General features: G+C 62.3%; 208 protein-coding genes, 1 tRNA gene, 6 pseudogenes and 1 riboswitch (2 of these 216 only partly in view). Of the genes and pseudogenes, 90 read left to right on the top strand and 125 right to left on the bottom strand.

Annotation, left to right across the window (positions count from 1 at the left end):
* Both ACNFIC_RS21220 and ACNFIC_RS21215 read left to right on the top strand, forming a co-directional pair.
* A protein-coding gene (locus ACNFIC_RS21220) for a hypothetical protein (protein WP_416781880.1) crosses the window boundary here: on the top strand, positions 1–160 show its 3' portion. The gene continues 206 nt to the left of window position 1, outside the view; the window shows 160 of its 366 coding nt (coding positions 207–366); its start codon lies beyond the left edge, outside the window; its stop codon occupies positions 158–160.
* A gap of 104 nt (positions 161–264) precedes the next feature.
* Positions 265–1233, top strand: a complete 969-nt coding sequence (locus ACNFIC_RS21215) for a hypothetical protein (protein ID WP_416781879.1) — start codon at positions 265–267, stop codon at positions 1231–1233.
* Between the two features lie 3 nt (positions 1234–1236).
* Here the strand turns inward: ACNFIC_RS21215 and ACNFIC_RS21210 are convergent, their stop codons facing one another.
* Positions 1237–1425 carry a hypothetical protein gene (locus ACNFIC_RS21210; protein WP_416781878.1) on the bottom strand — a complete coding sequence of 63 codons (189 nt, stop codon included), beginning with the start codon at positions 1423–1425 and terminating at the stop codon, positions 1237–1239.
* Positions 1426–1662: 237 nt separating this feature from the next.
* Here ACNFIC_RS21210 and ACNFIC_RS21205 point away from each other — a divergent pair, with 237 nt between their 5' ends.
* The 3 genes from ACNFIC_RS21205 to ACNFIC_RS21195 are packed head-to-tail and all read left to right on the top strand — an operon-like array spanning position 1663 to position 4202.
* Positions 1663–2880 (top strand): hypothetical protein, encoded by a 1218-nt coding sequence (locus ACNFIC_RS21205; protein WP_416781877.1) that lies wholly within the window; start codon positions 1663–1665, stop codon positions 2878–2880.
* A 21-nt stretch (positions 2881–2901) separates the two neighbouring features.
* Positions 2902–3411: a hypothetical protein gene (locus ACNFIC_RS21200; protein WP_416781876.1), complete on the top strand. Its 510-nt coding sequence runs from the start codon at positions 2902–2904 to the stop codon at positions 3409–3411.
* 17 nt (positions 3412–3428) lie between these two features.
* Positions 3429–4202, top strand: a complete 774-nt coding sequence (locus ACNFIC_RS21195) for a hypothetical protein (RefSeq protein ID WP_416781874.1) — start codon at positions 3429–3431, stop codon at positions 4200–4202.
* 36 nt (positions 4203–4238) lie between these two features.
* On the opposite strand, the gene ACNFIC_RS21190 is transcribed toward ACNFIC_RS21195, so the two are convergent.
* A complete protein-coding gene (locus ACNFIC_RS21190; RefSeq protein WP_416781873.1) occupies positions 4239–5510 on the bottom strand; it encodes a relaxase/mobilization nuclease domain-containing protein in 1272 nt (423 codons plus the stop codon).
* Entirely contained in the window at positions 5507–5869 is a 363-nt protein-coding gene (locus tag ACNFIC_RS21185; RefSeq protein ID WP_416781872.1) for a hypothetical protein, read from the bottom strand. Before ACNFIC_RS21185 ends, ACNFIC_RS21190 begins: the two co-directional genes overlap by 4 nt.
* 919 nt (positions 5870–6788) lie before the next feature.
* On the opposite strand from ACNFIC_RS21185, the gene ACNFIC_RS21180 reads away from it, so the two are divergent.
* The 3 genes from ACNFIC_RS21180 (at position 6789) to ACNFIC_RS21170 (ending at position 9444) form a co-directional block, all read left to right on the top strand.
* Positions 6789–7397 carry a hypothetical protein gene (locus ACNFIC_RS21180; protein ID WP_416781871.1) on the top strand — a complete coding sequence of 203 codons (609 nt, stop codon included), beginning with the start codon at positions 6789–6791 and terminating at the stop codon, positions 7395–7397.
* A 206-nt stretch (positions 7398–7603) separates the two neighbouring features.
* Positions 7604–7945 carry a hypothetical protein gene (locus ACNFIC_RS21175; RefSeq protein ID WP_416781870.1) on the top strand — a complete coding sequence of 114 codons (342 nt, stop codon included), beginning with the start codon at positions 7604–7606 and terminating at the stop codon, positions 7943–7945.
* Positions 7942–9444: a hypothetical protein gene (locus ACNFIC_RS21170; RefSeq protein ID WP_416781869.1), complete on the top strand. Its 1503-nt coding sequence runs from the start codon at positions 7942–7944 to the stop codon at positions 9442–9444. Before ACNFIC_RS21175 ends, ACNFIC_RS21170 begins: the two co-directional genes overlap by 4 nt.
* 66 nt (positions 9445–9510) lie before the next feature.
* On the opposite strand, the gene ACNFIC_RS21165 is transcribed toward ACNFIC_RS21170, so the two are convergent.
* From ACNFIC_RS21165 to ACNFIC_RS21155, 3 genes are all read right to left on the bottom strand, one after another.
* On the bottom strand, positions 9511–9693 hold the full coding sequence (locus tag ACNFIC_RS21165) for a helix-turn-helix transcriptional regulator (protein ID WP_108079161.1): 183 nt from the start codon (positions 9691–9693) through the stop codon (positions 9511–9513).
* Positions 9694–9845: 152 nt separating this feature from the next.
* On the bottom strand, positions 9846–11294 hold the full coding sequence (locus ACNFIC_RS21160; RefSeq protein ID WP_416781868.1) for a tyrosine-type recombinase/integrase: 1449 nt from the start codon (positions 11292–11294) through the stop codon (positions 9846–9848).
* Positions 11295–11627: 333 nt separating this feature from the next.
* Positions 11628–12092 (bottom strand): hypothetical protein, encoded by a 465-nt coding sequence (locus tag ACNFIC_RS21155; protein ID WP_416781867.1) that lies wholly within the window; start codon positions 12090–12092, stop codon positions 11628–11630.
* 76 nt (positions 12093–12168) lie between these two features.
* On the opposite strand from ACNFIC_RS21155, the gene ACNFIC_RS21150 reads away from it, so the two are divergent.
* The 3 genes and pseudogenes from ACNFIC_RS21150 to tnpC all read left to right on the top strand — a co-directional run.
* Complete coding sequence (locus ACNFIC_RS21150; RefSeq protein ID WP_416781866.1) at positions 12169–12666, top strand: hypothetical protein; 498 nt, start codon at positions 12169–12171, stop codon at positions 12664–12666.
* A 213-nt stretch (positions 12667–12879) separates the two neighbouring features.
* Positions 12880–13083, top strand: coding sequence for an IS66 family insertion sequence element accessory protein TnpB (gene tnpB, locus ACNFIC_RS21145; protein WP_416781864.1), 204 nt, complete (start codon positions 12880–12882; stop codon positions 13081–13083).
* Positions 13084–13100: 17 nt separating this feature from the next.
* Positions 13101–14162, top strand: a pseudogene (tnpC, locus tag ACNFIC_RS21140) (IS66 family transposase); the annotation flags it as partial.
* Positions 14163–14221: 59 nt separating this feature from the next.
* On the opposite strand, the gene ACNFIC_RS21135 reads toward tnpC, so the two are convergent.
* The 4 genes and pseudogenes from ACNFIC_RS21135 to ACNFIC_RS21120 all read right to left on the bottom strand — a co-directional run bounded on the left by ACNFIC_RS21135 (position 14222) and on the right by ACNFIC_RS21120 (position 15963).
* Positions 14222–14500: a hypothetical protein gene (locus ACNFIC_RS21135; RefSeq protein ID WP_416781862.1), complete on the bottom strand. Its 279-nt coding sequence runs from the start codon at positions 14498–14500 to the stop codon at positions 14222–14224.
* Between the two features lie 27 nt (positions 14501–14527).
* Positions 14528–14785 (bottom strand): annotated as a pseudogene (locus ACNFIC_RS21130) (polymorphic toxin type 50 domain-containing protein); the annotation flags it as partial.
* 43 nt (positions 14786–14828) lie between these two features.
* Positions 14829–15275 (bottom strand): hypothetical protein, encoded by a 447-nt coding sequence (locus ACNFIC_RS21125; protein WP_416781861.1) that lies wholly within the window; start codon positions 15273–15275, stop codon positions 14829–14831.
* Positions 15276–15285: 10 nt separating this feature from the next.
* Complete coding sequence (locus ACNFIC_RS21120; protein ID WP_416781860.1) at positions 15286–15963, bottom strand: hypothetical protein; 678 nt, start codon at positions 15961–15963, stop codon at positions 15286–15288.
* 334 nt (positions 15964–16297) lie between these two features.
* Here ACNFIC_RS21120 and ACNFIC_RS21115 point away from each other — a divergent pair, with 334 nt between their 5' ends.
* Positions 16298–17371 carry an IS630 family transposase gene (locus ACNFIC_RS21115; protein ID WP_416781859.1) on the top strand — a complete coding sequence of 358 codons (1074 nt, stop codon included), beginning with the start codon at positions 16298–16300 and terminating at the stop codon, positions 17369–17371.
* A gap of 401 nt (positions 17372–17772) precedes the next feature.
* Here ACNFIC_RS21115 and ACNFIC_RS21110 read toward each other — a convergent pair whose 3' ends face one another.
* The 3 genes from ACNFIC_RS21110 to ACNFIC_RS21100 are packed head-to-tail and all read right to left on the bottom strand — an operon-like array spanning position 17773 to position 23548.
* Positions 17773–18819: a hypothetical protein gene (locus tag ACNFIC_RS21110; protein ID WP_416781857.1), complete on the bottom strand. Its 1047-nt coding sequence runs from the start codon at positions 18817–18819 to the stop codon at positions 17773–17775.
* 22 nt (positions 18820–18841) lie between these two features.
* The gene (locus ACNFIC_RS21105; RefSeq protein WP_138221018.1) at positions 18842–20005 is read right to left on the bottom strand and encodes a hypothetical protein; all 1164 of its coding nucleotides are present in this window, start codon (positions 20003–20005) and stop codon (positions 18842–18844) included.
* An 18-nt stretch (positions 20006–20023) separates the two neighbouring features.
* Complete coding sequence (locus tag ACNFIC_RS21100) at positions 20024–23548, bottom strand: hypothetical protein (protein WP_416781855.1); 3525 nt, start codon at positions 23546–23548, stop codon at positions 20024–20026.
* Positions 23549–24442: 894 nt separating this feature from the next.
* Between ACNFIC_RS21100 and ACNFIC_RS21095 the strand changes: the two genes are divergently transcribed.
* Positions 24443–24922 (top strand): hypothetical protein, encoded by a 480-nt coding sequence (locus ACNFIC_RS21095; RefSeq protein WP_138221020.1) that lies wholly within the window; start codon positions 24443–24445, stop codon positions 24920–24922.
* Positions 24923–24928: 6 nt separating this feature from the next.
* Here ACNFIC_RS21095 and ACNFIC_RS21090 read toward each other — a convergent pair whose 3' ends face one another.
* Positions 24929–25882, bottom strand: coding sequence for an SCO family protein (locus ACNFIC_RS21090; RefSeq protein WP_416781854.1), 954 nt, complete (start codon positions 25880–25882; stop codon positions 24929–24931).
* A gap of 73 nt (positions 25883–25955) precedes the next feature.
* Complete coding sequence (locus tag ACNFIC_RS21085; RefSeq protein ID WP_416781852.1) at positions 25956–29348, bottom strand: Ig-like domain-containing protein; 3393 nt, start codon at positions 29346–29348, stop codon at positions 25956–25958.
* Positions 29349–29682: 334 nt separating this feature from the next.
* Here ACNFIC_RS21085 and ACNFIC_RS21080 point away from each other — a divergent pair, with 334 nt between their 5' ends.
* Together ACNFIC_RS21080 and ACNFIC_RS21075 are read left to right on the top strand one after the other, a co-directional pair.
* A complete protein-coding gene (locus ACNFIC_RS21080; RefSeq protein WP_416781851.1) occupies positions 29683–30411 on the top strand; it encodes a hypothetical protein in 729 nt (242 codons plus the stop codon).
* A 74-nt stretch (positions 30412–30485) separates the two neighbouring features.
* On the top strand, positions 30486–31406 hold the full coding sequence (locus tag ACNFIC_RS21075) for an alpha/beta hydrolase (protein WP_416781850.1): 921 nt from the start codon (positions 30486–30488) through the stop codon (positions 31404–31406).
* Between the two features lie 6 nt (positions 31407–31412).
* Here ACNFIC_RS21075 and ACNFIC_RS21070 read toward each other — a convergent pair whose 3' ends face one another.
* Positions 31413–31736, bottom strand: a complete 324-nt coding sequence (locus ACNFIC_RS21070; RefSeq protein ID WP_138221025.1) for a DUF2790 domain-containing protein — start codon at positions 31734–31736, stop codon at positions 31413–31415.
* Positions 31737–32073: 337 nt separating this feature from the next.
* Here ACNFIC_RS21070 and ACNFIC_RS21065 point away from each other — a divergent pair, with 337 nt between their 5' ends.
* Complete coding sequence (locus ACNFIC_RS21065; protein ID WP_138221026.1) at positions 32074–33411, top strand: OprD family porin; 1338 nt, start codon at positions 32074–32076, stop codon at positions 33409–33411.
* 133 nt (positions 33412–33544) lie between these two features.
* On the opposite strand, the gene ACNFIC_RS21060 is transcribed toward ACNFIC_RS21065, so the two are convergent.
* Positions 33545–34360, bottom strand: a complete 816-nt coding sequence (locus ACNFIC_RS21060) for a protein phosphatase 2C domain-containing protein (RefSeq protein ID WP_138221027.1) — start codon at positions 34358–34360, stop codon at positions 33545–33547.
* 171 nt (positions 34361–34531) lie between these two features.
* On the opposite strand from ACNFIC_RS21060, the gene ACNFIC_RS21055 reads away from it, so the two are divergent.
* Positions 34532–35011, top strand: coding sequence for a VOC family protein (locus ACNFIC_RS21055; RefSeq protein WP_138221028.1), 480 nt, complete (start codon positions 34532–34534; stop codon positions 35009–35011).
* On the opposite strand, the gene yddG is transcribed toward ACNFIC_RS21055, so the two are convergent.
* From yddG to ACNFIC_RS21015, 8 genes are all read right to left on the bottom strand, one after another.
* Positions 35001–35894, bottom strand: a complete 894-nt coding sequence (gene yddG, locus ACNFIC_RS21050) for an aromatic amino acid DMT transporter YddG (RefSeq protein WP_416781847.1) — start codon at positions 35892–35894, stop codon at positions 35001–35003. The two genes, ACNFIC_RS21055 and yddG, sit on opposite strands and share 11 nt — an antisense overlap.
* Positions 35895–35997: 103 nt before the next feature.
* Complete coding sequence (locus tag ACNFIC_RS21045; protein WP_416781846.1) at positions 35998–36855, bottom strand: TIGR03915 family putative DNA repair protein; 858 nt, start codon at positions 36853–36855, stop codon at positions 35998–36000.
* A complete protein-coding gene (locus ACNFIC_RS21040) occupies positions 36846–38066 on the bottom strand; it encodes a putative DNA modification/repair radical SAM protein (protein ID WP_138221031.1) in 1221 nt (406 codons plus the stop codon). The genes ACNFIC_RS21045 and ACNFIC_RS21040 overlap by 10 nt, the downstream gene beginning before the upstream one ends.
* A gap of 158 nt (positions 38067–38224) precedes the next feature.
* Positions 38225–39418 (bottom strand): MFS transporter, encoded by a 1194-nt coding sequence (locus ACNFIC_RS21035; RefSeq protein ID WP_416781844.1) that lies wholly within the window; start codon positions 39416–39418, stop codon positions 38225–38227.
* Between the two features lie 127 nt (positions 39419–39545).
* Entirely contained in the window at positions 39546–40034 is a 489-nt protein-coding gene (gene lspA, locus ACNFIC_RS21030; protein ID WP_416781843.1) for a signal peptidase II, read from the bottom strand.
* 158 nt (positions 40035–40192) lie between these two features.
* Complete coding sequence (locus ACNFIC_RS21025) at positions 40193–41437, bottom strand: saccharopine dehydrogenase family protein (protein ID WP_416781842.1); 1245 nt, start codon at positions 41435–41437, stop codon at positions 40193–40195.
* A 35-nt stretch (positions 41438–41472) separates the two neighbouring features.
* Complete coding sequence (nspC, locus tag ACNFIC_RS21020) at positions 41473–42570, bottom strand: carboxynorspermidine decarboxylase (protein ID WP_138221035.1); 1098 nt, start codon at positions 42568–42570, stop codon at positions 41473–41475.
* Between the two features lie 188 nt (positions 42571–42758).
* The gene (locus ACNFIC_RS21015; RefSeq protein WP_138221036.1) at positions 42759–43352 is read right to left on the bottom strand and encodes a helix-turn-helix domain-containing protein; all 594 of its coding nucleotides are present in this window, start codon (positions 43350–43352) and stop codon (positions 42759–42761) included.
* 289 nt (positions 43353–43641) lie between these two features.
* On the opposite strand from ACNFIC_RS21015, the gene glnT reads away from it, so the two are divergent.
* The 7 genes from glnT (at position 43642) to ACNFIC_RS20980 (ending at position 51609) form a co-directional block, all read left to right on the top strand.
* Positions 43642–44976, top strand: a complete 1335-nt coding sequence (gene glnT, locus ACNFIC_RS21010) for a type III glutamate--ammonia ligase (RefSeq protein WP_416781841.1) — start codon at positions 43642–43644, stop codon at positions 44974–44976.
* A 127-nt stretch (positions 44977–45103) separates the two neighbouring features.
* On the top strand, positions 45104–46009 hold the full coding sequence (locus tag ACNFIC_RS21005; protein ID WP_138221038.1) for a class II glutamine amidotransferase: 906 nt from the start codon (positions 45104–45106) through the stop codon (positions 46007–46009).
* 28 nt (positions 46010–46037) lie between these two features.
* Positions 46038–46712, top strand: a complete 675-nt coding sequence (locus ACNFIC_RS21000; RefSeq protein WP_138221039.1) for a protein glxC — start codon at positions 46038–46040, stop codon at positions 46710–46712.
* Positions 46713–46727: 15 nt separating this feature from the next.
* Positions 46728–48053, top strand: coding sequence for an FMN-binding glutamate synthase family protein (locus ACNFIC_RS20995; protein WP_138221040.1), 1326 nt, complete (start codon positions 46728–46730; stop codon positions 48051–48053).
* A gap of 404 nt (positions 48054–48457) precedes the next feature.
* The gene (locus ACNFIC_RS20990; RefSeq protein ID WP_416781839.1) at positions 48458–49759 is read left to right on the top strand and encodes an ammonium transporter; all 1302 of its coding nucleotides are present in this window, start codon (positions 48458–48460) and stop codon (positions 49757–49759) included.
* Positions 49760–49907: 148 nt separating this feature from the next.
* On the top strand, positions 49908–50813 hold the full coding sequence (locus ACNFIC_RS20985) for a LysR substrate-binding domain-containing protein (RefSeq protein ID WP_416781923.1): 906 nt from the start codon (positions 49908–49910) through the stop codon (positions 50811–50813).
* A 91-nt stretch (positions 50814–50904) separates the two neighbouring features.
* Positions 50905–51609, top strand: a complete 705-nt coding sequence (locus ACNFIC_RS20980; RefSeq protein WP_138221042.1) for an SDR family oxidoreductase — start codon at positions 50905–50907, stop codon at positions 51607–51609.
* Positions 51610–51637: 28 nt separating this feature from the next.
* Here the strand turns inward: ACNFIC_RS20980 and nhaB are convergent, their stop codons facing one another.
* Positions 51638–53140, bottom strand: a complete 1503-nt coding sequence (gene nhaB / locus ACNFIC_RS20975; RefSeq protein ID WP_416781838.1) for a sodium/proton antiporter NhaB — start codon at positions 53138–53140, stop codon at positions 51638–51640.
* 151 nt (positions 53141–53291) lie between these two features.
* On the opposite strand from nhaB, the gene ACNFIC_RS20970 reads away from it, so the two are divergent.
* Both ACNFIC_RS20970 and nudC read left to right on the top strand, forming a co-directional pair.
* Complete coding sequence (locus ACNFIC_RS20970) at positions 53292–54104, top strand: crotonase/enoyl-CoA hydratase family protein (protein ID WP_138221044.1); 813 nt, start codon at positions 53292–53294, stop codon at positions 54102–54104.
* 33 nt (positions 54105–54137) lie between these two features.
* The gene (gene nudC / locus ACNFIC_RS20965) at positions 54138–54968 is read left to right on the top strand and encodes an NAD(+) diphosphatase (RefSeq protein WP_138221045.1); all 831 of its coding nucleotides are present in this window, start codon (positions 54138–54140) and stop codon (positions 54966–54968) included.
* Here the strand turns inward: nudC and ACNFIC_RS20960 are convergent.
* The 12 genes from ACNFIC_RS20960 to ACNFIC_RS20905 form a co-directional block, all read right to left on the bottom strand.
* Positions 54936–55715 (bottom strand): TSUP family transporter, encoded by a 780-nt coding sequence (locus ACNFIC_RS20960; RefSeq protein ID WP_138221046.1) that lies wholly within the window; start codon positions 55713–55715, stop codon positions 54936–54938. The genes nudC and ACNFIC_RS20960 overlap by 33 nt on opposite strands.
* A 131-nt stretch (positions 55716–55846) precedes the next feature.
* Positions 55847–57196, bottom strand: a complete 1350-nt coding sequence (locus tag ACNFIC_RS20955) for a glutamine synthetase family protein (protein ID WP_416781836.1) — start codon at positions 57194–57196, stop codon at positions 55847–55849.
* A gap of 10 nt (positions 57197–57206) precedes the next feature.
* Positions 57207–57767: a helix-turn-helix domain-containing protein gene (locus ACNFIC_RS20950; RefSeq protein WP_138221048.1), complete on the bottom strand. Its 561-nt coding sequence runs from the start codon at positions 57765–57767 to the stop codon at positions 57207–57209.
* The gene (locus ACNFIC_RS20945) at positions 57760–57888 is read right to left on the bottom strand and encodes a hypothetical protein (RefSeq protein ID WP_416781834.1); all 129 of its coding nucleotides are present in this window, start codon (positions 57886–57888) and stop codon (positions 57760–57762) included. The genes ACNFIC_RS20950 and ACNFIC_RS20945 overlap by 8 nt, the downstream gene beginning before the upstream one ends.
* Before the next feature lie 119 nt (positions 57889–58007).
* Positions 58008–59951, bottom strand: a complete 1944-nt coding sequence (locus ACNFIC_RS20940; protein WP_138221049.1) for a DNA topoisomerase III — start codon at positions 59949–59951, stop codon at positions 58008–58010.
* Between the two features lie 202 nt (positions 59952–60153).
* The gene (locus ACNFIC_RS20935; protein WP_138221050.1) at positions 60154–60591 is read right to left on the bottom strand and encodes a GNAT family N-acetyltransferase; all 438 of its coding nucleotides are present in this window, start codon (positions 60589–60591) and stop codon (positions 60154–60156) included.
* Positions 60581–61750 carry a cupin domain-containing protein gene (locus ACNFIC_RS20930; RefSeq protein ID WP_138221051.1) on the bottom strand — a complete coding sequence of 390 codons (1170 nt, stop codon included), beginning with the start codon at positions 61748–61750 and terminating at the stop codon, positions 60581–60583. The genes ACNFIC_RS20935 and ACNFIC_RS20930 overlap by 11 nt, the downstream gene beginning before the upstream one ends.
* 81 nt (positions 61751–61831) lie before the next feature.
* Complete coding sequence (gene purB, locus ACNFIC_RS20925) at positions 61832–63202, bottom strand: adenylosuccinate lyase (protein ID WP_416781832.1); 1371 nt, start codon at positions 63200–63202, stop codon at positions 61832–61834.
* Between the two features lie 203 nt (positions 63203–63405).
* Positions 63406–64032, bottom strand: coding sequence for a high frequency lysogenization protein HflD (hflD, locus tag ACNFIC_RS20920; protein WP_138221053.1), 627 nt, complete (start codon positions 64030–64032; stop codon positions 63406–63408).
* Positions 64029–65153, bottom strand: coding sequence for a tRNA 2-thiouridine(34) synthase MnmA (gene mnmA / locus ACNFIC_RS20915; protein ID WP_416781831.1), 1125 nt, complete (start codon positions 65151–65153; stop codon positions 64029–64031). Before mnmA ends, hflD begins: the two co-directional genes overlap by 4 nt.
* A gap of 58 nt (positions 65154–65211) precedes the next feature.
* Positions 65212–65652, bottom strand: coding sequence for an NUDIX hydrolase (locus ACNFIC_RS20910; RefSeq protein ID WP_416781830.1), 441 nt, complete (start codon positions 65650–65652; stop codon positions 65212–65214).
* 120 nt (positions 65653–65772) lie between these two features.
* The gene (locus ACNFIC_RS20905; protein ID WP_138221056.1) at positions 65773–67998 is read right to left on the bottom strand and encodes an NADP-dependent isocitrate dehydrogenase; all 2226 of its coding nucleotides are present in this window, start codon (positions 67996–67998) and stop codon (positions 65773–65775) included.
* Between the two features lie 540 nt (positions 67999–68538).
* On the opposite strand from ACNFIC_RS20905, the gene icd reads away from it, so the two are divergent.
* The gene (gene icd / locus ACNFIC_RS20900; RefSeq protein WP_138221057.1) at positions 68539–69795 is read left to right on the top strand and encodes an NADP-dependent isocitrate dehydrogenase; all 1257 of its coding nucleotides are present in this window, start codon (positions 68539–68541) and stop codon (positions 69793–69795) included.
* 66 nt (positions 69796–69861) lie between these two features.
* Here icd and cspD read toward each other — a convergent pair whose 3' ends face one another.
* Positions 69862–70122, bottom strand: coding sequence for a cold shock domain-containing protein CspD (gene cspD / locus ACNFIC_RS20895; protein WP_138221058.1), 261 nt, complete (start codon positions 70120–70122; stop codon positions 69862–69864).
* A gap of 230 nt (positions 70123–70352) precedes the next feature.
* Here cspD and clpS point away from each other — a divergent pair, with 230 nt between their 5' ends.
* Together clpS and clpA are read left to right on the top strand one after the other, a co-directional pair.
* Positions 70353–70727 carry an ATP-dependent Clp protease adapter ClpS gene (gene clpS / locus ACNFIC_RS20890; RefSeq protein ID WP_138221059.1) on the top strand — a complete coding sequence of 125 codons (375 nt, stop codon included), beginning with the start codon at positions 70353–70355 and terminating at the stop codon, positions 70725–70727.
* Between the two features lie 30 nt (positions 70728–70757).
* Positions 70758–73028, top strand: a complete 2271-nt coding sequence (clpA, locus tag ACNFIC_RS20885; RefSeq protein ID WP_138221060.1) for an ATP-dependent Clp protease ATP-binding subunit ClpA — start codon at positions 70758–70760, stop codon at positions 73026–73028.
* A gap of 110 nt (positions 73029–73138) precedes the next feature.
* On the opposite strand, the gene infA is transcribed toward clpA, so the two are convergent.
* The 3 genes from infA to aat form a co-directional block, all read right to left on the bottom strand.
* A complete protein-coding gene (infA, locus tag ACNFIC_RS20880) occupies positions 73139–73357 on the bottom strand; it encodes a translation initiation factor IF-1 (protein ID WP_002553999.1) in 219 nt (72 codons plus the stop codon).
* Positions 73358–73460: 103 nt separating this feature from the next.
* A complete protein-coding gene (locus ACNFIC_RS20875) occupies positions 73461–74168 on the bottom strand; it encodes an arginyltransferase (RefSeq protein WP_138221061.1) in 708 nt (235 codons plus the stop codon).
* A 61-nt stretch (positions 74169–74229) separates the two neighbouring features.
* Entirely contained in the window at positions 74230–74910 is a 681-nt protein-coding gene (gene aat, locus ACNFIC_RS20870; RefSeq protein WP_138221062.1) for a leucyl/phenylalanyl-tRNA--protein transferase, read from the bottom strand.
* A 352-nt stretch (positions 74911–75262) separates the two neighbouring features.
* Here aat and ACNFIC_RS20865 point away from each other — a divergent pair, with 352 nt between their 5' ends.
* The 6 genes from ACNFIC_RS20865 to cysG all read left to right on the top strand — a co-directional run bounded on the left by ACNFIC_RS20865 (position 75263) and on the right by cysG (position 82799).
* Entirely contained in the window at positions 75263–77698 is a 2436-nt protein-coding gene (locus ACNFIC_RS20865; protein WP_138221063.1) for a DNA translocase FtsK, read from the top strand.
* A 61-nt stretch (positions 77699–77759) separates the two neighbouring features.
* Positions 77760–78383 (top strand): outer membrane lipoprotein chaperone LolA, encoded by a 624-nt coding sequence (gene lolA, locus ACNFIC_RS20860; protein WP_138221064.1) that lies wholly within the window; start codon positions 77760–77762, stop codon positions 78381–78383.
* Between the two features lie 12 nt (positions 78384–78395).
* Positions 78396–79721 carry a replication-associated recombination protein A gene (locus ACNFIC_RS20855; RefSeq protein WP_138221065.1) on the top strand — a complete coding sequence of 442 codons (1326 nt, stop codon included), beginning with the start codon at positions 78396–78398 and terminating at the stop codon, positions 79719–79721.
* Positions 79718–80092 carry a fluoride efflux transporter CrcB gene (gene crcB / locus ACNFIC_RS20850; RefSeq protein WP_138221066.1) on the top strand — a complete coding sequence of 125 codons (375 nt, stop codon included), beginning with the start codon at positions 79718–79720 and terminating at the stop codon, positions 80090–80092. Before ACNFIC_RS20855 ends, crcB begins: the two co-directional genes overlap by 4 nt.
* Before the next feature lie 30 nt (positions 80093–80122).
* Positions 80123–81403: a serine--tRNA ligase gene (gene serS, locus ACNFIC_RS20845; RefSeq protein WP_416781827.1), complete on the top strand. Its 1281-nt coding sequence runs from the start codon at positions 80123–80125 to the stop codon at positions 81401–81403.
* Between the two features lies 1 nt (position 81404).
* Complete coding sequence (gene cysG, locus ACNFIC_RS20840; protein ID WP_138221068.1) at positions 81405–82799, top strand: siroheme synthase CysG; 1395 nt, start codon at positions 81405–81407, stop codon at positions 82797–82799.
* Positions 82800–82868: 69 nt separating this feature from the next.
* On the opposite strand, the gene ACNFIC_RS20835 is transcribed toward cysG, so the two are convergent.
* The 8 genes from ACNFIC_RS20835 to ACNFIC_RS20800 all read right to left on the bottom strand — a co-directional run bounded on the left by ACNFIC_RS20835 (position 82869) and on the right by ACNFIC_RS20800 (position 88665).
* Positions 82869–83831: a glutathione S-transferase family protein gene (locus ACNFIC_RS20835; RefSeq protein ID WP_416781826.1), complete on the bottom strand. Its 963-nt coding sequence runs from the start codon at positions 83829–83831 to the stop codon at positions 82869–82871.
* 89 nt (positions 83832–83920) lie between these two features.
* A complete protein-coding gene (locus tag ACNFIC_RS20830; protein WP_416781824.1) occupies positions 83921–84937 on the bottom strand; it encodes a glycosyl transferase family protein in 1017 nt (338 codons plus the stop codon).
* Positions 84934–85269 carry a TusE/DsrC/DsvC family sulfur relay protein gene (locus tag ACNFIC_RS20825; protein ID WP_138221071.1) on the bottom strand — a complete coding sequence of 112 codons (336 nt, stop codon included), beginning with the start codon at positions 85267–85269 and terminating at the stop codon, positions 84934–84936. The genes ACNFIC_RS20830 and ACNFIC_RS20825 overlap by 4 nt, the downstream gene beginning before the upstream one ends.
* On the bottom strand, positions 85266–85562 hold the full coding sequence (tusB, locus tag ACNFIC_RS20820; RefSeq protein ID WP_416781822.1) for a sulfurtransferase complex subunit TusB: 297 nt from the start codon (positions 85560–85562) through the stop codon (positions 85266–85268). Before tusB ends, ACNFIC_RS20825 begins: the two co-directional genes overlap by 4 nt.
* The gene (tusC, locus tag ACNFIC_RS20815) at positions 85562–85921 is read right to left on the bottom strand and encodes a sulfurtransferase complex subunit TusC (RefSeq protein WP_416781821.1); all 360 of its coding nucleotides are present in this window, start codon (positions 85919–85921) and stop codon (positions 85562–85564) included. The genes tusB and tusC overlap by 1 nt, the downstream gene beginning before the upstream one ends.
* 1 nt (position 85922) lies before the next feature.
* Positions 85923–86315: a sulfurtransferase complex subunit TusD gene (gene tusD / locus ACNFIC_RS20810; RefSeq protein ID WP_138221074.1), complete on the bottom strand. Its 393-nt coding sequence runs from the start codon at positions 86313–86315 to the stop codon at positions 85923–85925.
* Positions 86316–86403: 88 nt separating this feature from the next.
* On the bottom strand, positions 86404–87783 hold the full coding sequence (locus ACNFIC_RS20805; protein ID WP_416781819.1) for a nucleobase:cation symporter-2 family protein: 1380 nt from the start codon (positions 87781–87783) through the stop codon (positions 86404–86406).
* Between the two features lie 210 nt (positions 87784–87993).
* Positions 87994–88665, bottom strand: a complete 672-nt coding sequence (locus ACNFIC_RS20800; protein ID WP_416781817.1) for a Bax inhibitor-1/YccA family protein — start codon at positions 88663–88665, stop codon at positions 87994–87996.
* Between the two features lie 148 nt (positions 88666–88813).
* Here ACNFIC_RS20800 and ACNFIC_RS20795 point away from each other — a divergent pair.
* Positions 88814–88901, top strand: a tRNA-Ser gene (locus ACNFIC_RS20795).
* Between the two features lie 111 nt (positions 88902–89012).
* On the opposite strand, the gene ACNFIC_RS20790 is transcribed toward ACNFIC_RS20795, so the two are convergent.
* Complete coding sequence (locus tag ACNFIC_RS20790) at positions 89013–90074, bottom strand: tyrosine-type recombinase/integrase (protein WP_416781816.1); 1062 nt, start codon at positions 90072–90074, stop codon at positions 89013–89015.
* A 1-nt stretch (position 90075) separates the two neighbouring features.
* Complete coding sequence (locus ACNFIC_RS20785; RefSeq protein ID WP_416781815.1) at positions 90076–90309, bottom strand: DUF4224 domain-containing protein; 234 nt, start codon at positions 90307–90309, stop codon at positions 90076–90078.
* Between the two features lie 115 nt (positions 90310–90424).
* Between ACNFIC_RS20785 and ACNFIC_RS20780 the strand changes: the two genes are divergently transcribed.
* Both ACNFIC_RS20780 and ACNFIC_RS20775 read left to right on the top strand, forming a co-directional pair.
* Entirely contained in the window at positions 90425–90775 is a 351-nt protein-coding gene (locus ACNFIC_RS20780) for a DUF6864 domain-containing function (RefSeq protein WP_416781814.1), read from the top strand.
* A gap of 12 nt (positions 90776–90787) precedes the next feature.
* Positions 90788–91123: a hypothetical protein gene (locus tag ACNFIC_RS20775; RefSeq protein ID WP_416781812.1), complete on the top strand. Its 336-nt coding sequence runs from the start codon at positions 90788–90790 to the stop codon at positions 91121–91123.
* Between the two features lie 145 nt (positions 91124–91268).
* On the opposite strand, the gene ACNFIC_RS20770 is transcribed toward ACNFIC_RS20775, so the two are convergent.
* Positions 91269–91736, bottom strand: coding sequence for a hypothetical protein (locus tag ACNFIC_RS20770; RefSeq protein WP_416781811.1), 468 nt, complete (start codon positions 91734–91736; stop codon positions 91269–91271).
* Positions 91737–91974: 238 nt separating this feature from the next.
* Between ACNFIC_RS20770 and ACNFIC_RS20765 the strand changes: the two are divergent.
* The 3 genes and pseudogenes from ACNFIC_RS20765 to ACNFIC_RS20755 all read left to right on the top strand — a co-directional run.
* Positions 91975–92490, top strand: a pseudogene (locus ACNFIC_RS20765) (alpha/beta hydrolase); the annotation flags it as partial.
* 81 nt (positions 92491–92571) lie between these two features.
* On the top strand, positions 92572–93747 hold the full coding sequence (locus tag ACNFIC_RS20760; RefSeq protein WP_416781809.1) for an MFS transporter: 1176 nt from the start codon (positions 92572–92574) through the stop codon (positions 93745–93747).
* A 110-nt stretch (positions 93748–93857) separates the two neighbouring features.
* The gene (locus tag ACNFIC_RS20755) at positions 93858–94016 is read left to right on the top strand and encodes a hypothetical protein (RefSeq protein WP_416781807.1); all 159 of its coding nucleotides are present in this window, start codon (positions 93858–93860) and stop codon (positions 94014–94016) included.
* A gap of 25 nt (positions 94017–94041) precedes the next feature.
* Here ACNFIC_RS20755 and ACNFIC_RS20750 read toward each other — a convergent pair whose 3' ends face one another.
* The 3 genes and pseudogenes from ACNFIC_RS20750 to ACNFIC_RS20740 all read right to left on the bottom strand — a co-directional run.
* Entirely contained in the window at positions 94042–94518 is a 477-nt protein-coding gene (locus tag ACNFIC_RS20750) for a hypothetical protein (RefSeq protein ID WP_416781806.1), read from the bottom strand.
* The gene (locus ACNFIC_RS20745; protein ID WP_416781804.1) at positions 94515–94784 is read right to left on the bottom strand and encodes a hypothetical protein; all 270 of its coding nucleotides are present in this window, start codon (positions 94782–94784) and stop codon (positions 94515–94517) included. The genes ACNFIC_RS20750 and ACNFIC_RS20745 overlap by 4 nt, the downstream gene beginning before the upstream one ends.
* A 22-nt stretch (positions 94785–94806) precedes the next feature.
* Positions 94807–95054 (bottom strand): annotated as a pseudogene (locus tag ACNFIC_RS20740) (helix-turn-helix transcriptional regulator); the annotation flags it as partial.
* 22 nt (positions 95055–95076) lie between these two features.
* On the opposite strand from ACNFIC_RS20740, the gene ACNFIC_RS20735 reads away from it, so the two are divergent.
* On the top strand, positions 95077–95322 hold the full coding sequence (locus ACNFIC_RS20735) for a hypothetical protein (RefSeq protein WP_416781803.1): 246 nt from the start codon (positions 95077–95079) through the stop codon (positions 95320–95322).
* Positions 95312–95581 (top strand): hypothetical protein, encoded by a 270-nt coding sequence (locus ACNFIC_RS20730; protein WP_416781802.1) that lies wholly within the window; start codon positions 95312–95314, stop codon positions 95579–95581. The genes ACNFIC_RS20735 and ACNFIC_RS20730 overlap by 11 nt, the downstream gene beginning before the upstream one ends.
* A 303-nt stretch (positions 95582–95884) precedes the next feature.
* Here ACNFIC_RS20730 and ACNFIC_RS20725 read toward each other — a convergent pair whose 3' ends face one another.
* Positions 95885–96781 carry a LysR family transcriptional regulator gene (locus ACNFIC_RS20725; RefSeq protein WP_138218139.1) on the bottom strand — a complete coding sequence of 299 codons (897 nt, stop codon included), beginning with the start codon at positions 96779–96781 and terminating at the stop codon, positions 95885–95887.
* A 171-nt stretch (positions 96782–96952) separates the two neighbouring features.
* Here ACNFIC_RS20725 and ACNFIC_RS20720 point away from each other — a divergent pair, with 171 nt between their 5' ends.
* Genes ACNFIC_RS20720 through ttdB form a run of 3 tightly spaced genes read left to right on the top strand, consistent with a single transcriptional unit; the run spans position 96953 to position 99826 of the window.
* The gene (locus ACNFIC_RS20720; protein WP_416781801.1) at positions 96953–98263 is read left to right on the top strand and encodes a dicarboxylate/amino acid:cation symporter; all 1311 of its coding nucleotides are present in this window, start codon (positions 96953–96955) and stop codon (positions 98261–98263) included.
* 46 nt (positions 98264–98309) lie between these two features.
* The gene (gene ttdA / locus ACNFIC_RS20715; RefSeq protein ID WP_416781921.1) at positions 98310–99209 is read left to right on the top strand and encodes a L(+)-tartrate dehydratase subunit alpha; all 900 of its coding nucleotides are present in this window, start codon (positions 98310–98312) and stop codon (positions 99207–99209) included.
* Between the two features lie 8 nt (positions 99210–99217).
* Positions 99218–99826 (top strand): L(+)-tartrate dehydratase subunit beta, encoded by a 609-nt coding sequence (gene ttdB, locus ACNFIC_RS20710; protein ID WP_138218177.1) that lies wholly within the window; start codon positions 99218–99220, stop codon positions 99824–99826.
* 109 nt (positions 99827–99935) lie between these two features.
* Here the strand turns inward: ttdB and ACNFIC_RS20705 are convergent, their stop codons facing one another.
* A complete protein-coding gene (locus tag ACNFIC_RS20705) occupies positions 99936–100799 on the bottom strand; it encodes a LysR family transcriptional regulator (protein WP_138218137.1) in 864 nt (287 codons plus the stop codon).
* A gap of 144 nt (positions 100800–100943) precedes the next feature.
* On the opposite strand from ACNFIC_RS20705, the gene ACNFIC_RS20700 reads away from it, so the two are divergent.
* Positions 100944–102863, top strand: coding sequence for a S8 family serine peptidase (locus ACNFIC_RS20700; protein WP_416781798.1), 1920 nt, complete (start codon positions 100944–100946; stop codon positions 102861–102863).
* A gap of 63 nt (positions 102864–102926) precedes the next feature.
* On the opposite strand, the gene ACNFIC_RS20695 is transcribed toward ACNFIC_RS20700, so the two are convergent.
* A complete protein-coding gene (locus tag ACNFIC_RS20695) occupies positions 102927–103682 on the bottom strand; it encodes a methyl-accepting chemotaxis protein (RefSeq protein WP_416781920.1) in 756 nt (251 codons plus the stop codon).
* Between the two features lie 102 nt (positions 103683–103784).
* Positions 103785–104750: pseudogene (locus tag ACNFIC_RS20690) on the bottom strand (HAMP domain-containing protein); the annotation flags it as partial.
* Positions 104751–105328: 578 nt separating this feature from the next.
* Here ACNFIC_RS20690 and ACNFIC_RS20685 point away from each other — a divergent pair.
* A complete protein-coding gene (locus ACNFIC_RS20685; protein WP_416781797.1) occupies positions 105329–106648 on the top strand; it encodes a Na+/H+ antiporter family protein in 1320 nt (439 codons plus the stop codon).
* An 84-nt stretch (positions 106649–106732) separates the two neighbouring features.
* Entirely contained in the window at positions 106733–107614 is an 882-nt protein-coding gene (locus tag ACNFIC_RS20680; RefSeq protein WP_416781796.1) for a LysR substrate-binding domain-containing protein, read from the top strand.
* Positions 107615–107927: 313 nt separating this feature from the next.
* On the opposite strand, the gene ACNFIC_RS20675 is transcribed toward ACNFIC_RS20680, so the two are convergent.
* Both ACNFIC_RS20675 and ACNFIC_RS20670 read right to left on the bottom strand, forming a co-directional pair.
* Positions 107928–109238: a hypothetical protein gene (locus tag ACNFIC_RS20675; protein WP_416781794.1), complete on the bottom strand. Its 1311-nt coding sequence runs from the start codon at positions 109236–109238 to the stop codon at positions 107928–107930.
* 176 nt (positions 109239–109414) lie between these two features.
* Positions 109415–110902 (bottom strand): aldehyde dehydrogenase family protein, encoded by a 1488-nt coding sequence (locus ACNFIC_RS20670; protein WP_416781793.1) that lies wholly within the window; start codon positions 110900–110902, stop codon positions 109415–109417.
* Positions 110903–111192: 290 nt separating this feature from the next.
* Between ACNFIC_RS20670 and ACNFIC_RS20665 the strand changes: the two genes are divergently transcribed.
* From ACNFIC_RS20665 to feaR, 3 genes are all read left to right on the top strand, one after another.
* The gene (locus tag ACNFIC_RS20665) at positions 111193–112689 is read left to right on the top strand and encodes an APC family permease (protein ID WP_138218130.1); all 1497 of its coding nucleotides are present in this window, start codon (positions 111193–111195) and stop codon (positions 112687–112689) included.
* Complete coding sequence (locus tag ACNFIC_RS20660) at positions 112670–113248, top strand: DUF3156 family protein (RefSeq protein WP_416781792.1); 579 nt, start codon at positions 112670–112672, stop codon at positions 113246–113248. Before ACNFIC_RS20665 ends, ACNFIC_RS20660 begins: the two co-directional genes overlap by 20 nt.
* 114 nt (positions 113249–113362) lie before the next feature.
* Positions 113363–114304: a transcriptional regulator FeaR gene (gene feaR / locus ACNFIC_RS20655; protein ID WP_138218128.1), complete on the top strand. Its 942-nt coding sequence runs from the start codon at positions 113363–113365 to the stop codon at positions 114302–114304.
* A 135-nt stretch (positions 114305–114439) separates the two neighbouring features.
* Here the strand turns inward: feaR and ACNFIC_RS20650 are convergent, their stop codons facing one another.
* Together ACNFIC_RS20650 and ACNFIC_RS20645 are read right to left on the bottom strand one after the other, a co-directional pair.
* Positions 114440–114805, bottom strand: coding sequence for a cupin domain-containing protein (locus tag ACNFIC_RS20650; RefSeq protein WP_138218127.1), 366 nt, complete (start codon positions 114803–114805; stop codon positions 114440–114442).
* A 28-nt stretch (positions 114806–114833) separates the two neighbouring features.
* Entirely contained in the window at positions 114834–116132 is a 1299-nt protein-coding gene (locus ACNFIC_RS20645) for an NAD(P)/FAD-dependent oxidoreductase (RefSeq protein ID WP_138218126.1), read from the bottom strand.
* 324 nt (positions 116133–116456) lie between these two features.
* Here ACNFIC_RS20645 and tyrS point away from each other — a divergent pair, with 324 nt between their 5' ends.
* Both tyrS and hpaR (ACNFIC_RS20635) read left to right on the top strand, forming a co-directional pair.
* Positions 116457–117686, top strand: coding sequence for a tyrosine--tRNA ligase (gene tyrS / locus ACNFIC_RS20640; RefSeq protein ID WP_416781791.1), 1230 nt, complete (start codon positions 116457–116459; stop codon positions 117684–117686).
* An 88-nt stretch (positions 117687–117774) separates the two neighbouring features.
* Positions 117775–118197 (top strand): homoprotocatechuate degradation operon regulator HpaR, encoded by a 423-nt coding sequence (gene hpaR, locus ACNFIC_RS20635; RefSeq protein ID WP_138218124.1) that lies wholly within the window; start codon positions 117775–117777, stop codon positions 118195–118197.
* 6 nt (positions 118198–118203) lie between these two features.
* Here the strand turns inward: hpaR (ACNFIC_RS20635) and ACNFIC_RS20630 are convergent, their stop codons facing one another.
* Positions 118204–118797, bottom strand: a complete 594-nt coding sequence (locus ACNFIC_RS20630; RefSeq protein WP_240791712.1) for a TetR/AcrR family transcriptional regulator — start codon at positions 118795–118797, stop codon at positions 118204–118206.
* Positions 118798–119036: 239 nt separating this feature from the next.
* Here ACNFIC_RS20630 and ACNFIC_RS20625 point away from each other — a divergent pair, with 239 nt between their 5' ends.
* Both ACNFIC_RS20625 and ACNFIC_RS20620 read left to right on the top strand, forming a co-directional pair.
* Positions 119037–120206, top strand: a complete 1170-nt coding sequence (locus tag ACNFIC_RS20625; RefSeq protein ID WP_416781789.1) for a p-hydroxyphenylacetate 3-hydroxylase oxygenase component — start codon at positions 119037–119039, stop codon at positions 120204–120206.
* A 66-nt stretch (positions 120207–120272) separates the two neighbouring features.
* On the top strand, positions 120273–121217 hold the full coding sequence (locus ACNFIC_RS20620; RefSeq protein WP_138218121.1) for a p-hydroxyphenylacetate 3-hydroxylase reductase component: 945 nt from the start codon (positions 120273–120275) through the stop codon (positions 121215–121217).
* Between the two features lie 166 nt (positions 121218–121383).
* Here ACNFIC_RS20620 and hpaI read toward each other — a convergent pair whose 3' ends face one another.
* From hpaI to ACNFIC_RS20580, 8 genes are all read right to left on the bottom strand, one after another.
* Positions 121384–122187, bottom strand: coding sequence for a 4-hydroxy-2-oxoheptanedioate aldolase (hpaI, locus tag ACNFIC_RS20615; protein WP_416781787.1), 804 nt, complete (start codon positions 122185–122187; stop codon positions 121384–121386).
* A gap of 10 nt (positions 122188–122197) precedes the next feature.
* A complete protein-coding gene (hpaH, locus tag ACNFIC_RS20610) occupies positions 122198–123001 on the bottom strand; it encodes a 2-oxo-hept-4-ene-1,7-dioate hydratase (RefSeq protein ID WP_416781786.1) in 804 nt (267 codons plus the stop codon).
* A 17-nt stretch (positions 123002–123018) separates the two neighbouring features.
* Complete coding sequence (locus ACNFIC_RS20605; protein ID WP_416781785.1) at positions 123019–124320, bottom strand: MFS transporter; 1302 nt, start codon at positions 124318–124320, stop codon at positions 123019–123021.
* Positions 124321–124365: 45 nt separating this feature from the next.
* Positions 124366–124776, bottom strand: coding sequence for a 5-carboxymethyl-2-hydroxymuconate Delta-isomerase (locus tag ACNFIC_RS20600; protein ID WP_138218117.1), 411 nt, complete (start codon positions 124774–124776; stop codon positions 124366–124368).
* 56 nt (positions 124777–124832) lie between these two features.
* Entirely contained in the window at positions 124833–125756 is a 924-nt protein-coding gene (hpaD, locus tag ACNFIC_RS20595; RefSeq protein WP_416781784.1) for a 3,4-dihydroxyphenylacetate 2,3-dioxygenase, read from the bottom strand.
* 143 nt (positions 125757–125899) lie between these two features.
* On the bottom strand, positions 125900–127360 hold the full coding sequence (gene hpaE, locus ACNFIC_RS20590) for a 5-carboxymethyl-2-hydroxymuconate semialdehyde dehydrogenase (protein WP_138218176.1): 1461 nt from the start codon (positions 127358–127360) through the stop codon (positions 125900–125902).
* Between the two features lie 5 nt (positions 127361–127365).
* Positions 127366–128133 carry a fumarylacetoacetate hydrolase family protein gene (locus ACNFIC_RS20585; protein ID WP_138218115.1) on the bottom strand — a complete coding sequence of 256 codons (768 nt, stop codon included), beginning with the start codon at positions 128131–128133 and terminating at the stop codon, positions 127366–127368.
* On the bottom strand, positions 128130–128801 hold the full coding sequence (locus ACNFIC_RS20580; protein ID WP_416781783.1) for a fumarylacetoacetate hydrolase family protein: 672 nt from the start codon (positions 128799–128801) through the stop codon (positions 128130–128132). The genes ACNFIC_RS20585 and ACNFIC_RS20580 overlap by 4 nt, the downstream gene beginning before the upstream one ends.
* A gap of 161 nt (positions 128802–128962) precedes the next feature.
* Here ACNFIC_RS20580 and hpaA point away from each other — a divergent pair, with 161 nt between their 5' ends.
* Both hpaA and hpaR (ACNFIC_RS20570) read left to right on the top strand, forming a co-directional pair.
* Entirely contained in the window at positions 128963–129868 is a 906-nt protein-coding gene (gene hpaA, locus ACNFIC_RS20575) for a 4-hydroxyphenylacetate catabolism regulatory protein HpaA (protein WP_138218113.1), read from the top strand.
* 183 nt (positions 129869–130051) lie between these two features.
* Complete coding sequence (gene hpaR, locus ACNFIC_RS20570) at positions 130052–130474, top strand: homoprotocatechuate degradation operon regulator HpaR (RefSeq protein ID WP_138218112.1); 423 nt, start codon at positions 130052–130054, stop codon at positions 130472–130474.
* 28 nt (positions 130475–130502) lie between these two features.
* On the opposite strand, the gene ACNFIC_RS20565 is transcribed toward hpaR (ACNFIC_RS20570), so the two are convergent.
* From ACNFIC_RS20565 to ACNFIC_RS20535, 7 genes and pseudogenes are all read right to left on the bottom strand, one after another.
* On the bottom strand, positions 130503–131228 hold the full coding sequence (locus tag ACNFIC_RS20565; RefSeq protein WP_416781918.1) for a methyl-accepting chemotaxis protein: 726 nt from the start codon (positions 131226–131228) through the stop codon (positions 130503–130505).
* Positions 131229–131360: 132 nt separating this feature from the next.
* Positions 131361–132533, bottom strand: a pseudogene (locus ACNFIC_RS20560) (HAMP domain-containing protein); the annotation flags it as partial.
* A 211-nt stretch (positions 132534–132744) separates the two neighbouring features.
* The gene (locus tag ACNFIC_RS20555) at positions 132745–133710 is read right to left on the bottom strand and encodes an isopenicillin N synthase family dioxygenase (RefSeq protein ID WP_416781780.1); all 966 of its coding nucleotides are present in this window, start codon (positions 133708–133710) and stop codon (positions 132745–132747) included.
* A gap of 73 nt (positions 133711–133783) precedes the next feature.
* Positions 133784–134866 (bottom strand): BMP family ABC transporter substrate-binding protein, encoded by a 1083-nt coding sequence (locus tag ACNFIC_RS20550; protein WP_416781779.1) that lies wholly within the window; start codon positions 134864–134866, stop codon positions 133784–133786.
* Between the two features lie 199 nt (positions 134867–135065).
* Positions 135066–135992, bottom strand: coding sequence for an ABC transporter permease (locus ACNFIC_RS20545; protein ID WP_138218109.1), 927 nt, complete (start codon positions 135990–135992; stop codon positions 135066–135068).
* Between the two features lie 57 nt (positions 135993–136049).
* The gene (locus ACNFIC_RS20540; protein ID WP_138218108.1) at positions 136050–137150 is read right to left on the bottom strand and encodes an ABC transporter permease; all 1101 of its coding nucleotides are present in this window, start codon (positions 137148–137150) and stop codon (positions 136050–136052) included.
* A gap of 12 nt (positions 137151–137162) precedes the next feature.
* Positions 137163–138698, bottom strand: coding sequence for an ABC transporter ATP-binding protein (locus ACNFIC_RS20535; protein WP_416781778.1), 1536 nt, complete (start codon positions 138696–138698; stop codon positions 137163–137165).
* Between the two features lie 299 nt (positions 138699–138997).
* Here ACNFIC_RS20535 and ACNFIC_RS20530 point away from each other — a divergent pair, with 299 nt between their 5' ends.
* From ACNFIC_RS20530 to ACNFIC_RS20515, 4 genes are all read left to right on the top strand, one after another.
* The gene (locus ACNFIC_RS20530) at positions 138998–139471 is read left to right on the top strand and encodes a MarR family winged helix-turn-helix transcriptional regulator (protein ID WP_138218106.1); all 474 of its coding nucleotides are present in this window, start codon (positions 138998–139000) and stop codon (positions 139469–139471) included.
* 31 nt (positions 139472–139502) lie between these two features.
* Positions 139503–140696, top strand: coding sequence for an HlyD family efflux transporter periplasmic adaptor subunit (locus ACNFIC_RS20525; RefSeq protein WP_138218105.1), 1194 nt, complete (start codon positions 139503–139505; stop codon positions 140694–140696).
* Positions 140693–142228, top strand: a complete 1536-nt coding sequence (locus ACNFIC_RS20520; protein ID WP_416781777.1) for a DHA2 family efflux MFS transporter permease subunit — start codon at positions 140693–140695, stop codon at positions 142226–142228. Before ACNFIC_RS20525 ends, ACNFIC_RS20520 begins: the two co-directional genes overlap by 4 nt.
* Before the next feature lie 116 nt (positions 142229–142344).
* The gene (locus ACNFIC_RS20515) at positions 142345–143091 is read left to right on the top strand and encodes an SDR family oxidoreductase (RefSeq protein ID WP_416781776.1); all 747 of its coding nucleotides are present in this window, start codon (positions 142345–142347) and stop codon (positions 143089–143091) included.
* Positions 143092–143150: 59 nt separating this feature from the next.
* Here ACNFIC_RS20515 and ACNFIC_RS20510 read toward each other — a convergent pair whose 3' ends face one another.
* The 7 genes from ACNFIC_RS20510 to ACNFIC_RS20480 form a co-directional block, all read right to left on the bottom strand.
* Positions 143151–145172 carry an ATP-binding protein gene (locus ACNFIC_RS20510; protein ID WP_416781775.1) on the bottom strand — a complete coding sequence of 674 codons (2022 nt, stop codon included), beginning with the start codon at positions 145170–145172 and terminating at the stop codon, positions 143151–143153.
* 64 nt (positions 145173–145236) lie between these two features.
* On the bottom strand, positions 145237–146646 hold the full coding sequence (mapR, locus tag ACNFIC_RS20505) for a GntR family transcriptional regulator MpaR (RefSeq protein ID WP_138218101.1): 1410 nt from the start codon (positions 146644–146646) through the stop codon (positions 145237–145239).
* A 40-nt stretch (positions 146647–146686) separates the two neighbouring features.
* Positions 146687–148093, bottom strand: coding sequence for a cytochrome c oxidase accessory protein CcoG (gene ccoG / locus ACNFIC_RS20500; protein ID WP_138218100.1), 1407 nt, complete (start codon positions 148091–148093; stop codon positions 146687–146689).
* A 772-nt stretch (positions 148094–148865) separates the two neighbouring features.
* On the bottom strand, positions 148866–149765 hold the full coding sequence (locus tag ACNFIC_RS20495) for a hydroxymethylglutaryl-CoA lyase (protein WP_416781774.1): 900 nt from the start codon (positions 149763–149765) through the stop codon (positions 148866–148868).
* 20 nt (positions 149766–149785) lie between these two features.
* On the bottom strand, positions 149786–150187 hold the full coding sequence (locus ACNFIC_RS20490; RefSeq protein ID WP_138218097.1) for a MerR family transcriptional regulator: 402 nt from the start codon (positions 150185–150187) through the stop codon (positions 149786–149788).
* A gap of 70 nt (positions 150188–150257) precedes the next feature.
* Positions 150258–150845 carry a DUF4157 domain-containing protein gene (locus ACNFIC_RS20485; protein WP_138218096.1) on the bottom strand — a complete coding sequence of 196 codons (588 nt, stop codon included), beginning with the start codon at positions 150843–150845 and terminating at the stop codon, positions 150258–150260.
* Positions 150832–151386 carry a TetR/AcrR family transcriptional regulator gene (locus ACNFIC_RS20480; protein WP_416781773.1) on the bottom strand — a complete coding sequence of 185 codons (555 nt, stop codon included), beginning with the start codon at positions 151384–151386 and terminating at the stop codon, positions 150832–150834. Before ACNFIC_RS20480 ends, ACNFIC_RS20485 begins: the two co-directional genes overlap by 14 nt.
* A 78-nt stretch (positions 151387–151464) precedes the next feature.
* On the opposite strand from ACNFIC_RS20480, the gene ACNFIC_RS20475 reads away from it, so the two are divergent.
* Together ACNFIC_RS20475 and ACNFIC_RS20470 are read left to right on the top strand one after the other, a co-directional pair.
* Positions 151465–152196 carry an SDR family oxidoreductase gene (locus ACNFIC_RS20475; protein WP_416781772.1) on the top strand — a complete coding sequence of 244 codons (732 nt, stop codon included), beginning with the start codon at positions 151465–151467 and terminating at the stop codon, positions 152194–152196.
* Positions 152197–152241: 45 nt separating this feature from the next.
* Entirely contained in the window at positions 152242–152835 is a 594-nt protein-coding gene (locus ACNFIC_RS20470) for a 2-hydroxychromene-2-carboxylate isomerase (protein ID WP_138218093.1), read from the top strand.
* Here the strand turns inward: ACNFIC_RS20470 and ACNFIC_RS20465 are convergent.
* The 5 genes from ACNFIC_RS20465 to ACNFIC_RS20445 all read right to left on the bottom strand — a co-directional run bounded on the left by ACNFIC_RS20465 (position 152803) and on the right by ACNFIC_RS20445 (position 156604).
* The gene (locus tag ACNFIC_RS20465) at positions 152803–153114 is read right to left on the bottom strand and encodes a DUF7693 family protein (protein ID WP_138218092.1); all 312 of its coding nucleotides are present in this window, start codon (positions 153112–153114) and stop codon (positions 152803–152805) included. The genes ACNFIC_RS20470 and ACNFIC_RS20465 overlap by 33 nt on opposite strands.
* 6 nt (positions 153115–153120) lie before the next feature.
* Positions 153121–153666, bottom strand: a complete 546-nt coding sequence (locus tag ACNFIC_RS20460) for a cupin domain-containing protein (RefSeq protein ID WP_138218091.1) — start codon at positions 153664–153666, stop codon at positions 153121–153123.
* A 79-nt stretch (positions 153667–153745) separates the two neighbouring features.
* Positions 153746–154951 (bottom strand): MFS transporter, encoded by a 1206-nt coding sequence (locus ACNFIC_RS20455; protein WP_416781770.1) that lies wholly within the window; start codon positions 154949–154951, stop codon positions 153746–153748.
* A gap of 79 nt (positions 154952–155030) precedes the next feature.
* On the bottom strand, positions 155031–155564 hold the full coding sequence (locus ACNFIC_RS20450; protein WP_138218089.1) for a cytochrome b: 534 nt from the start codon (positions 155562–155564) through the stop codon (positions 155031–155033).
* Complete coding sequence (locus ACNFIC_RS20445; protein WP_138218088.1) at positions 155561–156604, bottom strand: catalase family peroxidase; 1044 nt, start codon at positions 156602–156604, stop codon at positions 155561–155563. The genes ACNFIC_RS20450 and ACNFIC_RS20445 overlap by 4 nt, the downstream gene beginning before the upstream one ends.
* A 127-nt stretch (positions 156605–156731) precedes the next feature.
* Here ACNFIC_RS20445 and ACNFIC_RS20440 point away from each other — a divergent pair, with 127 nt between their 5' ends.
* From ACNFIC_RS20440 to ACNFIC_RS20425, 4 genes are all read left to right on the top strand, one after another.
* Positions 156732–157250: a sigma-70 family RNA polymerase sigma factor gene (locus ACNFIC_RS20440; RefSeq protein ID WP_138218087.1), complete on the top strand. Its 519-nt coding sequence runs from the start codon at positions 156732–156734 to the stop codon at positions 157248–157250.
* Positions 157247–157999, top strand: coding sequence for an anti-sigma factor family protein (locus ACNFIC_RS20435; protein WP_416781769.1), 753 nt, complete (start codon positions 157247–157249; stop codon positions 157997–157999). Before ACNFIC_RS20440 ends, ACNFIC_RS20435 begins: the two co-directional genes overlap by 4 nt.
* Positions 158000–158232: 233 nt before the next feature.
* Positions 158233–159234, top strand: coding sequence for a 4-hydroxyproline epimerase (locus ACNFIC_RS20430; protein ID WP_138218085.1), 1002 nt, complete (start codon positions 158233–158235; stop codon positions 159232–159234).
* Positions 159235–159310: 76 nt separating this feature from the next.
* Positions 159311–159937 (top strand): glutathione S-transferase family protein, encoded by a 627-nt coding sequence (locus ACNFIC_RS20425; protein WP_416781767.1) that lies wholly within the window; start codon positions 159311–159313, stop codon positions 159935–159937.
* Positions 159938–159988: 51 nt separating this feature from the next.
* Here ACNFIC_RS20425 and ACNFIC_RS20420 read toward each other — a convergent pair whose 3' ends face one another.
* Positions 159989–160861, bottom strand: coding sequence for a helix-turn-helix domain-containing protein (locus ACNFIC_RS20420; RefSeq protein WP_416781765.1), 873 nt, complete (start codon positions 160859–160861; stop codon positions 159989–159991).
* A gap of 134 nt (positions 160862–160995) precedes the next feature.
* Here ACNFIC_RS20420 and pobA point away from each other — a divergent pair, with 134 nt between their 5' ends.
* Positions 160996–162183, top strand: a complete 1188-nt coding sequence (gene pobA, locus ACNFIC_RS20415; protein ID WP_416781764.1) for a 4-hydroxybenzoate 3-monooxygenase — start codon at positions 160996–160998, stop codon at positions 162181–162183.
* Between the two features lie 40 nt (positions 162184–162223).
* Here the strand turns inward: pobA and ACNFIC_RS20410 are convergent, their stop codons facing one another.
* From ACNFIC_RS20410 to ACNFIC_RS20395, 4 genes are all read right to left on the bottom strand, one after another.
* Positions 162224–163228 carry a FecR family protein gene (locus ACNFIC_RS20410; RefSeq protein WP_416781762.1) on the bottom strand — a complete coding sequence of 335 codons (1005 nt, stop codon included), beginning with the start codon at positions 163226–163228 and terminating at the stop codon, positions 162224–162226.
* Between the two features lie 243 nt (positions 163229–163471).
* Positions 163472–165361: a penicillin-binding protein 2 gene (mrdA, locus tag ACNFIC_RS20405; RefSeq protein WP_416781760.1), complete on the bottom strand. Its 1890-nt coding sequence runs from the start codon at positions 165359–165361 to the stop codon at positions 163472–163474.
* Between the two features lie 240 nt (positions 165362–165601).
* Entirely contained in the window at positions 165602–166549 is a 948-nt protein-coding gene (locus ACNFIC_RS20400; protein ID WP_416781759.1) for an endonuclease, read from the bottom strand.
* A gap of 227 nt (positions 166550–166776) precedes the next feature.
* Positions 166777–167574, bottom strand: a complete 798-nt coding sequence (locus tag ACNFIC_RS20395; protein WP_138218078.1) for an AraC family transcriptional regulator — start codon at positions 167572–167574, stop codon at positions 166777–166779.
* An 81-nt stretch (positions 167575–167655) separates the two neighbouring features.
* Here ACNFIC_RS20395 and ACNFIC_RS20390 point away from each other — a divergent pair, with 81 nt between their 5' ends.
* Positions 167656–168651, top strand: coding sequence for a bile acid:sodium symporter family protein (locus ACNFIC_RS20390; protein WP_138218077.1), 996 nt, complete (start codon positions 167656–167658; stop codon positions 168649–168651).
* A 268-nt stretch (positions 168652–168919) separates the two neighbouring features.
* Complete coding sequence (locus tag ACNFIC_RS20385; protein WP_416781756.1) at positions 168920–171751, top strand: HD domain-containing phosphohydrolase; 2832 nt, start codon at positions 168920–168922, stop codon at positions 171749–171751.
* An 18-nt stretch (positions 171752–171769) separates the two neighbouring features.
* Here the strand turns inward: ACNFIC_RS20385 and ACNFIC_RS20380 are convergent, their stop codons facing one another.
* A complete protein-coding gene (locus ACNFIC_RS20380; protein ID WP_416781754.1) occupies positions 171770–172204 on the bottom strand; it encodes a PACE efflux transporter in 435 nt (144 codons plus the stop codon).
* A gap of 92 nt (positions 172205–172296) precedes the next feature.
* Between ACNFIC_RS20380 and ACNFIC_RS20375 the strand changes: the two genes are divergently transcribed.
* From ACNFIC_RS20375 to ACNFIC_RS20365, 3 genes are all read left to right on the top strand, one after another.
* Positions 172297–173151: a LysR family transcriptional regulator gene (locus ACNFIC_RS20375; RefSeq protein WP_416781752.1), complete on the top strand. Its 855-nt coding sequence runs from the start codon at positions 172297–172299 to the stop codon at positions 173149–173151.
* A gap of 135 nt (positions 173152–173286) precedes the next feature.
* On the top strand, positions 173287–173616 hold the full coding sequence (locus ACNFIC_RS20370; protein WP_138218073.1) for a DHCW motif cupin fold protein: 330 nt from the start codon (positions 173287–173289) through the stop codon (positions 173614–173616).
* Between the two features lie 4 nt (positions 173617–173620).
* Positions 173621–174052, top strand: a complete 432-nt coding sequence (locus ACNFIC_RS20365) for an HIT family protein (RefSeq protein WP_416781751.1) — start codon at positions 173621–173623, stop codon at positions 174050–174052.
* 29 nt (positions 174053–174081) lie between these two features.
* Here ACNFIC_RS20365 and ACNFIC_RS20360 read toward each other — a convergent pair whose 3' ends face one another.
* A complete protein-coding gene (locus ACNFIC_RS20360; RefSeq protein WP_138218071.1) occupies positions 174082–174378 on the bottom strand; it encodes a DUF3144 domain-containing protein in 297 nt (98 codons plus the stop codon).
* A 137-nt stretch (positions 174379–174515) separates the two neighbouring features.
* Between ACNFIC_RS20360 and ACNFIC_RS20355 the strand changes: the two genes are divergently transcribed.
* Entirely contained in the window at positions 174516–175058 is a 543-nt protein-coding gene (locus ACNFIC_RS20355) for a chalcone isomerase family protein (protein WP_138218070.1), read from the top strand.
* A gap of 30 nt (positions 175059–175088) precedes the next feature.
* On the opposite strand, the gene ACNFIC_RS20350 is transcribed toward ACNFIC_RS20355, so the two are convergent.
* From ACNFIC_RS20350 to ACNFIC_RS20340, 3 genes are all read right to left on the bottom strand, one after another.
* Entirely contained in the window at positions 175089–175982 is an 894-nt protein-coding gene (locus ACNFIC_RS20350; RefSeq protein WP_416781750.1) for an SMP-30/gluconolactonase/LRE family protein, read from the bottom strand.
* 23 nt (positions 175983–176005) lie between these two features.
* A complete protein-coding gene (locus ACNFIC_RS20345) occupies positions 176006–176833 on the bottom strand; it encodes an NAD-dependent epimerase/dehydratase family protein (protein ID WP_138218068.1) in 828 nt (275 codons plus the stop codon).
* Between the two features lie 63 nt (positions 176834–176896).
* Positions 176897–177622 (bottom strand): oligogalacturonate-specific porin KdgM family protein, encoded by a 726-nt coding sequence (locus ACNFIC_RS20340; protein WP_138218067.1) that lies wholly within the window; start codon positions 177620–177622, stop codon positions 176897–176899.
* A 350-nt stretch (positions 177623–177972) separates the two neighbouring features.
* Here ACNFIC_RS20340 and ACNFIC_RS20335 point away from each other — a divergent pair, with 350 nt between their 5' ends.
* The 8 genes from ACNFIC_RS20335 (at position 177973) to ACNFIC_RS20300 (ending at position 188009) form a co-directional block, all read left to right on the top strand.
* Positions 177973–179127: a mandelate racemase family protein gene (locus ACNFIC_RS20335; protein WP_138218066.1), complete on the top strand. Its 1155-nt coding sequence runs from the start codon at positions 177973–177975 to the stop codon at positions 179125–179127.
* A 69-nt stretch (positions 179128–179196) separates the two neighbouring features.
* Entirely contained in the window at positions 179197–180807 is a 1611-nt protein-coding gene (locus ACNFIC_RS20330) for an ABC transporter substrate-binding protein (RefSeq protein ID WP_138218065.1), read from the top strand.
* A gap of 21 nt (positions 180808–180828) precedes the next feature.
* Complete coding sequence (locus ACNFIC_RS20325; protein ID WP_416781748.1) at positions 180829–181866, top strand: ABC transporter permease; 1038 nt, start codon at positions 180829–180831, stop codon at positions 181864–181866.
* Positions 181867–181907: 41 nt separating this feature from the next.
* Entirely contained in the window at positions 181908–183518 is a 1611-nt protein-coding gene (locus ACNFIC_RS20320; RefSeq protein ID WP_138218063.1) for an ABC transporter substrate-binding protein, read from the top strand.
* A gap of 62 nt (positions 183519–183580) precedes the next feature.
* Positions 183581–184495 carry an ABC transporter permease gene (locus ACNFIC_RS20315; protein ID WP_138218062.1) on the top strand — a complete coding sequence of 305 codons (915 nt, stop codon included), beginning with the start codon at positions 183581–183583 and terminating at the stop codon, positions 184493–184495.
* 11 nt (positions 184496–184506) lie between these two features.
* Entirely contained in the window at positions 184507–185346 is an 840-nt protein-coding gene (locus tag ACNFIC_RS20310; RefSeq protein WP_138218061.1) for an ABC transporter ATP-binding protein, read from the top strand.
* A gap of 11 nt (positions 185347–185357) precedes the next feature.
* A complete protein-coding gene (locus ACNFIC_RS20305) occupies positions 185358–186134 on the top strand; it encodes an ABC transporter ATP-binding protein (RefSeq protein ID WP_138218060.1) in 777 nt (258 codons plus the stop codon).
* 93 nt (positions 186135–186227) lie between these two features.
* On the top strand, positions 186228–188009 hold the full coding sequence (locus tag ACNFIC_RS20300) for a glycosyl hydrolase family 28 protein (protein ID WP_138218059.1): 1782 nt from the start codon (positions 186228–186230) through the stop codon (positions 188007–188009).
* A 2-nt stretch (positions 188010–188011) separates the two neighbouring features.
* Here ACNFIC_RS20300 and ACNFIC_RS20295 read toward each other — a convergent pair whose 3' ends face one another.
* Complete coding sequence (locus ACNFIC_RS20295) at positions 188012–188755, bottom strand: FadR/GntR family transcriptional regulator (RefSeq protein ID WP_138218058.1); 744 nt, start codon at positions 188753–188755, stop codon at positions 188012–188014.
* A 96-nt stretch (positions 188756–188851) separates the two neighbouring features.
* Between ACNFIC_RS20295 and ACNFIC_RS20290 the strand changes: the two genes are divergently transcribed.
* Complete coding sequence (locus ACNFIC_RS20290) at positions 188852–189541, top strand: FadR/GntR family transcriptional regulator (RefSeq protein WP_416781745.1); 690 nt, start codon at positions 188852–188854, stop codon at positions 189539–189541.
* Positions 189542–189563: 22 nt separating this feature from the next.
* Here the strand turns inward: ACNFIC_RS20290 and ACNFIC_RS20285 are convergent, their stop codons facing one another.
* Positions 189564–192125 carry an HWE histidine kinase domain-containing protein gene (locus tag ACNFIC_RS20285; RefSeq protein ID WP_416781744.1) on the bottom strand — a complete coding sequence of 854 codons (2562 nt, stop codon included), beginning with the start codon at positions 192123–192125 and terminating at the stop codon, positions 189564–189566.
* A 231-nt stretch (positions 192126–192356) separates the two neighbouring features.
* On the opposite strand from ACNFIC_RS20285, the gene ACNFIC_RS20280 reads away from it, so the two are divergent.
* Positions 192357–193955 carry a histidine kinase famiy protein gene (locus ACNFIC_RS20280; RefSeq protein ID WP_416781742.1) on the top strand — a complete coding sequence of 533 codons (1599 nt, stop codon included), beginning with the start codon at positions 192357–192359 and terminating at the stop codon, positions 193953–193955.
* Positions 193956–193974: 19 nt separating this feature from the next.
* Here ACNFIC_RS20280 and ACNFIC_RS20275 read toward each other — a convergent pair whose 3' ends face one another.
* On the bottom strand, positions 193975–196065 hold the full coding sequence (locus tag ACNFIC_RS20275; protein WP_138218054.1) for a hybrid sensor histidine kinase/response regulator: 2091 nt from the start codon (positions 196063–196065) through the stop codon (positions 193975–193977).
* A 302-nt stretch (positions 196066–196367) separates the two neighbouring features.
* Between ACNFIC_RS20275 and ACNFIC_RS20270 the strand changes: the two genes are divergently transcribed.
* On the top strand, positions 196368–196646 hold the full coding sequence (locus tag ACNFIC_RS20270) for a GmrSD restriction endonuclease domain-containing protein (protein ID WP_416781741.1): 279 nt from the start codon (positions 196368–196370) through the stop codon (positions 196644–196646).
* A gap of 120 nt (positions 196647–196766) precedes the next feature.
* Here the strand turns inward: ACNFIC_RS20270 and ACNFIC_RS20265 are convergent, their stop codons facing one another.
* From ACNFIC_RS20265 to ACNFIC_RS20245, 5 genes are all read right to left on the bottom strand, one after another.
* The gene (locus ACNFIC_RS20265) at positions 196767–197993 is read right to left on the bottom strand and encodes an MFS transporter (RefSeq protein ID WP_138218052.1); all 1227 of its coding nucleotides are present in this window, start codon (positions 197991–197993) and stop codon (positions 196767–196769) included.
* Between the two features lie 193 nt (positions 197994–198186).
* Positions 198187–200040 carry an ABC transporter ATP-binding protein gene (locus tag ACNFIC_RS20260; RefSeq protein WP_416781739.1) on the bottom strand — a complete coding sequence of 618 codons (1854 nt, stop codon included), beginning with the start codon at positions 200038–200040 and terminating at the stop codon, positions 198187–198189.
* A gap of 90 nt (positions 200041–200130) precedes the next feature.
* Entirely contained in the window at positions 200131–201426 is a 1296-nt protein-coding gene (locus ACNFIC_RS20255) for an NAD(P)/FAD-dependent oxidoreductase (protein ID WP_416781738.1), read from the bottom strand.
* Between the two features lie 52 nt (positions 201427–201478).
* On the bottom strand, positions 201479–201901 hold the full coding sequence (locus ACNFIC_RS20250; RefSeq protein ID WP_138218049.1) for a RidA family protein: 423 nt from the start codon (positions 201899–201901) through the stop codon (positions 201479–201481).
* Between the two features lie 32 nt (positions 201902–201933).
* The gene (locus tag ACNFIC_RS20245; protein ID WP_138218048.1) at positions 201934–203073 is read right to left on the bottom strand and encodes a tyramine oxidase subunit B; all 1140 of its coding nucleotides are present in this window, start codon (positions 203071–203073) and stop codon (positions 201934–201936) included.
* Between the two features lie 258 nt (positions 203074–203331).
* Between ACNFIC_RS20245 and ACNFIC_RS20240 the strand changes: the two genes are divergently transcribed.
* Positions 203332–203847: a GNAT family N-acetyltransferase gene (locus ACNFIC_RS20240; RefSeq protein WP_416781737.1), complete on the top strand. Its 516-nt coding sequence runs from the start codon at positions 203332–203334 to the stop codon at positions 203845–203847.
* A 288-nt stretch (positions 203848–204135) separates the two neighbouring features.
* Here the strand turns inward: ACNFIC_RS20240 and ACNFIC_RS20235 are convergent, their stop codons facing one another.
* The 8 genes from ACNFIC_RS20235 to ACNFIC_RS20200 all read right to left on the bottom strand — a co-directional run bounded on the left by ACNFIC_RS20235 (position 204136) and on the right by ACNFIC_RS20200 (position 212192).
* A complete protein-coding gene (locus ACNFIC_RS20235) occupies positions 204136–205473 on the bottom strand; it encodes an OprD family porin (protein ID WP_138218045.1) in 1338 nt (445 codons plus the stop codon).
* Positions 205470–205904, bottom strand: coding sequence for a pseudoazurin (locus tag ACNFIC_RS20230; RefSeq protein ID WP_416781735.1), 435 nt, complete (start codon positions 205902–205904; stop codon positions 205470–205472). The genes ACNFIC_RS20235 and ACNFIC_RS20230 overlap by 4 nt, the downstream gene beginning before the upstream one ends.
* Positions 205905–205921: 17 nt before the next feature.
* Positions 205922–206710, bottom strand: a complete 789-nt coding sequence (locus ACNFIC_RS20225) for an ABC transporter ATP-binding protein (RefSeq protein ID WP_138218043.1) — start codon at positions 206708–206710, stop codon at positions 205922–205924.
* The gene (locus ACNFIC_RS20220; protein ID WP_138218042.1) at positions 206707–207723 is read right to left on the bottom strand and encodes a FecCD family ABC transporter permease; all 1017 of its coding nucleotides are present in this window, start codon (positions 207721–207723) and stop codon (positions 206707–206709) included. Before ACNFIC_RS20220 ends, ACNFIC_RS20225 begins: the two co-directional genes overlap by 4 nt.
* A complete protein-coding gene (locus ACNFIC_RS20215) occupies positions 207720–208733 on the bottom strand; it encodes an ABC transporter substrate-binding protein (protein ID WP_138218041.1) in 1014 nt (337 codons plus the stop codon). The genes ACNFIC_RS20220 and ACNFIC_RS20215 overlap by 4 nt, the downstream gene beginning before the upstream one ends.
* Before the next feature lie 125 nt (positions 208734–208858).
* Positions 208859–209056: riboswitch (cobalamin riboswitch) on the bottom strand.
* 96 nt (positions 209057–209152) lie between these two features.
* On the bottom strand, positions 209153–210319 hold the full coding sequence (locus ACNFIC_RS20210) for a DUF1624 domain-containing protein (protein ID WP_416781734.1): 1167 nt from the start codon (positions 210317–210319) through the stop codon (positions 209153–209155).
* A gap of 269 nt (positions 210320–210588) precedes the next feature.
* A complete protein-coding gene (locus tag ACNFIC_RS20205; RefSeq protein WP_416781733.1) occupies positions 210589–211182 on the bottom strand; it encodes an ATPase in 594 nt (197 codons plus the stop codon).
* Between the two features lie 101 nt (positions 211183–211283).
* The gene (locus ACNFIC_RS20200; RefSeq protein WP_416781732.1) at positions 211284–212192 is read right to left on the bottom strand and encodes a LysR family transcriptional regulator; all 909 of its coding nucleotides are present in this window, start codon (positions 212190–212192) and stop codon (positions 211284–211286) included.
* Positions 212193–212476: 284 nt separating this feature from the next.
* On the opposite strand from ACNFIC_RS20200, the gene katG reads away from it, so the two are divergent.
* Positions 212477–214723, top strand: coding sequence for a catalase/peroxidase HPI (gene katG, locus ACNFIC_RS20195; protein WP_138218037.1), 2247 nt, complete (start codon positions 212477–212479; stop codon positions 214721–214723).
* A 160-nt stretch (positions 214724–214883) separates the two neighbouring features.
* On the opposite strand, the gene ACNFIC_RS20190 is transcribed toward katG, so the two are convergent.
* From ACNFIC_RS20190 to ACNFIC_RS20160, 7 genes are all read right to left on the bottom strand, one after another.
* Positions 214884–219575, bottom strand: a complete 4692-nt coding sequence (locus ACNFIC_RS20190) for an autotransporter domain-containing protein (protein ID WP_416781730.1) — start codon at positions 219573–219575, stop codon at positions 214884–214886.
* A 105-nt stretch (positions 219576–219680) separates the two neighbouring features.
* Positions 219681–220235 carry a GNAT family N-acetyltransferase gene (locus tag ACNFIC_RS20185; protein WP_138218035.1) on the bottom strand — a complete coding sequence of 185 codons (555 nt, stop codon included), beginning with the start codon at positions 220233–220235 and terminating at the stop codon, positions 219681–219683.
* Entirely contained in the window at positions 220232–220756 is a 525-nt protein-coding gene (locus tag ACNFIC_RS20180) for a phage tail protein (RefSeq protein WP_138218034.1), read from the bottom strand. The genes ACNFIC_RS20185 and ACNFIC_RS20180 overlap by 4 nt, the downstream gene beginning before the upstream one ends.
* A 31-nt stretch (positions 220757–220787) precedes the next feature.
* A complete protein-coding gene (locus tag ACNFIC_RS20175; protein ID WP_138218033.1) occupies positions 220788–221351 on the bottom strand; it encodes a phage tail protein in 564 nt (187 codons plus the stop codon).
* Between the two features lie 24 nt (positions 221352–221375).
* Positions 221376–221924: a phage tail protein gene (locus ACNFIC_RS20170; RefSeq protein ID WP_138218032.1), complete on the bottom strand. Its 549-nt coding sequence runs from the start codon at positions 221922–221924 to the stop codon at positions 221376–221378.
* 227 nt (positions 221925–222151) lie between these two features.
* Entirely contained in the window at positions 222152–222415 is a 264-nt protein-coding gene (locus ACNFIC_RS20165; RefSeq protein ID WP_138218031.1) for a hypothetical protein, read from the bottom strand.
* A gap of 3 nt (positions 222416–222418) precedes the next feature.
* Positions 222419–223750, bottom strand: coding sequence for an MFS transporter (locus tag ACNFIC_RS20160; protein ID WP_138218030.1), 1332 nt, complete (start codon positions 223748–223750; stop codon positions 222419–222421).
* A gap of 300 nt (positions 223751–224050) precedes the next feature.
* Here ACNFIC_RS20160 and ACNFIC_RS20155 point away from each other — a divergent pair, with 300 nt between their 5' ends.
* Positions 224051–224761 carry a YebC/PmpR family DNA-binding transcriptional regulator gene (locus ACNFIC_RS20155; RefSeq protein ID WP_138218029.1) on the top strand — a complete coding sequence of 237 codons (711 nt, stop codon included), beginning with the start codon at positions 224051–224053 and terminating at the stop codon, positions 224759–224761.
* Between the two features lie 80 nt (positions 224762–224841).
* Positions 224842–225710 carry the 5' portion of a LysR family transcriptional regulator gene (locus ACNFIC_RS20150; RefSeq protein WP_416781728.1) on the top strand. It continues 76 nt past the right edge of the window, so 869 of the gene's 945 nt are visible here — the first part of the coding sequence; its start codon is at positions 224842–224844; the stop codon falls past the right edge of the window.

Genomic DNA, 225710 nt, shown 5'->3' with positions numbered 1-225710 from the left:
GTCTACGGACCTCATGAAAGCCATAGCAGGTGCTGGTTTATTAGTGAAAAACGGCAACAATCTTTATCTATCAAACGACAAGGCAGACACGTTCTCACTGGTAGCTAGCTCAGTGAATGCGTTCGACTACGACGAGCCCCTTGCCTCCGCTGCGTCTTAAGAAGAAATAGTTTGAAAGCGGGCAGGTAAGTGGTAATTTAGAGGAAATAACTCACACCCTGGTTAGATTCGCCGGAGGCGGAGTAGATGTCTAATCGTATATTCATGTCTATCGATCAACTGGATCTGGCTATTGAACAGCTAAAGGTTGGTTCGCCGTCTTACGCTAGATTTGCACATATCTTGGTAGATAATATCGTTGAGTTGCTCGCGCATCATTTCTGTGAGCATATAATAATGCAAGACTCGCATGGGTTTATTGGTGCTGAACCTTTGTATAGCAGGGATCAAAGGGCAGAGGCGCTTGGTCAGAGGTTTGATAAGAAAGTTAAGTTCTGCAAGCTCGCAAAAGGCATTACACAGGACGAAGCAGATGCCATAATGATCTTGCATCAATATCGCAACGAACTTTACCATTCAGGTGTGATTCATGATGCAATTGCCTGGGATCTAGCATGGTACTATCACTCTATTGCTACAGAGCTGTTTGTAAAGCTCACAACATCCTCGTATTACATTGTTGGTCAAGAGCTGTCCGATGCTGTTAAAAGGCATATCGGTAAAGATATGTGGAATTTTGACTATGCCAAGGTAGTCTCTTCATTAAATAGCGCTAGACCAGTCAAGAAGCATAAGCTTTCGAAAGTATTGGCTGACTCAGCAGTCGCACACGTAGAATCTGTGATTGAGTCGTTGGACTATATCGTTGGAAATAATCCAAATGAGAATACAGTGAGCTACACAATAAGAGATATCCAGCTTTCTGATTACCTATACAATGATCCATTCTCCAAAACAGTATGGGATAGAGTTAAGGGGCAGCAGGATACAAGAAAAGCGAGTGATTTTCTTGAGTCAATATGGACGCCAAAATATACTTCAAACCCACTTCCTGGCTTTCTTAAGCAAGCAGATAGAATTCGAAATAGTGGAAGCGATTTGAATGCTCTGAAAAGTTTCGAAAGTTTTAAGAAGGATTTTTTCTACTTTTCAGATTTGGTTAGGCGTGAGGAGGATATGCTAAATGATTACATTCAAATGCAAGAAGATGCATATAGAGATAGGGGTAGGTGATCTCTATTGTGCAACACCATAGTTAAGCCTATTTATGACCGCCAGTACATCGATTGCAGGTGCGTCAATGGGCTTTATATTTCCAAGTGCCAAGCACGGTTTATTGAGCCACACAATTGCCTCAACATAATCACCGCCAAACAGTTTAATGGCAGCTTCAAGCACTTCCTTGCCTATTTCTTTTTCGCTCACTTGGTTCTCCTTAACGGTGAATGCGAGATAAATATGTAGTGTAATATGACAAGGCAAAAAGGATATTGCAATGACTATCACTATGGAAGATTTCATAGTCGCATTTGGAATGCGACGACATCCCACTCAACGACGACGGTCAGCCAGACCAGGCCAAGGTGGATTGGTCGATCAACGCCGCACTAGGCACCGCCAACGCATACTTGCGCGCTGTGGGCCTATGCGACCACAGCGACCGTGGCCCACGGCATCGCTGCGCGCCTGATGATCCCGCTGTCATCTCCGCTTACGAACTGCAACGTCGAGTGCAATCGAAAGCTTCACAGGGTGCAAGTCGGTGATCCAATCGTGCTGAACTGGGGGCCGCTTGAAGTCAGCCGAATGGTCATGCGTGTCACGTCGGTTGATCTCGGTACGCTCGACAAAGGCACGATCAAGCTCGGCCTCATTCAAGATGTGTTCGGGACTACTGAGACTATTTACACCCCACCTGCGGGTGATGAATGGGAACGGCCAACAAGCGTTGCGCACGCCGTCGAAAATTCTCTTCTTATGGAATGCCCAGCGTTTCTTGAAGATGACGGTCAACCTGGTCATCTCATCTGCGTTGCAGAACGACCTGGTGATGAGCTTGGCTACCGCCTACTCACAAGAATCCCTGGCGAAGAAGAATTTAACTGGGATGGCACCACTGGCTTTTCGGTCTCTGGCGTCATTGTTGCCAAAACAGGGGAGGGGTTTGAGGTCGTGGGGAAAGGCCTTGATCTGCTGGGGAACGCGACTACAGGTCAGATCTTTCGCGGTGAGAACATCGCGTACATCGACAATGCCAATCTGGCGATGACTGAGTGGTTTGGGTATCGCTCGGTTGAGCTGCTGGAGAATGGCAACCTGTTCATCAGCGGCCTGGAGCGCGGGCTGATCGATACCGTTTCTGTTGACCACAACCTTGGTGCTCGCGTGTGGTTCGTTGGTCAGTCACCAGTAACCAGCAGCTATGCCTACCCCGCAGGGCCTGTGCAGGCGAAGCTGCTGACTTATACAAATAACGATGCGATGACTGAAGAATTTAGTGAAACCTTCAGCATCAGCGTGGTTGGTCGGTACAAGCTGCCAGTTGTTCCAGGTCGAGTGATGCTGAACGGGTGGCTTGCTGGTAACGAAGTTGGGAGCAGCTCGTCGTACAGAATCAGCTGGGCACGTCGGAGTAGCGATTATCCTGGCATCGTCATTGAGAACGATCCGCTCGACATCGCGCAAGCGGGTGTCTCGTACAACGTGTTTGTTCGTCAGGGTAGTGTGGTGAAAGTCACGCAATATGGAGTAACCGGCAACCAGCTTGACATAGACGGCACTCTGTTCACTCCAAGTGAGCTTAAGGTGCTCATCGAAGCGGTGGCTGATGCTGGCAATTCGATAGTGACAAAGAGCCGGGCTTGGATTATAACTCTTTGAATCCCAATGAGTTTATTGTCAATGTCATTTACATTGGATAGGGCGTTAGCAGCTGAACCCAAGCTTCTCAGCAATGGCAGGAAGAGCTTCAATCACTTCCGAAAGCTTGCTGGTAACCCAAAGCTCGATGAGTTTTTTGTCGATGCAGAGGCCTTGGAGAGACTGCTCCCGGGGTTGCCGCTGGCAGGTGATTCAGCGCTGGATAAGCTGACGATGCTCGCTGACAACAGCTATCGCACGTATGCTGTTTCATTGATCAAGTGGAATGCGAGTGGCGGGCTTAAGCGAAAGTGTGAGATGTCGATACCGCCGAGGCTGAAGCGAGGTGATCACAACGCTCATGCTCTGATCGAGATCTGGGTAGAAGAACCGCCAGTCGTGCAGGATATGTACGGCAATTCTGTCGTTGAGCCACTTCATCTTGCGCTCACGTACACTGACGAGAAGCTTGAATTCGATGAGCGTGTTTCCAGCGAGCTAGGTAATATGTTAGAGCGGTTGGGATACGAATTCGAAAATAGGTGGAACTAAGCAAAGGAAGGCTGGCAATGAGTTACATAATTGCATTCGTTAAATTTTTAGACGCCACAAAGATTTTTCCAGTTGAGTGCTTTCGTACAGACCTTGCTCCAAATGATCAGGTTATAGTCAGGCTTGGAAGTGGCGAGCTAAGGCATGCGTTAGTCGTGCAGAAAAAGTATTTAAATTGGGACTGCAAAGGTAGGGTTGAATGTAAGGCCTCTGAGGCAAGCGAAAGCAGTATCGGCGAAACTATTCTACCTCGTGGGTGTCCGATTATCTCAGGAATTGCTACGCCTACTGCCTTCGTATCTGCTGTGCGAGACATGGGGTGGATACCTCAAAAGGCTTCACAGCGAATGTATAGAAATGTGCTTGCACGAGCAAATGAGACACGCACAGCTTATATATTTGTTAGGCGCAACGGAATTGATATTAAAGTTGTCGAGGGCGTCGCAGATGAGGTGTTAAGGCCATATGGCTTGTGCAATTCTTCTCTGTCTGAAGGACGTGTTGTGCGCCATAGCTTAGCACATACTACTTTTAATCTGTTCGAAGGCGTATTGCGATTTTGCAAGAGTTTTGACGGGAACGAAACAGATCTGGATAGGTACTTTGTTGCTGTAGGTGATTCTGATAAGCGTACTGAAGAGCTGAAGGCGATCTCTAAAGCAAGAAAATCGCAGCGCAGTGAAATGCAAGATATATATGATGCCTGTTCAGACGGTAGTGGTGGGCCTACCTACCTAGGCGATGGCATGTGGATCACATCTGGTGGTCGTATAGATGATTTAGGGCGATAGTTTAATAATTAAGAAGCCGCCTGATAGGCGGCGGGATTAAGCAGGGGATAGCCCTAAGGTTTTATTGTACTTCAGAGCATGGCAGTCAAGCGTGTAAAGCGGCCCCTCAGACTCTGATGGCGAATATTCTATTTCGATTTCGCAACGAAATATTGAAAGTATAGCTGCGATGAGTCTTAGAGCTGTTTCCGCCAGTTTTATTGCATTTTCATTCATTATCTTTATCTGTACTTCGTTTCTCTTCAGCTTTTCGTTGTTGTTGAAAACGTAGAAGATCTTGTTGCCGTTCGAATAGCTAGGCTCTAGTAAACGCGAAATGGCTGTTTTGCGGAATCTGTCGGTGTGAACGACTATCGCAAATGCATTTCTGGGTTTTACCTTTTGCCCTGCTTGGAGATTGACCGAAAGCCCTAGGTGACCTGCTGGTCTTGGTCCAGATTTTTCTTTTGGTTCTGCATTTCTTGTTCTAACATTTTTCTGTAATTCTTGAAGCATTGATTCGTCATAGTGTATTCTTTCTCGTTTAATTAGGTTTTGCCAAGTGAATCTGGATCGCTTAAGCTCACGGCCAGAGATTGATTTTCCTTCGAATTTGTAGCTTATACCTGTTGGTTTTCCTGATTTGTCAGTTGTCAGCTCAACGCTGATCTCCGCTTTGTTTAATAACTTGATAAAATCGAGTATGTTCCCGCCTTTTTCTTGAGTGCGCTCAAGAGCTGTTGCAACGCGAGCTATCAACTTGTGCTTCCAAGCCACTTGCCCGGTTTTTTGGGAAGCTTCGACTTCCTCTCGGCTGAGGTTCACACCAAAAGTTTCGTGAGGCATAGGAACGACATGAAGACCGTATTCCAGCTCTATCTCGCGGCAGACCTGCATCAGTATTTCGTAGTCATTGCTTTCTGAGAGCAACTTGTAGTCCTGCATGCTGATCCGATTTCCGCAAATGTGCATGTGCTGATGATCCGTGTTTTTATGCAGTTCACCGAAAAATTTGTGGTCTTCTGTGTAGCCGAGGGCGGTCATTGTCTTGAATAAAATCTTGCGCCATTGAGTGACATGAAGTGTCTCACCTGGCGCAAGACTGAGCATGTAATGAGTGTGACACTTGCCACTATCTTTGCCTGTCGCTGCTTTGCGTATGTAGCAAGGGGTGTCTAGCTCTTCGATCAGTTCCTCGGGCGCTGAACTTAAGACGTTACCGCCGACAAACTCGACTTGATCGCATTTATGCTCATGGCCTTTACCGAAGACGTATTCGACACGAGTTTTCGATGAGCCGCTCTCGTTAGCAAATTTTCTGGAGATCATTGCTTTTCTCCATGGCCATTTTCAACGTCAATGAGTGCATTGGCTATCTGCGCCAAGTGCTCGCGTACAAGCTTTATTGACTGCTGATGGAAATCATTAGTTATTGCCAGGTCGAGCCCTTTTATAGAAGAGGACAGGAGTTTGTACACCTCTACTCTTTCTGCATGAAGGACCACTTTCGCAGGAAGCTCGCTGCGTAGGCCGGAGCTGCGAAGGAAGATAGCAGGGCTGTCGAAGCCCTTAGCGTCCATGAGTCCAAGAAGTCTTTCGTACTCATCGGCATTGAATGCTACCAAGACTTTATTAATTCTTTTCTCCGACTGCTGTAGGGCTGGCTTACCCCTTTTGTCATTTTTCATATTCCACCTTTGTTATTGTTCTTATGGTTTCTTCTTTGCTTTTAATCGCGCAACACCCGAAGGGTTGTGAGCAGCCAGCGTCTATATTATTGAGTGTGCCGAAGAATTTCGGCTAAGCGATAATATATATAGACATTGCTGGCTTAGAATAACTTCTGATGATATAAGTATATCATTAATTATTGCTTATTATTAGTTCCGCAATTAGTTCTCGAAAATATTTTCTGCCACATGTCTTGGTGTGTGGCATGTCACATGCCAATAGTAAGTTTGATGTGATATATCACATGTTTTTTGATTATCCATGTGATATGTCACGTGGTTGTTTTGTTTTTCATGTGATGTATCACATGGCTGAGCAATGTGGCGTGTGACATGTCACGTGAGATAATTTAGTGTCGTGTGATATATCACAATGGTGTGCACTTTTGCATGTGACCTATCACATGACAATAATGTAAATCACGTGATAGGTCACATGGTGATAAGCTTAAGCGCGTGACATATCACACGTTATGTTGTGTGACACATCTGATTACTAGCTACGCTGAAAATGGCCAGCGGGGTTTGGTCTGGAGGCTAGAGATCAATAATCAGGTCTGGATTAGTGTCCAGAGCAATTATTTTTACGCCCTCAGGGCGTGTGATGTTTTGACTTCCCCATGTCTCCAGATGCCGACTTTTCCCAGTAATCATCAGGAGTTCAGAAACAAGCTCATTACACTTGTCAGCATGTGTATGGAATTTGTTCCAAAGGCACCAGCTTACACACGCTGGTCAAATTAGCCGAAGTCTGTTAAAAGTATGCTAAAAATACTCTGTCACATAGTTGTGTATGTGATATAAGTGATTTTTAATGTTATAATAAAAATATGCAGAAAATAAGTGTTATCAATAATTAAAAGAAGAAAAGGCGATTATGGACAAAGAAAAAGGCGGGCTCTGGATAAGAGAAGCAGCAACGAGTGTAAGCTTTTATCGCGTCAAGTATGGTGAAAAAAAGCAACGGCTAATCACTGTTTCATACGATCAGGTGATTCAAAAACAGCACGAAGTCAAGGCCTTGTTCTCGACGCCAGAGGCAACAGCCAAGCTCGATAAGTATTTTAGAGAGTTTCCGTTTCTCAAAAGAGAAAAAGCAGTTAAGAAGAAAGAGTATCTTTCTCGCAAGCAAATGATCGATTTCATGACGGCAATGCCAGAATCAATCTCTATACTTATCGAGCAAGACCCAAAATGCTTGAGCGATGAGAATAAGCAGCTCGCATACGAAATCTGGAAAGCCTGGACGCCAATCCGCCAGTTGATCAGCAACGTCAGCGGCTGGAACGTCAAAGAAGGTGATTCGAAAAAAGCACTTGGTTGGGGCAATGCCAAGCAAAGAGATGAGGGGGAGGGGGGATCATGTCCGAACCGAGCGTTTTGGCAACAACAGACGAAGGGCAGCAACAGCGCTGCCAAGTCTGCGAGTTCCCTGCGATTGCCGGGCAGATCCAGGGCGAAGTCGATAGTGCGCAGTACAGCTTGAGGCTATGCCCAAGCTGCTTCAAGTACGCCCTGCTTTGTCTGCGTGATAGCTATCGTCAAAATCGTCTTTTCGACGACGACTTCGAGATTGATGAGCTGTGCCATTTCGGCAGGGAAAAGGAAGAGTAATCTGCTTCTCCCATGGCCGCCATGGCATAGCGCCACTATAATGCCAACCATCTTCTTCTGCGCTGGATGGATAGAGGCATGTCAGGATCAGGCAAGGCGATAGGAGCTGCTCTGGTATTAGTCGGTGCAGCGATAGGCGCTGGCGTTGGGTGGGTATCAAGAGGCTTCAAAGACAAGGATGAGAAGGAAAAGCTCAAGGATGTAGCTGAGCGACGGGCTCATGACCTTGAAGCCGTGCTCAAAACGTTTGAGGTTGAGGCCGCGCGCATGGAGAAAATTGTCACCGCCATTTCGACCGAAAATCCGTCAAATGCGCTTGAGCTGACAGTTCTCCTGAAAAAGTACGGTTTGAACAAGGTCCAGATCGATAAAATCGTGAGCACACGCTTTCCCGAAACGAAGCAAAGTGGTGTCGCATGAACCCCGATATCGCTAAACGCCTCGCCGCCATCGGAGGCAGCGAGCTGGTCAGCTCCTGGGAAGAGATCAAGGCCACTACTCCAGTCAAACGACTACCCAGCAGTGAAATTGACAATCTGTCCCTGGGTTATGCCCTGGCCATTGGCGGCCTCGCAGCAGCCGTTGATGTAGTTCTCGACAAGATGTTTCGCTCAAAAATGCATGAAACCCATCGTGAGCGTAGCCCTGAGGAGCAAGCGGAGCTTGAGAAGTCTGTTGAGGACATCATGAAGGAGCTTGGCATTCCAGCTGGAGGCGATAAGGGTGATCCCGATATGGCCATGGACTGGTATAGAAAGCTCAATGAAGTTCTCAATCTCAAGAGCAAATTCAAGCTCCGGCCTGCCAACCATCGCATGGTCAATCACACTGACGAAAAAACCGTCATCGAGATGCTCATGAATGGTGAGGTCGGTTTCGGTGAGTATCGCGAACAGCTTTACCCCAAGATGAGCTATGAGGCAGCCAAGCGACTGTACGATGCTCACATCACCGCCGACCGGGGCACCAAGCAAAGCTTGCCGCTGGCTTTCATGACCTGGTTCTGGGAGCAAAGCGTAAAGGCTGCGAACCCCGAGAAGGCTGGCGAACCCAACTCCATCTATGCCTTCCTCAGCAAATTCATGCCGAACGTAGATTGGTCCAAATGGATCAACAAGCTGTGCGGTAAAGACGGATTGATCCCAGACGGGGCTACATTCGGCGAAGCGATGCTCAAGCTCTACGAAACCGGCACACTGAACCAGCGGGTGTTTTGGACAAGTGACCTGGGCGCCGCAGTCGGTGGCATCAAACGCCGGGCGGTAATCGCAGCAACTATGGAAATCGGTGTTGAGATCTTCGCGTTTGCCGAAGGCGTGAAGCTAGGCTTCATCAGCATGAGCGACGACATTGAAACTCTCACACGGAAAACCAAGGAGTGGCGTGAACAACCCAAATACCTAGACATGCGGATTGCTGCCCAATGCGCCGCTTGTTCGGGTGGTGTGGCACGCGCTGCGCTCAAGGGCGATGTGCTCAACATTAACTACGTGTCCCTTGCCATGGTAATGAGGCATCTCTGGATCTACCCGAGAGCCCAAAGCCGCCATTACGATAGGTTGGTCGAGCTTTCCGATAGCTACAAATCCGAAGCGTTCCGACAGTTCACTGAGAACACCGGCATCTCCATCCGTCCGCAACTGACTTTGATAGAAGGAGGCATGAAAATGGCAAAATCCCTTGATGATCGTTTGCACAAAGCAGGCTGCCAATCGACTCGCGTTCGTGTTCTCGCGTCTCGCTATCCGGCAAAGCTGGAGCCGCTGGTGGCACTCTATGAGAAACATGCCCCCAAGGCCGAGAAAGATAATGCCTTCCAGGAAAAGTATGACGCCCTGTGCGAAGGCTGGTACTTGAGCAAGATCACGGATGATGATCAGGCCATCGATCAGCTAACGAAAGATCTCAAAGCGCTGTGACCATAAAAAAGGCACCTATCGAGGTGCCTTTTCATAATCCAGTGGCCATACGACCTCCTCGATTCTCTACCGCGCAGCCATCCATGAATTCAGATCGCTGAGCCGCCATGCGACGCTCTTGGCGCCAAGCTGGACGCGCTTAGGAAACCGACCCTCTTGCTCCATTCGCCAGATAGTGCTGCGGCTAAGGCCGATCATGTCTGCTACTGCGCCGAATCTCAAAAAACGCTCTTGTGCTGCTGTACCCATCGCTGTCCTCCCCGTGACATATAATATACCGGAAATTATATGGATCTCTTCTTTGAGGGTCAATAGGGTGCATGATTGTCAACCCCTGTTTTTTGCGTTTCTCCATGAAAAAACAGGGGTGTCAATGTGGTTGTCGGGCTGGAGCCTAATGGTTACGCTGGCTGCGACCGTTCGTCGGATTTTTTGTAGTGCTTTTTCACAAGCTCTAGCATGCCCACCTGTTCATCGGGATCGGCAGCCTCGTCTTTCGCAAAATCTTTAAGGAAGGCCTGACCATTGGAGCCAGTAATCACATCCAGCGCTTCTCCAAGGGCATACCAAGCGCGCTTCATTTCCTTTTGATAGGAATGCCGGTGGTACGCAGCTTTCACTTTGTTGTCTTCAGTGTGGTTTAGGCATCTCTCTGAGACCTCTGGAATGAACTCAAGCTGCTGCATGAGCGTTGCACCAGAGCGGCGGAGATCGTGTGGGGTCCAAGGTTCAGAGCCAGATGCTAAAGAACGAGTTTCAACAGTCCGCCCCACAAGCGGTTTGGCTCCTTCGGGACGCTGGCGGTCGTGAGCATGCTTCGTGAGTGCTTTAAGATCGAGATGACCGGTCTCTCTCAGATTTGGCATCACCCAGGGCGTATGACCATTGATGGTATGAAGCTCTTCAAACAGATTCAGGGCAAAGAGGGAAAGGTTGATCTTGATCGGCTTGCCGTTTTTAGTGTGACTGCCGGGTACGTTCCATTCACGCTTGTCGAAATCGACTTCAGACCAATCGGCCATCGTGAATTCCCCGACTCGGCACAGTGTAGAAAGCATGATCAGGAATGACAATTGCGCAGGCCTGTTGAGACTGCACGTATGAAGCATCTTGTAGAGCCTTCGGATCTCGTACGCATCAAGTGTGCGATTTCTTGACTCTGTGGTGCCGCCAGCTTCTGACTTTTCCACATGCAGAGTAGGGTTAAGCTCGATGACTTCTCGCGCTTCTGCGAACTTGAAAAACTGCTTGAGTTCTGCAAGGACGACATTCGCTGTGCGCTTCATGTCATGCAGCTCAGTTTTCCTAGCCAGCACGGCATCCGTTACCGCCAAAATGTGCTGGCGTCGAACAGCTTTCATTTCGAGATGACCGATGATGGGGAGCACGTCATCTTCGAAGCGGCGGCGGAGATCAGCCCCTTCGTCCTTACGGTTACTAGGCTTTTCAGATAACATCCAGGTCTCAAAATACTTAGCCACAGTGATTCTGGAGGCTTCTTCGCGCACTCTGGCCTTTTCCTGCTCGATTTTTCGCTCCGCTTCAGCTTTGCGCTCGCCAACAGGATCGGCTCCCCTGGTGATGTCGGATTTTGCCTGCTGGGCAGCTTTCCTTGCCTCAGTAACTGTTACCTCCGGGAAGAGGCCAAGGGGCAAGCGATTTTTCACAAGATTCTTGCCGGACCCTACGCTGTACCTCAACGCCCAGGACTTCTTTCCACTAGGGTTGACTCGAAGCTGCAAACCAGGGATCTTCGAGTCTATCAGCTCGTACTGCTTCTCTTCCGGCTTGGCGTTTCTACAGAATGTCGCTGCACGCTCTGTGTGCTCAGGAATCTTCTCTCTAGCCATCACTGTCTCCGTGGATCAGGCAGCAAGTCTAGCCTGCTCATACCCTGTCGCAAAGCGTAGGGTCCACATAGGGTCCATTAGATGTCCTGAAACAGTATGATTATGGTGAAACAAGAAAATTCTAGAGCCCCCGCAAAATATGGCTGTAAGCATTGTGGTGCCTGGGCTTGATGGTCAAAAATGGGCAGCTCTGAACAGGTCTACCACCTGCATGGGGTGCAAGGGGTCGAGTGTTCGAATCACTCCGTCCCGACCAAAAAACTCCAAAGAATCCAGTCACTTAGCGGTGACTGGATTTTTTTATGGGTGACCGTGCGCAAAATGTGCGCAAAACTATCCGGCGATTTCGCCGATATCGAGGTCGGCGTCGACCTCCGACCACACGACATCTTCGTGCCCCTTCTGGTAGTTTCTGGTCATGCCTTCTGTGGTGTGACCGGCGATTTTCTGGCCGTCCTTCCCTGCTCGCTTATAGAGGTGCAGGGATAGGGCGCGTCCCTCATGAAACCCTGGCATCTCTTCCTCTTTGAGGTCGCGATAGCATCCAGCGGCATCCCTCGGATCCTTGAACGCTCGAGTGAGAAACCTCTCATCGACCTTCGTCCAGTGATCTGCCCCCTCTCTTTTTTTCTTTCGTTCGGGCCTACGGTGAATCAGGTACGGCGATAGAATTTCGTCTCGACACCTGATAATCACTTCGCCGAGTTGCTCTGTTACCTTCAGCTTCAGCCACCCTGAGTCAGACGCCTTTCTAGGGATGCAATCCGGTGCCCTAAAAGCCTTTTCGCGTGATGTCAAAGTGATATTGTTCCAAGTACAATTGCAGCCGGCCGATATCCGGCCATGCCAATAACGGCAGCATGGAGCAGTATCGATGACATTTCGGAAAGTGGCTGGGGCGGTTGCGGTTGTCGCGCTCGTTGGTATTCAAGGGTGTGCGAGTATTGTTGGCGAGTCTCGCTACCCAGTAGCTGTATCAAGTGCTCCCCCAGGAGCAAGCTTCGAGATCACTGATAAAAATGGTACCGTGATCCACTCAGGCAACACTCCAAGCACCGTCACATTGAAGTCTGGCAAAGGGTATTTTTCCGGCCAGACCTACAAGCTGCACTTCAAAAAGGATGGATACCCAGATAAGACTATTGAGCTCGATTCCAGTCTGAGCGGTTGGTATTGGGGCAACATCCTGATTGGCGGTTTGATCGGCATGCTGATCGTTGATCCTCTGACCGGGGCGATGTACAAGCTTCCAGAATTCGCATCTGCTGATATGGGAAACCCATTGGCTGATGCTGCGGCTGGGACTCTCAAGGTCGGCGTAATTGACGATCTAACCCCAGCTCAGCGAGAGCGCCTAATTCCAGTCAACTGATATCTGCAGCGGCTCACAGCCACCTGAAGAAAAAGCCCGCACTGCAATGCGTGGGCGATCATGTCCCGGGAAGTGGTGTAACTGAACCAGCCGAAGCCGCCCTGTGGGCGAAAGAGGATGGTCATCGTGGTTCTTGTCTAACGTTGAGTTTGCGGACTTAACGGGAGCCGTATGAGTTGAGAGACTCACGTACGGTTCTGCGAGAGGCTGGAGGTGAAACTTCTCCGGCCTACTCACCAGCGCAACGGCTTCTGTCTTTGGCTCAAGCGCCTGGAATCCGAACGATTTAAAACATCACCTGACGTCACCGACGAAGCGATTGTCCTCACTGTCCAGGAACTGAATTGGTTACTCGACGGTTTCGACCTCTGGCGCAATCGCCCGCATCAGGTTTTGACACCGCGATTCGTCGCCTGATTCGGTATATCCGGGGCATGATTTCCATGCCCGAAAACCTTCCCGATGAACCCGTACTGCTCAAGCAGATGCTTGCGCAGTTATTGAAGGAGCGCACGGTCGATAAGGGCCAGATCGTCGATCTCAAAGAGCAGGTCAAGCTGCTGCGCGACCGCCTGTTCAGTCGCAAATCCGAGCAAACCGTTGAATCCAACACGCCGCAACTCGCGTTGTTCAATGAGCCGGAAAGCCTGTCGATACCTCCGGACGATGACGACGAAGAAGTGGTCGCGCCAACACTGCGTCGCGGCAAGCGCAAACCATTGTCGACTGACCTGCCGCGCATCGAAGTGATCCACGAACTGGCCGAACACGAGCAGACCTGTGCCTGCGGTTGCCGCAAACATTTGATCGGTGAAGAAACCAGCGAGCAGCTGGATATCGTGCCGATGCAGATCCGGGTGATCAAACACATCCGTAAAGTTTACGGTTGCCGTGGTTGTGAAACCGCTCCGGTCACTGCTGACAAACCCGCACAGTTGATCGAGAAGAGCATGGCCAGCCCGAGCGTGCTGGCGATGCTGCTGACGACCAAGTATGTCGATGGCTTACCGCTGCACCGCTTTGAAACGGTGCTGAGCCGACACGGTATCGATATTCCGCGTCAAACCTTGGCGCGCTGGGTGATTCAGTGCGGTGAGCACCTGCAACCACTGCTGAATCTGATGCGCGACCGGTTGCTGGAAAGTCCGGTCATCCATTGCGATGAAACGCGGGTCCAAGTCCTTAAAGAACCGGATCGAGACCCGACCAGCCAATCCTGGATGTGGGTGCAAGCCAGTGGGCCACCGGATCGAAAAGTCGTGCTGTTCGACTACACCTCCAGCCGTGCGCAGGATGTGCCGCTGCGCTTGCTGGAAAACTATCGCGGCTATGTGATGACGGACGATTACGCCGGCTACAACGCGTTGGCGTTACAACCGGGTGTCGAACGATTGGCGTGCATGGCGCATGCGCGTCGCAAGTTTGTCGAAGCTCAGAAGGTGCAGCCCAAGGGCAAATCTGGGCGCGCGAATATGGCACTGGCACTGATCAATAAGTGGAATCCGGGCATTTTGCCAAAATCAGGAAGTCTTCTTCAGAGTTTCTCTAATGACTCTTAAATTTCACGCCGCTTAAATACCCAAACTCCCTGATCAGCTATCGGCTCCGAGGCATCTAGCCGCAAGCACTTCGCTGTAACCGTCCAGTCATCCTCGTAATCAGCAATCACCTCAGTTTCAACACGGGAGGCAGACTCAAAATCATCATCATCGATTTCTCCGTCAAAATAGAATCTAATATTCAAAATCAGTCCCGAAACTGAAAATATAACAGCGCGAAGCTTCCCTGAAACCTCACCTAACAATGCCCTTTGAATATTCAGGCGGGCACTCACGATTACATCATCAAAAGAGCGCATTCTTCACGGCCTCGCTGGCACAATGTGGATATCATCCTTAGAATAGTGAATTATTCCATTCGCTGTAGGTGTTGCCACGCCTGCTTCATCTATATGTGTCCCTATAGACTCGCCAAAATTTATCCTTTCTTTCGAGCCTGGCATGCCAACTGGAATATTATCGATCTGCTGTCCGGTTCCAGCACTTTCGGCAAGCTTGCATGGGTCACTGCTCAAAATACTACGGCCTAGCGTGTAGGAGTTATGATCTGGAAAGTGCTTCTCTTGAGTACCCCATTTAACAGCGGGTACCCCTTTTGCATCATCAACTTACCCAGGAAATATTATCCTCATTTAAATAATATAGCCCCTCAAGCATTCCTGAAATTTCAGGCAGCCCGAGAAGACATTCTGAAACATACGAAAAAGGAAGTCCGCCCCTGAGCTCTTGAGCTCTTGCAGAGTAGTCTGCCCAAGACGGCTCAACCACCCCATTCCAGAATGTAACAAAGGAGCCATCTTCAAGAAGAATGACAGGTTTCAAGCAATCCACTTCCCCGCCACCATCCCAATACAGATAGCCTAAGTAACTAGAACCATCCCTCCCGACAAAACTAGCACGAACGATTATTTGGGCGTCGGTACAAGTTTCCTTATCAAGGAGAGGGCGGATTGTCAGCTCATCTTCAGCAGACTCATCCATAGGAAAGTACCAAACACCAAAACAAGTAAGATCATTAACATCCAATTCATATATTTGTTTATCAGTCATGCTTGCATACCTATTTAATCAGGTGCTTGATTGAGTCAAACAATTCGGGGCGTCCTATATCGTCATAGGCTTTCTGCAATCCCGAGCTTATTTGCTCAGCAGTATACCTAGCCGGCTTGCCACCTACCATTGGAGGCAAATACTTGCTAATAGCTTTATGCATAGCATCAGGATTCATCTTTCCCGTATGAGAGTGCTGGGTAATTAAAGTCGCAGGGTGATCCAGCATGTCATTTTTCGTATGCCCCAGCATCTTCCCCAAATATTGAGGCAAGGTGTGATGCGCCTGGAATCCTTTATTTAATCCCTGAAGATCTCGATAAGTAGGACTAATTACGCCAGGTACAATCTGGCCTGTCGCTTTTGCACCGCTAACCTGCACTGCGTATTGCTTGGCTCCAGCCACAGCAGATGTAACGCGTCCAGCAGCCGCCTCCACACCAAACAGCGTACCAGATGCTAGCACACCAGCATTCTCAGCCGTCACGCCTTTAGACTGGTAGAAACCACTGATTCTTTCTATGGCGTAATCACGGGCCTCATCCAGCACCGGTCCGAGTATGGCTTGGCTAGCCATATCCCTTAGTGCTGCCACTGGCCCCATAAGCGCATAGCTGAGGCCTTGTGCTGCATAGCCGAGCAACTGTGTTGCGTTCGGATTAGCTTCTGCAAAGCGCCCCAACCCCATCAGTCCGTCATGGATAGGGGCACAAGCGTATTGGCTCGGTCGGCGAACGCGTTACTGTTAATCGTGTACGACTGGTCGTTCAGGGTAGAGGTAAGAGGTTGCTCAATCGGAGGAATTCCCACCCACACGCTGTCATCGGCATAGGTCAGGTAGCCACCATTACCCGTAGCTTGCGTGGGATGGAGCAGCGTTTCTCTGAACTCACTGCTGTTGAAGATCCTGCCGACATCTTCAGGAGTTGCTCCGTTCGCGAGCATGTGGCGAATGACGGGGCTGGTTGCTTCGTTATCTGATACGCGGGCAAGCTCTTGGGCGTGCCTGATTGTGCGTCGACATGAGACGACCAGCAACCGTCATTACCCTTTCCGAAACTGAAAAGTTGGAACTGCTACGCCGAATCAAACTTCGCAAAGGCGCTCAGGATGCTCGCCTGCGCGCGGAGATCATTCTCGCCTGTGCAGCAGGCGAATCAGGTAATGACATTGCTCAGCGCTTGGGCAGGAGTAAGGATGTGGTATCGCGGTGGCGCCAGTGTTTCTCTAAGTTGGGGCTATTGGGACTGAACGATGAACCACGCTCTGGCCGACCACGTACCATCGTCGATGAGCAAGTTCAGCAGGTGGTAAACCAAGTCCTGCAAGGCAAGCCCGACGATTCCAGTCACTGGAGTACGCGACGGATGAGTCGTGAGACGGGCCTATCGCCTGCGAGCGTGATGCGTATTTGGCACGCGTTCGGGATCAAGCCGCACTTGGAAAAGACCTTCAAGCTCTCCACTGATCCATTGTTTGTCGACAAGGTGCACGACATCGTTGGGCTCTACTTGAACCCACCTGAACGTGCCCTGGTGCTTTGTTTTGATGAGAAGAGCCAGATTCAAGCGTTGAACCGCACACAGCCCGGCTTACCGCTGTCCCCAGGTAACCCTGCAACCCGCACACATGACTACAAACGGCATAGCACGACCTCGCTATTTGCTGCCCTGGATGTGGCAACCGGCGAAGTAATCGGCAGGCTCAAACGCCAACACCACAGCACGGAGTTTCTCGCTTTTCTGAGAGAGATCGATGTGTCAGTGCCTGCCGATATGCCAATTCATCTGATCATGGACAACTACGCGACTCACAAGACCGACAAGGTCAGAGCGTGGCTTGCGGCGAGACCGCGCTACAACATCCACTTCACACCCACGTCAGCCTCTTGGCTGAATCTGGTTGAGCGGTTTTTCTCAACGCTGAGCGAGAAGTGGATCAAGCGCCAGGCGCACGTCAGCGTTAAAGATCTGGAGGCGTCGATTGAGCACTACCTGGAAACCTACAACCAGAACCCGAAGCCATTTCGGTGGTACAAGAAAGCCGAGGACATCCTTGCCTCAGTCGCTCGCGCGGCGCGAGCGCTGGGCAAATGATTTTCAGCGGTATTTCTGAAACACCACGCTAATGCGCATGACAAAGCCAAGGTAGATGCGGTAATGACTCGGCTTGGAGTGCTGGCTAAAGAGTTTCGAGATCAGAACTGACGTCCATATGGCCATCGAGCGGGTTCGGATGAGAGTCGCATGGGTCTGCTTGTCCTCTCCCTCAGGCTCGTAAGGCGCGAAATTCTTCTGAGAGTCACCTCTCTTCTTTCAGGCCGCAATAGCATCCAGCAACCCCCTCGCATCCTTGAAGGCTCGGTGCTGGCGACATCAGGGCACAGTGGTGTTCTTCCAGGCAGCCATCTTCAGTACAAACCTGTCATTTCGCCAATACATCCTGACCGTGAGCGCGGCGCCCTGGGGCCTCCAGACCCAGGACGCCGCAGCCCGGATCAGGCCTCGAAGGTAAAGGTCATCTGGCTGACGATGGCCATGGCCTTGGGTTTGATGGCGGCCGTGGCAGTGTCACCCATGGCGTCCTGATAGTGATGGTTGACGAGGTTCTCGGCGATCGCCCGGTCCAGTTCGGCGCCTGGATTGATTGGATAACCGAAGGTTACCGACAGGCTCGAACCGGCCGTGATCGGCTGGTTGTCCGGGTTCCAGAACTGCACGGCAAGGTTGGCCGAATACCCCGCAGGCAGCACGAACGTGGCCCCGGTCTGGGTACCATCGGCGCCCAAGGTTAGCGGCCCCAGCAACACCGGCACTTGCAACGGCGTGACCGTATCGCAGAGCAGGCACACACGGGTGCCGGCCAGGCCCTTGGCCGCCAGGGTGATGGTGATCGGTGAAGTGGTAAAGCTCGCCGGTACGGTCAGTTGCTGACGGCGCACCCACTGCTTGCCACTGACCAGCGCCTGGGTGCGGATACCCAGGCTCGGGGTCTGGCCGATCATCTTGGCCAGGTCGAGCCAGTCTCGCACCACTGGCAGTGGGTCGGGCTGGGTATCGGCGTTGACCTGGGCGATCAGGTTGAAGTAGCTGTCGGCTGGCGGGGAGGGCGGCGTCCAGACGAAGGGCGCCTGTCCGACTCCGATATGCCCGGCAGGTGCGTTGACCGGCGTGCTTTCCAGACCCGCTGCGGTGCTCAGCGCGTGACCTCGGAAGGTCGCGGGCAACAGCAACACCTGCGCCGGCGCGTAATACAGGGAAAACCCGTTGCTGTCGGTTTCACTCCCTCCGTTCATGCCGCGCAAGTAGTAGTAGTTAGGCACGGCGGCTTGCGGTTGCACGTTATAGGCCTGCTCCCAACTGCTGACCGTGCTGAACGCATTTTGTGCATCCGGCACCTGTTCGGGGCTCTGGATGATATCCGGGCACAGGCCCAGCGGGCCTTTGAACGGCACGCTGCCGGTGGAGGCGAGGTTGTTGCGCAAGTACAGCGTTTCAGTGGCAGCCTCGCTGCTGCTGAATAGGTTCACGACTGTCTGATTCATGACCATTCACTCCCTGTGAGTATCAGATGATCTGCAAGCCGTCAGCGCCCAGCAGCACCACAGGGCGCGGACGGATATTGGCCACCTCCGTGGCGGCAAAGGCCCGGTGCAAGGCATGGGACAAGGCAAAGTCCACCAGCCCGCGGTCCAGCGCCTCCTGCAACTCCAGCGTCGAGCCGTCGGCGAAATAGGCCGGGGTAATATCAATGGCGGCGCCGGGCTGCGAGTCGGGCCCGTTGTTCTTGTACAGATTGAGGGTAAGCAATGCGCTATAGCCGGGCGCCAAGGTGCAACGCACGCCCACGAAATGGCCCACCGCAGGCATGGCGACATTGTTGATGGCGATCGGATTGCCCTTGGAGTCGGTCTGGCTGCAGCTCATCGACAAGGTCCAGCCGGTTTCCGGGAAGCCCATGTTGGTGATCTGCAGCGAATATTCACGACTGCCTGCGGTCACGTCGTCGGGGATGATCAGTTGCGAACTCATCTGCCGGGTCGGTGAACGACCGGACTGCATCGACACGTTTCGCCAGCCGAACTGCAGGTTATTGGTGACCAACGCCGACATATCCAACTGCGAGAATACATCCGGGAACGGATTGCCGGCGTTGTTCATCCAGGTAATGAAACAGTAGTGGTCACTGCCGCCACTTGGCGGCTGCGGGTTGCTCCAGACAAAAGTATCGGCCGCTACACCGATGCCTGACGACGCCAGGTTGACGATGGATGAGTCGTAGTACGGTGGCGTGCCATCCGGGTGGTCGCGGTCGGTGGGAATGCCGTACTTGGCCCACTCGCTGGGCCACTGGATGGACGCGCACGGCACGCCATACAGCTGCACCTTGGTGGTGGTGCTGACCGGCGCGCCATTGCACCCGCGCACGTAGATGTAGTTGGGTGTGCCTTGGGTGATGGTGCCGGGGGACTGCGAGGCGTAGCTGTTGCTTGTGGCCAGCGCATTGCGAAAATCCTTCACCGGCTGGGTACCGGCGATCCAGATGTCGGGCGAGGCCGACAGTGGCGAACTGGCGGGTATCTTGCCCCCATTGCTCAGGTTTGGACGCAGGTAGATGCCTTTGTCGTAGGTCCCGGCCAGTAAGGCTTCACGCCTCGACGCCTGTGCGACAGGCCCGCGCAGAACCTGGCCGTGGCCGACCACGGGGGGATTTTTGGTGACTGTCAACATTGCCAAACTCCTTTTTGACTACAACGAACGGGTGCCGGTGCCCAAGGCACTGGCGTCGGCGAGCGAAGGTCGAGTTGCAGCAGACACCGAGACCATGTTGAGGACCGTGGCCGAGGTGTAACAGATCGCATCCAGGGCCGCTTGGCCCAGCAACGAGAACCCTTCGGTACTGACCACTACGCGTTTGAGGCGCAATGGCTTACACACTTCTGGCAGGCATGGCACGATGTTCAACGCCACCGCCTCACCGCTTTGCCCAATCGAAGGCCGAATCGCCAACGCCAGGTGGCCCAGGCCATACACGAAGGTGGCCATCACGCCAATGTCGTCGCGGTTTTCCGGCATCTTGTGCGCGGTCAACACGAACACCCCGTCGAGCACTACGCCCAGGCAGGTGTAGAGCCACAGAACGCGGCCGGCACCCTCGGCGGTGGCACATCCAGGTGCGCCGCTGGCGAAGATCCAGGGGCAACTGCACAACTGCGCAGCCGTCTCCAGGATCAACGCGGCATAGGCGACGATCTCTGGTGGCCCGGATTCCGGCGGCAGGGCGTCACCCAGGGCTGTGAGGCTGCCGTAGAAGAAGTAGGCAACCGAACCCAGCGTTCCGGTCACCAGTGCCAGGTCGCGCGGTAGGCAACCGCTCCATGCCTGCTCGGCCTGCACGCTTTGCTTGGCGTGTTGCCGGCTAGCCGGCTTGAGCCCGCTTGCGCTGAGCAGCACATCGGCGGTGAACGCCGCCTTGAAGCGTGACACGCTGGCCTGGTCCGGGAACGGCGCGGCGTTCTGCATTACCTTGAACAGAATCGTGCCGGGTACCGCCAGCACCAGCGCCATCAAGTCCAGCGTGGTCAGGTCCGAGCCGTTGGTGATAAACCGGTACAGATCACTGACGAAGGGAATGTTCCACTTCGCATTCATCAGTTGCTTGAGCCCGGCGATCAGTGTCGCGACGGTTTTCAGCAGCGCATCGATCACCGCCTGCACACCGGACAGCACCGCCTGCAGCACCCCTTCGACCACGCTCATCAAGGCCGCCAGCAGCTTGCGGAAGATCTCGTCCGGCGCTGAGCCCAGGTCTTGCAGATAGGCCAGCGCCTGGGCGAAGGCCTGGGACGACTCGGTGAAGTCGGCCAGTTGCGTCAGCTCGTCCATGAACTGGCGCAACGGCCCGTCGGCAGCGCTCAGCAACGCCGTGGCAGCCATGCTCGAATGCGCCGCCGAGGCATTGTTGACCAGGCCGTTGTAGACGATGTTGTTGGCCACCGCCTTGGAGGTGTCCGGGTCGTCCGGGGTGTTGGATCGTTCGTAGCCGCCCAGGCTATAGTCACCGGCGATAGTGTTGCGCGCTTCGGCGAACCATTGCTGCAACTGGTGCTGCAAGGTGTCGATACCTGCGTCGATGATGCGCTGGATGCCGCCGGTGGCGCCGATCAGGAAGTCGAAACCGCTGTTGATGATATGCGCGATGGCGTCGTGGGTTCGCAGCATGTCGCCCCAGTTGAAGAGAAATGCCAGCCACTCATAGAGTTGCTGGAAGAACACCTTCACCGCCGAGAACACGGCCTCGACCAGGTCGAACGCCTTTTCCACGGTGTCCACCAGGGTTTCGAACAGGTAGGTTACGCCGTCGACGATGAAATGAAATGCCGCCCGTATGCCCGCGCTGACAGTGGTCACCACATAATCGACGACCTCGATGAGGCCTTGCGCGACCCCGGCGATGAAGTCGCCGATGTCGGTCAGCCAACTGAACCAACCGGCGGACAGTGAACTGCTGCTCAACGCCATCAGCAGCCCGGAAGCCGCGTCGGCGGACAGGTCGCTGAACTGCACCTGGCCATTGCGCACACTCAGGTGCCAGTGCTGCTCGGGTACTTGCGTCAGTTCGAGCGAGCGCACGCCAACATCGCCGCCGCGGCGCATTGAAACACCTGCACGAGGTCGGCGCGGGTCGGTATAAGGCGTCGCCGTAGCCCCCTTGAAGTAGGCCGGGCTGGCCAGGCTCATGCTACGGTTGACCGCTTCGGCCACCGCATCGGCGGTCGCCTGTGTGCGGTACTGATCGCGCAGCAACGGCGCACCGCTGGCCAGCTTGGCCTCCAGCAGTTCGTTCCCATGGGTGACGCTGAGCCGGTCCTGCACTTCGGCATCCTGACGGACTTCGATACGCTCGCCAGGCGACATCAGTGAGGGGACCGCCAGCAGGATCGCCGGAGCGGCCAAAGCACTGACCTGCTGCGCGATCGACAGCACCCCGGCACTGTTGGTTAGCAGGCGCACGGGGCGGCGCGGCGTGGCGTAGTAGACGCCGCCATTGATGGCCAGCCGTGACGGCTCCTCTGTCCAGACCTCTACGGGTGTCCCAGCCAGCGGCGTCCCTACCTCGCTGAACAGCGTGACGTCGGTGCTGTAGGAGGCAAAGTCCTCGATACTGCCCTGCGCCTGTACCTGCAGCGCAGCGATGTTCCAGTTGCCGCTGAGGCTTTCACGGGTGAGTTGGGTCACCGTGTTCTGTTGCGCCTGGATGGCAAACACCGCCAGGCCATTGTCCTGCACTGCCGCCTGGAAGGTCTGCACACCGCGATAGACCGGCGTCGGTTGCCCCCAGCCGGTCGCCGACGGGGCATTCTGGCTGGCGTGGTAAAGCGTGTTGTCGACACCGAGTAACAGCATATCCAGTGCTGGCCGCGAGGGCAGCACGGCCACCTGCTTGAACGAGGACGCAGTGGTCAACTGCGCCCAACTGTAAGGCCGGTTGCCACCTCCGACCAGGCTATAGGCATTGCCGTCGTCAAGAATGGCCAGTACCTGGGTGTTACCGAGCTGATCGGTAGCCGCCGCTACATCGAGGCTGCGGAAGTTGGCGGCGATGGCTGGACGGTTTAGCTCATGGGTACTGAGGGTGTACTCAAGAATCACCGTGTCGAAAACCGTGAAGGCCACATTGCTGACGCTGTTGCCGGTCCATACCGCATTGAGTGTCTGCAACTGCAGGGTCGTGCCGTTGAGTGACGTGGGTGCGCGGCTGTCCCAGACGCCCCAACTGAAGTTGTAAAGCGTGCCGATGAGACCCTTTGCCTCGACCAGCACACCGATGTACAGCTTGCCGGCGACACGGGTTGTGGTGATGCGCGCAATGCGCACGGCGTTGGAGGGCAAGGGCACATCGATCATCTTCACCGACGACCAGCGAGTGGGCGAAGCCGGCTGTTCGACGCAGTACAGCAGGTTGGTGCCTTGGGCAGCAAACAGCGCGATGTCGCCGCTCGGCGTCAGGCCGCTGGCGATCACTTCACCGGTGAGGCCGGTGAGGGTCGCGCTGTTGGCCGTGGCGCTCTGCGGATCAGGGTAAATGTTCCACACCTGGGTATCGCTGCCGCTGGTGAACAGTTCCACATCACCGCGCGCATTGCTGATAGCAGACGCCGAGCTGCCGCCATGCACGGCGCTGGCGACGCGGTAGTTCTGCATGAAGCGCGATTCAGGCACGACAGTGACGGATTTTCGGGCGAGCGGATGCGACGACGCTAATCTTTCCATGATTTGCTCCGGGGAGGGTTGATCCATCGATGGACAGATTAGGGGCGTTTCGCGCTGGCGCTACGTTTATTTTGGAATACCCAACCTAGCGATTTGCTATCAGCTGGCAGGTGGCCATGCTCCGTGCCGCGACGGCTGTCGTAAGTGGGCTACAGACCAGGCTGGTGATGAGCATCAGTAGGCCGGTGGCACACCGCATGCGCCGTGGGATTTTCCAGACGCGCGGCTTTGGGCGGGCGATGGCTTGGATCAGCACCAGCGTCACACCGACGGACAACGGCAGGTTGCCCAGTGGGTATCCGGGCTTTACAAGGTTTTGGTATCGGCGATAGCCGGGCATGCCTCTGCGCATCGATCGGCACGGTGTCTAAGCTGGCCTGACTTGAAGGGGATCTCCGATACTCACGTAGTATCTTTCTCAAAGGCCAGCTTTTCCCGTAGCGTCCGTTGTAAAGCCTCTCGTCCAGTTCTAGTCTCCCCCCTGTTCGCTATACCCTCGCACTGCCAAGTGCCCAGCCATCGGGCAAAAGGGCGACACAAGGACCGTGTGGTCAGGCTGGGTGTCAGGTGTTGTTGGGTGTGGCGGGCTCCCATTTTCAAGCGGTCAGGCGTGTTCTGGCCGGTCCGGTATCGTTCTGGCAGTGACTGGCCAAACGCTACCCATATGCAGCCAGGCAAACAGCCTGAGACGTCTTCCTGCGGCATCGGCAGCTCCCCCAAGGCTGGAATCACTCTGCCTCCGCAAGACACCATGGAATCAACAGGTTGCGCTGCTTCTGGCCATCGCTGGCGTGCATCGAGCATGCGGCACGCCTATTGCGTCGAAACCCCGCGCTTGGCGTCACCGGCTTTATCGTGCTCTGATGGCACCATTGACCCCCGAGGAATGCGCGCATGACCGAAGCCCGTCACTTCCCCAAGCAGCCATCTCCCGTTGGCACGGTACTGCTCACTTCCTACGACCATTTCGCCCACGAGAACATCATCGCCCATGCCCAGGCCGATCAGGCGCTGCTGCATGGCGGGCAGATCGCCGCGTCGGTCGATGATGCCCGGCATCACCTGCATACCTTGACCCTGCTGCTCTGCGACGCCCCTGAAGAGCCGTTGCTCAGTGCCAGCGCGGCGCAGAAAGGCTCGGTGCTCGGCTTGGTCGCGTTGGGTTACCTCATCACCCACAGTGGCTTCGCTGATAAGGCGCGAGAGATCGTGATCAAGGGGCAGGGGGTGATGCTGCTCAATATTACCGGTGACGCTGAGGCGCTGATGGCACACCCGCAGTTGTTCGAAACCTGGGATGACTATGCGGTGTACCTCAGGCCGCTGCTGGCCAGCGGTGATTTCACCCATGAGCGGCCCTCCAGCTTTTCGTAAGCCGCCTCAACGCTGCACGCCCGGTGTTTGCAGGCGTTGGGTTTCCTCTTCCAGATAACCGAGCAGCGCCTGCACTTCGGTTTGCCCCAGGCGCATGTTCGGCATTGCCAGTTGGTTGTACTGCTGGTAGAGCAGCGTCGCCAATGGGTCTTGCTCGGCCAGCATCTTGTCGGGTTCTTTCAGCCAACGGATCAGCCAGGCCGGTTCGCGCTGGCGGGTCACGCCCAGCAGGTCCGGGCCGATGCCGTGGGGGGCGCCGGGCGTTGCATCGCCTAGCGTGTGGCAGGACGAGCAGCGGGTGCGGAACAGCTGCTCGCCGATGCTCGGCGGGCGGATCACAGGGGCTTCGCTACTGGCGCTGGCGGCGGGCTGTCTCCAGTTGTGCAGACTGTTGGCCAGGCGGTCGGCGAGGATGTACGGGCTCTCGAATGGCGAGGCCTTCATCCAGCGACCGGTGGCCTGGTTGCCCATGATCAGGCTGAGGTTGTGATCCTTGCTGCGGCCGTTGTCCAAGCCGTCGATGTACAGGCCCAGGCTGCGGCGCAACTGTTCGATGTCGGCAGCTGCGCCGGTAAGCAAGGTCCAGCCGGGGGCGATGGCGAACTTCTGTGCATAGCGTTTGAGGGTGGCCGGGGTGTCGTTGTACGGATCGATGCTGATCGAATAGATGAAGATGTCCTTGCCCACGCGGTCGCCCAGCAACTTTTGCACCTGGCGCAAGCGGGCGGTCTCCACGGGGCACGAGTCGCCACAGCCGGTGAAGATGAAATTGATGGCCACCACCTTGTCCTTGATCAGGTCGTCGAAAAAGCGCACCTGCTGCCCGTCCTGGGTGAGTAGGGTGGGGTTGGGGAAGTAGTCGGCGCCCCACGGGGTTGCGGACTCGGGGGGCGCGCTCGACGGCGGCGGCAGGCTCAGGGCCAGCAGCAGCGGGAGCAGCACGCGCCAGGTGCCAGGCATGGTTTGATCCTCCGAACAGGGTGTAGGGCGCTGAGCAAGCCGTGCAGATTCTTGCTTGCTCAGCGCCGTGACCTTACTTCAGCGTCATCGACACGCTCAGACTTTGCCCCAGTGCCGAGCGCACGCTGGCCGTGGCGGGCAGCACTGGGCTTGCGCCCTCGGTGGTCACCGACAGTTTCCAGCGCGCGCCTGTGCCACTCGGGCTGAGGGTGGCCAGGCCCAGGTCCAGCGGGCCGCTGGTGGTGCTGCTGGTCACCTGGATGCTATTGCCTGCCGCCACCGTGGTAGTACCGGCCAGTTCCCACGTCCAGCGGTTATTGCTGCGCTTGGTCAGCGTGGCGCTACTTACCTGGAGGGTGTCCATCGCCAGGGCGGGCGAGACGGCGACGCTCACGCTGGCTGGCGCGTTCGAGGCCAGGCCGCGCGCGTCGAGCGCCGCGTAGGTGAAACGGGCCGTGAATGCCAGGGCGACACTGGCCGGTGGCGTGTAGGTAAGCTGTGTGCCGTTGCTGCTCACGCTGCCCTGGCCGGCGTCGGGCTGAGTCAGGTTGCTGATGCTCAGCGGCAAGTCGCCATCTGCATCGGTGTCGTTGGCCAGCACGTTCAGCACCAGTGGCTTGCCAGCGGTGGTCGCGCCGCTGTCGTTCACCGCCAGCGGGGGCTTGTTGGCGGTGCTGTCGTCTTGGGCGGCGCTGCGCAAGGTCGGCAACGCCGCCGAGTTGACATACTGCACGCCGTCCCAGCCCGGTAACGGAGTGGGCATCAACTGGAACTGTCCGGGGTGCTCGATATCCCAGCGCAGCAGCATGGAGCTGTCTTCATGCTGGGTGTTGTGGCAGTGCTCCATATAAGTACCGGCGAACTCACGGAAACGAATGGCCATTTCCACATCTTGTGAGGATTCGGCCTCCGGGCCAATGCGGTAAACGTCCTTGCGCGCCCATTTTTCCCATTCTGGCGGTGCCTTGCCGTCGCGGCTGAGTACCACTCCTTCCTCGAAGTGCACGTGTACCGGGTGGCTCCAGCCATTGCCGCCGTTCTTGACTTTCCAGACTTCCAGCGTGCCGTCGCCGCTAAAGCCGCCGTCGGTTGCTTCCTGGGCGAGTTGCGCGGCGGCGGTGAGGCGGCGTGGGTCCATGCTGTAGCCAAAGCCACCGTCGGTCTTGATGGTCCAGGGTTGCTCGTCGGTACCGTCAGAGCGTCCGAAGATGAACTCGCGATGGCGTGCGGCGGCGATCTTAGCCTGATCCGTGGCGCTGTCGCGATTGATCGGCAGTGGGATCATCACCCGACCTGCGGCCTTACCGGGTTTGGCCGGTTCGTACTGCGACGGGTCCATGCTCAGGTCCGTGCCGCTGTAAGGCTGTACCAGCAGTTGCATGAACTTGCCCACCACAGGGTCGCCGCCGTCCCATTCCGGCCCTTTGCTGGTTTGCTTGATCACCGCCTTGTACTTCTCCGACAAGACATCGGCCAGGGCGATGGCGCGGTTCGGACCTTTGCCAGTCTGGTGCTCCATCAGGTTGACCAGGTAGAGCTTGTCCCCGACGCTGATGCCGTTCCTGGCGAAGTTGACGATAAGGTCGTAGCGCTCGGCGATACCTTGCAGGGGCAGGATGCCGTTGTGGTCTTGCAGGTCGCCATCGCCGTTGAGGTCCAGCGTGCCGTCGAACGGCACGGCATGTTCCATGAGGTTGCCGTCGTTGGCGATCATGTGGAACGGTACGCGGTTGTAAGACACGTTCGAGCCGGACGGCCCTTTGAATTCGCCACTGTTGCCTGCCACTTCGCGCACCAGGGCAATCTTGTAGTAGCGCGACACCGAACCATTGAGGATACGCAAACGGTAGCTACGCGCACGCACCTTCAGGCGCGGTTGGTACTGCCAGTTGACCAGCGTCTGATCGCCCAGAAAACCATCGGTGTTGAAGGGGTTGAACCACAGTTGGCCATTGGCGTCCCAGGCCTTGTCGGCGATCACCAGGTTGACGTCGTAGTCGCGGTTGCCCCATGGCATCGCCGTGCCGCTGGGCAAACGCAGGTTCACGCCGTCTTGCAGGGCCTCGTTGCCTCGGTCCAGGGCGCTGTAGTAGTTCATCATCACCGCGTTGCCCTTGTAGACGTTCTGCGCGGTGAAATCGAGCATGTGATCGTGGAACCAGTGGGTACTCATGGTTTCGCGCCAATCGCCACGAATCTTGATGCTACCGTTCTCGCAGGTTTTCAGGCCTGGGTTGGCGTCATTGACGAACAGCGTCTCGCCAGGCGAGCACGGGAACGCGGCGCGCGGATCCTGGGCGCGGGTGTTGAGGGTGTCGTAGCCTGCCAACTGGATCGGCCAGCGGTAGTCGTAGTACTGCCCTGGGAAAAAGTAGGCGTTGGCAAAACCGTCGCTTTCGGCCGGGGAATGACCGTTGTGCTCATGCGTGCTGATGGTGTGCAAGCCAAAGCCATTGTTGGCCGACGGGTCGATGGGCAGGGCATTGTAGTGACGCATCAGTATCGGTTGGCCATAGCGCACCATCAGCAGCTTGGGCGGGAAGGTGCCATCGAAGGTCCACAGCGCCTTGTGGTTTTGCAGCGGCATCTTGGGGTGGAAGCGGGTGTCGATACCTTTGGTGGTGCCCAGGGTGGTGGGGATGTCGGAGGTCTGGTAGTACAGGCCCCCAGGGCCGAACTCGCCCTTGGCGTAGTTGTGCAGTTGCTTGCGGTCACGTAGGCCCTGGTTGATGCGCGCCCCGGCCTGGGCGGTCTTGAACGTCGCCTGCGGGTAGAACTCATTCCAGCGCTGGTGCGACCACCCCTTGCCTGGAGGACGGCCCTCGGCAGGTGAGCCGACCGAGTTGCGATTGAGGAACAGCTCGATCTGCGCCTTCCACGGGTTGCGGTCGAGCACGTTGGCATACTGCGACGGCAACGGGGTCAGCCCCGGCTGTCTGAGGAAAGCTTCCAGGGCGTTGCCGTTGGGGCTGCTGCGCGCCACGTCGTTAGGGTCCTGGGCAGGCGCCGGGCCGAGCACGGGGGGAGGGAAGGCCAGCTCGCCGGGTGGGGTGGCGGGGTCGAGTTTCTCCGGGCCGAACTCTTCGAACAGCAGCAGTTGCTGGGTGAACGGCTCGGCGCCGAACAGCGGGCTGGGCTTGCCGTTGGTGGGGTACTGGCGCGAGGTCTGTTGCAGCGGTGGTAGCACGTTGTCGGTCTCTACCGTGGCGCGGCTGCCGTATACACCGTTGCTCAATTCCAGCGCGCCTTCGTTGGCCTCGGGCAAGCTTTTAAGGGCCTCCAGCGCCGCCGCCTGGCCGATAGCATCAGATGGTGGGTCGCTGAAAGCCGACGGGTCGGTGGGCGCTGGCGGGGTGACATCGTCGAGCGAACTGGCCTGTACGCCGGCCAGCCCTAGACCGAACAACAGCCCGCCGAGCGAAGCCAACCTGAACATGTGCCTGGATGAAACCGCGGGTCTTTTCATTACCGTATGCCCCGTATTGAGCGGCCTGGCCGCTGTGGCCAGCGTGCCGGTGGCGTATGCCTCGTCACACAGCAGGGGAGCAACGGCTGTGCCAAAGGCCAGTGGGCGAAAAGCCGCTTGTTTCAAGATGTTGCAAGAGTCGGTGATTTCCTCGACCCCGCATACTTGGGTCAGCACACCCAATGCTGGGTGGGGAATCGCTCCCCAGGCAAGTGACTGTGAGGTGCACTGAGCCTGTTGTGTCGTGTTGCCGCGACAGTTTCAGGCTTGCCGCGGTCCACCGTTCTTGGCACCCTTGGCCTGCGATTGGGTCGGTCAACAAGGAACCCTCACGGTGAGCTGGGAAAAGGTCGGTAAAGTACTGGTAGGCCTGCTGGTGATGATGGCGTGCGCCGCCGCGCTCCACGCGGTCCTGCGCAAGGACGACACCCTCGTGGCGCGCTTGACGTACTCCCATTTGACCTACCCAGGCCAGTTCAACGAGCGCATCAGTCAGGCCAACGAGTTGCTCAAGTACGAGCGATTGCAGGCGCGCATCAGCGATATCGGTGGCAGCGCGCTGGGCCATGTGCAGCTCGACAAGCTGGTCGAACTGGCCCAGGCGCCTTACCTGCAGTTGTTCGCGCGGCCGTTCGAGGCCGGATTGGTGGATCACCGTACCGGGCTACTGATCGAGCTGACCAACCATCGCCAGGCCCCGGTCACGGCAGTGCAGGTGCGCCTGCCGGCCAAGGGGCTGGTGCAGATCCGCAATGAGTCCGGCGATGACAGATTGATTCAGGCACCGACCGCTACCCTGGAGATTGCGGCCATCGAGCCAGGTGGGACGAGCACAATCTGGGTGTATTTCGATGCTGACTACTCGCAGATCCGCCAAGGCGGCATCACCATTCGTCATGCTGACGGCAGCGCCGATATCGAGGTCTACCGCGAGGTGGTGGGGTTGCCGGCCTGGGCCGCGCGCTACAGCCGGACGCTGATCGGGTTGCTGGTGCTGCTGGGGTTGGCGGTGCTGGTGCTGGGTTATCGCAGCCTGATGCCGCGACCCGCGCCGGTGCGCTAACGCTTGCCAGCGGCGCCAGCAGATGAGACAAGGGCTCCTGCAACGGAACTGCCCTTTCTGCATGGAACCCAACAATGCCCTATACCCTGGCCCCAGGTCTGCAAGCCTACCTTGATTTAAGCGCCACCTTCGATGCTGACGACGACAGCCTGCAAGGCCGTCGCGATGCGTTTCTGGCTCTGTGCCGCGCCTGTACCCCTGCTTTGGCACCGGGCTGGCAGAGCACCGACCTGACCCTCGACCACCTGCGTCTGCGCCGCTATCAACCTGCCGATCCCGCCCCCGAAGGCGGCTGGCCAACGCTGCTTTACGTGCACGGTGGCGGCTGGGATCTGGGTGAACTGGACACCCATGACTGGTTTGTTCACGGCCTGGCCCGTCATGTGCGCATGGCCATTGTCGCAGTCGCCTATCGGCTGGCACCGGAATATCACTACCCCGCGCCGTTGGAAGATGTGCGCACGGTATGGGCGGCGCTGAACCAGGGGCTACTTGGCCCTGACCTGAGCACTGAGCGCCTTGCGGTCGTTGGCGACAGTGCTGGCGGCAACCTGGCTGCCGGCCTGTGCATGGCCCTGCGCCGCGACGCTCAGCGCCAACCCTTGGGCCAGGCGCTGTTGTACCCGGTGCTCAGCTCACGCACCGATCTGCCGTCGATGCACGAGCACCCCAGCGTGCCGATGATGAGCATCGACGGGTTCGAGCAGTGCCTGGCTGGCTATCTTCCTCCCGGCTGCGAGCGCCGTGACCCCTGCGCGATGCCGCTGGAAGCCGACGATTTCAGCGGGCTGGCCCCGGCTTTCATCGCCATGGCCGAGATCGATCCGCTGCGCGACCAGGGGGTGGCCTACCACGCGGCACTCAAGGAGGCGGGCAGCGAGAGCCAACTGCTGGTGGTCGAGGGGCTGGTGCATGGTGGCTTGCGCGCCTTCGGCGTGCCGGTGGTCGAGGACCTCTACGCGCGTCTGGCGGCGTGGCTCACGGCGCGGATCTGAAAGGCGCTACTTGTTGTTGAGGCACTGCGATTGCACCACATAGCGTACGGTGCGCAAGGTGCCTTGGCTGTCCTCGAACGTCATCAGTCGCGGCACTACCGTGCAGGTGCGTGGGTCGGCGGACTGGCGCACCAACTGGGCGACGTCCAGCGGCATGCCGTAGCGGTAGTCGACGATCTGCGGCACGGGTTTGTCGCGCTTGGCGGCATAGGCCGCCACGGCCTGCTGGTGTTCTTCGAGTAGCTGCGTGCTGCGCGCATCGTCAAAACCTGCGGATTGGGCGGAAAAAGACAGCGCCAGCAGCGTGGCGCTCAAGCTCAGACGTAGCATGTGGACCTCCGAATACTCATGGATGACGGAGGCCACCCTAGCCAGGCGCGACCAACAAGGGCATGACGCCGGGGTTACAGATCTGCAAGGCGATCAAGCCATCGCGTGGGCCATACACTGCCCGCACACAGGTTTCCTCAGACACACCAAGGCCCAGGGCGTGCGGGAACGTGCGCACCGATCCGTCTGCATGACGCGATTGTAATCGGGCGATCACCTTGGTGTTATCCGCCAACGGCGAGCATCGACCACGGCCCCAAGCAGGCCAGGTCAGCGACGCCATAGCGGCGCGGCCCTTTACAAGAACAACTGCCGCAACGTATCGAAGGAGCACCGGATGAGACACACGCCAACACTTTCCCTGGCCGCCCTGGTGGCGCTGGCCAGCCCTGTCACGTGGGCCGAGGACGCGCAGCAGGAGGGCTTCATCGAGGGCAGCCGCCTGAACGTGCTCAACCGCAACTTCTACTTCAACCGCGATCACCGCGATGGGCCCGCGCCCAGCTTCAATAGCAACAAGGCTGCCGACAATGGCTACTCCGAAGCCTGGGCCCACGCCATCATCGCGCGCTGGGAGTCTGGCTACACACCGGGCACCGTGGGCGTGGGGGTAGATGCTTTTGCCATGCTTGGGCTCAAGCTCGATACTGGCGGTGGACGCAACGGCGGGCGTAGTTCGTTCGACGTGATGCCGGTCGGCCGCGATGGCCAGGCCCGCGACGAATACAGCAAGGTCGGCGGCGCGGCGAAGGTGCGCCTGTTCGATACCGTGGTGCGTGTGGGCGATGTGTTCCCAGCCACCCCTGTGGTAGCAGCCGGTGACTCGCGCCTGCTGCCGGAAAGCTTTCGCGGTGTGACCGTGGAAAACACCAGCTTGACCGGCTTGACCTTGCAGGCCGGGCGCCTGCATGCGATGAGCCAGCCGGTGTCGAGTAACCTGCGCGACAACTTCGTGACGTTCTACGGCGGCGCGGTCGATTCGCCGTGGGTCGCTTATGGCGGCGGCGACTACGCCGTGAGCGAGCATGTCAGCGTCAGCCTGTTCGGCAGCCGCCTGAAGGATGTGTGGAACCAGTACTACCTCGGCACCAGCGTTACCTGGCCGCTCAGCGACGAGTTGGCACTGATCGGTGGTTTCAACTTCTACAACGCCCGCGACGAAGGCCGCCAGCGCCTGGGCCAGTTCGACAACGACATCTGGAGTGCCAAGCTAGGCGTGCGCTATGGCGCGCACACTGTAGCGTTGACCCACCAACGCAACAATGGCGACGACGACTTCGACTACCTGCGCCAGTCCGACTCGATCTTCCTCGACAACTCCATCCAGTACAGCGACTTCAACTCGCCCAAAGAGCGCTCGTGGATGTTGCGCTACGACCTGAACATGGCTGCCTACGGCGTGCCGGGGTTGTCGTTCATGACCCGCTACGGTCGCGGCAGCGACGCCGACTACAGCCACGCCAACGCTTTCTATATGCGCCGCGACAGCAATGGTGACCCGCTCACCGAGCAAAAGCGCTGGGAGCGGGACATCGAGGTCAAGTACGTGGTGCAGACTGGCGCTGCCAAGGATTTGTCGCTGCGTGTGCGCCAGGCCACGACACGGGCTACCGCATTCGAGTCGGACCTGGATGAAGTTCGGGTGATTGTCGAGTACCCGCTGTCGATCCTCTGATCGCTCTTATTCACCTTGAGAAGCTCTGTGCTCCTTTGGTTACAGGTGGATACTTTGGCGCCTCGATGAGGCGCTTTTTTTGTGTGGGGCGTCAGTCGCCGCTGTTGCAGAAAACCATTACCGCTATCGGATTTCAGCCCACCCGCAACCAGATCGCCGAAGCATCGTCACTCATCTTGAAGCGTGGGTAGCGTAGGCAGGCGGCATCGTCCTGCTCGATGCCGCGCAGGGTGTGCGCCAGGTCGGCCAGGCCGTGGCTGTGCAGGCGCGTGATGAACCCGTCAGGGTCACAGGCCTGGTAGGTGTCGAATAGCGCGGCGAAACCATCGCTCATCAGCAACACGTCATCGCCGCGCGCTGCCGGGACGCGGGTGTAGCAGGTGCCGTCGCGCGACAGCTGTGGATCTACCCCGAGTACCGCGCGTGGGCGCTCACGTGCGGTGCGGCGGTCAGCCAGTACGGCGGCGCTGCGCACGCCATGCGCGCCGGTGCCAGGGCCGAGCGACGCCGCTTCGGCGCGTTCCGCCTCGCGGTCAGGTTCGGGGGTGAGGAACGCGATGCCTTGGGCGCTGCGGTGCAGCACCACGCAGTCTGCCAGGTGCGCGCAGACCAGTTCGTCGTCTTCCAGCGCCACCGCCGCAAACGCGGCGCGTGGCAACTCCCACAGCGCCAATGGCTCGCGCTGGCGGTCGCGTTGGTAGTCGCATGCCAAGCGCTCGAACACGCTTTCGCAAATACCCTGCAAGGGGCCGGCTGCTTCAGCGAAGGCGCGCTGGGCCGCACTGGCCAGCCAGGCCGCACCGCCGCGCGTCCCGAGCAGGCCTGGTTCGCCCAGGTCGGTGGCGCCGTCGATGACCCACGCATGGCGTTCGGCACACCCGATACGGTCGTCATTGGGCACATCGGGTTTGCCGGCCAGGCTTAGGCTCTGGATCAGGTCGAAATGCATGTCGCTCTCCATATCGTGGGGCTGGAGTCCAGCATGAAGCGTTGACCTTGAACGCTGGCGCGGCGTGCGTCAAATCCGCGTCGCGTTCAGGCCGCTGATCGCTGCGCAACACGTTGCCGGGCAGGGCGGCTAGACTCATTTAACCTCTATGAGCGCCGTTGAGCATTGCCCATGACCCCGAAGAACAGCATATGTCTGTGGTATGACCACGATGCCGAAGAGGCGGCCCATTTCTACGCCGGCCTGTTTCCAGACAGTCAGGTGATCGCCGTGCACCACGCTCCCGGCGACTACCCCTCGGGCAAGGCCGGTGACGTGATCACGGTCCAGTTCACCGTGATGGGAATCCCGTGCATCGGCCTGAACGGCGGCAAGGCTTTCATCCATAACGAGGCATTTTCGTTCCAGGTCGCCACTGATGATCAGGCCGAGACCGACCGCTACTGGGACGCCATTGTCGGTAATGGCGGTCAGGAGAGCGTGTGCGGCTGGTGCAAGGACAAGTGGGGCGTGTCTTGGCAGATCAGCCCGCGAGTATTGATCGACGCGGTGGCCAACCCCGACCGCGCCGCCGCCAAGCGTGCCTTCGATGCGATGATGAACATGCGCAAGATCGACATCGCCATCATCGAGCAGGCGCTCAAGGCTTGACTTGGCGGGTCGCTTGCCAGCACAGCAGCGACCCCAGGGTCACCACCAATGCGCCTTGCCAGAACTGCAAGGTCAGGTGCGCCCCTAGCCACAGCGCCGCGAATGCCGATGACAATACCGGGGCGAAGTACGAGGCGGTGGCCAGCAGTGTCAGGTTGCCGCGCAGGATGCCGATGTTCCACAGCGCATAGCCGCCGGCAATCGACAGGCCCGCCCCGAGCAGTTCGAGGCTGGCGCCCAGGCGCGGGGCCGGCAGCACTTCCTGGCTGAAAGCGTACTTGAGCCACAACACCACGGCAGTCAGCACGAAGAACAGCACCACATGGTTTTGCCCGTCGGCGTAGCGTCGGGTGATGTTGCAGTACAGCGCGAACGTCACCGCGCACGCCGCCGCCAAGCTGTAGCCCAGCGGGTTGGAGCGGACATTGGTCAGCAGGCTGTGCAGCGACAGGCCATCGGTACTGACCACCCAGAAAATCCCCAGCAGAGCCAGCGCCGTACCCGGCATGATGTACCAACGCGCTGCCTGGCGGTTCATCACGATTGCCAGCAGCACGGTCAGGCTTGGCCACAGGTAGTTGACCACCACCAGTTGGATCGCCTGGGTGCTGTCCAGTGCATAGCCCAGCGCCAGGGACAGGCAGATCTCGTAGGCCACGAACAGGGCCGAGCCTGTGACCAGATAAAACGGCGTGGCCTTGCGCAGGCGCGGCTTGCCCAACAAGGCCACCAGCAACGCGGCACCGAGGGTATAGATCAATGCGGCGCCACCGATGGCTCCGAAATACTGACTCACGCCCCGGATCAGGCCTGAGGCGGTGCTCCAGAGCAGGATGGCGGCAAGGCCGCAGAGGGTGGCATTACGCCCGTTGATGCTGGCCATGGTGGACTTCGCGTGCAAAAAAGCGCGGAGTCTAGCGCTTTATACAGTTTGTATACAAATTGGTTTTTGGGGCGAGAGGCCGCTTTGGCGATTCGCCTTCATGTCAGCGTTTTTCTAACTGCCCTGGCGTGCCGGCAATGCGCTTGCCGGGTTGTCGTCCGACTTCCAGGGCTTGTCCGTCACGTTGCTTACCCTGGCGCGCCTGGCCCACCAGTTGCGGAATCAACGGGCCCTCTGGCAGGTTTCGCCAGAAACGTCCAGGCAGGTGCTGGCGCAAGGCATCAGGATTGAGTCGCGCGGGGTTGAAGGTGTGTCGGTAGTAGGTCAGCCACAGCTCAGCCCCTGGGTCTTCGGCGTTGCGCGCCCATGCCAGCCAGTCGGCGGGGCACTGGCGGCGATAGTCGATGGCGCGCCCGTCGTAGCGGATGCCGTCATGCGGGGTCGCGATCAACCAGCGTTGGCGCCCCAGACGATCGGCAAAATGCTGGCTGGCGCTTTGCAGGATGTCGTGGGCCGGCTCGTGGTAGGCGATCAGGTCCAGTTGCAGCGATTGCGCCAGCTCCGGTGCCAGAGGCACGAAACGCACGAAGGCATGTAGATGATGCGCTTCGCGGCTCACCTGCTTGAGCCGCCGTTGCAACTCGCTGCCCAGGCGGTCGCCCGCCAGCATGGCCGTGCGATCGCCATGGGCGACACGCCATAGCACCTCGTACAACACATTCCAGCGTTGCTCGCCACGGTAGCGCCCGGCCTGTTCTAGCTGGGCCAGTAATGCCGCCGGTATACGCGCGTGGAAGGGACCGGGGCCTTCAGGCAGTGGCGTGGGTACGGCCAGCAGATCGTCCATCGGTCCCTGGCCCCAGGTCACTTCTGCCGGGTCGATGCCGTGGCCGAGCAGGGTACGCGCCTGGGCGCGCCAGGTGGCGAAGCAGTCTGCGCAGTCGAGTGCGATCATCCCCACAGCCCCATTTGCACCGGTGCCTGAGGCTCGCGCAGACGTGCACGCAGCAGGCCGCTGCGAAGTTCTGCCTGGGCGGGGCGATAATCACTGGTGACGATGAACGGACGGGCCTTTTCCAGCACACAGCGCAGCTGGATCAAGTCATCGTAGCGGATGCGCCGTTCGCGGCGCAGGGCCACCAGGCGTTGCACACTGCGTAGCCCAATACCGGGAATGCGTGCCAGCAACGCAGGCTCGGCGCGGTTCACATCCAGTGGAAACACCTCGCGGTTGGCCAAGGCCCAGGCCAGCTTGGGGTCGATGTCCAGAGCCAGGTTGCCGGCTTTGCCGAGCAGTTCGCCGGCTTTGTAGCCGTAGCCGCGCAACAGGAAATCAGCCTGGTACAGACGGTGTTCGCGCAGCAGCGGCGGTGCAGCCAACGGTACGCTGCCGGGGCTGTCGGGGATCGGGCTGAAGGCTGAGTAGTACACCCGTTTGAGGCCGTAGCCCTGGTACAGCGACTCGGCATTGTGCAGCAGGGTGCTGTCGTCGGTGGCGTCGGCACCGACGATCACCTGGGTGCTCTGGCCAGCGGGGGTGAAGCGCGGTGCCCGTGGCTCGTTTGCCACAGCCTGCTGGCCTTGGTGAATCACGCCCATGGCCTGGCGGATGGTGCTGGCTTGTTTTTCCGGGGCCAGGCGCTTGAGGCTGGCGTCGGTCGGCAGCTCGATATTCACGCTCAGCCGGTCAGCCAAGCGCCCGGCTTCCTCGATCAGCAGCGGGTCGGCATCCGGGATGGTCTTGAGGTGGATGTAGCCTCTGAAACCATGCTCTTCGCGCAGCAGGCGGGCCACGCGGATCAACTGTTCCATGGTGTAGTCAGCCGAGCGGATGATGCCTGAACTCAAGAACAGCCCGCTGATGCAGTTGCGTCGGTAGAAATCGAGGGTCAGACGCACCACTTCCTCGGGGCTAAAGCGTGCCCGGGGCACATTGCTGGAGCGGCGGTTGACGCAATATTGGCAGTCGTACAGGCAGAAGTTGGTCAGCAGAATCTTGAGCAGCGACACGCAGCGCCCGTCCGGGGTGTAGCTGTGGCAGATGCCCATGCCATCGGTAGCGCCTAGCCCATCGCGCCCGCGTGAACTGCGCTTGGGCGCGCCACTGCTGGCACAGGAGGCGTCGTATTTAGCTGCGTCGGCAAGGATGCCGAGCTTGGCGATCAGCTGCATGGGTGTTATCCGGGAATACTGAATATTCATACAGTATTTCGAGAATGCGCCGATGGCAAGCGCCTGTCGTCAGCAATGCTTGAACCAAGAAGGTCGATGTACTGCTGGCGGGCGGCGGCATCATGAGTTCCACCCTGGCGGCGGTTTGTGCTGACGGCTTACCGTGCACAAGCCTGCTGTCGGGCCAGCCAGCGCCAGCCCAGCCTTGCCAGGCTGATCCCCCAGTTGGTCAAGGCCAACAGCAGGATCAGTTGCAGCAGCGCCGGCATGCCGGCCTCGACGATCACGCGCCCGGCCAGCCAGGGAAAACCGAACACCCCCACGAAATACGCCAGGCTGAACAGCACCAGCGCCTGGGCCATGTGCCCGGCGGGCGCCTGGTTGGCGGCCTGGCCGTTGATCACCGAATAGGTCAGGCCATAGCCGACCCCGAGCACTACCGCCGCCAGCAGGTAGCTCGCGCTGCTGTGTACGCTGTGGCCGAGCATCAGCACCGCTATGACCATCAACCCGCTCAGCACGCAGGCGCAGCGATAGGGATCGCGTTTGACGATCAGCCCCGCCACCAGCAAGCGGCAGCCGATAGTCGCGCAGGTGAAACCCAGGAAAAACAACGCATAGTCCAGCTGCCTGAGCGCTGCGTAGCTGGTCTGGAAGCTCGACAGCCCGCCAAAGATCGCGCCTCCGAGGCCGACCATGATGATTGGGAACACGGCCGCTGAGCCCAGCACCCGCCGCACGGCAGGCAGGCTCAGGCGGCTGGCGCTCTGCGTACCTGAGTCTGCCCGGCCCAGCGCCGGGGCTATCGACCAGAACAGCAGCGCACCTAAAAGGCTAGCCACTGCTGCGCTGAAAAATGCCGTCTCCACGGGCAGGCCCAGGGCTTCGAAGCTGCGCCCACTGAGGGGGGCGCTGCCTATGCCGGTCATCATGCTGCCCGACAGCAGGGCGAAGTGGTGCATGCGCCGAGCGGGCGCGATGGTCATCGCCACCACAATCGGCCCGAGGGTGTAGAACGTACCCCAGCCCAAGCCCAGTAACAGGCCGAACAGCAGCAGGGCGTGGCCTTGGGGCGGTGCCCAGGCAAAGCCCAGGCAGGCGACCGCCAGCAGCAGGGCGGCGGCGGCGATGCTGCGCGCTGCACCTATCTTGTCGCTCAGGTGGCCGCAGAAAATCACGGCGGCGAAGGTGCTGAGCATCGCGCTGGAGATCACCAGGCCAGCGTCGGACTCGCTGCCGCCATGCAGCGTGAGCATCTTCGCCAGCAGGAAAGTGGAGCCGTATGACAGCGACAACAAGAAGCTGGCGAGGCAGAACAGGACGAACAGACGGCCAGGGGCAGGGGCGGGCATGGGGGTTCTCTTGTTGTCGATGGGGCCGCACAGCGGCCCTGGTGGCATCAGGGTAGTGCCACCTATACCAGAGCGAGAAACCGGTTACGTATGAAGATCAACGACCTGAGGTTGGTCGCCAGTCAATTTAGCGCTGCTCGGACTTCTTCATACCGGTCCACAGCAGCACCCCGGCACCGGCCATGATGGCAATATCGGCCAGGTTGAACACACCGGTATGCAGGGGCCCGACGTTGAATACCAGGTAATCGACCACATGGCCGTCACGGCTGACCCGGTCGATCAGGTTGGACAACCCGCCCATCGCGATGAAATAGGCCGCGCCGGCCTTGAGCGGAGTCGCTTGCCAATGGCGCAGGGCCCAGACGATGGCCCACACGCACACCACACCCACGGCGACCACGAAGATCAGTTGCTTGAGGCCCGGCGATAGGCTCGCGCCCAGGCTGAGGAACGCACCAGGGTTGAGGCTCAGCGTCATGTCCAGCCACAGCTGCTGGTTGCCGAAGGCGTAGCTGCGGCTTTTCAGGGCCACCAGGGCGATGAGCTTGACCCACTGGTCGAGCAGGATGAAAGCGACACCCAGCATCAGGGTGAGGGTACGGCTGGAGAGCATGCGGCGGTTCCTTGGCGTGGCCGGTATGGCAGCGCGGCGAAGATAGCGCAGGCGGGTTGAGACTTAAAGCTCGGCACCCGGGCCAACGCGCGGGTCTAGAGCGGGCCTGGAAAACACAAGGGGCGCCCTCAGGCGCCCCTTGTGCATACGGCGGTGACTCAGGCTTCAGCGTCCCACGGACGATCGCCTTTTTCATCCTTGACGCGGGTTGGCAGGCCCATCACGTCCAGCGCCTTGAGGAACGGCTCGGCCGGCAGTTCTTCGACGTTGACCATGCGCCCAGCGTCCCATTCTCCACGCGCCACCAGCAGCGCGGCGGCGACGGGCGGCACACCTGCGGTGTAGGAGATGCCCTGGCTGTCGGTCTCGGCGTAGGCCTCTTCGTGGTCAGCCACGTTGTAGATGAACACTTCGCGCGGCTGGCCATCCTTGGTGCCCTTGACCAGGTCGCCGATGCAGGTCTTGCCGGTGTAGCCCGGGGCCAGCGAGGCGGGATCGGGCAGCACGGCCTTGACCACTTTCAGCGGGACCACTTCCAGACCTTCGGCAGTCTTCACCGGCTGCTCGGAAAGCAGGCCGAGGTTCTTCAGTACGGTGAACACATTGATGTAGTGCTCGCCGAAGCTCATCCAGAAACGCACGTTCGGCACGTTCAGGTTTTTCGAGATCGAGTGCACTTCATCGTGACCGGTCAGGTAGAGGTTCTGCGAACCTACCACCGGCAGGTCGTCGGTACGCTTGACCTCGAACATGGTGTTGCTGGTCCACTGGCTGTTCTGCCAGCTCCACACTTGCCCGGTGAACTCACGGAAGTTGATTTCCGGGTCGAAGTTGGTGGCGAAGTACTTGCCGTGGGAGCCGGCATTGACGTCGAGGATGTCGATCGAGTCAATCTGGTCGAAGTACTGTTGCTGCGCGAGTTTCGCGTAGCTGTTCACCACACCCGGGTCGAAACCGACGCCGAGAATGGCGGTAATGTTCTTGTGTTGGCACTCTTCGAGGTGTTTCCACTCGTAGTTGCCGTACCACGGCGGGGTCTCGCAGATCTTGCCCGGCTCTTCGTGGATGGCGGTATCGAGATAAGCGACACCGGTATCGATGCAGGCACGCAGCACCGACATGTTGAGGAAGGCGGACCCGACGTTGATCACGATCTGCGATTCGGTCTCGCGGATCAGTGCCTTGGTCGCCTCGACATCGAGGGCATTGAGCGAGAAGGCCTGGATGTCGGCGGGTACCTTGAGGCTACCCTTGGCCTTGACGCTGTCGATGATGGCCTGGCATTTGGAGATGTTCCGTGACGCAATGGCAATACGACCGAGTTCGTCGTTATGCTGTGCGCACTTGTGGGCCACCACCTTGGCGACACCTCCTGCACCAATGATAAGAACGTTCTTCTTCAATTTACCTGTTGCTCCTTACTTAAAAGACCTGTCCGTCAGGACAGGCTGGAAACGTAGTCTTCGAAACCGAACTCGCGCACCACTTCGACGCTGCCGTCGAGCTGCTTGACCGCGATGGCGGGCATTTTCAGGCCGTTGAACCAGTTCTTCTTGACCATGGTGTAACCGGCGGTGTCGATGAACGACAGGCGATCGCCAATGGCCAACGGTTTGTCGAACTGGTACTCACCGAAGATATCGCCAGCCAGGCACGACTTGCCGCAGACCATGTAGGTGTGCTCGCCAGCGTTGGGGGCCATCTTGGCGTTCAGGCGGTAGATCAGCAGATCGAGCAGGTGCGCTTCGATCGAGCTGTCGACCACGGCCAGGTGTTTGCCGTTGTACAGGGTGTCGAGTACGGTCACTTCCAGCGAGGCGCTGTTAGTGATGGCCGCTTCACCCGGCTCTAGGTACACCTGCACGCCGTACTTCTCGGCAAAGCCCTTGAGGCGTGCGCAGAAGGCATCGACATCGTAGCCTTCGCCGGTGAAGTGGATGCCGCCACCCAGGCTGACCCACTGGACCTTGTGCAGCAGGTGGCCGAAGCGTTCTTCAATGTGCGACAGCATCTTGTCGAACAGGCCGAAGTCGCCGTTCTCGCAGTTGTTGTGGAACATGAAGCCGGAGATCTGCTCGATCACCTGCTCGATCTTTGCAGGGTCCCATTCGCCCAGGCGGCTGAACGGACGCGCAGGGTCGGCCAGCAGGTAGTCGGAACTGCTCACCTGCGGGTTAACGCGCAGGCCGCGCACTTTGCCCTCGGACTGCTCGGCGAAGCGTTGCAGTTGGCCGATGGAGTTGAAGATGATCTTGTCGCAGTTCTCGAGCATCTCTTCGACTTCATCGTCGGCCCAGGCCACGCTGTAGGCATGGGTTTCGCCTGCGAATTTCTGACGGCCAAGCTTGAGTTCGAACAGCGAAGACGAAGTGGTGCCGTCCATGTACTGCTGCATCAGGTCGAACACCGACCAGGTGGCGAAGCACTTGAGGGCGAGCAGGGCCTTGGCCCCGGACTGCTGGCGCACATAGGCAATCTTTTCCATGTTGCCCAGCAGCTTTTGTTTATCGATGAGGTAGTACGGCGTCTTGATCATTTAAAGGCCCCCGGCCAGGCCGGCCAAAAAAAGGACACGCATTGTGCCTTCACTTGCCGCACTGCGAAAGGGCGCGGGGCGCTTTTCGTCTGAGTTGCGGCGTGCTCAGGCCCGGTGGTGGCCGGCGGGGTCATTTGAACAGGGTAATGTGACCGTTCAAGCGGTTAGGGGGAACCTGATGAACGCGTTCACTCATTGCCGTAGTTCATGATCGACAACAGCCGGATCGGCACCTGCACCAGCTTCTCCGGCCCATGCGGCGTCTCGCCGTCGAAGGTCAGGCTGTCGCCGGCCTGCATCGGATACAGCTGGTTGCCGTGGCGATATACCAACTCGCCCTCCAGCAGGTGCAGGAACTCGGTGCCGGGGTGGGCGAAGGTCGGGAATTCCTCGCTGGCGTCATCCATGCTCACCATGTAGGCCTCGAAGTGCTTCTTCGGGCCTCGGGCGTGGTTGAGCAGGTGGTAGGTGTGGCCTTTCTCGGTGCCGCGGCGCACCACCTCCAGGCCTTCACCGGCCTTGACCAACAGGGCGTTGCCGTCGGGCTGGTCGTACTGGCTGAACAGCTTGGCCATCGGCATGCCGAGTACATCGCACAGGCGGCTCAGGGTGTCGAGGCTGGTGGACACCTGGGCGTTCTCGATCTTGCTGAGCATGCCCTGGCTGATGCCGGCAATGCGCGCCACGTCGGCGAGCTTGAGTGACTGCGCCTGACGCTGGCGCTTGATCTGCATGCCCAGGTATTGCTCCAGGCGTAGACGTGGTTCGGTCTCGGTCGACATTCGGTGTCCTGCACGGTTTCAGTTCAAGAATATAGTTTTCGCACTGGGAAAGTGCGCGGGTTTCCTCGTGTGAAAAGGAGTTTCCCACAAATACAGCAGAAAAACTCTTGGACGTTATTGCCATGCAAGCCAGCTCCCACCTAGGCCAGAGCGCCCCTGGGGGGGAGGCCTGCGGTGCGATGCGCAAAGTTGGCAAGCCCATTGCATTCCTGTGATGAAAGTAAGTTTCCTTAATGGAAATTAACACCGGCCCAACCTTGCTGTGCCCTTACCCAGGAGTGATCACCCCATGTTGCCAGCAGAAACCCAGCGCATCATCGACCAGTTCGGCATCAAGTACGTGCTGGCGCAGTTCGTCGATATCCACGGTTCGGCGAAGACCAAGTCGGTGCCGGTCTCGGGCCTGAAGATGGTGGCCGAGGAGGGCGCAGGCTTTGCCGGCTTCGCCATCTGCGGCATGGGCATGCAGCCCCATGGGCCGGATTTCATGGCCCGGGGCGATCTCGGTACGCTGATCCCGGTGCCGTGGCAGCCGGGCTACGGTCGGGTGGTGTGCGTTGGCCATGTGGGCGGCAAGCCCTGGCCCTACGACAGCCGCCACGTGTTGCAGCAGCAGGTGCAGCGCCTGGCCGACAAGGGCTGGACGCTGAACACCGGCCTTGAACCGGAATTCAGCCTGTTCCGCCGCGACGAGGCCGGCAAGCTGCAACTGGTGGACGCCTCGGACAACCTCGACAAGCCCTGCTACGACTACAAGGGCCTGTCGCGTTCGCGGCTGTTCCTCGAACGCCTCACCGAGGCCCTGCAACCGGTCGGTTTCGACATCTATCAGATCGACCACGAGGACGCCAACGGCCAGTTCGAGATCAACTACACCTACAGCGATGCGCTGGAGTCCGCTGACCGCTTCACCTTCTTCCGCATGGCTGCCGGCGAGATCGCCAACGACCTGGGGATGATCTGCTCGTTCATGCCCAAGCCCGATCCCAAGCGTGCTGGCAATGGCATGCACTTCCACTTGTCGCTGGCCAGCAGCACCAACAGGAACCTGTTCCACGACCCGGCCGACAGCAGCGGCATGGGCCTGTCCAAGCTCGCCTATCACTTCGCCGCAGGCCTGCTGGCCCACGGCCCAGCCCTGTGTGCCTTTGCCGCGCCCACGGTCAACTCCTACAAGCGCCTGGTGGTAGGGCGGTCGCTGTCCGGCGCGACCTGGGCGCCGGCGTTCGTCACCTACGGCGCCAACAACCGCTCGGCGATGGTGCGCATCCCTTATGGGCGTCTGGAGTTCCGCCTGCCCGATGCCGGCTGCAACCCCTACCTGGTCACCGCCGCGATCATCGCAGCCGGCCTGGATGGCATCGATCGCCAGTTGGAGCCGGGCGAGATGTGCAACGAGAACCTCTACACCCTGAGCCTCGAAGAAATCGCTGCGCGTGGCATCAAGACCCTGCCGCAGTCGCTCAAGGAAGCCGCCGACGCGCTGGAGGCCGACCCGTTGTTCCGCGAGGTGCTTGGCGCCGAGATCGTCGATGAGTTCATCACGCTCAAGCGCATGGAGTGGGTGGAGTACAGCCGCCACGTCTCGGACTGGGAAATCCAGCGGTACACCGAGTTTTTCTGAGCAGCAAGCTTCAAGCCGCAAGCTGCAAGAGCAGGGCAGTGTGCGGCGAACACCAATATCCCGTTCAACACCGACAACATGCAGCTTGCCGCTTACCGCTTGCTGCCGAACGTAGTGAGGCCCTTATATGTGTGGAATCGTAGGTCTGTACCTGAAGAAACCCGAGCTGGAATCCCAGCTCGGCAAGCTCTTCGAACCCATGCTCCAAGCCATGACCGACCGTGGTCCCGACAGCGCAGGCTTTGCCATCTACGGTGACGAGGTCGCCGCTGACTGGGTCAAACTGACCCTACAGGCCACGCATGCCGATTACCCGTGGGCCGAGCTGATGGGCCAGCTCGAAGGCCGCCTGGCGTGCTCGCTGGACTGGTTCCAGAACGCCAGCGCTGCCGTGCTCAAGCTGCACACCAGCGAGGCCGCTGCCCGCGAGGCACTGGCCGAACTCGCCCCGCAGGTGCGCATCATGAGCGCTGGGCAGAGCATCGAGATCCTCAAGGGCATGGGCCTGCCGTCGGAGATTTCCAGCCGCTTCGGCCTGGCCGGCATGAAAGGCAGCCACATCATCGGGCATACCCGCATGGCCACCGAAAGTGCAGTGACCATGGAAGGCAGCCACCCGTTCTCGACGGGTGCCGACCTGTGCCTGGTGCACAACGGCTCGTTGTCCAACCACTTTCGCCTGCGTCAGGAACTCAAGCGCGAAGGCATCAGCTTCGAGACTGACAACGACACCGAAGTGGCCGCCGGCTACCTCACCTGGCGCCTGCAGCAGGGCGACAGCCTGGCCCAGGCCCTGGACGGTGCGCTTGAAGACCTGGACGGCTTCTTCACCTTCGCCATCGGCACCCGCAATGGCTTTGCCGTGATCCGCGACCCGATTGCCTGCAAGCCGGCCGTGCTGGCCGAAACCGACGACTACGTGGCCATGGCCTCGGAATACCAGGCCTTGGCCAGTCTGCCGGGTATCGACAAGGCCAAGGTCTGGGAACCGGCTCCGGCCACCCTGTACGTCTGGGAGCGCGAAAGCGCCTGAGCTGCCACCGAATCCACTGGAGAATCTTATGAAGACGATCGACCTTTCCAGCACTTCGGTGCGTGTCCTCAACCAGTCCCTGCACGGCGACGTGCAAGACAGCGAGTGGCAGGTGACCCACCCCGACGGCAAGCACAACTTGGCGGTGGGCATCAACGCACCGGTGTCGGTGGATATCGACGGGCATGCTGGCTACTACTGCGCCGGCATGAACCAGCAGGCCAGCATTACCGTGCACGGCAATGTCGGTGTGGGCGTGGCCGAGAACATGATGTCCGGCTCGGTGCGCATCAAGGGCAGTGCTTCCCAGGCCGCTGGCGCCACCGCCCATGGCGGCTTGCTGGTGATCGAGGGTGATGCGGGCGCGCGTTGCGGCATTTCGATGAAGGGCGTGGACATCGTGGTCGGCGGCAGCATTGGCCACATGAGCTGCTTCATGGGGCAGGCCGGGCGCCTGGTGGTGTGCGGCGATGCCGGCGATGCCTTGGGCGACTCGCTGTACGAGGTGCGTATCTACGTCAAGGGCACGGTCAAGTCGCTGGGCTCGGACTGCATCGAAAAAGAGATGCGTGCCGAACACCTGCAAGAGCTGCAAGCGCTGCTGAACACGGCCGGCCTCGCGCACAAGGCGGCTGACTTCAAGCGCTACGGCTCGGCCCGTCAGCTGTACAACTTCAAAGTCGACAACGCCAGCGCGTACTGATCCAGGAGCAACCCCATGAGCGAAAAATTCCCCCCGGTACTGCGTGAGTCGGCCACCTTCGATCGCTTGACCATTCAAGAGATCCAGCGCGCCGCCGAAACCGGCATCTACGACATCCGCGGCGGCGGCACCAAGCGCCGAGTCCCGCATTTCGACGACCTGCTGCTGCTCGGCGCCAGCGTGTCGCGCTACCCGCTGGAAGGCTACCGTGAAAAGTGCGGCACCGACGTGGTGCTGGGCAATCGCTTCGCGAAGAAGCCGATCCACCTGAAGATCCCGGTGACCATCGCCGGCATGAGCTTCGGCGCGCTGTCGGCCAATGCCAAGGAGGCCCTGGGCCGTGGTGCCAGCATCGCCGGCACCAGCACCACCACCGGCGACGGCGGCATGACCCCGGAGGAGCGTGGTCAGTCGCAGCATCTGGTGTACCAGTACCTGCCGTCGCGCTACGGGATGAACCCCGACGACCTGCGCAAGGCCGACGCCATCGAGATCGTCCTCGGCCAGGGCGCCAAGCCTGGCGGTGGCGGCATGTTGCTGGGCATGAAGGTCACCGAGCGTGTCGCCGGTATGCGCACCTTGCCGATTGGTGTCGACCAGCGCAGCGCCTGCCGTCACCCGGACTGGACCGGCCCGGACGACCTGGCAATCAAGATCGCCGAGCTGCGCGAGATCACCGACTGGGAAAAACCGATCTACGTGAAGATCGGCGCCAGCCGCCCGTATTACGACGTCAAACTAGCGGTGAAGGCTGGCGCCGATGTGATCGTGCTCGACGGCATGCAGGGCGGTACTGCGGCGACTCAGGAAGTGTTCATCGAGCACGTCGGCATTCCGATCCTGCCCGCCATCCCGCAGGCCGTGCAGGCCCTGCAGGAGATGGGCATGCACCGCAAGGTGCAACTGATCGTCTCCGGCGGGATTCGCAATGGCGCTGACGTGGCCAAGGCCATGGCCCTGGGCGCGGATGCGGTGGCCATCGGCACTGCGGCGCTGATCGCCCTCGGTGACAACCACCCGCGTCTGGATGCCCAACTCAAGGAGATCGGCTCGGCCGCAGGCTTCTATGATGACTGGCAGAACGGCCGCGACCCGGCCGGCATCACGACTCAGGACCCAGAGCTGGCCAAGCGCCTGAACCCCGAAGAGGCTGGCCGGCGCCTGGCCAACTACCTGCGCGTGCTGGTGCTGGAGGCGCAGACCATGGCGCGCGCCTGCGGCAAGTCGCACCTGCACAACCTTGACCCAGAGGATTTGGTCGCGCTGACCGTCGAGGCGGCGGCCATGGCGCGGGTGCCGCTGGCAGGGACGGCTTGGGTGCCGGGGCAGGCGCAGTACTAGCGCATCGCTGATCGGGCCGCTTTGCGGCCCTTTGCAGCCAGTCCTGTCGGTGCAGTGCTTGATTCACACGAGATCCTGTGGGAGATCACCCAGCCCTTAGGGCTGCGCTGTCGCGCAGAGAACTGATTTCGCAAGCGCGCCACGTACCCTGTGGGGGCTTTAGCCGCGAACACCGGCCAAGCCGGTGCCATACATCGAGTTGCCTGTTTCGCGGTGGTCCGGCACTCCGGTAAACCCGCTCCCACAGGTCCCTGCTAAATCAACAAGTTATGTGTAGTTCTATAGGAACGGGCTTGCCCGTGCCAGGCGCCGCGACCCCCGCTAGGCGCGGCATTGCCGGGCCGCTCGCAAAGCGCTGCAACGCCACCTCAAAGGTTCATCTCGATCACACAGGAGTGCCCCGCATGAAGCTGTTTCTTGCTGTTGTGTCGTGCTTGCTCGCCACCCAGGTCCACGCCGCCGAGGCCACCCTCGACACCGGCAATACCGCCTGGATGATCTGCGCTGCGATGTTCGTGCTGATGATGTGTATTCCGGGCCTGGCACTGTTTTATGGCGGCATGGTGCGGGTCAAGAACTTCCTCTCGGTGTTCACCCAGCTGTTCGCCGTGGCCGGGGTCATCGGTATCCTCTGGGTGCTGTTCGGCTACAGCCTGGTGGTGAGCACTGCGGGCATGTTCGAGGGGCAATTGACCCTCAACAGTTTCGTCGGTGGGCTGGACAAGGCGCTGATGCTCGACATCGGCCACGACAGCCTGGTGGGCAGCATTCCCGAAGGGGTGTTCGCGGTGTTCCAGCTGACGTTTGCCATCATCACGCCCGCGCTGATCGCTGGCGGGTTTGCCGAGCGCATGAAGTTCAGCGCCTCGTTGCTGTTCATGGGCACCTGGTTCGTGCTGGTGTATGCGCCCATCGCGCATATGGTGTGGGGCGGGCCGGGGGCGTTGATGGTCAATTGGGGCGTGCTCGACTTCGCTGGCGGCACCGCCGTGCACATCAACTCAGGTGTCGCGGCCCTGGCGGCGGCGCTGATGCTGGGCAAGCGCAAAGGCTACCCACACGTGGCGATGCCGCCGCATAACCTGGGGTTCACCCTGGTGGGGGCGGGGCTGTTGTGGGTGGGCTGGTTCGGCTTCAACGTCGGCTCGGGCCTTGCCGCCAACCAGGGCGCCGGCGTGGTGATGCTGGCGACCATGATCGCCGCCTGCGCCGGTATCGTCGGCTGGCTGCTCAGCGAAACCGTCATGCTTGGCCGACCCACCGCGCTGGGCGCGGCATCCGGCGCACTCGCCGGGCTGGTGGGCATCACCCCGGCATGTGCGTTCGTCGGACCTTTGGGGGCGCTGGCGATCGGTTTGCTGACTGGGGCCGCGTGCTTTTTCGCCGTGACCCGCCTCAAGCAGGCGCTGGGGTATGACGACAGCCTCGATGTGTTCGGCTTGCATGGGGTTGGCGGTATCGTCGGCGCCTTGCTCACTGGCGTATTTGCAGCGCCTGCGCTGGGTGGCTATGTGGAGGGCGTGAGGCCGCTGGCTCAGTTGCTGGTTCAGCTCAAGGGCGTGGCGTTCACCTTCGTGTATTGCTTCGTGGTGAGCTGGGCGATCCTTGGGGCGATCAAGTTGGTCATCGGCCTGCGCGCCTCGCGCGAGGATGAAGAGCAGGGGTTGGACCTGGCGGAGCACAACGAACGTGCCTATAACCTGTGATTCAGCCACCCACTTCTGGCCCGCGCAAGCCAAGGCTTGCCGGCTTAGTCGATGGCCTGCGAGGCCTGCCGAGCATGCCTGAGGCTTTCTTCTGGGGCCATCAAGGGGTAGCCTCGCCTGATCATTGGCCAAGCGTATTTCCATCGCCATGCCCGAAGGTTTTTCCTCGCTGCCCTCGCTCAATGCCCTGCGCATGTTCGAGGTAGTGGCACGGCACCTGAATTTTCGCCTCGCGGCCGACGAACTGGGCGTTACCCAAGCCGCCGTGGCTCAGCAGATTCGCGGGCTGGAGGCGAGTCTTGAGATCCGTCTGTTCGAGCGCCTGGCCCGTGGTCTGGCGCTGACCGATGCGGGGCGTAGCTATAGTACGAGCGTGCGCGGTGCCCTGGCGATCATCGATGATGCCACCCGCCGGTTGCGCCCGATGCCTGGGCACCTTACCGTCAGCGTCACGCCTACCTTTGCCTCGAAATGGCTGATCCCGCGGCTTGGGGATTTCGCCGACACCAACCCGGACATCGATCTGCGCTTGCTGGCTACCGACCGCTTGTCCCACTTTCATACCGATGCCGTTGACCTGGCGGTGCGCTACGGCGAGCCACCTTTCGGCGCTGGGCTGAATGCCGAACCGTTGATGCAGCAGCGCGTGATTGCGGTGGCCAGCCCAACGCTGCTGGCCGACAAGGGACGGCCCGCTACCTTCGAAGCACTGCAAGGGTTCGTCGCGTTGCACGATGCCCATGACTTCTGGCCGGCGTTTAGCGCGGCCCTGTTTCCGGGACATGCGCAGCCTACTGCCCGCAATCTGCGCTTCAATCAGACTTCGCTGGCCATAGAGGCAGCCGTGGCCGGGCAGGGCATCACCCTGGCGAGCCTGGCGTTCGTAAAGGCCGATCTTGACGCCGGCCGGCTGGTGCAGGTGTTTCCCCTGCAACTGCAATTGGACAAGGCGTTCTACCTGGTGTGGCCACGCAAGGCGCAGCAGACCGCCACGTTGCAGGTGGTCCGGGATTGGCTCAAGCAGCAGGCAGCCGATAGTCAAACTACTGGCTGAGGAAAGCTCGGCTGGCTCCCTCGCCCTTGCTGCGGCTGCTAGTTTCTTCTCTCGGATGGGTACATTCCTACACGGTTTATCGGGAGGCAGCATGTCAGTACAAAAAGTGGCAATCATCACCGCTGGCGGCAGTGGTATGGGCGCAGCGGCAGCGCGACGTCTGGCAGCGGAGGGTTTCAAGGTCGGTATCCTGTCATCTTCGGGCAAAGGCGAAGCGCTGGCCGGCGAGCTCGGCGGTATCGGGGTGACCGGCAGCAACCAGGTGGTGGAGGACTTGCAGCGCCTGGTGGAGGCGGTCATGGCCAGGTGGGGCCGGATCGATGTGCTGGTCAACAGTGCCGGCCACGGGCCGCGTGCGCCGATCCTGGAAATCAGCGACGCAGACTGGCACACGGGCATGGAGGTCTATCTGCTCAACGTGATCCGCCCGGCGCGCCTGGTGACGCCGATCATGCAGCAGCAAAAGGGCGGTGTGATCATCAATATCTCCACCGCCTGGGCCTTCGAGCCCAGCGACCTGTTCCCCACTTCGGCGGTGTTTCGCTCGGGCCTGGCGGCGTTCAGCAAGATCTTCGCTGACACGTATGCTGCCGACAACGTGCGCATCAACAACGTGCTGCCTGGCTGGATCGACAGCCTGCCAGCCACCGAGCAACGCCGCGACAGTGTGCCGCTCAAGCGCTACGGCACTGGCGAGGAGGTCGCCGCGACCATCGCCTTCCTGGCCAGCGAAGGCGCGGCCTACATCACCGGGCAAAACATCAAGGTCGACGGAGGGCTGACCCGCGGTGTCTGACTGCACCGCGAGCGCCGCTGTGGAGGGCTTACAGCCAGTGGGTCACTGCCCACCAGCCCAGGCCACCCATCACCACGGTGTACGGTAGTGCCATCCATACCATGCGCCCGTATGACAAGCGCACCAGCGGGGCAATCGCCGAGGTCAGCAGGAACAGGAACGCTGCCTGCCCATTAGGTGTCGCAACGCTGGGCAGGTTGGTGCCGGTGTTGATGGCCACCGCCAGGGTCTCGAAGTGCTCGCGGCTCATGGCGCCGTCGAGAAACGCCTGCTTGACCTCGGTGATGTAGATGGTCGCGACGAACACGTTGTCGCTGATCGCCGACAACAGGCCGTTGGCCAGGTACAGCATGCCCGGTTGCTGATCGCCCGGCAGCGCCAGCACCCAGGCGATCAGGGGGCTGAACAACTGCTGTTGGTGAATCACCGCGACCACCGCGAAGAACACCACCAACAGCGCGGTGAACGGCATGGCGTCCTGGAAGGCGCGGCCCAGGCGGTGCTCATCGGTGATGCCGGTGAACGCGGTGATCAGCACGATCACCAGCAGGCCGATCAGCCCCACCTCGGCCAGGTGCAGGCCCAGGCAGACGATCAGGATCAGTGCCGCCAGCCCCTGCACCAGCAGGGCCAGGCGCTGCGCGGCGGTACGTGCGGCATCGTCTTCGGCAGCGCACGCGCTCAAGACCTGACGCACGCGTTCAGGCATCAGTGTGCCATAGCCGAACAGGCGCAGCTTTTCCAGCAGCACGCAGGTCACCAGGCCTGCGGCCAGCACTGGCATCGACACGGGCGCGACCTTCGAGAAAAACTCGGCAAAGTGCCAGCCCATCTCGTGGCCGATCAGCAGGTTCTGTGGCTCGCCCACCAGGGTGCACACCCCGCCCAGGGCGGTGCCCACTGCGCCGTGCATCAGCAAGCTGCGCAGGAAGGCTCGGAACTGCTCGAGGTCTTCGCGGTGCAGTGCGCCGAGCTGATGGTCGCTGTCGAGCGCCGAGTCTGCGCGAGGGTCGTTGCCAGAGGCGACCCGGTGGTAGATGGCATAGAAACCCACGGCTGCGCCGATGATCACCGCGGTCACGGTCAGGGCGTCGAGAAATGCCGACAGAAACGCCGACAGCACGCAGAACAGCAGGGCCAGCAGCGCCTTGCTGCGCACCCCCAGCAGGATGCGGGTGAACAGGAACAGCAGCAGCTCCTTCATGAAGTGAATGCCCGCGACCATGAACATCAGCAGCAGGATGACCGGAAAATTGTGTTGCAGCTCCTCGTACAGCGTCTCGGGGGTGGTCATGCGCAGCAGTAGCGCCTCGACCAGCAGCAGCCCGCCGGGCATTAGCGGATAGCACTTGAGTGCCATCCCCAAGGTAAAGATGAACTGCACCACCACTACCCAGCCGGTGGCCACCGGTCCGAGGGTCGCCAGCAGTAGCGGGTTGAGCACCAGGAACAGGGCGATGACGGTCTTGTACCAACCCGGGGATTGGCCCAGGAAACTGTGGGCGAGGGCGCCGGTCAGGGAGCGGGGCATGAAAATGTATCCTTTTGATTCAGCAGTGCCGCACGGTGCCGCAAGCGGCGTCGCGGTGCAACCGGTGCAGTCCCGTTTTTGGCAGACGTACGGCCTTGACGGTGCGCTAACATTCAGCCGAAGAACCCTTCTCGCCACAGGAGTGTCGCCCGTGACCGAATACACCGCATTCAAGGTGGAACTGACCGATAACATTGCTCACGTTCAGATCAACCGCCCGGAAAAGATCAACGCGATGAACGCCGCGTTCTGGAGCGAAATCATCGATATCTTCCGTTGGATCGACGACACCGACGCGGTGCGGGCGGTGGTGATCAGCGGCGCTGGCAAACACTTCTCCTCCGGCATCGACCTGATGATGCTGGCCTCGCTTGCCGGGCAGATGGGCAAGGACGTGGGCCGTAACGCTCGCCTGCTGCGCAGCACCATCTTGCGCCTGCAAGGCTCGTTCAATGCCGTGGACAACTGCCGCAAGCCGGTACTGGCGGCGATTCAAGGCTATTGCATCGGCGGTGCGATCGACCTGGTCTCAGCCTGCGACATGCGTTACTGCGCGCGCGACGCGCAGTTCTCGATCAAGGAAATCGACATGGGCATGGCCGCCGATGTCGGCACCCTGCAACGTTTGCCGCGTATCATCGGCGACGGCATTCTGCGCGAGCTGGCTTACACCGGCCGTACGGTCCAGGCCGAAGAAGCGCTGCGCATCGGTCTGGTCAACCGGGTTTACGATGACTCGGCGGCGCTGCTGGACGGGGTCTTTGCCATTGCCCGCGAAATTGCCGCAAAATCACCGGTCGCCGTGGCCGGCACCAAGCAGATGCTCAGCTACATGCGCGACCATCGCATCGACGATGGCCTGGAGTACATCGCCACTTGGAACGCCGCCATGTTGCAGTCCGAAGACTTGCGGGTGGCCGTGGCCGCCCACATGAGCAAACAGCAACCGACGTTCGCCGACTGACCGCTGCGGCGGGCGTCCTTTAGGGGCAGCACCATGTCAGCACGCTGGACAACCGCAGTACTCGACCCGCAGATCGCCGGAGGGCTTGCCGTGGCCCGTAGCCCGGAGGGGTTTCTGTTCGACGCCAACGGTGCGTTGTTCCCCCGCGATTGGCTCAAGCGCCAGGGCCTGGACGTGCTCTGCGAGCACGGTATCGGCCACTTCGAGGGTGAGGCGGTGTTCCTGCTCGAACTGCGCAGCGCCGCCGAGGTGCCGGGCTGTGCCTGGCAAGGGCTGAGGCGTTTCATGCTCGAAGGCGATTTCGATACCTACAAAGTGCTCGGCTACGCCGCGCAAATCGGCACCTGGGCCCGCGAGCACCGGTTTTGTGGCAGTTGCGGCCAGCCGATGAGCCAGATTCAGTGGGAGCGGGCCATGCACTGCCAGCGCTGCGACCTGCGCAGCTACCCGCGCATTTCGCCGAGCATGATCGTGCTGGTCACCCGTGGCGACGAGGTGCTGCTGGCCCGCTCGCCGCGTTTTGTCACTGGCGTCTACAGCACCCTGGCGGGCTTTGCCGAGCCAGGCGAGTCGGCCGAGGATTGCCTGGTGCGCGAGGTGCGCGAAGAGGTGGCGGTGCAGGTGAAGAACATCCAGTACGTTGGCAGCCAGTGCTGGCCATTCCCGCACTCGATGATGCTGGGCTTCCATGCCGAATACGCTGGCGGTGACATCGTGATGCAGCCGGACGAGATCGAGGACGCGCAATGGTTCAACGTGCACGACCTGCCGCCGCTGCCGGCCGGGCGCTCCATCGCCCGTTACCTGATCGACCTGTATGTGGCGCGGCGCTTAGGCCTGCCCGAACCAGTGCTGCCACGCTAGGCGTACGGTCAGGGCCAGCACCACGGTGATGAACACCGGGCGGATGAACTTGCTGCCGCCGCTGATCGCCGTGCGTGCGCCGAAGAACGCACCGACCATCACCGACAGGCCCATGCACAGGCCAACGATGTAGTCGACCTGCCCGGAAATGATGAACACCGTCAGCGCCGCGATGTTGCTGACGAAGTTCATGCTGCGCGCCACGCCGCTGGCGCGTACCAGGTCGATGGGATAGAGCAGCAGTGTGCTGACGGTCCAGAACGCGCCGGTGCCTGGGCCGGCGACGCCGTCGTAGAAGCCCAGGGTGAAGCCTTGCGGCGCCTGCCATTTCTTCTTGATCGGAGCATCGGCGTCCAGCGGCGCCTTGGGCGTGCCGCCGAACAGCAAGTAGATGCCACAGGCGAAGACAATGACCGGCAGCATCTTGTTCAGCCACTCGGCCGGCATGTAGTGGGCGATCACCGCACCCAGCAGCGCCCCCACCAGCGTGGCGAACAGCGCCGGGCGCCACTGCGCTGGATCGAACAGCTTGCGCCGGTAGTAGGTGAAGCCAGCGGTGGCTGAGCCGAAGGTGGAACTGAGCTTGTTGGTCCCCAGTACCAGATGCGGCGGCATGCCGGCGGTGAGCAGGGCGGGGGTGGTCAACAGCCCGCCACCGCCGGCGATGGCATCGATGAAACCGGCGACGAAGGCGACCAAGGCGAGGATCAGCAGGGTGAGAGGTTCTACGGTGAGTTCGAAAGGCATGGGGTTCAGGCAGGCAGGACGGCAGGGGGCGGCAATGGCCGCGCGCGAAGGCAGACATGGTAATCCTGGCGCGTGCGGGTTGCCAGTGCCGGTGCCTGGCGGGTGGCGCTGAGAAGCGGCCGGCGCTGCGGCTAGAGGAACCAGCGATACTCCCGTGCACTGACTTCATGCAGGAACGCCAGGTGGTCCTGGCGCTTGTTTTCGCAGTACACCATCACGAACTCCTTGCCCAACCCCTGGCTGACTGCCGGATGACCGCGCATGGCCGCCACGGCGCCGGGCATGTCCTTGGGAAAGTCGATGCCGCTGGTGCGGTCCTGGTTGAGCGGCGCGATGGGTTCCTGCGCCGCGTCGAGGCCGTGCTCCATGCCGCACAGAATCGCCGCCAGCACCAGATAGGGGTTGGCGTCGGCGCCGGCCAGGCGGTGCTCGATGCGCAGGTTGCGTGCATCGGACTCGGGGATGCGGATGCACGCATCGCGGTCCTCGAAACCCCAGCTGGCGCGGCTGGCGGCGTTGACCATGGCGCCGTAGCGGCGAAATGCGTTGTGGTTGGGCGCGAAGATCGGCATGCAGTGCGGTAGCAGTGCCAGGCAGCCGGCCACGGCGTGACGCAAGGGGCGCTGTTGGTCGGCGGCCAGCAGGTTGTTGCCGAGCGCATCGAACAGGCTGACGTGCACATGCATGCCGCTGCCGGGGGCGTCCAGGTAAGGTTTGCTCATGAACGAAGCGCGCAGGCCGTGCTTGAGCGCGACACCACGGGTGCTGCGGCAGAACATCGCCGCCCAGTCGGCGGCGCGCAGGCCGTCGTCGCAATGGTTGAAGTTGATCTCGAACTGCCCTGGCCCCAGCTCGGCGGTGATCACGTTGGCATCCACCCCCTGGGCGTTGGCGCTGGTGACCATGTCGTGCAGCACGTCCGAGAAGCGCGACAGGCGCTCGATGTGCATGTTCGGCTGATCATCCGGGTCGTGGCTGAACGGATCGCGGGGGAACTGCGGCAGGCCGTCTTTCAGGGCGCGGTCGAACAGGTAGAACTCCAGTTCGAAGGCTACCACCGGGCGGATGCCGCGTTGTTCCAGGCGTTGCAGTACCCGGGCCAGGACCTCGCGGGGCTCGAACTCAATGGGGGCGGCAGTGCCGTCGGAGCTGATCAGCATCTGCCCCAGCGGCTCGCGCTCCCAGGTCACCGGTTTCAGGGTGCCGGGCACCAGACGCCGTGGGGCGTCCGGGTCGCCGTCGCCGAAGCAGTAGTCGCCAATCGGAAACAACCCGCCCTGGGTGCCCAGCAGCACGCAGTTCTGCGGCAGTTTCAGGGGGCTGCCAGCGGCGACTTTCTCGAGCATGTCGATGGGGTAGCGCTTACCGTAGAAATGCCCGGGGATATCCAGGCTGATCAGGTCGACATAGCGCACAGCGGGATGCTGCAAGCGAAAGGCGCGGACTTCGTCGAGCAAGGTGGCGTTCGTTGTCTGTGTCATTGCAATGCTCTTAGCGGAAGACCCAGAGAACCCGGGTCGCCTGGTCGGTCAGGTTGGCATAGCGGAACTGGCTGTGCGGCGGTAGCTGGAAACTGTCATTGGCGCGCAGGGTGACGGCGCCCTCATGGCCTTCGCGCCACAGGGTCAACTCGCCTTCCAGTACGAAACCACCCTGTTCGGAGCTGTCGTCCAAATGCCCTTCGCCGCTGCTGGCGCCGGGCGCCAGGTGGCTTTCGAGCATGGCGAAGCGGCCATTGAGGGTGGGCGAGACCAGTACGTCGGTCACGCCGGCGGCGTAGTACAGGGTGCGTCGTTCGCCGGGGCGGGTGACCCAGTCGAGGGCGTGGGGCGTAGTCGCCTGATAGAAATAGGTGGTGGGAACGTGCAGCGCTTCGCTGATGGCGGTGAGATCGGCCACGGTGGGGCGCGACAGGCCGCGCTCGACCTGCGACAGAAAACCCAGCGAGCGGTTGACCCGTCCGGCCAGCTCGTCCAGGGTCAGGCCGCGATGCTTGCGCAGATCGCGTACCAGCCGGGCCAGCAGTTGTGCGTCCTTGCTCGGATCAGACATGCTCGCGAATCCTGCACCAGGCCTTGGCCGCCGCCTCCCAGGGTGCGGCTAGCAAGTTGCGGCCGGCCGGTAACGCCTGGACGCCGTAGCTGGCGACGTGTTGGGCATACTGCTTGGACATGTCGAAGCCTCGTGAAATTCGCTCTGCCTATTTTCATGAAAAATTAGCAGAAGAATTTCATTGCGCCAGTCGCGGTCGGTTTGCGGCCTATCACGATTTGATCTGGCGCAGCATTCAGCTCAACTGGCGGCCTTGCGCCTGGGTTGTTTCGGTTTGCCCGTTGGCTTGCCTTTGGCGGCGGCTTTGCGCTTTTTCTTCCATGGCGCGGCGGCCTTGCCCAACACCTGCCCGGTGATGGTCAGGCGCATGCCGGCGCAGCGTTGCACCAGCTTGCCCATCCACGCCGATTGCCGGGTGACGAATTCATCAAGACTCATGTCGCCGCTTTGCACCATGTCCAGTGCCTGCTCCCAGATCGCGGTAGTGCCCGGATCGGCGATGGCCCGAGGCACCGCGTCGATCAGGCCGAAAGCCGCTGGGGTCGCGCTCAGGGCCTTGCCCTGCTTGACCAGGTAACCCCGGTCGAGCAGGCCTTGAATGATGCTGGCGCGGGTGGCTTCGGTGCCGATGCCGGTGGTTTCCTTGAGCTTCTGCTTGAGTCGCGGGTCGTCGACCAGTTTGGCGACGTTTTTCATGGCCTTGATCAGGTCACCTTCGGTAAACGGCTTGGGTGGCTGGGTCCACAGGTCCTTGAGTTGCAATCCGTGCACCGCGCAGTCTTGCCCCTGGCGTAGCTCAGGCAGGACCTGAGGCGCGGGGGCTTCGCGGCCTTTGGCCGGTGTCAGCGCCTCGGGCAGGGCGCGACGCCAGCCGGGCTCGACGATCTGCTTGCCTACCGCGCGCAGGGCATGCCCGGCGCAATCGAAGTCGGCCTGGGTGCGGTCGTACTCGTGGTTGGGCAGAAACTGCGCCAGGTAGCGCGCGCGGATCAGGGTATACACCGCCTTGTACTTAGGCGGCAGGCGTGCTGGGTCGCTGGCGGCGGCGGTGGGGATGATGCCGTGGTGGGCACTGACTTTCTGATCGTTCCAGGCCCGCGAGCGGCGCTCGGGTTGCAGGTAAGGTTGCAACGGCGCAAGGCTGGCGTCGGCTCGCTGCAAGGCGTTGAGAATACCGGGCGCCTCGCCGTGCTGGCTCAAGGGCAGGTAGCCGCTGTCGCTGCGCGGGTAGGTGATGAGCTTGTGAGTCTCGTACAGCGCCTGGGCGATATCGAGGGTTTCCTGGGCGCCCAGGCCGAGCTTCTTCGAACACACCTCTTGTAGCGTGCCAAGGTCGAAAGGCAGTGGCGCAGCCTCGCGTACACGTTCAGTGGCCACCTGGCTCACCTGCGCGCTGCCCGCCCTCTGCATGTCTTGGGCGGCCTGTTGGGCTTGGGCCTGGTTCAGGCAGCGGCCTTGGTCATCGCAGGTGTCTTGTGGTGCGTGCCATTGGGCACAGAACATGTGCCCCGCGCTGTGCAACTGGACCTCGATGGCCCAGAACGGCACCGGCACGAAGTCGGCGATGCTGCGGTCGCGGTCGACCACCAGGCGCAGCGTGGGGGTTTGTACCCGGCCTACCGGCAGCACGCCCTGATAGCCGGATTGGCGGCCCAGCAGGGTGAACAACCGGCTCATGTTCATGCCGATCAGCCAGTCGGCGCGCGAGCGGCCCAGTGCCGAGTGATAAAGGTTGAAGGTTTCCTGCCCGGGTAGCAGGCGGGCAAGGGCCTTGCGGATCGAGGCGTCGTCCAGGGCCGAGAGCCACAGGCGCTGGATCGGGCCGCGGTAGCGACAATGTTCAACCAGTTCGCGGGCGATCATCTCGCCTTCGCGGTCGGCGTCGGTGGCGATCACCAGTTCTCGCGCCTCACCCAGCAGACGCTTGACCGCCTTGTATTGGCTGGCGGTCTTGGGCTTGACGGTCATCTTCCATTTATCGGGGATGATCGGCAGGTCTTCGAGGGTCCAGCGCTTGTAGCGCTCGTCATAGCTATCGGGCGGGGCGGTTTCGAGCAGGTGGCCGATGCACCAGGTAACGCAGAGGTCCGGGCCTTGCCAGCAGCCGTCACCTCGGCGGTTGGCGCCGAGTACCTTGGCGATGTCTTTGGCCTGGGAAGGCTTTTCGCAGAGAAAAAGGCGCATGGCGCGAAGAGGATTCATTCTTTGAGGTGCGCACTAGGATGCGCAACCGAAGACGTGCAGGCAAGCTTTATCTGTATGTATGTACAGGTTTTTTTGTCAGCGTTTCTGACAGGGGCCGCTCGGGCTGGGGAAACACTAGCGTGCTGGGGGGGCAGCTGCCGCTCCCTCGCGTCTCGGGCGGGGGAGCGGCGGATTCAGCCGGTCAGATGACCTCGCGGGAATCGCGCACCATGTCGACATGCGGGATGCCAGCTTCGAGGAACTCCTCGCTGACCACCCGGAAACCCAGGCGCTCGTAGAACGGCGTGGCATGGACTTGGGCGCTGAGCATCTGCTGCTTGAGGTCGCGATGTTGCGCCTCGCTGATGGCCGCGCGCATCAGCGCATCGCCCACGTGCAGGCCGCGCCAGTCCTTGAGGACCGACACCCGGCCAATAGTACCGTCGGGCAGCAGGCGCGCGGTGCCGATGGGATAGTCGCCTTCCATTGCCAGGAAGTGCACGGCGGTGGGGTCTTCGGCGTCGAACTCAAGCTCCGGCGGCACGTGCTGCTCGGCAACGAACACAGCGCTGCGGATACGGTGGATGTCGGCGTTGTCCTTGTGCCAGTCCGCCAGGCGAACGCTGATCTTATTCGTCATTGGCAAACCCCAGGCTTCCTTGCTTGATGAGCTGGCAGATCAGCGTCAGACCTTCTTCATCGGCTATCCACTTGCTCAGGTTTTCGATGTGCAGGGCGTCAGCGGCGCAGATCAGCTTCAGCAGCGGGCGCAGGTGACCCGACAGCAGGCGGCTCTGGCCGCTGGCGAACAACAACAGGTCATCTTCGACCTCCGACCAAGCCATGCGCGCGCTTGGATTGCGGATCAGGATGGCGCCTTGCTCAAGGCTGTCGCGCAGCTCTTCTTCGCTCAGGGCTTCGCCGGTTACCAGCTCAGGGTAGCGCGGCTCAGTCATGAACTGGCCGAACCAGGTCAGCAGCAGGTCCTTGTCGTTCATGTGCTTGTCGATCAGCGCCTTGAGGCGGTCCAGGGCATCGTGCTGGATCTGGTGCGGATCGGCCGCAGGCGTGGCGTCGGCGTCGCTGTAGCGCTCTTCGTCGGGCAGGAACTGGCTGAGGAAGTCGGTGAAGTGGGTCAGTACCTCGGCAGCACTCGGAGCGCGGAAGCCGACCGAATAGGTCAGGCACTCGTCTTCGGCGATACCGTAGTGGGCCAGGCGCGGTGGCAGGTAGAGCATGTCGCCTGGCTCCAAGGTCCACTCTTCGCTCTGTTGGAAGTCGGCCAGGATGCGCAGGTCGGCGTGGTCGATCAGGGCGCTGTCGCTGTCGCACATCTGACCGACTTTCCAGGTACGCGTGCCGTCGCCTTGCAGCAGGAACACGTCGTAGTTGTCGAAGTGCGGGCCGACGCTGCCACCGGGGGCGGCGTAGCTGATCATCACGTCGTCGATACGCCAGCTGGGCAGGAAGCGGAACTCTTCGAGCAGTTCGGCCACTTCCGGGACGAACTGATCCACCGCCTGGACCAGCAGGGTCCAGTCACGTTCGGGCAGGTCGGCAAAGGCATCTTCGGCGAACGGACCGCGACGCAGTTCCCACGGACGCTCGCCGTGTTCGAGCACCAGGCGCGATTCGACCTCTTCCTCCAGCGCCAGGCCTGCCAGCTCGTCGGCATCGATGGGGCTGACGAAGTCGGGGAACGCTTGGCGTACCAGCAGCGGCTTTTTCTGCCAGTAGTCGCGCAGGAATTCACGGGCCGTCAGGCCGCCCAGCAGTTGCAGTGGAGTATCAGAATTCATGTTCAACCTATTGAAAAAACTTAGTTTTCGTACGGGAATAAAAACGCCCGGCGAGGCCGGGCGTTGTACGCGACGGGTCGCTTAGATGCGTTTGGCCTGAGCCACTGCGTTGCCGATGTAGGTCGCAGGCGTCAATTGCTTGAGTTCTGCCTTGGCCTCGGCCGGCATGTCCAGGCCGTCGATGAAGGTCAGCAGCGCTTCAGGGGTGATGCCCTTGCCACGGGTCAGCTCCTTGAGCTTCTCGTAGGGGTTCTCGATGTTGAAGCGGCGCATTACCGTCTGGATCGGCTCTGCGAGGACTTCCCAGCAAGCGTCCAGGTCGGCGGCGATACGGGCGGCGTTGACTTCCAGCTTGCCGATGCCCTTGAGGCTGGCTTCGTAGGCAATGACGCTGTGAGCGAAGCCCACGCCCAGGTTACGCAGCACGGTGGAGTCGGTCAGGTCACGCTGCCAGCGGGAGATTGGCAGCTTGCTGGCAAGGTGCTGGAACAGTGCGTTGGCGATGCCTAAGTTGCCTTCGGAGTTCTCGAAGTCGATCGGGTTGACCTTGTGCGGCATGGTCGAGGAGCCGATTTCGCCGGCAACGGTCTTCTGTTTGAAGTAGCCCAGCGAGATGTAGCCCCAGACATCGCGGTCGAAGTCGATGAGGATGGTGTTGAAGCGGGCGATCGCATCGAACAGCTCGGCGATGTAGTCGTGCGGCTCGATCTGGGTGGTGTACGGGTTGAATTGCAGGCCCAGCTCGTCCTCGATGAAGGCACGTGCGTTGGCTTCCCAGTCGATCTGCGAGTAGGCCGACAGGTGGGCGTTGTAGTTACCGACGGCACCGTTGATCTTGCCCAGCAGCGGCACGGCGGCCACTTGGGCGATCTGGCGCTCCAGGCGATAGACCACGTTGGCCAGCTCTTTACCCAGGGTGGTCGGCGAAGCCGGTTGGCCGTGGGTGCGCGACAGCATTGGCACGTCGGCATGCTGGTGAGCCAGGGCGCGGATGGACTCGGCGATCTGGCGCATCAGCGGCAGCAGCACGTCGTCACGGCCAGCGCGCAGCATCAGGGCGTGGGACAGGTTGTTGATGTCCTCGCTGGTGCAGGCGAAGTGGATGAACTCGCTGACCTTGGCCAGCTCAGGCAGTTGCGCAGCCTGCTCCTTGAGCAGGTACTCGATGGCCTTGACGTCGTGGTTGGTGGTGCGCTCGATCTCTTTGACGCGTTCGGCGTGCTCGAGCTTGAAGTCAGTGGCCAGGCTGTCCAGCACGGCGTTGGCTTCGGCGCTGAAGGCCGGCACTTCGCCGATTTGCGGGTGGGCGGCCAGGCGCTGCAGCCAGCGTACTTCGACCAGGGCGCGGAAACGGATCAGACCGAATTCGCTGAAAATGGGGCGCAGGGCCTGGGTTTTGCCGGCGTAACGGCCGTCTACAGGGGAAACCGCAGTGAGCGAAGAAAGCTGCATGGGGTGTTCTCGGACAGTCAGGCTTTTGGAAGGGCGCATATCATACATGAAAAATGCGCCGGAGTCGGGTGGCTGACCAAAGGTCAGCCCGTGCAGGAGCGGTCTCGCGTGGCGAAAGGGCCCAGGATCTTGGTCGCGGCATCTATGGTCGGGACCGCTTCGCGCGCCTTTCGCGGCACAAGGCCGCTCCTACAGGTTTTGCGTCAATCAGCTGTGCGCATCATGCCGTACAGTTCTTTGAGCAGCTTGCGTCGGTTGAACACCAACTGCCAGCGGTGTCCGCCCAGTTGCCGCCAGAGGCGCGCGGCGCGAATACCGGCGAGCAGCAGGGCGCGGATTTTCGAGGCGTTGCTGGCCTGTTGCAGGAAGCGCATGTCGCCGTGCACCTGGATACGCTGGCGCAGGGTGCTCAGGGTGTCCTGGTACAAGGCTCCACTGGAAGCGATGACATTATCGTGAACCAGGCCGAAGTGCTCGGCCTGGGACTGGATCTGCGGCAGGCGGTTGCCGATGGTGTCGAGCAGGTCGCCGCGCTTGTTCAGCTGGCGCTCCAGGCCCAGCATCGACAGCGCGTAGCGCAGCGGCTCGCGTTGCAGGCTGCTGGGGTCGCGCTCTAAGGCGCCGACCAGCGCGCGGTAGCCGTCGCGCAGGTTGAGGTCGTCGCCGCCGAATACCTCGAGGGTATCCTTGGGGTCGCGCACCAGCAGGCTGCCGAGCATGCAGCCAATGTTGGCCTCGCTGGCCTGGCCGGTGCGGGCGATACGGTCCACCAGCACGGCAGCCTGGAACACGCCGCCCAGGGCGATCAGTTGCTCCTGCACGGTATTCATGGGCGCGGGCTCCACGGCTCGGCGACTTCGATTACACCGCCGCCCAGGCACACTTCGCCGTCGTAGAACACCACGGACTGGCCGGGCGTGACCGCGCGCTGCGGCTCGTCGAACACCGCGCGGTAGCCGCTGTCGGTTTGCTCCAGGGTGCAGTGCTGGTCGCCTTGGCGGTAGCGCACCTTGGCCGTGAGTCGGCGCGGGCTGGACAGGTCAATCGGGTTGACCCAGAAAATCTCCGAGGCCAGCAGGGCGCGGGAGAACAGCCACGGGTGCTCGTTACCCTGGCCGACCACCAGCACGTTGCGGGTCAGGTCTTTGTGCAGCACGTACCACGGCTCATCGCTGGCGTCCTTGAGGCCGCCGATGCCCAGGCCCTGGCGCTGACCGATGGTGTGGTACATCAGGCCATGGTGGCGGCCGATTACCTCTCCGTCGGTGGTTTCGATGTTGCCAGGCTGGGCGGGCAGGTACTGCTTGAGGAAGTCACTGAAGCGGCGCTCGCCGATGAAGCAAATCCCGGTGGAGTCTTTCTTCTTGGCGGTGGCCAGGCCGTGTTTTTCGGCGATGGCGCGGACCTCGGGTTTTTCCAGCTCACCTACCGGGAACAGGGTACGGGCGATTTCCTTGCCGCCAACGGCGTGCAGGAAGTAGCTCTGGTCCTTGTTCGGGTCCAGGCCCTTGAGCAGTTCGGTGAGTGCGCCGGTGTCGCGGCGGCGTACGTAATGGCCAGTGGCGATCAGGTCGGCGCCCAGCGACATGGCGTAGTCGAGGAACGCCTTGAACTTGATTTCGCGGTTGCAGAGGATGTCCGGGTTGGGCGTGCGGCCGGCTTTGTACTCTTCGAGGAAATGCTCGAACACGTTATCCCAGTATTCTGCGGCGAAGTTGGCGGTGTGCAGCTTGATGCCGATACGGTCGCACACGGCCTGAGCGTCGGCCAGGTCTTCGCGGGCGGTGCAGTATTCGGTGCCGTCGTCCTCTTCCCAGTTCTTCATGAACAGCCCTTCCACCTGGTAGCCCTGCTCCATGAGCAGAAGGGCGGAGACGGAAGAGTCCACGCCGCCGGACATGCCGACGATGACGCGGGTCTTGGCGGGGTCTTTGAGTGCTGGGCTGGTCATGGTTACCGGTGTGTATCAGGGGGAAAAGCGCGGATTCTAGCAAACCCGCAGCGTGGCGTCAGTCGCGTAGCAGTGTGAGGCTGTGCAGCGGACCTGCCAGGTAATCGTCCAGGCAACGTGGCACCAGCTCGCTGCGCCAGCGCGTGGGCTCGGCCAGCAGTTCGTCGCGGGTCAGCCAGACGGCGCGCACGATGTCGCTATCCAGGGCCAGGTCCGGGTGATGGCGCAGCGGGCGGGCGGCGAAGCAGATGCGCTGGTAGGTCACGCCGTTGCTGGGGGCTGTATAGAGGTAGATGCCGACCACGCCGGTCAGTTCGACTTCCCAGGCGGTTTCTTCCAGGGTTTCGCGCAGGGCGGCCTGGGCCAGGGTTTCGTTCGCTTCGAGGTGTCCGGCCGGCTGATTGAAGACATGCTGGCCGGCCTTGAATTCTTCGACGAACAGAAACTTGCCGTCGTGCTCGACGATCGTGGCGACGGTGATGTGGGGTTGCCAGGTCATTAACAGCTCCTTCAGGGCGGATGCGGACACTGTGGGGGCGCTCGCTGCCGGAAATCAGTGATCCAGAAAGCACAAACCCCGGTGCGTGGCCGGGGTTTGTGTTGTTACTTCAAGCGAACCTTACAGTGCTGCGATGGCGCTGTTCAGGGTCTGGCTTGGACGCATCACCTTGGCGGTCAGCTCGGCGTCCGGGGCGTAGTAGCCGCCGATATCGGCCGGTTTGCCCTGAACGGCGTTGAGTTCGGCGACGATGGTCGCTTCGTTCTCGGTCAGGGTCTTGGCCAGCGGTGCGAAGCGTGCCTGCAGGGCGACGTCGTCGCTCTGAGCAGCCAGGGCTTGGGCCCAGTACAGGGTCAGGTAGAAGTGGCTGCCGCGGTTGTCGATGCCACCGACTTTGCGCGAAGGCGACTTGTTGGTGTCGAGGAACTTGCCGGTCGCCTGGTCCAGGGTGTTGGCCAGAACTTTGGCACGTGGGTTGTCGTAGGTGTTGCCCAGGTGCTCGAGCGAGGCGGCCAGAGCCAGGAATTCACCCAGCGAGTCCCAGCGCAGGAAGTTCTCTTCGACCAGCTGCTGTACGTGCTTCGGTGCCGAGCCGCCAGCACCGGTTTCGAACAAGCCGCCGCCGTTCATCAGCGGCACGATCGACAGCATCTTGGCGCTGGTGCCCAGTTCCATGATCGGGAACAGGTCGGTCAGGTAGTCGCGCAGCACGTTGCCGGTCACCGAGATGGTGTCCTTGCCTTCGCGGATGCGGGCCAGGGAGAACTTGATGGCGTCGACCGGCGCCAGAACACGGATGTCCAGGCCAGTGGTGTCGTGATCTTTCAGGTACTTCTGCACTTTCTCGATCATCACGCCGTCGTGGGCACGAGCCGGGTCCAGCCAGAACACCGCAGGCGTGTTGCTCAGGCGGGCGCGGTTGACGGCCAGCTTGACCCAATCCTGGATCGGCGCGTCCTTGGTCTGGCACATGCGGAAGATGTCGCCAGCTTCGACGTTCTGCTCCAGCACGACGTTGCCCTTGCTGTCGACCACGCGTACGACGCCGTCGGCCTTGACCTGGAAGGTCTTGTCGTGGGAGCCGTACTCTTCGGCTTTCTGCGCCATCAGGCCGACGTTCGGTACGCTGCCCATGGTGGTCGGGTCGAAGGCGCCATGCTGCTTGCAGTCTTCGATGGTGGCCTGGTAGATGCCGGCGTAGCAGCGATCTGGGATGACCGCCTTGGCGTCTTGCAGCTCACCTGCGGTGTTCCACATTTTGCCCGAGTCGCGAATCATGGCCGGCATCGAGGCGTCGACGATGACGTCGCTCGGTACGTGCAGGTTGGTGATGCCTTTGTCGGAGTTGACCATGGCCAGCGCCGGGCGTACGGCGTACAGGGCCTGGATGTCGGCTTCGATTTCGGCTTGCTTTTCAGCGGGCAGGTCTTTGATACGGGCGTACAGGTCGCCGATACCGTTGTTGGCGTTGAAGCCGACTTCGCTCAGGGCGTCTGCGTGCTTGGCCAGCACTTCGCCGTAGAACGCTTCGACGATCACGCCGAACATGATTGGGTCGGAGACCTTCATCATGGTGGCTTTCAGGTGTACCGACAGCAGTACGCCGGAGGCCTTGGCATCGGCGATCTGCTCGGCGATGAAGGCTTTCAGGGCCTTGCGGCTCATGGTGGCGCAGTCGACGACTTCGGCGGCCTTGACGGCGGTTTTTTCTTTCAGGACGGTGGTGGAACCGTCCTTGCCGACCAGTTCGATGCGCAGGCTGTCGTCAGCCTCGATCAGTGCGGCTTTCTCGCTGCCGTAGAAGTCGCCCTGGGTCATGTGGGCAACATGGGATTTGGAGTCGGCAGCCCAGGCGCCCATTTTATGTGGGTGCTTGCGTGCGTAGTTCTTGACCGACAGGGGTGCGCGGCGGTCGGAGTTACCTTCGCGCAGGACCGGGTTCACGGCGCTGCCCTTGATGCGGTCGTAGCGCGCGCGGGATTCTTTCTCTTCGGCGCTGGCCGGTTCGTCGGCATAGTCAGGGATGTTGAAGCCTTTGGCTTGCAGTTCCTTGATCGCGGCTTTGAGCTGCGGAACCGAAGCGGAGATGTTCGGCAGCTTGATGATGTTGGCTTCTGGAGTGGTGGCCAGTTGGCCCAGTTCCGCCAGGTGATCGCCTACCTGCTTCTCTGCGCCCAGATGCTCCGGGAACGCCGCGAGGATACGGCCAGCCAGGGAGATGTCGCGGGTTTCTACGGCGATGTCAGCCGAAGCGGTGAAGGCTTCGATGATCGGCAGCAGCGAGTAGGTGGCGAGGGCGGGGGCTTCGTCGGTGAAGGTGTAGATGATCTTGGAACGGGTGGGCATGCGGGTTAACTCTCTATGTGCTGAGCGTACTCGAGTCTCGAGGTGCGCAGGGTAGGCGCTTCGCCCTGGCGACGCCATGAGCGGATAGTCGAGAGGCTGCGAGCGGTGATGGTGGATGCATCAGTCGAGCGTCAAGTGCTGGGCTACGGTAACAACCCAGGCTTCTGGTCGTTCATGACCAAGGGCGAGCCGCATTTTCCAAGGGTTCGCCCCAGTGACCCTATGGTCGCGGCGCAGTATATCAAACCAAATGGCCTATTCAGCAAGGTCAAGTGCGATCACGCCATTTATAAGACCAAAGACGTAGCGACAATGTGGCGGGTTGTCGCACAGGGGCGGCGGCAAGCTTCGAGCTACGAGCGGCAAGCAGCATGGGCTGCGGGTCCGTTGGTCCTGCGAGTTTCGGGTCAGTGCAGTCGCTTGAGAGGCTTGCGAGCTGCTTGCCGCTTGCCGCCTCAAGCTTGCAGCTCGGAAAAGCTGGTTTAGGCTCATTGCAGCGCTCGATTTCCACTCACACCAGGAAAAGCGGAGTAGTGCAGCATGGGATACCAGAAGATCAAGGTTCCGACCGACGGCAGCAAGATCACCGTCAATGCGGACCATTCGCTCAATGTTCCCGACAACCCGATCATTCCCTATATCGAGGGCGATGGCATCGGCGTGGATGTCTCGCCCGTGATGATCAAGGTGGTGGACGCTGCCGTGCACAAGGCTTATGGCGGCAAGCGCAAGATCGCCTGGATGGAGGTGTACGCCGGCGAGAAAGCCACCCAAGTCTATGACCAGGACACCTGGCTACCCCAGGAAACCCTCGATGCGGTCAAGGAGTACGTGGTGTCGATCAAAGGGCCGCTGACCACGCCGGTCGGCGGCGGTATCCGCTCGCTCAACGTTGCCCTGCGCCAGCAACTGGATCTCTATGTGTGCCTGCGCCCGGTCGTGTGGTTTCAGGGCGTGCCGAGCCCGGTCAAGCAACCGGGCGATGTCGACATGGTGATCTTTCGCGAGAACTCGGAGGATATCTATGCCGGGATCGAGTGGAAGGCCGGTTCTGCCGAGGCGAACAAGGTGATCAAATTCCTCAAGGAGGAAATGGGCGTCACCAAGATCCGTTTCGACCAGGATTGCGGCATCGGTATCAAGCCCGTTTCGAAGGAGGGTACCCAGCGTCTGGTGCGCAAGGCCTTGCAGTACGTCGTCGACAACGACCGCGAATCGCTGACCCTGGTGCACAAGGGCAACATCATGAAGTTCACTGAGGGAGCCTTCAAGGACTGGGGCTACGAGGTGGCCAGGGATGAGTTCGGCGCCCAATTGCTCGACGCAGGCCCATGGATGAGGTTCAAGAATCCGAAAACCGGCCGTGAAGTGATCGTCAAGGACGCCATCGCCGATGCGATGCTTCAGCAAATCTTGCTGCGTCCGGCTGAGTACGATGTCATCGCCACGCTCAACCTCAACGGCGACTATCTGTCTGACGCGCTGGCGGCGGAGGTGGGGGGTATCGGTATCGCGCCGGGTGCCAATCTCTCCGACAGCGTGGCGATGTTCGAAGCCACCCACGGCACGGCGCCCAAATATGCCGGGCAGGACAAGGTCAATCCGGGCTCGGTGATCCTGTCGGCGGAGATGATGCTGCGGCATATGGGCTGGACCGAGGCGGCCGACCTGATCATCAAGGGGACCAACGGGGCAATTGCAGCCAAGACGGTGACCTACGATTTCGAGCGCCTTATGGAGGGCGCCACGTTGGTCGGCAGTTCAGGCTTTGGTGATGCAATGATCAAGCACATGTAGTGCACGAAAAAACCGGTCGCTGGCTGCGCCGTTGGCGACCGGTTGTTTTCTTTCAGTGCAGAGGTGTCAGGCTTTGACGGTGTCGCGCGGGCAAATGTCGGCTGCCGACTTGGCGACTTCCGTGATGCCGACCGTAATGCCTACTGCGTGCAGCCCCTTGGGTCCCTGGACAATGCTGAAGGTGACGGTCTGGCCGGCTTTGAGCGACTTGTAGCCCTCCATTTGAATCTCCGAGAAGTGGGCAAACAAGTCGTCTGTCTTGCCCTCCTCGTTGATGAATCCGTAGCCCTTGGCATTGTTGAACCACTTGACTTTGCCGCTTGCCATCCCTATGTCCCTCTGCAAGGACTCCATCACTGGAGTATCATCCACGTCATCCGCATACGAACCATGCGAGAAAATCTGGTTGACTGCGCGGATCTTTATCGCCCACGGTGGGTTCTTATTGGTTGTAACACCGTTTTGCCGATAGTCAAGGTCACCCGGCGCCCACGCCGTACAAGGCCTGAGCGGTCAACCCACAACCTTAACGTGTCGATCATGATGAAATTCTTTCCATGCATGTACTCAGTAAGATTCGACTAACATTCAATCAGGATCGCCCGCAGTCGCATGAGGACGGGCATGAGGATGACGGCGCGGGCCTTGCGGTACAGGAGGCCAAGCCGCTTCTGCAGGCGCCACCGATGTATAAGGTGGTTTTGTTCAACGATGACTACACACCGATGGATTTCGTCGTCGAAGTGCTCGAGACGTTCTTCAATCTGAACCGCGAGCTGGCAACGAAGATCATGCTGACCGTCCATACCGAAGGGCGGGCAGTATGCGGATTGTTTACCCGGGACATCGCCGAAACAAAGGCCATGCAGGTCAACCAATACGCCAGGGAAAGCCAGCATCCGCTACTCTGTGAAATCGAGAAGGACGGTTAATCGCCGACCACTTGGGTATGAGGTGAAGCTATGTTAAACCGCGAGCTCGAAGTCACCCTCAATCTGGCCTTCAAGGAGGCCCGTTCTAAGCGTCATGAGTTCATGACCGTCGAACACCTGTTGCTGGCACTCCTTGACAATGAAGCCGCCGCGACCGTTCTGCGCGCCTGTGGCGCCAACCTCGACAAGCTCAAGCACGACCTGCAAGAGTTCATCGACTCCACCACGCCGCTGATTCCCGTGCATGACGAGGATCGCGAGACGCAGCCGACGCTTGGTTTCCAGCGGGTGCTGCAGCGTGCCGTGTTCCACGTGCAGAGTTCCGGCAAGCGCGAAGTCACTGGGGCGAATGTGCTGGTGGCCATTTTCAGCGAACAGGAAAGCCAGGCCGTGTTCCTGCTCAAGCAGCAGAGCGTGGCCCGTATCGATGTGGTCAACTACATCGCTCATGGCATCAGCAAGGTGCCTGGCCATGGCCCGCATACCGAAAACGACCAGGACATGCAGGACGAGGAGGGCGGTGAGTCGTCTTCGTCGAGCAATCCGCTGGATGCCTACGCCAGCAACCTTAACGAACTGGCCCGTGCCGGACGTATCGACCCACTGGTGGGGCGTGAGCAGGAGGTCGAGCGGGTCGCGCAGATCCTGGCGCGCCGCCGCAAAAACAACCCACTGCTGGTGGGCGAGGCTGGTGTCGGCAAGACCGCCATCGCCGAAGGCCTGGCCAAGCGCATCGTCGACGGGCAAGTGCCTGATTTGTTGGCGCAGAGTGTGGTCTACTCGCTCGACCTTGGCGCGCTGCTGGCCGGTACCAAATACCGTGGCGACTTCGAGAAGCGCTTCAAGGCGCTGCTCGGCGAGTTGCGTAAGCGCCCGCAGGCGATCCTGTTCATTGACGAGATCCATACCATCATCGGTGCCGGTGCTGCGTCCGGGGGCGTGATGGATGCTTCCAACCTGCTCAAGCCGTTGCTGTCGTCCGGCGATATTCGCTGCATTGGCTCGACCACCTTCCAGGAGTTCCGTGGCATCTTCGAGAAGGACCGGGCGTTGGCGCGGCGTTTCCAGAAGGTCGACGTCACCGAGCCGTCGGTGGAAGATACCGTGGGCATCCTGCGTGGACTGAAAGGGCGTTTCGAGAGCCATCACAACATCGAGTACAGCGACGAAGCCCTGCGCGCCGCTGCCGAACTGGCCTCGCGCTACATCAACGACCGGCATATGCCGGACAAGGCCATCGACGTGATTGATGAGGCCGGCGCCTATCAGCGTTTGCAGCCCGAAGCCAGTCGCGTCAAGCGCATTGATGTGCCGCAGGTCGAAGATATTGTCGCCAAAATCGCGCGGATTCCGCCCAAGCATGTCACCAGTTCCGATAAAGAGCTGCTGCGTAACCTGGAGCGTGACCTGAAGCTGACCGTATTCGGTCAGGACGCGGCAATCGACTCGCTATCCACCGCCATCAAGTTGTCCCGTGCCGGGCTCAAGGCGCCGGACAAACCAGTCGGCTCGTTCTTGTTCGCCGGCCCTACCGGGGTGGGCAAGACCGAGGTTGCCCGTCAGTTGGCCAAGGCGCTGGGGGTGGAGTTGGTTCGCTTCGACATGTCCGAGTACATGGAGCGCCACACCGTTTCGCGCTTGATCGGTGCGCCGCCTGGCTATGTAGGGTTCGATCAGGGCGGTCTGCTGACCGAGGCGATCACCAAGCAACCGCACTGCGTATTGCTACTCGATGAAATCGAGAAGGCCCACCCGGAAGTCTTCAACTTGCTGTTGCAGGTGATGGACCACGGGACCCTGACCGACAACAACGGGCGCAAGGCCGACTTCCGTAACGTGATCCTGATCATGACCACCAACGCCGGTGCTGAAACCGCCGCGCGGGCCTCGATCGGCTTCACGCATCAGGACCACTCCTCCGATGCGATGGAAGTCATTCGCAAGAGCTTCACGCCGGAGTTCCGCAACCGTCTGGACACCATCATCCAGTTTGGTCGTCTGTCCCATGAGACGATCAAGAGCATCGTCGATAAGTTCCTCATCGAGCTGCAGGCGCAGTTGGAGGACAAGCGTGTGCTGCTGGAGGTTTCCGACGCTGCCCGTGGCTGGCTGGCGACCACCGGCTACGACGTGGCGATGGGCGCGCGGCCTATGGCGCGGTTGATCCAGGACAAGATCAAGCGGCCGTTGGCCGAGGAGATCCTGTTCGGCGAGTTGGCCGAGCATGGCGGTGTGGTGCACATCGACCTGCACGACGGCGAGCTGGTGTTCGACTACGAAACCACCGCTGAGGTGGCGTAAGGCCCAGGGTCGGGGTGCCTGCTTCCAGGTTGGGGGCGGGCGCCTGCGGCGCTGTTTCGTCCAGCCATGAAAAAGCCCGGCACTTGGCCGGGCTTTTTCATGGCTGGAGCTTAGCGCGCACGGTAGGTGATGCGGCCCTTGCTCAGGTCGTACGGCGTCAGTTCGACGCGGACCTTGTCGCCAGTCAGAATTCGGATGTAGTTCTTGCGCATCTTGCCGGAGATGTGCGCGGTAACGACGTGCCCGTTTTCCAACTCCACGCGGAACATGGTGTTGGGCAGGGTGTCGACGACAGTGCCTTCCATTTCGAAGCTGTCTTCTTTCGACATGCAGTAAAGCCCTCGGTATCCAGTGTTGGCCCGACGCGTGACTGCACCGGGCAAAAAAAGTGGCGTGAATTATGCCCGAAAATTGTGTTTCAAGCCAATGCTTTCAGTTGAGGCTGACCCAGCGTTGGTTGATCAGCAGTTCGATGGGGCGGTACTGAGTCTTGTAGTTCATTTTCTTGCAGTTCTTGATCCAGTAGCCCAGGTAGACCGCCTCCAGATCCTGGCGCAACGCTTCGGTGATTTGCCACAAGATGGCGAAACGACCCAGGCTTCGGCGCTCTTGATCAGGATCGTAGAAGGTGTAGACCGCCGACAGGCCGTTGGGCAGCAGGTCGCACACCGCTACGGCCATCAGGTGGCCTTCCAGGCGGAATTCGTAGAACCAGCAGAACGGCAAGTCGCGCACCAGGAACGTCGAAAACTGGTCGCGGCTGGGTGGGTACATGTCACCATCGGCGTGGCGCTGTTCGATGTAGCGCCGGTACAGGTCGAAGTATTCTTCTGTGAAGACGGGGCGCGCTGCGGTGACGCTGATATCGGCATTGCGCTTGAGGATGCGCCGCTGCTGGCGATTGGGGATGAAGCGCGCGGCGGGAATGCGTGCTGGCACACAGGCGTTGCAGTGCTGGCAGTGTGGGCGATAGAGGTGATCGCCGCTGCGCCGGAAACCCATTTCCGAGAGGTCAGCATAGACGTGCACGTCCATCGGCTGGCTCGGGTCGAGAAACAGCGTGGTGGCCTGCTCGTTCGGCAAGTAGCTGCAGGAGTGGGGTTGAGTGGCATAAAACTTCAACCGCGCCAGCTCTGTCATGATCAACCCCTTTTTGGGTGGGACTTTGTCTCTAAGTGTAAGCCAGCTCCGAAAAACTCGCCTAGGCAACCCAGGTGGCGGTGTTGGGCTTGTCCAGGTGCTGCGCCAGGTATTCGGCGAAGTCTGCCCGGCTGATGGCTCGGGCACCCAGGCTGTGCAGGTGATCGGTAGGCATCTGGCAGTCGATCAGCACGAAGCCTGCTTGCTTGAGATGCTCGACCAGGGTCGCGAAGCCCACCTTGGAGGCGTTGTCGGCGCGACTGAACATCGATTCCCCGAAGAACAGCTGGCCCATGGCCAGGCCATACAAGCCGCCGACCAGCTCGCCGTCCTGGCGCACTTCCACTGAATGAGCGATGCCGCGACGGTGCAGCTCGCAGTAAGCGGCGCGCATATCGTCAGTGATCCAGGTGCCGTCGGCGTAGGTGCGCGGCGCAGCGCAGGCGTCGATGACGGCGGCAAAGTCGCGGTCGAAACTGACCTGGTAGCGGCCCTGGCGCATCAGCTTGGCCAGCGAGCGTGAGACGTGCAGCTCGTGGGGCAGCAGCACGGTGCGCGGGTCTGGCGACCACCAGAGGATCGGTTGACCGTCCTGATACCACGGGAAGCAGCCATGCCGATACGCGGCGATGAGGCGCTCGGGCGTCAGGTCGCCGCCGACGGCAAGCAGGCCGTTGGGGTCGTGCAAGGCCTTTGCCAATGGTGGGAAGGTCAGTGAGTCGCGGGTCAGCCAGGTCAGCATGGGTCTTAAGCGGTGGGGGAGGGGAGGGCGACCAGCATGGCGCGTGCGCATTTCAGGGTCAATCGCCAGCAGGATCGGTTGCAGGTTGGCCTGCGAAGGCATCCGCTGTGCCGGTGTATTGATCAATCGCCAGGCACCATCTGCCGGATTTGCTGTCACACCTGTGCAAAAACACAGCATAAGCCTTTGTCACGAAAGAAAATGCGTGCTCAAATTGCAGCTATATGAAAGTAGCCCCCGTTCACGCCCCTGACGGCGTGCCGCCATGGCGGCTGGCGGGCAGTAATGTTAAAAGTAGTGATTTGTTGGCCAGTCACCGGTCAATCACTATTCGCGCAGGAATAGACGCGTTTTGAAGAAATCCACCGCAACTCCAGCTCCCTTGCCTGTGCCCCTGTGGCGGCAGCAGCTGCATTATCGCCTCAAGGAAGGCGCGCTGATCGCCGTTGGTGCGCTGTGCCTGTACCTGTGGATGGCACTGGTCACCTACGATACCTCCGACCCAGGCTTCAGCCACACGAGCAACGTCGAGCAGGTACAGAACGCCGCGGGGCGTGCCGGAGCCTACTTCGCCGACATCCTGTTCATGGTGCTCGGCTATTTCGCCTACATCTTCCCGCTGCTGCTGGCCATCAAGACCTGGCAGATTTTTCGCGAGCGGCATCAACCCTGGCAGTGGAGCGGCTGGCTGTTTTCCTGGCGGCTGATCGGCCTGGTGTTCCTGGTGTTGTCGGGGGCTGCGCTGGCGCACATTCACTTCCATCCGCCCGCGAGCATGCCGTTTTCCGCTGGCGGGGCGTTGGGCGAGAGTCTTGGCGATCTGGCACGTAGCCTGCTGAATGTGCAGGGTAGTACCCTGATGTTCATCGCCCTGTTCCTGTTCGGCCTGACGGTGTTCACCGATCTGTCCTGGTTCAAGGTGATGGACCTGACCGGCAAGATCACCCTCGACTTGTTCGAGCTGGTGCAAGGTGCGGCCAATCGCTGGTGGGAGGCGCGCAACGAGCGCAAACGCCTGGTGGCACAGCTGCGTGAAGTGGACGAGCCGATGCTGGACGTAGCGCCCATGGCCGCCGAGAAGCGCGAGCCGATCAAGCCGCAAGCACGCGAACGCGCCGTCGAGCGGGACGAACCACCGGTTCGGCCCGTGGCGCCGCGCGAGCCCGTCGTACCTCGGGTGCAGCCGGCTGCACCGGCCATCGTGCCGCCGACCCCGGCTGCCGTGGTTGAGCCGAGCAAGCGGGTGATGAAGGAAAAACAGGCGCCATTGTTCGTCGACAGCGCCGTCGAGGGCACCCTGCCGTCGATTTCTATCCTCGATCCTGCCGAGCAGAAGAAGATCGAGTACTCGCCCGAGTCGCTCGCAGGCGTCGGTCAACTGCTGGAAATCAAACTCAAGGAGTTTGGTGTCGAGGTGTCGGTGGACTCTATCCACCCGGGCCCTGTGATCACCCGTTATGAGATCCAGCCCGCCGCAGGCGTCAAGGTCAGCCGTATCGCCAACCTGGCCAAGGACTTGGCCCGTTCCCTGGCCGTGACCAGCGTGCGCGTGGTCGAGGTGATCCCCGGCAAGACCACCGTGGGGATCGAGATTCCCAACGAGAACCGCCAGATGGTGCGTTTCTCCGAAGTGCTGTCCACTCCGCAGTACGATGAGCAGAAGTCCCCGGTCACGCTCGCCTTGGGCCACGACATCGGCGGCAAGCCGGTGATCACCGACCTGGCGAAAATGCCGCACCTGCTGGTGGCCGGTACCACCGGTTCCGGTAAGTCGGTGGGCGTGAACGCCATGATCCTGTCGATCCTGTTCAAATCCGGCCCGGAAGACGCTCGGTTGATCATGATCGATCCGAAGATGCTCGAACTGTCGATCTACGAAGGCATCCCGCACCTGCTGTGCCCGGTGGTCACTGACATGAAGGACGCGGCCAACGCCCTGCGCTGGAGCGTTGCCGAGATGGAGCGGCGCTACAAGCTGATGGCGGCCATGGGTGTGCGTAACCTGGCCGGCTTCAACCGCAAGATCAAGGACGCCCAGGAGGCTGGCGAGGTCATTCACGATCCGCTGTACCGTCGCGAGAGCATGGACGACGAGCCGCCCACCCTGAAGACCCTGCCGACCATCGTGGTGGTGGTGGACGAATTCGCCGACATGATGATGATCGTCGGCAAGAAGGTCGAAGAGCTGATCGCACGTATCGCACAAAAGGCCCGTGCCGCCGGTATCCACTTGATCCTGGCTACCCAGCGTCCGTCGGTGGATGTGATCACCGGCCTGATCAAGGCCAACATCCCGACCCGCATGGCGTTCCAAGTATCGAGCAAGATCGACTCGCGGACCATCATCGACCAAGGCGGCGCCGAGCAGTTGCTGGGCCACGGTGACATGCTCTACATGCCACCGGGCACCAGCCTGCCGATCCGTGTGCACGGTGCGTTCGTCTCCGACGACGAGGTCCACCGCGTCGTCGAAGCCTGGAAACTGCGTGGCGCCCCAGACTACAACGACGATATCCTCAATGGCGTCGAGGAGGCCGGTAGCGGCTTCGAGGGCGGCGCTGGTGGCGGTGACGGTGATGACTCCGAAAGCGACGCCTTGTACGACGAAGCCGTGCAGTTCGTACTGGAAAGCCGCCGGGCGTCGATCTCGGCGGTGCAGCGCAAGCTCAAGATCGGCTACAACCGCGCCGCTCGCATGATCGAAGCCATGGAAATGGCCGGTGTAGTCACCCCCATGAACAGCAACGGCTCGCGGGAAGTGATTGCCCCTGGCGGCCCGCGCGATTGACTATTTCCCTGCCGGGTGCAACCACGGCACCCGGCCCATTCACTGTTCTACGAGGATTTCCATGCGCATGATCCGCATGCTGTTGGTATCTGCCCTGGCCGCGGCCAGCCTGTCGGCCCACGCCGGGGAAAAGGATGTCCAGCGCCTGACCCAACTGCTCGAGAAGTCGCAGACCATCGAGGCCAATTTCTCCCAGCTGACCATCGATGCCAGCGGCACCAGCTTGCAGGAGACGTCGGGCAAGATGACCGTCAAGCGCCCGGGCCTGTTCTACTGGCACACCGACGCGCCCCAAGAGCAGGTGGTGGTGTCGGACGGCAAGAACGTCACCCTATGGGACCCAGACCTGGAGCAAGCCACCATCAAGAAACTCGATGTGCGCCTGAACCAGACCCCGGCGCTGCTGCTGTCCGGTGACGTGTCGAAGATCAGCCAGAGCTTCGACATCAGCTCGCTGGAGCAGGGCGAGGTCATGGACTTCACCTTGAAGCCCAAGACCAAGGACACCCTGTTCGACTCGCTGCGCGTGTCGTTCCGCAAAGGCCTGATCAACGAGATGCAACTGGTCGATAGCGTTGGTCAGCGCACCAACATCCTGTTCAACGGCGTCAAGGCCAACGCGCCTGTACCGGAAAGCCGATTCACCTTTGACATTCCCAAAGGTGCGGATGTCATCAAGGAGTAACCGGAGCCTGTGATGGACCTGTTTCGAAGCGAACCTGTCGCCCAGCCCCTGGCCGCCCGCTTGCGTCCGTCCAACCTGGATGAGTACGTCGGGCAGGAGCACCTGCTGGCGCGCGGCAAGCCGCTGCGCGAGGCGCTGGAGCAGGGTGCGCTGCATTCGATGATCTTCTGGGGGCCGCCAGGGGTGGGCAAGACTACGCTGGCGCGGCTGCTGGCACAGTTTTGCGATGCGCACTTCGAAACGGTCTCGGCGGTGCTGGCGGGGGTCAAGGAAATCCGCCAGGCCGTCGAGGTGGCCAAGCAGCAGGCCGGTCAGTATGGCCGGCGTACCATCCTGTTCGTCGACGAGGTGCACCGCTTCAACAAGTCGCAACAGGACGCTTTTCTGCCTTATGTGGAAGACGGCACGCTGATCTTCATCGGTGCCACTACCGAGAACCCTTCGTTCGAACTCAACAACGCACTGCTATCGCGGGCCCGGGTCTATGTGCTCAAGAGCCTCGACGAAGCGGCCCTGCGCAAGCTGGTGGAGCGCGCCCTGAGCGAGGAGCGCGGCCTGGGCAAGCGTAACCTGCGACTGGGCGATGACGCCTTTAAGATGCTCATGGCCGCCGCCGATGGCGATGGCCGGCGCATGCTCAACTTCCTCGAAAACGCCTCTGACCTGGCCGAGGACGGCGGTGATATCGGCGTCGAGCTGTTGCAAAGCCTGCTCGGTGATAGCCGTCGGCGCTTCGATAAGGGCGGCGAGGCGTTCTACGACCAGATTTCGGCGTTGCACAAGTCGGTGCGTGGCTCTAACCCCGATGGCGCGTTGTACTGGTACGCGCGCATGCTCGATGGTGGCTGCGACCCGTTGTATATCGCTCGTCGGGTGGTACGCATGGCCAGCGAGGATATTGGCAACGCGGACCCGCGCGCACTGAGCCTGTGCCTGGCGGCCTGGGACGTGCAGGAACGCCTGGGCAGCCCCGAGGGTGAGCTGGCCGTGGCTCAGGCGATTACCTATATTGCCTGTGCACCCAAGAGCAACGCGGTGTACATGGGCTTCAAGGCGGCCATGCGCGAGGCCGCCGAGCACGGCTCGCTGGAGGTGCCGCTGCACTTGCGCAACGCGCCGACCAAACTGATGAAGCAACTGGGCTATGGCGAGGAGTATCGCTACGCCCATGACGAACCCGATGCCTACGCTGCCGGCGAGGACTATTTCCCCGAGCAGCTCGAACCGCGCCAGTATTACCAACCGGTGCCACGTGGCCTTGAGCTGAAGATTGGCGAGAAACTGCGCCATCTGAGCGAACTCGACCGCAATAGCCCCCGTCAGCGGAGAAAACCGTGATTGCACTGATCGCTGCTGTGAGCGCTGGCGGTATCGCCGGCACCTTGCTGCGCTTTGCCACGGCCAATTGGGTCACCGCCCACTGGCCACGGCACTTCTATCTGGGTACGCTGGCGGTCAACTTGGTCGGCTGCCTGCTGATCGGCCTGCTGTACGGCCTGTTCCTGCACAAACCCCTGGTGCCGGTCGAGCTGCGCGCCGGGCTGATCGTGGGCTTTCTTGGCGGCCTGACGACGTTTTCCTCCTTTTCGCTGGATACCGTGCGCTTGCTGGAAAGCGGGCAAGTCCCGCTAGCCTTGGGCTATAGCGCGATCAGCGTAATGGGCGGGCTGCTCGCCACCTGGGCGGGCCTTTCGCTGACCCGATTCTGAACCAATACCTACACATAACGAGAGAACGATATGCTCGATTCCAAACTGTTACGCGGCCAACTTCAGGAAGTGGCGGATCGCCTGGCCTCCCGTGGCTTCAGCCTGGATGTCGCGCGCATCGAGTCACTGGAAGAGCGCCGCAAGGCGGTGCAGACCCGCACCGAGCAGCTGCAGGCCGAGCGTAACGCCCGCTCCAAGTCCATCGGCCAGGCCAAGGCCAAGGGCGAGGACATCGCCCCGCTGATGGCTGACGTCGAGCGCATGGCCAACGAGCTGGCTGCTGGCAAGACCGAGTTGGACGCGATCCAGGCCGAGCTGGACGGCATCCTGCTGACCATTCCCAACCTGCCGGACGCCAGCGTGCCGGTGGGGGCCAGCGAAGACGACAACGTCGAAGTGCGCCGCTGGGGCACTCCAAAAGCTTTCGATTTCGAGATCAAGGACCATGTCGCCCTGGGCGAGATCAGTGGTGGACTGGATTTCGAAGCCGCCGCCAAGCTCTCCGGCGCACGTTTTGCCGTGTTGCGCGGCCCTATCGCTCGCCTGCACCGCGCACTGGCGCAGTTCATGATCAACCTGCACACCGGCGAGCACGGTTACGAGGAAGCCTATACCCCGTACCTGGTACAAGCTCCAGCCCTGCAAGGCACTGGCCAGTTGCCGAAGTTCGAGGAAGATCTGTTCAAGATCAGCCGTGAGGGTGAAGCTGACTTCTACCTGATCCCGACCGCCGAGGTGTCGCTGACCAACCTGGTGGCCGAGCAGATCCTCGACGCCAAGCAGTTGCCGATCAAGTACGTCGCCCACACCCCATGCTTCCGTAGCGAGGCTGGTGCTTCGGGCCGAGATACCCGGGGCATGATCCGCCAGCACCAGTTCGACAAGGTCGAGATGGTTCAGGTGGTGGAGCCGTCCAAATCCATGGAAGCCCTCGAAGGCCTCACTGCCAACGCCGAGCGCGTACTGCAACTGCTGGAGCTGCCATACCGCGTGCTGGCCTTGTGCACCGGCGACATGGGCTTTGGCGCGGTGAAGACTTACGACCTGGAAGTGTGGGTCCCGAGCCAGGACAAATACCGTGAGATCAGCTCCTGCTCCAACTGCGGCGACTTCCAGGCCCGTCGCATGCAGGCGCGCTGGCGTAACCCGGAAACCGGCAAGCCAGAGTTGGTGCATACCCTGAACGGCTCGGGCCTGGCGGTTGGGCGTACGCTGGTGGCGGTGCTGGAGAACTACCAGCAGGCCGACGGCTCGATCCGCGTGCCGGACGTGCTCAAACCCTACATGGGCGGCCTTGAGGTGATTCGCTGATATGGACTACCTGCCGCTATTCCACAAGCTGCAGGGGGCGCGCGCGCTGGTCGTCGGCGGTGGCGAGATCGCGCTGCGTAAGGCGCGCTTGCTGGCCGATGCCGGGGCTGCGCTGCGCGTGGTGGCGCCGCAGGTCGACGACCAGCTCGCCGCCTTGGCCCGCGAGGTTGGGGGCGAAGTGTTGGTGCGCGGATACCAGTCCAGCGATGTCGCAGGCTGCCGTCTGGTCATCGCGGCCACCGACGATCCTGCGCTCAACGCCCTGGTTTCTGCCGACGCCCAAGCGCTGAGCGTGCCGGTCAACGTGGTGGATGCGCCGGCCCTGTGCACGGTGATCTTCCCAGCTATCGTCGACCGTTCACCTCTGGTGGTGGCGGTGTCCAGCGGTGGCGACGCGCCGGTACTGGCACGGCTGATCCGCGCCAAATTGGAGGCCTGGATTCCTGCGGCCTACGGAGAATTGGCGGGGCTTGCCGCGCGCTTTCGCGAAAAGGTCAAGGGCCTGTACCCGGACGTCAACCAGCGTCGCGGCTTCTGGGAGAGCGTGTTCCAGGGCCCGATTGCCGAGCGCCAGTTGGCTGGGCAGGGCGCCGAGGCCGAGCGCCTGTTGCAAGCGATGGTCGACGGTGCGCCTGTGCAGCAAGGCGGTGAGGTGTACTTGGTCGGTGCAGGCCCGGGCGATCCTGACCTGCTGACCTTCCGCGCCTTGCGCTTGATGCAGCAAGCTGACGTGGTGCTGTATGACCGCTTGGTGGCTCCGGCCATCATCGAGATGTGCCGGCGTGATGCCGAGCGTATCTATGTCGGTAAGCGCCGTGCTGACCACGCCGTACCGCAAGACCAGATCAACCGCCTGTTGGTGGACCTTGCCCAGCAGGGCAAGCGCGTGTTGCGCCTGAAGGGGGGCGATCCGTTCATCTTCGGCCGTGGTGGCGAGGAGATCGAGGAACTGGCCGAACAGGGTATCCCGTTCCAGGTCGTACCGGGCATCACCGCCGCCAGCGGCTGCTCGGCTTATGGTGGAATTCCGCTGACCCACCGTGACTACGCCCAGTCGGTGCGTTTCGTAACCGGGCACCTGAAGGACGGCACCAGCAACCTGCCTTGGAACGACTTGGTGGCGCCTGCGCAGACCCTGGTGTTCTACATGGGCCTGGTGGGCTTGCCGACCATTTGCGCCGAGCTGATCCGCCATGGGCGCGCGGCTAGCACGCCAGCGGCGCTGGTGCAGCAGGGCACAACCCGCAACCAGCGGGTGTTCACCGGGACGTTGGCGGATTTGCCAGCGTTGGTGGCCCAGCATGAAGTGCATGCGCCGACCCTGGTGATCGTCGGGGAAGTGGTGCAATTGCGTGACAAGCTGGCGTGGTTCGAAGGGATGCAGCAAGACAGTTGAACCGCATGGGCCGCTGTGCGGCCCATCGCGCCCCCGGCACGGCAGGCGCGATTGATGCGTGCATGCCGCTCAGTCGGCCTGCCAGATTCCCTTGCCCGGCAACCGCTCGCGATCATGCGGCTGGTTGAAGTCCTGCAGCGGGCCCTTGGGCACGATACCGGTCGGGTTGATGGTCTTGTGGCTCATGTAGTAGTGCTTCTGGATATGTTGCATGTCCACCGTATTCGCAACACCTGGCCACTGATACAGCTCGCGCAGCCAGTTGGAGAGGTTCGGGTAGTCGCTCAGGCGGCGCAGGTTGCACTTGAAGTGGCCGTGGTACACCGCATCGAAGCGCACCAGCGTGGTAAACAGGCGTATGTCGGCTTCGGTCAGGTATTCACCGGCCAGGTAACGCTGCTGGCCGAGCAGGGCATCGAGGTGATCCAGCTCGTTGAATACATCGTCGAACGCCGCCTCGTAGGCGTCTTGCGTGGTGGCGAATCCGGCGCGGTACACGCCGTTGTTCACTGCCGGATAGATGCGCTCGTTGAGCGCATCTATGGTCGCGCGCAGCGGGGCGGGATAGAGGTCCAGGGTATTGCCGGTCAGTTCGTCGAAGGCCGAGTTGAAGATACGGATGATCTCGGCCGACTCGTTGTTGACGATGCGTTTTTCCTGTTTGTCCCACAGCACCGGCACGGTCACACGGCCGGTGTAGTGCGGGTCGTCCTGGGTGTAGCGCTGGTGCAGGTACTGCAAGGCGTCCAAGTGGTCGCCGGTGGAGCCGTTCTGCCGGTCGAAGGTCCAGCCGTGCTCGCCCATCAGCCAGCTCACCACCGACACATCGATCAGCGGTTCCAGGCCCTTGATGGCGCGCAAGATCAGGGTGCGGTGGGCCCATGGACACGCCAGCGATACGTACAGGTGGTAGCGACCTGCCTCGGGGGCGGGCAGTGCGTTACGACGCTGTGCGTTTTCACGCTTGAAGGCACCGTCCTTGCCGTTCTCATACCACTGATCGTGCCAGTGACCCTCGATCAAAAGGCCCATGCTGAAGCTCCTTGGAACAAAAGTTGTTTGTCGTTGGAGCCCAGTCTAGAGAAAAACGTTCGAATAAATAGCGCAAAGACTAGGGTCTTTTAATCGCTTAATTCGATGGTTTGGCGATTAGCCCAGTACGCGCGAGCGTTGCTGAAGGCGTGCTCACGGTCCTGGCCCAGCCCGCGTAGCGCCAGGGCCATGGTCGCTACCACGGCCAGTTCACCGTAGCTGTCCTCGGACTCACCACGCCATACCGCCAACAGGTGCTCAGGTTCGAGGCTTGCCGGTTTTACATGGCGCTGGGCGCTCAGGGCCGGCCATTCCTCGTCCCAGGCCTCGCCTTGCGAGGTGCCGTAGAGGTGGCTGATGACATCTGGATTGACCTCAATCTCGCCCCCGTCGCCCTTGATCACCACGGCGTGGTCGCCGAGCAGGCGGCTGGCCTCGCGGTGTACGGCCTGATAGCCGGGGTGAAAGATGCTTTGCAGGCCGCAGCGGGCGGACAGCGGGTTGAGTACACGGGCCAGGGAGTGGATGGGAGAGCGCAGGCCCAGGGTGTTGCGCAGATCAATCATGCGTTGCAACTGCGGTGCCCAGTCCAGCAGTGGGGCGAACGCCAGGTTGCCGCGCTGCAGTGCTTGCTCGACTGCGGCCCAGTCGCGGCACACCGGTATGTCCAGCAGGCCCAGCAGTTGCTCGGTGTACATCCGCCCGGCCGTGTGTGCGCCGCCGCCGTGCATGAAGATGCGCACGTCGTTGCCGGCCAAGCACTTGATCGCCAGCAGGTACCAGGGCAGGTGACGCTTCTTGCCGGCGTAGCTCGGCCAGTCGAGGTCCACCGCGATGCGCGGTGCCGTGAGCTGGGCACGCAGGGCCTCGGTGAAACCGGCCAGTTCGTCGGCGCTCTCTTCCTTGTGTCGCAGCAGCATGAGAAAGGCGCCCAGTTGGGTGTCCTCGACCTTGCCTTCGAGCAGCAGGCGCATGGCTGCGCGGGCTTCCTCGCGGGTCAGGCCGCGCGCACCGCGCTTGCCTTTGCCCAGGATGCGCACGAATTCGGCGAAGGGGTGTTCGGCTGGGGTTTCCAGGGTCAATGGGCGTGGAAGTGACTGGGTCATATGCAGTTGGTCGGTTTGGGCAGGCCCGCGAGCTTCGCGGCGAGTTTGGCGGGGGTGCCATTGAACAGGCGATTCAGATGCAGGCTATTGCCCTTTTCCACACCCAGGTTGAGCGCAGTGTACTTGATCAGCGGGCGGGTGGCTGGCGACAGCTGGTACTGCGCGTGAAACTGGCGCAGCAGTTCGAGAATCTCCCAATGCTCGGCGCTCAGGGCAATGTGCTCGCGGGCGGCAAGGGATTCGGCGACCTCGTGGGACCAGTCCTGCAAATCGACCAGGAAGCCGTCCTTGTCCAGGGCGATTGAGCGATCGCCGACAGTCAGGGTGTTCATAGCCAGCTGTTGACCTTGTCGTAGTGTAGGGTGAGTTCGACGAATGCGGGATAGTCCAGCGCTTTGACCTGGGCCGTTTCGAGGGCCCGGGCTCGCAGGTCTTCGTCCAGGGCGTACAGGCGATCACCGAGCCCGGCTGCCTGCAACGCATGCAGCGGCGCGCTGCCGGGCCGCAGCGCGTAGGTGGCATCACCACACAACAGCAGCGCGTCATCGGGTCCCAGAAGGCGCAGGCAACTGGCCAGGCGTTCGTCGCCAAAAGGCGAGTGGGCAATGATATGCAGGGTTGTCATCAGAGCGTCACCACATGGTTGAAACGGGCAATCAGCGCCTTGAGCGCGGTCTCATCGAGCACCTCGACCGGCAAGCTCAGTGCCTCGCCGCTGAGGCCCCTGAGGGCCAGGCTGTGGCCACAGGCGAACAGCGCCTCGACGCCGAACATCGGCAGGGCCTGGAGGTTGGCGGTCAGATTCTTCTGTTGCAGGGCATCGGGCTGCTGGGCTGCGGTCAGTTGGAACACGCCGTCGTCCAGGAACAGCATGCCCAGCGGAAGGTCAAACGCGCCACCGGCCAAGGCAATGTCCAGCGCCTCGCGGGCGGATGGGCCGCTCCACGGCGCCTGGCGACTGATGATCAACAAGGATTTGCTCATGTCAGTCGCCTCCGAAGCAGACCAGGCGATCGGCCAGCTGCGCCGCCTCGTGCAGTTGGCCGAGACCTGACAACTCCCATGGCTCAGGCAGGTTCACCGCCGGGCGCTGGTAGCGATTGGCTTCGGTGTCATCGAGCACCCCGCGGCGTAGGGCGGCGGCGATGCACACCACCGCGTCCAGGCGATGGGCGCTGACGAACGCACGCCACTGCGCGGCGATATCTTGTTCGTCCTGGGGCGCAACGATATTGGCTGAGGCGCTGTGCACCCCGTCCTGATAGAAGAACAACCGGGCAATGTCATGCCCGCCGGCCAGCACTGCCTCGGCAAAGCGCAGTGCGCGCCGCGAGGAGGGCGCATGGGCCGGGGAAAAGACCGCGATGGCGAATTTCATGGAAAACCCGTGCAAAGGAATGTCGCCATGATAAAGCAAAAAGCCCGCGCAATCAGGCGCGGGCTCTGGGCGGCTGGCCGTGACGGTTTCAGGCCGGCTCTTTGCTCTCAGGCAGGAACCAGTTGAGCACCAGTGCGCACAGACCGCCCGTGGCTACTCCCGACTCCAGCACGTTGCGAATGGCCGCTGGCATGTGTGCGAGGAACTCCGGCACCTGCGCGACGCCTAGGCCCAACGCCAGAGACACGGCAATGATCAGCAGCGCGCGACGGTCCAGGCGGGTGCTGGCAAGAATATTGATGCCAGAGGCCGCCACTGCCCCGAACATCACCATGGCCGCGCCCCCGAGGACCGGCTCCGGCACGGCCTGGATCACTCCAGCCACACTTGGGAACAGGCCCAGCAGCACCAGCATGGCGGCGATCCAGATGCCGATGTGGCGGCTGGCGATGCCGGTAAGCTGAATCACACCGTTGTTCTGCGCGAAGATCGAGCTGGGGAAAGTGTTGAACAGTCCGGCCAGCAGCGAGTTGGCACCGTTGACCAGTACGCCGCCCTTGATGCGCTGCATCCATACGGGGCCTTCTACCGGCTGGTGCGAGACCTTGCTGGTGGCGGTGACGTCACCGATGGCTTCGAGCGAGGTCACCAGGTAGATCACCAGCATCGGGATGAACAGCGCCCACGAGAAGCCCAGGCCAAAGTGCAGAGGCGTCGGCACCTGGAACAGCGCGGCCTGGTGCATGCCGGTGAAGTCCAGGCGGCCAAGGTAGCCGGCCAGGGCATAGCCCACGGCCAGGGCGATGACGATAGCGCAACTGCGCATCCAGGCCACTGGGATTCGGTTGAGAATAACGATGATCGCCAGCACCACCCCCGACATCAGCAGGTTCTCGCCGTTGGCGAAGGTGCCGTTGTGCATTGCACCAAAGCCACCGCCCATGCTGATCAGGCCAACCTTGATCAGGGTCAGGCCGATCATCAGCACAACGATACCGGTCACCAGCGGAGTGATCAGGCGCTTGACGAACGGCAGGATGCGCGAGACGCCCATCTCCACGAAGGACCCGGCGATCACCACACCGAAGATTGCTGCCATTACCGCCTCGACCGGCGTGCCTTGCTGGACCATCAACGCTCCACCCGCAATCAGCGGGCCCACGAAGTTGAAGCTGGTGCCCTGAACGATCAGCAGTCCAGCGCCAAAAGGCCCAAAGCGCTTGCACTGAACGAAGGTGGCGATGCCCGAGATCACCAGCGACATCGAGACGATCAGGTTGGTGTCGCGCGCCGAGACGCCCAACGCCTGGCAGATCAGCAGTCCGGGGGTCACGATCGGCACGATGATCGCCAACAGATGCTGTAGGGCGGCCAGCAGGCCGATCAGCAGGCGCGGTTTGTCTTCCAGGCCAAGCACCAGTTCATTGACAGGCGCCGCCGCGCTTGGTTGGTGTTCGTGTGAACTCATGGAAAGTGCTGCCCCGGCAGAAAAAAGGAGCGCATTCTACGGGCTGAAAACCGAATGGGGTAGGGGCTCGCAGGATGGCGCTACGGCCTGCGATGGATTACTCAGGAAGCTGACTTCTTGGTCAGCATGTATCGCGACATACCTGCTTGTTCACAGGCATGAAAAAGCCCGCAGAAGCGGGCTTTTTCTTTCATTGGCTGGCGACCTGAATCAGTCGTCGCGGCCCATGATGCCGAACAGTTGCAGCAGGCTGACGAACAGGTTGTAGATCGATACATACAAGCTGATGGTCGCCATGATGTAGTTGCGCTCGCCGCCGTGGATGATGGCGCTGGTCTGGAACAGGATGCACACCGACGAGAACAGCACGAAGCCGGCGCTGATCGCTAGTTGCAGGCCGCTGATCTGGAAGAAGAAGCTCGCAACCACGGCGCCCAGCAGAACGAAGAAGCCGGCGGTGATGAAGCCGCTGAGGAAGCTCATGTCCTTGCGGGTGATGAGCACGTAGGCGGACAGGCCACCAAACACCAGAGCGGTCATGGCGAAGGCGGAGCTGACCACTTCGGCGCCCCCGCTCATGCCCAGATAGCGGTTGAGGATCGGCCCGAGGATGAAGCCCATGAAGCCGGTGAGGGCGAAGGTAGACACCAGGCCCCAGACCGAGTCACGCAGCTTGGCGGTCAGGAAGAACAGCCCGTAGAAACCGATCAGCACGACGAAAACGTTCGGGTAGCGTACGCCCATCTGCTGGGAAACGAAGGCCATGATGCCACTGAAGGCGAGGGTGAGTGCCAGCAGGCTGTACGTGTTGCGCAGGACCTTGCTGACTTCCTGCTGCTCGACCTGTTGGCCGTGGTGTACGGCGTAATCCTGTTCGCGCATGGCGACACTCCTTAGGCGGTGGACCGGGGTCTCGGACCCTGGGTATTGAAACGTAAGTGAGCAGAGCATACCAGAGCTGTCGCAACCCGCGACACAGAGAGTTTGACAGCTTGTTTCATTACGGTATTATTGCCGCCGCAAACGCGCTGGAAGCGTGGCCGAGTGGTTTAAGGCAACGGTCTTGAAAACCGTCGATGGGCAACTATCCTAGAGTTCGAATCTCTACGCTTCCGCCATATTCAAAGCCCTGATTTTTCAGGGCTTTTTGCGTTTTTGGGGCATAGTAAAACCACCCATGGGAATACTCTTGGGAATGGTTTGTTGTGGAAGCGCTTCCGAAACTTTCCCTATTTGGTGGGTTTCGCCAGGGCTCCAACTCGGCGATATACCCGCTCTGTGATGTCGCCCTTGGTATGGCCGAGCAGCAGACTAGCGTGGTCAACATCGGTGATTTCCGAGGCTGCTTTCGGGCGAATGTCACGGAACTGGAATTGGCTGATACGGCCGGCCAGCATCTGGTCACCAGCGGCAACCGCTTCCCTCACGGCTTCCTCCCGGGCATCGTCCCATCGGTGGCGAAGCATCGGCGCTGTGACGCGTTTCCCGTTATCAGTCAGCAGTAGGTATGGCGAGCCGTGCGGTGCGTTGCGCTCCAGGATCTTTCTAATCAGCGCGCCTAAGCTGCTCTCTACTCCGTCCACCTCAAGCATGATCCGCAGCTTCTTCTGGGTCTTCTTCTGCTTTACGCCGAGGGCTTTGTCCTCGATGTCGTCCCTCCTCATCACCAGCACGTCCGCCGGACGCTGGCCCGTCAAATACGCCAAGTCCATGGCATCCTTCAGTTCGCCCACCGCTTTCGCGTAAACCGCGTTCCAGATCGCGTCGTTGGCGTAGAAGTCTCTCGGCACCTCCTTGTTCTTGCGCACTCCCTGGCACGGATTCTCGTTGGTAGTGAGCCCCCATTCCCGGGCTATGTTGAAGATGTGCGATAGGGTGGCGATCTCGCGATTCGCCCTGACTGGGGCGGTCCTGGCATCGCGATACTTCGCCACATGTGCAGGGGTGATGCCGTCGATTGGGGCCTTGTCGAAGTAGTTTCGCAACTGGCGTATCTCGGCCAGATTATCCTTCTGTGTGCGTGGCGCCTTCTTCGGGATGATGTCACGCTCGTAGCGGTCGAAGATGGCGGCCATGGTGACCAGGTCTTTGGGTTTCTCCTTCGCCTCTAGCTCTGCCCACTTCAGTCGAGCCAGGCTCAGGTCGGTGCCCAACGTTATCTCTTTACCCGACTTGTCCCGGTAGTAGTAGCTAACCCATCCCTTGTCGGGATTTTTCTTGCTCTTACTGGTCCGCTTTCGTCGGTACACACCCGGAGGCAAGTCCCTGTTTTCGGTCTTCCTAGGACGCATTTCACCTCACCTTCGAAATGTCAGGTGTCCACGCAGGGACTACAGGTGGTGGTGACGCCGTTGGCATTACTCCAAGGCTCATGCCCAGCTTCATGCGAACGTAATGGCGGCCAACCAATGGGCGCCCGCTGCGGGTTTCTACGAACACCCAGTTGCGCTGCTCGAGCCAGCGACGTTGGTAGCTTCGAGCCCTATAGCCCGTAAGCTCTTCGTCTGAAAGAATTTCAGTTTTCACGGCTTGTCCTCCATGTGTTTTTGACAGGGCATGTGACTGATCATGGCGGCGCTCCAATAAATTAGTTACTATAGGGGATGCTTGCTATTGAGTTTAGGTTTGTGGGTGGATGATTATGAAAAAGAAACTACTAATAGGTGATAAAGAGGTATTAGATTCGGGGTTGGTTATTTTGCCGGCCAACGAGTCAGTTTTCTCTATTTCACTAGATGATCTAGTTTTTTGCTTTGAGTTTATTAGCAATTCCGACAAAAAGGATTCAATTGATACTGAGATTGTTGGTAATGAGTTAAGGTTTCGGCTTTTTAATTATGACAATCGCGCCGGGCAGGGGGTCACAAGAACTTTTGCTGATATAGGTGTAATTAAGGGGCGGCCTGTTGGTATGGCGTTTATGTGCTATACGAACGACAATAAAAGCAGGGTGCTTGAATATACCTTTGTTTATCTTAATTCTTCGCTTTGATGGGGTGTGAAATTGAGTGGTAATCATGTCAATGCTCCTGACTTGTCTGATAAATCAGAACAGCCCTCTCGTTTGCGAGGGTGGTTCAATGCTCAGCCATTCTCCAATCTTATAGGGAAAGGTGATCAAGCGAAGGATTCTGTCGTCTGGTACCTTATTACCCGTATGGTTCGATGGTCGGCAATTTTTACATTGGTGCTATTTGGTGTTGATATATACTACAACAAAGGTGTTAATTGTTTGGATTTAATGAAGCAGTGCTGGGGGACATTTGCACCAATCATTACGTTAGCGATGGGCTATCTTTTTGGGAAGCGCGAGCGCGCAGCGAAAGATGAGTCGAACTAATAATCTAATGCCTAGATTGTACTAGAGCAATACTGCCAGCCTATTCGTCTGGATGGTTGAGTGATTCAATCGTCAGCCAGGCGCAATGGTTTGAGGTTGGGGTGAATTTCTCCCAGGTCGGGTGCGGCCTCGCCTGATCGATTTTCTATGGACATGGGAAGCCTTTAGCGCTTGCAAGCTGAAGTTGATTCTCTTGGCCTGGAGCAAGTCCTGGGTTCAACTCCACGCACTGGCCGGCGAGCAGGCCGGCGATCTGGGCATTAAGGTCGAGCTCTACTTGTCTCGTCTTTCGAGCCTTTTCAATTTCGCGGCCAGCTAAGAACTGCTCGATTAGGGCGTTGTCCTGCGCTTTCACTGCTATGAGATCGCGGCCAGTAGTTTGATGGCCGATAGCTGGATCTTCTTCGCCGCATGGCACCAGTTGGTGGATATTGTCGTGCACAGCCGAGACCCAGGCCAGTGCAAAATGGTCTCCAGCGGTCTCTGGCGAGTAGTCGCTGTGCTGCTTTCCCGATCGTACCTGAGATACGTACTCACGCCTGGCAATCGTCAGCTTGGTCAGTAGCGCCTCATAGGCATACATCGCGATCTGGGGCGCCGGATTCACACCCACATACAGCTCCCGTTCGATGACTCTAGGCCTGCAATGCTCGTCACGAAATCTCCAGCGGTGGGCGTGTGGGCACCGATGACCCTGCACAGTGTGGCCATTGGGTTTGTGCGTGAAGGCAGCAGTGCGGTTGCGGGCATGGTGAGCGTTCCGATCAGCGTGTAGCGAAAACACTACTCGCGCGTCGCTTTCAGTGTCCATGCCCAGTCAGTCACGTCTGGACAATTGGGCAAGAAAACTAACGGTTTGCTCTACTGACGTGCTGGTTCACGCGAGGAACAAGCATGGCGTCTCGGTCGAACAGCGCAAAAAGGCTATCGCCGAAGCAGTAGCCCAGCGTGATGTCGAGTTTGCCGGAGGCGAAACCAAGTACACCAGTGGTACAGTGGATCAGCTAACAGAGAGCTCTAATGCCATTGAGCGGGAGTTTTACGACTTTTACCGCACACCTCGTGGTGAGTTCACCCCCAAAGGGCTGTCGCCGCTTCTGACGACCCATCCGACGCTGACCAGTAACGTCAGGTTCATGAACTTCTATCCGTTCAATGACATCGAGACGATCTCGCCTCGTCCAATGTTGTTCATCACAGGAGAGGAAGCTCATTCCCGTGAGTTCAGCGAGGAGGCGTATCGCCTTGCCGGCGAACCCAAGGAGTTGGTAATCGTGCCAGGCGCAGGCCATGTCGATCTCTATGACCGCGTCGAGCTGATCCCCTTCAGCAAGCTGACCACCTTCTTGCGCGAAAACCTCAAGTAACTACTGCTATTCCCAGACCCAGCTCCTGAAAGCTGGGCCTGGGCGCATGTGTCTTTTGAAATCGCTACAACGAGAACCGCCATGAGCAGCCCAGCAATCTCCCTTCAACACTCAAGTCGTCAGGTCTGGAGCGCTGTCCTGGCGATGTCACTCTGTGCCTTCGCATTGGTGGCATCTGAATTCTTGCCGGTGAGCCTGCTCACGCCGATTGCATCCGATTTGTCATTGACTGAGGGGCAGGCCGGCCAGGCTATTTCCATCTCCGGCTTCCTTGCTGTCATCACAAGCTTGTTGCTCTCCAGCTTAACCCAGGGGATCGACCGCAAGGCTGTCCTGCTTGCCACAACGGTGCTCATGCTGGTTTCGGGTGGGATGGTGGCCTTTGCTCCGAACTATCTCACCTTGATGGTAGGGCGCGCCGTGCTTGGGATTGCCATTGGTGGTTATTGGTCGATGTCCACTGCAGTAATGATGCGCATCGCACCTGAAGCGCTCGTTCCGAAGGCCATTGCCGTTATGCCGGGCGGTACAGCGTTGGCCACGGCAATCGCAGCGCCAGTTGGAAGCTACCTAGGCGGCATGATTGGCTGGAGAGGGGCATTTTTTTGCGTCGTGCCATTGGCCGCATTGGCGTTGATCTGGCAAGCATTCACACTCCCGGCCATGCCGAGTGAGCGGACTCAAGTATCGGCCACCGGCTCCTTGCGTTTGCTGGGAGACAGCAAAGTCGCTCTCGGCATGGCTGCAGTAGCGTTTCTCTTCATGGGTCAGTTCACACTATTCACATATCTGCGACCCTTCCTGGAAACGGTCACGCATGTCGATGTGCCCACCCTCTCGCTCCTGCTCCTGATCATCGGTGTGGCAGGATTGGTGGGCACCACGTTTGTCGGCTCCTCCGTTAGCCGAAACCTGAATAGGATTTTGATAGGCATACCCTTGATCATGACTGCCACCGCATTTGCCGTGATCGCGGTTGGTAGCTGGGTGGTTCCGGTCGCCGCATTGTTGGGGTTGTGGGGGCTGGTTGCGACCTGTGCGCCTGTTGGGTGGTTCACTTGGTTGGCCAAAGCGCTGCCGCACAATGCAGAAGCCGGTGGTGGCTTGATGGTCGCGGTTATTCAGTTGGCGATCACTGCTGGTGCAACTGCAGGCGGGGTGCTGTACGACGGGATGGGTTATCAGGCTACCTTCATTGCCAGTAGCGCGTTCTTGTTCATCGCAACCACGCTGAGTGTTATCACAAATCGCAGGTGAAATACGGCACCGCAATTGTGGGGCAGCTATCCTTCCTTGGCTCACGTTGCTTGCTTTGCGCCATGCTGGCATGACAGCGAGTGGGCTAGCCATGGCGAAAGGGAGAGATCGTGAAAAGAGATCTGAGCAAGGTACTCTTGCCCGACCATCCGCTGTACACCGAGGCTATGGAAGCGCTGAAGGCCTATCATCAGGCCGAAGTTGATGGGGTCGTGGGTATGGAGTTGGAGCGCCTCATCTTTTTGTCAATGGCACTAGTCCACAGATAAACAGGCACTATGTCAAAGATGTATTTTATCTCTGACGCGCGCCTGCTTCGCTGCTCGCTGAACTCCAAGCGCCAAAGACAGAGAAGACTTTGGCGGCATGCGCTTCGTTGATCGTCGTGTCTGCGGGAATGGCGATCCAGCCGGATGCGACCAGCTGATTTGGGTTGGCATTGGCGCGCAGATCGGCGTAGATCGACTCAATCACATGGGTCAGATGCTCTGCCCGGTAGATACCCTGGGGAGCGGCCTCGACTGACTTGTGATAGCGCTCGCCCAGTTCGGTACGGCACAGCACGCTGAGGTAGATGGTCCTGCGGTGCGGGATGTCGCAGACGGCGTCGACGACCTGGCGCACGCGGATCTGCTTGAGGTTCTTCCAGTTGATCAGCACCTGCCTGCCGCTAGGGTCGATGTTCACCACGGCTGCATGATCCGCCGTGACCAGCGCTGGACACGTGCGCTCAAGGCGAGCCCGCATGTTGTGCTGCTTGCGCTTGCTCATTGCCGCGTGCTCGTTTTGCTTGCCGCCCCGGCCTCCACCACGTCGACGAAGCGCATCGCAGCCCGGTGGCTGAAACAGAAGCCCTTGGTCTTGCCGGTGGCAATCTCGATGATGTGCCACGCCTTGCCCTTCGCGACTGGCTGGAAGCGCAGCTCAGGAAGCGGAGCTGGGCGCCCGATCTTCTCGTAGAACTCGGCAGTTGCCATACCGGACCGAGCACGCATGTCGGCCAGGCAGGCCGCACTTTCTTGTAAGCGTGGGTGCATGGTGTGTTCCTCTGGTCGGGAATCAGGCGTGATGCTCGAAGGCCTCGGCCTTGCGAACGATTCGAACTTGGGCGGTACGGCGTTCGGGCGCTCGCGGCGCATAGGGTCGCTGTCGTCGATGGCTGCGTGCATGGCGATGAGGCCGGCGAGGGCGATGCACAGCGGCCTGATGATCTGTTGCTGCATGGCCTTGGTTACCGCCTCGATGCGCCGCCCAGCCTCAAGCTTGAAGAGGGCGTTCTCGATAAGGTTGGTCACGGTGCCGGGGCTGCCCGCGCCGACGTCCACAGACGTGACCCAGATGCTGGAGGGCCTGAAAGGCCAGATCGGCAAAGACCAGTTCGATCAAAAGGTGACCACCAGTTTGATGGCCTGCAAGCATCAGATTGATGCGCTCGACGCCCTGGGCGCGTACGACCCTGAGCAGCCCTACGAGAAAGGCCAGATGGTGGTGGTCGACGGCAGGATCTACCAGGCCTCCGAGCCAGCTCCGACCGACCCGTCCGGGCCCAACGGGCCGCCAAACAGTGTGGGTTGATGTCGGCCAAAGTATCGAGGCGGCGAGCGGGCTGGCCCAGCAGGTCGAGATAAACACCGTCAAGATCGAAGAGGTCGGCGGGAAGGTTACCTCGACCGCCGAGAGCTTGCAGGCCCTTCGGGCGTCGTCGCGGCCCGACGATACCGAGGGTGAGCTGGCTGAAGCGCTGGCGGCATGGGAGTCGAAGGCCGCCATCGCTAATGAGCGACTGTTCGAACAACCGAAACGTCAGCGCTTGCGCCCAGCACTGAGACGCTGACTGCCCAGGTAGGTGAAGCCAACGCCTCTATCTGCCGCACCGATGAGGTTGTGGCTGGCATCGGCGGCAAGGTGTTCACCATGCCTTCGTGGAAGACCGAGACCAACGTCAACGGGAAGCAGGTCGCTAATCGCCCCCGTGTGCCAGCCAAAGCACATCTGAGTTTCCTTGACGCTTGATCCGTCGACCACCGGGCAGCATTTCAGGGCATGGATCCTGCCCATCCTGACACGCGTACGCCCCTGAAAAACAAATCCCGTGCAAAAACGTTGGTCATTTTAAATGCTTGTCCTGGGCTACCTGCTAGCTCACCCCCCGCCCAAAGAATCCGCGTAAATGCTCCACAAAAAACGCCACCTTCGCTGAAAGATTCAAGCGCTCCAGATACACCGCATAAATATCCGCCGGTGGCGTCTCCCAATCTTCCAGCACCTCTACCAGTCGCCCGCTGCGCAGATGCTCGGTCAGGTTCCACTCGGCGCGCATCAAGATCCCCTGGCCGTCCAGTGCCCAGTTCAATGCCACTTCACCATCGTTGGTGCTCAAGCGCCCACCCACCTTCACCGTTTCGCTCTGCTTGCCGCGGCTGAAGCGCCACAGCCCGAATGCCGCATCGTTCTGGCGCAGCACGATGCAGTCGTGCTGCGCCAGGTCCTTCGGCGCCAATGGCGTGCCGTAGGCGGCCAGGTAGGCCGGGGTGGCGCACAGGCGTCGGCGGTTGGCGGCGATACGCCGGGCGATCAGGCGCGAATCGGGTAGGTCGCCGAAACGGATGGCCACATCGATCGCGTCGTCGGGCAGGTTGATCGGACGGTCGGTCAGGTGCAGTTGCACCTGCACCTCAGGGTGGCGTTGGGCGAACGATGAAATCGCTGGGGCTACATGGGTGCGGCCAAAGCCCAGTGGGGCGTTGACCCGTAGCAGGCCCTTGGGCTCGGCGCGGCTGCTGGAGACTTGGCGCTCCAGCTCTTCGATCTCCTCGAGGATGCGCCGGGCGTTGACCAGATAGGTCTCGCCTTCGGCCGTCAGGCTGATGCTGCGCGTGGTGCGATTGAGCAGGCGCACGCCCAGGCGCTGCTCCAGCTGGGCCAGGCGCTTGGAAACCGCAGGCGGGGTGAGGTTCAGCTCGCGCGCGGTCGCCGCCAGGCTGCCCAGCCGGACCAACTGGGTGAAGAAAGCCAGTTCCGACACCGCATTCATTGGTAACTCCAGGGAAATAATGATGTGAATTTCATTGTATTACAGCATTTCTGAAAAACCATTAACGTTGCCTGGCGTGATTAACCACAACAAAACTGGGCTATTCAGCTGCCTGCCTGGCAAGCCCAACCGCCACTCAATCCGACCCACAACAATAATTCGGAGACGGCAATGGCCAAGCGATACCTTGGAAAACTGTACGTGCAAGTCCTGATTGGCGTGACCTTGGGCATTCTGCTCGGGGTCTTCTGGCCCGAGGTTGGCGTCGATCTCAAGCCTTTGGGCGACGCCTTCATCAAACTCATCAAGATGGTCTTCGCCCCGGTGATCTTCGCCACCGTGGTGCTGGGCATCGCACGCATGGAGAACATGAAGGAGCTGGGCCGCGTAGGCATGCGTGCGCTGATCTACTTCGAAGTGCTGTCTACATTCGCCCTGGTGCTGGGGCTGGTGGTGGTCAACATCGTTCAGCCAGGGCAGGGCATGAACGTCGACCCGGCTACCCTCGATGCCAAGAGCATCGCCAGTTACACCGCGGCCGCCAGCAGTGGCTCAGGGGGCTTGAGCGACTTCCTGCTGAACCTGATCCCCGCCAGCGTTATCGACGCTTTCGCCAAGAACGAGATCTTGCAGATTCTGCTGTTCTCCAGCCTGTTCGGCATCGCCCTGGCGCACTTGGGGCCACGCGGCAAGCCGGCAGTGGATGTACTCGAAGCGTTTTCCCACGGCATGTTCCATATCGTTGGCATGGTCATGCGTCTGGCGCCGTTGGCAGCTTGTGGGGCGATGGCATTTACCGTGGGCAAGTACGGGCTGGGCTCGATCGTATCGCTGGGCAAGCTGATGGCGACCATGTACCTCACCTGCTTCATGTTCGTGGTGCTGGTGCTGGGTTTCATCGCGCGGCTGTCGGGTTTCAGCCTGTGGAAGCTGCTCAAATACTTGAAGGAAGAGCTGTTCACCGTGCTCGGCACCAGTTCCTCGGAGTCGGTGGTGCCGCAACTGATGACCAAGCTTGAGCGCGTCGGTGTGTCCAAACCGGTGGTTGGCCTGGTGATCCCTTCGGGGCTGACCTTCAACCCCGACGGCCAGTGCATCTACTACACGATGGCGGCGATCTTCATCGCCCAAGCCACCAACACCCCGCTGACATTGATGGACCAACTGATCGTGCTCGGCGTACTGCTGCTGACCTCCAAGGGTTCGGCGGGGGTGACTGGTTCGGGCTTCATCACCCTGGCCGCAACGCTGGCGACCATGGACAACATCCCGGTGGCCGGCATGGTCCTGCTGTTGGGGGTAGACCGCTTCATGTCCGAAGCCCGTGCCATCACCAACACGATTGGCAACGCGGTCGGCACCGTGGCCATCGCCCGCTGGGTCGGCGCCCTCGATCAGCAGCGCCTGGAGCAGGTGCTGGCTGGCCAGCAACCGCCTGAGCCGGAACCGGCCGTCACCCCAATCCTTACCCGAAACGCCTGAACAGCGCCTTGTGCTGCAAAGAGGAGATAACCCCGTGGACACCACAATCGACAAAGACAACGCCGTGGCAACGCTCACCGACGTGTTGGCGAAATTCACTGCCTACATTGGTAAGCGCCTGCCCAAGGACGTGAAAGAAAAGACCGCCAAGCTACGCGCCGCCGAAACCAACCCGCTGGCCATCGCCGTGTACGACTCGATGGCCGACAACCAGGCCTACGCCGACAAACTCAATCGCCCCAGTTGCCAGGACACCGGGGTGATCCAGTACTTCATCTCTGCCGGTGCGCGCTTCCCGTTGCTGGGCGAGATGGAGGGCATCCTGGAGAACGCCACCAAGGAGGCCACTGTGCACGGGCCGCTGCGCCACAACGCCGTGGAAACCTTCATCGAGAAGAACACCGGCACTAACACCGGCTCGAAGATCCCGTGGCTGGATTGGGAAATCATCCCAGATGCCGACTACGCCATCGTTGACGTGTATATGGCCGGTGGCGGTTGCACCTTGCCGGGCTCGGCCAAGGTCCTGATGCCGGGGCAAGGCTATGAAGGGGTGACCGAGTTCGTGTTCGATGTGATCACCTCACGCGGGGTCAACGCATGCCCACCGTTGCTGGTCGGGGTCGGGGTGTCCACTTCGGTGGAAACCGCCGCTCGGTTGTCGAAGAAAGCCATCCTGCGTCCGGTGGACTCCGCTCACCCCAACGAAAGCGCGGCGATGATGGAAAAGCTGCTCGAAGACGGCCTCAACGAAATCGGCATTGGCCCACAAGGCCTGACCGGTAACAGCAGTGTGATGGGGGTGAACATCGAGTCCTCCGCGCGCCACCCTTCGACCATCGGCGTGGCCGTCTCTACCGGTTGCTGGGCGCATCGGCGCGGCAAGATCCGCATCAACGCCGACCTTTCCTACGACATCCTCTCCCATGAAGGCGTGATTCTGTGAACAGTCCTGTGAAAAAGATCCTCAGCACCCCTATCAGCGATCAAGACCTGGCCGACCTCAACGTGGGCGATGTGGTGTACCTCACCGGGCAACTGGTGACCTGCCGTGACGTCGCCCACCGCCGCCTCATCGAGCTGGGGCGCGAGTTGCCGGTGGACCTGCGCGGCGGGGCGATCTTCCACGCCGGCCCCATCGTCAAGAAGAAGGACGACGGCAGCTTCGAGATGGTGTCCATCGGCCCGACCACCAGCATGCGCATGGAAAAATTCGAGAAGCAGTTCATCGAGCAGACCGGCGTCAAGCTGATCGTCGGCAAGGGCGGCATGGGCCCGGAGACCACCACCGGCTGCCTGGAAAACAAGGCCGTGCACGCGGTATTTCCCGGAGGCTGTGCGGTTCTGGCGGCGACCCAGGTAGAAGAAATCGAGCGTGCCGAATGGCAGGACCTGGGCATGCCCGAGACGCTGTGGGTGAACCGTGTGCGCGAGTTCGGGCCGTTGATCATTTCCATCGACACCAAGGGCAATAACCTGTTCGAGCAGAACAAGGCCCGCTTCAACGCGCTCAAGGGCGCGGTGATCGAGAAGATCAACAGCCAGGTTCGTTTCATCAAGTAGGTACGGGCCGCCCCTGGCGCTTGCCTGCGTCCACGTCCGTGGACTGCCGCACAAAGGCGGCAGCCGCTGCGGGTGGGCGCGGGTAAGTCGTGCGTTCGGCAGGGCCGGCTCAGGCTTCCAGTGCCATCCTCAACACCGCACTCAAATGCCGGCGCTGGCTCTTTTCATGCTCCAGTAGCACCATGCGCCGGGTCAGTTGCGGCTCACCAAAGGGCAGTACGCTGGCGGGCGGCAGCCGTTCGAGGTCTTCATCGCTTATCGGTATGATCGCCACCCCCAGCCCCATGGCCGCCATGCGTGCCAGGGCCTCCTGGCTGTCCAGCTCCATTTGCTCGCTGACTTGCAGGCGCTGGCGGCGCAGCTCCTGCTCGATCTGACGTCCCGCCCAGGCGCGCTTGTCAAAGCGCAGAAACGGCTGGCTGGCTAGCAGTTCCGGCAGGCTGACCCCGATGAGTTCGGGACTGGAGATCGCCCAGAAGCGGTCCTCGAACAGGGGCGTGTATTGCAAGCTTTGCGGGTAGGGGCTGACCGGCTCGGTGGTGATTGCTGCATCGAGTTCGCCGTCTTCCACGCGTCGTGCCAGTTCTGCCGACATGCCCGATACCACGCTCACATGCAGTTGCGGGTGGTGCGCCTTGATCCACACCAATGCTCTTGGCAGGCGCCGGGCCAGTACGGTATGGATGGCTCCGATGCGCAGTCGGCCGCGCAGGCTCGAACCACTGGCCAGGGTGTCGGCTAGCTCGTCGTATGCGGCCAGGATAGTCTCGGCGCGAGCCACTGCCAGCTGGCCGGCTTCAGTCAGCACGACCTGGCGACGGCTACGGTCGAACAGCGTCACCTGCAACTCCACTTCGAGGGTCTTGATGTGCAGGCTCACCGCCGAGGGCGTCAGGCTGAGCAGGTCGGCGGCGCGGGCGAAGGTACCATGGCGGGCTATGGTCACCAGGGTGCGCAGGGCTTTGAGTGACACGCGAAGGGCTCCAAGGCAGGCGGCACAGGCCCACACCATACGCCATTAATCCTTCGGGAAGGGGTTCAGGCTGCAATCGATCCAGGCCTACGGAGAACAATTCAGGGCGCGCGATGACCGCGTTGCGCTTTCGAGGAGAACGCGATGTCCCTGGACCTGAACTTCATCTACTACTGCAACTTTCGTTTCGATGGCAAATTCCATGTGCGGTGTACCGGTGCCGATCTTGGCAAGGTGGCACGTATCCGGTACGTGCTGGAGCGCCTTGGTCCCGATGGCCCAGTTAAGTTGCAGGGCAAATCGGTGTACGGCCATGCCGCTAGCGGCAAGCTTGTCGACCATGGTTGCCCAATGACTTTCGTGACCCGTGAAACCGCTGGGCGCTTCGCCATTCGCCCGTCGGTCGTGCTGCTCGACCAGCATGCGACGGCGATGGGGCGGCCGACCGGGGCTGCTGGTGTGTTCGAGCTGGAGCCTCTGCTGTTGCAGGTGCAGGAGAGTGATCTTGACCGCAGCGTGCTGGACAAGGTGCCCCTGGCCGCTGACACACACACTGGCCGAACCAGGCGGCATGCCGAGCGAGGCCCGCACGATCCTTATGGCCAGTCGCTGCCAGGGCTGCCTCAGCCGCAAGACGGTGAGCGTTTTCCGTTGTTGTCGATCGGTTTCAGCGAGGGCGGCTATGAGCGACTGCTCGCTGACCTTGAGCCAGACAGCCTCTCTTCGCTGGTGCGCCTGTGGCCGTCGCTGGGGGCTGTCATTCAGCCGCTCCCATTGCTTGAAGCGCATGAGCGTGACGATCCGGCGTTGGATGTGCTAAGGAACTACTGCACCCTCGAGCAGCCTGCGAGCATGAGCAACGACACCTACGTCGAGCTGCTCAAGACCTTGGCGGCTTTGGATTATGTGGTTTCGCTGCAGTTCCAAGGTACCCCTGAGTCACCCAATCTGGTGGCGCTCGGGGTGGCGGGGGTGCTGGCCACGCTGTTGACCGGTGCAGCATGGGCGGCCGGCGAGCGGGCTAACAGCAACGCCGCGCCGACACCTGATTTCGAGGTGCTGCAGCACTACCTGGACGCTCCAGGGCCTCGGTGGAAGGGCCTGAACATCCGTGCAGCCTGGGAGAAAGGAGTGACCGGTGAGGGTGGACGGATTCATTTTTCCGACGGGGGGCTGTTCCCCGAGCATGAGGACCTGCAAGGTAATCCAAAGCTGACGGTGGTCAACTCCACACCCAACGATGATCCGAAGCACGGCACCGCCTCGGCCGGTGTTCTGCTAGCGATGAACAATGGCTTTGGCATGACCGGTATCAGCCATGGCAGCGAACTGTTCCTTTACGACAATCGTGCCAGGAACGCTCGGCACGAGTCGCAGGTGCTCAAGGACCTGCTGCGCATGGTGGTACCGGGCGATATCGTCGGCATCAACCGGCAGACCGCCAACCTGCAGGTGCTGAGCACCTTCCTGCCCGCAGTGCATGATCGGTCATGGTGGGACGTGATCGCCCAGTTGACCCAACGTGGTGCTATCGTGGTCGTGGCAGCGGCCAATGGCAGCGGCGCTACCCTCGAGGACAAGGGAACGGTGCAGAGCTACGGTGTCGACCTAGGCGCCTGGTCGTACTTCAGCGACCATGGAGACGCCGACGCCATACTGGTGGGCGCCTGCCATTCCTGGGATGGCAAACCGCACCAATACTCCAACTTCAATTACCGCTACCGCATGCTCAACGCCTGGGGCGACAGTGTCGCCACGCTGTCCTACGGCGTGCTTCAGGACAAGCCGGGAGAAAACCGGGACTACACCGATAACTACAGCGGCACGTCTTCGGCCACACCGATGGTCACTGGTGCGTTGAGTCTCGTGCAGTCCTACGCCATGACCCGGCACCACGTATACCTGGATGCCAACCAGATGCATTTGCTGATCACGGCGTCGGGTCACAAGGACGCCACCCTGCCATTGACCGACACCCTGCCCATGGGGGCGCGACCGGATGTAGCAGCGGCTCTGGCCTTGCTCGACCGCCTGTTGGGCGGGGGCGATTTCGACCAGGGCTGACGGGCCATCAAGTCACGCCTTGTGGCCGGCACGGTACAAGGCGTTGGGATCCAGGCCGGTGGCTCAGACGCGGAACTGGTCCATCAAGCTTTGTTGCTGGTTGGCCAGGTTGTTCAGCGACTGACTTACGCGTGCCGACTCGTTGGCTTGTCCTGACAGCGATTCGGTGACGTCGCGGATGGTCGCGACATTGTGGTTGATTTCCTCGGCCACAGCGCTCTGCTCTTCGGCGGCGCTGGCGATCTGCAGGTTCATGTCGGTGATCACCGTCACGGCCTGGCCGATGCGTTGCAGCGCGGTGACGGCCTGGCCGACCTGCTCGACACCACCCTGGGCCTGACGGTGGCTGCTGTCCATGGCGCCGACCACTTCCTGGGTGCCGGCCTGCAAGGCTTCGATCACCTGGCGTGTTTCCTCCACCGATTCCTGGGTGCGTCGCGCCAGGTTACGCACCTCGTCGGCGACCACGGCGAAGCCACGCCCGGCTTCGCCGGCACGGGCCGCTTCGATGGCCGCGTTCAGGGCCAGCAGGTTGGTCTGCTCGGCGATCGAGCGAATCACCTCCAGTACCGAACCAATCTTCTCGCTGTTACGCGCCAGGCCTTCTACCTGAGCCATGGCGCTGTTCATGTCGGCGGCCAGGGTGTCGATGCTGCTGGTGGTGCGGTCGATCACTGCCAGGCCTTCACGGGTGGCCTGGTCGGCGTCGCGCGCAGCCTGGGCCGCCTGGGCCGCGCTGCGGGCGACGTCCTGGGCGGTGGCGCTCATTTCGTGGGAGGCGGTGGCCACCTGATCGACTTGGCGATACTGCTGCTCCATGCCTGCGCTGGTCTCGGCGGCGATCGCCGCAGACTGGTCGGCGGTGCCGCGAGCGGCCTGCACCGAGCGTTTCACCTCGGCGATGGTCGGCTGCAACTTGTCGAGGAAGCGGTTAAACCAGCCGGCCAGCTCGCCCAGCTCATCGCGTTTTTCGTATTGCAAGCGGCGGGTCAGGTCGCCTTCACCGCTGGCGATGTCCTTGAGCATGGCGGCCACGCCAAGAATTGGCCGGGTCACGCTGCGAGCTGTTAGCCATACCAGCAGCAGGCCGGCGATGGCGGCGGCCAGGCCCAGGCCCAACTCCAGTAGGGTGCCGCTGGTGTTGAGGGCATCGAGCGCCTGCTTAAGCGTTTCGGCAGGGCCGGTGAGGACGCTTTCCGGCACATCCAGCAGCACCCCCCACGGCTTGCCGCCGGGGATTGGCTCGAAGGCCCCGAGCACTTTCAGGCGCTGCTGGCCATGCACGATCTGTAGCTTGCCGTCGGCCAGCTTGCGCACCAGCGCTGCGCCCTGTGCCGTGTCGACCTGATCCAGACGCTGCGCCAGTTTGCTGGCATCGGCGCTGTAGCCGGCGAGCAAGCCTACCGGGCTGAGAATGGCGACCGTGGTACGGCCTTCGTACAGGCTGCGGCTGGCCGATTCGCTCAGGGCCTGCAAGCTGTTGAGGTTGATGTCGATGGACAAGGTGGCGATCACCTTGCCGTTGGCCTTGAGCGGGAACACGATGCTGGTCATCAGCACCCGTTGCCCTTCGATGTCATAGAAGTACGGCTCGACCACACATACCTGGCCGCTGCTGCGCGGGCACACCCACCAGGTATTCGCGGGCTCGCCGCTGGGGCCGATAGCGGTATTGGCCATGTCCTGCTCAGGTAGGGCCATTGCGGTCAACTGGCCGGCGCGCGGTTGCGACCAGTACAGGGCGAAACGCCCGGTTTCGTTGCTGCCCAGCGCCGCTTGTCCGGCGAACAGCTTGTCCTTGCCGTCCAACGCGTCGGGCTCGAATACCAGTGACAGGCCCAGCAGCTCGGGGTTGGCCAGCAGTGCGGCACGCACTTGCGCGGTCATGTCCTGGCGCAGGTCATAGGCATCGAGAAAACGCTTTTCGGCCTGCTCGCGCAGGAACAGCACCTGGCGCGCGAAGCCTGCGCCGTACTGGTAGGCGTCCATGAACTGGCGACGAATGTTCAGTGACTGGACCTCACTCTGGGACTCGATACGGGCCTGGGCGGCCTCGGTCAACATCTGCATGCTGCTGGCCTTGACCAGGTCGGAGCTGTGGTCCATGCGGTACAGCGAAAGGCCGACCAGCAGGGTGACGATACTGGCCAGGCACAAACCGGCCAGTAGGGTGATCTTCCATTGAATCGAGAGTTGTCGCAGCGCAGGCATGGGGGCAAATCCCTTCTAATTAGGTTTTGATGCTGCCGTGTATGTCGGCGTGGTCAGCTTTTTCTTTATTTGAACGTTCAATTTAAATCATGCGACGTTAGTCGCACATAGGCGAGCGGGGGTTTTTGACTTCTGCTGGCCTGTGCTTCAGAGTGTGCGCCCTTCATAACAACATCATTAAGCCCGGCCACTGCCTGCGCGCAGCTGTCGCCGGAACGCTAGCTTTTTGTCTGTCGAATCGAGGTTTGTACACCATGAATGCAGTGATTGCCGCGGTCGGGGTCATGCTGGTCCTGAGCCTGTCCCGCGTGCATGTCGTCATCGCCCTGATCGTCGGTGCCCTGGTCGGGGGCCTGGTCGGTGGATTGGGGATCGAAGGAACGCTTCTGGCCTTCAATGGCGGTCTGGGCGGCGGGGCGACCGTAGCGTTGTCCTATGCCTTGCTGGGCGCCTTCGCCGTGGCCATCGCCAAGTCGGGTCTGGCCCATGCGCTGGCCGATCGGGCCTTGGCGATGATCGACCGTCAGGGCCATGTCGAAGGCGGCAAGGTGAAATGGCTGCTGATCGGCCTGATGCTGGTGGTGGCGGTGTCGTCGCAGAACCTGCTGCCGATCCACATCGCCTTCATTCCGCTGTTGGTGCCGCCGCTGCTGTACGTGCTGACGCGGTTGCGCATCGACCGACGACTGATCGCCTGTGTGATCACGTTCGGCTTGATCACGCCATACATGTTCCTGCCGGTGGGTTTTGGCAACATCTTCCTCAATCAGATCCTGCTGGCCAATGTCAGCCGCGCCGGGGTCGATGTCAGCGCCGTGAACGTCACCCATGCCATGGCCATTCCAGCGGCGGGCATGCTCGCAGGTCTGCTGCTGGCGGTGTTTTTCAGCTATCGCAAGCGGCGTGATTACGACCTGGCGCGCATCGAGCAGGTCGAGCAGGCGAGCGTTCGTTACAACCCGCTGACGCTGCTGGTGGCCGGTGTGGCGATTGCCGCGGCGTTCATCATCCAGCTGTGGCTGGACTCGATGATCATCGGTGCCATGGTCGGCTTTCTGATCTTTTCGCTGTCGGGCATCGTGCGCTGGACGGAAACCGACGACCTGTTCACCGAAGGCATGAAGATGATGGCCATGATCGGCTTCATCATGATCGCAGCGTCGGGGTTTGCCGATGTGATGAAAGCCACCGGCCATGTGCAGAGCCTGGTGCAGGCCGCCGCGCAGTGGATCGACCACAGCAAGGGCGTCGGCGCCTTGCTGATGCTGCTGGTGGGCTTGCTGGTGACCATGGGCATTGGCTCGTCGTTCTCGACCGTACCAATTCTGGCGGCGATCTTCGTGCCGCTGTGCGTGCAACTGGGCTTCGACCCTGTCGCTACCGTGTGCATCGTTGGCACCGCCGGCGCCTTGGGCGATGCCGGTTCGCCGGCCTCGGACTCGACCCTGGGGCCGACCTCGGGGCTCAACGTCGATGGTCAGCACCATCATATCTGGGACACGGTGGTACCGACGTTCATCCACTACAACCTGCCGTTGCTGGGGTTTGGCTGGTTGGCGGCGATGACCCTCTGAGGCTGCACAGGCCGGCGGCCAGGTTGCCGCTGGCACGCCCGCATGATAGAAATCGAGCCTGCCATTCAGATGTTGAATACCCCGATGTCCATCAGCGTTAAATCGAATAGAGCCCTGTTCGACCTCGACCTGCTGCGCGCTATCGTGGTGGTGGCCGATTGCGGCAGTTTCACCACCGCTGCCGCGCGTCTGCATTCCACCCAATCCACCATCAGCCAAAAGGTTCGCCGCCTTGAAGATATGGTCGGCCATCGCTTGCTGGTGCGCGGCAACCGCGATGTGCTGCCCACCGACGCCGGCCAGACCTTGCTCGGCTATGCCCGGCACATGCTGGCGCTGAACGACCAGATGCTCGAAGCCCTGGCCGGGGCAATGGTCGGCGTGACCCTACGCCTGGGTGTACCGGAGGACTTCGTCGGTGGGCGTACCACCAACGCCTTGTCGGCGTTCAGCCGCGAGCATCCGCAGGTCAAGCTGGAAGTCACCAGTGGGCTGTGTCGCGACCTGAGCCAGGCCTACGACAATGGCGAGCTGGACCTGGTGCTGCTCAAGCAGCGGCGCAACAGCCGCGAAGGAGTGGCCTGCTGGCCTGAACGCCTGCAATGGATCGACAGCGCGCGCATGCCGTCCTTCGAACTGGACCCCGTGCCGCTGGTGACCTTTCCTCCACGTGGTTTGTACCGTGACGACATGATCAGCGCCATCGAAGGCATGGGCCGACGTTGGCGTATCAGTTTCACCAGTTCCAGCCTGAGCGGCATCCAGGCGGCGGTGGCCGACGGCATGGGTATCAGTCTGTTGCCGCCGCGTGCGGCCACCCATGAGCATCGCGTGCTAGGCGGCGCCGAGGGACTGCCGGAGGTGGACAGCTACGAGATCGTGATCGTCTGCAGACCGACTGCGGATGTCATGGTCAAGGCATTGGCTCAGGTCTTGACCCAATTGCTGGGCGAACAGGCGATCTGAGCGGCGGGTTGCTCACGTCGCCCCATCCAAGGCAACGCCTGTTGTGCATCGTGCAGGCTGAACGCCGTCAGCCGCAAGAGGGTCAGGGGCAGCCAGGTACAAGGCAGCTGGCAGGCTCGGGCAAGCGCGGCGCGTGGCGAAAGGCGATAGTGGCGCCGCCTCACCAGGCAGTCTTCATACTTCATAGACGCTGCATTTGAACGCCGGCCTTGTGCCGGCGTTTTTTTTCAGCACGCTGCAATCCTGCGCATCGGGTCAGAGCGCGACCCCTTGCGCGAGCGCGTTGGTGCTCTCACAAGGGGTAAGGTTGGCCCTAGAACGGCACGGCCACCGTCAGTTGGCTGTACACGTTGGTTCCGTCGCCACCGACCTGGTTACCGCCGTTGCTTTGATCTTTGCGCGGTTGGTACAGGCCTACCAGCGGGCTGATGATCAAATGCTCGTTGACGGCCCACTCAACATAGAAATCCAGTTCGCGAGCATCGAGGTTCAGGCTGTTGCGGGTGCGCACGGTGTCGAAGTCGAAGTACAGCGCGCCCACCGTAACATTTTCCAACGGCGTGGCTTTCAGCCCCACATGATGGATGCCAGTGTTGCTGTTGAAGGGGCCGGCGTAGTTGGCCGCCACCTCGCCCTGGAACCAGGTGCCGTAGCCGCTGGACAGCCCACTGAACAGCGGATCCCACTCGGCCGAGTAGCGGGTGTAGCGATAGGTCAAGGTCGGCGCCCAAGGCACATCGGCGAAGGTATAGCCGGCTTGCAGGTACCAGGCCTGCTCCGGGCCGCCACGTTTGTCCTGCCAGGCGTATTCGAAGGCGAAGTTGGCGTGCTCGATCCCTGCATCGCCTTCGCCGCGCAGGCTGTACACGTCCATGCCCTCGCGGGCTTTCTGGAATTCACTGGCCCACTGGTCGGTCACACCGATACCGTGGATCCAGGTCAGCCCCAGCGTACCCAGGGCGTGGGTGTAGTCCAGGGTGGCGGCGGCAAGCTCGGTCTCGGCTTGAGCGCGGTTATCGGATTTGAGCCACAGCAGGCTGCCATGCAGCCCGTCCTGCCCGCCCAGGCGCAGCATCGCCGTGCGGTCGAACGCATGCCGGGCCGCCAGGTAGTAGGCACCGCCGCGGTCAAGCGCGCCGTCGGCCACGCCGTTGCCCAGGTTCGGACCGTCGTCATTGATCAAGAAACCACTGCCCAGGCGAATGGTCTGGCGGCCTGCGGACACATCCACGCCATCCTTGCCCAGCAACGGGAACAGATCGCCAGAGCGCCAGCCCAGGTAGGCATCCTCGATCTTGGTGGTGCGCTCGGAGCCATCGGTATTGCCAGCGGCATCGCCATCGCCCCAGGTGGCCGAGCTGACCCAGTTGAGCGCGCCGTACAGCGTACCGTTGCCGGCCAGTCCCTGATCGCCGCTCAGGCCGTATTTGATGAACCCTTCGCGCCAGGTCGAGCCACCGGCGGTGCCGTCGTAGTTCTTGCGGCTGTTGAACATGCCCCAGACCGCGAGCATGTCGGCGTTCAGGTGGCTGTCGTCGTCGGCATACAGCTCGTAGGCCGGCGCCGCCTGGCTGGCGAGCAAGGCCGCCAAGGCCAGGGTGGACAGCATGTGTGGTTTGACCATTGCACTTCCCTCGTTGACGTTCGCACCCTGGAGGGCGCCTTTTGTTGTGAGGCGCCTCGTGGTGGCGAGGGCCGTCGCGGTTGGCAGCGACGGTGTATTAGCGCGTGTCAGGCGGGGTGGGGTCTTGTTCGAGGCTGCCAAGACGCTTGCACGCCTTGGCCAGAACCGTGAGCCGCTCAGTAGCGGATCATCACCGACTTGAGTTCAGTGAAGTCATCGATGAACGCCGAGCCGAATTCGCGGCCGATCCCGGAAGCCTTGATACCACCGAATGGCACGGCCGGGTCGAGCAGGGTGTGCATGTTGACCCATAGCGTGCCGGCTTGGATTTCCGGGATCAGGCGCATGGCCTTGCCCAGGTCGTTGGTCCACAGACTGGCGCTCAAACCGTAGGGGCTGGCGTTCATCAGGTGCAGCAGTTCGTCTTCGCTGTCATAGGGCAGGAAGGTCGCCACAGGGCCGAATGTCTCCTGGTTGAGCAGGGTGTCGCTGGGGCTTTTGGCCAGGATCACCGTGGGCTCGACGAAGCAGCCAGGGCCATCGCCGATGCGTCCGCCATGGATGATCTGACTGCCTTCGGCACGGGCTGTGGCGAACAGCTCGGCGAGTTTCTGCTGGTGCGGCTTGTTGGCCACCGGGCCGAACTGGGTGGTTTCATCCAGGGGCGAGCCGACCTTCAGCTGGCCCAGGCGTTCTCCGAGGGCGTCGAGCAGCGGGTCCAGGCGCGAACGATGCACATAGAAGCGCTCGCCCGCAGCGCAGATCTGTCCTGAGTGCAGGAAACCCGCCTCGATGATGCCGTCCACGGCTTTGTCGATCCCAACGTCGGACAGGAACGCCACCGCGTTCTTGCCGCCCAGCTCCAGGGTCGCACGGGTGAGCTTGGCGCCCATCGCCGCCTGGCCGACCGCGATGCCGGTGGGCACGGAGCCGGTAAACGATACCTTGTCGGTATCAGGGTGCTCGATCAGCGCCTTGCCGACCTGGCCTGCACCGGTCAGCACGTTCAGCGCGCCCGCAGGCAAGCCGGCCTGGCTGGCCAGCTCGGCGATGCGCAGCAGGGTCAGCGGGGTGAACTCGCTAGGCTTGATGATGATGCTGCAACCGGTGGTCAGGGCCGAGGCGAGCTTCCAGATGGCGATCATGGTGGCGAAGTTCCACGGCACGATGCCCACCACCACGCCGATCGGCTCGCGCAGGGTGTATGCACTGTAGCGCTCACCGGCGAAGGAGGGCAGTGACGGGGTGATGGTCTGACCGGTGATCTTGGTCGCCCAGCCGGCGTAGTAGCGCAGGAAATGCGCTGCCTGTTCAACTTCGAAAGCCCGCGAAATGCCGATCAGCTTGCCCGACTGCAGGGTTTCTAGCTGGGCCAGCTCTTCACGGTTGGCCTCCAGCAGATCGGCCAGCTTGAACAACACGGCGGCGCGGGCGGCGGGGCTGGTGCGTGACCAGACGCTGAAGCCCTGACGGGCCGAGGCCACGGCCTGGTCGACTTCAGCCGGGCTGGCGTCGGCGATATGGGCAATGGTCTGGCCGTCGGCCGGGTTGATCACGGCAATCTTCGCGCCGCTCTGGCTGGCGACCGCCTGGCCGTGGATGAACAGGCCGTGCTCACGGGCCAGAAAGGCGCGGACGGCGGGAAGCAGGGGGATATCGCTCATGGGAACTCCGAGGCAGATGTGAAGAACGGCTCGCAGGCCGCCAGAGCGTTGGAGCATAGTGAGGGGGGTGAGACGGTGCTTGTGTCTGCGTGACAGCGACATGACCCTGAGTGCCAAGTGTTTACAGCGGCACCGCAGAGCCCCTGGCAGCCAGCAACAAAGCTCACGGCAGCCACGGGCAAGACGCTGTGCAACAGGCGGCGCACAGTGCTCGGGCAGGGAGGCAACCGCCGTGCGCGCAGGTTCGTCTGCCGCGTCCAACGCAATAACAACAAGCCGGGGCTACAACGATGTCACTCAACAACTCGCTCACCGAGCATCTCAACCGGGGCACCGTCGGTTTCCCTACCGCACTGGCCAGCACCATCGGGCTGATCATGGCCAGCCCCGTGATCCTCACCGCGACCATGGGCTTCGGGATTGGCGGCGGTGCGTTCGCCATCGCTATGGTCATTGCCGCGCTGATGATGCTGGCACAGTCCACCACCTTCGCCGAGGCGGCCTCGATCCTGCCGACGACCGGCTCGGTGTACGACTACATCAACTGCGGCATGGGCCGTTTCTTCGCCATCACCGGGACCTTGTCGGCCTACCTGATCGTGCATGTGTTCGCCGGCACCGCCGAAACCATTCTCTCGGGGGTGATGGCACTGGTGAACTTCGAGCACCTCAATACCTTGGCCGAGTCCGCCGGTGGTTCGTGGTTGCTGGGGGTGTGTTTCGTGCTGGCGTTCGCGGTGCTCAATGCCTTTGGCATCAGTGCCTTCAGCCGTGCAGAGGTGATCCTGACCTTCGGCATGTGGACCACCCTGATGGTGTTTGGTGTGCTGGGCCTGATCGCCGCGCCTGCGGTGACGCTGGAGGGGCCGTTCGGTGCATCGCTGGTGGGCACCGACCTGATGACCATCCTCTCACTGATCGGCATGGCGATGTTCATGTTCGTGGGCTGCGAATTCGTCACACCCCTGGCGCCGGAGTTGCGCCGCTCGGCCTGGGTGCTGCCGCGGGCCATGGCCCTAGGGTTGTTCGGCGTGGCCAGCTGTATGTTCATCTACGGCGCAGCGATGAAGCGTCAGGTCGAGAACGTGCTGCTCGATGCCGCCACCGGCGTGCACTTGCTCGACACGCCCATGGCTATCCCGCGCTTCGCCGAGCAGGTGATGGGCGATATCGGGCCGGTATGGCTGGGGATCGGTTTCCTGTTTGCGGGCGCTGCTACCATCAACACGCTGATGGCTGGGGTGCCACGCATCCTCTACGGTATGGCCGTCGACGGCGCGCTGCCCAAGGTCTTTGCCTACTTGCACCCGCGCTTCAAGACGCCGCTGCTGTGCATCCTGGTGGTGGCGCTGATTCCGTGCCTGCATGCCTGGTACTTGGGCGGCAACCCGGACAACATCTTGCACCTGGTCCTGGCAGCGGTCTGTGCCTGGAGTACCGCCTACCTTCTGGTCACCGTGTCGGTGGTGATCCTGCGTATCCGCCGCCCGGACCTGCCGCGCGCCTATCGCTCGCCGCTGTTCCCGTTGCCACAGATCGTCTCCAGCGCCGGCATCCTGATTGGCATGGCCTTCATCACCCCGCCTGGCATGAACCCGGCCGATATCTATGTGCCCTTCGCCATCATGCTCGCAGGCACCGCCACCTACGCGTTGTTCTGGACCCTGGTGGTGCAGAAGGTCAATCCGTTCAAGCCGGCGCGTGTCGAGGATGTGCTGCGCAAAGAGTTCGCCGCCGAGCCAGGCCATGCCGTGGAGCGTACCCAGCATGATCAGACGTTTGCGTGAGCGCCTGCTGGCGCCTCGCGCGCCGGCTGGTTACCGACCTGGGGTGACCCTCGGGCACCTGGCGCGCAACCTCGGGCCACTGCCGATGCTGCGCCGCGAAGCGGCGGTGGGCACGCTCCAGGCTCAGGGCTGGAGCGCTGAGGTGCGCGAGTGTGTTGAGGCGCACTTGCTGATGCACGTGGTCAGCTGTGAGTTCCGCGTGCAGATGCCTGCCCTGCAACAGGGCGATGTGCGCTTGGTGTTGCGTCATACCGGTGCGATTCGCCGCACCGGCGTGAGCTGCGTGCGGCGTGGTGGCGATGCGCAGCGCTTCACCCAAGTCCGCGAGGCCCTGCTGGGCGATGCGGCCCTGTTGGCTGCCCTGATGCCTCTGGACTTCAAGCGTCTGACCCTGGAGTGTCGCGACGGCCAGTGGTCGCTGGCGCTGGAGCACATGGGTGGCAGTGAGGTGGTCAACCGCATGCCGGCGTTTCGGCGCTATATCCAGATCAGCCCATCGCAGCGCGAGCATCTGCTAGCCAGTCTGGGGTTGTTCAGCGAAAGACTGCAACGTATCTGACACTTTCTGGCACATCCCTTGCTGCTGTTCTCGGCGTACAGATGACAGTTGTGTGCACATTGTTAACATGTTATCAATGGGTGCATAACAACAACTCACGCGTCGAGGGCAGCCATGCTTCTTCAACAACCCGACCGTCAAGGGCTCGAACGTTGGACCCAGGCCATGCAGCAGATCTGCGGCCGTTTCGAGACCCAGCTTGCCTCCAATCATTCGTTGTTCATCGGTGAGGTGTCCGCCTGCACGCGCGCAGGCCTGCCGGTCGCCAGCCTGCGCACCAACGCCGGCAAGATCCGCCGTCTGGGCGAGAACCCCGCGCTGGATGACGATCAGCACTGTTTTCTGGTCAGCCAGCGTACCGGCCATTCGAGCATCGCTCAGGGCGGTACGCGTATTAGCCTGGCGCCGGGCGAGTTGCTGTTGATGGATTCGGTCGGGCAATGCGAAATCCTCCCCAATGGCCTGATCGAGCATGTGTCGCTGGCCTTGCCGCGCGAGCAAGTGCGCAAGCATGTGCAAGGCAGCGGTGCGATGTTCGGCAAGATATCCTCGAGCAATGCCTGTGGGCGCATGCTGCACATGCTGATGGATCAGTTGTGCAAGGAGGGGAGCGGCAATGACGACGGCGTCCAGGGCGAAGCCTTGCAGAGCGCGTTCATGGCGTTGCTGGAGCCAGGATTCGAGCGCGGTGACGCCGATGCGTGCAACCTGGGGATGCTCAGCGGTGCCCAGCTGCGTGGCTATGTGCAGCGGGTAATCGATGAATCGCTCTCACAGCCAGGGCTGACCCCGGCAAGCCTGGCGGGGCGGCTGAACATCTCGGTACGTCAACTGTACCGCTTGTTCGAAGAGCAGGGCGACAGCGTGTGCAGGTATATCCAGCGTGCGCGCCTACAGCGCAGCGCCGACGATCTGGCCAACCCGTTCTTCAGGAGCGAGTCGATCACCTCGATCGCCTACAAATGGGGGTTCACCGACTCGGCGCATTTCAGCCGTTCGTTCAAGAAGCAGTTCGAGCAGTCGCCCAAGGACTTCCGGGCGCAGGCGATAGCCTGAAATGCCACATCGCAGGCTGCAACCCGCGCATGCTGCTTAAGGCGTGGGTGAGGCCTGCGATGTGCTGAGGCAAGGCTTGAGGCGTCGTGCTGTGTTCAAGCCTTGTGCTGCGAAGGGAGTACCGCGGTTGCCGTCTCAGGCGACAGCCAGGTAGTGCTTGACGAACGACTCGCTCAGCACTTCCCACAGCACCGGGGTGCCCTTGGTGACGAACCACGCATCACCGGCTTTGTAGCGGGTGACTTGGCCGGTGGATTCGTCGGTCAGCTGGATCTCTCCGGTGACAATGACTGCTTGTTCATCGAACGGATAGACCATGCGGAATATGCCACGGGTGGTGCCGAAGTAGGCGCTGCTGACCGCATCGGTCGGTGCGCCGTAGGTCATCTTGCCGTAGCACTTGAGTTCGCCTTCTAGGATGGTCGAGCCCAGGTCGGCAACGGTGCCCCAGGCATCGAGTTCGGACAGTTGGATGCCTTGTCTGGCGGCGGTAAGGGTCATGGCAGTTCTCCAGTGGGTGGGTGAAGGTTCAACGACGGCCGTTGAAGTAGCCCGAGAGCTGGTGCACGGTCTTGCCGGCGGTCAGCAGCAACGGGCGCAAGTGATCCTTGCCAAAGATTCGCGCATGCTTGACCGAGCGGATCAGCTCGTAGCGCGCTGAGCCTTGGTGCATGCCTTCGGCGAGGATCTTGCAAATGATGTGGCTGGGGGTGACGCCAAAGCCCGAGTAGCCCTGTACGTAGAAAGCGTTGGGGCGGTTGCTCAAGGTGCCGATCTGCGGGAACAGGTTGGCACTGGTGGCCATCGGCCCGCCCCAGGCCAGGTCGATGCGCACATCCTTGAGGTACGGGAAGATCTTCAGCATCAGGGCGCGGTTCCAGGCTTTCAGGTCCAGGGGAATGCGCTCGATGAACGGGGTGGCAGCGCCGAACAGCAGGCGGTTCTCGCGTGTTACCCGGTAGTAGTCGATGACCGGGCGGATATCACTGTAGGCGCCGCGAATCGGGCTGATACGCTGGATCAGCTCATCTGGCAGCGGCTCAGTCATCATCTGGAAGGCGTAGGTGTTGATGGTGCGCGCATGCAGCTCGGGCTCCAGCTTGTTGAGGAAGCTGTCGCAGGCCCACAGCAGCTTGCTGGCGCGCACCGAGCCGCGCCCGGTACGCACGTGGATGCGTTCGCCATACGTCACCTCCAGCGCCGGGCTGTGTTCGAAGATCCGCGCACCGTGCCCGACCAGCGCCTGGGCCTCGCCGAGCAGCAGGTTGAGCGAGTGTACGTGGCCGCCGCCCATGTGCAGCAAAGCACTGCTGTAGGCGTCGCTGCCGATGATCTGGCGTACCTCCGATCCTCCGAGGAAGCGAATCTCGTCGCGTGGGTTGATTGCCTTGAAGTCTTTTTCCCAGGCCCGCAAGGTCTTTTCCTGGCGGCGGTTGAAGCCCATGTAGCCATAGCCGTGGCAGAAGTCGGCATCGATCGCGTAGCGGGCGATACGCTCCTTGATGATGCCGGCGCCCAGCTCGCTGATCTCGAAGATCTGTTTCAGGCCCTGCTCGCCGACGCTGTGCCTGATTTTCTCCAGGTCGTGGCCGATACCCGCCATGATCTGCCCACCATTGCGCCCGGTGCCGCCGAAACCCAGGTAGCGGGCTTCGAGCACGACGACATTGGTAATGCCTTGCTCTGCCAGCTCCAGCGCGGTGTTGATGCCTGAGAAACCGCCGCCGATAACCACGACATCGGCGTCGATGTCGTGCTCCAGGGTGGGGAAGCTCAGGTTGTATTTCTTGGTGGCCGTGTAGTAGGTCGGGGTTTCGGTGGTGATCATGACGCTGCCTGCTGAATGGGAAGTGTGGTGGGGCCGTTACGGTCGACGTGTCCACGCAGGCCATTGAGCGCCTAACGATGGGTAGGTGTCTTGCCCAAGCCTGCCATGATGATTGACTAGCCTGCCAGCACTGGATCCAGCTAACAGGCTTGACGTTGGCAGAAGACTTGGTAATCATGCCGTTCATGAATATGTTAATCAATCGGTCGCGCTATTACCGCTACGCCACCTCTAACTGAGGCGGTCGTTGCGCTGTGCACGTCTACCGCCCGAGGCGGCCGGACGTGGGTCTCGCTCCTTGGGCCTTCACACCCAGGAGTCACCATGAACGATCCACACAACGACCTGCTCGGTCATCTACAAGCCCGCGGTTTCGTCCACCAGAGCACCGACCTCGACGGCCTGCGCGCGCACCTTGCGCAGGGACCACGTACCGTCTACCTGGGCTTCGATGCCACCGCCGATAGCCTGCATGTGGGGCATTTGCAGGGCCTGATGCTGATGCGTTGGCTGCAAAAGGCCGGGCATCGGCCGATTCTGCTGATCGGCGGCGCCACGACCCGTATCGGCGACCCGAGCTTTCGCGACGAGAGCCGTCCGATCCTCAAGCCCGCACAGATCCAGGCCAATATAGACGGTATCACGCGCACATTCGGCCGCTACCTGCACCTGGGCGAGGGCGCAGGACGGGTGGTCGACAACGCCGAGTGGCTCGACGGCATTGGCTACCTGGCCTTTCTCGACCAGGTTGGCCGTTACTTCTCGATCAACCGCCTGCTGACCTTCGATGCCGTGCGCCAGCGCCTGGATCGAGAGCATTCGCTGTCGTTCCTGGAGTTCGGCTATACCTTGCTGCAAGCCCACGACTTCACTGAACTGGCGCGCCAGTACGATTGCACCGTGCAGCTGGGCGGGGCGGATCAATGGGCCAATATCATCAATGGTGTGGAGCTGGCCCGGCGGCGCGACCAGCGCCAGTTGTTCGGCCTGACCATGCCCCTGTTGACCAGCAGCGACGGCAAGAAGATGGGTAAGTCGGTCAACGGCGCGGTGTGGCTGGACGAGCGGCGTCTACCGAGCTTCGATTTCTGGCAGTTCTGGCGCAATTGCGATGACCGCGATGTGTCGCGCTTCCTGGCGCTGTTCACCGAACTGTCGTTGACACGTATCGCCGAACTCTGTGCCGAAGGCGGTGCGGCGCTGAACCAGGCCAAGACCTTGCTGGCTGACCACGTCACGGCCCTGGCCCACGGTGCCGAGGCTGCGCGCCAAGCCCGCGAGGCGGCCAGCGGTGTGTTCGGCGCAGGCGAGGCTGGTGGCTTGACCACCCTGACCTTGGCACGCGCCAGCGTTCACGCGGCAAGCCTGGCCGAAGTGCTTGTGCAGGCCGGCTTGCAAACCTCGCGCGGCGCCGCCAGGCGCCTGGCAGAAGGCGGCGGACTGCGCCTGGATGGCGAGGTGGTGACATCAGTGGACGCGCCGCTGCCAGCCGACCGGCAACGCTGGCGCGTCAGCCTGGGCAAGAAACGCCACTACCAGCTGGTGCTCGAATAGCCGCGTACTGGGCAGATGGTTAATGTATTAATGAGCGCGTGCTGGCATACTCGCCAGCACGCTTTTTGTCCACGATGTCCAGGTACGCATGACCACTCCAAGACCTTCTCTCACGCTCACCTTGCTGCAAGCGCGCGAAGCCACCATGGCGTTCTTCCGCCCGGCCCTGAACGCCCACGACCTTACCGAGCAGCAGTGGCGCGTGATCCGTATCCTGCGCCAGCAAGGTGAGCTGGAGAGCCATCAGTTGGCCGAGTTGGCGTGCATCCTCAAGCCCAGCATGAGTGGCGTGCTCAAGCGCCTGGAGCGCGATGGCATCGTGGCGCGGCGCAAATCCAGCGAAGACCAGCGGCGGGTGTTCATCAACCTGACGGTCAAGGGCCAGCAGGCGTTCCTGGCCATGAGCGAAGAGATGGGCCGCAATTACGAGAAGATCCTCAGCCAGTTCGGCGAGGACAAGCTCGAACAACTGATGCAGTTACTCAACGAAATGAAGCGGATCAAGCCCTGAGGCTGCTCAGGGGTTGAGCGACAACGAGTCGTCGAGGATCTTCAGCAGCGACGCTGCACGCCGGGCGTAAACTGACGGGTCTGCATACATCAGCTCCACGTGCAAGCTGTCGATGATGCCCAGGTAGGCATCGGCATACATTTCCAGCCGCGTACCGCCGTTGTCGGCCCAGCGGTAGCGGGCGCGCAGTGCTTGGCAGAAGCCTTCGCGCACACCGTCCAGATAACGCTCGAACGCCGAAGTGACGATGGGCTTGATGTCGGCCGGTGGCAGGAAGGCTGTGCGCAGAACGAAGCGCAGGTTGGCCGAAGCCTGGTAACGCTCGGCCAGGTGCAGCACGAGCCAGTGCCCTGGGGCAATCGAGGCGGCCGCCTCATGTCCGAAGGCCGCTTCGACGAAGGCTGTCTCATGCGCCAGGGCGCGCTGGTAGGTCGCCACGAACAACGCGTCCTTGTTGGCAAAATGCGCATACAACGACGCCTTGCGCATGCCCGCCAGCTGAGCGACTTCGGTGAGCGACGAGGCGTCGTAGCCATGATCGGCAAAGTGCTCGACGGCGGCATCGCATACCCGTGCGGCAGAGGGGGAAAGCGCTTTCAACAACGTCACTCCTGCTGAGCGCGCAGGCCTGCGCGCGAATCGAGGGGCGATTGTGGTTGCCTGCGCGGCAGCGGTCAAATAGCTGGTGTGCTGCCCCATGGAAAGTACAATTTTCTCCTCGGAACGTGCATTTCTCGGCCTGTTCCGACGCCACATACTGAACGTGTCATCGAGATTTCTCGGCAGTCCCAGCCTCATCTGGCCTGCACGTTGACTATCCAACAATAACGAGACCGTTCATGAAAAAGCCCAATCCCTTGCTGGAAGACCTCAAGGCGATCCTGCCGACCATCGCCGCCAACGCTGCCGGTGCAGAACAGCAGCGCAGTGTGCCCGCCGAGAACATCGCCCTGCTCAAAGGCATTGGCCTGCACCGCGCGTTCCTGCCCAAGCCTTACGGTGGCCTTGAGATGTCCCTGCCGCAGTTCGCCCAGTGCATCGCCGTGCTGGCTGGTGCGTGTGCCAGCACTGCCTGGGCCATGAGCCTGCTGTGCACCCACAGCCACCAGATGGCGATGTTCCCGGCCAAGCTGCAACAGGACGTGTGGGGCGATGACCCGGATGCCACGGCCAGCAGCAGTATCGCGCCGTTCGGCCGTACCGAAGAGGTCGAAGGTGGCGTGCGCTTCAGCGGCGAGATGGGCTGGAGCAGCGGTTGCGATCACGCCGAGTGGGCGATCCTGGGGTTTCGACGCAAGAATGCCGAAGGCAGCCAGGATTACTGCTTCGCCATCCTGCCGCGCAGCGACTACGAGATCCGCGACGACTGGTACGCCGTCGGCATGCGCGGCAGCGGCAGCAAGACCTTGATCGTGCGCGATGCGTTCGTCCCCGAGCACCGCATCCAGAAAGCCAAGGACATGATGGAAGGCCAGTCGGCAGGTTTTGGCTTGTACCCCGATAGCCAGATCTTCTTCGCCCCTTACCGCCCGTACTTCGCCAGTGGTTTCTCCACCGTCAGCCTCGGGGTTGCCGAGCGCATGCTCGAGGTGTTCCGCGAAAAGACCCGCAACCGCGTTCGTGCCTACACCGGTGCTGCCGTTGGGGCTGCCACGCCGGCCTTGATGCGTCTGGCCGAGTCCACCCATCAAGTGGCCGCCGCCCGCGCCCTGCTGGAAAAAAGCTGGGACGAAATCGCCGCGTACAGCGAACGCCACGAATACCCCTCCCGCGCCATCTTGGCGTTCTGGCGTACCAACCAGGGCTATGCCGTGAAAATGTGCATTCAGGCGGTCGATCGCCTGATGGAGGCGGCCGGCGGTGGCGCCTGGTTCGAAAGCAACGAGATGCAGCGCCTGTTCCGGGACTCGCACATGACTGGCGCGCATGCCTACACCGACTATGACGTCTGCGCGCAGATCCTGGGCCGTGAGCTGATGGGCCTGGAGCCCGATCCAGCGATGGTCTGAGCCGCCTGATCCACCCCAACCACAACAACAATCAGGGCAGGCCCTTGGCCTGCCTGGGAGTCCTGCATGTCCAACCAAACCGTCACTGCCCAGGCATTCGATAGCCGGGCCTTTCGCCGCGCCCTGGGAAATTTCGCCACCGGTGTCACTGTGGTCACCGCCGCAGGCCCTAGCGGGCGCAAGGTGGGGGTTACCGCCAACAGCTTCAACTCGGTGTCGCTCGACCCAGCGTTGATTTTGTGGAGCATCGACAAACGTTCCACCAGCCATGAGGTGTTCGAAGAGGCTTCGCACTTTGCCGTGAACATCCTGGCGGCTGACCAGATCGATCTGTCGAATAACTTCGCCCGCCCGAAGGAAGATCGCTTTGCCGGTATCGACTTCGAACCCGGTGTCGGCGGTGCGCCGCTGTTCGCCGATTGCGCGGCGCGCTTCGAGTGCGAGAAGTTCCAGCAGCTCGATGGCGGAGATCACTGGATCCTGGTCGGCAAGGTGGTGGCCTTCGATGATTTCGGACGTTCGCCGCTGCTCTATCATCAGGGTGCCTACTCGATGGTGCTGCCGCATACCCGCATGACCCAACGCGCCGAAGGGCATGCGCCGAGCAGCCATTTCCAGGGGCGCTTGCAGCACAACCTGTACTATCTGATGACCCAGGCGCTGCGCGCTTACCAGGCTGACTACCAGCCACGCCAGCTGTGCACCGGCCTGCGCACCAGCGAAGCGCGCATGCTGATGGTGCTGGAGAACGATGCCGGGCTGAGCCTGAACGAGGTGCAGCGCGAAGTTGCGATGCCGGTGCGGGAAATCGAAGAGGCGGTTGCCAACCTCAAGCGCAAGGGCCTGATTGCCGATGACGACGGTCGCGTGCGCTTGTCTGTAAAAGGTGTGGATGAAACCGAAGCGCTGTGGAGCATCGCCCGCGAGCAGCAGGACAAGGTGTTCGGCCAGTTCAGCGCCGAGCAGTTGGAAACCTTCAAGACGGTGCTCAAGGCGATCATCCAGATGTAGCTAAAACGACGCCCCTAGACGTCAAGCCAATTGGGGCCGCGCTGCGGCCCCGATCATTTAGCGGCGAAAGGTTAACTGACGGGTATACCCTAGGCGCTGTTGTGGTATCCCTGCCAGGTCTGCCCCAGCAGCGGGCAAGCCCGCTTCCACCCGCGACTGCACAGCGTCAGTAGACGCCTCCTGCCGGGTTGATACTGGCGGGCGCATCCTTGAATTTGCCCACCAGGCCTTGCAGCCCGCGCATCAGCACGGTGGTATCCACCCCGACTGCCACGAACGCCGCACCTAGCTCGATGTAGCGCCGCGCCAGCTTCTCGTCGGCGCTGAGGATCCCGGCCGCCTTGCCGGCCTTGACGATGCGCACGATGGCATCCTCGATGGCCGCTTGCACCTCGGGATGCCCGGGGTTGCCACGTTGGCCCATGGCCGCACTGAGGTCGGCCGGGCCGATGAATACGCCGTCGACGCCCTCGACCGCGACGATATCGTCCAGGTTGGTCAGACCCTGTATGTTCTCGATTTGCACCAGCAGGCACATTTGCTCGTCGGCCTGGTCGAGGTAGCCGGGGATGCTATTCCAGCGCGAGGCACGCGCCAGGGCGCTGCCCACGCCGCGCACTCCCTTGGGCGGGTACTGCATGGCGCGCACCAGCTGACGGGCCTGCTCGGCACTTTCCACCATCGGCACTAGCAGCGTCTGCGCGCCAATGTCCAGCACTTGCTTGATCAGCGCGGTGTCGCCGATCACCGGGCGAATGACCGGCTGGCTGGGATAGGGCGCCACGGCCTGCAACTGCGCGAGCATCCCGCGCAGGTCGTTGGGTGCGTGTTCGCCGTCGATCAGCAGCCAGTCGAAGCCAGCATTGGCGGCGAGTTCGGCGCAGTAAGCATCCGCCAGCCCCAGCCACAGGCCGATCTGCGGGGTGCCGCTGCGCAGGCGTTGTTTGAAACGATTGATAGGCATGTCCATGTGCGGCTCCTCAGACGAAACGGCAGGCAATCGAGCCGAGCAGGTCGTAGTCGACATGGAAGGTATCGCCAGGGCGCGCAGCGACCGGCCGGGTGAACGAGCCGCCGAGGATGATCTGGCCCGGTTGCAGGGTGACGTCGTAGGCCGCCAGCTTGTTGGCCAGCCACGCCACGCCCTTGGCCGGGTGGTTGAGCACGGCGGCGCTGACCCCGGACTCCTCGATCACGCCGTTGCGATACAGCACGGCCGGCACTTTGCGCAGGTCGATCTCGGTTGGGCGCACGGCACGTCCACCCATCACCACGCCGGCGTTGGCGGCGTTGTCGGAGATGGTGTCGAACACCTTGCGGGTGGCTTGGGTCTGCGGGTCGACCTGCTGGATACGGGCATCGATGATCTCCAGTGCCGGGATTACCCATTCGGTGGCGTCCAGCACATCGAACACGGTGACGTTGGGGCCCTTGAGCGGCTTGCCAAGGATGAACGCCAGCTCCACTTCAACACGCGGCACGATGAAACGCTCGAACGGGATGTCGCTGCCTTCCTCGAACAGCATGTCGTCCAGCAGTGCGCCGTAGTCGGGCTCGGTGATGTTCGACGACACCTGCATGGCGCGCGAGGTCAGGCCGATCTTGTGGCCCACCAGCTTGCGCCCGTTGGCGATTTTCTTTGCGACCCAGGCGCGCTGGATGGCGTAGGCGTCTTCGATGGTGATGCTTGGGTGGTCCAGCGAGAACTGGCGCACTTGCTCGCGGGAGCGTTCGGCCTGGTCGAGGCGCTCGGCCGCTTGCTGTATGAAGGCGTTATCAAGCATGGTCAAAGTCTCAAAGTTCAGGGATTGACGAGGGCGGCCCGGGTGCGCAGCACCAGCAGGCCACCGAGGGTGATGAATACGGCCAGGGCGAACAGCGCCAGGCTTGCGCTCTGGGTGGTATCGCGCACCCAGCCGATGAAGTAGGGCGCGGCGAACGACGCGACGCTGCCCAGCGAACTGATCAGGGCGATGCCCGCCGCTTGCGTGCGGTCATTCAGAAAGGCCGGCGGCAGTTGCCAGAACATCGGCAGGGCCGTGCTTGCGCCCATGCCCGCCAGTACCAATCCTGCCAGCACGGGCCAGGGTTGCTGCGGTGCGATGCCGGCAACCGCGATGCCGGTGGCGGCCATCAACAAGGGGATGCACAGGTGCCAGCGGCGCTCGCGATGGCGGTCCGAGGAGCGTCCGCAGGCCAGCATGAACACGCACCCGGCCAGGTACGGCAGTGCGCTGAGCAAGCCGACGCTGGCATCGCTGCCGATGCCAGCGCCGTGAATCAGGCTGGGCATCCAGAAGGCCAGGGTGTTGACTGCCAGCATCACGGCGCAGTACACCGCCACCAGCAGCCAGATCGCCGGGCTTCTCACGATCCCGCCCAGGGAGGTCACGCTTTTGCGTTGCTCCTCCTGGCCGAACTGGGCCCGCAGCGCGGCTTTCTGGCGATCGTCCAGCCACTGCACCTGTTCGAAACGCTCCGGCAGTGCAGCCAGCACCACCAGGCCCAGCAGCACTACGGGCGCGCCTTCGAGCAGGAACATCCATTGCCAGCCACGCAGCCCGGCGCTGTCGTGCAGGAAGGTCAGTATGGCGCCGGACAACGGCCCGCCTATAACCCCGGCCAGCGGTACGGCAATCGCGAAAAGCGCGGTGACCTGTGCGCGCCGGCCCGATGGATACCAGCGATTGAGGTACACCAGGATGCCGGGGAAGAAGCCGGCTTCCGCCGCGCCCAAGGCAAAGCGCAGCAGGTAGAAGGCGCTGCTGCTGTCAATCAGCAGCATGGCGCTCGACAGCGTGCCCCAGACCACCATCAGGCTGGCGATCCAGCGGCGTGGACCGAGGCGTTCAAGCATCAGGTTGCTGGGCACGCCGAATAGCGCGTAGGCGATGAAGAACAACCCGGCGCCCAGCCCGTAGACCGTATCGGACAAGTGCAGGTCCTGGCTCATCTGGGTCTTGGCGAAGCCGATGTTGATCCGGTCGAGGTGGGCGAACAAATAGCACACCAGCAGCAGCGGCATCAGCCGCCAGGTGACCGTGCGATGAATGCTGTCGGCCAATTCGGCCTGGCCAGGCGCGGCATGTTCCAGAGTGCTCATGATTTTTTTGTACTTGTTGTGTGATGAGGCGAGGGTTGCCCGGTTTCAGGCCGGGCGGTTGAACAACGGGTGCAAGGTGCTGTGCTTGGCGTCGTAGACCTGTTGGTTGCTTTCGTCGATCTGCACGGTGATGCCGATCGGGCGTTGTTGCAGTAGCGGGTCGAGGTGGCGCTTGAGCACTTGTAGCAACTGATCGCCGACTTGCTGGTGCACCTCGGCGCTGCGTCCGCTGGCCATGCGCAGGTTGGCGTACAAGAAGCCGTAGTCGCCCTTGCCGTCGGCCACTGCGCAGTGGGCGGCCGGGTAGGCCAGCACGCGGGTGCCGCCTGTGGGAAACACCGCCTTGCCGCTGGTGTCGCGTTGTTCGAGCATGCTGTCGGCCAGGGCCCGGCACAGGCCGGGGAGGTCGGCGTCGGTTTCCAGGTCAGGGGTGTAGAGCAGGACCAGGTGTGGCATCGGGAACTCCTCGTTGCAATGGCGCCCGGCCGCGTCAAACTGGCCGGGCGGGAAGGTCACAGGCGGCTGCTGGAAAGCACCTGCCCAGGGTGGGCGGCCTGCGCGGGCGGAATGCCCGAGCCGTCCTGGGGCGTGACGGGGAAGATGGCGTTGATTTGCCCCGTGCCGGAGGAGCCGAAATAGGGCGTCACCACCTCGGCCTTGGCGTCGTACTTCGACCAGCCCAGTACGCCTAGCAGCATCGCGGTATCGTGCATGAAGCCCTCGCCGTGGCCCTTGGCCGCGTACTCCGGGAGCATGCGGCAGAACGCATCCCATTCGGCGTTCTCCCACATCTGCACCACGCGCTGGTCGAGGGTTTCCAGGAACGGGCTCCAGATCTTGGTGGCGTAGTCTGGTGCTTGGCCGTTCTGGGCGAAACGGTGGGACAGCGAGCCGCTGGCGAGGAACGCCACGGTGCCGTCGTAGTGATCCTCCACGGCTTTGCGCATCGCCCAGCCCAGGCGTGCGCTGTCGGCCAGGTAGTGCGAGGTGCACAGCGCCGAAACCGAGATCACCTTGAAGTGCTGGTCCTGGTTCATGTAGCGCATCGGCACCAAGGTGCCGTACTCGGGGCCCAGGGTGGTGGCGTGGTGGGCCATGGTCTCGACGTCGAAGCGGTTGCACGCCTCGCCCAGGATCAGCCCCAGTTCCTTGTTGCCGGGGAAGGCATAGGCCATGTTGCTGATGAAGTGCGGCAGTTCGTTGGAGGTGTAGACCCCCTCGAAATGCTCGCCGCACAGAATGTGGTAGTTGGCATTGACCAGCCAGTGGGTATCGAACACCACGATGGTGTCGACGCCCAGCTCACGGCAGCGGCGGCTGATCTCATGGTGGCCGTCGATGGCGGCCTGGCGAAAGCCCTGGCGCGGGCCGGGCAGCTCGGACAGGTACATGGACGGTACGTGGGTGATCTTGGCAGCGAGAGCGACTTTGCCCATGGCAATCTCCGTTCAAAGGATGTTGTTATAAAACGCAGACGAGGTCCCTGCAGGAGCGGGTTCACCCGCGAAGAGGCCAGCGCGATGGTCCGACACTCCGGTAAACCCGCCCCCACAGGACTTATCGCCCGGGCGAAATAGCGTCAAACCCCCCAGCGCGGAATGTGATGGCTGCCCATGGAAATGCACACGTTCTTGATCTCGGCAAACACCTCGAAGCTGTATTGTCCACCTTCGCGGCCGGTACCGGAGCCTTTCACGCCGCCGAATGGCTGGCGCAGGTCGCGTACGTTCTGGCTGTTGATAAACACCATGCCGGCCTCGATGCCACGGGCCAGGCGGTGGGCCTTGCCGATGTCCTGGGTCCAGATGTACGAGGCCAGGCCATATTCGGTGTCGTTGGCCAGTTGCAGGGCTTCGGCCTCGTCCTTGAACGGGATCAGGCATACCACCGGGCCGAAGATCTCTTCCTGGGCGATGCGCATCTTGTTGTTCACGTCAGCGAACACCGTAGGCTGAATGAACTGCCCCTTGGCCAGGTGCGCCGGCAGGTTGGCCGGGCGCTCCAGGCCACCCGCGACCAGGCGCGCGCCTTCTTCCATGCCGATCTTGATGTAGCCCGTCACCTTGTCGTAGTGGGCCTGAGTGATCATCGAGCCTACTTGAGTCTTCGGATCGGTAGGGTCACCAACAATCAGGCGTTTGGCGCGGGCTGCAAAGGTTTCGACGAACTGCGCGTACACGCTTTCCTGGATGAAGATGCGGCTGCCGGCAGTGCAGCGCTCGCCGTTGAGCGAGAAGATGGTGAACAGCGCGGCGTCCAGGGCGCGGTCCAAGTCGGCGTCTTCGAAGATCACTACTGGCGACTTGCCGCCCAGTTCCATCGAGTACTTTTTAAGGCCCGCGGTCTGCATGATCTTGCGCCCGGTGGCGGTGCCGCCGGTGAAGGAGATCGCGCGAACGTCCGGGTGACGCACCAGGGCGTCGCCCGCGGTGGCACCGTAACCCTGAATCACGTTGAGCACGCCATTCGGGATGCCGGCCTCGACCGCCAGGCGGCCCAGTTCGTTGGCGGTCAGCGGCGACAGCTCGCTCATTTTCAGCACCGCCGTGTTACCCAGCGCCAGGCACGGCGCGGTCTTCCAGGTGGCGGTCATGAACGGCACGTTCCACGGGCTGACCAAGCCACACACGCCCACCGGCTGGTAGAGGGTGTAGTTGAGCATCTGGTCGTCGACCGGGTAAGTGTGGCCATCCATGCGCGTGCAGACTTCGGCGAAGAAGTCGAAGTTATGCGAGGCACGCGGGATCAGTACGTTCTTGGTCTGGTGGATCGGCAGGCCGGTGTCGAGAGTCTCCAGTTCCGCCAGTTTCGGCACGTTCTGGTCGATCAGCTCACCGAGCTTGCGCATCAGCCGCGCACGTTCCTTGGCGGGCGTGTTGGCCCACTTGGGGAACGCTTCTTTTGCTGCTGCCACAGCCTGCGCCACTTCCTCGGCGCCGCCGCTGGCGACTTCGCAGATGGCCTCGCCGGTGGCTGGGTTGTAGTTGACGAAGGTGTCTTTACTCTCGACCTCACGGCCGTTGATCCAGTGCTTGATCATGCTGCTCATGCCTTGTTGTTCTTGAAGAAATCAGCTTCGCTGACGATCCGGTTGACCAGCCGACCGACACCTTCCACTTCCACCACCACTTCATCGCCCGGCACTACGTCGGCCAGGCCTTCCGGCGTGCCGGTGGCGATCATGTCGCCCGGTTGCAGGGTCATGAAGCTGGAGAAGTATTCGATCAGGTGCGGGATGTCGAAGATCATGTCCGCGGTGGTGCCTTCCTGGGTCAGCTCACCGTTGATCCAGGTGCGCAGCTTGAGGTTGCTGACATCCGGCACATCGGCGGCATCGACGATCCACGGGCCGACCGGGGTGGTGGCGTCACGGTTCTTCACGCGCAGGTTGGGGCGGTAGTAGTTTTCGAGGTAGTCGCGGATGGCGTAGTCGTTGCACACGGTATAGCCGGCGACATACTCCAGGGCGTGCTCGCGCTTGACGTTCTTGGCCGGCTTGCCGATGACCGCAACCAGCTCGCACTCGTAGTGCATGTACTTGACGTTGTCCGGGCGCCAGGTGACCTGGTCATGGCCGGTGTAGGTGCCCGGCGACTTGATGAACGCCAGCGGCTCGGTGGGTGGCGCGAACGCCAGTTCACGGGCGTGGTCGGCGTAGTTCAGGCCCAGGGCGAACATGCTGCCGTTGGCCGGTGGCAGCCACTGGAACTGACCGTCGGCCAGCAGGCGGCCATCGGCCAGGCGTACCTGGTTGTCGTGCTCGACGGTGACGGCGTGATCGCAACCTTCGAAACGGATACGGGCGTGTTTCATGCGGGCTCTCCGGGCTCGGCGACGATGGTGTTGGCCAGGCGGCCAAGGCCTGTGATCTGCACTTCGACGTGATCGCCTGGTTTGACATCGACACGCCCCTCCGGGGTGCCGGTGATCAAGACGTCGCCGGCGTGCAGGGTCATGAACTCGCTGAGTTCGGCAATCAGTTGGGGAATGCTTCGTACCAGGTTGGCCGTGGTGTTTTCCTGCACCACCACACCGTTGACGGTGAGGGTCAGGATCAGCTGGTGCGGGTCGGTGATGGCCGACACCGGCACCAGTTTCGGGCCGATGGCGCAAAAGCCGTCACGGCACTTAGCCTTGACGGCCGGGCGGTAGTAGCTGTCCTCAGGCAGGCTGTATTCGTTGACGATGGTGTAGCCGGCCACGTGGGCCAGAGCATCGGCCTCGCTGACCCGGCTGGCATCCTTGCCGATCACCACGCCCAGCGCGGGGCCCGGTTGCAGTCGCTCGCCTGCCGGATGGACCACGTCGGCACCGTGGGCGTTGCGGGTGTTCGGGGTCTTGATGAACAGTACCGGCTTGACCGGCGCCTGCTTGTACGGCGGCTGTTCGAACTCAGCCAGACGCTGCTGTAGCAGACCGTTGTAGTTCAGCGCTACGCCGAACACGGTGCCGTTCGCAACGTCATGCAACGCATGGCTCATGCTTTTCTCCTGACGGTGGTGGGCAGCTCGGCTGCCCGGCAAATTCGTTAATGTGTTAATGTTATAGTTAATATGTTAACGATGGTCAAGCGACTCGCTTGTGGTATCTGCCGTGGCAGATGCACCATGGGCCGGGTCAAGCGAACAGTGGACAGGCAGCAATGAACGATCGGCATCCCATTCCGAACATCAACATCGGCCAGGTCTACGATCAGCGCTATAGCGACAGCGAGGTGCACTACGACCGTCTGGGCAACCTTGCCGGGTTTTTCGGTCGCAACATGCCGGTGCATCGGCACGACCGCTTTTTCCAGGTGCATTACGTCAAGTCTGGGACGGTGCGGGTGTACCTGGACGACCAGCAGTTCATCGAGTCGGGGCCGATGTTCTTTCTCACTCCGCCGACCGTGCCCCATTCGTTCGTCACCGAGCCTGACAGCGATGGGCATGTGCTGACTGTGCGCCAGCAACTGGTGTGGCAACTGATCGAGGCCGACGCCAGCCTGCTGCCGGCCGGTGTGCAGGTGCGTCCGGCCTGCGTGGCGCTGGGCAAGTTGCCTGCGGCGTTCATGGCGCCAGCGCGGCGTCTGGAAAGCTGGCTGGAGGCGCTCAGCGAGGAGTTCGCCAGCCTGCATCCAGGACGCGAGGCGGCGCTGCAATCGTTGACCCGCTTGATCATGATCAGCTTGCTGCGGCTGTGCCCTAACTCCCGTGAGGCGACCCCGGCGCGGCACGAGGACCTGAAGATCTTCCACCGCTTCAACGCACTGATCGAGGCGCACTACCTGGCGCACTGGCCGCTGGCGCGCTACGCCGAGCATATCGGTGTGACCGAGGCGCGGCTCAACGATGTCTGCCGGCGTATCGCCGACCTGCCGTCCAAGCAACTGGTGTTGGAGCGGGTCATGCAGGAGGCGCGGCGACTGCTGTTGTTTTCCGGCAGCTCGGTGAACGAGATCTGCTATCGGCTGGGCTTCAAGGACCCGGCTTACTTCAGCCGGTTCTTCACCCGCTACGCGAAACTCACCCCCGGCGAGTACCGTCAGCGGCAGTCGGGATTGCAGTGAATCGGCCACGGTAGGCACCTGCAAGCGTTGTCGTTGTTTGAGCGTGATCCTCGCACCCGAGCGTGCCGGCTTGAATGGGATTTTCGTGGTACAGCTTGTACTTTCCATAGGCTGCGCTGGCGGTTGTCCTGCGGCCTCGATGGCCCTAATCTTGGCCACTGCACAGACCGCACAGGCGTTTCCATGACCAAAACCCAACCTTCGCTGACCTTGAGCCTGTTGCAGGCCAGGGAAGCGGCCATGGCGTTCTTCCGGCCGCTGCTCAATGCACATGAGCTGACCGAGCAGCAGTGGCGGGTGATTCGTATCCTCAGTCAGCAGGGGGAGCTGGAGAGCCACCAGTTGGCGCACCAAGCCTGCATCCTCAAGCCGAGCATGACCGGCGTGCTCGCGCGCCTGGAGCGCGACGGGCTGGTGAGCCGACGCAAGGCCAGCGAGGATCAGCGACGGGTATTCGTCGACCTTACCGAGCGCGGCCATGCGTGTTTCGCCTCGATGCGCGAGGGCATGGAAGCCAACTACCTGAAGATCCAGGCGCAGTTCGGTGAAGAGAAGTTGCAGCAACTGATGGGCTTGCTGAACGAACTCAAACGCATCGCGCCTTAGCGTCGCGGTGGCGGCGGGCATACGCCGCTCAAGCCTTGAAACGCTGGATCAGCCCCTGCTGACGCAGTGCCAGGTCATTGAGTGCATGGCTCAAGGCCGCGCCTTGGCCAGCCTGCTCCGACAGCGTGTTGACGACCGTGCGCACAGCCTCGACGTTGCGGTTGATCTCTTCGGCAACGCTGCTTTGCTGTTCGGCGGCGCAGGCGATCTGCACGTTCATGTCGGTGATCACGCCCACCGCCTGACGGATGTCTCCCAGTACCTGTAGCGCCTGGCGCGTCTGCTCGACGTTGTTCTGCGCCTGCGCGTTGCTGTGCTGCATGGCGGCCGTAACGTCACGGGTGCCTTGGCGCAGGTTGTCGATCACCACGCCAATCTCGTGTACCGACACCTGGGTGCGTTGGGCCAGCCCACGTACCTCGTCGGCCACCACCGCGAAGCCACGCCCGGCATCGCCAGCCCGCGCGGCCTCGATCGCCGCGTTGAGGGCGAGCAGGTTAGTCTGCTGGGCAATCGCGAGGATGACGTCGAGCACCGAGCCGATCTGTTCGCTGCTGCTTGCCAGGCTTTGCAGGCGCTGCATCGCGGCGTGCATGTCGGTCGCCAACGCATCGATGCCTTGGGTGGACTGCTGCAAGACCTGCACCCCGTTGCCGGTGGCTTGCTCGGCGTGGCGTGCGGCATCCGCCGCCTGGGCGGCGCTGTGGGTGGCGCTGTGTGCGCTGGCTGACATTTGTTGCACGGCGGTGGCCATCTGTTCGATTTCCACCACCTGCTGCTGCATGCCCTGGTCGGTCAGGCGCGCAATGCGTTGTGACTGGTCAGCCGTGTCGTGGGTGTCGTGCACCGCCTGTTGTACTTGCGCGATTACCGGTTGCAAGCGATCAAGAAAACGGTCGAATGCATCGCTCAGGCGGCCCAGCTCATCCCGGCGTGGGTAGGCCAGACGCCGGGTCAGATCGCCATCGCCTTCGGCGATGTCATGCAGCCGGCTGGCGACGTGGAGGATCGGGCGGGTCACGCGGCGCGCGGCCCAACCCATCATGACGATGCCTGCCAGCGCCAGCAGCAGGCCCAGCCCCAGCTCCCGACCGAGGCTCTCGAACTGTTGCGCCTGCATGTGCGTCTGCAGCTTCAACACGGGCGCTTCGAGCACCTGCCGCGGGACCGACACCCGAACGCTCCAGGGCTGTGCATCGTCGATCGGTTGCACCGGGACTTGCACGTCAAGCTGCTCAGCGTCGGGCGATGCTTGCCGGTTGGCAAGCGTGCCTACCCGCTGCGGCAGGGCGCTGTCGGCCGCGACCAGGCCGTTGGCGCTGAGTATCGCCAGCGCGCCGTGGCCGTCGTACAGCCCGGCGCTGGCCGCCTGGGCGTTGTTCTGCAAGGCCTGAAGGCTGATGTCTAGGCCCAGCACGCCGAGGACCTGGCCGTCGACGATCAGCGGCACGGTCACGCTGGTGACCAGGGTCGGTGTACCGCTGGAGTCGTCCAGGTACGGCTCCAGTACACAAGCGCGGGCGCTGTGCAGCGAGCAGGTGTAGAACGCATTGGCTGGCGCGCCGCTAGGCCCTGGGGTGTCGTTGCCCAGCAGTGCCTCGTCGCCTGATACCGCTTGCAACTGGCCGGCCTGTGGGCGTAGCCAGTACAGCGTGAAGCGGCCGCTGTCGTTTGCACCGAAGGCCGACTGGCCAACGAACGCCGCATCCTGGCCATCCAGGGCATCGGGTGCGAAGGCAACGAACAGGCCGAGCAGTTCTGGGCGCTCGTCGATCGCCTCGCGCAGGACCTGCACCAGGGTCTGGCGCAAGGCGCGCGAGGCCGCAAGATCCTTACCGGCCTGGGCCCGCAAGTGCAACAGTTGGCGCGCCACACCTTGGGCGAACTCGCGGCTCTGGATGAAGCGCTGACGCAGTTGCAGCGCCTGGGCCTGCGCTTGACCTTGCAGGTTGTCGCGTGCGGCGTCGCGCAACAGGGCGCTGGCACTGCCGGCGATGGTCTGGGCGTCACTGCGCCGTTGTTCAAGCGACAACCCGGCGAGCAGGCCGACGACGGCCATCAGGCACAGGCTGGCCAGCAGCGTGATGGTGTTCTGAATGTTCAATGCCTGGGCTCCCTTGTAGGTCTGCCCCCGCAGGCTACCGCTGCCAAGTGGCCAGCCCTAGGCCCTGGCACGGGCGCGCAAATGCCCGGCAGGCTGGTACAAGTACGTCTGTACCGGCCTGGCGGTGGCCAATTTATCCTTCAGTGGCCAGGCTGATGGCGTTTGTTCAGGCGTCGGCGTGCTCGCGCCGATAGGCGTAGGTTTCGGCGAAGCGCGAGAGCATGTAGGCACTGCACGACACCGGCGGATAGCGCGGTGGGTTGTCGGGGCCTGAGCAGTTGGGCAGGCAACTGATCTGGGTGTCCGGGTGAGGCTCTGCGAAAAACGGCATCGAGTAGCGATCGACCCCCGAGGGGCTGATGACCCGGTGCGGGGTGGAGGTGTAACGGTCGTTGCTCCAGCGCGCCATCATGTCGCCGATATTGACCACGTAGGTGCCGTCGATAGGTGGTGCGTCGATCCACTGGCCGTCGCGGCTTTGCACTTGCAAGCCGCCAGCAGCATCTTGATAGAGCAGGGTGATGCAGCCGTAGTCGGTGTGCGCCCCAGCCCCTTGCTGCTCGGCGCTGCTGGCGGTCTGGCGGGGTGGGTAATGGATCATGCGCAACACGCTGATCGGCTCAGCGAAGCGCTGGGCGAAGAAGTCTGCTTGGATATCCAGGGCCTCGGCCATGGCCTGCAACAGCACCAGCGACAGCGCGTGCATGTCTTCATAGTGTTGTTGCAGCAGCGCCTCCCAACCGGCAATCGCAGGGTGTCGGTTAGGCCCGCGCAAGGGTTTTTGCGCCAGCACCTCGGGGTGCTCGGCGGCCATATGAAAGCCCATGTCGAACGTCTCTTTCAGGTCGCTTGGGCGACTCGGGTCGAGCTGTTCGGTGGCGATGGCGCCGTAGCCCCTGTGGTGCGTGCTCTGGGTGATGTCGATGCGCAGCTTTTCTGGCAGTGGACGGGCGAAGAAGTCTTCGGCAGCGGCCTTGAGCGCGGCGATGCGCGTGGCCGGAATCGGGTGGCCCTTGATGTAGTAGAAACCCCAGTGCCGGCAGGCGTCGTCTATCTGACGCGCCACTGCCTGGCGGGCGCTGGGATCGTGCAGGTACAACGGGGCGATGTCGATGATGGGCAGGGTGTTCATCTGGGCTCCGTAAACAAGGAAAAACAGGCTCCCAGGCCGCGACGACGCGGGGCGCGACCTGGGTGGCGGGTGGTTACTTGGGCAGTTGCGCGGTAATGCCTTTGACGTAGTAGTCCATGCCTGCCAGTTCCGCGTTGCTGGCGACTGCCCCGTCGGCGATGCGTACCGCACCGCTGTGGTCCAGCACGGGGCCTGTGAACGGATGGAACGCGCCGCTCTTGATGCTGGCGATGATCTGCTCGGCTTCGCTTTTGACCTGCGCCGGTACCAGCTCGCTGATCGGCAACTCGATCGTCCCTTGTGCCAGGCCACCCCAGTAATCCTGAGACTTCCAGGTGCCATCGATGACCGCCTGGGTGCTCTTGATGTAGTGCGGCCCCCAGTTGTTGACGATGGAGGTGAGCACTGCCTTGGGCCCGAAGTGGGCCATGTCCGAGGCGTAGCCCACGGCATACACGCCGCGTCGTTGCGCGGTCTGGATCGGCGCGGGGCTGTCGGTGTGCTGGAACAGCACGTCCACGCCTTGGTCGATCAGCGCATTGGCGGCATCGGCTTCCTTGCCGGGGTCGAACCAGGAGTTGACCCACACCACCTTGATCTCGGTGCCAGGGTTGTACTTGTCCAAGGCCAGCTGGATAGCGTTGATGTCGCGCAACACTTCAGGGATCGGGAAGGAGGCGATGTAGCCGATTTTCCGGGTCTTGGTCATTTTCGCGGCGAGGTAGCCGCCGACATAGCGGCCTTCGTAGGAGGTCGCCAGGTAGGTGCCGAGGTTCTTGTCCTGCTTGTAGCCGGTGGCGTGTTCGAAGGTGACCTTGGGGAACTGCTTGGCAACCTTGGCGGTGGGGTTCATGTAGCCGAACGAGGTGGCGAACACCAGGTCGTAGCCGTCCTTGGCCATGTTGCGGATGACCCGCTCTGCATCGGCGCCTTCGGGGACGTTTTCGACGAAGTGGGTGTCGACTTTATCGCCGAACTGCTTGATCAATGCCTGACGGCCCTGTTCGTGCTGGTAGGTCCAGCCGTGGTCGCCGATGGGGCCGATATACACGAAACCGACTTTCAGTGGGTCGGCGGCCGAAGCGGACAGTGCCGTGCTCAGGCCGATGGCGGCAGCCAGGGTGCGCAGCAGGTGCTTGCGTTTGGTGTGGTGCATCGAGGGGGCTCCTGTTGGTCTTCTTGATGGCCGTGTTGGGCTATTGAGTTGTTTGCAAAAACCTGACCAGATGGGCAAAAACCTGGCATTGCGCGGCTGGCCTGCATTGTCTGGCGGCTCGCGGACGCGTGACAGCGGGCGCGCCGCGCCCTGATGGTGCACGGACTGGGATTCGGGGCGCTGTGCGCCCCAGGCCCGCTCAGTGACCGGCCTTCCAGGGTTGCCCCAGCGATACCGGGGCATACAGTCGGGTCTTGAGTGCATCGCGTGAGAGCAGCACCAGCACCAGAATGGTCGCCACGTACGGCAGCATCGCCAGCAGGTTGGCCGGCACGCTCACGCCGATGCCCTGGGCGACCAGGTGCAGGATGCTGGCCAGGCCGAAGAGGTAGGCGCCGAGCATCACGCGCAGCACTTTCCAACTGGCGAACACCACCAGCGCCAAGGCGATCCAGCCGCGCCCGGCGCTCATGTTCTCGGCCCACATCGGTGTATAGGCCAGCGACAGGTAGCCTCCGGCAAGCCCGGCCATGGCCCCGCCGAACAGCACCGCCAGGGTACGTACCCGCAGCACCGGCAGACCCATGGCGCTGGCCGCATCGGGGTTCTCGCCCACGGCCTGGAGTACCAGGCCCATGCGGCTTTTGAGCAGCCCCCAGGCAATCAGCCCGAATAGCCCGAACGACAGGTACACCAGCACATCCTGGCGGAACAGCATGTGGCCAATGACCGGCAGATCGACCAGCAGGGGAATGGCCAGTGGCTCGAAACCGGCCAGCGGCTTGCCGACCCAGGCGCTCCCGACGAAGGACGACAGCCCCACGCCGAAGATGGTCAGGGCAAGCCCGGTGGCCACCTGGTTGGCCTGGCAACCCAGCGCCACCAGGGCAAAAAGCGAGGCCAGCAGCATGCCGGCCAGGCACGCCATCATCACGCCCAGCCACAGGTTGCCAGTGGCGAATGCGGCGATGAAACCGACCACCGCGCCGAACAGCATCATGCCTTCCTGGCCCAGGTTGAGCACGCCGCTCTTTTCGCACACCAGTTCGCCCAGGGCCACCAGCAGCAGCGGGGTGCCACAGCGCACCATGGCGTTGAGGATATTGCCGATCAAATCCAGATCCATAGTCGAAACCTCAGCCTGCGCACCACGGCGGCAGGTCAACGAAAGCGTCAGGGAAAGTCAGGCGCGGGCCGTCTCGGTCAGTGCCGTGCGGCGTCGCCATTTCAGTGCCAGGCGTGGTCGGTAGAGGATCAGCACGTCGCACGCCAGTAGGTAGAACAGCATCATTCCCTGGAACAGCCCAGTCAGCGACTGCGGCAGGTTCAGGCTCATTTGCGCGTTCTCGCCGCCCAAGTACAGCAACGCCATCAGCAGGCCGGCTGCGAGGATGCCAATAGGATTGAGGCGACCGAGAAAGGCTACCGTGATCGCCGCAAAGCCATAGCCTGGCGATACCTGTGGCACCAGTTGACCGATCGGCCCGCTGACCTCGCTGACCCCGGCCAGACCCGCCAGGGCGCCGCTGATCAGCAACACCAGCCAGACCAGGCGTTTTTCGCGAAAGCCGACGAAGCCGGCCGCGCGCTGGTCGAGCCCCAACACCTTGATCTGAAAGCCCAGCAGGCTCTTGTGCAGCAGCACCCACACTGCCACCAGAGCCAGCAGCACGAAGTACAGGCCTACATGCAGACGGCCGTCGTCGAACAGTGCCGGCAGACGGCTGCTGTCGCCGAACATGGCCGATTGCGGGAAGCTGAAGCCCTGTGGATCTTTCAGCGGGCCATGCACCACGTACAGCAGCAGGTTCAGGGCGATGTAGTTGAGCATGATGGTGGTGAGGATTTCATTGGCATTGAAGTGCGTACGCAGCCAGGCGGCGAGCGCCCCCCACAAGGCGCCTGCCAGGCTGCCGGCCAGTAACACCCAGAGCAGTGCCCAGCGGCTTTCCCAGTCGATCAGCTGGATCGCCACGGCGCTCCCGGCCAGGGCGCCGATCAACAGTTGGCCTTCGGCGCCGATGTTCCAGATACGCGCCTGATAGGCGACCGCAAGACCCAAGGCACACAGCAGGATGGGCAGCGCCTTGAGCAGCAGTTCGGCGACCCCGTAGAGGTCGCTGATCGGCTCGATCAGCAAGGTGTGCAAGGTCGCCAGGGGGGCATGCCCCAGGGCGTCGAACAGTAGGGCCCCGCTCAGCAAGGTCAGTAAGCCTGCGAGCAGGGGCGAGAGCAGTAACATGGCACGCGATTGTTGGGCGCGAGGTTCGAGTGATAGCAACATGGCAGGGTCTCGTCAGGCAGCGTCTTGTGCGGTGTCGAACTGGCCGGCCATCCAGCCGCCGACCTCCACGGTATGGGTGTGCGCGGTGGCTTTGAGGGGCGACAGGCGTCCGCTGCACAGGGCGCCGATGCGGTCGCTGATCTGCAACAGTTCATCGAGGTCTTCAGAAATCACCAGGATCGCCGCCCCCGCATCGCGCAGGGCGATCAGTGCGCGGTGGATCGCCGCCGCGGCGCCGACGTCCACGCCCCAGGTCGGATGCGCCGCCACCAGCAGGCGGGGGTTTTGCAGGATCTCGCGGCCTAGGATGAATTTTTGCAGGTTGCCGCCGGACAGGCTGCGGGCCTGGGCCTGCGGGCCCGGCGTCTTCACGGCGAAACTCTGGATGATCTGTTCGGCCAGGGCCAGGACCTTGCCAGAGCGGATCAGGCCACGGCTGACCAGGCCTTGCTGAAAGGCCGTGAGCAGGGCGTTGTCGGTCAGGCTCATGTCGGGCACGGCGCCATGACCGAGACGTTCGGCAGGCACGAAGGCCAGGCCCAATGCGCGGCGGGCGTCCGGGTAGAGATGGGCCATGGGCTGGCCGTCCAGGGTGATGCGCTCGCGCTCGCCCGCGTTCAGACGGGTTTCGCCGCTGAGCAGTGCGAGCAACTCGTCCTGGCCATTACCCGCCACCCCGGCAATGCCTACGATCTCCCCGCAGCGCACCTCCAGGCGTAGGTGCTCGAACGACGCGCCGAACGGGTCGGGGTTGCGCCAGCTCAGGTCGTCCACCCGCAAGCGTGGCAGACCGCCGATACGCTTGGGGTAGCTCGCTTGCAGGCCTTCGGCATTGCCTACCATCAGCCGCGCCAGTTCCAAGTCGCTGCAGTGGGCCGGTTCGCAATGCCCGGAGACCCGCCCGGCACGCAGTACCGTGGCGTGGTGGCAAAGGCTGCGCACCTCGTTGAGCTTGTGGCTGATGAACAGGATGCTGCACCCCTCGGCGGCCAGCGCGCGCAGGGTAACGAACAGCTCATCGACTTCCTGGGGGGCGAGCACCGAGGTCGGTTCGTCGAGGATCAGCAGCTTGATCTGCTGCATCAGGCAGCGAACGATCTCTACCCGCTGGCGCTCGCCGATCGACAGGCTGTGGACCAGGCGCTGCGGGTCCAGGCCCATGCCGTAGCGCTGCGCAACGGCTTCGATACGCGGCGCCAGTTGTTGCGGCGTCCCGGCCTGCGCGCCCAAGGCCAGGGCAATGTTCTGTGCCACGGTGAGGGTTTCGAACAGCGAGAAGTGCTGGAACACCATGCCGATGCCCAGGCGCCGCGCTTGAGCCGGATCGCGGACCTGCAACGCTTCGCCTTCCCACAGCATCTGGCCGCTGTCTGGGCGGACGACGCCGTAGATGATCTTCATCAGGGTGCTTTTGCCGGCGCCGTTCTCACCGAGCAGGGCATGGATTTCACCGGGGGCGATGCGCAGGTCGATACGGTCGTTGGCCAGCGTACCGGGATAGCGTTTGCTGATGGCGCGCAGTTCCAGGCGAGGGCGGAGTTCGGACATGGGCTTGCTCGGGGTCAGAGTAGTGAGCAGCTTGCAAAGCAAAAATATGGCCAAGTGGTCAGATTTCTGCCCTGGGCCCGGTACGACAGGGTTTGGCGCTGGGCAGGGCAGGTACGCGGCAGTGGGTTTGGCGGCTGTGTGGCGCCAAACTGGGGCAGTGCATCGCCCTGCAAAGGCGCACGCCTTCGCGACGCAAGCGAGCGCCTGAACATGAATTTTTAGTTAGTGTGCTAATCAAGGCTTTGACATTAACTGCCTAAGCAGTAATATTTTTACACAAATGCTTGAGCGTACTGCCGATGCCCCATTTCACCCCGGAAAACTTCCAGACCTGCGCCATCGGCATGTTGCTCGGCCGCGCCGCGCTGCTGAAGGACCGCATCCTCGATTGGCACCTTGAAGCCGATGGCGTCACCGCCGCCCAGTTCAAGGTGTTGATCATCGTTACCCAGTACCAAGTCGATACCCCGGCCGAGCTATGTCGCTACCTCGGCCTGGACAGCGGTTCGATGACGCGCATGCTCGATCGCCTCGAGCAGAAGGGGCTGATCTTGCGTAACCGCTGCCCCGACGACCGCCGCCAGGTGCGCCTGGCGCTGACCGCCGACGGCCAGCGCCTGGCCGACCGCTTGCCGCAGGTCGGGGCGGCGGCGATGAACGAGCTGGTCGGTGTGCTGCAAGCCGACGAGTTGAAAACCCTCGAAGGCTTGCTGGCCAAGGTGCTGCTCAGTGCCGGCGACCCTCTGACGACCCGCCGTTTCGGCGATCGTTGATTCCAGTCACATATTTTCCAAGGTATTGGTCATGGCCACTTCCGCAGATACCCCCACCCCGGCGGCGACGCCGGACAACACGCGCAAGCGCAAGGCCTGGTTGCTCGGCCTGCTGCTGGTGCTGGTCCTCGCCGGTGCTGGCGCCTGGGCCTGGTACAGCCTGGTCGGGCGTTGGCATGAAAGCACCGACGATGCGTACGTCAATGGCAACGTGGTCGAGATCACCCCGTTGATCACTGGCACCGTGACCAGCATTGGTGCCGACGACGGTGACTTGGTGCAGGCCGGGCAGGTACTGTTGCAGTTCGACCCGGCTGACAGCCAGGTGGCGTTGCAGGCCGCCGAGGCCAAGCTCGCGCGCACCGTGCGTGAGGTCCGCGGCCTGTACAGCAACGTCGACTCGCTCAAGGCGCAGGTGCAAACCCGTCAGGCCGAGCTGCAAAAGGCCCAGCAGAACTACAACCGGCGCAAGGTGCTGGCCGACAGTGGTGCCATTGCCCAGGAAGAAATCGCCCATGCCCGCGATGACCTGAGCGTCGCCCAGGCAGCGCTCAACAGCGCTCGCCAGCAACTGGCGACCAGCACCGCGCTGATCGACGACACCGTGGTGTCCTCACACCCTGAGGTCATGGCGGCCGCCGCCGACGTGCGCCAGGCCTACCTCGATCACGCGCGTACCACCTTGGTCGCGCCGGTCACCGGTTATGTGGCCAAGCGTACCGTGCAGTTGGGCCAGCGCCTGCAACCTGGCACCGCGACCATGGCGGTAATCCCGCTGGATGAGGTGTGGGTGGACGCCAACTTCAAGGAAACCCAGCTGCGTGACATGCGCATTGGCCAGCCGGTGGAAATCACCGCTGACCTGTACGGCAGCGAGGTCAAGTACAGTGGTACTGTCGACAGCCTGGGGGCTGGCACCGGTAGCGCCTTCGCCCTGTTGCCTGCACAGAATGCCACGGGTAACTGGATCAAGATCGTGCAGCGTGTACCGGTGCGTATCCACCTGAACCCTGAGCAACTGAAGACCCACCCGCTGCGCATTGGCCTGTCCACCGTGGCCGAAGTCGATCTGCATGACCAGAGTGGTCCGGCCCTGGCCCAGCAACCGCCCCAGCAGGCCAGCTACACCACCCAGGTGTACGACCGTCAGTTGGCCGAGGCCGATGACCTGATCGCTCGGTTGATCCACGCCAACAGCGCCACTGGCAAGACGGCCGAGCGATGAGCCAGGCGGCCCCCGCACAGTTCACCCCGCCAAGCCTGCTGCTGACCACCATTGGCTTGTCGCTGGCGACGTTCATGCAGGTACTCGACACCACCATCGCCAACGTGGCGCTGCCGACCATTTCTGGCAACCTGGGGGTGAGTTACGAGCAGGGCACCTGGGTGATCACCTCGTTCGCGGTGAGTAACGCCATCGCCTTGCCGCTGACCGGCTGGTTAAGCCGCCGTTTCGGTGAGGTGAAGCTGTTCATCTGGGCCACGCTGCTCTTCGTGCTGGCCTCTTTCCTGTGCGGTATCGCCCAGTCGATGCCGGCACTGGTGGGCTTTCGCGTGCTGCAAGGCGTGGTGGCGGGGCCGTTGTACCCGATGACCCAGACGCTGCTGATCGCGGTGTATCCGCCCGCCAAGCGCGGCATGGCGCTGGCACTACTGGCGATGGTCACGGTCGTGGCGCCGATTGCCGGGCCGATTCTCGGCGGCTGGATCACCGACAGCTACAGTTGGCCGTGGATCTTCTTCATCAATGTGCCGATTGGCTTGTTCGCCGCTGCCGTGGTGCGCCAGCAGATGCGTGCCCGGCCCGTGCTCACCAGCCGCCAGCCGATGGACTACATCGGCCTGTTGACGTTGATCGTCGGCGTCGGGGCCTTGCAGGTGGTGTTGGACAAAGGCAACGACCTGGATTGGTTCGAGTCGTCGTTCATCGTCATCGGCTCGATCATTTCGGTAGTGTTCCTGGCGATTTTCATTATCTGGGAACTGACCGACCGCCATCCGGTGGTGAACCTGCGGTTGTTCGTACACCGCAACTTCCGGGTCGGTACGCTGGTGTTAGTCGGCGGCTACTCGGGTTTTTTCGGCATCAACTTGATTCTGCCCCAATGGTTGCAGACGCAGATGGGCTACACCGCGACCTGGGCGGGCCTGGCGGTCGCGCCGATTGGGCTGCTGCCGGTAATCCTCTCGCCGTTCGTGGGCAAGTATGCGCACCGTTTCGACCTGCGCCTGCTGGCGGGTATCGCGTTCCTGGCAATCGGTACCAGTTGTTTCCTGCGCGCGGGCTTCACCAGTGAGGTGGACTTCGCCCATGTTGCCTTGGTGCAGCTGTTCATGGGGATTGGTGTGGCGCTGTTCTTCATGCCGACCTTGAGCATCCTGTTGTCTGACCTGCCCCCGCAACAGATTGCCGATGGCTCGGGGTTGGCGACCTTCTTGCGCACCTTGGGCGGGAGTTTTGCGGCCTCGCTGACGACCTGGATCTGGATTCGCCGGGCTGACCAGCATCACGCCTACCTGAGCGAGCACATCAGCACCTTCGATCCGGTGACCCGGCATACCCTCGAACAGCTCGGCGGGGCGGGGCCGCAGCAGTATGCGCAGCTGGAGCAGATCCTCAATGGCCAGGCGTACATGATGTCGACGGTGGATTACTTCATGTTGCTGACCTGGGTATTCGCCGGGCTGATTGTGTTGGTGTGGTTTGCCAAGCCGCCGTTCACCGCCAAGGCGGGAGCAGGGGCGGCGGGGCATTGAGGTGTGTGGGTGAGGCTTGAGCGCCCAGGTTCGAGCCCACTCACGCATCGGGCACATTCCAAATCATGGCCATTTCCCATAACCTTGTAGGCCTTCTCCAGTCATATGGCAGGCTCATGGAAAAGGTCATCGTCATCACCGGCGCCAGCCGCGGCATCGGCGCCGCAACTGCGTTGCTGGCAGCGCAACAGGGTTATCGCATCTGCATCAACTACCACACCGATGACCAGGCCGCCGAGCTCGTCCTGGGCCAGGTCCGCGCGCTCGGCGCGACGGCCATCGCGGTGCGCGCCGACGTCAGCGTCGAGGATGAGGTGCAGCAGTTGTTCCAGCGTGTCGATCACGAGCTGGGCCAGGTCACGGCGCTGGTCAACAATGCCGCTACCATCGCCCACCAGAGCCGCGTCGAGGACATGTCCGAGTTCCGTCTGCTCAAGGTGATGAAGACCAATGTGGTCGGGCCGATGCTCTGCACCAAGCATGCCCTGCTGCGCATGGCGCGCCGTCACGGCGGGCAGGGCGGGGCGATCGTGAATGTCTCGTCCGTGGCCGCACGCTTAGGCTCGCCCAATGAGTATGTCGACTACGCCGCCTCCAAAGGTGCGATCGATACCTTCACCGTGGGCCTGGCCAAGGAAGTGGCGGGCGAGGGCGTGCGTGTGAACGGTGTGCGCCCAGGCTATATCCATACCGACTTCCATGCCCTCAGTGGCGATGCAGATCGTGTCACCAAGCTTGAGTCAGGACTGCCTATGGGCCGGGGTGGACGCCCGGAAGAAGTGGCCGAGGCGATCCTGTGGCTGTTGTCGGACAAAGCGTCTTATTCCACGGGTAGCTTCATCGACCTAGGCGGGGGTCGCTGACCTTGCCTGCGCCCAACGGCCCGGCAATACCTTCGCGTCAGCGTTGGTAATCGGCTGGCTCACTGACCGAGCAGACGGCGAGCGCAGGCCAGCAGGCTGTCCAGCGCGAAAGGCTTGCCGATACTGGCCATGGCGTCTGTCAACGAAAAATCCGCCAACGCCTGGGCGTGGTCATAGCCGGTGGTGAACAGCACCCGCAAGTGCGGATAGAGCGCCGTGGCGGCGAGGGCCAACTGGCGCCCGTCCAGCACCCCAGGCAAGCCGATATCGGTGATCAGCAAGTCCGGGGTGACGCCTTCTTGCAGGGCTTTGAGGGCGGTGTCTGCGGTTTCGAAGGTGTCTACTTGATAGCCTTGATCGTGCAGCAGTTCTGCGATCACCAGGCGTAGCGTCTGCTGGTTTTCGACCACCATGACCTGGCACGCCCCAAGCCTTGCGGGCGGCGTCGGCATAGGCTCGGGAGCGGGCGGCTGTGCGCTTGTGTCGCTGGTATGCCTGGGCAGATAGAGGTGGACCTGGGTGCCTAGTCCCTGGCGCGAGTGAATGTGCAGTTGTCCACCCGACTGGCGCACGAAACCATAGACCATCGACAGCCCCAGCCCTGTGCCCTGGCCAAGCGGTTTGGTGGTGAAGAACGGTTCAAGAACACGTGCCGAGACTGCCGGGTCCATGCCCGTGCCGTTGTCGAGCACCTTCAGTTGCACATAGTCGCCGGCAGGCAGTTGCAATGTTTCGCCCTGGGCCTGGGACAGCGTCACGTTTGCGCAACTGAGGGTCAAGATGCCCCCGGCGGGCATCGCATCGCGTGCATTGATGCACAGGTTGAGCACTGCGTTTTCCAGTTGCGAGGGGTCAACGCGGGTCAGCCACTGATCGGCCATGGTCAAATCCAACCATTGGATATGCTCGCCCAAGGAGGTCAGGATCAGCGGGCGCATACCGGCCACTAGCGTGTGAATATCGGTGGGGCAGGGTTGCAGGGTCTGGTGCCTGGCGAAGGTCAGCAAGCGTTTGACCAGTTGACTGGCGCGTGCGGTGTTCTGTTGGGCGATGTCCAGCAGATCGGCTGCTTCGCTGCCGCGGCCCTGGGCCAGGCGCAGGTTGGCCAGTTCCAGTGCGCCACCGATGCTCCCCAGCAGGTTGTTGAAATCGTGGGCGATGCCACCGGTCAGTTGGCCTACGGCTTCCATTTTCTGAGCGTTACGCAGGGCCTGCTCGGTTTCGCGCAAGCGGTTCTGCTCGACGATGCGCTCGGAGATATCGTAGGCGAAGAGGTACGCCCCGAGCCTATTGCCCAGGCTGTCGCGCAAGATGTTGAAGCGCATCTCGAAGTGGCGCTCGGTGGGCGGCAACTGGATGGTGAGGTTCTCGACGAATACTTCGCCTGCCAGCGCTCGCTCCCAGAGCGCCAATAGCTGTGCCTTGGCGACGGGGAAAATGGCCGGGTAATCGCGCAAACAGTCGCCGAACGCCGGCACTGGCAGGCCCAGCCCCATGAAGGTCTGACGCGCTGTGCGGTTTATCGCCAGCAGGCGCATGTCCATGTCGACCACCGTGACGTTGGCCAGGCTGCTGTCGACCAACTGGGCGAACAGCGTCCGTCCGTCCAGCGCTTGGTCGACCTGCTGCCCCAACTGTTGGTTGAGTTGCTGCCGCCCGGCTTGGGTTTGCAGCGTATCGCTACTCTCGTGGAACAGCACCGCCATGTGTCGGGCACTGGCCGGCTCCAGGCGGTAAATCGTGATCGACAGGTCGCGCCCGGTCGCCTGCAGGCGTTGCTCGACATGCTTGGGTTGGCCGCTTTGCAGTACCGAGGCGTAGTGTCCGAGCCAGGCCCCGGCCTCGCTTGGCAGGGTTTCGCGCAGGGTTTGTCCGACGATCTTGCGCAAGCCGGTGTGCCGGGTGCAGGCCGCGTTGGCGTAGACGTAACGGTAATCACTGAGCGGGCCGTGGGGGCCGTCTATCAACTCGACGATGCAAAAGCCTTCGGCCATGTGCTCACTCAGCCACGCGAGGCGTTGGGACGCGTGCTCGGCCTCGGCGTCTGGCGTCTGCCAGACGGGGTGGTCAGTGTCGGGCATGATTTGGATCCAAGGGGCGAAGTGTTCACTATAGTCAGTCGCCCAGCGGCCCGCACGCTGTTGTTCAGAAAGAGCGCACGATCCTGCCCAGCGTTTCCATGGCCTGTTCGGCGCCTGTGTTCCATGGGCTGCCGTAGTTCAGACGGATACAGTTGCCGAAGCGCCGGGCAGGCGAGAAGATCGGTCCTGGCGCGATGCTGATACCCTGGGCCAGGGCCATGTGGAACAGTTTGAGGGCATCCATTTGTTCGGGTAGTTCCAGCCACAGGAAATAGCCGCCCGAGGGTTGGCTGACCCGGGTCTGGGCCGGGAAATGCCGGGTGATGGCGGCGAGCATGTTGGCCTGTTGGCCTTCGAGCGCGTAACGTAGCTTGCGCAGGTGACGGTCGTAGCCGCCATGCTGCAGGTAATCGGCAATCGCCGCCTGGGCTGGCATCGAGGCGCACAGCGAGGTCATCAGCTTGAGCCGTTCGATCTTTTGCGCGAAGCGCCCAGCAGCGACCCAGCCGATGCGGTAGCCCGGCGCCAGGCTCTTGGCAAACGAGCCGCAGTGCATCACTAGTCCATCGCGGTCGAACGCCTTGGCAGGTTTGGGTGCCTGTTGAGCGTAGTACAGCTCGGCATAGACATCGTCTTCGATCAGCGGCACCTGATGCTGGCGCAGCAGGTCGACCAGTTGCTGTTTCTTGGCCTCGGGCATGCTGGCGCCCATCGGGTTCTGGAAGTTGGTCATGCACCACACGGCCTTGACCGGATGCTTGTCCAGGGTTTGCGCAAGCACGCCCAGGTCCATGCCCTCACGCGGGTGCACGGGGATTTCCACGGCCTTGAGCTTCAGGCGTTCGAGCACTTGCAGGCAGGCGTAGAACGCCGGGGCTTCGATGGCCACCAAGTCGCCTGGCTGGGTCACCGCTTGCAGGCACAGGTTCAGTGCCTCCAACGCGCCGTTGGTGATCAGCAGTTCCTCCATGGGCAGCATCAAACCGCCAACCATGTAGCGCAGGGCGATCTGACGGCGCAATTGCGGGTTGCCCGGTGACAGATCGGTGACCACCATGCGCGGGTCCATGGCGCGGCTGGCGCTGGCCAGTGAGCGTGCCAGGCGTTGCAGTGGAAACAGCGTCGGGCTGGGGAAGGCCGAGCCGAACGGTATGGTGTGCGGATCCTTGATCGAATCGAGGATGGAGAACACCAGGTCGCTGACATCCACATCGGTGGACTCGCCCGCCGGGACTTGGGCGGCAGGCTCGCCGATGGGCCTGGGGGTATGGGCGTTGACGAAGTAGCCCGAGCGCGGCCGCGCACGGATCAGGCCGCGACGCTCAAGCAGGTAGTAGGCCTGGAACACCGTGGAGGGGCTGACCCCGTGGGTCTGGCTGGCATAGCGTACCGACGGCACGCGCTGGCCGGGGCCGAGCACCCCGGTGCGGATCAGTTCGGCGATGTCATCGGCGAAGCGTTCGTAGCGTTTCATGGTGATCCGTGCAGTCAAGGATGGCGTGAGTGTATAGGGATCAGCGGTTCAGCGGCGCGACGAAACGGCTCTGGGCGCTGCTGCGGATATCGGGCTCGTCGCTGCCCTGGATCTGGAAGGTCAGCGTCTGCGCGCTGCTGCTCGGCCGCTCGGCCAGCAGTGCCACTGAGACGGGCCACTCGCTCATCTCGCCGGCGGCCAGGGTGAAGGTGGTGCGCCCGTGCAGGACGAAACCGTCGGCATCCAATAGGCGCAATTGGTACTGCTGCGGCTGCGAGGTTTTGTTGATGACCTTGAGCAGGTAGATGTTCTCGATCTGCCCCAGGGCATTCTCGCGAAACAGGCCACGGTCCTTGATCACATCCAGCGATACCATCGGACGCAGGTGCAATGCCAGTATCAGGGCGCCGATCATCACCGTCAGCGCCGCCGCGTAGCCCAGCAGGCGAGGGCGTAGCCAACGGGTCACGCCGCCTTGCAACTGGCGCTCGGATTTGTAGCCGATCAGGCCGCCGGCGTAGCCCATCTTGTCCATCACCTGATCGCAAGCATCGATGCAGGCCGCGCAGCCGATACAGGCCATCTGCAAGCCTTGGCGAATGTCGATGCCGGTCGGGCACACCTGCACGCACAAGGTACAGTCGATGCAGTCGCCCAGGCCCTGGCGGCGTGGGTCGCTGCCTTTCTTGCGTGGGCCACGGGCCTCGCCGCGGCCAGGGTCGTAAGCGACCGCCAGGGTGTCCTGATCGAACATCACGCCCTGGAAGCGTGCGTACGGGCACATGTGCAGGCATACCGCCTCGCGCAGCCAGCCGGCATTCAGGTAGGTGGCGGTGGTGAAGAACAGCACCCAGAACAAGGCCACACCGTCCAGTTGCAAGTTCAGTAGCTCAGTTGCCAGCGGGCGGATCGGAGTGAAGTATCCGACGAAGGTCAGGCCAGTCAGCAGGCCAATGGCCAGCCAAAGCGTGTGCTTGAGGCCGCGTTGTGCGAGCTTGCGCAGGCTCCAGGGCGCTGCGGCCAATTTGATGCGCTGGTTGCGATCGCCTTCGATGACTTTTTCGCACCACATGAACAGCCAGGTCCAGGTGCTCTGAGGGCAGCTGTAGCCGCACCACACACGCCCGGCGAACACAGTGACGGCGAACAGGCCGAAGGCACAGATGATCAGCAGCGCCGAGAGCAGGATGAAGTCCTGTGGCCAGAAGGTTGCGCCAAAGATGTGGAACTTGCTCTCGGCCAGGTCCCAGAGCACAGCCTGGCGACCGTTCCATTGCAGCCATGCGGTGCCGAAGAACAGCGCGAACAGCAGCCCGGCGAAGCGGATGCGCAGAGTGCGGAACAGGCCGCTGAAACTGCGCGTATGGATCGCACCGTCGGGGATGTGCCGGCTCTTGTCAGCGGCGGGTGTTATGTCAATGACGTGCAGGGGGAGGCGGTCGCTCATGGTTCATCGCTCATCAGGCCTCGATCAGGCCTGGGCACTATGGGCGGCCATCTGTTTTCAGCACAGACTCAGTTATCAGGAGAAAAACCGTATCAGATGCTCGGGCCTGGCGGTACAGGCCTTCGCAGGCAACGCCTGCGACCATTCACCGCAGTACTCTGCGGGTGCAAGTGTGTCAGCCGACGGGTTGGTGTGGAGAGGGCATTGGGGGAGGAAGTGAATGCCGGAAAGCACTGAGGGGAGCCGAAGCTCCCCTCAAAGCGTTGTTGCCTGCTCTTTTCTTATTATTGGAGATCAGCTTTTTGTTGTTTTTGTAAGCCTTGATCTCGGTAATGCGGGGCCCCTAACCGGGGCCAAGAGCAAACGTATTTTTTTGAGCGCTGACCTGCATTCATCCCGAAGGATCCAAGCGTGACTGTCGCTACCTTGCAGGTAGTTTTATTGTTCTGTGTCACGTCGCGGGGCGAACCCCTGAAAAGCCTGTCGACTCCAAAAAAATCTGCTTGCTACGCCTCTGCCGTGTTGTTCTTGTTATGTCAGAGCCGTTACCTGTTGTTTTTATTGGGTATCGCGTTTTTTGTTTTTGTTGTGCAAGAGATAAAGCAGGGGCCGTGCCAACTTTTGAAAATTCTTTAAAATCAATGGCTTGATAAGAAATCGTAAAATGTGAGCCCCTGAAATTTTATCGATTTGTTTCCCTGTTACCCGATTTTTCGCTGTCGACCGTGGGGGCGGTAACACTTCACCCACAGTCATGTGACAAGAGTGTGAATCACGCTGAGCTGCGTGCCCGCGCCACTCGCGATGCGCTGGTACGCCCCAGTACCTGGCTGATACGCAGGCCAGCAGCAATTAGTCGGTCGAGGTCGATACCGGTGTCGATGCCTAGCCCTTGCAGCAGGTACAGCACATCCTCGGTGGCGATGTTGCCGGTGGCCCCCTTGGCGTAAGGGCAGCCCCCGAGTCCTGCGACTGAGCTGTCAAATACCGCGATGCCTTCGAGCAGGCTGGCATACACGTTGGCCAGGGCCTGGCCGTAGGTGTCGTGGAAGTGTCCTGCCAACTGCGTGCGTGGCACCTCCTTACCCACCATCTCGAACAACCGGCGCGTATCGCCCGCCGTGCCGGTGCCGATGGTGTCGCCCAGCGACACTTCGTAGCAGCCCATCTGGTGCAGAGCGCGGGCCACAGGGGCGACCTGCTCGGCCTTGACGAACCCCTCGTAAGGACAGCCCAGCACGCACGAGACATAACCGCGCACCCGTACCTCGTGCCTGCGGGCCGCTTCCATGATCGGTTCGAAGCGCTTGAGGCTGTCACTGATCGAGCAGTTGATATTGCGCTGCGAGAACGCCTCGGACGCGGCAGCGAACACCGCTACCTCCTTGACCCCCGCCGCCAAGGCATCTTCGAAACCACGTAGGTTGGGGGCCAGTGCGGCGTAGGTCACGCCAGGGCGCTGCTGGATGCCAGCGAACACCTCGGCCGAGCCGGCCATTTGCGGGACCCACTTGGGTGAGACGAAACTGCCCACCTCGATGTATTGCAGTCCTGCCTCGGTGAGGTCGTCCACCAGGCGCACCTTGTCGGCGACGCTGATGGGCTGGGCTTCGTTCTGCAGGCCGTCGCGCGGGCCGACTTCGACCAGACGGACTTTTTCGGGCAATGACATGGCGGGGTTCCTGTGGCGGATCAACGGTGATGAGGCTGTTTGTTCTGCGTGGCGGCCAGGGCCTGCTCGCAGCGTTCCTGCGCGGTGTCTAGCTCAAGGTGCATCTGCTGGATATCGAGCATCTGCTGCTCCAGTTGCGCGCGCCGCTCGGCGATCTTGGCGAGCATGCTGGTGAGCTGCTTGAGGTTGCCGCCGCTAGGGTCGTACAGGGCGATCAACTCGCGGCACTCGGCCAGGGAGAAGCCAATGCGTTTGCCGCGCAGGATCAGCTTGAGGGTGACCTTGTCGCGGGCTGAGTAGATGCGCTCCAGGCCACGCCGTTGCGGGCTGAGCAAACCCTGCTCTTCATAGAAGCGTATGGCCCGGGTGGTGATGTCCAGCTCGCGGGACAGGTCGGAGATGCTGTAGGTCTGGCTGGTCATGGCGCGGCTCGAAGAGGGAATGGCGCTAACCTAAAGCGCGCTTGACGTAAACGTCAAGCGAGTGTTGTCGCTAGCGGGCTGCACCTTGCGTATGCAAGGCTTTGCTTACTTCGGCCTCAATCTTGTAGGCCGGCGCTTCGAGGTCGTCGTAGTTGCGCGTGTAGCGGCGGGCGAACTCCTCGACGCCTAGCGTCTGGTACTGCTCCACGTGCTTGAGTTCGTGGGCCCACAGCGCCACATTGTCCTCGGCATCGCTGCGGCGTCGGAAAATCACGGTGTCGATCAGGGTCACGGCGTTCACATCAGGGTTTTGCAGCAGCGCGTTGGCGGCGCTGATCTGTTGTTCATCGCCGACCCGGTAGCGCGCCGCGTCCAGCACAGCGAAGTCGTACCACGGTTCGAGCTGGGCACGGATGTGCAGCGGAATCGGTTGTGTGCCATTGGCCGTGGCCTCGTCGCGGGCCTGGCGCAGGGCAAACACCAGGCTAGCGGTGGCCATGTTCTCGACATCCTTGAACACCTCGCCGGGCTGACCATCGCCCACTGGCATACAGAAGCACACCACCACGCAGGCCTGGTATTGCCCAGCCGGGCAGACGTTGTCGGCCAGTGCGGGAGCGGTCAGCACTAGCCCGAACAGGGCGTTAATCCATTTCATCGAGCACCTTGTCGACCAGCGCGCGGCTGGCTTCCAGCACTTGCGCCTGTACCGGCTCGTTGGCCAGCATGCGCCCTACCACCAGTGCACCAACGCATTGGCTGATCAACGCCCAGGCCAGTTGCGGGTCGTTCAGGGTTGTGCTCCAGGACCTGTGCAGTTGCACCAGCCAGTGTTCGGCTTCTTCCCGTACTGGACGTTGGGCGCGGGCAATCTCCACGCCCAAGGGAGGCAGCGGGCAACCGCCTTCAGGATTGTGCAGGTGAGCAAGCGAGAGGTACTGCTCAAGCAGGCGTTTCAGGCGTTGGCGGTCGACGTTGCCGCGTGCCAGCGGGCTGTTGCTCAGTTCGCGACGAACCACTTCGGTGAACAGGTCGTCCTTGGACGGGAAGTGGTTGTAGAACGCGCCTGCGGTGAGGCCGACCGCCTTCATCAGCCCGGCCACCCCGGTGCTGGAAAAACCGCCGCGCTTGGCAAGCGCACCGCTGCTGGCCAGCAGGCGCTCGCGGGTTTGTTGCTTGTGTTCGCTGGAGTAACGCATGGATCACCTGGCTTGACGATGGCGTGATCGTAGCATAGCGTTCGTTTACTAAACGATCATTTATCAATGGGGCAGTCCATGGCAGAACAACAAAAGGTCGTACTGGTGGTGGGGGCGGGGGATGCGACCGGGGGCGAGATCGCCAAGCGCTTTGCCCGCGAGGGGTACATCGCCTGCGTCACCCGGCGTCAGGCCGACAAGTTGCAACCGTTGGTGGAGCAAATCCGCGCAACTGGCGGGCAGGCATATGGCTTTGGTTCCGATGCGCGCAAGGAGGATGAGGTGGCCGATTTGATCGAGACCATCGAGCGCGATATCGGCCCGATCGAGGCGTTCGTCTTCAATATTGGCGCCAACGTGCCGTGCAGCATCCTCGACGAAACGCCGCGCAAGTATTTCAAGATCTGGGAAATGGCCTGTTTCGCCGGATTTCTGAACGCCCAGGCCGTGGCCCGGCGCATGCTACAGCGCGGGCGCGGTACGTTGTTGTTCACCGGTGCCACCGCCGGCACGCGTGGTGCAGCGGGCTTTGCCGCATTCGCCGGAGCCAAGCATGCCTTGCGTGCGTTAGCCCAGAGCATGGCCCGGGAGCTGGGGCCACGCAACATCCACGTGGCCCATGTGCTAGTGGATGGGGCCATCGACACGGCGTTCATCCGCGACAGCTTCCCCGAGCGCTACGCACTGAAAGACCAGGACGGCATCCTCGACCCCGCGCACATCGCAGACAGCTACTGGTACCTGCACAGCCAGCCGCGCGATGCCTGGACCTTCGAACTCGACCTGCGCCCTTGGATGGAGCGTTGGTGAGCGCGGCCCAGCAGCTTTCAAGCCACTTCAAGCAAGGACTACATCATGAGCAAAACCGTCGAGTTCTTCTTCGACCTGGGCAGCCCCGCCAGTTATCTGGCCTGGACCCAGCTTCCGGCGCTCTGCGCCCGTTGCGATGCGCAACTGCTGTACCGCCCGATGCTGCTGGGCGGGGTGTTCCAGGCCACCGGCAATGCATCACCGGCGATGGTCCCGGCCAAGGGGCGCTACATGTTCGTCGACCTCGCACGCTTTGCCGAGCGCTACGCTGTGCCGTTTGGCCTGCCAGCGGGGTTCCCGCTCAATACGCTGCACCTGATGCGCGCGGTGATAGGCACCCAGCTGCATGAGCCGACGCGTTTCGAGGCGCTACTCAAAGTGCTGTTCGAGGGGCTTTGGGTGCACAAACGTAACCTGTCCGATCCGGCGGTACTGGACCGAACGCTGGCCGAAGGCGGCTTCGACGCTGCGTCGCTGCATGACCTGGCCGCCCGCCCCGAGGTCAAGCACGCCCTCAAGCACGCCACTGAGCAGGCGGTGGAACGCGGCGTGTTCGGGGCGCCGACGTGTTTCGTCGGTAATCAGATGTTCTTCGGCCAGGACCGGCTAGATTTCGTCGAGCAGGCCCTGGCCGGTTAGCGCCCGCTCGATCTGGCGGCGTTCCCAAAGGCTCAAGTGGTCCACCGGGTTGGTGCCGTAGCGTGGCCAGTCGGCCTGGCTCGCCTGGCACCCGTCGGGGCGGGTGGCCTCGGTACAACTGGCCAGGCCTTCGTCATCGATCAGCAGGACGAGCTGCCAGCCGCCGATATGCACTTGCCAGATGCCACCCGGCATTTGGGCAAGCACCTGCAACGGCGCGACGCCCAAGGCGGCGTCACGCAATTGCTGGTAGGTTTCGCGGCTGCTGATGCCTGGCATGGCCGATCAGAAGTTCGCCGGGGTGTTGGCGCTGATGATCTCGGCTTCGTCGGGGCCGATGTTCTTGAAACTGTGCGGCAGGGTGGTGGGGATGTAGTAGCCGTCGCCCGCATTAAGAATGCTGACTTGGCCATCGACCCACAGTTCCATGGTGCCACGGGTGACCAGGCCGCACTCTTCACCTACCGAGTGCACGATCGGCTCGCCGGAGTCCGCGCCAGGCGCATACAGCTCGCGCAGCATACGCATCTGCCGACCTTCGACGCTGGCGCCGACCAGCAGCATGCGCAGGCCATTGCGGCCCAGGTCCGGCTGCTCAGCGCCACGGAACACATAGCGCTCTTCACGCACCGGCTCGTCGAAGCTGAAGAACTCCGCCAGCGACATCGGAATGCCTTCGAGCAGCTTTTTCAGCGAACTGACCGACGGGCTGACGCGATTCTGCTCGATCTGCGAGATGGTCGAGTTGGTCAGGCCGCTGCGGCGGGCCAGTTCCCGTTGCGAGAGGTTGTTGCGTTCACGCACCAGTTTGAGTCGTGTCCCGGTGTCCATAGCCGCCTTGTTTGCAGAGGTGTCAAAAATAATGGGCGACGCATTAAAACACACTCTGCACGCCTTGCGCCCCTGTGCGTCAATGACGCCGGTCAGGCGGCGCCGGCCACAGCCCCAGCACTAGCAACAGGGCGGCCACGGCCATGAACGGCAGGCGTGGGTCGAGGGCGTACATCAGGGTGCCGGCCAGTGGCCCGATCACCGCGCCCAGGCCTTGGGCCGCGCTGACCGAACCTGCGGTGGCGCCCTGTTCATGGGCGTGCATGGCGTTGGCGGCCAGCGCCGAGAATGCCGGGAACACGAAACCCATGCCAAACGCCGCGACAGCGAAAGCGGCCCATAGCCATGCCGCACTGGCGGCCAGCGAGGCGCAGGCAAAGCCCAGCGCGGACACGCAAGCACCGACCCGGATCATCTTCAGCGGCGGCCATTGGAGTCGGCGCAGCAGCACCTGGGCCAGGATCAACGCGCCACCCACGGTGGTCAGCGCGATACCGGCAGCTTGTGCGGCCTCGGCGGCGGGCAGTTGCAGGCGGTCGAGGGCGAAGAAACCCACCACGATCTGCGACACGGTCACGCTGAGCATGGCGCTGAAGGCTACCAACAGCGGTCGACGTAGACGCGGATCGCGCAGACGTACCGGGCTGGGTTCATGGCGCTGGGGCAGCGGTTGTGGTTTTAGCGTGAGCAGCAGCACCACGAATGCTGTGGCCGGCAGCACTGATAAGACATAGAACGGCAAGCTCAGGCTGTAGCGCGCCAACAGCGCCGCCAGTGCCGGGCCCAGCACCATGCCGACGGCGTTGGCTGCTCCCAGCGACGCCATGGCCCGGGCGCGCTGTCGTGGCTCGATATGGTCAGCGATCAGTGCGTTGCCGGCCACCGGCAGTGCCGCATAGAAGGCGCCGATCAACCCACGGCTGAGCATCAGGCCGACGAACGCCACGCTCGCCCCTGGCAACCAGCGCAGGGCGCCGTCGATGAACAGGCACAAGAGCCAATAGGCCAGGGCGTATCCTGCGCTGCCGAGCAGCAACATCCGGCGCCGCCCCAGGCGATCGGCCAGGCGTCCCCAGGGCCGCGCCAGCAGCACCCACACCACCCCGGCCACGGTGACCGCCGCCCCGGCTTGCCAGGTGGCCATGCCCAGCAGGCGCGCGATCGGGCCGATCAGCGCGACGAAGGCCATCATCGACAGCGTGCAGGCCATGTTGACCAGCAACAGTGGCCGCAGGTCCAGGGTGCTGTGCGGGGTGAAGGTGGCAGGGTCCTGTGCAACGTTCATGGGCAGTCCAGGCAGTTGGGCGAAAGCGCCTCGAGGCTGGCAATAGTGACAGTTATCGGGGCTTTGCGCCTGGGCGGATTCACCCTCGGCGCTGCAACGGGCCTGGCCACATGCTGCGCATCACCGCGTCACGCCGTACCAGTGCATGCGTCAAGGCAGCACCCACGTGCGCTAGCACCGTGGCGAACAGCACATACCCGGCCCAACCGTGCGCCTGGCGCAGCACAGCGTACAACTGTAGGTCGTGCGGCGCGATGGCCGGGAGTTGGAGTGGGCGAGGGTAGCCACCGGCCGAGAGCATCGCCCAGCCCAGCAATGGCATGCCCAGCATCAGCAGGTACAGCAGCAGGTGCGAGGCCGCTGCGATCCGCCGTTGTGCGCTTGGCAGCTCGCGGGGCAGCGCTGGGTGGCGCAGCGTCAGGCGCAGGACGATGCGTAAGACCACCAGGGCCAGCAAGGCAAGGCCGGTGGCCTTGTGCAGTTCGATCAGCAGTGTGTGGCGGGGCGACAGGTCGCCGACCATGCTTACGCCGATGAACAGCATGCCCAGGATCAGCACAGCCATCAGCCAGTGCAGCAGCCGGGCCAGAGGGTGAAAAGCGGTGACGCTCATGGTTGGGCTCCTTCCAGGGCTTCATGGCTGCGACGGTTGAATGACACGGAATAGGCGGCCGAACGGGCGGCGAGGATCGGGTCGGCAGACGGTTCGATGCCGTGGGGCAGGATCAACGGGTCGAAGTTCAGGTCACGGCACGCGCCTTGCTCGGGGGCGTCCACCTGCTGCAACACCAAGGTCCCGGCATCGATTGTGCGCCGCTCGGTGGGCCAAGGGCGGGCCGGGTCGTCCACCGCATCGCCAGGTTCGGCGAGGGTCAGGCGCAGGGTCCAGCGTAGCGGCCCTTGATCCAGGCGTTGCTTGAGGTCGTGTTGCAGGTACAGCGTATCGTTCACTTGGGCGGGCAATGCCACGAAGGGGGCCTGCGGCAGCAGTGCCCAACGCACCGGCTGAGCGTGGCCCTTGGCATCGATCAGCTTGAAGGCGTTGATGCTGTGGTACGCCGTGCTGGCGAAGCTGTCGCTGGCTTGGTAGCCCGCCGCCCACTGGCGAAACGCCGCGCTTTCGGGGTGTGCGGCGAAGAACGCCTGTATCTTGCCGGGGTCCGGCTTGCCGGTGCTTGGGTCCGGGGTGCTGGCCAGTACCTGGTCATAAAAGCCTTGCACGGTGCTGACTGCCAGCACCGGTGGGGTATTCATGCCGGTGCGCCAGACCTGCCCGTCGTCGGTGCTCAGTTGGATCGCCAAGCTGCGCACGGGCACGGCGGTGTCGGCAGCGAAGGGATTGGCGCCGCCGATGGCGAAGCGGCCGATCACCGGCACTTGCTGCTGGCTGAAGACCCGCGCGCTGGAGAGCTTCGCCGCCTGGCCGCTGGCTTGGAAATAACCGCTGACGCACAGGCCCTTGGCGTGGTTCTTGCGATAGCCAGGGTGCTTGCCGGCCTGGGCTTCGAAGGTATCGATGATGCGCTGTGGGGTGAGCGTGGGGGTGCCGATCCAGCCTGCCGCGTAGGCAAAACCTGCGCCCAGGGCTGCGAGCGTGGTGCCGATGGCGGCCAGGCGTAGGGCCTTGGCCGGGCCGTTCAAAGGAGTGTTCATCAGGCCATCCGTTAACGTGCAAATGAGCTGGTACGACGCAAGGGCGGCGGATTTATTCCCAAGTGGTGGAATAGATTTCGCACCAGCGCGTCTGTCTCTTACACTGACTGCCCACTGGGGTCTGAGCATGCAGGAACTGGACGATCAACACTGGCGCGAACTGCTGCAAAGGCTACGCCGTTTCGCCGTGTGGCTGAGCCGTGATGCGGGCGCTGCCGACGACCTGGTGCAGGCCACTGTCGAACGCGCCCTGGGCCGCTGGGGCCAGCAGCGCGATAGCGAGAGCCTGCGCCCATGGCTGTTCACTATTCTTTATCGGCTGTACCTGGACGGCAAACGCCGCGAGCGCCTGCACGCGCGCTGGCTGAACTGGTTCGGTCGGGCCCAGGCTGAAGAGCCTTGCGGCGCCGACACCGAAAGCATCGTTATGGCTCAGGCTGACTTGCAGGCCTTCGCGCGCCTGTCGGCCGAGCAGCGTGCGCTACTGCTGCTGGTCAGCGTCGAGGGCCTGAGCTACAAGGAGGCCGCCGACGCCCTGGGCATTCCCATCGGCACCGTGATGTCGCGTCTGTCGCGTGCGCGGGCCGCCTTGCGCGAACTGACCGAAGGCCGCCCCTCATCTACGGCCCTGCGGAGACTCAAATGACCCCCCAGCCCCCCACCGAATACGAACTGCATGCCTTCGTCGATGATCGACTTGAGCCGCTGCGCCGGGCGCAAGTCGAGGCCTGGCTTGCCGCCAATCCACAGCAGGCGGCGCAGCTTGAGGCTTGGCGCAATGATGCGCGGCGCTTGCGCGCGGCCCTGGCCGGGTTTGCCGAGCAACCCAGCGACCCGGCTTTGGACCTGGCGCCATTGCGTCGGCGCCTGCGCCAGCGGCGTCAGCGGCGCCTGGCGACGGCCGCCGTGCTGCTATTGGCGGTGGGCGTGGGCGGGCTGGGCGGTTGGCAGGCCCGCGAGGTGACCTTGGTCGCCCGCGAACTGCCCATGGCCGACGCGGTCCAGGCGCACCGGCTGTTCGCCGACGCCCGCGCACTGGATATCCAGGCCAATGACCCTGCGCGCCTGCAAGCCTGGCTGGGCCGGCATTTCAATCGCGTGGGACGTCTGCCTGACCTGACCGGCTATGGCTTACAGCCGGTGGGTGCTCGGTTGCTGAGCAACGAAGCGGGGCCGGCGGCCCTGCTGGTGTTCGAGGATCGCGACGGGCAGCGGGTGAGCCTGTTCTTGCGCTCGCCCGGCGAGCGTTTCGAGCGCATGCCCAGCGGGCAGCGCACCGATGGCCAGTTGGAGGCGCGCTATTGGTCGCATGGCGACTACAACTTCGCCTTGGTCAGTGCGGCGCACGACCAGCGGGGAGAGTCGTTGCGTCAGGCATTGAACCTCAGCCTTTGACTGCGAGCGGCAGGTGCCCACGGAAAAATGGTCGCTGACGGACGTGTTGTGGTCTGGGAAAGACCTGTCGTGCCTGTAGGCGTCCAGATGTCTGGATCGCGCCATTGGCGATGCAGGAATGTGACTACGTTGATGGCCTGACAGCGCCAGGTCTGCATGCACACGCAGGTCTTGCGCATCGACGTCCCGCCACCCTATGGCGGACCTGCATCAAGAAGAAGGACGAACTGAACATGGCTCGCAATATTTTCTTCTGCATCGATTCCCATGCCTGTGGCAACCCTGTGCGCGTAGTTGCCGGTGGCGGCCCGCTGCTGCCCAACGTACCGATGGCCGAAAAGCGCCTGTTGTTCATCGAGAAGCACGATTGGGTGCGCCGGGCGCTGATGTTCGAGCCGCGCGGCCATGACGTCATGTCCGGCTCGATTCTGTATCCGCCGTTTCGCGATGACTGCGATGTGGGAGTGCTGTTCATCGAGGTCAGTGGCTGCCTCCCGATGTGCGGCGCCGGCACCGTGGGCACTGTGACCGTGGCCCTTGAGGAGGGCCTGGTGGTGCCGCGCGAGGAGGGTCGCCTGGCCTTGGAAACCCCGGCCGGTCGAGTGGATATCGAGTACCAGCGCAAGGGCGCCTTTGTCGAGCAGGTGCGGCTATTCAACGTCAACAGCTATCTGCACGCCCGCGACATCGTGATCGACGTGCCGCAGATCGGTCCGCTGAGCGTGGACTTGGCCTATGGCGGCAATTACTACCTCATCGTCGAGCCGCAACCGAACTACCCCGGCCTGGATGCCTTGAAGGCTGACGACCTGGTGCGCATGAGCCGTTTGTTGCGCGAGGCCGCGCAGCAGGTGCTGCACCCGGTTCATCCTGAGGACTCACGCATTGCCGGGGTAGAGCACGTGATGTGGTGCGACCAGCCCAAGACCCCAGGGGCGACGGCGCGTAACGCGGTGTTCTACGGTGAAAAGGCCATCGACCGTTCGCCCGGCGGGACCGGGTCCTCGGCCCGCGTGGCGCAGTTGGTGGCGCGCGGGCGCCTTCAGGTGGGCGAGACGTTCATCCACGAAAGCATCACCGGCACCACGTTTGACTGCCGAGCCGAAGCGCTGGCTCAAGTCGGGCAGTACCCCGCAGTGCGTCCGAGTGTGGCTGGGTGGGCGCGGGTGATCGGTTACAACACGATCATCGTCGATGATCGCGATCCACTGGCGCATGGGTTCCAGATCGCCTGAGGTTGGCATTGACCGTTTCCGACCGGACGTGATCTGCTCGGTAACGCACGCCCCCTTCAAAGGAAACTGAAGACCCATGTCCGAGTACAAACTGCATTGCTTCGCCGAATCTGGCAACGCCTACAAAGTCGCGCTGATGCTGGAACTCACTGGCCAATCCTGGCAGCCGGTGTTCGTGGACTTCTTCAATGGTCAAACCCGTGAGCAAGCCTGGCGCGACGAGGTCAACGAGCAGGGCGAAGTGCCGGTGCTGGAGCACGCGGGTGAACGCCTGACCCAGTCGGCGTTGATTCTGGAGTACCTGGCCGAGCGCAGCGGCCAGTTCGGCCCGCGTGATGAGGCCGAGAAGCGAGACATCTGGCGCTGGATGCTGTTCGATAACCACAAGTTCACCGCCTACTACGCGGCGTTGCGGTTCATCTATTGCCTGACCCATTCCGGTGAAACCGATGTCACGAAGTTCCTGCGTGGTCGGGCCACGGCGGCATACCGGATCGTCGATGCGCACCTGGCCAAGACCCCGTTCATGGTCGGCGGCCGCTTGACCATCGCCGACCTGTCGTTGGCTGGCTATGTATTCATGCCGGAGGACACCGGCATCGACCTGAGCGAGTTCGTCCACATTGAGGCGTGGAAGGCGCGGATCCAGACGCTGCCGGGCTGGAAGCATCCGTATGAGCTGATGCCGCGCGTGGCCGGGTAAGGGCGTCGGCGACAGCTTGCAAATTACGCCGCGTGGCCAGCAGGCTTGGGTCTAGAGGTGTTGCAGCCGCCGATAGGCATTCGGCGTCTGCCCGCTGAGCCTTTTGAAGAACCGCGCGAAGTACGTTGGGTCGCTGAAGCCCAGGCTATCGGACAGCTGCCCGATGCTCATGCGCGTGTACGCCAGGTTGCGCCGTGCCTCTAGTAACAGCCGCTGGTGAATCACCTGCAACGCAGTCTGCCCGGCCAGCGCACGGCATAGCTGGTTGAGTTGCAGGCTGGTCACCCCCAGTCGCGCCGCGAACACCTCCACCGCCAGGTGCTCGCGGTAATGCGCCTCCACCAGGCGCAGGTATTGCCCGAGCAACTGACGGTCGCGCTCGCTGCGGGTGCGTGGGGGCAGGGCATGCTGCTGGCGGCTGATCCACACCATCAATGCCGTGACCAATGCTTGCAGCAGCGCCGAGCGCGCCGGGGCATTGCCTTGGAATTCGCGCTGGAGACTGTCGATCAATGTATGCAGGTGCCGCCGGTCGCGGCCCAGTGCATAGCAGCCGGGCGCGGTCAGCACGCTCAGCGGTGCGCCCAGGCGCTGCTCAAGCTCGGCGACCAACGCGGTGCCGAAGGACAGCACGTGGCCTTGGATATCGGCGCTGAAGCGAAAACCATGCACGGTCAGTGGCGGTACGACTTGGATCGCTGCTGTGTGAATGGTGCTGCGTACCCCTTCAATCTCCACCTGCGCTTCACCGCGCTGAACGTACAGCAGTTGGAACAGTTCGGCATGTCGGTGCGGCTTGATCTCCCAGTGGTGCAGGCGGCTGCGCGCGGGGATCGACTCGCAATGCAGCAGGTCGGTACCGGGCCAGGCGTGGTTTTCGCCGTACAACTGAAATTGCGCAATGCCGGGGAGGGGGCTGGACATGAGGGTGCGCCTTGTCCGGTAATCGAACGTTTTTTCTAAAAGTGCAGTTTTTCTAGCGGATAGCACACTTTTTCGGCCTGGATGGACCGTAAAAATGCACAAGCGAACCGTAACAGCACACAGAGAAAACAACAATGAAGACTCAGGTTGCAATCATCGGCGCAGGTCCCTCCGGCCTGTTGCTCGGTCAACTGCTGCACAAGGCGGGTATCGATACGTTGATCGTCGAACGCCAGACCCCCGACTACGTGCTTGGGCGTATCCGGGCCGGGGTACTGGAACAAGGCACCGTGGCGTTGCTACGCGAGGCCGGTGTGGCTGAGCGCATGGAGCGTGAAGGCTTGGTACACGAGGGGGTGGAACTGCTGATGGGCGGTCGCCGCCAGCGTCTGGACCTCAAAGCCCTGACCGGTGGCAAGACGGTGATGGTGTATGGCCAGACCGAGGTCACCCGCGACCTGATGCAGGCCCGCCGTGAGTGTGGTGCACCGATCATCTACTCCGCCAGCGATGTCCAGCCGCATGCAATCGACAGCCCGCATCCTTACCTCACCTTCGAGAAGGACGGCAAGCAACACCGCGTCGATTGCGACTACATCGCCGGCTGCGACGGTTTCCACGGCGTCGCCCGGCAAAGCATCCCGGCGGGCGTGCTCAAGACCTACGAACGGGTCTACCCGTTTGGCTGGCTGGGGCTGTTGGCGGACACTCCGCCGGTCAATCATGAACTGATCTACGCCCAGCATGAGCGCGGCTTCGCCCTGTGCAGCCAGCGCTCGCAGACACGCAGCCGCTACTACCTGCAAGTACCGCTGGGCGAACAGGTGCAGGACTGGCCGGACACGCGCTTCTGGGACGAACTCAAGGCGCGCCTGCCCGAAGACCTCGCCGAACGACTGGTCACCGGCCCGGCACTGGAAAAGAGCATCGCCCCGTTGCGCAGCCTGGTGGTGGAGCCGATGCAGCACGGGCGCCTGTTCCTGGTCGGCGACGCCGCCCATATCGTGCCGCCCACGGGAGCCAAGGGGCTGAACCTGGCTGCATCCGACGTGAACTATCTGTACCGGATCCTGGTGAAGGTGTATCGCGAAGGGCGCACTGACCTGTTGGCCGAGTATTCACCCATGGCCCTGCGTCGGGTGTGGAAAGGCGAGCGTTTCAGCTGGTTCATGACGCACCTTCTGCATGACTTCGGCGCGCATCAGGACGCCTGGGACAGCAAGATGCAGGAGGCCGACCGGGCGTATTACCTGGGCTCGCAGGCCGGGCTCGTGAACATTGCCGAAAACTACGTGGGGTTGCCGTTCGAGACGGTGCAGTAGGCCCTGCGCACTTGCCGCTGTGGAACGCCTGCGCCCGCCGTCAACCGCGGCTGGGCGCTGGCACGATGCGGTTGAGCACGGTACTGCCGTCCTTGCTGCGGGTCAGATAGACCGGCAGCACCTTGGGCAGCGTGTCGACGAGCCGGGCCACTTCGCGGGTGTTGTAGATGCCGCTTATGCGAATCCGCGCGGTACTGTCGTCGGCCAGTAGCAGCGGCTTGTCGAGGTAGCGGTTGATCACCGGCAAGGCCTGGCGCAGGCTCAGGTTGTCCAGCACCAGCTTGCCGCTGCGCCAGGCCAGGGCATTGGCGTAGTCGTCGCTCTGGGCCAGGTGCGGCTCGAAGTCACCCTTGTCGTAGCTGGCCTGCATGCCTGGGCCCAGACGGTAGCCACCGTTGTTGCCGTCATTGCTGACCAACACCGAGCCCTCGATCAGGGTCACCTTGACATGGTCCTGGTACTTCCACACGTTGAACTCGGTGCCGGTGACTCGCGTCTGGCCGTTGCCGGCATGCACGATGAACGGATGGCTGCTGTCGTGGGTGACTTTGAAGAAGGCTTCGCCCTTGACCAGGGTGACCCGGCGCTCATCTTTGTAGTTCAGGTAGCGCAGCTCGGTGTGCAGGTTCAAGTCGACGCGACTGCCATCGCTCAGTTGTACCTGTTGCAGTTGGTCGCCCGTCTCGAAGTGCTGGTAGCTGTTGGGTAGCCAGCCTTGCTCCCAGCCGATCCAGCCGGCCACGGGCAGGACGAGCAGTGCAATCGCCGCTGCTGAGGCGAATGGCCGCCAGTGACGCGCCACAGGTTGGCGGCGCTGGGGCTTGAGTTCGACAACCGGGTGCGGGCGTGGCAACAGGTCGGCGGTCTCCCAAATCTCCAGCATGGCCTGGTATTCCTCGGCATGTCGCGGGTCAGCCGCCAGCCATTGGCCAAACGCCTCTCGCTCCAGCTCACTGCAATCGTCGGCGTGCAGGCGCATGCACCAATGCGCAGCGGCATCGGTGATGGCATCGTCTTGGCTGGGGATGAGGCGGTCCTGGTTCATTGGGGCTCCCGGTTTTGCGGCATTCTACCTCCGGGAAGGGGGGCGCGAGAACGGATTAATGGCGAATGACTATCAATTGTATGAAAAACCTTGCAGATGCGGATGGCTCTTATTGACGCAGGGCCTATGGACCCTACCTCAAAGGGGCCGGGCACCGCTTTGCGATCGTGAGCACACGAGTGTCCTGGGGGCAGGCAGCCAAGGCATCGGCGAAAGCGAATCGCCTATTTGCCAGACAGGGTACTAGCTGTGTGGCACCGCCGATCCCGTATTGCCCGCAAATTGCGCTTTCAAGTGGCCCTGGTCGTCGAGTAGCCAGGCATCCATCACCTCCCGCACCACCGGACCGGCCACGCGTCCGCCGGCCTCGCCGTTCTCGATCATTACTGCCACGACCATCGCCGGGTGATCGGCGGGGGCGAAGCCGACGAACAGGGCATTGTCGCGGTGACGCTCAAGGGTCTTGTTACGGTCGTAGCGCTCCCCCTGCTTGATCGCAACCACTTGCGCCGTGCCGCTCTTGCCCGCAATGCGATACTGCGCGCCCGCTGCGGCGGCACGGGCGATACCGCGCGGGTCGTGCATGACCATCTGCATACCCTGGCTGACCTGATCCCAGGCGCGTTTGTCGTGCAGCACGATGTCGGGCTTTGGATGAGGATCGACCGGCGTCTGGTCGCCGACGCGTGTTGCCAGGTGCGGGCGGTGCCAAACGCCTTTGCTGGCAAGCAGGCTGGTGGCTTGGGCCAGTTGCAGCGGGGTGACCTGCATGTAGCCTTGGCCGATGCCGAGGATCAACGTCTCGCCGGGGAACCAGGCCTGACGCCGAGTGGCGCGCTTCCAGGCCTGCGAGGGCATCAACCCAGGCGCCTCTTCGAACATATCCAGCGAAACCTTCTGCCCCAGGCCGAACTCGGCCATGTAGTCGTGCAGGCGGTCGATGCCGAGCTTATGGGCCAGGTCGTAGAAATAGGTGTCGTTGGAGCGCATGATGGCGGTGTACATGTCCACCCAGCCGTCGCCGCTGCGGTTCCAGTTGCGGTACTTGTGGTCATAGTTGGGCAGCTCGTAGTAGCCGGGGTCGAACACCCGGCTGCCGGGGGTGATCACGCCGCTGTCCAGGCCGGCGATGGCCACCTCGGGCTTGACCGTCGAGCCCGGTGCGTAAAGCCCACGCAGCACGCGGTTGAACAATGGCCGGTCGAGCGAGTCGCGCAGCGCGGCGTATTGCTTGTAGCTGATGCCCTTGACGAACAGGTTGGGATCGAAGCTCGGGTTGCTGACCATCGCCAGCACGTCACCGTTGGACGGGTCCAGTACCACGACCGCGCCGCGCCGGTCGCCCAGGGCTTTTTCCGCGGCCTGTTGCAGGTGCGCATCCAGGCTAAGGACGATGTCTTTGCCCGGTATCGGGTCGTGGTGGCGCAGCACGCGCATCACCCGACCTTGGGCATTGGTCTCGACTTCTTCATAGCCCACATGGCCGTGCAGTTCGTTTTCGTAGAAGCGCTCGATACCGGTCTTGCCGATCGACTCGGTACCACGGTACTCGGTGCTGTCGAGGGTCTTGGCTTCCTTTTCGTTGATGCGCCCCACGTAACCCACCGAATGGGCGAAGTGTTCGGCCAGCGGGTATTGGCGGATGAACTGCGGCTCGACCTCAAGCCCTGGCAGGCGGAATTGGTTCACCGCGATCAGGGCAATCTGCTCTTCGCTGAGGCCGACCATCACCGTGACCGGCTCGAACGGTTTGCGCCCACGGCGCAAGTCCTTGTCGAACTGGTGGCGGTCATCTTCGGACAGGCCGAGGATCTGCGTGAGGGTGTCGAGTACCTTGGCCGTGTCGCCGGCCCGCTCACGGGTCATGGTGAGGTTGAAGCTGGGCTTGTTGTCGGCCAGCACCACGCCGTTACGGTCGTAGATCAGGCCGCGCTCCGGCGCGATGGGCAGTACGTGCACGCGGTTGTTTTCCGACACCGCGCTCTGTTGATCATGCTGCAACACCTGCAGCACGTAGAGTCGGCCGACCAGTACGGCCACCAGCCCCATTACCAGTGCGGCGCAGGCCAGCAACCGGCGGTTGACCAGGCTCTTTTCCGTTTCGTGGTCCTTGAGGGGAATGGGTTGTGGCATCGGTGGCTCGGCGAGATCAGGCGTGGGGGTGGGCCGCGCTGGCAACGTCGGCCAGGCTGCGCATGCAGTCGCGTGGTAAGCCCGCTCCCACTGAAGCTGGCAAGGGTCGCGGATGCTACGCAAGCCCTGGCCATGTCTCAAGACGCTGGCGCCCGGCCAGTGGGCGCCAGCGGCGATGCGCCGCGCGATCAGGGCGCTACGGCCAAAATGAAGATTCGTTCATCTGGCCGTGGGCCTGGCTTATTTGCAGTTACCCGCTTTGCGATAGCCCGCCGCCTGCGCCTGGGCTTCGGATTCGAACGCTACTTGATTCTTGGCTGAAACCTGGCTGTAGCCAGGGCAGCCGCTGGCCAGGTGATAGACCTGGCTGTTGCGGTTGCCCAGCACGGCGCCCTGGCTGGCATTGGGGGTGGTGGAGGGCTTGCGCGGGGCGCTGGCGAGCGTGGCACTGGCGCCGGCCGGTTTGTAGCCCATGATCCAGGTGCGCTCACCGGTGACGAACGGGTTGTGGTGGCCCATTACAGCAGCGATGCGCTGGTCGCGCTGCCGTTCCCAGGCGCTCACCGGGTATTGTTTGTTCCACGCCATCAGCACCTGCTGTTGCTGGCGCGACATGCTCAGTTGGTAGCGGTCGAACATGTAGAACGTAGTGCGCGCCACCAGGCCCTTGACCGCGTCGCGCGGCTCGGCGGTCTTTTGCACGAAGTCGATCTTGGTCGTGCACTGGCCGTATTGCTGGGTATTGCCGCTGACCATGCCGTAGTTGAAGTTGCTGCGGTCGCCATTGACCTCGCCCACGGCTGGGTAGAGGTTGAACAGGTCGGCTTCCATGGCGCGGAAGGTTGGGTCGTTGTCGACACAGGCTTCACGCCCGCCGTTCTGCCAGCATTGGCGCTGGTGCCCGAAGGTCCAGGCCGGGACGATGTGCTCCCACTCGGTGCGCTCGGCACGGGTTTGTTGCTTGCGCGCCTGCAGGCCGCAAGAGGCTGGGTCGATTCGCCCGCCGGACTTGCCTACCCAGGTCCATTTGCAACCGCAGTACAGGTCACCCTGCGCGCTGCTGGCTTGGTCGAGGTAGATCTTCTGCTTGGCGACGACCTTGGCTTCGGTGAAGGTCGCCGGGGGACTGGCGAAGGCACTGGGGAGGAGGGTGAAGAATAACGATGCCGCATACAACAGTGTTTTCATGAGGCGTAGATCAGTGTCGGAAAAAGCCGCGATTATACGCAGGAAAATCCGACTACAGGACGCGTGCTAGAAGGGTTTGGATACTGGCGCGAGTGCCATCACGCAGCCAGTCAGCGCACGCCCTGGCGTATGCCAAGGCAGGGATCGGCCTGTGCGAGGTACTAGTCATACGTAGTATGTATCGTTGTTACCGACGTTTTAGAGGGGCGCCGTCAGGCCCCATCCTCTCAACGCACTGCGGGGAAAAAATCGCCTGGCGTTACGCCAAATTGCTCGCGAAACGCGGCAATGAACGCCGATGTCGATGAATACCCTGCATTCAACGCCACTTGGGTTACTGCCGTGCCACGCCCCAGCGCTTCCAGCGCGCCCAGCAGGCGCATACGCTGGCGCCAACTGCGAAAGGTCAAGCCAGTCTCGCGCAGCAAAATGCGCCGCAAGGTTTTCTCCGACGCGCCCAGCGCCTCGCCCCATTCGCCCAGGGTGCGATTGTCGTCCGGGGCATCCTGCAACTGCCGGCACAGCTGCAACACCCGTGCATCCTGTGGCAGTGGCAGCGACAGGCTGACCTCACGCGCTGCGCGCAGTTGGTCTACCAGTACCCTGGCCAGCCGGCCATCCTCGCCGTCTTCGTCGTACTCGGGCGGGCGTGACGAGAACTGCTTGATCAGCTCGTGGGTCAGTGACGTAATCTCGATCACCCGGCAACGGCTGTGCGCCGCGTCGAACAGTTGCGGATCCAGGTACAGACCGCGCATTTCGGTGTTGGCGAAGCTGAACACCTCATGGTCCATATCCGGTGGCATCCACACCGCACGCTGCGGCGGGGCGACGAAGCTGCCGGTGGGGGTATGCACGTGCAATACCCCGCGGATTGCGTAGGACAACTGCACCCAGGGGTGGCGGTGCATGGGGGTGCGCTCCGGGCGCACCAGCGACTCGGTGCGAGCGTACACCGGGCGCGGCAAGGTTTTCAGGGCGGGAACGATGCGCTGATGAACTGTAGGTTGTCCGTTTATCGACATTTTTTGCCCTCATCCCGTTAGTCGGTTAATTCGAACATGGCTAAGGTAGGCCGGCAACCCGCACAACACAGGACTGGACAGATGGCCCGCTCGCGTTTCTTGCCGGACAATTTCACCTTGACCTTGATCGCCGTGGTGGCGATCGCCACCGTGCTGCCGGCGCGCGACCACGTGGCAGTGATCTTCGACTGGATCACCAACCTAGCCATCGGCCTGTTGTTCTTCCTGCATGGCGCCAAGCTTTCACGCGAGGCGATCTTTGCCGGTGCCGGGCACTGGCGTTTGCACCTGTTGGTATTCGTTTGCACCTTCGTGCTGTTCCCGCTGATCGGTATTGCGCTGAAACCGGTGCTGTTGCCGCTGGTGGGCAACGAGCTGTACCTGGGCTTTTTGTACCTGTGCGCGCTGCCGGCTACCGTGCAATCGGCGATTGCTTTCACCTCGCTGGCGCGCGGTAACGTGCCGGCGGCCATTTGTAGCGCGGCGGCGTCGAGCCTGATCGGTATCTTCGTCACGCCGATGCTGGTGGCGCTGCTGATGGGCGTGCACGGAGACAGCGGCTCCACCCTGGAGGCGATTCGCAAGATCAGCCTGCAACTGCTGGTGCCGTTCGTCGCCGGGCAGATTGCGCGCCGCTGGATCGGTGACTGGGTCGGACGTAACAAGGCGTGGCTGAAGTTCGTCGACCAAGGGTCGATCCTGCTGGTGGTGTACTCGGCGTTTGGTGCTGCGGTGATCGGGGGGCTGTGGCAACAAGTGCCGCCGAGCATGCTGGCGATGATCGTGCTGGGTTGCTGTGTGGTGCTGGCGTTGTCGCTGGGTATCACTGCGCTGTTGGGCAAGTGGCTGGGCTTCTGCATCGAAGACCGCATCACCATCCTGTTCTGTGGCTCGAAAAAAAGTCTGGCCACCGGCGTGCCGATGGCCCAGGTGCTGTTCGCCGGCAGCACCATCGGCCTGTTGATCCTGCCGCTGATGATCTTCCACCAGATCCAGCTGATGGTCTGCGCAGCGCTCGCCCAGCGATATGCCCGCCGCCCTGAGGCGGCCATGGTCGAGGCCGCCTCGGCCAAGTGATCAGGCCGCAGTGAAGCCGGGGCGTCGCTTGGCCTGAAAGGCTGAGTGAGCCTGCCCCTCACGCACGCGCGACTCAATCGCCTCGAAACTGGAGCCTTCATCATCCCTGTGCCACGCTTCATACAGCCTAGTTGCCTGTGGTCGCCATCAGGCCGGCACGATCGTCCTGGCTGATTAAACTGATCCAACGGTCACAGGGAGCACCCCGGATGGGCTGCGTATCGAGCATTCACGCTGTTCGGCCGTCAGGCTGCGGGGCGGGGTCGGCATGAACCCGTCGGGACGAGGTATTTCGTTGCAGGTGGTGGTGGCGCTGGCGATCGTGCTGGGGATGCTGCTGCTGGGCGCTGGCCTTGCCTGGCAAGGTTATCGGGGGCTGAGCCAGACCTTGGTGGCCGCTGCCGGTGACGCCGCGCAGCAAGTCGGCAAGACCATCGATGAGCGCGCCCGGCGCCTGGTCGATCCTGCGCAAAGCAGCCTGCGCCTGCTGGCGGTCATGCCGACGGGCGGCGAGTTACAGCAACGCCTGGCGCCGCTGGTCGCCACCCTCGACGCCAACCGTATGCTCAGCGCCGCCTATCTCGGCTATTCCAACGGCGACTTCCTGCTGGTGCGTGGCCTGCGCGACCAGGCGTTGCGCGAACGCTTCGCCGCCCCTGAAGGCACGGCATTTCTGGTGCAGAGCGTCAGCCACGGGGCTGACGGTACGCCGCGCGGAGAATGGCGTTTCTACGACCGCGCCTTGAGCCTGTTGGCGACCCAGTCGCGGCCGGACTACCGCTACGATCCACGTACGCGCCCCTGGTTCATCGATGCCTCGGCCCAACCCGCAACGGTACTCACGCACCCTTATGTGTTCTTCACCACGCGCGAGATCGGCCTGAGCATGGCCCAGCGCAGTGTCGACGGCGCTGCGGTGATCGGCATGGATGTCTCGGTCAATGACCTGGCCAGCGAGAGCCGTGACCTGCGCATGACGCCCGGCACCGAAATCGCTGTGCTCGACAGCCAGGGCAGTGTGGTGGCCTACCCGGACCTGCAGCGGGTCATCGTGCGTGAGAACGAGCAGGTACGTCTGTCGCGTTTGGCCGAGCTGGGGATTCCCAGCCTTGAGCGGCTTCACGCCGACCCTGCACAGGGGGCCCGGCCAATGCGGTACGAAGTGGACGGGCAGGCCTGGTACGGCATGCGCATACAACTGACGCTGGCCGGGCAGGACCTGCAGGTGCTGATCGCCGTACCGGCCCTCGAGCTGTTGGCCAGTGCCCGCAAGGTATTGTTCGAGCAACTTCTCTGGACGGCAGCGCTGATTGCCGTTCTGCTGCTGGTCGGTGTCTTGCTCGGCCAGCGTATCGGGCGCCCGTTGCGCTTGCTCGCCGACCAGGTGCGCGACCTGGCCAGCTTCGACTTCAGTCGCCAGATGGGGGTGGCCTCGCGGGTCTGCGAGGTGCGCGAGCTGAGTCAGGTGCTCAGCGGCATGTCCGGTACGATTCGCGGCTTTCAGGCCATGACCTTGACCTTGAGCCGGGAAAGCGACCTAGAGCGCATGCTCGATGGCGTGCTGACACATTTGGTGGAAGCTGCTGGGGTGCGCGCGGGCGCGGTGTACCTGTTCGAACCTGAGCGTGGACGTCTGTGTCTGGCGGCTGTCTGTCGGGGCGAGGGGTATCCGGCCGAGCTGGCGTTGGGCGAGGGGGATCGCCAGGCGTTGGCCGCCGAAGTCATCCAAGGCATGGCACTGCAGGGGCACAGCCTTGCGGTTGCGCTGGATGACCGCAGCCAGGCTCTGCTTGGCATGCTGGTGCTGCAACTGGACGACGCGCCCGCAGGCGAGCCGTTCCGGCGCTTCGTCGAGGAGCTGTCCGGCGCCGCAGCGGTGGCCATCGAGACGCGTCAGTTGGTAGAGGCGCAGCAGCGCTTGATGGACGCGTTGATCAAGCTGCTGGCCGATGCCATCGACGCCAAGAGTCCCTACACCGGCGGACATTGCGAGCGCGTCCCGCAGTTGGCTCAGATGCTGCTGGATCAAGCCGTACAAGCCGACAGCGGGCCTTACGCCGACTTCAGCATGAGCGCGGCCGAACGTTATGAGTTTCGCGTGGCCGCCTGGCTGCACGATTGCGGCAAGATCACCAGCCCCGAGTACGTGGTGGACAAGGCGACCAAGCTTGAGGCGCTGTACAACCGCATTCACGAAGTTCGCATGCGCTTCGAAGTGCTTTGGCGCGACGCTGATATTGCCTACTGGCAGGGTCTGGCCGCTGGTGGGCAGGCCATACCCTTGCAACAGGCACGGGAGCGTTGCCAGGCCGCGTTGCAAGAGGAATTCGCCTTCGTCGCCCAGGCCAATATCGGTGGCGAGTTCATGCAGCAGGCTGATGTCGAGCGCTTGCAACGTATTGGTCAGCGTCGGTGGTTACGGCATTTCGATGACCGCTTGGGAATTTCCCGCGATGAGCAGGCGCGCCTGGCCCAAGTGCCAGCGGCACCGCTGCCGGTGGCCGAGCCGTTGCTCGCCGACCGTCCCGAGCATCGCGTGCCCTGGGGAGCGCGCAAACCGCCGGTTACCCGGGACGACCCGCGTAATGTCTGGGGGTTCGACATGCGCCTGCCGGCGCATGCCAGCGACTTGGGCGAGCTGTACAACCTGTCGATTCGTCGCGGCACCCTCAACGATGAGGAACGCTTCAAGATCAACGAACATATCGTGCAAACCATCATCATGCTCAGCTCGCTGCCGTTCCCGCGTCAGCTCAGGCGAGTGCCCTCTATCGCCGGCAATCACCACGAAAAACTCGACGGCACCGGTTATCCGCGCCGCTTAGGCGAAGAGGCCTTGAGCATCCCCGAGCGGGTGATGGCCATCGCCGATATCTTCGAGGCGCTGACCGCCGCCGACCGGCCGTACAAGGCGCCCAAGAGCCTCAGCGAGTCGATCAAGATCCTGGTGTTCATGGCGCGTGACCGGCATGTCGATCCGCAGTTGCTGCGCCTGTTCCTGAGTAGCGGGGTTTACCAGCATTACGCCGAGCGTTTCCTGCGGCCCGAGCAGATCGACGAGGTGGATGTGGCGTACTGGTTGGGCGAGTTGGAGCGCTGACCTGAGCAGGCGCCTTGCTCAGGTGAGCGTCACGGCCTGCAACCGATACTTGGCTTTGTCGAAGCCCCAGTTGTACAACACCGTGTAGGGCAGGATGAACACGAAAAACCCAGCTTCCAGCCAGAAGGCCTGGGCCAGCGTGATGTCGAGCATCCACACCGCCACTGGCAGACACAAGGCGATGATGCCGCCCTCGAAGCCCAGCCCGTGCAGCAGGCGCGCAGAGACCCGCCATTGATGCCGAGGCAAGCTGAAACAATGGTCGACGATGGCGTTGTAGAGCATGTTCCAGACCATCGCGATCAACGAGATCGCCAGCGCCAGTGCCCCTGTGGTGTGCATCGGCTTGTCGAATAGCCACGCCATGACCGGTGCCGACAGGACCACTGCGCCGGCTTCATAGCCGGCCGCGTGGATGAGCCGCTCAGTGAGGGAGACGGTGTTGTGCTGCATGACTTCACCTGAAGTGCTGTGGAGGATGCTTCCCATGCTCGTTGATTAAACTGATACTGAACACTTAGCAGCTATCGGTTTTATCAATATCTATGCGCTACTCACCCGAATCCCTTGTTGCGTTCGTCGAGGCCGCAGCCTTGGGCTCGTTCTCTGCGGCTGCGCGCAAGCTCAACAAGAGCCAGTCCACCATCAGCATCGCCATCGCCAACTTCGAGGCAGACGTGGGCTGCCAGCTCTTCGACCGGGGTGGTCGCCATCCCGTGCTCAACGATGCCGGGCGTCAGGTGCTGGCCAGGGTCGACGCGATTCTCGCCGCCAGCGAGCGCCTCGATGCCTTGGCCATGCGCCTGAGCGCGCAAGTCGAGCCACTGCTGTCGGTGGTCATGACCGATATCTACAGCCTGGTGTTCTTCGGTGATGTGGCGGCGCGCTTCGCTGAGCGCTTTCCCGACACCGAGCTGCGCTGCGGCCCTTCGGAGGACGCCGATGTGATCGACCTGATCCAGACCGGCCAGGTGCACCTGGGCATTCTCGCGGCGCAGGAGCAATACCCGCCTGATGTGGCCGCCCAGCGCCTGGCGGTGAAGGCGCAATTTGCCGTGTACGTGGGGGCTGCTCACCGCCTGGCACAGGTGACGCAGGTGACGCCCGCGCACCTGGCGGGCGAGCGGCAATTGTTCATTCGCACCTACGTGCGCAGCGCCGAGCCTTCGAGCAGCCAAGCCTGGTCGGCACCCGATTACCTGACCCTGATGGAATTCGCCGGGCGCGGTTTTGGGTGGGCAGTGCTGCCTCGGGCGATGGTCGAGCGCTTTGGGGAGGGGCTGGTGGAGTTGGATGTACGCGGATATCCGCGCAGTGTCGAGATCGATGTGGCCTGGTCGCGTAAGGCGCCATTGGGCGTCGCGGGGCAGTGGTTGCTGGGGCAGGTGCTGGGCTCGTGAGTGCAATGGCGCAGCGGCGTGCCTCACATTCGCATTGGCCGCGTGGGGGTGTATGCGCAAATTGGCAGCGATCTGTGTCTATCGGTGGCCCGGTCTTGTGGATAGGGTCTGCATTTTGAATCGTTCGAGTTAGCCATGGAACTGACCGCTATCCCTTTTGGCATCACCGATTGGTCGACAATAGAGCCCACCGTGCATCCCGGTGAAGTCGGCACTGCCTATTGGCGCACCTGCCAGTTTTCCAATATTCGGGTGCGGCTGGTGGAATATACCCCCGGTTATCTGGCCGACCACTGGTGCCTGAAGGGGCATATTCTGTTGTGCCTGGAAGGGCGTCTGGAGACTGAGCTGGAAGATGGCCGCGTGGTGACCTTGAACCCAGGGATGAGCTACCAGGTCGCCGATAACGCACAAGCCCATCGCTCGTCGAGCCGCATCGGCGCCAAACTGTTTATCGTGGACTGAGCTCATGCCGCTGATTGCAGAACGTGTCGAACTCGCCCGTAAGGGGGCGAATGACAAGGTGATATGCCGCATGCCATCCGGTTGGGCGGTGATGGGTGACGTGCAATTTCTCGAAGGATACTGCCTGCTCCTTCCAGACCCCGTCGTGCCCAGCCTGAACGACTTGAGCGAGCAGGCGAGGGCCGCCTATCTGCTCGACATGGCTCGCCTCGGGGATGCGCTTCTACAGGTAACCGGCGCCCTGCGGGTGAATTACGAAATACTGGGAAACTCAGAGCCTGAGTTGCATTGCCATGTGTTTCCCCGCTACGCCAGTGAGCCTGAAGGAAAACGCAGAATGCCGGTTTGGTTCTACGACTGGCAATCAGCGCCACCCTACGATGAAGCGTTGCACGGCGGCCTGCGTGCCCAGCTTGCCAGGCTGTTGCTCATCTAGCCTGCGCGTGCATCACGCGTGCGCTGGAATCAGGCGTCCTTGCCCAGTACATAACGCTCGAAGTGTTCGATGTGCTCGTCGAGGTTGTCTTCGAGCATCATGCGGTACTGGTCGCAGAAGTACTTGAGGATTTCCCCACGGGCCTTGGCCATCTCTTCGCTGCTCTTGAAGCTACGGGCAGTCATCCAGGCGTTGAAGCGCGTGGCGGCGAAGGTCATCGAGGCGCTGACCTTGCCCAGGTCCTCGAGCTTGTCGATGTGCTGGTTGGCCAGCTCGATGTGCGCATCGGCGCGGTCATAGAAGGCCTGGTCGGTGGTCTGGGTCATCGCGATGTGTCTCTTTGCGGGGTTCGGTCGGCGCGCAGCATGCCACAGGCGGGCGTGGCATGGGAGCGTTCGGCGAGCCTGTGCTGAGGGCGATAGACATTTATACTGGCATGATCGCCGCCGCCCCTGGAAACGCCATGGCCAGTCGCTCTTCGGTTACACGCCTGTTCGCCCTGATTGCCCTGTTGATCGTGCTCCCTGGCGCCTCGGCGCAGTGGCGCACCGCGTTGCCTGAGGCGCGGCTGATCGGTGAGGGCGAATTCCGCTGGTTTGGGCTGCGCCTGTACGACGCTCGTCTATGGAGTACCGGCCCGGTCAGCGGCTGGGATACGCCCTTCGCGCTTGAGCTGATTTACCATCGTGCCTTGAGTCGGGACACCCTGGTGCAGGCCAGCGTGGAAGAAATGCGCCGCCTGGCCGCAGGGCCGGTCGACGAAGCGACCGAGCGCCGCTGGGCGCAAGGCATGCGCGCGGCCTTTGTCGATGTGCAGCCAGGCATGCGCATTACTGGGGTATATCTGCCAGGGCAGGGAGGTCGGTTCTACGTGGGTGATCAACTCCAACATGAAGTGGCCGACCCGGCGTTTGCACGTGCGTTCTTCGGTATCTGGCTCGACCCGCGCGCCCGCGACCCACAGTTGCGCGAGCGCCTGCTAGGGTTGCAGGCGCAGCGCCGTTGATCGCGCGCAGCGTGCCCTGTCGGCCATCGGTCACACCCTCGCCATAGGTTCGGGCAGCCCTTTCACCCCAGGGGTCAGGGCGAACACACCACCGGCCAGCGGTTGGTCGCTCAGGTCGGTGTGCTGGGGGCGGATCGAGGTCACGAACAAGGTGTCCAGCTGGGGCCCGCCGAATGCGCACATCGTCGGCTTTTTCACCGGCAGGTCCAAGGCACGGTCAAGTTTACCCTGTGGGGTGAAGCGCAGTACCTGGCCGGCATCGATCGCGCAGATCCAGTAGCAGCCCTCGGCGTCCACGGCGGCCCCGTCCGGGCGGCCGGGGTGCTGGTTCATGTCTACGAATACTCGGCGGTTGTAGGGTGTGCCGCTGTCGATGTCGTAGTCGAAGGCCCAGATCAACTGCACGCTGGGATGCGAGTCGGAGAGGTACAGGGTCTTGCCATCGGGGCTGAAGGCCAGTCCGTTGGGCACGCACAGGCCTTCGAGCTGCGCCTGCATGGGCTGTACGGCCGCGTCTACGGTCGGGTCGTAGCGGTAGAGCTTACCCACCGGATCGGTGCCCATGCCGGTGTGCAACGTGCCGGTCCAGAAACGTCCCTGGCGGTCGCAGCGTCCGTCGTTGAAGCGCATGTCAGGCCTGGCGTGCTCGACGCTGGCGCATTTGTGCGCCAGCAGTCGTCCGTTGGCCTGCGGGGTGAGCTGGAAGATCCCGGTCTGCTGGGCGCCCAGCCAGTGCCCTTGTGGACTGCGCACGATACAGCCGAGCATTTCGTCGGCGCTCCATTGGCTGATGGTGCCGTCCAGTTGCCAGCGGTGCAGGCGCCCGGCGGGAATATCCACCCAGTACAGGGCATTTTCCTGCGCTTGCCAGACCGGGCTTTCGCCCGTGGCGTTGCGCGCATTGATGATCAGTTCAGCGGTCATGGTGCTGCTCCTGAGGTCAGCGTTCAGTCGCCAAAAGGGCCAGCGGCGGTGAACGCACCGCCTTGCCAGCGGACGTTGGGGTCATCGGCGGCCGGCTTGGGCTGCAGTTCGAGCGCTGCGCGATAACGCTCGGAACTGTCCTGTGGGGTAAAGCCCAGGTGCGCCGCGTGGCGGTTGCTCCACCACACCTCGCGGTTGTCCGACACCCCATACACCACGCTATGCCCGACGTTTTCGGCGAGCAGCGCGCGCTCGACCAGATGGCTCAGGTCGGCATAGCTCAGCCAGGTGCTGAGCATGCGCAGGTTGCGCGGCTCGGGGAACGAGGAGCCGATGCGCAGGCTCACGGTTTCGATGCCGTAGCGGTAGTAGTAGAAGCTCGCCAGGTCTTCGCCATAGGCTTTCGACAAGCCGTAATAGCCGTCCGGGCGACGCGGGGAGTGCGCGTCCACCTGCTGGTCCTGGGGGTAGAAACCGGTGACATGATTGGAACTGGCGAACACCACGCGTTTGATGCCGTGCCGGCGCGCCGCCTCATAGAGGTGGAATGTACCGACGATGTTGGCCTGCAGGATGTCTTCGAAGGCGCGCTCGGTGGAAATGCCACCCAGGTGCACGATGGCATCCACGCCCTCGGCCAGGGCCTGCACGCCGGCTTTGTCTGCCAGGTCGCAGAGGATCACTTCTTCATGCTCGCCGGCGGGGGCTGCCATCGGGCTGATGTCCGAGGCGCGGATCACATGGGCGTGGGCATGCAGCGCTTCGCGCAGTACCTGCCCGAGCCCACCGGCAGCGCCGGTGAGCAGCAGGCGGTTGAACGGCTTGGTCGCAGCGATGGGGGTAACGGTCACGGGGAAAGCCTTTTGCTGGGTTCGACGAGGGTGCAGGGCGCGATGCGCACGCCCGGCCGTGCTTTACAGGAAGTTGTACTGGATGCCCACGCGCCAGCGTGCCTGGCGGTCATCGGTGGTGGAGTTGACCTTGATATCGCCGACTTCCATGAACGGGGACCACTGTTTGTTGAGCTTGTACTTGATGATCAGGTTCTGCTCGTAGTCGCTCTTCTTGTTGTCGTAGCGGATGTAGTCGGTGGCGAAGTGGATGTACTGGTACTCGAAGGCCCACGGACCTGTCGGGGTGTAGCCGAGCCAGCCCTCGTAACGGGTGGTGTTCTGGTTGTCCTTGGCGCGGTCGCTCTTGCTGTGGTCGATCTGGTCGCGGTCAAGGCTGCGGGCGTCGTGGCGCAGACGCGTGGCGACATACCAGGTGTCGCTGATCTTGTAGCTGTACTTGAGGCCGAACTTGTAGGTCGTAGCGTCCTTGGAGCTGTCCATCTGGAACGCCGGGGTCAGGGTCGAGCGCGGACTGAGCTTGTAGTTGTAGTCGACGGTGAACTCATGGCCGTTGTTGACCATATTGTCGTAGGCCACGTCCTCGCGGTCGCCGGCGGTCTTGTACTTGATCTCGGCGGCGAAACCCAGGCCGCTGTCTTTGCGGTAACTGAGCTTGATCCGGTCGGAGTGCATGCTGTCGTCTTCGGTAAAACCGTGGCGATAGTTGATGTTGGCCGAGTCTGCGCAGGCGTAGAAGGACAGGCCGAGGGTGCTGACGGCAATGAGGCGGCGGATTGTGTTGTTCATGCGATCTTCTTTTTTTGTTTTTGTCGAGGTCGTTATGAGGCGGTTGGCGCGGTAGGGCGGTCTGGGTGTGCGGCTATCCTCCGTGGGTTTTCGAATAAGTTATCGTACGACTATGTGACTGTCTACGATTTCTTGAAATGTTGTCTGATCTCTTTTTTTGATGGCTCTATTTCAGGCTTTTATACGGCATCGTGTGATTTTTTTTGGGGCGTAATGCGCATTTAAAGCAGGGTTTTATCGGTTTTTATCGATGTTAAACAAGGTGCTTTTCAAAAGTTGTATGATGACGTAGGATCCTTCCCAGAGCGTGACTCACCCGCCACAAATCCAATAAGAAGGCTCAGACGTCCATGATCATCACCGCTGTTAACGTCCAGGTTTTTTCCTACCCCACACGCCGCGCCGTAGACAGTGCCGGCCATGCCCATCCGGGTGACGTAACCCAGGCCAGGATGGCCTTGCTGCGCATCCGTACCGAGTGCGGCAGCGAAGGCTATGCCCTGGGGGCGCCTGAGTTGATTCGTCCCTATGTGCTGGATAATTTCGTGCGCAAGGTGCTGGTCGGCGCCAATGCCTTCGATCGTGAAAAAATCTGGCATGACCTTGCGCATTGGCAGCGCGGCAGCGCCAGCCAACTGACCGACCGCGCTCTGGCGCTGGTGGAGCAGGCTCTATGGGACTTGGCCGGGCGCAAGCTGAACCTGCCAGTGCACAAGCTCATCGGTGGTTACCGCGACAAGGTGCCGGCGTATGGCTCGACCATGTGCGGTGACGAGCTGCCGGGCGGTTTGTCGACGCCAGAGGAATACGGCCGTTTCGCCGAAACCTTAGTGCAGCGCGGCTACAAGGCGATCAAGCTACATACCTGGATGCCGCCGGTGTCGTTCGCGCCGAGCGTGAGCATGGACATCAAGGCCTGCGCGGCGGTGCGCGAGGCCGTTGGCCCGGACATCGCGCTGATGATCGACGGCTACCACTGGTACAGTCGCACCGAGGCCTTGACCATCGGCCGCGCCCTGGAAAAACTCGACTTCGCCTGGTTCGAAGAGCCGATGATGGAAGACTCCGCCGAGTCTTACGCCTGGTTGTCCAGTCAGCTGGACATCCCGGTGCTCGGCCCGGAAAGCCTGGGTGGCAAACACCTGAGCCGCGCCAGCTGGGTCAAGAACGATGTCTGTGACATTCTGCGCGCCGGGGTTGCTGGCGTCGGCGGGATCGCGCCGTGCCTGAAAGTGGCGCACATGGCCGAAGCGTTCGGCATGGACTGCGAGATCCACGGCAATGGTGCGGCCAACCTGGCAGTGGTCGGCGCGATCAAGAACTGCACCTGGTACGAGCGCGGCCTGCTGCACCCGTTCCTGGACTACGACGAGGTGCCAGCCTACCTCAATCGCCTGGTCGACCCGATGGATGAAGACGGCTTCGTGCACCTGTCGGACCTGCCTGGTCTGGGCGAGGACATCAATTTCGATTACGTCGAGGCGCACACGCTGCAACGTTTCTGATGCGTACATGGCGGCGCGCGCCCAAGCGCGTCGCCCGAGAGTCCAATAACTATAAAAAGGCTATCTCACATGAACGTTCTACCCACCTTCTGGGCGGGAGTCCTGGCCGCCTCGCTGGCGCTGTCTCCGGTCCATGCCGCGTTCGCCAAGACACCGGCCGACCAGTTGATCGTCGGCATGAGCATGATCAACCTGCTGTCCCTGGACCCAGCCGCCGCGACGGGCCTGGACGTCTCGGAGGTCAATGCCAACCTGTACGACATGCTGTTGGTGCAGGATGTCCGCCAGCCAGACCAGTTGGTCCCGGCACTCGCCGAAAGCTGGCAGATCAGTGACGACCGTAAGACCCTCACGTTCCACCTGCGCCGTGGTGTCACGTTCCATTCCGGCAACCCCCTGAGCGCCGAGGATGTGGCCTGGTCGCTGCAACGCGTGCTGACCCTCAACCTGGCCTTGGCCTCGACCTGGAAGGCCTACGGGTTCACCGCTGGCAACGTCGCCCAGTACATGCGCGCCGTCGATGAGTACACCTTCGTCGTCGAGCTGCCACGCCCGACTGACCCAATGTTGGTGCTCAACACCCTGGCCACCTCGCCCAGCGCGTTCATCCTCGACCGCAAGGTGGTGCAGCAACACCAGAAGGGCGATGACATGGGCGGGGCATGGCTCACCACCCATGCCGCCGGCAGCGGTCCGTTCGTGCTCAAGGAATGGCGCGCCAACGATGTGATCCTGATGAACCGCTTCGATGGCTATTGGGGTGGGCCTGCCAAGCTCAAGCGCATCGTGATGCGCAACATGACCGAGTCGCAATCGCTGCGCTTGATGGTCGAGCGCGGCGACCTTGACCTGGCCAAGGGCATGTCGGCTCCAGACATCGAGGCACTGGAAAAATCAGACAACGTGCGTACCCAGACCGTACAGCGCGGCACCTTGTATTACGTGGCCCTGAGCGTCAAGAACAAGCCTTTCGACGATGTCCGGGTACGCAAGGCAGTGCGCGCGCTGATCGACTATCAAGGCATCGACCGGAGCGTGATGCCGCACTACGGCCAGCTCAACCAGCGACCGCTGCCATTGGGCCTGCCGGCGCGCCTGGACGATCCGGGTTACACGCTGAATGTGGCCCAGGCCAAGCAACTGCTGAGCGAAGCCGGTTACCCGAACGGTTTCAAGACCACCATCCGCGTGCTCACCGAGCCGCCATTCATCAATATCGCATCCAGCCTGCAAGCGACCCTGGCCCAGGCGGGTATCCAGGCGACCATCGTCACTGGCACCGGCAACCAGATCTACGGCGCCATGCGCGAGCGCAGCTTCGACATCCTGGTCGGGCGCGGCGGCGGCGGTGCCGAGCGGCACCCGCACTCGAGCCTACGCACGCTGGTGTACAACCCTGACAACCGCGATGAAGCCAAGTTGAGCAACTTCCAGGGTTGGCGAACCTCATTCTACAGCCCTGAGCTGAACAGCCTGATCGAGCAGGCCGAGGTCGAGCCCGACAAAGCCCGGCAACTGGCGCAGTACCAGCAAATCCAGCGCACTCTGGACACCCAGGTAGGGGCGATTCTGCCGGTGTCGCAGATGACCGATACGGTGGTGCTGTACCACGATGTTCAGGGCTATCAAGGCCATACCGCTGCCACCACGCGCTACAAAGACGTCTACAAGGCGCGCTGACCGACTTTTCAGGAGCCTGATATGTTTGCTTCGACTGCCTCTGTGCTGGGCCCTCGTGTGTCTGGGACGGCCCGCCGGGCCAGCACGGTTCTGGTGACCCTGCTCGGCCTGCTGGCGCTGACCTTCTTCATTGGCCGGGTGATGCCGTTGGACCCGGTGCTGGCTGTGGTCGGGCCGGACGCCGACAGCTCCACCTACGATCAAGTGTACCGTGCCATGGGCCTGGACAAGCCGATCTGGACCCAGTTCGGGCTGTACCTGAACGACTTGCTGCACGGTGACTTCGGCAATGCGTTGCTCACCGGCCACCCGGTACTGGACGATATCAAGCGGGTGTTCCCGGCGACCCTGGAGTTGGCCACCCTGGCGATTCTGTTCGGCGTGTTCATCGGTCTGCCGCTGGGGGGGGTCGCGGCCAGCAACCAAGGGCGCATCGGTGACCATGTGGCGCGGGTCATCACCTTGTTCGGTTACTCCACGCCGATCTTCTGGGTCGGCATGATGGGTTTGTTGGTGTTCTATGCCTGGCTCGGCTGGGCCGGCGGGGCAGGGCGCATCGACCTTGCCTATGACGGCATGGTCGATGAGGTCACCGGCCTGCTGCTCGTCGACACGGCCCTGGCCCGCGATTGGGAAGCCTTCAGCAGTGCCTTGCGGCATATCGTGCTACCGGCACTGATCCTGGGCTTGAACTCGGTGGCCTACATCAGCCGCATGACCCGCAGCTTCATGCTCGAGCAACTGTCCCAGGAGTACATCATCACCGCTCGGGTCAAAGGCCTGTCACGGCGCCAGGTGGTCTGGGGCCATGCGTTTCGCAACATCCTCGTGCAACTGCTGACCGTGGTGGCGCTGGCCTATGGCTCGCTGCTCGAAGGCGCGGTGCTGATCGAGACGGTGTTCGCCTGGCCGGGCTTTGGCCAGTACCTCACCAGTAGCCTGATGCTCGGCGACATGAACGCAGTGATGGGCTGTGTGCTGGTGATCGGACTGATCTTCGTCGCCCTCAACCTGATCAGCGATGCCTTGTACAAGGTGTTCGACCCAAGGACTCGCTAGCCCCTGCGGCACATTGAACAACTATAAAAAAGGATGCCCACATGAAACGTGTATTTTCGCCACTGTGCGCCGGCCTGCTGGGCGCGGCGCTGTTGCTGACTCCGCTGGCCGCGGTGCAGGCCAAGACGCCGAACGATCAGTTGATCGTCGGCATGAGCCTGGTCAACCTGTTCTCCATCGACCCGGCCAACGCGCCAGGCCTGGACGCCTCGGGGGTCAATGCCAACCTCTACGACACGCTCATCAAGCGTGACCATGGCAATCCCGACAAACACCTGCCGCAACTGGCCGAGCGCTGGACGATAAGCGAGGACGCGCGGCAGATCACCTTCCACTTGCGCAGTGACGTGCGCTTTCACTCCGGCAATCCCCTGACCGCCGAGGACGTGGCCTGGTCGTTGTACCGTGTGATGAAACTCAACTATGGCCTGGCGACCACCTGGAAAGCCTATGGCTACACGGCCGAGAACATCCAGGGGTTGATCCGTGCCACCGATGCACACACGTTGGTGGTCGAGCTGCCACAACCCACCGACCCGTTGCTGGTGATCGACTCGCTGGCGGTCTCGCCCAGCGCAGTGGTGGTGGACCGCGAGCAGGTCCTCAAGCACGAGAAAAACGGCGATCTTGGGGCTGCCTGGCTGGTCACCAACGAAGCCGGCAGCGGCCCGTTCACCTTGAGCAAGTGGAGCGCTAACGACGCCTTGGTGATGACCCGCTTCGACGGCTACTGGGCGGGCCCGGCCAAGATGAAACGGGTTCTGTTGCGGCACATGACCGAGTCGCAATCGCTGCGCCTGATGCTCGAACGTGGCGACCTGGACCTGGCCTACGGCATGGCCGCACCGGACATCAAAGCCATCGAAGGTCACGCTGCCCTGCAGGTTCAGGCATTGCAGCGCGGCACGATGTACTACGTGGCGATGAGCATGAAACAGCCACCTTTCGCCAACCAGAAAGTGCGCGAGGCGGTGCGTAACCTGATCGACTACCAGGGGCTGGATGAACAGGTGATGCCGCACTACGGCACGCTCAACCAGCGGCCGATGCAACTGGGCCTGGAGGCTCGCCTGCCCGATCCGGGTTATCGGCTGAACGTCGCCAAGGCCAAAGCGTTGCTGGCTGAAGCCGGCTACCCGCAAGGCTTCAGCACCACCATCCGCACACTGTCCGAGCCGCCGTTCATCGACATTGCCGCGCGCATGCAGTCGACCCTGGCCGAGGGCGGTATCAAGGCCACCATCGTGACTGGCACCGGTAACCAGGTGTACGGCGCCATGCGCGCGCGCAACTTCGAGATGATCGTCGCGCGGGGTGCCGAGCGTTACCCGCATCCTTACTTCAGCCTGCGCACGTTCGTCTACAACCCCGACAACAGCGACAACGCCGGACTGCCCAACTTCCAGGGCTGGCGCGCCTCGTTCTTCAGTCCCCAGCTCAATACGCTGATCGACCAGGTCGGTGTCGAGCGTGACGCCAGCAAGCGTCTGGCGATGTATCACCAGGCGCAGACGCTGTACGAGCAGCAGGTCGGGCCGATCATGATGATCTCGCAGATGACCGACACCGCCGTGAGCGCTGCCGACGTCAAGGGTTTTGTGGGCGATGACGCCGAGGCCACGCGTTATCTGGGCGTCTACAAACAACGCTGAGTACCACCGGTGGCGCCTGCGGGCGCCCCGTGTGGCCATGATTTCACATCGAGAGCATGCCGATGATTGCCAACATCTCTTCCTCTGAAACGGCCGCCAAGCGCCAGGCCGATACGCCTGCCTCCAGCTTCCACGCGCTGGGCCGCAGCAGCCTGCGGGTATTGCGCCTGCTGGTGCGCAATCCAATGACCCTGGCCGGGCTGCTGGTGGCGCTGCTACTGGTCGTGGTGGCCAGCTTCGCCCCGTGGATCGCTACCCACGACCCGGTGTTGCAGAACCTCGCCAACGCCTTGCAGGCCCCCAGTGCCGCACACTGGTTCGGCACCGATGAATATGGCCGCGACATTTTCAGCCGCCTGGTCTACGGCGCACGGATCACGCTGTACATCATCGCTCTGGTGACCATTATCGTGGGGCCGATCGGGCTGTTCATCGGCACTGTCTCGGGCTACTTCGGCGGCTTCGTCGACACCCTGTTCATGCGTGTCACCGACATCTTCATCTCGTTCCCCAGCCTGGTGTTGGCACTGGCGTTCATCGCCGCACTCGGCCCGGGCCTCGAACATGCGGTGGTGGCCATCGCGCTGACTTCGTGGCCACCGATCGCCCGCTTGGCGCGCGCCGAAACCTTGTCGCTGCGCAAGGCCGATTTCGTTGTGGCGGTGGAGCTGCAGGGTGCCTCGTCGACGCGCATCATCCTGCGTCACATCGTACCGATGTGCCTGTCGTCGGTGATCATCCGCCTGACCATGAACATGGCGGGCATCATCCTCACGGCAGCGGCCCTGGGCTTTCTCGGACTGGGTGCGCAGGCGCCGTTGCCGGAGTGGGGCGCGATGATTTCCACCGGCCGTCGCTACATGCTCGAGTGCTGGTGGCTGGTGGCGGTCCCTGGGGCGGCAATCATGTTGGTGAGCCTGGCGTTCAACCTGCTCGGCGATGGCCTGCGGGACATTCTCGACCCGCGTAGCGAATAACCGGAGGCATCATGTCTGTACCCAAACTCACCGTCGATGCGCTCAACGTACGCTTCGTCAATGGCAAGAAAGTGATGCACGCCGTACGCGATGTGTCGTTCACCCTGGGCCAGGAAAAACTCGCCATTGTCGGCGAGTCCGGCTCGGGCAAGTCCACCGTCGGACGCAGCCTGCTCAAGCTGCATCCAACCAGCGCTCAGATCACCGCCAAGGCCTTGCAGTTCGGCGATATCGACCTGCTCAGTGCCAGCGAAAAGGCCATGCAGAAGATCCGCGGCCAACGTATCTCGATGATCATGCAGGACCCCAAGTACTCGCTCAACCCGGTGGTCAAGGTGGGTGAGCAGATTGCCGAGGCGTATCTGGCGCACCACAAGGCCAGCCGCAGCGAAGCCCGCGAGCGTGCGTTGCTGATGCTCGAAAAGGTGCATATCCGCGACCCCGGACGGGTCTACAACCTGTACCCCCACGAGGTCAGCGGCGGTATGGGCCAGCGCATCATGATCGCCATGATGGTGATTACCAGTCCCGAAGTGATTATCGCCGATGAGCCCACCTCGGCACTCGACGTTTCGGTGCGCCAGCAGGTGCTCAACGTACTCGAAGAGCTGGTGGTCGAGCAGCGAATGGGCCTGATCTTCGTCAGCCACGACCTCAACCTGGTGCGCAACTATTGCGACCGGGTACTGGTGATGTATGCCGGGCGGGTGGTGGAGTCGCTCGCAGCCTGTGACCTGCATCACGCCGAACATCCCTATACCCGTGGCCTGCTGGCCGCGTTGCCGAGCATGGACAATCGCCGCCCGCGCCTGCCTGTGTTGCAACGCGACCCGCTGTGGCTCACCTGCTGAGGTAACCGATCATGTCCATGATTCACGTACAAGGCTTGAACCTGAGCTTCGGCGTCGGCGCCGGGCTCAACCAGGTGCTGCATGATGTCGACCTCAGCGTCGAAGATGGCGAGTCGTTCGGCCTGGTGGGCGAGTCTGGCTCGGGCAAGACCACGGTACTGCGCTGTCTGGCGGGGCAGTACCGGCACTGGCGCGGGGCGTTGAGCATCGATGGCACCGCGTTGCAGCACAGCTTGCCCAAGGCGCACTTTCGCAAGGTCCAGATGGTCTTCCAGGACCCTTACGGCTCGCTGCACCCACGCCACACCATCGACACGGCGCTGCGCGAGCCGCTGGTCATTCATGGGTTGGACGAGCGGGATGCACGTATCAACGACATCCTGGTCAAGGTCGGGCTCAACGACAGCTTCCGCTACCGCTACCCGCACCAGTTGTCTGGCGGTCAGCGCCAGCGTGTGGCGATTGCCCGCGCGCTGATCCTCCAGCCACGCGTATTGCTGCTGGATGAGCCGACTTCGGCGCTGGATGTATCGGTGCAGGCCGAGATCCTCAACCTGCTGGCGGACCTGCGCCAGCGCGAGAAACTCACCTACCTGATGGTGACTCACGACCTGGGCGTAGTCAGCCACTTGTGCGACAAGGTGGCCGTGATGCAGCACGGGCGCATCGTCGAGCGCCTCGACAGCCAGGCCTTGAGTCGAGATGAAGCCAGCCACGCCTACACCCGCATGCTGGTGCAGGCCAGTCGCGACTTCAGTGCCGATTCGCCCAGGGCCCACGCCGTCTGATCCGGCCATCGCCCCTCGCAGGCGATGGTCTGCGAGGGGGCGAATGCAGGCCTTACCCCGCCGTACCCACAACAAGAACAAGGACGCTACCCCATGCGCAACGCCATCCTCGCCACCCTGACCATGACCTGTAGCTTGCCGCTATGGGCCGTGCAAGCGCCGCTCAAGGTGCAAGTGCCCACTCTGGCCTACGATGACCGACAGATCATCCTGGTCTGGGAGAAGCCAGCCGATCACGCCGATATCGTCGATTACCACGTATACGCCAATGGCCGCTTGCTGGGCGCCAGCAATGCCAACAATGACCAGGTATCGCCGGCCAAACCTTATATCGATCGTTTCTATGCGCAGGATACCGAGCGCTTCCACCACCGCATTGCGATCCACAGCTTCACCGCCCAAGGGCTGAGCCCCGACACCGAGTACCGTTTCACTGTGCGTTCGGTCGATCGGCAGGGACGCGAGTCGAGCGACAGTGCCAGCGTGGTGCAGCGCACTACCCCGGTGCCAGCGCTGTTCGATGTGAAACGCTACGGTGCCAAGGGCGATGGCGTGAGCCTCGACACGCTTGCCATCCAGCGTGCCATCGATGCCTGCAGCATTGGTTGCAAGGTATTGCTGCCCGCCGGCACCTACCGCAGTGGGGCGTTGTACCTGAAAAGCGACATGACCCTGGAAATCGCCGAGGGCGCGACCTTGCTCGGGTCTGAGCGTGCCGAGGATTACCCCCGCGAAGGCTATATCCAGTACCCGTATTCCACCACCGTGCGCCCGGCTTCGCTGATCAACGCCTTGCCCCGCGACCCTCGCCAGCACCAGGCTTTCCAGAACATCCGCATCGTGGGCCAAGGCACCATCGACGGTAACGGTTGGAAGCGCAATGCCGATGTAGGCGATGAAACGGGTCGGCCGTTGCCGGTCTATCGGGCCAGCGACAACACCCGCTACATGCACGACGGCGTGCTGGCCAAGGCCCAGGTGGAACGGGCCGTGGCCGAAGGCATGAATGTCAAGGACGCGTATGGGCAGATGCGCTCGTCATTGATCACGTTGCGCAACGTGACCAACGTGTTCTACGGCGGTATCACCGTCCTCAACCCGGCCTACCACGGCATCATGAACCTGGAAACCGAGAACGTGGTGGTCGCCAACACCACCCACAAGACCTTCGATGCCAATAATGCAGACGGTATCGAATTCGCCAACAGCCGGGGGGCGATGGTCTTCAACAACTTCTTCGACACCGGCGACGATTGCGTCAACTTCGCGGCCGGCACCGGGGCGGACGCGGTGCGGCAAAAGCCCCAGGAGGGCGCCTGGATCTTCAACAACTTCTTCCGCAAAGGCCACGGCATGGTGGTGGCGGGCAGCCACACCGGGGCATGGATCCAGGACATCCTGGCCGAGGACAACGTGTCCGATGGCACCGATGCGGGGCTGCGCATGAAAAGTACCCACTTCATGGGCGGCGGCGCGCGAAATGTTACCTTCCGCGACTCGGCGATGCGCAACACCGTCAAGCAGGCGTTTATCTTCACCCTCGACTACAGCGACCCGAATGCCAAGCTCGACTACAAACGCTCGACGATAGCAGGGCAGTTTCGCGATATCAGCGTCAGCGATGTGACCGTGGAGAACGCGGGCATGGCGGCAATCGAAGTCAAGGGCGATAGCCAGCGCGGCGCCTATCACCAGGGCTTGGCGTTCGAGCGCGTGCGCTTCAGTGGGCCTGCGCCGGTGAAGATCGATGGCTTGAAGGACTCACGCTTCGACCACCTGCGCTTGAGCCAGGCCGCCAGTCAAAACCCGTGGCAGATCGGTGACAGCCAAGGCTTGGCGTTCACCGATGTCGAGCCTGCACCGGCCCAGCCCTAGGCTTACTCGCCGTAGAATGCCTGCACCTTCTGCGCCTCGCGCAGGCGCGCGCGGCTGTTGCTCAGGTGCAGGTACATGGCGGCCCGCGCGGCATCGACCTGACGGCTGGCGATGGCGTCGAAGATCTGCTGATGCTCAACGTTGATACCGGCCAGGTAGGTGCTGCGGTTGCTTTGCCCGGTGTAGGCCGAGTTCATCCGCGTGCGTGGGATCATCTTGGTGCCCAGGTGCTTCATGATGTCGATCAGGTATTGATTGTCTGCGGCCTTGGCGATTTTCAGGTGGAACTGGAAGTCGGCATTGGTGGTGCTGCCGGATTTTTCCGGCCCCTGCATCAACGCTTCCAGGGCTTGGGCAAGCTCGTCGAGCGCCTGTGGTGTGGCCCGTTCGGCGGCCATGCCGGCGGCCTGGACTTCCAGGCTCAGACGAAATTCCAGCAGATCGAGCACATCCGACAGCAAGGCGATGGTCGCGGGACCGACGTTGAAGCTTTCCGGGGCCGGCATGTCCAGCACGAAGGTGCCCACGCCGTGGCGGGTTTCAACCAGGCCTGCGGCCTGCATGCGTGACATGGCCTCGCGCACCACCGCGCGGCTGACTCCCTCGGCCTGGATGATGGCTGCCTCGGTAGGTAGCTTGTCACCGCGCTTTAGGGTGCCCTCACGCATGCGCTGGGCAAAGCGTTCGACCAGCTGTTCGGCAAGGCGGCGGGGCTGTTGCAGCGTGTTGGCGGTGAGTTCCGGCATGGTCGTGCTCGTCGGTGAACAGCACCTAGTATAGTGCTTTCAGTCATTGGGCTGCGGCTATAATCCAGCCTCTTCGGTTTTGAATGGGTCTAACCAATGGTGCACGCCACTTCCGATCGACGCCTGAGCCTTGCCCAGCAATTGGTGCAGGACTTTTCGCAGCAGATCCTCTCGGGCGAGTTGCCGGCGGGCAGCAAGCTTCCCACCGAACAAGCGGTTACCCAAGCGCGTGGCGTCAGCCGCACGGTGGTGCGCGAGGCCATGTCGCGCTTGCAGGCCGCAGGCCTGGTAGAGACGCGCCGTGGTATCGGCACGTTCGTGGTCGATGCGATTCCGGCCGGCGACCTACAGGCGGCGGGCGCTGAAAAAAGCACGGCCTACAACGCCGTGGCGATCATCGAATTGCGCCTGTGCCTGGAAATCGAAGCCGCCGCGATTGCCGCGCAACGCGCAAGCGAGGAGCAGTTACAGGCGATGCGCGCAGCGCTCGATGCGACGCGCCTCGATCCGCAGCTCGCAGGTGTCGACTTCGTCTTTCACCTGCTGGTGGCTCAGTGCACGAGCAACAGTTTTTTCATCGACTCCATGACCCACCTGCACAACACCCTGATGGCTGCCGCACGGCCAAGCCCGGCGCCTCAGCGCGACGCGGAAATCCGCGAGCGCGAGCAGGTGTACGCCGCTATCGCGCAGCAGGACGCCGAGCTCGCGCGCGCCGCGATGCGCCTGCACCTGACCAACAGCCTGGGTCGGGCGCGCGAGCAGGTGCGTGAGCAGGGCGTCTAGGCCAACGTCGGTCCCCGCTCACCTACCTATCTATCCGCGCGCGGTTTTGCACAAGGTTGCGCAGGCTTGCCAGAATGCCTGGCGCATCGTAGGGCTTGCGCACCACTGGGACGTGCAGTAAGTGGCGCGGAATGTTGGCGCCTTCGCCGTAGCCGGTCGCGAACACGAATGGGATCTGGCGCCGGGCCAGCTCCTCGGCCACGGCGATGGACGTGCCATGCCCCAGGTTGATGTCGAGCACCGCGATATCCGGCGCGCGCAAGCCAATCGAGCGCATGGCCTCGTCCTCGGCGCTGGTGGTGACCACATCGTCGATACCGGCATCGGCCAGGATCTGCTCCAGGCCCACGGCGATTACCAGTTGATCCTCAAGAATCAGTACACACAGAGGCGCCAGTGTCTCGCAGGCAGATGCAGGCGCCAGTGCCGAGGTTGCCGCCGGGGCGGTGCTGTCGGTGCTCTCGCACACCGTCAGGTGCCGCCCCGGGATTCGGAACAGCCCGCGCAGGCCTTCGGGAAGGTATTCAACCTGGCTGGTACCGCCCAGATCGAACGGGATGCTGCGGTCAATCAGGACCGAACCGAAGCCGCGGCGGGTGGGCGGGCGAACGGTTGGACCTGCGCGCTCCAGCCAGTTGATCTGGCAGGCACCGCCGGCATCGAGCGTCCACTGCACGTGCAGTTGGCCTCCGGCCCGCGACAGCGCACCATACTTGGCTGCGTTGGTGGCCAGCTCGTGCAGCACCAGCGCCATCACCGAATAGGCGCGGGCGTCGAGCAAGACCTGCGGCCCTTCGAGTTTGATCGCCCCGGCTTGGCGGCCATAGGGTGACAGCTCGGCCTCCAGCAGCGTGCCCAACTGGCCACCGCCATCGCCGCGTATCACCTGGTCATGCGCAAACGACAGCGCCTGAATACGCCCTTTGAGGGTGGCGACGTAGTCCTGCAGGGTCTGGTTTTCTGCGCTGGGGTGGGCCACCAGTGCGCCGATCAGCGACAGGATATTTTTGACCCGGTGGTTGAGCTCTTCATTGAGCATGCGCTGGCGTACTTCGGCCTTGGCGCGCTCGTCGGCCAGCAGTTCGCTGTTGCGCAGGGCCACCTCGACGATGGCCCTGCGAATCGCCTCGCCGAACTGCCGGTCCTGCTCGGACCAGGGCAGTGACTGCTGGTGCACGGTCTCTTTCCAGATGGCGAAGCTTTTACGCGGGGTCAGCCGTTCACCGTGTGTACCGGTGGCGTAGGTCTTGTTCGGGTCGCCCGCCCAGTCGAGGGTTTCGACCACTTCCTTGCGAAACAGCAGCAGGTAATCCCGCGGCTGTTGCGACATGGGTATCACCAAGACTCCCGAAACCTCCGCGTAATAGTCCTGGGCCGCTGGATGGGCCATGGACAGCCGGTTGCTGGCCCAGATCTGGCTTTCGGCGACCCCTTCGGCCAGGCGCAGCAGATCGGGAATGGCACTGAGCGGTGGCGTGAGCCCAAGCGAGGACCAGCGACCCTGTAGCGACATACCTATGCCGTCGCAGGCGATCAGGGGCTGGAATTGCGCCAGCCGTGAGTGCAGGAACTCGGCCATGTCCGTAGCCTGGCCAGCGTTGCGCAGCAGGATGTCCAAGGCTTTGTGAACGTGCATCGCGGCGTTTAGGTGCTGGCGGGTACGCAGCGTCTCGATGTGCAGCGAGAAGAACTCGCCGAACATCTCGGCTGCCACCCGCTGGCCCATGGCCAATGTACGGGGTGCGTAGTGATGGCAGGCGATCAGCCCCCACAACTCACCGTTGACGACGATCGAGATCGACATCGAGGCGCCCACCCCCATGTTGCATAGGTACTCGCAATGAATCGGCGAGACGCTGCGCAGGTGCGCGTAGGAGAGGTCAAGCGGTTCGCCGGAGAGGTCGCGCAGCGGAGCGATCGGTACGGTCTTGACGGTGGCGTCGGCGATGACCCGGATGCGGTTGCGTACATACAGGGCACGCGCCTGCTGGGGGATGTCCGAAGCCGGGAAATACTGGCCCATGAAGCTTTCGAGGTCGCCGCGCTTGGCTTCGGCCACCACCTTGCCGGCACCGTCGGCACTCAGTTGGTAGATCATCACCCGGTCATAGCCCAGCACGGCACGCACGAAACGCGCCGAATCACGGAACAATTTGCTGGTTTGGTCGACTTCGCGCAGTTGGGCGATTAGTGCACGGGCCAGTTCAACCGGCTCTGTGGCGCTGCTCCCGGCAGGCTCGAACTCGATGATCGCGCAGCCTTTGAACAGATGCGCGGCAATGTCGAACAGTCGCCCACCGGCCAAGCTGACATTGAACATCAAGGCCGGCCGACCGGCTTCGCGGGTACGGGCCAGGGCGTTGCGGATGTCATGCGCGACGTCATCACCAAGCAGTGCGTGCAGGGTCTGACCATTGATGCTTTGGGTCGTGCCCAGCATGTCCCCGGCGTTGGCCGAATGGCGCAGTACAAAGGCGGCGCCTGCATCGCAGGCGAGCAGGCAGCCGTGCGGTTGGATGCTGCCTGGGATATGGATCGGCTCGCGGTCGCAGTTGCTCAGGTTGACGTGAGTGTGTGAAACCATCGGTCCAGCCTGTTGGCGATAGGGGCATTGGCAGGTTCAGCTGCCGTGGCGTGTTGGCGGCATGTTACGGGTTCGCGGGCGTTACTGCCCAACAGATTTGCTCAGTCTAGGCGGTTAATCGCAGGCGGTGCGTGTTCGTTATCCAGCCGCCGTCGCGGCGGGCCGGGGAGTAACCTGCCGCGCGGCGTTGTCCAGATGTGACCGGTCAGACGCAACGAGGAGGAGATAACCGTGACCGACCAGAAGGCGCGGGTCAGCAACCAGGCTTCGGGCGACATTTCCGGGTTGCCCCATGACATGTTTTTCGCGGCCGTGCAAACCACGCGGATGCCGATGATCGTCACCGACCCTAACCGTGACGATAACCCGATCATCTTCGCCAACCGCGCATTTCTGGAAATGACCGGTTATGCGTTGGACGAAATACTGGGCCGCAATTGCAGGTTCCTGCAGGGAACCGACACCGATCGCTCGATGGTCGACAGCCTGCGCGAGGCGATCACGCAGCGTGTCGATATCGCCACGGAGATTCTCAACTACCGCAAGGACGGTTCGAGTTTCTGGAATGCCTTGTTCATCTCGCCAATCTTCAACGAGCGCGGCGATCTGATTTACTACTTCGCCTCGCAACTGGATGTGAGCCGGCGCCGCGATGCCGAGGATGCGCTACGTCAGGCACAGAAAATGGAAGCCTTGGGCCAATTGACCGGCGGGATCGCCCACGACTTCAATAACCTGCTCCAAGTCATGGGCGGGTACCTGGGGTTGATCGCGCGTGAGGCAGACAAGACCCAGCCGGACCTGGATAGGGTCCGGCGCAGTGTCGGCCATGCGCAATCGGCAGTGGACCGCGCCAGCACCTTGACCAAGCAACTGCTGGCGTTCGCTCGTAAGCAGAAACTGCATGGGCGCGTGCTCAACCTGAATCACCTGATAGACGATGTCCGGCCGATCATCGAGCGTACCTTCGGTGCCGATGTGACGGTGGAGTTCGACCTCGAAACCCAGTTACGCAACTGCCGGATCGATGCGACCCAGGCCGAAGTGGCGTTGTTGAACATCTTCATCAATGCCCGGGACGCGCTCATCGGGCGTAAACGCCCGCACGTGTTCATTGAAACTCGCAATGTCCAGATCACCGACCTGAGCCTGTCGTTCGATGGCTTGCTGCCGGGCAGTTACGTCAGCATTTCCATCACCGATAATGGCATCGGCATACCGGCGGGTATTCGCGAGCGGGTGATGGACCCGTTTTTCACGACCAAGGAAGAGGGCAAGGGGTCGGGTCTAGGGCTGTCGATGGTGTATGGCTTTGCCCGTCAGTCTGGCGGTACGGCGCGGATCTACACCGAAGAGGGCGAAGGGACCACTCTGCGGTTGTACTTCCCGGTCGATGACGCCAAGGTGGTGCAGCAACCACCGCTTAAAGTGGCGCAGCGCAGTGCAGGCAGCGAGCGGATCCTGATCGTAGAAGACCGGCCGGATGTGGCGGAGCTGGCGAAAATGGTGCTGGAGGACTACGGCTATGCCGCCGATATGGTGCTCAACGCCCGAGAGGCGCTCAAGCTGATTCAGGCCGGGGAGCGCTACGACTTGCTGTTTACCGACTTGATCATGCCGGGCGGCATGAACGGGGTGATGCTTGCCCGGGAAGTGCGGCGCTTGCAACCTCAGATCAAGGTATTGCTGACGACAGGCTATGCGCAGAGTGCGATTGAGCGGACCGATATCGGCGGCGCTGAGTTCGAGGTCATCTCCAAGCCCTGCCAGCCGCATGACCTGGCTCGGCGGGTGAGGCAGGTCCTGGATGGTCCGACGGGGGTGGTCTGAGCGGCACCCCGGCCGCACCTCAAGCGCGCGGCGCCTGGAGACAGGAAGGTGGCGGCGTCTGCTGTACGAGCGCGTTCAGTTGCACCTTGAGCGACTCCAGGCTGAATGGCTTGGTAACGATCGCCATGTGCGGCTCCAGCGGGCAATCCTGTAGCGCTTGAGGGTCGACATAGCCGGTCATGAACAAGATCGGTAAGTCGGGCCTGCGCTGGCGGGCGATTTGCGCCATCCTACGCCCGTCGGTGCCTCCGGGCAGGCCGATATCCGTGACCAGTAGGTCGATACGGGTATCTGAGTTCAAGAGCTGCAAGCCCGCCTTCGAATCGGCGGCCTCTACGACGACATAGCCGAGTCGGCCGAGCACTTCGCTGACGAACATGCGCACCGAAGGCTCGTCGTCGACCACCAGCACGGTGGCGCCGTGCTTTGCACTGGGTATCTGCGTGGTTGTGTCTGCCGCTGCGGGTGCTGTCGCCGGTTCGTGGCGGCAGGGCAGTTGCAGGGTGACTCGCGTACCTTTGCCCAGTTGCGATTCGATTCCCAGTTGCCCTTGCGACTGCCGGGTAAATCCATAAATCATCGATAAGCCAAGGCCGCTACCTGCGCCCACGGGTTTGGTGGTGAAGAAGGGCTCGCAGGCCTTGGCCAGGGTTTCATCGCTCATACCGGTGCCGTTGTCGGTGACCCGGATGGTCAAGTAGCTGCCGGGCTGCACCTCTGGGTTGTGCAACTCAGCCGCTTCCAGCGTCTGGTTCAGTGTTTCCAGGATGATCGAGCCGCCTGTGGGCAGCGCATCCCTGGCGTTGATGCACAGGTTGAGCAATGCGTTCTCGACCTGAGTAGGGTCGACCAGGCAGGTGGCCTGTGTTGCCGACAACTGCACCTCAAGGCGCACCGAAGGCCCGACGGTACGGCGGATCAGGTCCTCCATGCCGCCGATCAAGGCATTGACGTCGGTGAGCACTGGCACCAGCGTCTGGCGCCGCGAGAACGCCAGCAGGCGATGGGTCAGCGCGGCGGCGCGTTGCGCAGCGCCGTAGGCTACCGACAGGTAGCGCTCCAGGTCCGCCGTGCGGCCTTTGCTCAGTTGCAGCTTGATCAAGTCGAGGCTGCCGACGATGCCGGCCAGCAAATTGTTGAAGTCGTGGGCGATGCCTCCGGTCAACTGCCCGACGGCCTCCATTTTCTGGGACTGGCGCAGTGCAGCCTGGGCTGCCTCGTTTTCGGCGATGGCGGCGTTGACCCTGGCTTCCAGGTGCTGGTTGAGTTCCACCAGCGACGCTTCGGCGGTTTTTCGGGCGGTCACATCGATGGATGAGCCGATCAGCCCGATCAGCTCGCCAGTCTCGCTGTACATCGGTGCCTTGACGGACAGCCAGTAGGTTTCCGAGCCGTCGGGCATGTCGACCTGCTCTTCGATCTGTATCGCCTTGCCGCCGTGCATGACGCGCTGGTCGGTGGCCATCACCTTTAGGGCTTGCGCCTTGTCCTCGAGGATTTCCAGGTCCGTCTTGCCCAGGTAGAACTCTGGCGGCTTACCAATCAGTCGCGTGGCCCCGTCATTGGCCACCAGCAGCCTGCCGTCCAGGTCCTTGGCATACACCACCCCCGGGACCGCAGCCGTGAAAGAGCGCAACAACGCCGACACCCGGTCACGCTCGGCCTCAGCCACCTTGCGCGACTCGATGTCCATCAGCACCCCGGGAAACCGGACCGCTACGCCGTTGGCATCAAGCTCGGCACGGCCATTGGCTTCGACCCACCTGAAGCTGGCGTCGGGCTGGCGAACGCGATACTCACAGCGAAACAGGCCGCCACAGGCCATGGCCTCGGCGATGGCCTGGTTCACACGGGCGTGGTCGTCAGGGTGGATCGAGGTGAACGCTTCTTCGATGGGAATACCCTGCTGGCATCTGACCGGCGACAGGCCGAATGAACGCGCGAAACGCTCATCGGCCGTGACACAGTCGCTGGGAATGTCCCACACCCAGGTGCCCACGATGGCCCCGGCGTCCAACGCCAGTTGCAGACGTTCCGAAGCATCGGCCGTGAAGGGGGGGTGGACAGTACCGGCGCTGTGGCCGGTGGCTTGAGAGTTATCCGCGTCCATCCATTATCCCAACCTGTGCTTCATGGTGAATGTGTCTCTGGGCATAAGGCCGTTTTGCCTGGCGCCGTTCAGTGCCAGGACATCCTGTTTGAATACACCTTAGGGGGCCCCTCAGCAAGTGCAGAGGAGCAAAGGGCAGGTCCGAGATTCGCATGGGGCACACAGCGTGGCATTAGGCGGTGGCCGTGCTGATCGAAGGCCCCCACTGAGACTGCATACTCTGGCAAGGGTTCACGCGTGAAGGGAATCCATCGAGGCGGCGCAAGCGTGTTGTACACCGCGTTTTGCAGGTTGTGAACGGTGTGAGGTCCTACGCATTTACCTTCCGCAGTTCGGTGGAGCATTACTATCCACAGCGCCCTTTGGACGGGCATGCTCCGCTCGACGCCGAACCGTTGAATGCGTTTGGCAATCTCTGCCTGATCAGCCATGAGAAGAATGCGCGTCTGAGCAACTTCATGCCGGCGACGAAGAAAGAGCTTTACCAGACCAACAGCATCGACAGTATCAAACAGTACCTGATGATGCAGGTTGAGCATTGGGACGCGCACGCCATTGGCGAACATGGCAAGCACATGTAGCAGGTACTACTCGACAGCCTTATCGGCCTGCACGCGCACGGCTAGCTGCTGCGCCTGGGCGGCCAGAGCCGATTCGATCTCGGCCCTGGCGGCAGGCGTCACGCGTCACGCTATCACTGATCAGCCCGGCTGCGCCGCCAGGCTATTGCTGACGTTACGCCCCAGTACCAGCACGGTGACCAGGCCGCAGCCTACCAGGGCGGTGGCCAGGCTCATCAGCGCCGCGCTGCCTGCCTGATCGACGATTTGCCCACCGAAGAACGAACCCAGGGCGATGATCACCTGGAACATCGCCACGAACAGTGGCATGCCGCGTTCGACATCCTTCGGCGCGACGACGAACATCCAGATGCTGGCACAGGCCGGGAAGGCGCCGAAGGCGAAGCCCCACAGCGCGATTAGCATGGCGGCGCCCGTCAGGCCGGTGGCGAAGTAAGGGAACAGTGCGGTGCTGATGGCGATCATCAGCGCCACCAGCATCAGGGTGTGGCGCACGCTCTGGTTGGCGGCGAACCCGGCGAAGAGGTTGCCCAGCACGCCCGCCACGCCATACAGCAGCAACAGCGAGCCGATGGTCGGCCCATCGAAACCGGCGCTGTGCTTGAAGAATGGCGCGACATAGGTGTAAGCGGCAAAGTGCGCAAGGCCGATCAGCAGTACAGCGATCAGGCCAACCCGTGCTTGTGGGTTGATGAACAGCGCCGGCAGGTCACTGACGCGAATGGCTTTTTCCGGGTTTAGACGGGGCAGCAGGAAGACTTGCGCCAGCAGCACGGGGACGCCCAGCAGCGCGGTCACCAGGAAGGTCATGCGCCATCCCAGCAGGCCGCTCAGCCAGGTGCCGACGGGCACGCCCAGCACGGTGGCCAGGGTCACCCCGACCATGATGATCGAGGTGGCCTGGGCCACGCCCACGCCTTTGGGCGCTAGGCGTCCGCTTAGGGCGATGGCGGTTGCCCAGAACCCGCCGATACTGATGCCCAGCAGCACGCGGCCGAACAGCAGCAGGCTGAAGTCGCTGGCGTAGGCCACCACCGAGTTGGCGATGATCATGATCAGCGTCAGGCCGGTCAGCAGGTAGCGTCGGTCCATGGCGCCGATGCCCACCGACAGCAGTGGGGCGGCGAGGGCCGCCATGATGCCAGGCAGGGTGACCATCAGGCCGGCATGCCCGGCGCTGATGCCCAGGTCATTGGCGACATCGTTGAGCACGCCCACCGGAAGAAACTCGCTGGTGACCAGCGCAAACGCGCCTACGGCAACTGAGAGAATCGCCAGCCACTGCTGCAAGACGCTTTGTTGATCATGTTCGGGACGCCCGCGTGGGGCAGGGTTGGCACTTGGCATGGTGTGGGTTCCAAGGAGATGGCGCCTGGAGTAGGCGGGGGGAGAGGGAAAATAGACGGCGATTATAAAAGTCGGGTGTGCTGGCCCGACAGGCGAGCGGCTCGATAGTAATCATCAGCGTGATCGATAAAGCGCGCGAGGTAGAGCGGCTGACCCATCGGGTTCCAGCCGCTGCCCGGCGTCTTGGGTAAGGTTACTCCAGCGCCTCGACCACCCCCTGGTCTTCTCCCAGGAACCCGCCGCTCTGGTGCTGCCACAAGCGCGCATAGGTGCCGTTGCGCGCCAGCAGTTCTGCGTGGGTGCCTTGCTCGATGATGCGCCCCTCGTCCATCACGATCAGCCGGTCCATCGCCGCGATGGTGGACAGCCGGTGGGCGATGGCGATCACCGTCTTGCCCTGCATCATTTCATCCAGGCTTTCCTGGATTGCCACCTCGACCTCCGAATCCAGCGCACTGGTGGCCTCGTCCAGCAGCAGGATCGGCGCATTCTTGAGCATTACCCGGGCAATCGCGATGCGTTGGCGCTGGCCACCGGAAAGCTTGATGCCGCGCTCGCCTACCAGGGTGTCGTAGCCGCTGTGACCCTGTTTGTCGCTGAGCTGGCTGATGAAACCGTCGGCTTGAGCGTTGGCCGCTGCCTGGCGGATTTGTGCATCGGTGGCCTCGGGGCGGCCGTAGGCGATGTTGTCGCGGATTGAGCGGTGCAGCAGCGAGGTATCCTGGGTGACCATGCCGATGGCGCTGCGCAGGCTGTCCTGGGTCACCTGGGCGATGTCCTGGCCATCGATACGGATCACCCCGCTGTTCACGTCGTAGAAGCGCAGCAGCAGGTTGATCAGGGTCGACTTGCCCGCGCCGGAGCGGCCCACCAGGCCGACTTTTTCACCCGCCTTGATGTGCAGGGTCAGGCCGTCGAGTACCTGGCGCTCGCCGTTGTAGTTGAACTGCACCTGCTCGAAGCTCACCGCGCCGCCGTGGGTCTGTAGCTGGCCGGCGTTGGGAGCATCCTGCACCTTGGGGCCGCGGGTCAGGGTGTCCATGCCGTCCTGCACGGTGCCGATGCTTTCGAACAGCGAGGTCATCTGCCACATGATCCAGTGCGACATGCCGTTGATGCGCAGGGCCATGGCGGTGATCGCGGCCACCGCACCGGTGCCGACCTCGCCCTGGTGCCAAAGCCACAGCGCATAGCCGCCGGCACTCAGGATCAGGCCGACCACCAGCGCCTGGTTGACGATCTCGAACTGGCTGACCAGACGCATCTGGCGAAAGCCGGTGAGCTTGAAGTCTTCCATTGCCGCACGGGCGAAGTGCGCCTCGCGCTTGGCGTGGGAGAACAGCTTGACCGTGGTGATGTTGGTGTAGGCATCCGAGACGCGTCCGGTCATCGATGAGCGGGCGTGGGCCTGCTCCTGGCCGACTTTGCCCAGGCGCGGCACGAAGTACAGCATGGCCAGGCCGAACAGCACGATCCAGGCCACGAACGGCAGCATCAGCTTGAGCGCGAAGCCGCCGGCCAGGGCGATGATGGCAATGAAGTACACGCCGATGCCGGGGATGATCTCGATCAGGGTGAATAGCACCTCGCGCACGGCCAGCGCGGTCTGCATGACCTTGGTGGTGACCCGCCCGGAGAATTCGTTGGAGAAGAACGACAGGCTCTGGCGCAGCATCAGGCGGTGGAAGTCCCAACGCAGGCGCAAGGGCAGGTTGATGGCCAGTACCTGGTGCTGGACCATGGTGCGCAAGGCTACCAGACCGACACTGGCCACCAGCACGCTGCCGATGCCCCACAGCGCACGCTGTTCCTGGGCCGCGGCCTCGCCACCGGCCTGCCAGGTGGCGAGCAGGTCCACTACCTGGCCGAGGAAGGCGAACAGCCAGGCTTCGTAGATCGACACGCTGGCGCTGAGCAGCGCGAAGGCCAGGATGTAGCCGCGTGCACCGCGTGTGCACGCCCACATGAAACGCATCAGGCCCATCGGCGGCGGTGGCGCCTCGTCGGGTGGGAAGGGGTCGAGGCGTCGTTCAAAGGCACCCAGCATGAAGATCTCCGTTGCAATCAATATGCGCGTAACCATACCGCATATTGATGCTCATGCTGGTTTCCGTGGGCTCCGGCCGAGCAGGTGCACTCAGGCGAAGCGTTCGAAACGGTAAGGTGTCGGGTCGATCAGCGGGGTGTGCTGGGCGACCAGGTCGGCGGCCAGTTGGCCGGCTGCAGGCGAGGTGCCGAAGCCATGCCCGGAAAAACCGCTGGCCAGGGTCAGGCCAGGAATGCTCGCCACCGCGCCGATCACCGGGTTCGAGTCGGGGGTCACATCGATGGTGCCAGCCCAGGCCGACGCGATGCGCGCCTGTTCGAACGCTGGCCACGCGGCCTTGAGGTTGGTCAGCGCCTGGGTATTGAGCGCCGTGTTGGCCGCAGGGTCTTGTACCCGAACACGTTCGAACGGGGTGACGTCGGTGGCCTTCCAGCGCCGCGCCAGGGCCAGGTCCTTGAAGAAGTAGCCACCCAGACTGATCTTCAGGAAGTCGCGCTGGGCACGCAGTTGCGGCAGGAAACGCGTGCCCAGCAGCAGGTGATCGAGGGTCAGGAAGGCATCCAGTTTGCCGCGCTGGGTGATGATGAAGCCGCCGTCCTGGTGTTTGCGGAAGGAAAAGTCCGGTGCGCCCACGGCGATGTCGGTGGGCCCGTCCATGGGCTCGGTGCGCAACACCGAGCAGGTCAGCGGCAGGGTCGGCAGGTTGACGCCCAGGTTGCCGAGGAACTTGCGCGACCACAGGCCGCCCGCCAGCAGCACCTGCTCGCAACGGATCTCACCTTGCTCGGTGACCACGCCACTGACTCGCCCGGCAGCGGTCACCAAGGTGCGCACCGCGCAATGCTCGACGATGATCGCGCCCTTGGCGATGGCCGCGCGGGCAATCGCACTGGCGGCCAGCGTCGGTTCGGCGCGAGCGTCCGAGGGTGTGTAGAGACCGCCGGACCACGTTGTACTGCCACCGGGCACCTTTTGCGCGATCTCACTGTTGCTCAGCAGCCGCGAATCCAGGTTCAGGTGCTCGACGCTCTTGAGCCAGCCTTCGTGCATGCCCATCTGCGCATCGTTGCGTGCGACGAACAGGATGCCCGCTTGCCGGTAGCCCACTTCGCTGCCCACCCGCTGGGGCATTTCGGCCCACAACCGATCGGCCGCCAGGGCCAGTGGAATGTCGTCGGCATGGCGGTTGGTCTTGCGCACCCAGCCCAGGTTGCGCGAGGACTGCTCGCCGGCAATACGCCCCTTCTCCAGCACCACCACCGGGATGTTGCGCTCGGCCAGCGTCAGTGCGGCGGTCAGGCCGATGATGCCGCCGCCGATGATCACGACGGTGGTCGCGTCCGGCTGGCGGGGGTGGGTCTGGACAGGGGTGATGGTGGGGGACATGGCATTACTCAGGGCTAGTGGAACAGGGTAGGCAAAACGGCGGCGTGTGCTTTCACTGGCCCAGGCGGATCAGCGCAACATCGGCGCGCGAAGCGCCGCGATAGGCTGTGACCTCAAGCTCGACCTTGTACACGGTCGAGCCCAGCGGCGGGCAAGTCACCGTGGTGGCCGGGTCGATTCCACGAAACTTCTCGCCAATGGCCTCCATCACCTTGGGCACATCGTTCGGGTCTTGGATGAACACGCGTGAGCAGATCACATCCGCCAGGCTGGCATCGACCGCCGCCAAGGCGGTTTCGATGTTGGCGAACACTTGTTGGGTCTGCTCGATGACGTCTTCGGGAATCACTTGGGTCTGCGGGTTACGGCCTGCGGTGTTGGAGACGTAGATCCAGTTGTCCACGGCCACCAGGCGGGAGTAGCTGGCCATGTCTTCGAATTTGGAGCCGGTCTTGAGTTTGGTGATCTGGGTCATGCTGATTGCCTTGTTGTCAGTGGGTGAAAGGGTCAGCTCAAGACCGGGGTTTCCCAGAGGTTGAGCTTGACGCCGATGCCTCGGGCGATGGCGTTGCGGTACACCACGGTGCCCCAGGCGACGTCCTCCACGGGCATGCCGCCGACCGACATGAGGATGATTTCCTCGTCGTTGAGCCGGCCTGGTGCGTCACCGGCGATGATCTTGCCGATGTCCTCGACCTGGGCGGCGTCGAGCTTGCCTTCGGCGATCATGTCCATGAAGCGCACGCCCACCAGTGGCACGTGGTTGTGCGCCGGCTTGGGCAGTTCTTCGAACCAAGCCTCGTACAGGCCGGTGTTGTCCACCACCTTGCGCACGTCGGCCTGCTCCATGCCGGCGTCGATGCTGCATGGCGCGGGCATGGCCAGGAATGCGCCGGGCTTGACCCACTCGCGGCGTACCAGCGGGTACTGCGACGGGTCGCCGACCTCGCCCGAGCTGCAATAGCTGACCAGGTCCGAGCCGCGCACCACCTCCTCGAGGGTTTGTACGACGTGGACATTGACGATCTGCGGGAAGGTCGCGTGCACCCAGGTGACGAAGGCGTCGAGGCTCTTCTGGCCACGGCCCTTGATCTTGAGCGTGTCCACCTGTGGGCAGACCGCCATGAACGCTGCCACGGTGGTCTTGCCCATCACCCCGGGGCCGGCCAGGCCGATGACTTTCGCGTCCTTGCGCGCCAGGTGGCGGGCGCCTACGCCGGGGATGGCGCCGGTACGGTAGGCCGAGAGCAGGTTGGCCGACATGTGCGCCAGCGGTGCGCCGGTGTCGGCGTCGTTGAGGGTGAGCATCAGGATCGAGCGCGGCAGGCCCTTCTCGCGGTTGGCGATGTTCGAGCCGTACCACTTGGCCCCGGCGGTCTGGAAGTTGCCGCCCAGGTAGGCCGGCATGGCCATCATGCGGCGGTCAGCAGTCGGCTTAGGCATGTTCGGGAAGGGCGAGTGCTCGGGGAAAGTGATCATCGCCCCATGGGAGTCGCTGTTCGGCCCGGCCATGCGATAGTCACCCTGGTAAAGCAGGCCGAACATTTCTTCCATGGTGTCTACGCAAGCCGGCATGTCGGTCACGCCGGCGCGAATCATGTCCTGTTCGCTGAGGTAGATGAAGTCGATACGGGTGTCGAAAGTCATGGCGGGTCTCACTGCGCAGGGCGCTCAAGGGCACCGCTGCGATCGGGTTTCTTGTTGGGGCTCGCCCATGCAGATGAGGATGCGGGGCGTCGAGAGCTGAGGCGCAGTTTGGCTAACGGCTGGTAGGTCGTCTTGTGTCAGCCTGCCAGCGGCGTTGACCATCCCTGCCAGGCCCAGCCGGGCGACAGGTGAACGGCATTGCGCCGGGGCCTTTGCTGCGGTAGAACAGCCAGCCCACCCGTCGTTGTGCACCGAGCAATGCCTACCTGGACCATCAGCCCTGTCAGCCGCCACGCTATTGCCGAAACTGTGCGCTTTATCGATAACGCGCGCCGGCAGCTTTTCCCGATACTCGCCGATTCACCGCTGCCGCGGGACCTGGCGCGCTTTTGCGAAACCTTCATTGAGGGGGATGGGCACTTTCTGGTGGCCCACGACCAGGGCCGGTTGATCGCAGGCGTGGGCTACCTGCCGTATGACCACCGCTTCCCCCAGCTCGACTATCAGGCCCGTAACACCGTGGAAATCGTGCGCCTGTTCGTCAGCCCCGAGTATCGCCGTCATGGCCTGGCTGGTGCCTTGTTCGCAGCGCTTCGCGCGCATGCGCAAGGGGCTGGTGTGGAGTGCCTGTACCTGCATACCCACCCATTCCTGGCGGGGGCGATTCGCTTCTGGGAGCGCCAAGGGTTCGAGATCGTCGACATCGAGCCCGACCCGGTCTGGCGGACCACGCATATGCAGCTCGATGGGCTCGCAGGGCTGCGCAACGCCTGAATCCACGCGGCTCCTGGAGCTGCCTCGTGCCGCGAACACCGGCAAAGCCGGTGCCATGTACCGCGTCGCCAATTTCGCGGGCAAGCCCGCACCCACAGGACTGCGCAAAGCTTGAATCCACGCTGCCCCTGTAGGAGCGGCCTTGCGTCGCGATGGGCTGCGCAGCAGCCCCCGGATCTCAGTCTCATGCAAGATCGTCGGGGCTGCTGCGCAGCCCTTTCCGGCCGGTCCGGCACCCCGGCAAGGCCGCTCCTACAGGGGACGGTGTCAGCTTAGAAGGACAGCTTTTTAGAGCCCACCGGTAAGCGGATACTCCACCGCTAGTCTGATCTGATCGCCATCCAGCTCGGCCTGCGCCGTATCCCCACGGTGTACGTTGTGCCTGAGCGAAAACGCCAACCCCTTGGCCTTGCCGGCCTGCACCACGTAGCGTGCTTCAAGGTCGCGCTCCCAGTGCTTGCCATCCTTCCCGTAGCCCAGGTACGCGTACCCACCTTTAGGGTCGACGTGGCTGCCGTCGATAGCGAAGCCGCGCACGTACAGCGCCGTCAGGTTCAACCCCGGGATGCCATATGCACCCATGTTCAGGTCATAGCGCGCCTGCCACGACTTCTCGTTCGGCGCATTGAAGTCGGACATCTGCACGGCGTTGGCGATATAGATCGCACCGCGGCTGACGTAGTCGAACGGTGTGTTGCCATCCACCTGCTGCCAGCCCAGGCTGAAGGCGTGGGGCCCTTGGGCGTAGCGGCCGACCAGGCTCCAGGTGGTGTTGTCGATGCGCCCGGACAAAGCCTTGCCGGTGTCGGTGGTGCGGTACAGGTTCAAGTCGAGGCTGAGGCTGCGCTGTGCATCGATGGCGTGGCTCAGGGTGCTGCCCAGGTAGTGCTGGTTCCAGGTGTCTGCATAGCGCGAGGTGTACAGGCTGGAACTGACGTTCGCGCTGGGGTTCCACACCGCGCCGGCCAGGTCGAAGGCAGTGCCCTGGCGGCCGTTGGAGTAGTTCACCACGAAGCCCTGGTCGTGGCTCGAGGCGTTACGGTCGGCGTTCTCGGTGAAGTGGCCAGCCACTAGCTTGAGCGTGTCGATTTCGCTGCTAGTGAGGAACCAGCCGGTGAAGGTCTCGGGCAGCAGGCGGCTGTCGGAGGAACTGAACACCGGGGTCTTGACCCGTTGCTCGCCATACGACAGCACGGTGTTGGACACGCGCAACTTCACCGCTGCGCCGCCACGACTGTAGTCGTCCTTGGGGTGGCCTTGGTTGTCCAGGCTCAGCAGCCGGGCCTTGCCAGCGCGGCCGCCGCCGCTGTCGAGCTTGCCCCCCAGGTAGGCGTGGGCATCGACACCGACGCCGACCAGGCCTTGGGTGAAGCCCGAGCTGAACGTGCCCATCAGGCCGTAGCCCCATTCTTCGGCCATGCCATTGCGCTCGCTGCGCGGCTTGTAGGCGTTGCGGGCGCCGCTGTTGCGCCCGCCGTGGCGGTAGTCGCGCTGATCGAAGAGCATACGGTTGAGCAGGCCCCAGGTGCTGTCCTCGATAAAACCATTGGCCTGGGATTGCGCAGATTCGGCCAGCGCCAGCGGGCTCAGTCCAAGCAAGGGCAGGGCGATGAACAGGCGCGTCATTGGCCGGCCTTCAGTTGTTGCAGCTGCGCCGCCAGACGTGCCTTGGCGCGGGCCGGAAGGGTGTCGGGCAGGGCCGTGTGGCTGCGCTCGCCGACCTGAATCAGCATCACCATGCCCATGGCCAGGTGCGGGATGCACTGGATGCCGTACAAACCAGGGACGTCGAAGGTGTGCTCGAAGGTTTGGTTGAGCTTGCTCTTGAACGCGCGGGCCCCGGCCGGGAGTAACTCAGGCAGGCTGGCGGCGTTGTGCCCGGCCTGGGTTGGCAGGAAACGCACCGTGTCGCCTTGGGCAATGTGCAGGTGATCAGGCTCATAGAGCATGGCGCCATCGGCGCCACGGTTGAGCATCTTCACCTCATGCACCTCAGCGTAGGCGACGGGGGTGGCCAGCAACGTGGCGAGCAGCAGGGCGGCGGTGCGGGGCAGCATGGGCGGAACGTCCTGGTTCAGGGGGCGCGAAAGCGCAGGATGCGCGCGCCATCGTAAGGGTCGGTGAGGTAGTGGGCGTGCACGCCGAAGGTACGCAGCAAGCATTCGGGCGTGAGCACCGCTTCGGGGGCGCCGAGGGCGACCAGACGGCCCTGGTCGAGCACAGCCAGGCGATCACAGGTGAGAGCCTGGTTGAGGTCGTGCAGGGCTACCACGGTAGTCACTGGCAAGGCCTGCACCTGCTGCAGCAGGCTCAACTGGTGCTGGATATCCAGGTGGTTGGTTGGCTCGTCCAGCAGCAACAACTGCGGGCGTTGGGCCAGGGCGCGGGCGATGTGCACGCGTTGGCGCTCGCCACCGGACAACTCGCGCCATAGCCGCGCGGCCAAATGAGTGGCGTCGACATCGGCCAAGGCCTGTTCGACGATGATTCGGTCCGCCTTGCCGAACGGTGTCAGGGCTGACAGCCACGGGGTTCGGCCCAAGGCTACGGCGTCGAACACGCTGATGCTGTCGAGGGTATCGGCCTGCTGCTCGACCAGCGCCAGGCACTGGGCGATGCGCCGACGCGGGAGCTTCGCCAGCGACTCGCCGAGCAACTGTACGCTGCCGCTGCTGGGCGCTCGCAGGCCGGCGAGCAGCTTGAGCAGAGTCGACTTGCCCGAGCCGTTGGGGCCGACCAGGCCCAAGGTTTCACCGGGGTTCACGCTGAGGTCGATACCCCGCAGCACGTCGCGGCCGGCCAGACGCAGGCTGAGGCCTTGGCAGCTCAACGGGGCCTGCGCGCAGAGGTTCATGGCGGTCATGGGCGCCCCCGGCGGCTGATCAGGATCAGCGCGAACACTGGCGCACCGATCAGCGCGGTGACCACGCCCACCGGGATCACCTGGCCGGTGATCAGGGTGCGCGAGAGAATGTCGGCGAGGATCAGGAACAGTGCGCCGCCGAGCGCACTGGCGGGTAACAGGCGGCTGTGGCCGGTGCCCAGCAGCAGGCGCAGGGCATGCGGAATCACCAACCCCACGAAGCCGATGGCGCCGACGATCGAGACCATCACGGCGGTGACTAGCGCTGCGCAACTGATCAACAGCAACTGCGTACGGCGCACCGGTACCCCCAGCGAGGCGGCCGAATCGGCGCCAAAGGTGAAGGCGTCCAGTGCTCGCCGATGCCACAGGCAAACGCCCAGCCCCAGCAAGGCCACCGGCAGCGCCTGCCACACCGACGGCCAGCGCACGCCGCTGAGGTTACCCAACAGCCAGAACATGATGCCGCGCGCCTGCTCGGCGGTGGCCGACTTGGTGATCAGGAACGCCGTGAGCGCGGTGAACAACTGCGAGCCGGCGATCCCCGCAAGGATCACTTGGGCGTTGTTCTGGCTGCTGCCGCTGGCACGCGCCAGCACCAGTACCAGGCCGAACGCCACCAGGGCGCCGATGAACGCGCCGCCGGACAGCGATAATGCCGCGCCGCCCAAACCCAGCAGGCCCACTGCCACAGCGCCGGTGGAGGCACCGGCCGACAGCCCCAGCAGGTACGGCTCGGCCAATGGGTTGCGCAACAGCGCCTGGAGGATCACCCCGCAGGTGGCCAGGCCTGCGCCACAGGCCGCCGCCACCAGGGTGCGCGGCAGGCGGTAGTTCCACACGATGCCGGCGTCGATCGGGTCGAGCACATGTCCGGCTTGCCACAGGTGGTTGCCCAGCACCTGCCACACAAGCTCGGCGCCCAGGCGGGTTTCACCGATGGCGATACCGGCCAGCAGGGCCATTAGCAGGGCGATCAGGGTTGCGAGGCTCAGGGGTAGCAAACGGTTCATGATTGCGGGGCTTTACCACTGGCAAAAGCGTCGGACAAACGCTCCAGGCCACGGAACAGGCGAATGCCGGCCTGCATGGCGTCGGCGTCGAGCACGATCACCCGGCCGTGCTTGACCGCGTCCATGTGCTTGGCCACCGGGTCGTTACGCAGGAAGTCGAGCTTCTTCTGGTAGTCGTCGGCGGGGAAGCGGCGGCGGTCCATGCGGGCGATGATCACCCAGGTCGGGTTGGCCTTTACCAAGGTTTCCCAGCCTACGGTCGGCCATTCTTCGTTGGACTCGACAACGTTGCGCACGCCCAGGGTCTGTAGCATGAAGTCGGCCACGCCCTGGCGACCGGCCACGTACGGGTCCATCTCAAGGTCGGCGCTGGAGAACCAGAACAGCGCGCTGGTGCCGGACAGGTCCTTGCCGGCCAGTTGCTGCTGTGCGTGGGCCAACTGGCCCTTGAGCGTGGCATTGAGCGCATCGCCGCGGTCTTGTACATCGAAGATCTCGGCCAGCTGGCTAACGCTCTTGTAGAGGGTGTCGACCTGGAACGGCTGCAGGCGGGTGCCGTCGGCGCCCACCAGGTTGTCCTTGCCCTCGCAGTCGCTGGGCAGCAGATAGGTCGGGATCTTCAGCTCGCTGAACTGCTCGCGGGTCGCCACCACGCCCTGGGCGCCGACCATCCATTCGAACTGCACTGTCACTAACTGCGGGCGTTTGCCCACTACCGCCTCGAAGCTAGGATCGTTGTCGGCCAGACGTGGCACCTTGGCATTCTGCGCGGCGAACTCGGGCAGCACGTTGTTGAACCACAGCGAAGTGCCGGCCAGCTTGTCGCCCAGGCCCAGTGCGTAGAGTATTTCGGTGCCGGCCTGGCCGATGGTCACCGCACGCTCGGGCGCTTGGGTGAAGGTCTGCACGAGGCCGCAGTTGTCGACGCTGAGCGGGTATTGAGTGGCCGCGGCCTGAGCGACGCTTGCCAGCGAAAGGCTGGCGAGCAGGGTGGCTAAACGGGGCAGCATGGTCGGGCGATCTCCTATCGAACGGTGCACGGAATGAGCGCACGGACAGGCATCGCCGGGCCTGGCGCACAGGTCGACAGGCAGCACCCGCAAGGGGTGGAGATGGCCATCCCGGACACCCCGCCGGTTGGTGAATGTATGCCGGCAGGTCTCCTGACTGGTGCGTCCAGGCCCTGCGCCAGCCTTCCCGGATGAGTCTCCAGTGGCATCGATGGCACGGGCTCGGCACCTACAGTTGCGGGGGCAGTTCCCTTGGGCACGCACTGGGCGGCCCGGGAGTTCCCTATTAATTCCGTGTGGAAACCGGCGGTGGGCATGGTAGACCCCTTGAGTGGCAAGCTACAAGCGGCAAGCTGCAAGTAGAGCGGTTGCGTGTTTTCTTGCAGCGTAGCTAGCCACTTGAAGCGCGCAGCGCGTCTTCAAAGGTACTTGAGCCAGGCAATATCGCGGCGCCGGGCTTTCAGGCGGGCGAATGCGCGCACCGGCAGGTACAGCGCGATGGCCAGCAGCACTGCTGCGAGCCATACCGCCGCGATGCCGTTGAAGCCGAAGTACTCGCCTTGGTTGAGCCCGAACAGTGCCACGCAGGCCACGTACAGTACCTTCAGCACATACAGGTGCAGCAGGTAGAAGAACATCGGCGCGGCGCCGAATACCGCCAGCACGCCAATCCAGCGTGCAGTGCCTGCACGCTCGAAGCCGCGTAGCAACAGCAGGCCGCAGCCCAGAGTCAGGCTCAGGAACAGCAGCGAAGGTGGGTACTTGGTGACGTTGAACACGCTCATCAGGGTCTGGGTGAATGACGGGTAGCTGTGCCATGGCGCTTCACCATAGCCATTGAACGCACGCAGCACCGCAAAGCCCAACAGCGCGCCAGCCCCGACCAGCAGCAGGCGCCGTTGACGCACGCAGGCCTGGCTGTTGCGGCCGAACCACGGCCCCAGGGCATAACCGAGTGTGATCACCCCGATCCACGGCAGTACCGGATAAGAAGTGCGTAGGCGCAGGCTGTCGGATACCTCCAGCCAGCCGCGGTCATGCAGGATGGCCCACGGCACGTGCATTGCCGAGTCCGGGCCAAAGTGCAGGCCATCGAGCAGGTTATGCCCAGCGACAATCGCGACCCCCAGCAGCACCAGCGCCGCACGCGGCAGCCACACTAGCAGTGACAGGGCGATCATGCTCACGCCGATGGCCCAGATCACCTGCATGTAGATCACGCTGGGTGGCAGTTGGAAGGTCCAGGCGAAATTCACCAGGGTGAACTCCAGCGCCACTAGGAACAGCCCGCGCTTGAACAGGAACGCCGAGACATCGCCCCGGCCTTGGTGCTTCTCGCCATACAGCCATGCCGACAGGCCGGTCAGCAGCACGAACACCGGCGCGCACAGGTGTGCCAGGGTGCGGCTGGCGAACAGGCTGGGTTCGGTGATGTCGACGTTCATCGGGTCGTTGACCTGGCGATGCAGGAAGAAGGTCTCACGTACGTGGTCGAGCAGCATGAACAGGATCACCAGGCCACGCAGGGCGTCGATGCTCTGCAGGCGCTGGGTAAGCAGGGTGGGGGTGGCTGAAGCGCTTGTCATCTGGAAAGGTCGCAGGCAGGAATGGATGTCAAATGAAACGTTATCTTATAACTATTTATTCATTCTGGGATAGTGCTTTCTGACACTGCATGCGTGCTGCTTCGCGGTGTTCGTGGGGGGCAGCGCCGGTTATGTTGTGCATACGCAGGGCTTGCAGACGCAGTAACCGCCTGTTCGCAGGTGATTACCGGCGCTGCTCGGGCGGCAGCTCACCGCTGCCGTTGCGCCAGTGCGAGGATGCTGGCTGGCGTCTTCAGTCGGTGCGCGGCTCAGGCGGCTCCTTGCATCAGCCGGTGCAGTGACGCATCGAACTGTTTTAGCGCGTCGGCCTGCACCGCCTGTACGGCGTCCAGTTGGCGCAGCACCGTGGCGCCTTGCGCCGCCTGGCGCGCCACGCCTTCGGCACGCCCGATATACGTCAATTGCTCGTCGAAGAATCGCGCGACCACACTGGCCTGGATATCGCCGCCAGGGCCACTCGCCACGCGGCTCTGGGTGTCCAGTAGCACGATCACATCGGGGCGGTCGGCCAGCAGGGTGTCGAGGTCTTCGTAGAACGTCACCTCGGCGAACTGCTGGGCCAGGGAGTTGGCCAGCCAGTTGTACGCCTGGTTACCGCCCAGGGTCGCCACCGGGGTGGCCTGGCCATTAGCCGGTGCGGCGGCGTCGTGGTGGCGCTGTAGGTAGTCCAGGGTGGCGGCGGCGTTGCGGCCTAGCAACACTGCCACATGCTGGCCATGGCTGAGGGACACGCTGGACAGTTCCGTGGCTGAGTAGAAGTGCCCCTGGCTGGTCGAAGGGCTGGTGCAGCCTGTGAGCGTCGCGAACAGGGCCAGCAGGGCGGCGAGCATGCCGGTTTTCATGGTGAGTGCCTCGTCGAAGATCCAATGGCGCTATCTTCGTCGTCTGCGGCCATCGACGGAACTCGATGGCAGGCATGGTCGCTATCGACAGGATCGATGATTCAGCGGGCACTGCTCATGAAGTGCAGGATACGCTCACGCAGCCAGCGTTCGGCGGGGTCGTTGTCGTGGGCGCTGCTCCAGGCCATCGACAGCTCCGCTTCGCTGATCTCGAACGGCGCAGGGTCTGCCCGCAAGCTGCCGTCGTCGGCCAGGGCACAGGCGGCGTAGTCGGGGACGGTGGCGATCATCTCGGTGTTGCGCAGCAGTGCCCGCAGACTGCCGAACTGTGGCACCGCCAACACCACCTTGCGGCAGCGGCCTATGCGCGCCAGGTCCAGGTCGATGTTGCCGCTCATGTCGCCAGAAAACGACACCATCACGTGAGGGCGGTTGCAGTATTCGTCGAGGGTCAGCGGCCCTGGCCGGTCGTCGGCGCGCAGCACCCGTACGCCAATGTCGCGTAGCTTGCGGCGCTTGGCGTTGGCCGGCAGGTCGGTGGTGTAGCTGACACCCACTGAGATTTCGCCGCTGGCCAGCAGCCCCGGCATTAATAGAAAGTTGGCGCGGCGCACCACCACGCTGATTTGCGGCGCTTCACGGCGTAACGCTTCGAGCAGGGCAGGGAACAGGCCGAACTCGGCATCATCCGACAGGCCCAGACGGAACACATTGCAGCTGCTAGCCGGGTCGAAGGCCTTGGCACGGCTGATTGCCGCGGAAATTACGTCCATGGCCGGGCCCAGTTCGTGGAAAATCTGCATGGCTCGGGGCGTGGGCTCCATGGCCCGGCCGTTGCGGATCAGCAACGGGTCGTCGAACAGGTCGCGCAGGCGCGCCAGGGCAGCGCTCACCGTAGGTTGGGTGATGAACAGCTTTTCGCCCACGCGGGTCAGGTTGCGTTCGAGCATCAGGGCTTCGAACACCACCAACAGGTTCATGTCGACGCGGCGCAGGTCGTTGCGGTTCATGCACAGGGGCCTTGGACGGAGTAAGACTCTCGATTCAAGCACAGATCGGCCGCGCCTGGCTTGTACCGATGTGCGCAGGCTATCGGCACTCAATAGCGGCTCTATTAGACCTCTGGCCAAGCTCGGCTAGTCTTTCCGTGGCCCCGTGAAATGCCGATGTGTCTGGCGCTTGAGCACCTGGGTGCAAGACCCAGCCAGCGCTGTCCTGAGATTTTGGCAAACCCGCTTGTCGGTTCAGACCGACGACACCTGATGAGCAGACCCGACCCAAAAGGTACAAGCAGATGTCGAACGAATCGAAATGCCCGTTCCATCAAACCGCCGGTGGCGGCACCAGTAACCGTGACTGGTGGCCTGACCAGCTCAACCTGAAGATCCTTCACCAGCACTCCAGCAAGTCCGACCCGATGGATCCGGGTTTCGACTATGCCAAAGCGTTCAAGAGCCTCGATTTCCAGGCCCTCAAGCAAGACCTCACGGCCCTGATGACCGATTCCCAGGACTGGTGGCCTGCCGACTTCGGTCATTATGGTCCGCTGTTCATCCGCATGGCCTGGCACAGTGCCGGCACCTACCGCATCGGCGACGGGCGAGGCGGCGCGGGGTCTGGTCAGCAGCGTTTCGCGCCGCTCAACAGCTGGCCGGACAACGTCAGCCTGGACAAAGCCCGGCGCCTGCTGTGGCCGATCAAGCAGAAGTACGGCAACAAGATCTCCTGGGCTGACCTGATCGTACTCACCGGCAACGTGGCTCTGGAGTCCATGGGCTTCAAGACCTTCGGTTTCTCGGGCGGGCGCGCAGATGTGTGGGAACCGGACGAGGACGTGTACTGGGGCTCGGAAAAAGTCTGGCTGGGCGGCGACACCCGTTACGGCAAGGCCCAGCCGCCCGGCCAGGGCGATCTGGTAGCGGAGCCGGCCAAGCATGGTGAGGAGCAGAGCCGCACCTTGGCCGGTGAGCGCAACCTGGAAAACCCGCTGGCCGCCGTGCAGATGGGCCTGATCTACGTCAACCCCGAAGGCCCGGAAGGCAACCCGGATCCGGTGGCCTCGGGTAAGGATATCCGCGACACCTTCGGCCGCATGGCCATGAACGATGAAGAAACCGTGGCTTTGATTGCCGGTGGCCACGCCTTCGGCAAGACCCACGGCGCCGGCCCCGCCGACAACGTCGGGCCTGAACCGGAAGCGGCGGGCCTTGAGCTGCAGGGCTTTGGCTGGGCCAACACGTTCGGCAGCGGCAAGGGTGGCGACACCATCACCAGCGGCCTGGAGGTGACCTGGACCTCGACCCCAACCCGCTGGAGCAACGAGTACCTCAACAACCTGTTCAACTTCGAGTGGGAGCTGACCAAGAGCCCAGCCGGTGCGCACCAGTGGCGGCCCAAGGATGGCAAGGGCGCCGGCACCGTGCCGGATGCCCACGACCCGTCGAAGAAGCACGCGCCAATGATGCTGACCTCGGACCTGGCGCTGCGTTTCGACCCGATCTATGGTCCCATCGCCAAGCGCTTCAAGGATAACCCCGAGCAGCTCGCCGACGCCTTCGCCCGCGCCTGGTACAAGCTGATCCACCGCGACATGGGCCCGCTGGCGCGCTACCTGGGCCCGGAAATGCCCAACGAAGAGCTGCTGTGGCAGGACCCGCTGCCCAAGGCCGATGGCCCGGTGCTGAGCGAGCAGGACATCGCCGCCCTCAAGACCAAGGTCCTGGCGTCGGGTCTGAGCGTCAGCGAGCTGGTGTCGACGGCATGGGCTGCGGCCTCCACCTTCCGGGGGTCGGACAAGCGCGGTGGCGCCAACGGTGGTCGTCTGCGCCTTGAACCACAGAAGAGCTGGGCCGCCAACCAAGGCACCGACAAGGTGCTGGCGGCGCTGGAGAAGATTCGCGACGAATTCAAGGCCGGTGGCCAGCATGTCTCCCTGGCCGACCTGATTGTGCTCGCCGGCAGCGCCGCGGTGGAGAAGGCCGCCAAGGACGCCGGGCACAGTGTCAGCGTGGCGTTCCGCCCAGGGCGTGTGGATGCCTCCCAAGCGCAGACCGACGTGGAATCGTTCGCTGTACTCGAACCGCTGGCCGATGGTTTCCGTAACTTCAGCAAGGCGCGCTACAGCGTCAAAGCCGAGAAGCTGCTGCTGGACAAGGCTCAGTTGCTGACCCTGACTGCGCCAGAGCTGACCGTACTGATCGGTGGCCTGCGTGTACTGGGCGCCAATCATGGCGGTAGCCAGCATGGCGTGTTCACCGACAAGGTCGGTGTGCTTAGCAACGATTTCTTCCGCAACCTGTTGGATATGGGCGTGGAATGGAAGCCGACCTCGGCTGACAACGACGCCTTCGAGGGCCGTGATCGCAAGACAGGCCAGGTGAAGTGGACCGGCACCCGGATTGACCTGGTGTTCGGCTCGCATGCGCAGTTGCGTGCGCTGAGCGAGGTGTATGGCAGCAGCGATGCCCAGGAGAAGTTCGTCAAGGACTTCGTGGCAGCGTGGGTGAAGGTAATGGAGTTGGACCGCTTCGACCTGCACTGAGCGCTAGCCAGCAGTACAAGTAGTTGGGGCCGCGCAGCGGCCCCAGGATTTCAGCTTCATGCAATACCGCCGGGGCTGCTACGCAGCCCTTTCCGGCCGGTCCGGCGCCCCGGCAAGGCCGCTCCCGCAAGGCAGCGGCCTTCTGCATTTTAGCTGCCGGTCAGAACTTGCCATCCAGCCCGATGCGGAACATCTCGTTGCGCTCATTGGTGCCCAGCGCGGTCTTGTACGAGAAGCCAAGACGCCAGCTACGCCCCAGGCTCAGGTCGAGCCCGGTGTCCAGGTCCATGAAGTTGGTGTCCATCGGATCGGGTGACAGCCGGTACAGCACACCGCCGCTGCCCTGGTTGGCATAGCGCATGCGGTAGTCCTCGTTGCGGCTGAAGTTGTGACCCCAGGCCAGGCCCACCCGTGGCGTCAGCACGCCGAAGCGGGTGTCGATGTCGTAGCCCGAGCGTACCCCCAGGAACGAGGTGAAGTAGCGCAAGGTCTGTTCCTCGTAGGCCAGGGCAAACGCACCACCACCTCGTTCGCTGTAGGCATCGAGCTTGGTGTAGCTGCTGTTGATCCGCGCATACGGGGCCAGCGACAGCGGGCCTTGGCGGTACTCGTAGCTGGCAGTCAGCGAGGCGAACAGCTGGTCGGCATCGCGCGAACCACGGGCATAGCCGTTGGACGGATCGGCTGTGACGTAGCGGCGCGAATCGAAGCTGATGCGGTTGTAGCCCAGCAACGCATCGATATACACCTCCGACAGCGGGTTGACGCTCAGGTACGCCGCCAGGCCCAGTGCGTCGCCTTCGTTGCGGGTGTCGTGCTCGCCGATGTCGGCGCGGTCGTTGCCGTAGCCGAAGCCGACGCCGACCACCGTGCGTGGCGAGAGGCGATAGTCCATGCCGGCACTCAGGCCATAGGTGGTGAAGCTGTTGTCCTTGGTGCCACGGGTACGGTTGGAACCGGTGTTGACGAAGCCGTCGGTCCAGAACGCCAGGGCCTCTTCGCGGCATTCACCGGTGGTGGCACGGGAGCTGTCGCGTTCCTGCCGGCGTTTCTCGTCATCGTCTTCGTCGGCGCCCTTGCCGTTGCCTTCCAGCTCGTCGCGTAGGGCCTTGCCCAGGCTGCCCAGGCTCACGTCATCGCGGCCATGGCGCACGCTGGCGTTGAACGAGTTGCGGTCGCAGGTGGGGCGGTGCAACTGCTCCAGGCGGCGGTTGAAGTTGTCCATCTGGGTAGTGGCGAAGCGCTCGGCGGCGCGCGACTGCGCATTGAGCAGGCCGATCACCTCGGCGTCGCGGGTCGGATCAGGGCGCGCTTGCACGGCGAAGGTCACGAAGCTGTTGCCGACGCTACCGCTGGCGGCCAGCAGGCGGAAGCTCACCACAGCGCTACCGCTGAAGGCGGCGGCCGGGACGAAGCTCATGGTGAACGGGCCGGTCATGCGCGCGGTGCCGGCTGAAGGTGGGCTCACCGACAGCAGCATGGCACTGGTGAACGGACCACCGGTGGCGCCGCGCGTCAGGTCGACGGTGGCGGTTTCGCCGGGTGCCATGGTTTCGCTGCTCGGCGGCACCACCACCGTTTGAGCTTGCACCTCAAGGCTATACGCACGGCTGCCGGTGGCGCCGTTGGCGTCGGTAACCGTGACCGTGAAGTTGCTGGTGACCAACGCCGTCGGGGTGCCGCTGAGGACGCCGCTGGCGTCCAGGCTCAGCCCGGTTGGCAAGGCGCCGCTGGTGACCGCATAACTGTAAGGCGAGGTGCCTCCGCTGGCACCCAGGGCCTGGGTGTAGGCCGTATTCTGGGTGGCCCCTGGCAGGCTTGCGCCGGCCGGGGTGAGTGCCAGGGTTGGCGGTAGCACGGTGATGCTCACCGTAGCTGCTGCCGAGGTGCCGCCCGTGCCGGTGGCGGTGTAGGTGAAACTGTCGCTGCCCGAGAACCCGGCGGTGGGCGTGTAGCTGATGCTGGTGCCGCTGACCGAGGTGCTGCCGTGGCTCGGACTGCTGGCCACGCTGACGCTGGTGGCGGGGCCGCCACTGAGGTTCAGGGTGATCGGGTTGGCTGAGCTATTGGCTGCCACCGTGACGCTCACCGGACCGGTTACCGGGGTCGGGTTGGCGACGTTGAAGCTGTAGGCCTGGAGGGTACTGAAACCGCCGCTGTCGAGCGCGCGCACGGTGAAGGTGAACGTGCCCACGGCGCTTGGGGTGCCGCTGAGGGCGCCGCCGCTGGAGAGGCTCAGCCCCGCCGGTAAGCTGCCTGCAACCACGCTGAAGGTATACGGCGCGGTTGCGCCGCTGGCGCTCAGGGTTTGACTGTAGGCGACGTTTTGGGTCGGGTTGGGCAGGGTGCTCGGGGTGATGCTGAGGGTCGGCGAGGTGACCGTGATGCTGACCGTGGCAACGTTGGAGGTGCCGCCTGGGCCGGTGGCGCTGAAGCTGAAGCTGTCGTTGCCCGCATAGCCTGCGTTAGGAGTGTAGGTGACGCTGCTGCCGGTGGCGGTTGCCGTGCCGTTGCTGGCATTGGCGACGATGGTGACCTGTGTCACCGAGCCGCCGCTCAGGTTCAGCGTGACCGGGTTGGCGCTGCTGCCGCCTTGTACCGACAAGCTCGAGTTGGCGGCGATCGGCGCCTGTTCGTTGACCGTCACGCTGTAACTGCGCGAGCCGGGCGAACTCAGGCTGTCGGTGGTGTTGACGGTGAAGTTGTAGGTGCCGGCTGTGGTGGGTGTACCGCTGAACAGCCCGCTGTTGCTCAGGCTGATGCCCGGCGGCAGCGTGCCGCTGGAGGTCCAGGTGTAGCTACCGTTGCCGCCACTGGCGCTGAGGGTTTGGCTGAAGGCCGTGCCAACGGTCAGCGGGCCGAGGGTGGTCGGGGTGATGGCGATGGTCGCGGCATCGACCGTCAGGCTGTATGCCCGGCTGCCGGTGCCGTTGTATTGGTCCTGCACGCTGATGGTGAAGGAGTAGGTGCCGGTTGCCGTCGGCGTGCCGCTGAACTGGCCGTTGCTAGCGAGGGTGATGCCTGGCGGCAGGGCGCCGGCACTCACCGAGTAGGTGTAGGTGCCGCCGCCGTTGGCGCTGCTCAGGGCCTGGCTGTAGCTGTTGCTGGCGGTGGCGTTGGGCAGGGTGGTCGGCGTGATCGTCAGGCTTGGCCCCGACACGGTGATGCTCACGGTCGCTGGTGCCGAGGTGCCGTCGGCGTTCTGCGCGGTATAGGTGAAGCTGTCGGCACCGGAATAGCCCGCGTTTGGCGTGTAGGTGATCGCGGTGCCGCTGGTGTTGGCCGTACCGTTGCTGGCAGCGCTGGCTACGGCGACGCTGGTGGGGGCGCCGCCGGTGATGTTCAGGGTGATGCCGTTGCTGCTGCTGTTGGCCGCCAGGGTGACGTTGACCGCATTGGCCACGGGCGGGTTGGGCGCGACGAAGGTATAGCCGGCGACCAGTGTGGCCGTGCCGCCTGCGGTGCTGAGTACCACATCCACCGCGCCAGCGGCATGTGCTGGGGTGGTGACAGTGACCGAGGTGCTGCTGTTGATGGTCACGCCGGTCGCTGCCGTACCGCCAAAGGTGACACCGGTGGTGCCCAGCAGGTTGGAGCCGCTCAGGGTTACGCTGGTGGAGCCTGCGGTGGTGCCGCTGTTTGGGCTGATACCGGTCAGGGTCGGCGTGGGCGTCACATAGGTGAAGCCGTTGGTCAGGGTGGCCGAGCCACCCGGCGTGGTAACCACCACGTCGCCTGCGCCAGCGGCATGTGCCGGGGTGGTGGCAGTGATGGTGGTGGCGTTGACCACGGTGACGCCGGTGGCGGCGATGCCGCCGATGGTGACTGCGGTGGCACCGGTCAGGTTGGTGCCGGTCAGGGTCACGCTGGTGCCGCCTGCGGTGGTGCCGCTGTTGGGGCTGATACCGGTCAGGGTCGGCGTGGGCGTCACATAGGTGAAGCTGTTGGTCAGGGTGGCCGATCCGCCTGGCGTGGTGACCACCACGTTGACGACACCGGCAGCATGTACCGGGGTGGTGGCAGTGATAGTGGTGGCGTTGACCACGGTGACGTTGGTGGCGGCGGTGCCGCCGATGGTGACCGCGGTGGCGCCGGTCAGGTTGGTGCCGGTCAGGGTCACACTGGTGCCGCCTGCGGTGGTGCCGCTGTTGGGGCTGATACCGGTCAGGGTCGGCGTGGGCGTCACGTAGGTGAAGCCGTTGGTCAGGGTGGCCGAGCCACCTGGCGTGGTGACCACCACGTTGACGACACCGGCAGCATGCGCCGGGGTGGTGGCGGTGATGGTGGTGGCGTTGACCACGGTGACGTTGGTGGCGGCGGTGCCGCCGATGGTGACCGCGGTGGCGCCGGTCAGGTTGGTGCCGGTCAGGGTCACACTGGTGCCGCCAGCGGTGGTACCACTGTTGGGGCTGATGCCGGTCAGGGTAGGGGCGGCGCTGCTACCGACGACCAGTGTGTAGCTACCCACATCGGCATCGAAGTTGTCATCGGCGACCGAAATCGGGAAGGTATAGGTGCCGGCTACGGTAGGCGTACCCGAAAGCGTCGTGCTGGTGCTGCCGACCGACTCGGCGAGGCTCAGGCCAGCAGGCAGGCATTTTTCAAGCCCGGTGTAGCCGGGGTCGTTCACGTCGCACTCGTACCAGCCTGCGATCACCACACTGGAGGTGGCGGTAAAAGTGACGCTGTAGGGCTGGTTCAGGGTCGCTGGTGTCAGTGTGCTGCCCTTGCTCGGGCTCACGATGCTTGGCGCGGCTTGGGCCTGGGCCGACAGCAGCGTGGCCAGGGTCAACAGGCACAGGGCCAAAAAATAACGGGCCCAATGGGCCATGTATGCGGTCGGTGCGTTCATGCTGCATCCTGCCGATGGACGATCACGGAGCGCGTGTCGTTCGAATGAGGTTGGGGCGGCCGGGCTTCTTGCGGTCCGCCGATCAGTACGGGCTGCAGAGGGCTGCTAGGTGTCCATGAGCGCGCTCCGTGTGGTGTCGGCCGGCACAGGCCGGAGCATTTGCAGGTAGACGCCCTGATCTTCGCTGGCCTTGAAGCCCAGGCGGGTGTAGAGCCGATGAGCCGGGCTCGAAGGTTCGACGCTCAAGCCGCAGGGTTTGCCCAGGTGATCGGCCAGGGCGAGCACCGCCCCGAGCAATTGGCTGCCCAGGCCCTGGCCCTGATAGGCCGGCAGCAGGGCAATGTCGACCACACGAACCTGGTGTTTTTCGAGCGACAGGCACAGCCGACCGATGGCTTGGGTGGCGTGCTCGACGATCAGGAAGTCGGCTCGCGGGTAGTGTTGCTCATAGTGCAGGCGCTGCGCCTGCGCCTGCCCATGCAGAAATACCAGGCGTTGTGCATCGCTCCATCCGGGCGCGGCACTGAATTCCTGCCAGCGGCGTGCCACGAACAGTTCGCGCAGCAACGGCGCATCCTCCTCGGCCTGCCTGCGCAAGCCGGGGAGGGCGTGGCCGGGCATTGCGCCCAGCAGTTGGTTGAGTGCGTCCAGGGTCGTCATTGGTGTGGCGGGAAGATCCCAGTGGTTGCGATGCAATAAACCAGCGTAAGGAACGGCTGCATGTTGTAGATCGGTTGCGAGTTGCCTGCGGTTGCCAAGGTGGACGGCGACAAGCTGGTATTGGGTGCAGGGCTGTACAGCGCGACCCGGGTCGGTTGTGTGGGTACGACGTTGTTCGCCGGAGTGTTGATCGCGGTACTTGCCTTTACTGCGGCGACCACGTTCAAGGTGTGGTTGTGAGGCGGCAGGTTGCTGACGGTCAGTTGCAGGGTGTCGCCGCCGGCTGCCGTGCCGGCCGGCCAGTTGGTCCCGGTGACTGCTGCACCGGCCCCTACCGCTGCGCGCCCGTTGAGGTTGGGCAGCATGAATGTGTTCCTGCCGTCGCCACCATAGGTGGTCCCGATCACCGCGAACAGCGCCTGGTTGGTCGTGATGCTAAGGGTCGCGCCATTGCAAAGCGCCCAGTCTTGGGGGATGTACTGGTAGGGGAACAGCCTGACTTCGCCGATAAAGGGTTCCATAGGTAACTCCGTCTGAAAAGGTGGCAGTTGGTCAGCTGAACGTTGGGTAGATGCCCTGCAGGCAGATGATGTAGTTCATCGCCAGCGACCCCATGATGTTGCTGCGCGGTACGCCGGCGCCGGCGACCGCGACCGCGTTGGGATGCAGTTGCACGGTAGGCGTGGCAGGCGTGGGCGGAGTGGTCACGGGTGCAGGGTCCGTGTACAGGCCGGTCACCACATTGGTTTTGGTCAGCGTGGCCAACATCAGGGTCGGGCCCGGCGCCGTTTCGGTGGCGGTGGCTTTGGTGGCGATGAACCCATGGGTGTGGGCGGGCATGTTGTCGTTTGTGATCGTTACCGTCTCGCTACCCCCGAAACTTCCGAAGGGACGATTGGTCAGGCCATTCCCCTGACCCTGGTTGACCGGAATGCGGCCGCGTAGGTCCGGCAGGGCGAACGTCGCAACACCATCACCGCCATAGGTTGTGCCGAGCAATGCGTAGAGTGCCGGGTAATTGCTGATGCGCAGCAGTGAGCCATCGCAGAAGCCCCAATTCTGCGGCGCATAGAGGCCGGCGAACAGGCGAACTTCACCAGTACAGGCGTCAGACATGAATGTTCTCCAATAAGGCTCGGGTTACGGGTGAGGTGGGTAATAGCCAACGGTGGCAATGCAGTAGTTCATGCTGAGAAACGGCTGAACGTTGTTCATTGGCGTGCCTGCACCACCGGCGCTGCCGACGGTTATCGGCGCCAGGCTGACCATCTGCGTGCCCGCGGCCGCATAGGCCGGTTGCGACGGCGCGCTGTAATCGACGGTGGTCGAGGAGGAAAAGTAGCCGTTGGTAGGGCTGGCCTGGTTGGTCGACAGGTTGCTGGCATTGACGAGGTGGGTATGTTGGGGCATCTGCGCCATGGTCATACTCACGGTTTCCTGGCCACCTACGCTGCCGACGGTGTGCGCACCCACCGGGGGGGTAGCCACATCGTTGCGCGAGATGGCCACACGGCCGCGCAGGTCTGGCAGGGCGAAATTGGTCGAGCCGTTGCCGCCGAAGGTCGTCCCGATCAACGCGAACAACAGCTGGTTATTAGTGATCTGGACCAGTTGGCCATTACACGGCAGCCAACCTTCGGGGATGCGGCCGAAAGCAAACAGGCGAATTTCGCCCACGAACGGTTCCATAACTCAAACTCCGTTTTAGGTATGAACATCAGGCAAACAGGCAAGTACACACTGAGGCGCGCGTGCCAGCGAATTCATGAAAGTCTGATAAACGACTACAACCTTCGAAGTGTGCACGTCCTTGGCATGGGCACCGTCATCCTTGGCTCTAGGGCTGTCGACCAGGGAGACGGGCCGGACAGTGGGGGATTGTTTGGATCCTATCCTGAGGTGGTGGGCAATTGCCATCACTTTGTTTCAGGTGCATGCAGCAAATATTCAAACGAGAGTTTGAAGGGTGTTTGGGTTGCCTTTAAATTGGCGCCATTTAATTTTCTTAATGCGAAATTAAATATTGAATAGCCTAAAAATCCATGCCGGATAGCTATTTGGCTCGGTAAGACATTGTTTTGTCGCGAACTGTCGTTATGCGCATTGCTGTGATTGAAACGGCTGCCTGGGAGGGCCCATGTCGCCGGCTTGCCGGCGACATGGGCTCCGTTCTGATTCACGCTTCAGGTCCGCTCTGCCTGGCCTGGCACCTCGCCTACAGGCTCGTCATGCAGCGACACCCGCGAGGTTTCCGGCAGCGCCAAGCCACCGATCAATGCCAGCAGTGCAATCACCACTAGGTAGAACGCCGGCGCCAGGCGGCTGCCACTTTGTTCGATCAACCACGTGGCGATCAGCGGTGCGGTGCCGCCGAACAGGGTGTAGGCCACGTTGTAGGTGATCGCCGAGGCCGTGTAGCGGCTGCGCGTTGGGAAGCACTCGGACAGCAGCGCGGCAGTCACCACGCCGCTCATCAAGGCGCCGATGGCCAGCAGGATCACCCCCAGCAGCGCGCCGCTGAGCGACCCGGAGCTGGCCAGCCAGTAAGCCGGGAACACCGCCAGCATCACCCAGATGCAGGTGAAACCGATGGTCCGCCGCCTACCCACACGGTCGCTGAACGCCCCGGCGAGCGGGCAGCCGGCGGCGGCGAACAGCAGCGCCACGGTGGACACCAGCAGCGCCTGGGCGCGGCTCAGTTGGCCAACCGTCTGCAAGTAGGTGGCGAAGTAGGTCGTGAACATGTAGAACGACAGCGCGGTCAGCGAGATGAACGCGCCCAGGTTGCGAATGGTGCGGCCATGGTGGCGCAGGGTATCGGCCAGCGGTGAATGGGCGTGCTGTTTGCCTTCGGCGATGGCTTGGCGAAACGCCGGGGTTTCTTCCATGCGCCAGCGCAGATACAACCCCACCAGCCCCAGCGGTGCGGCCACCAGGAACGGGATACGCCAGCCCCAGGCATTCATGGCCTCGGCGCTCAGGCTGGCTTCCAGGCCATAGGCGATCACTGCTGCGCAGGCGAACGCCGAGAACGTCGATACCGGTACGAAACTGCCATAGAACGCACGCTTGTTCTGCGGGGCGTGCTCCATCAGGTAGGCGCAGGCGCCAGCGTATTCACCGCCTGCGGAAAAACCCTGCAGGCAGCGCGCCAGGGTCAGCAGCGCGGGCGCCAGCACGCCGATGCTCGCGTAGGTCGGCAGCAGGCCGATCAAGGTGGTGGAGCCGGCCATCAGCAGGATGGTCAGCGACAGGATACGCTTGCGCCCGAGCCGGTCGCCGAGCGCGCCGAACACGATGCCGCCCAGCGGGCGCAGGGCGAAGGCCACGGCGAATACGGCGAAGGTCTTGAGCAAGGCGACACTGGGGTCATCGCTTTCGAAGAACTGGCTGGCGATGAGCGTGGCGAGGAATCCGTACACGGCAAAGTCGAACCATTCGACGAAGTTACCGATGGCCGAAGCGGCGATTACTCGGCGCAAGGTGGCGGGCGAAACCTCATGGGGACGGGACATGGATGTGCTCTCCGATGGTCTGGCAGCCTGGGCATATGCGGCGCACTCGTGGCGCGCCGTCGTTGTTATGGGGCCAGTAGAGCGGGTGAGCGACGTCGCTGCATAGCCCAGCACGACGCTGGGATACCTGTTACGACCGCAGGGTGCGCGGGCAGGCGGGCAGCCGCCTGTGCCACCGCAGGCCTGGCTGCGTGCCGGCTACTGCGATTTCTTGTCGAACCTCGTCGCGAGGGCGTATAAACTCTCCCCACTTTTTGGCCGGTCGCTTCCTGAACCGGCCCTTGAAACAAGAGAGTTGAAATGGGCGCACAGTGGAAAGCCAAGCATAGAGAAACCGCGGCCAACGCCAAGGGCAAGATCATGGGCAAACTGGCCAAGGAGATCCAGATCGCCGCCAAGTCGGGCGCCGACCCGGACATGAACCCGCGCCTGCGTCTGGCGGTGGAGCAGGCCAAGAAGGCCTCGATGACCCGCGAAACCCTCGAGCGCGCCATTCGCAAGGGTGCAGGCCTTGACGGCGATGCCGTGCAGTATACCGCTGTCACCTATGAAGGCTACGCGCCTCATCAGGTGCCGCTGATCGTCGAGTGCCAGACCGACAACGTCAACCGCACCGTGGCGCAGATTCGTGTGCTGTTCCGCAAGGGCCAACTGGGCGCGAGCGGTTCGGTGGCTTGGGACTTCAACCACGTAGGCTTGATCGAGGCCACCCCGAACGCCGCCGCAGATCCTGAAGAAGCCGCCATCGAGGCCGGTGCCCAGGACTTCGAAGCCGGTGAAGAAGAGGGCTCGACCTTGTTCATCACCGACACCACCGACCTGGACGCCGTGCAGAAGGCCTTGCCTGACCAGGGCTTCACCGTGACCTCGGCGAAGATCGGTTACATCCCGAAGAACCCGGTGAGCGCCGCCAGCCTGAGCGCCGAGGCGCTGGCTGAGGTCGAAGCGTTCCTGGAAGCGATCGACGAGAACGAAGACGTACAGAACGTCTACGTCGGCCTGACGGACTGACCCGGATGTCGCCATCGCGGGGCAAGCCAGCGCTCACCTTTGCGCGCGGGCTTGCCCCGCGAGCGTTTTCGTAGCTCGCCATGACCCCCATTTTCGCTTCCCTGAGCCTTGCCCACCTGCGCACCCTCGACTGCCTGTTGCAGTTGAAAAATCTCAGTCATGCCGCCGAGCGCCTGAGGTGCAGCCAGAGTGCCCTTAGCCGTCAACTGGCGAGCCTGCGGGAAGCCTTCGACGACCCTTTGCTGGTGCGTCAAGGGCGTGGCTACGTGCTCAGCGAGCACGCCGAAACCCTGGTCGAGCCGCTGCGCCAGGTGCTCGATGAACTGGCCGCGCTGCGTCAGCCGGCGGCGTTCGACCCGGCCCGCTGCGAGCGGCGCTTCTGCCTGGCGGCCTCGGACTACGTGGCTGAGCACATGCTGCCGCGTTTAGTGGCGGCGCTCGAACGTGAGGCCCCCGGTGTGTCGCTGGAATACCGCACCTGGCAGGCCGGGCAATATGCCCTGCTGGCCAGTGGCGAGATCGACCTGGCCACCACGCTGTTCGATGAGTCGCCGCCCAACCTGCATGGTCGCCTGTTGGGCGAGGACCGCGCGGTGGCGCTGATGCGCCAGGATCACCCGCTCGCTGCAAGGGCAGTGCTGGATCAGCAGGACTACCTGGCCTTCAAGCATGTGCGCGTCTCTGGCGGGGGCGACAAGGACAGTTTCATCGACCGTCACTTACGTGCCCAGGGTTTGCAGCGGCGGATCAGCCTGGAGGTGCCGTTCTTCAGCGCCATGGTGCAGGTGATCGGTCAGGGCGAGGCCCTGGCCACGGTGCCGGAGCACATTGCCCGCCAGCTCGCCCGTCTGCATGGCCTGGCCTGGCGACCGCTGGGCTTTGTCGAGCACACCCAGCGCTATTGGGTGGTCTGGCACCAGCGTCTGCAGGCCTCGGCCGAGCATCGCTG

The organism is Pseudomonas sp. NY15463, assembly GCF_048068415.1.
GTDB lineage: Bacteria > Pseudomonadota > Gammaproteobacteria > Pseudomonadales > Pseudomonadaceae > Aquipseudomonas > Aquipseudomonas mosselii_C.
Note: the sequence above shows the minus strand (reverse complement) of the source record. Positions and strands in the feature narration are given on the sequence as shown.

Bases quoted from the DNA above. Each gene is read 5' to 3' on its own strand.
- ACNFIC_RS21215 (WP_416781879.1), top strand. From the start codon at position 265: ATGTCTATCGATCAACTGGATCTGGCTATTGAACAGCTAAAGGTTGGT.
- ACNFIC_RS21200 (WP_416781876.1), top strand. From the start codon at position 2,902: ATGTCATTTACATTGGATAGGGCGTTAGCAGCTGAACCCAAGCTTCTC.
- ACNFIC_RS21195 (WP_416781874.1), top strand. From the start codon at position 3,429: ATGAGTTACATAATTGCATTCGTTAAATTTTTAGACGCCACAAAGATT.
- ACNFIC_RS21190 (WP_416781873.1), bottom strand. From the start codon at position 5,510: ATGATCTCCAGAAAATTTGCTAACGAGAGCGGCTCATCGAAAACTCGT.
- ACNFIC_RS21185 (WP_416781872.1), bottom strand. From the start codon at position 5,869: ATGAAAAATGACAAAAGGGGTAAGCCAGCCCTACAGCAGTCGGAGAAA.
- ACNFIC_RS21180 (WP_416781871.1), top strand. From the start codon at position 6,789: ATGGACAAAGAAAAAGGCGGGCTCTGGATAAGAGAAGCAGCAACGAGT.
- ACNFIC_RS21175 (WP_416781870.1), top strand. From the start codon at position 7,604: ATGTCAGGATCAGGCAAGGCGATAGGAGCTGCTCTGGTATTAGTCGGT.
- ACNFIC_RS21170 (WP_416781869.1), top strand. From the start codon at position 7,942: ATGAACCCCGATATCGCTAAACGCCTCGCCGCCATCGGAGGCAGCGAG.
- ACNFIC_RS21165 (WP_108079161.1), bottom strand. From the start codon at position 9,693: ATGGGTACAGCAGCACAAGAGCGTTTTTTGAGATTCGGCGCAGTAGCA.
- ACNFIC_RS21160 (WP_416781868.1), bottom strand. From the start codon at position 11,294: ATGGCTAGAGAGAAGATTCCTGAGCACACAGAGCGTGCAGCGACATTC.
- ACNFIC_RS21150 (WP_416781866.1), top strand. From the start codon at position 12,169: ATGACATTTCGGAAAGTGGCTGGGGCGGTTGCGGTTGTCGCGCTCGTT.
- ACNFIC_RS21125 (WP_416781861.1), bottom strand. From the start codon at position 15,275: ATGACTGATAAACAAATATATGAATTGGATGTTAATGATCTTACTTGT.
- ACNFIC_RS21120 (WP_416781860.1), bottom strand. From the start codon at position 15,963: ATGGGGTTGGGGCGCTTTGCAGAAGCTAATCCGAACGCAACACAGTTG.
- ACNFIC_RS21115 (WP_416781859.1), top strand. From the start codon at position 16,298: ATGAGACGACCAGCAACCGTCATTACCCTTTCCGAAACTGAAAAGTTG.
- ACNFIC_RS21110 (WP_416781857.1), bottom strand. From the start codon at position 18,819: ATGAATCAGACAGTCGTGAACCTATTCAGCAGCAGCGAGGCTGCCACT.
- ACNFIC_RS21105 (WP_138221018.1), bottom strand. From the start codon at position 20,005: ATGTTGACAGTCACCAAAAATCCCCCCGTGGTCGGCCACGGCCAGGTT.
- ACNFIC_RS21100 (WP_416781855.1), bottom strand. From the start codon at position 23,548: ATGGAAAGATTAGCGTCGTCGCATCCGCTCGCCCGAAAATCCGTCACT.
- ACNFIC_RS21095 (WP_138221020.1), top strand. From the start codon at position 24,443: ATGACCGAAGCCCGTCACTTCCCCAAGCAGCCATCTCCCGTTGGCACG.
- ACNFIC_RS21090 (WP_416781854.1), bottom strand. From the start codon at position 25,882: ATGCCTGGCACCTGGCGCGTGCTGCTCCCGCTGCTGCTGGCCCTGAGC.
- ACNFIC_RS21085 (WP_416781852.1), bottom strand. From the start codon at position 29,348: ATGAAAAGACCCGCGGTTTCATCCAGGCACATGTTCAGGTTGGCTTCG.
- ACNFIC_RS21075 (WP_416781850.1), top strand. From the start codon at position 30,486: ATGCCCTATACCCTGGCCCCAGGTCTGCAAGCCTACCTTGATTTAAGC.
- ACNFIC_RS21070 (WP_138221025.1), bottom strand. From the start codon at position 31,736: ATGCTACGTCTGAGCTTGAGCGCCACGCTGCTGGCGCTGTCTTTTTCC.
- ACNFIC_RS21065 (WP_138221026.1), top strand. From the start codon at position 32,074: ATGAGACACACGCCAACACTTTCCCTGGCCGCCCTGGTGGCGCTGGCC.
- ACNFIC_RS21060 (WP_138221027.1), bottom strand. From the start codon at position 34,360: ATGCATTTCGACCTGATCCAGAGCCTAAGCCTGGCCGGCAAACCCGAT.
- ACNFIC_RS21055 (WP_138221028.1), top strand. From the start codon at position 34,532: ATGACCCCGAAGAACAGCATATGTCTGTGGTATGACCACGATGCCGAA.
- yddG (WP_416781847.1), bottom strand. From the start codon at position 35,894: ATGGCCAGCATCAACGGGCGTAATGCCACCCTCTGCGGCCTTGCCGCC.
- ACNFIC_RS21040 (WP_138221031.1), bottom strand. From the start codon at position 38,066: ATGCAGCTGATCGCCAAGCTCGGCATCCTTGCCGACGCAGCTAAATAC.
- ACNFIC_RS21035 (WP_416781844.1), bottom strand. From the start codon at position 39,418: ATGCCCGCCCCTGCCCCTGGCCGTCTGTTCGTCCTGTTCTGCCTCGCC.
- lspA (WP_416781843.1), bottom strand. From the start codon at position 40,034: ATGCTCTCCAGCCGTACCCTCACCCTGATGCTGGGTGTCGCTTTCATC.
- nspC (WP_138221035.1), bottom strand. From the start codon at position 42,570: ATGATCAAGACGCCGTACTACCTCATCGATAAACAAAAGCTGCTGGGC.
- ACNFIC_RS21015 (WP_138221036.1), bottom strand. From the start codon at position 43,352: ATGTCGACCGAGACCGAACCACGTCTACGCCTGGAGCAATACCTGGGC.
- glnT (WP_416781841.1), top strand. From the start codon at position 43,642: ATGTTGCCAGCAGAAACCCAGCGCATCATCGACCAGTTCGGCATCAAG.
- ACNFIC_RS21005 (WP_138221038.1), top strand. From the start codon at position 45,104: ATGTGTGGAATCGTAGGTCTGTACCTGAAGAAACCCGAGCTGGAATCC.
- ACNFIC_RS21000 (WP_138221039.1), top strand. From the start codon at position 46,038: ATGAAGACGATCGACCTTTCCAGCACTTCGGTGCGTGTCCTCAACCAG.
- ACNFIC_RS20995 (WP_138221040.1), top strand. From the start codon at position 46,728: ATGAGCGAAAAATTCCCCCCGGTACTGCGTGAGTCGGCCACCTTCGAT.
- ACNFIC_RS20990 (WP_416781839.1), top strand. From the start codon at position 48,458: ATGAAGCTGTTTCTTGCTGTTGTGTCGTGCTTGCTCGCCACCCAGGTC.
- ACNFIC_RS20985 (WP_416781923.1), top strand. From the start codon at position 49,908: ATGCCCGAAGGTTTTTCCTCGCTGCCCTCGCTCAATGCCCTGCGCATG.
- ACNFIC_RS20980 (WP_138221042.1), top strand. From the start codon at position 50,905: ATGTCAGTACAAAAAGTGGCAATCATCACCGCTGGCGGCAGTGGTATG.
- nhaB (WP_416781838.1), bottom strand. From the start codon at position 53,140: ATGCCCCGCTCCCTGACCGGCGCCCTCGCCCACAGTTTCCTGGGCCAA.
- nudC (WP_138221045.1), top strand. From the start codon at position 54,138: ATGTCAGCACGCTGGACAACCGCAGTACTCGACCCGCAGATCGCCGGA.
- ACNFIC_RS20960 (WP_138221046.1), bottom strand. From the start codon at position 55,715: ATGCCTTTCGAACTCACCGTAGAACCTCTCACCCTGCTGATCCTCGCC.
- ACNFIC_RS20955 (WP_416781836.1), bottom strand. From the start codon at position 57,196: ATGACACAGACAACGAACGCCACCTTGCTCGACGAAGTCCGCGCCTTT.
- ACNFIC_RS20950 (WP_138221048.1), bottom strand. From the start codon at position 57,767: ATGTCTGATCCGAGCAAGGACGCACAACTGCTGGCCCGGCTGGTACGC.
- ACNFIC_RS20945 (WP_416781834.1), bottom strand. From the start codon at position 57,888: ATGTCCAAGCAGTATGCCCAACACGTCGCCAGCTACGGCGTCCAGGCG.
- ACNFIC_RS20940 (WP_138221049.1), bottom strand. From the start codon at position 59,951: ATGCGCCTTTTTCTCTGCGAAAAGCCTTCCCAGGCCAAAGACATCGCC.
- ACNFIC_RS20935 (WP_138221050.1), bottom strand. From the start codon at position 60,591: ATGACGAATAAGATCAGCGTTCGCCTGGCGGACTGGCACAAGGACAAC.
- ACNFIC_RS20930 (WP_138221051.1), bottom strand. From the start codon at position 61,750: ATGAATTCTGATACTCCACTGCAACTGCTGGGCGGCCTGACGGCCCGT.
- purB (WP_416781832.1), bottom strand. From the start codon at position 63,202: ATGCAGCTTTCTTCGCTCACTGCGGTTTCCCCTGTAGACGGCCGTTAC.
- hflD (WP_138221053.1), bottom strand. From the start codon at position 64,032: ATGAATACCGTGCAGGAGCAACTGATCGCCCTGGGCGGCGTGTTCCAG.
- mnmA (WP_416781831.1), bottom strand. From the start codon at position 65,153: ATGACCAGCCCAGCACTCAAAGACCCCGCCAAGACCCGCGTCATCGTC.
- ACNFIC_RS20910 (WP_416781830.1), bottom strand. From the start codon at position 65,652: ATGACCTGGCAACCCCACATCACCGTCGCCACGATCGTCGAGCACGAC.
- ACNFIC_RS20905 (WP_138221056.1), bottom strand. From the start codon at position 67,998: ATGCCCACCCGTTCCAAGATCATCTACACCTTCACCGACGAAGCCCCC.
- icd (WP_138221057.1), top strand. From the start codon at position 68,539: ATGGGATACCAGAAGATCAAGGTTCCGACCGACGGCAGCAAGATCACC.
- cspD (WP_138221058.1), bottom strand. From the start codon at position 70,122: ATGGCAAGCGGCAAAGTCAAGTGGTTCAACAATGCCAAGGGCTACGGA.
- clpS (WP_138221059.1), top strand. From the start codon at position 70,353: ATGCATGTACTCAGTAAGATTCGACTAACATTCAATCAGGATCGCCCG.
- clpA (WP_138221060.1), top strand. From the start codon at position 70,758: ATGTTAAACCGCGAGCTCGAAGTCACCCTCAATCTGGCCTTCAAGGAG.
- infA (WP_002553999.1), bottom strand. From the start codon at position 73,357: ATGTCGAAAGAAGACAGCTTCGAAATGGAAGGCACTGTCGTCGACACC.
- ACNFIC_RS20875 (WP_138221061.1), bottom strand. From the start codon at position 74,168: ATGACAGAGCTGGCGCGGTTGAAGTTTTATGCCACTCAACCCCACTCC.
- aat (WP_138221062.1), bottom strand. From the start codon at position 74,910: ATGCTGACCTGGCTGACCCGCGACTCACTGACCTTCCCACCATTGGCA.
- lolA (WP_138221064.1), top strand. From the start codon at position 77,760: ATGCGCATGATCCGCATGCTGTTGGTATCTGCCCTGGCCGCGGCCAGC.
- ACNFIC_RS20855 (WP_138221065.1), top strand. From the start codon at position 78,396: ATGGACCTGTTTCGAAGCGAACCTGTCGCCCAGCCCCTGGCCGCCCGC.
- serS (WP_416781827.1), top strand. From the start codon at position 80,123: ATGCTCGATTCCAAACTGTTACGCGGCCAACTTCAGGAAGTGGCGGAT.
- cysG (WP_138221068.1), top strand. From the start codon at position 81,405: ATGGACTACCTGCCGCTATTCCACAAGCTGCAGGGGGCGCGCGCGCTG.
- ACNFIC_RS20835 (WP_416781826.1), bottom strand. From the start codon at position 83,831: ATGGGCCTTTTGATCGAGGGTCACTGGCACGATCAGTGGTATGAGAAC.
- ACNFIC_RS20830 (WP_416781824.1), bottom strand. From the start codon at position 84,937: ATGACCCAGTCACTTCCACGCCCATTGACCCTGGAAACCCCAGCCGAA.
- ACNFIC_RS20825 (WP_138221071.1), bottom strand. From the start codon at position 85,269: ATGAACACCCTGACTGTCGGCGATCGCTCAATCGCCCTGGACAAGGAC.
- tusB (WP_416781822.1), bottom strand. From the start codon at position 85,562: ATGACAACCCTGCATATCATTGCCCACTCGCCTTTTGGCGACGAACGC.
- tusC (WP_416781821.1), bottom strand. From the start codon at position 85,921: ATGAGCAAATCCTTGTTGATCATCAGTCGCCAGGCGCCGTGGAGCGGC.
- tusD (WP_138221074.1), bottom strand. From the start codon at position 86,315: ATGAAATTCGCCATCGCGGTCTTTTCCCCGGCCCATGCGCCCTCCTCG.
- ACNFIC_RS20805 (WP_416781819.1), bottom strand. From the start codon at position 87,783: ATGAGTTCACACGAACACCAACCAAGCGCGGCGGCGCCTGTCAATGAA.
- ACNFIC_RS20800 (WP_416781817.1), bottom strand. From the start codon at position 88,665: ATGCGCGAACAGGATTACGCCGTACACCACGGCCAACAGGTCGAGCAG.
- ACNFIC_RS20790 (WP_416781816.1), bottom strand. From the start codon at position 90,074: ATGCGTCCTAGGAAGACCGAAAACAGGGACTTGCCTCCGGGTGTGTAC.
- ACNFIC_RS20780 (WP_416781814.1), top strand. From the start codon at position 90,425: ATGAAAAAGAAACTACTAATAGGTGATAAAGAGGTATTAGATTCGGGG.
- ACNFIC_RS20760 (WP_416781809.1), top strand. From the start codon at position 92,572: ATGAGCAGCCCAGCAATCTCCCTTCAACACTCAAGTCGTCAGGTCTGG.
- ACNFIC_RS20750 (WP_416781806.1), bottom strand. From the start codon at position 94,518: ATGAGCAAGCGCAAGCAGCACAACATGCGGGCTCGCCTTGAGCGCACG.
- ACNFIC_RS20745 (WP_416781804.1), bottom strand. From the start codon at position 94,784: ATGCACCCACGCTTACAAGAAAGTGCGGCCTGCCTGGCCGACATGCGT.
- ACNFIC_RS20725 (WP_138218139.1), bottom strand. From the start codon at position 96,781: ATGAATGCGGTGTCGGAACTGGCTTTCTTCACCCAGTTGGTCCGGCTG.
- ACNFIC_RS20720 (WP_416781801.1), top strand. From the start codon at position 96,953: ATGGCCAAGCGATACCTTGGAAAACTGTACGTGCAAGTCCTGATTGGC.
- ACNFIC_RS20700 (WP_416781798.1), top strand. From the start codon at position 100,944: ATGTCCCTGGACCTGAACTTCATCTACTACTGCAACTTTCGTTTCGAT.
- ACNFIC_RS20695 (WP_416781920.1), bottom strand. From the start codon at position 103,682: ATGGAGCAGCAGTATCGCCAAGTCGATCAGGTGGCCACCGCCTCCCAC.
- ACNFIC_RS20685 (WP_416781797.1), top strand. From the start codon at position 105,329: ATGAATGCAGTGATTGCCGCGGTCGGGGTCATGCTGGTCCTGAGCCTG.
- ACNFIC_RS20680 (WP_416781796.1), top strand. From the start codon at position 106,733: ATGTCCATCAGCGTTAAATCGAATAGAGCCCTGTTCGACCTCGACCTG.
- ACNFIC_RS20675 (WP_416781794.1), bottom strand. From the start codon at position 109,238: ATGGTCAAACCACACATGCTGTCCACCCTGGCCTTGGCGGCCTTGCTC.
- ACNFIC_RS20670 (WP_416781793.1), bottom strand. From the start codon at position 110,902: ATGAGCGATATCCCCCTGCTTCCCGCCGTCCGCGCCTTTCTGGCCCGT.
- ACNFIC_RS20665 (WP_138218130.1), top strand. From the start codon at position 111,193: ATGTCACTCAACAACTCGCTCACCGAGCATCTCAACCGGGGCACCGTC.
- ACNFIC_RS20660 (WP_416781792.1), top strand. From the start codon at position 112,670: ATGATCAGACGTTTGCGTGAGCGCCTGCTGGCGCCTCGCGCGCCGGCT.
- feaR (WP_138218128.1), top strand. From the start codon at position 113,363: ATGCTTCTTCAACAACCCGACCGTCAAGGGCTCGAACGTTGGACCCAG.
- ACNFIC_RS20650 (WP_138218127.1), bottom strand. From the start codon at position 114,805: ATGACCCTTACCGCCGCCAGACAAGGCATCCAACTGTCCGAACTCGAT.
- ACNFIC_RS20645 (WP_138218126.1), bottom strand. From the start codon at position 116,132: ATGATCACCACCGAAACCCCGACCTACTACACGGCCACCAAGAAATAC.
- tyrS (WP_416781791.1), top strand. From the start codon at position 116,457: ATGAACGATCCACACAACGACCTGCTCGGTCATCTACAAGCCCGCGGT.
- hpaR (WP_138218124.1), top strand. From the start codon at position 117,775: ATGACCACTCCAAGACCTTCTCTCACGCTCACCTTGCTGCAAGCGCGC.
- ACNFIC_RS20625 (WP_416781789.1), top strand. From the start codon at position 119,037: ATGAAAAAGCCCAATCCCTTGCTGGAAGACCTCAAGGCGATCCTGCCG.
- ACNFIC_RS20620 (WP_138218121.1), top strand. From the start codon at position 120,273: ATGTCCAACCAAACCGTCACTGCCCAGGCATTCGATAGCCGGGCCTTT.
- hpaI (WP_416781787.1), bottom strand. From the start codon at position 122,187: ATGGACATGCCTATCAATCGTTTCAAACAACGCCTGCGCAGCGGCACC.
- hpaH (WP_416781786.1), bottom strand. From the start codon at position 123,001: ATGCTTGATAACGCCTTCATACAGCAAGCGGCCGAGCGCCTCGACCAG.
- ACNFIC_RS20605 (WP_416781785.1), bottom strand. From the start codon at position 124,320: ATGAGCACTCTGGAACATGCCGCGCCTGGCCAGGCCGAATTGGCCGAC.
- ACNFIC_RS20600 (WP_138218117.1), bottom strand. From the start codon at position 124,776: ATGCCACACCTGGTCCTGCTCTACACCCCTGACCTGGAAACCGACGCC.
- hpaD (WP_416781784.1), bottom strand. From the start codon at position 125,756: ATGGGCAAAGTCGCTCTCGCTGCCAAGATCACCCACGTACCGTCCATG.
- hpaE (WP_138218176.1), bottom strand. From the start codon at position 127,360: ATGATCAAGCACTGGATCAACGGCCGTGAGGTCGAGAGTAAAGACACC.
- ACNFIC_RS20585 (WP_138218115.1), bottom strand. From the start codon at position 128,133: ATGAAACACGCCCGTATCCGTTTCGAAGGTTGCGATCACGCCGTCACC.
- ACNFIC_RS20580 (WP_416781783.1), bottom strand. From the start codon at position 128,801: ATGAGCCATGCGTTGCATGACGTTGCGAACGGCACCGTGTTCGGCGTA.
- hpaA (WP_138218113.1), top strand. From the start codon at position 128,963: ATGAACGATCGGCATCCCATTCCGAACATCAACATCGGCCAGGTCTAC.
- hpaR (WP_138218112.1), top strand. From the start codon at position 130,052: ATGACCAAAACCCAACCTTCGCTGACCTTGAGCCTGTTGCAGGCCAGG.
- ACNFIC_RS20565 (WP_416781918.1), bottom strand. From the start codon at position 131,228: ATGGCCACCGCCGTGCAACAAATGTCAGCCAGCGCACACAGCGCCACC.
- ACNFIC_RS20555 (WP_416781780.1), bottom strand. From the start codon at position 133,710: ATGAACACCCTGCCCATCATCGACATCGCCCCGTTGTACCTGCACGAT.
- ACNFIC_RS20550 (WP_416781779.1), bottom strand. From the start codon at position 134,866: ATGCACCACACCAAACGCAAGCACCTGCTGCGCACCCTGGCTGCCGCC.
- ACNFIC_RS20545 (WP_138218109.1), bottom strand. From the start codon at position 135,992: ATGGATCTGGATTTGATCGGCAATATCCTCAACGCCATGGTGCGCTGT.
- ACNFIC_RS20540 (WP_138218108.1), bottom strand. From the start codon at position 137,150: ATGTTGCTATCACTCGAACCTCGCGCCCAACAATCGCGTGCCATGTTA.
- ACNFIC_RS20535 (WP_416781778.1), bottom strand. From the start codon at position 138,698: ATGTCCGAACTCCGCCCTCGCCTGGAACTGCGCGCCATCAGCAAACGC.
- ACNFIC_RS20530 (WP_138218106.1), top strand. From the start codon at position 138,998: ATGCCCCATTTCACCCCGGAAAACTTCCAGACCTGCGCCATCGGCATG.
- ACNFIC_RS20525 (WP_138218105.1), top strand. From the start codon at position 139,503: ATGGCCACTTCCGCAGATACCCCCACCCCGGCGGCGACGCCGGACAAC.
- ACNFIC_RS20520 (WP_416781777.1), top strand. From the start codon at position 140,693: ATGAGCCAGGCGGCCCCCGCACAGTTCACCCCGCCAAGCCTGCTGCTG.
- ACNFIC_RS20515 (WP_416781776.1), top strand. From the start codon at position 142,345: ATGGAAAAGGTCATCGTCATCACCGGCGCCAGCCGCGGCATCGGCGCC.
- ACNFIC_RS20510 (WP_416781775.1), bottom strand. From the start codon at position 145,172: ATGCCCGACACTGACCACCCCGTCTGGCAGACGCCAGACGCCGAGGCC.
- mapR (WP_138218101.1), bottom strand. From the start codon at position 146,646: ATGAAACGCTACGAACGCTTCGCCGATGACATCGCCGAACTGATCCGC.
- ccoG (WP_138218100.1), bottom strand. From the start codon at position 148,093: ATGAGCGACCGCCTCCCCCTGCACGTCATTGACATAACACCCGCCGCT.
- ACNFIC_RS20495 (WP_416781774.1), bottom strand. From the start codon at position 149,765: ATGTCATTGCCCGAAAAAGTCCGTCTGGTCGAAGTCGGCCCGCGCGAC.
- ACNFIC_RS20490 (WP_138218097.1), bottom strand. From the start codon at position 150,187: ATGACCAGCCAGACCTACAGCATCTCCGACCTGTCCCGCGAGCTGGAC.
- ACNFIC_RS20485 (WP_138218096.1), bottom strand. From the start codon at position 150,845: ATGAAATGGATTAACGCCCTGTTCGGGCTAGTGCTGACCGCTCCCGCA.
- ACNFIC_RS20480 (WP_416781773.1), bottom strand. From the start codon at position 151,386: ATGCGTTACTCCAGCGAACACAAGCAACAAACCCGCGAGCGCCTGCTG.
- ACNFIC_RS20475 (WP_416781772.1), top strand. From the start codon at position 151,465: ATGGCAGAACAACAAAAGGTCGTACTGGTGGTGGGGGCGGGGGATGCG.
- ACNFIC_RS20470 (WP_138218093.1), top strand. From the start codon at position 152,242: ATGAGCAAAACCGTCGAGTTCTTCTTCGACCTGGGCAGCCCCGCCAGT.
- ACNFIC_RS20465 (WP_138218092.1), bottom strand. From the start codon at position 153,114: ATGCCAGGCATCAGCAGCCGCGAAACCTACCAGCAATTGCGTGACGCC.
- ACNFIC_RS20460 (WP_138218091.1), bottom strand. From the start codon at position 153,666: ATGGACACCGGGACACGACTCAAACTGGTGCGTGAACGCAACAACCTC.
- ACNFIC_RS20455 (WP_416781770.1), bottom strand. From the start codon at position 154,951: ATGAACGTTGCACAGGACCCTGCCACCTTCACCCCGCACAGCACCCTG.
- ACNFIC_RS20450 (WP_138218089.1), bottom strand. From the start codon at position 155,564: ATGAGCGTCACCGCTTTTCACCCTCTGGCCCGGCTGCTGCACTGGCTG.
- ACNFIC_RS20445 (WP_138218088.1), bottom strand. From the start codon at position 156,604: ATGAACACTCCTTTGAACGGCCCGGCCAAGGCCCTACGCCTGGCCGCC.
- ACNFIC_RS20440 (WP_138218087.1), top strand. From the start codon at position 156,732: ATGCAGGAACTGGACGATCAACACTGGCGCGAACTGCTGCAAAGGCTA.
- ACNFIC_RS20435 (WP_416781769.1), top strand. From the start codon at position 157,247: ATGACCCCCCAGCCCCCCACCGAATACGAACTGCATGCCTTCGTCGAT.
- ACNFIC_RS20430 (WP_138218085.1), top strand. From the start codon at position 158,233: ATGGCTCGCAATATTTTCTTCTGCATCGATTCCCATGCCTGTGGCAAC.
- ACNFIC_RS20425 (WP_416781767.1), top strand. From the start codon at position 159,311: ATGTCCGAGTACAAACTGCATTGCTTCGCCGAATCTGGCAACGCCTAC.
- ACNFIC_RS20420 (WP_416781765.1), bottom strand. From the start codon at position 160,861: ATGTCCAGCCCCCTCCCCGGCATTGCGCAATTTCAGTTGTACGGCGAA.
- pobA (WP_416781764.1), top strand. From the start codon at position 160,996: ATGAAGACTCAGGTTGCAATCATCGGCGCAGGTCCCTCCGGCCTGTTG.
- ACNFIC_RS20410 (WP_416781762.1), bottom strand. From the start codon at position 163,228: ATGAACCAGGACCGCCTCATCCCCAGCCAAGACGATGCCATCACCGAT.
- mrdA (WP_416781760.1), bottom strand. From the start codon at position 165,361: ATGCCACAACCCATTCCCCTCAAGGACCACGAAACGGAAAAGAGCCTG.
- ACNFIC_RS20400 (WP_416781759.1), bottom strand. From the start codon at position 166,549: ATGAAAACACTGTTGTATGCGGCATCGTTATTCTTCACCCTCCTCCCC.
- ACNFIC_RS20395 (WP_138218078.1), bottom strand. From the start codon at position 167,574: ATGTCGATAAACGGACAACCTACAGTTCATCAGCGCATCGTTCCCGCC.
- ACNFIC_RS20390 (WP_138218077.1), top strand. From the start codon at position 167,656: ATGGCCCGCTCGCGTTTCTTGCCGGACAATTTCACCTTGACCTTGATC.
- ACNFIC_RS20385 (WP_416781756.1), top strand. From the start codon at position 168,920: ATGAACCCGTCGGGACGAGGTATTTCGTTGCAGGTGGTGGTGGCGCTG.
- ACNFIC_RS20380 (WP_416781754.1), bottom strand. From the start codon at position 172,204: ATGCAGCACAACACCGTCTCCCTCACTGAGCGGCTCATCCACGCGGCC.
- ACNFIC_RS20375 (WP_416781752.1), top strand. From the start codon at position 172,297: ATGCGCTACTCACCCGAATCCCTTGTTGCGTTCGTCGAGGCCGCAGCC.
- ACNFIC_RS20370 (WP_138218073.1), top strand. From the start codon at position 173,287: ATGGAACTGACCGCTATCCCTTTTGGCATCACCGATTGGTCGACAATA.
- ACNFIC_RS20365 (WP_416781751.1), top strand. From the start codon at position 173,621: ATGCCGCTGATTGCAGAACGTGTCGAACTCGCCCGTAAGGGGGCGAAT.
- ACNFIC_RS20360 (WP_138218071.1), bottom strand. From the start codon at position 174,378: ATGACCCAGACCACCGACCAGGCCTTCTATGACCGCGCCGATGCGCAC.
- ACNFIC_RS20355 (WP_138218070.1), top strand. From the start codon at position 174,516: ATGGCCAGTCGCTCTTCGGTTACACGCCTGTTCGCCCTGATTGCCCTG.
- ACNFIC_RS20350 (WP_416781750.1), bottom strand. From the start codon at position 175,982: ATGACCGCTGAACTGATCATCAATGCGCGCAACGCCACGGGCGAAAGC.
- ACNFIC_RS20340 (WP_138218067.1), bottom strand. From the start codon at position 177,622: ATGAACAACACAATCCGCCGCCTCATTGCCGTCAGCACCCTCGGCCTG.
- ACNFIC_RS20335 (WP_138218066.1), top strand. From the start codon at position 177,973: ATGATCATCACCGCTGTTAACGTCCAGGTTTTTTCCTACCCCACACGC.
- ACNFIC_RS20330 (WP_138218065.1), top strand. From the start codon at position 179,197: ATGAACGTTCTACCCACCTTCTGGGCGGGAGTCCTGGCCGCCTCGCTG.
- ACNFIC_RS20325 (WP_416781748.1), top strand. From the start codon at position 180,829: ATGTTTGCTTCGACTGCCTCTGTGCTGGGCCCTCGTGTGTCTGGGACG.
- ACNFIC_RS20320 (WP_138218063.1), top strand. From the start codon at position 181,908: ATGAAACGTGTATTTTCGCCACTGTGCGCCGGCCTGCTGGGCGCGGCG.
- ACNFIC_RS20315 (WP_138218062.1), top strand. From the start codon at position 183,581: ATGATTGCCAACATCTCTTCCTCTGAAACGGCCGCCAAGCGCCAGGCC.
- ACNFIC_RS20310 (WP_138218061.1), top strand. From the start codon at position 184,507: ATGTCTGTACCCAAACTCACCGTCGATGCGCTCAACGTACGCTTCGTC.
- ACNFIC_RS20305 (WP_138218060.1), top strand. From the start codon at position 185,358: ATGTCCATGATTCACGTACAAGGCTTGAACCTGAGCTTCGGCGTCGGC.
- ACNFIC_RS20300 (WP_138218059.1), top strand. From the start codon at position 186,228: ATGCGCAACGCCATCCTCGCCACCCTGACCATGACCTGTAGCTTGCCG.
- ACNFIC_RS20295 (WP_138218058.1), bottom strand. From the start codon at position 188,755: ATGCCGGAACTCACCGCCAACACGCTGCAACAGCCCCGCCGCCTTGCC.
- ACNFIC_RS20290 (WP_416781745.1), top strand. From the start codon at position 188,852: ATGGTGCACGCCACTTCCGATCGACGCCTGAGCCTTGCCCAGCAATTG.
- ACNFIC_RS20285 (WP_416781744.1), bottom strand. From the start codon at position 192,125: ATGGTTTCACACACTCACGTCAACCTGAGCAACTGCGACCGCGAGCCG.
- ACNFIC_RS20275 (WP_138218054.1), bottom strand. From the start codon at position 196,065: ATGGACGCGGATAACTCTCAAGCCACCGGCCACAGCGCCGGTACTGTC.
- ACNFIC_RS20265 (WP_138218052.1), bottom strand. From the start codon at position 197,993: ATGCCAAGTGCCAACCCTGCCCCACGCGGGCGTCCCGAACATGATCAA.
- ACNFIC_RS20260 (WP_416781739.1), bottom strand. From the start codon at position 200,040: ATGCTGGGTGCCTTTGAACGACGCCTCGACCCCTTCCCACCCGACGAG.
- ACNFIC_RS20255 (WP_416781738.1), bottom strand. From the start codon at position 201,426: ATGTCCCCCACCATCACCCCTGTCCAGACCCACCCCCGCCAGCCGGAC.
- ACNFIC_RS20250 (WP_138218049.1), bottom strand. From the start codon at position 201,901: ATGACCCAGATCACCAAACTCAAGACCGGCTCCAAATTCGAAGACATG.
- ACNFIC_RS20245 (WP_138218048.1), bottom strand. From the start codon at position 203,073: ATGACTTTCGACACCCGTATCGACTTCATCTACCTCAGCGAACAGGAC.
- ACNFIC_RS20240 (WP_416781737.1), top strand. From the start codon at position 203,332: ATGCCTACCTGGACCATCAGCCCTGTCAGCCGCCACGCTATTGCCGAA.
- ACNFIC_RS20235 (WP_138218045.1), bottom strand. From the start codon at position 205,473: ATGACGCGCCTGTTCATCGCCCTGCCCTTGCTTGGACTGAGCCCGCTG.
- ACNFIC_RS20230 (WP_416781735.1), bottom strand. From the start codon at position 205,904: ATGCTGCCCCGCACCGCCGCCCTGCTGCTCGCCACGTTGCTGGCCACC.
- ACNFIC_RS20225 (WP_138218043.1), bottom strand. From the start codon at position 206,710: ATGACCGCCATGAACCTCTGCGCGCAGGCCCCGTTGAGCTGCCAAGGC.
- ACNFIC_RS20220 (WP_138218042.1), bottom strand. From the start codon at position 207,723: ATGAACCGTTTGCTACCCCTGAGCCTCGCAACCCTGATCGCCCTGCTA.
- ACNFIC_RS20215 (WP_138218041.1), bottom strand. From the start codon at position 208,733: ATGCTGCCCCGTTTAGCCACCCTGCTCGCCAGCCTTTCGCTGGCAAGC.
- ACNFIC_RS20210 (WP_416781734.1), bottom strand. From the start codon at position 210,319: ATGACAAGCGCTTCAGCCACCCCCACCCTGCTTACCCAGCGCCTGCAG.
- ACNFIC_RS20205 (WP_416781733.1), bottom strand. From the start codon at position 211,182: ATGAAAACCGGCATGCTCGCCGCCCTGCTGGCCCTGTTCGCGACGCTC.
- ACNFIC_RS20200 (WP_416781732.1), bottom strand. From the start codon at position 212,192: ATGAACCGCAACGACCTGCGCCGCGTCGACATGAACCTGTTGGTGGTG.
- katG (WP_138218037.1), top strand. From the start codon at position 212,477: ATGTCGAACGAATCGAAATGCCCGTTCCATCAAACCGCCGGTGGCGGC.
- ACNFIC_RS20190 (WP_416781730.1), bottom strand. From the start codon at position 219,575: ATGAACGCACCGACCGCATACATGGCCCATTGGGCCCGTTATTTTTTG.
- ACNFIC_RS20185 (WP_138218035.1), bottom strand. From the start codon at position 220,235: ATGACGACCCTGGACGCACTCAACCAACTGCTGGGCGCAATGCCCGGC.
- ACNFIC_RS20180 (WP_138218034.1), bottom strand. From the start codon at position 220,756: ATGGAACCCTTTATCGGCGAAGTCAGGCTGTTCCCCTACCAGTACATC.
- ACNFIC_RS20175 (WP_138218033.1), bottom strand. From the start codon at position 221,351: ATGTCTGACGCCTGTACTGGTGAAGTTCGCCTGTTCGCCGGCCTCTAT.
- ACNFIC_RS20170 (WP_138218032.1), bottom strand. From the start codon at position 221,924: ATGGAACCGTTCGTGGGCGAAATTCGCCTGTTTGCTTTCGGCCGCATC.
- ACNFIC_RS20160 (WP_138218030.1), bottom strand. From the start codon at position 223,750: ATGTCCCGTCCCCATGAGGTTTCGCCCGCCACCTTGCGCCGAGTAATC.
- ACNFIC_RS20155 (WP_138218029.1), top strand. From the start codon at position 224,051: ATGGGCGCACAGTGGAAAGCCAAGCATAGAGAAACCGCGGCCAACGCC.